Source organism: Pedococcus sp. P2_D9, from assembly GCF_056404275.1.
The window spans coordinates 1-230,686 of sequence record NZ_JBFUEI010000004.1 but is presented as its reverse complement, the minus strand read 5'-3'; the positions used below and the strand labels follow the sequence as shown (position 1 = coordinate 230,686).

Here is a 230,686-nt window from a genome sequence, read left to right as displayed (position 1 = left end):
GCCGGGCGCGAGCAGCACGATGGTCGTGTCCGCGAGTCCCGCGACCTCCACCTCGGACTGACCCACCCCGACGGTCTCGACGAGGATCACGTCGCACCCGGCGGCGTCGAGCACGCGCAGCGCCTGCGGCGTCGTCCACGAGAGCCCACCCAGGTGGCCTCGACTGGCCATCGAGCGGATGTAGACGTCGGGGTCGAGGGCGTGGTCCTGCATGCGCACCCGGTCGCCGAGGAGCGCGCCGCCGGAGAACGGCGACGAGGGGTCGACGGCGAGGATGCCGATTCGCTTGCCCTGGGTGCGAAGGGCGCCGACGAGCGCATTGGTGGAAGTGGACTTGCCCACGCCAGGACTGCCGGTGATGCCGATGATGTGGGCCTTGCCGGTGTGTGGCGCGAGTGCTGCCATCACCTCACGCAGGGCCGGGTGACCGTCCTCGACGAGGGAGATCAGCCGCGCGACGGCACGAGGCGACCCTGCCCTGGCCGATTCGACCAGGGCAGGGACGTCGACGGTGCGGGGGGCCACTCAGGCCTTGGGGTCGGTGGTGGCGTCGCTCTTGGGCACGCGCACGATGAGGGCATCACCCTGGCCACCGCCGCCACACAGGGCGGCCGCGCCGACGCCGCCACCGCGGCGGCCCAGCTCGAGCGCGAGGTGCAGGGCGATCCGGGCGCCGGACATGCCGATCGGGTGTCCGAGGGCGATGGCGCCACCGTTGACGTTCACCTTGTCCACGTCGATGCCGAGCTCCTTGGCCGAGGCCAGCCCGACGGCGGCGAACGCCTCGTTGATCTCCACGAGGTCGAGGTCGGCCGGCGTGATGCCCTCACGCTCGCACGCCTTGGCGATGGCTCGCGCGGGCTGCTGCTGGAGGGTGGAGTCAGGGCCCGCCACGACGCCGTGGGCGCCGATCTCGGCGATCCAGGACAGGCCGAGCTCCTGCGCCTTGGTCTTGCTCATGACCACGACGGCGGCGGCGCCGTCGCTGATCTGGCTGGCGGTGCCGGCCGTGATGGTGCCGTCCTTGGAGAACGCCGGGCGGAGCTTGCCGAGCGTCTCGGTCGTGGTGTCGGCGCGGATGCCCTCGTCGGTCTTGAACTCCAGCGGGTCGCCCTTGCGCTGCGGGATGGAGACGGTGACGACCTCGTCGTCGAACAGCCCGTCCTTCCAGGCGCGCGCCGCGAGCTGGTGGCTGCGGGCGGCGAACTCGTCCTGCTGCTCGCGGGTGAACTCCTGGTCGCCGGTGTTGGCCTGCTCGGTGAGCAGACCCATGGCCTGGTCGGTGAAGGCGTCCCACAGGCCGTCGAAGGCCATGTGGTCGCGCATCGTGACGTCGCCGTACTTGTAGCCCTCGCGGGACTTCTCCAGCAGGTGCGGGGCGTTGGTCATCGACTCCTGGCCGCCCGCGACGACGACGTCGAACTCACCCGCGCGGATCAGCTGGTCGGCCATGGCGATGGCGTTGATGCCGGACAGGCAGACCTTGTTGATGGTCAGCGCCGGGACGGACATGGGGATGCCGGCCTTGGCGGCGGCCTGCCGGGCGGGGATCTGGCCGGCGCCGGCCTGCAGGACCTGGCCCATAATCACGTAGTCGACCTGGTCGGGGCTCACGCCTGCCTTCTCCAGGGCGCCCTTGATGGCGAAGCCACCGAGGTCGGCCCCTGAGAAGTCCTTGAGCGAGCCGAGCAGGCGGCCCATGGGCGTGCGGGCACCCGCGACGATGACGGAAATGGGACGATCAGACATGGTGACAAGGCCTCCAGCGCCATTGGGGACTACCTGCGTTCACTCTAATGCGGCGCCCGGCGCCAGGACCCGGCAGGGCAGGTGGTCCTGACCACACTCCGGTATGCCGCGGGGTGGCCTCCCAGCGGGTTCCGGGGCCCCGGCTTCGGGCCGGATGAGCCCCGTCGAAACCTTGTCGCGACGGCGGCCGGGGTCCATCCTTGGATGGGGGCCGTGCCCCCACCGGGAGCGGCGGCTGACTCAGCCGGCCGGCCGATCGTGAGGAGCGGGCAATGGGCGGACGTGTGGTGCGCAGACGGTTCTGGGCCGAGGTCGTCCTCGCGGGGATCGGCACCGTGCTGGCCGTCGTGACGGCCCTGGTGCCCGACTGGATCGAGCGGCTCGGCGGTGAGGGCGGAGACGCGGGCAGCGGCGGGACCGAGCGCGCGCTGGCCCTCGTCTTCCTCGCGGCAGCCGCCGTGCTGGCGGTCCTGGCCCGGGTGGAGTGGCGCCGCCCGATGGCTCCGGCGCTGGCCCGCAACGGCTCAGGGGGCGATCCGGTCTGATGGCCACCAAGCGGCGAGCCGGCTCCACGGAGGCCACGCACGAGGGTGCCGACGCCCTTTCGGGCACGCATGTCCGTCCGCGCAGGAAGCGGGACAAGGCCCGCGAGGACGCCCTGGCCGGAGCCGAGGCGGCCGAGGGCCTGCCCGCCGGAGCCGAGCCCGACCTCGGCACACCGATGAGCGACAGGGACCTGGACCAGCGCGACCGGCAGCAGTCGGCCAAGCGCAAGAAGCCGGGGCCCAAGCCCCCCGAGACACCCCCGGCCACACCCGTCGCTCCGGCGGCGTCCGCTCCCCCGCCGAGCGACCCGGAGTGAGGGCCGACCCGTGGTGACGATCACCTCGAACCTCGCCCTCGACGATGCGGCCACCGGCACCCAGACTGGGACCGTCGGCGAGCCCACGCTCGGAGTGTCCTCCTCGACCCTCTTCGTGACGGGCAACTGGTTCGCCACGCGCTCGTCGGACCGCGGCGCGACCTGGTCGCTCCTCGACCCCTTCACCGAGTTCCCGGCCGACCGTGGCATGTTCTGCTGCGACCAGATCGTCACCTACCTGCCGGCCCAACGCCTGTGGGTGTGGCTGCTGCAGTACTCGAAATCGGGGCGCAGCAACATCTTTCGTCTCGCCGTCAGCCGGACCGCCGTCTCGGGGACGTGGCGCTGGTGGGACGTCGCGCCGGCTGATCTCGACCCGGCCTGGACCGACGTCTGGTTCGACTTCCCCGACCTGGCGGTCAGCACCAAGAACCTGTGGCTGACCTTCAACCACTACGACGGCTCCGACCGGTGGGTGCGGGCGGGGATCATCAGGTATGCCCGTGCCGACCTGACCCGGACCGGGCCCCTCACGAGGCGGCACTGGTCGACCACCGGGGTCGGCTCGTTGCGCCTGGTCTCCGGAGCCGGTTCGTCGATGTGGTTCGCCGGGAACGACCAGGCGCGCCGGTCCCTGCGGCTCTTCCAGTGGCTGGACGACGCGGCCGATGTCACCACCTGGACGATCCCGGTCACGGCGTGGAACGACAGCGACTACCGCTCGCTCGGGCCGGACGGCCAGCCCTGGCTCAGCCGTTGCGATGACCGGATCACCGGCGCCTGGCGGGCTGGCGGCCGGCTCGGCTTCCTGTGGAGCGCCGGCCGGGGCCCGGGTCGGCCTCAGCCCTACATCCGTGGGGTGACGCTCGACGAGCAGTCGCTGGCCGTGGTGGCCGAGCCGGACCTCTGGAGCCAGAACGGCGCCTGGGCCTATCCGGCGGCGGCCCCCAACAAGCGGGGCGGCATCGGTCTCACCGCGTTCTTCGGCGGCCCGACCCAGCCGGCGCACGCGGTCGGCGTCCTCGACCAGCAGGCCAACACGTGGGCCACGAAGACGACGGCGACCTCGACCCACTCCCCGCAGGCGGGCAAGTGGGGCGACTACGTCGTCTGTCGCCCCCATCCCACGCGGACCACCTCGTGGGTCGCCAGCGGCTACACGTTGCAGGGTGGTCAGGACCGCCGCAACATCGAGCCCCGCGTCGTCGTCTTCCGCTCCTGAACGCGCGCCGTTCGCCGACGACGCGCCGACGACGCGCAGGCGTCGGCAGGCGTTTGTCGGCAACCCCGCAGCCGGGGGCGTCAGGTGGGGCGGTTCTCGATGTGGACGATGCGCGCGGCGGCATACGGGCAGAAGCGGACGAGCTCCGAGACGGTGGTGGGCGGGACGACGGCACCCGGCGCGGTGGTGGGCGGCACGAACACCTCGCCGGCACCGATCGACCCGACGAAGGCGAGGAACAGCACCTGCTGCTTGTTCGGCACCGGGGTGAGGTCGACGTCGATGGACACCGCTCGCGGCATCCGTGCGTCCACTGCCGTCGGCACGGTCCGCCAGGTGACCCCGCCCCCGCCCGTCGCGAGGTTCCAGCCGCCCGGTACCGCCTGAGCCGTCCCGGCCGCAGCCGCAGTGAGGAAGGGCAGGAGCGTGGTCACCGAGAGGGCCAACAGGTCCGAGGGGGTCGCGCCCACGCGCCACAGCAGGACGACGAGGCCCTGGTTGGCTCGCAGCCCGATGGCATCCCGGTGGTGGACGAGGACGTCGACGGTCGACGGTTCGCGGAACACGGTCCAGAGGTCGTTGACGACGTTGCGGGGCACGAGGTCCAGCAGGTCGGCCTCCGTCGCGGTCACGTTGGCCGCGCGCGGCGTCTGCCACGGCGCGCGGTAGACCGCCCGCGGATCCGCCGTGTCCGTGGTCACCGTGCCGTCGGCCTTGACGCGCACCCCGCCCACCACGTCGGCCCAGACAGCTGCGTCGATCTGGGGTACGGCCGACTTTGCCGGCGCCATCTGGGTGCGGTGCAGCGCCACGAGCCGCCCGAGCGCGTCGGAGAACTGGCCGTTGGCGACGACGCTGGGATGCAGCCACCGGAAGGCCGTCTGGAAGGTCCACACGTCGTAGGCCGGCGCGTTGATTGCCGTGATGGCCGGGGCGGGCAGGAAGACCGGGGTGGCCGCGACCGGCCACCTCGGCCGCACGGTGATGTCCGGGCTCGCCGCGAGCGACGCCGGCAGCGCGGGCGGCGCCGCGAGTGGGTCGGTGTGGACGGTCAGCGGGTTGCGCCGGTCGTCGAACCGGTGCGAACGGATCCACGTCTGCGGCACCGCGTCCCGCGCCAGGTCGACCTCCCACACTCCGCGTGACTGGACACCCGCCCGCAGCAGCCGTGGCGCCGACAGCGCACCGCCCCGGTCGCGCCAGATGTCGAGGTCCTGCACGGTCGCCTGGGGCAGCCCGTTGACGTAGGGAACCCACGTGTGGGCACCGGTGGCGTTGTTGGTGCGCGTGCCCCGCCACACCCCGGTGACGGTGCCGGCATACACCGTGTTTCCTGTCGCGTCGCCGGGGTCGACGACGACGGAGAAGACCGGGTCGCGGGGACCGCTGTTGACGGCCCCGCCCGCATCCAGCTGGCGGCGCAACGTGGTGCGCTTGAAGCGGTTGTCGGCGTTGTTGAAGAACCACAGGGTCTCGTCGGGGCCACCGACCACGCCGGTCGTCGCCACGTAGAAGTCCTGGGTGCCGGGCACGGCCGCGACGTCGGTCAACGTCGTGGTGCGTGGGATCGCGACGGCGGCGTTGGTGATCGACCACGTCGTGGAGGCCCAGGTTCCCGGCGGGGCCTCGGTGAAGCGGACGATGCCGCCGGTGTAGAGGACGAGCAGCTGGGTGGGTGACACCCACGTGAGGGTGACGATCGTGCCGAGAGATGGGGCAGTGAGACCGATCCCCATCTGAGCGGCGTTGGCCGCGCCGTTGACCCCGGGGCGGCCGTCGGCCGCAACGCCGTTGGGGTAGGGAATGGCCCGCCAGGTGTTCGGTCCGACACCGACCCCGAGGTCGTCGGTGAGCCACACGCGGTACGTGCCGATCGCCAGCCGCCCAGTGGGCGGGTTGGCACCGACCGGCGGGACGCGCACCGTCGCGGCCCCCGAGTAGAAGCTGGACCAGTTGTTGGTGCCCTCGCCGCCGATGCCGAACACCCGGCTCGGCTCGCCGGGGTTCCGGGTCATCGGGTCGACGAAGGCGGTGGTCGACGTGCAGTACCACCGGGCGAGGTTGAACTGTCTTACCAGGAGGTGCGAGGCGGTCGGGTGGAAGGCGACACCGCCGCCGTCCCCCGTGAACGGCTCGTCCCAGACCGAGTCGCCGATGCGCACCTGGCTGCCGTTGTCCTGGCACCCGGTGGCCACGAGGTGTCCGTTGACCGGGTGGCTGCGGACGAACACCGGTTGGAGCGAGGCGAGGCCGGTGTTGCAGGCCGCGAAGGTGCCGACGCGACCCGAGCGGTCGGAGACGAAGACCCCGCCGTCGGTCGCTGCCCAGATCTGACGGCGCGGCGGGGCGTTGCCGGTGAGGACGAGCCGGTGCACGTCGCCGTGGACGTTGTTGCCGATGGCCCCGGCCGCGGTCGCTCCGTCACCACCGGGCAGGGCGGCCGCCGAGGAGACGCCCACCGTGGCCTGGAGGACGAACGGCGGTGCCGCCACGCCCGATGCGACGACGTCGAAGCAGTAGAGGCTGGCGCCCCAGTCGCCGTCGGCCGGGCCGTAGGAGAAGGAGCTGCCACCGAAGTAGACGCGGTGGACCGCCCCGACGACGTCGACGGCGATGCACTGGTCGTAGTCGCGCTGGGTCCCCCACAGCGTCGCCGGGACCCCGCCGGCGCCGCCCGGGGTGCCGACGTCGTCGGCCGTCGGGGCAGCCACGGTCGCGTCGGCCACCCGCCACAGGGCGGGGTTGCCGCCGGTCTCGCCGATCGCATAGACCGTGTTGCCCGTGGCGGCGAGGCTCACGTGACCGGTGATCGCAACCGGGTTCGTCAGCGCCAGGGGCGTCACCGCAGCGCCGAGGTTGTCGCTGAAGGCCAGGCCCTGGCCCGAGACCGCGAGCACGAGCCGCCCGCCGGGCAGCCAGACCGCGTCCGAGATCGCCGCACGGGGAAAGGCCGTGGTCACCGCCGCCAGGCGCTGCCAGACGTACCCGTCGCGGACCGGGTTTCCACCGCCCGCCGGCAACGACTGTCGCCGGCCGAGGAAGGCGCCGTTGGTCGTGCAGGCGATGACGACGTCCTGGGTGGCGCCGGCCGTGGCCAGGCCCGGGGTGCTCGCCGGGCTCCGGACGAGCTTGAAGATGCCCAGCCCCTCCAGCGCTGCGATGCCGGTGTCGGGCTCCCACGGCTCGGCCTGACCGGCTGGGAAGGTCGGGCCGATCGCCGCGAGGACACCGACCCCGTCGATCGTCGTCTCCCCGGTCGGCGCAGGCGTCCCCACCGGCAGGAAGTTGGGCTCGCCGGTCCCGACCAGCACGGTGTCCAGCAGGGGCATCGCGTTGAAGTCCACGAGGAGGCAGCCGCACGCCTGGGCGTTGACCGCGCCCCCACGGATCCTGCGTCGCTCGGACCACCCGCCGACCGGCGACCATGTCGCCGCCCCGTCGTCGGTGTACCAGACGCCGCCCTGCGCCGTCGCGGCATACGCCCGCCGTCCGGTCGCGTCCACCGCGATGTCGCGGATGCGGCCGGCAACCCGTGGCCGGTCGACGGCCTGACCGCGCCGCACGACCGAGGGCCCGATGGGCACCCAGCGGCCCGCAGGGTCCACCGCCGAAGGGAACGCAAGGGCGGCGTCCTCGGCGTGTGCTGCATCAGCAGCATCGGCTGCCGCGTGGGGGCGGCCGGCTCCCGCTTCCTCCCGCGCCGCGAGGACCGACCGCATGGCCTCCTCGAGCGCCACCCGGTCGACTCCCTTGAGCAGCGTGGCGTCCCGGGCGGCGCGATCCGCGGCCAGCCCACGTTTGGCTGCCCGCGCTGCCTCACGTCGCAGCCCGGCCGCCATCGCCTCCCGCTGCGACGCGGACCCCAGCGGTGCCCGCCGCTTGCCGGTCATGGGCTCCCCTCCTCGTCGGGCGCCACGCGTATCCAGCCCTCCTGGACCTCGTGCGGCAGCTTGGGCAGGTAGGCGTTGGTGGTCGAGGCGAGGATCGGGTCGTCCCTCCAGCTGATCGGCCCGGTGCGCCGGGTGAACTGCTGCTTGCCGCCGAGCGAGGCGACGTTGGGCAGCCGGATCTCCGCCGGGTCGACGAGCAGCGGTCCGACGCGCATGGAGGGCACCATCGCTGCGAGCCCGGGGCCGACCCAGGTGTCGGCCAGCTCCAGCGCCTTGCGCGGCAGGATGCCCGAGGTGACGTGCACCTTGCCGGCCGGGAGCATGAGGATGGTCAGGCGCAGAGTCTGGCCGATGCGGATCGTGAGGGTGTCCTCGAGGACGAGGTAGCCGTGCTCGATCGGGTCCTGTGCCGGGGTGTCGCCGAGCCGGCCGAGGAAGCCGGTCCGCGGTCCGGAGGCCAGGGCCGAGTCGGCCACGACCTTGTCGACGACGTGGAAGCGGGTGTAGTCGTCGTCGACGAAGAAGCCGAGGACGCTGTCATCGCTGCGGCCCAGCTCGCCGATGCGGAACGGGAACTCGTGCGCCGCGAGCGCTGCGTATGCCGCTTTGCGCGCCTCCGCGCCGCCGGCCTCGTCGACCTGCACCTCGTCGATGTCGTCGGGCGCGTCCAGGCGCAACGTGGCCCGGACCACGGCGACCGGTCGCCCGACGAGCCCGGCGATCGTCGGCGTGCCGATGGCGGCGAACGTGTCGACGGTCCAGAGCGTCGAGTCGATGGCGCGCAGCAGGGCCGACAGTGCGCTGCACGACGGTGGCACCGCCGCCTGCCGGGCCTCGATGTCGGCCTGGACGAGTCCGGCCGCGAACAGGGCTGCGTGCTGCGCGTGCGGCGGGATGTCGGTCAGCGGACCGGCGTCCGGCGGGACCGGTCGTCCGGGCGCGGGGTCCCAGCGCACCGAGCCGGGGCCGTCGTCGACGCTGAAGGAGTCGTGCTCGAGCTGCCCCAGTGGGTGACCGTCGCGGTCGAACACCTCGAGGGCCTCGTCGATGTGGTCGGGCAGCAGGAAGCCGGACACCGGGGTGACGGCGAGCGCGGCCCGCAGCTGGTCGACGTACGCCTCGGGGGCGTCGGCCGGGTCCTGGTCGAGCCCGTAGGCCGGGTCGACGAGTCGGAGCAGCCACCGGGCGCTGTTCTGGATGCGTGGAGGCAGCAGGACACCGGTCGGCTCGGTGGGCAGCTCCTGGGTGCTGGTGCGCGCGAGTCCCGTGAGGGGGACGTCGACCACCCGGCCGAACGCGTCGACCAGCCGCAGGTCCAGCACCGAGAGCGAGCCGCCGAAGAGCGGCACGGGCAGGCCGGTCGCCCGCGGCCGGTTGACCCCGTCGGTGCCCCGAACCCGTTGGACGAACCCCTCGTAGGCGATCCCGAGCAGCTGCTCACGGATCCCGTCGAAAGAGGCCGAGCACAGGTCCAGCGGCCGGATGAGGTTGGCCACCCCCGCCAGGACGTCCTCGTCGGGGTCGGGGATCAGGGACTGGCTCGGCGAGGCCAGGTCCCGCGCCTGCTCCTGCTCCAGCCACTTGGTCATGGCCGTCGTGAGGGACTCCCCCACCCCGGTCGTCAGCGGGCTGCGTCCGGCAAGGGTCCGCGTCGCGCCGACGACCGGCTCGCTGCGGCGCAGGTCGCCGTCCACGAGCGACCAGCCCGCCAGGTCCTCGGTGCCGGTGAGCTCGACCCGCCACTCGAGCCAGAGCGGGACCCACGGCTGCCGCCACGTCGTGATCGCGATCGGGCTCGGTGGGGTCCAGGCCACCAGGGAGAAGCGGGACAGCTCGGCCGCGACCTGGAGGGTCTCGACCTCCTCGAGCTGGGAGTGACCAGACCAGGAGTCCCGGGCCGCCGCCCGAGGCATCCGGGCCCGGGCAGCCTCGGCGACCAGACCGGTGCCGGATCCGTCATAGGTCGCCGTCGTGCCGTAGAGCCGCAGCATCTCGGCGGTGAGGCGGCCCTCGATCGCCCGCACGTCGTCCCCCTTGCGACCCGAGGACGCCGCCAGCCAACCGACCGAGTAGCCGTCGCAGATGATCGCCTCGCGGACCACCCGGGTGACCTCGCCGGGTACCGCTCCACTACCCAGGGTGGGCAGGACCGAGCGCCCGTCGACGGTGCCGTCGATCGAGGGCGACACCTCGCCGGGGAAGCGGCAGCGCAGCAGCCCCTGGTCGTCGAACATCCCGTCTCCGTGGTGCCGCGCCGACGGGTGGGCCCCACGCAGACCCACCATCATCGGGGCCGGGCGGAAGACCCGCGGTGCGGCGCGGACGACCTCGCGACTTGCGGGAGGCGTGGCGCTGGTGCCGCCCTTCCGTGCCCCCGCTCCGGGGTCGTCGCGCTCGCCGCGCTCCTCGCCGCGCGCGTCGTCACGCGCCGTGGCGCGCTTGCCGCTCGTCATCGGAGCCACGCCCCGCCAGCCGACCTTGGTGCCTTTCGGCACCCCGGACGCCTTAGCCGGCTGGTGGGCGGCCCGGCCCTTGCGCCCCACGGCCAGGGGGCCCAGGGGTGTCCCGTCCTCGGTCCGCAGCCGGTCCGCCTTCGCCCCCGCGACGGGGCGCCCGGGCAGCGCCCAGAAGCCGTTGGCGTGCTCCTGGTCGGCCAGGTCGGAGAGGCCGTCCGGTGTGCCGATCCGCCCGAGCAGGTCACCGGTGAAGGCCGCGCACAGTCGTTCTGCCGTCAGGCGTTTGGCCGGATCGATCCCCAGCGCAGGGGCCGCGAAGGCCGACACGATGTCGTCGATGTCGGTGCCCAGGCTCGCCGCCAGGGTCGAGGGGTCCGGTCGGTCGTCGGCACCTCCTGCCGTGCCGTCGACGGGCACGCCGATGACCGAGCCGTGGAGCATGGTGTGGTAGCGGGTGGCCCCGATCCCGACGGTCACCCCAGCCACGTCGGCGACGGGCATCGCGGCCTCGGGAGCGACCGAGCTGTAGGTCGTCGTCGACTTCGCGTACTGGGTCTGCACCGTCGTCGCCGCGTAGGTCCGTGGCGACTTCAGCCCTGCATACTGCTCGAGCTTGGTGGTCCGGGGGTCCTCGGGATACTCCACGGCATCCTCGCCGTCCGGGCTGACCCACCAGCGCAGCTCGGCGAGGCGCGCCCGCACGCTGGTCTCCCCGCGACTGCCGGCGAGCGGGTCGGCGGCGGAGTCCGTCCACCATCCGGCGACCGTGTAGCTGGCCTTGCCCCGGTGGAAGCCGTGCGGAGCCACCTCGACGCCCGGCAGGTCGACGAGGGGGTCGTGCAGGGCGAACCGGTTGATCGCGCCCAGGTAGGTCGCCGTCCACATGAGGCTGCCGCGAGCCCCGCCGTCCAGCACCTCCATAGGAACCCCGCCGTCGAGCGGCAACGCGCCGGGCGGGACGGTCCCGGCGTACGTGGACAGTGGTGTGACGCCGCCGGTCACCGCGTCCATGACCCACCCCGAGGCGTATGCCGTGCGCGCGCCTTCGGGGAGCAGCGTGCGGACCACGACCCACCGGTCTGGGAGCCGGGGCAGCCTGACCTTCTTGGTGACCGGGTCGTTCTCACCCCGCAGCAACGCGTCGGGCAGCGCCCAGTGGAGATGGACGCCCGCCGCGCGAGCTGCACCGGCGTCGAAGGGCGCCGGGTCTCCGTCGACGCCGGCGACGTCGACGCACGGCTCCGTTCCCCCGGCGGGCACGACGTAGGCCTGGACGTCGACCGGCACCAGGATCCGCTTCTCCCGGACCAGGTACTTGTCCCACGTCTTCCACGTGGCGAGGTCGACGTCGGCGCGGGCCAGCGCGGCGAAGCGGTCGGTGTAGATGCTCTTGGCGAGCCGCTCGGGAGTCAGGTCGAAGCCTGCCATCACACGCCTCCGAGCCTGAACGTGTCGTTGACCTGCTTGGCATAGACCACGGAGGCCTTGAACACCGTGCCGATGCTCACGCCGCGAGGGTCGCCGAAGACCTGCCGGTAGGGGAAACGGAGCAGCTGCAGCGCGTACTCCGCGGCGTCGAGGCTGGTCCCCACGTGGGTCGCCGTCAGGTTGACGAGGTCCTTCTGCACCTGCTGGATGTCGATGACTCCCGTGGCGCCCTCGGTGGCCCGGAACGGCACGTCGAGGATGACCGGGGCACCGCCCGGCTTCTCGAGGTCCGCGAAGGTGTTGACGTCGCGAGGGATGTAGCTGAACGACCCGTCGACCTCGCCGGGGTCGAAGCCGAACTGGACGCCCTGCCGCGGCTCCTCGACGTGGACGACCGAGGGAATGCCGTCGAAGAGGCAGAACAGCACCGCGGGCGCCAGCCGTTCCAGACGCAGCAGCCGCATCCGGTTGGGGTCGTCCTCGGGGACGAACCGGTTGTCTGCCTCGTCGACCGGGTCGAGGGTCATCGCCCGCACGTGCAGGCCCGGCCACCCCGAGACCGCCTGGGAGCGCAGCAGGAAGCCGCTGACCGCGTCGACCGCCCCTCCGTACCGCGGCTGACCCGGGTGCCGCCGCGCGTTGCGCTCCTCCTGGTCCAGCTCGGTGCGGATCGCGTCGTAGGCGGCGCTCAGCTGGGTGCGGTCGTCGCTGTTGACGGTGCCGACCGACAGGGCGCCCATCACCAGGGCGTCGGTCCAGCGCCGGTCGAGGTAGAACCACCGGATCGACTCGGGCGGCAGCAGCTCACTGTCGGCGACGAGGTTGGCGAAGGGCACCCCCTCCAACAGACGGAGCCGGACCAGCCAGGCGCGCAGCGCAGCGGGGATGGCCGAGTCGTCGTCGTCGTCCTCGACCGTGGTGGGGACGGAGATCGCCTCGCTGAGCCGCAGTGGCAGGTCGAGGACCATCGTGGGCACGTCGAGCTTCACGGTTCCTCCCTCCGGTCGTGCAGGGCCCGCTCGAGGGCGTCGTCGCCCTCGTCCAGGGGTGCGTCGTGCGGCCGGACCGGCACGCCGCCGAGGATGCCGCCGGGCGCTCCCGGTGTGCCGCCGGCGAGCCCGGGCCCCCCGGCGGGTCCGGTCGGGATCTGGGGGGACGTCATGATCTGCGTGGACAGCGCGCCGACGACGAACTGGGTGACGGTGCGCTCGTGAGCCGAGCGCAGGGCCGAGCTGAGCGCCGCGTTGGCGGCCGGACGCGTGAGGTCAGCGAGCGGCATACGAGGCACCTCGGTCTCGCGCAGGGTGTGCAGGAGCACGGGGAGGTCCACGTCAGCGGCGACGTCGAGGCCGAAGTGCTGGAGCACGGTGGCCAGCCCGTCCCCCTTCAGCTCCATCGGCGCGCCCGGCGTGACCAGCTCGCGCGGCGGCCCGATGACGGCGCCCGGCGCGGACGCGGCGGCTCCGGCGAACGCGCGGGACAGCAGGACCCCCAGGCTCGGCGCGGCGTTCATCACGACACCGGTGATGCCCAGGTCGGCGATGACGCCGTCCCAGATGGCGTGCCCGCGCGCCACCTGGTAGTCCCGTTGGCGCCACTCCAGGAGCGCGGCGACCATCGAGGGCTGGCTCAGGGCGAGCAGCCTGCCGATCTCGAACGCGGCAGCCAGCGACAGGTCCTCGCGGCCGTCGGGGATGACCGACCGCAGCTGGTCACCGGTGTGGGCGAGTTGCAGCCGCGGTCCGGCGAGGTCGGCCGGGTGCGGGAGCAGCGGTCCGCGGTACCACGCCCGGACCAGGTCGCCACGCCTCGTGCGCTGGTCCAGACCGACGTGACCGGTCTCGGTGACCTCGAGAGGGGCCCGCCCGACCGGGTCCTTGGGGGTGACTCCCCGAGTGCCGAGCAGTCCGTTGTCGACGTGCTTCATGAGCTGTTCGAAGGTCGCGTCGCCGACGGAGGTGAAGCTCCAGCGCAGCAGCACCGGGAATCGCAGCATGGGGTCGAGCGCCAGGATGATGCGGTCCGCGACGGCTGAGACGACCACGTCCTTCGAGATCTCCGAGGATGCCTTGCCGGCCACCCAGGAGGTGGACCCGGCGTAGGCCTTGGTCGTCGTCTCGGGGGTGACCGTCGCGGCGTAGTGGGTCGCGACCTGGGCTGCCCGCGGGTCGGGATCGGCGGCCGGGCCGACAGGACCGTCGACCGTCTCACCGTGGGCGCCCAGCCCGACCTTGGTCGCCGACGTCGACATCCCCATCAGCTTCTGGTCGTAGGCCGCCTGCGTGTACTGGAAGTAGCCGGTCTCCAGGACGAGGTGGTCGGTGAACCGCTTGTGCGGCGGCGCCTGCGGCAGCAGCTGGTTGAACTGGCCCTCCAGGTTGACCAGGCAGGCGTGGTACTTGACCGGCACCTCCTTGCCCTCGGAGTCCGTCACGGCCAGTGGCAGCCGGTTGGCGATCACGACGGCGAGGAAACCGTCGTCGTCGCCCATCATCAGCTCGGTGTCGTCGAGGTCGACCTCGCGCCCGTGGACGAGCAGCGGCACGTCCTTCTGGGTGGGCATGATCGTGTCCACCATCGACTTGCGGATCGACAGGCACGAGCCCTTCGCGACGTCTGGTGCACCGGGCAGGCTGACGCCGGAGGTCACGCACTGGGCGACGTCGACGTTGGTGAGCACTTCGGCCTCGCCCTCCGCGAAGACCACGAGCGCCAACCAGGGAGTACCCGCCGGCGCGCCCGCCACGGCCCGCTCCCAGGGCAGGGTGCGCCGCTTGATGACGACCTGCGGCAGCCGCGACCCGTAGGCGCCCTCGGTGCCGGCGGGTGGGTAGGTCGACAGCGCCTGGTCCGGCGGCAGGAGGTAGCGCGGAGAGGTGACGGTGACGTGGGTGTCGAGCCGGGCGACGGGCAGCTCGGTCGCGCCGAGGGCCCCGTCCTTGCCCACGGCCGCGAGGTTCTGGTTGGTCGTGAACTTGTAGCTGCCAGCCGTCAGTGCCGGCGAGAACTTCGTGTACAGCTGGAAGTGGCCCGGTTGCATCGTCATGACGTGGACTTCCTCCTCGGGCGACGCGGGCTGGCGGCCCGCGGCCGCCTCGGGCCGCCGGACCGCTGAGCGGGGGCCGTCCACTGGACCTGGCACCCCGGCCCGGCCACCGCGAGCACCTTGGCGGTGGCGGCCGACAGCCCGCGTGCGGCCAGGACCGCCGCGAGCTCCTCCGGCGCCAGGTCGGAGCCGACGACCCCGGTGACGACCCAGGCCGAACCCGCCGTGACCACCACGGACATCGCGGTGGCGTCCTTGTCGGGCACGACGGCATACACGAGCACGCTCGTCGAGCCGAGCGAGACCGCCTGGGGCGGCCGCTCGACCCCGGCCCGGTCGGTCGCCACGTGCCCACCCACCAGGCGCAGCTCGGTCGGGTCGAGGGTGGTGGGACTGGTGCCGGTGAGCGCGACGGCCACCGTGTGCACGGGTCGGCTGAACCGAGTGGTCACCTCGGGGGCCTCGTGGGCCACGGATCCGGCGCTGTCCCACTGCAGCACGCCCGTGCCGTCGGTGGCGGCGGAGGACACGACGCAGCCCGCCGCCAGCGCGGTCTGGCTGCCGAGCCGTGCCACGCGCGTGCCCTCGTGCCAGCCCGCCAGTCCGTCGGACGCGTCGGCGTCGCCGTCGGCGTGGAGGCCGATGTGCGTGGCACCCGCCGGGACCGGGACCGTCGTGTCGACGACGTCATCGTCGAACAGCACGGTGCGTCCCTGCAGCACGGTGACCCGGGCCTTGCCGGCAACCTTGAGGCTCGGGCGGCGAGCCTCGTCCACGTCGAAGGCAGCGTCGGGGCACTGGAGCGCGACGACGTCGCCGCTGCGCAGGATGGAAGCCGCAGCATCGGCACGGGCCGCCGCCGCGGACCGGCGACCACGAGCCGAGGCGCGCGGAGCCTCGGTGCGGAGCCCACCGACGAGGGACTGGAGGCCGGGCGTGCCGAGCGGGCCTGCGGCATACGAACGCGTCGACCCGACGGCGTCGGTGCGGGGCACGGACCCCGACGCGAGCACGGTGCCACGGGCCGGGACCGACGGTGGCGCTCCGAGGGTCAGCGAAACGGGCAGGTGCAGCGCCATCCGCCCGTGGACGGACTCGATCGACGGGGCCGGGCGGCGCTTGAGCCGGCCGTCGGCGACGGTCGTCCCGGTGGCGCGGATGACGGCGCCGACGCCGGAGGTGAGGTGTCCGGCGACGAACGGGCTCCGGGGGTCGCGCTGCGCGGGTGGCGTTGGCGGGGCGAGCTCCGTCTTGACCCCCTTGTCGGCGTTCGCCGGGGCCAGTCCGTCGGTCAGCGTGCCGAACATGGGTGGTGCGGTGTGGTCCAGCCGGTATGCCGCGCGGGCGACGGCGCTGTGCCCGCCGCGCGGCAGGCCGTTGCGCTCGGTGAACAGGCGCGCGGCGGCCAGGGCCAAGGCGTCGTCGGCCGACGCGATCGCCTTGACGGGCCCGTCGTCCAGGGCCTTGGCGACGTTGAGGAACTGCTTGCGGTCGGTGCCCTTGGCCGTGAGCGGGAGGGGCCGGCGGTCCTCGGGCCGCGCCTTGACCTGTCGGTAGTCGATCTGGGGACCGACGGCCGCGCCCTCGATGCCGGCGACGAGGACGACGAGCTTGCCCGCCTTGACGACATCACCTTGCGGGAGAGGCTTGTTCGGGACATCGGCACCCGGCGGCCCCCACACCCCGACCGGGTAGTAGTCGTTACCCGACCGCGGGCTGGTGAGGCTGGAGTTGAAGCCGGTGACGAGCTTGGACAGGCGCGCGTCTGGGGTGGCGACCCCGGTCACGGGGTCGAGTGCGAAGAGCTGGACGGCCACGGTGGAGGTCAGGTCGTGGGCCTGCATCGGCGACAGGCCGAGCCGGGTGGACTGGCCGGCCCGGAGGATGGGGACCTGGAAGGTGGTGGCACCAAAGGCGAAAGCAGTCGCCGGGGCGCTCGTCGTGATGGTGAGCTCGAACTCGGCGAACACCCGGAACGGCAGGGCCAGGGTGCCGTCGGAGGACGGCGCGCCCGACTGGCTCCCGGCCGCCGTCGGCAGCGTGCCCTTGCCGGTGATGGCCGACAGGGTGCGGGCGGCGTTGCCGGACGCCTCGAGGTACTTCGCGACGAACGCCGTCCACGGCATGGGTGGCGGCAGCGCCTTCGAGCCACCGAACTCGATGGGGACCGTGCACGGGCCGATCTCGAACTCGGCGCGGCCCGCGAAGTCCGGGCCCCACACCTTGATGCTCGCCCCGAGGGTGATGCTGAAGCTGATCGTCCCGAACCAGCCGAGGTCGATGTGGATGCCGGCTGAGATCCGGGCATAGGCGCTGACCTCGAACCAGAACGGGTCGAAGTAGACGATGCCGTCGGCCCCGAACTCCACCCGCGCCCAGACCCACCCGAGGTCGAGCGAGACGACGACCTTGATGCCGGCCATCAGCGCCTCGGACGTCAGCGCGAAGTAGGACTCTCCCTTGATGACGAGCACGCTGCTGATCTGCCAGACGATGCCCAGCCGCGGCACCACGGGATAGCCGTCGCGGTGGAAGCTCGGGTGGTAGCCGCCCATCGTCACGACGAACTGCCCAGAGAGCGGCCCCTTCCACCACAGGGCGAAAGCGAAGCCGCCGGTCAGCCGGACGTCACGGTAGAGCAGCCACGAGTTGTCGGTGAGCTGGGCCTTCATGAGGAAGACGCCCTCGCTCGTCGAGAAGTGCACGAGCAGCGCCAGCTCGATCGAGACGATGGCCGCCTGCGGCCGCGGCAGGGCCATCCGGGCCAGTCCGAGCAGGTCGATGGTCAGCCCGTTGCCGAAGGACACGGCGACGACCGCGACACCGTCGATGAGGCTGAAGCAGGTGAACGAGATGCCGGCCGCGAACCAGAAGTTGCCCATCTGGTGCGGGAAGTAGATCGACAGGCGGTGCAGCTCGTCCATCGGGTTCGCTGGTGGCGTGGCACCGGGGTCGAGCGCCTGGATGAAGGGGAACTCGCCGAACCGGGAGATGTCCTGCGGGATGACCAGTCCGCGGTTGATGCCCAGGCCGCCGCCGAGACCGGTGAGGAAGAAGGCCGGAGGGCCGCCGATCGGTCCGTTGATCGCGCCGAAGATGAAGAAGCTGGCATGGCCGTGGCCGTCGTCGGAGTAGCCGCCGAACACCGAGAGCCCATAGGCCGCGAACCGCCCCATGAGCATGCCGACGTACGACGTGGTGTCGCCGTCGACGGTCTTGAGCAGGCCCCCGGCGATGGACAGCCCCGACAGGTTCGCGGAGACGGCCAGACCCATGAGGTCGACCGACCAGCTGGAGATCGACAGGACGTCGCCGCCGTGCCACGTGATCGACAGCCGGTCCACCGCGGCGGTCAGGCCGAAGACGGAGAGCTGGCCGGAGAACAGCAGCGAGATCTCGGTGACCCGCCCGCCGGACTCGACGACTCCCAGCCCGATCCGGTCGACGTACAACGGCCCGAGCTGTCGCTGGATGACCAGCCACCACGGCCCCGGTGGCTCGCCGGCCCGGAGCCCGACCTTGACCTGCTGGCCCGGCCCGGGCTGGCGCTGGACCGACAGGGCAGGGCTGAAGTTGGGGCGGTTGTTCTGGCTCGCCGACCCGACGTCGTTCATGATGTTGTTCGCGACGCCGTTGTCACCACCGCCGCCGGGGGCGACCGCGAGTCCGACGAGCTCGATCTGGGCGCCGCCGCCCACGCCGTCCGGGTTGACCGCGGCATAGATCGACAGGCCGATGCCGTCCAGGGCGATCGAGCCCAGCTCGAGGAGCGGACCGGCGGGCTTGGTGATGCGCACGCCGAGGCCGGCCACCGTGAAGGCCGGCGAGATCACGAGGTCGTCGACCCCCGTGCCCTTGAGGACGAAGATCGACAGGCCGGGCAGGACGTCGTCGTCGATCCAGGACGCGTCGGCCCGCAGGACGACGTTGACTCCCGAGGTCGGGAAGGCGAAGTCGCCCACCGGCGTGACGTTGAGCCCGATCTGCTTCTGCCCCGCACCGAGGTCCTCGCTCGCGAGCGAGATCTTCACGGCCCCGTCGATGGTCACGCCGAGCGGACGCACCGGGTTGACGCCGTGGGCGGGGTCGGTGGCGCAGTTCCACAGCAGTACCTCGAGGCGGTGGAGCAGCCGCTCCGGGTGCTGGAAGTCGCCGAAGAGCGTGGTGTCTATCTGGCGTCCGCCTCCGGTGAAGACGACGCCCTGGAGCATGCCGGTCGCCCGGTCGGTGACGACGGTCCCGAGCTGTTCGGTGAGCACACTGGCGGCCAGGTCGAGCGCGACCCCTAGGACCATCGGCGCCACGCCTGCCGGGGTCAGGTCGGCGCCGGTCTCGACGCCGGCGACGCGGGTCACCGCGGCAACGTCGACGCCCGTCGGCCCGAATCGGACCTCCACCGACTGCGCCCCGGCCGCGTCGAGGCCGAGCCCGACCCCCACGAGTGGGATGAAGCCGTTGCCGGTGAACCCGGCCCGGATGACGGCGATCGGCCGGAGCACGACCGGCCCGGCGGGAATGGCGAACGGTCCCGCCCGCATGACGACCCGCACCCCCTGCGGCGAGAGGGTGAGCCCCTCGAGCGCGACGTGGCCGATGACGTGGGCGCCGCTGTCCCGCAGGGTCACGTCGCCGCCGATCGTCAGCGAAGGCGTCGTGGAGTCGAGGTCGAGGTGGATCTGCGTGACGGTGCCGAAGGTGATCCGCCGGACGCCCAGGGCGACCGGGTCGACCCGGACCAGCGTGCCCGTCGGGTCGAGCGCCTCGGCCAGGGCCTGCACGCCGGCGGTGACGACGCCGGCCAGGTGCGCTTCGAGGTATGCCGCGGGGCTGGGGCTGACGAAGGCCGAGATCCGCCCGTCGGTGAACTGGTCGGCCACGAGCAGGTCCAGGCCGGAACCGAGCTCGTGCACCGCCCTCGCGACCGCCCGCAGGGGCGTCGCCGTCCCGTCGTTGCGATGCCCGATGACCTCGTTGAGGGCGACCCGGACGGCTGACTGGGCGGCCGCCCCGATGGCTTCGGCCAGACCCGCCCCCGCGGGGTAGAGCCGGATCGGCGTGCCCGGCGCACTCCGCACGAGGTCGAGGGTGACGGTAGGAGCGACCTGGAGCCGCAGCCCCGGGCCGTCGATGAGCACCTCGGCGTCGAGCAGCGGGGCGACGACGCCGGCCGCGGTGATCGACAACCCACCGGTCACCGCCACCGTCACCGTCTTGCCTCCGACGTCAGGGGTCAGCGCGAGCTCGGCTGACAGGTCGAGGCGACCCGCGGCCACGGCATACGAGATGGTCAGCCCGTTGCCGAGGGGCCAGCCGGCCTCGCCGACGGCGCGGCCGGGGACGACCACGGGAGCCAGCGCCTCGAGCACGGCGACGGCCGCTGCCAGCGGGTCCGAACGGGTCCGCAGCCACGCGCCGGGGTCGGTGAACAGCCCAACCGGCAGCACGACGTCGCGCGCTCCCGAGGGAGCGGGCGGGCCGAGGAGCCCGAGGGCCGACAGGCCCGCGTCGATCGTGGCGCGCCCGGCATCGCTTGCCTCGGTGCGGCACCAGCGGGCGAGCTGCTGGGCGACGACGGCCGGGACGGCCACCGTAGCGAGCCGAGTCAGTGCCTCGGTGTCGACCGCCGGATAGAGCGTGGTGGTCGTCGACGCGACCGCGCCCGGAGCCCGCGACTCCACGGCCAGCTGGGCACCCGCGGTTCCGGCGGACCCGACGAGGCGCATGCCCCCCACGCCGTCGACAAGGACGCCCAGGGCAGCGGTCGCCGTCACGCCCGCGGCTCCGGCGCCCAGCGTCAGCTCCAGCGGAGGCAGACCCTCCACTGCGAGCGTCAGGTCGCCGGTGATGGTCCCGGAGGCGAGGTCCACGTCGACGTGCAGGCCACTGGCCCCGACCCGGATCGCGGTCGGCGCCAGATCGCTCGGGCGGACCGTCACGCCGGTCAGTGCGCGCACGTCGTCGGCCAGCTGGGCGGCGCGTGCGACGACGAGGGGGCGGATCGTGGCGACCGGGTCGTGCAGCAGGTGGTCGATGGCGTCGGGGTCGACTCCGCTGTCCCGGAGGATCCCCAGGTGGGTGAGCAGGCCGGCGAGCGCCGGCGAGGCCGTGCGGATGCGCGTGCCGATCTCGGACAGCAGGATCTTGACCTCGGGCAGCGCGGTCGTGGCCGTGGTGCCGTCACCGTCGGCCCTGACCACCCACGACTCGCGGTATGCCGCGAACGCGCGGGCCTCGTGGAGCACGAGCTCGGTCGTCCCGTCGCCGCCACCATCGCCGAGGGGGATCGTGACCCGCGCCTCGACCCAGCGCACCGCGAGATCCTGCTGGGCCGCGCCCGGCCCGCCGACCAGCCAGCCGTCGTTGATGCCGAGGTGTACGTCGAGGACGACCTCGCGCAGCGGCTGGAGGTGTGGGGTCGCCCGGCGCGCCGAGGCGAGGTCGACCCGCGCCCCGACGCCCACGAGCAGGCCGCCGAGGTCGAGGTCGAGGACCGGCAGGTCGACACCGACATGCACCTCGGTGGGAGGTCCGGTGGTGCGGGCGACGTCGGCTGCCGCCTCGGCCGAGCGGGCCGCGATTCCGGCCACGGCGACCGAGGCGATGGCCGAGCGGACGTCGGCCTCGGGGACCGCACCGAACACCGCGTGCACCTCGGCGGTTGTCGGCAGGGTCTCGTCCGCGGCGCTCGGCAGGTCGGCGGGGGTGAGCACCGCCATGGCCCGCCGCACGAGGCCCTGGCCACGCCGCAGCGGGTCGCAGCCGAGGGCGAGCAACGTGTCGGTCCACGTCGGCAGAGGGTCGGGGACGAGCCGGTCGAGGAAGCGCACGGCATCGCCGCCCAGCCCCGTGGTCAGCGACGTCAGCACGACCGGCGACCAGGGCGTCCCCACCGTCACGACGGCGGTGACCCGCTGTTGACCCACCGCCGTGCGCACCGCCGCGGCGCCGGCCGCGCCGTACCCCACGAGGACCACGTCGGCCGTGCGCCCGGCCAGCACCGCGGTCAGGCGCGCCGCGAGCGCCGCGGTGGTGTCGTGGTCCGGACGCTCGGAGGCGACGGACGGAGGGGTGGGCAGCTGGACGAACCACTGCCCGGTCGTCGCGTCGGGCATCGCCGTGGGCGCCGTCCCCGTCGCGTCGATCGCCTGGCCGCCCGGCACGTCAGTGAGCCAGCCGGCACCGCAGCCGACGTGCACCACGGTGTCCGTGGCGACGCCGACGCCGTCCAGGACGTAGCTGCCGGTCCGCCCGTTGGCGACGAGCTCGGCATACGACAGACCGGTCAGGACGCTCGTGGTCACGCCGGTGGGCGCCACCGCGCCGACCACGCCGTCGGTGTCCTTCCAGCGGGTGACGAGCGAGTCGATGCCCTCCCCCAGCCGGGTCCGGCCCACGAGCAGGTCGGCCAGGTCGGGCGCACTGGGTGCGGCCGCTCGCAACGTGGCGGCGACCGCGGGCCCGTCGGGCACCGTGTAGCCGCGCAGCAGCTCGCCGTACCCGGGGCCGCCGGGTCCGCCGCTCGAGACGTCCGGGCAGCCGGGGACGGTCCAGACCGCCAGTCCGGGCGCACGGCGATCGCCGCCGACAGGGCACCGGTAGGGGTCGGCCGGCCGGCCGCCACCGAACGGCGTCGCGAGTGCGCCACCGCTGAGCAACCACGCGACCGGGCCGAGGGCGGTGCGGATGTTGGCGCAGTCGAGGGCGAGGTCGAGCAGCCAGTTCTCGATGGCAGTGCCCGGGTCGGTGATGAGGGCGCCGAGGCGCAGGTGCGCGCCGCTCCCCCGCCAGCCGACGAGGTCCAGGAGGGTGCCGAGGACGTCGGACCGCGCCCTGCCGAGCAGGGCGGTGACCAGGCCTTCGACCTGGTCCCAGTCGGGCGTGAACGTCACGACCCCAGCGGCGGAGATCTCGGGCAGCGGTATGCCGTGGACTCGCTGCACCAGCGTGCGCGGGTCGGTGTAGGTGACGGTGAGCCCGTCACCCAGGACGCGTGCAGCCAGTCCCGCGCCCGGGGCCCACGTGGCTGCGACGCCGATGCCGGTGAAGGCGACCTTCGCGATCTCGAGGTCGAGGGTCATCGGGTCGGCCCCCACGGGGCGAAGCAGGACCTCGGCGCTCGCGCCGGCCGCCAACGAGACGTGACCAGCGGTCAGCTCGACCCGCAGGAGGACCACGTCGGCGCCGACCGCCACCTCGAGGTCGGTGAGCACCGGCAGGGAGGCGTCCGCGCCGAGGGCGAGGACGAGGGTCTCCGTCCCGTGGATGGCGTCGGTCTCGCGCCAGGCCCGCAGCCCGACACCGCTGGCGACGTCGAGGCGCCACGGGTCGGCTGCGTCGCCGGTCTGGGTCGGCACCTGCACGGCGCCGGTGAGCAGCTCGGCGAGGCGGCCGAGGACATCGGCCATGGCATTCGGGGTCTGCAGGACGTCGAGCCAGTAGTTCTTGATCGCAGCCAGCGGGTCGGCGATGAGGGCCGAGGCGGTGATCGCGGTGACGTTGGCCGGCGCGGCGATGCCGAGGAGCCGCTCGACGGCGGCCTGGGCGCCTCCCAGCCCCAGGAGGGCATTGCTGAGGGCAGTCGAGACGAGGGAGTCGACGGCCGCGACCGCTGCCTGCGGCGAGGAGAGGTCGAGCAGGTCGTGGTGGATGCCTCCCGGGAGGTCGACCCCGTGGAGGGTGAGGGTGAAGGCCGGCTTGCGCGCCGCGTCCAGGCCGATGCCGACCCGCAGGCCGCCCACGGCGGTCGCCCCGGTCATCAGGGGTGTGCCGCTGTGGGCCTGGGAGCCGAAGGCCGCCTCGGCCCGCAGCCCCGGGACTGCAGTGACACTGCCCGTGCCGGTGTCCGCGCGCAGGAGGTCGACGGTCGCCGTCAGGTCGGCCGTCCCCGGCGCGGGCGACCAGCGGACGTCGAGCCAGGGCACGAGCGTCGGGTGCCCACCGGTGCCGGGCGTCACCCGCAGCCCGAGACGCAGCGTCGCCGGCCCGATGGCGAAGCCCACAGAGTTCGTCGCGGCATCGGGGACACCGCCCACGAGGCGGGCCAGCTCGGCCAGCCAGGCGTCCAGGACGGTGTCGTCCTCGAGGATCGACTCGACCCACTCGACGAGGGCGGTCAGGCCTCGCGTCGGGAGCTCGGCGATCGGCAGGGGCGGCACGCCGACGGTGGGTCCGCGCAGGCCGAGCATCCCGGCGAGGCCCATGACGTGCCGGAAGACCGGGTCGGCAGGGTTGAGGGCGTCGATCTGCTGGCGCACCATGCCGACGACGAACTCGAGGATGTCAGCGCCCAGCGTGGTCAGGGAGTCGAGGTCGAGGGTGCGGCTCTGGGGAGCCGTCGCCCCCGGGAGCTGGAGGTCGACGAGCGAGAGGGAGAAGCCGACCGTGTCGTCTGTCGTGGTCGGGATCGCGAGGTGCACGCTCGCCCCGCCGAGGTAGGCCACTCCCGGGACCGGCGGAGCGTCCGCGAAGTCGGCCTCGACACCGATGCTGATGCGGCCACCGGGGCGGCCGAGGAGCAGCCAGCGCGGGAGGGTCGCGTCGGTCGGGCGGCTGTCGGTCTGACCGCTGCGGGGCACGTGGAAGATCGGGACGTGGATCGTCGTCTTGACGGTCGGGGCTGTCGTCCCGGCCTGGTGCTCCACCGCAACGCCCACGCGCACAGCGCCCTGCACCGGCTCGACCACGGCATACACGGTGATCGCCGGCGAGGACTCGGAGAACAGGGGGATCCACTTCTGCTCACCCTCGCGGTGCAGCTCAGGCGGTCCGAGCGCCTCGTCGACGAAGGCGATGAGCGCGTCCCGCTGACCGGTGTCGGCGAGGATCGTCGTCAGGCCGTGGGCGTTGCCCGACGTGCCCATCGGGTCGCCGAACCACGCACTGTTGGCCCCTGACCCGTCGGTGATCCCCAGCGCCTGAGCGAGCGACCCGAAGGCGCCCATCCCGTCCTGGGTCAGTGTCATCGGTCAGCGCCGCAGTCCGGAGAGGTCGTTGCGCGCCATCGGCTGCACGACGAGGATCTGCGACCCCGCGGCGACCGACCCGGGGATGAGGGGCAGGCCTGCGGCGTCCTTGCCGAGCTCGGCGCACATCCTGCGCGCGAGCTCCAGGATGGCCTCCCAGGCAAATGCAGTGAGGGCCGCCGTCCAGCGTCCGGTGACGACCTCGGGTCCGTCGAGCCGGCTCAGGCTCGACATCACCAGACCCGTTGGCGCCTCGGGCGTCCCGACCCCGAACGGCACCGTGATCACGGCCGGTTCGGGCAGCTGGTCGCAGCCGACCTTCACGGCGACCCGGATGACTCCCGGGATGCAGGTGAGCGCGGTGGTCGAGATGTCGACCCACAGCTCGCTGCCTTCCTGCTCCCACACCACGATCGGCGAGGAGTCGGACGGCACGTCGGCCACGAAGTGGATGATGCTGCGCAGGAGGCGAGTCGCCTCGGCGGCCTTGAGCGTCACGCCCTTCTTGGGCCTGTCCCCCGGCTTGAGCCGGTCAGCGTTGCGGATCGCCTTGAGGATGGACGCATCGGTGAGGACGTCTCTTAGACCCGTCGTGCCGCCGACCCCGAGAGCGGCGGAAGCCCGCGCGCCAGAGTTGCGCGCGCCGGAGTTCCGCCCGCCGGAGGGAAGCTCGCCCCGCAGCGTCACAGCACACCTCCCTGAAGGCGGCGCGGACCATCGACAGACCGTCTCCCCGGACTCCCCAGACACGGCCAGATGAGGTGTGGCTCCGTGCCCTTCCGCAGCCACACCCAAGCGAATGCATGTCAGTGATGCTCCCTGCAGGTAACCAGCGGCGAGACTCGGCGGTCAACGGCCTGTCACAGAACCGCCACATCTGGCGACGCAAAAGTCCACATACACGACAATCGCCCGTCGCGGCCTCGCCGTGTCGCGAATCGTCAGGGCGGACGCCTAATCCAGGTCGGCGCGAGCACGCGACTCCACGGTGATCGTCACCGAGCCGCCCAAGGTGTCCAGGAGCCCACCGACCAACGGCAGCTCGGCCCGGCCGGAGAGGCGGACGACCGCGGTCTGGCCGTCCGGAGTCCCGGTGCCCGGAGCCACCTGCCAGGCCAGCATGCTGGCGGGCCTCGGGCGCTGTGCGAGGTACCCCACCGCGGTCTCGCGCACGGTCTTGCTGTTGACCGCGACCGCATCGCCCAACCCGCGCTGGTACGCACCGAGGTCGAGGGAGTCGGCCGCATCCAGTGCTGCTCCGTCGGCGGCGTCGAGGAGGCGCATCCGGGACAGCTGAACGGAGGTGACGGCCACGGTCCCGAGGATGAGCAGGATCGCCACGACGCTGAACCCCAGGATCAACAACGTCACCTGGCCCGCCTCCGGGCCGCTCCGGCCGAGCACCACTGGGGATCTCAAGCGCCTCGACAACTGCCACCAGCGGTCGCCGAGTGGCCCACGCGATGCCGCCGTGAGCTGCCCGCTGCACTGGCGGGTCATCGCTGTCCCCGGAACCGGTCGACGACGGCCACGTGACTGGCCGTGACCGGCACCTCGAGCGGCACGGCACCGCGGGCGAAGGACGGGATCAGGGGCAGGGGAACCGTCACGGTGGTCGTCATCTCGATCCGACCGTCGGGCCGCAGGCACGGTGTGCCGTCACAGGCCATCGTCAGCGCCCCGTCAGGGCCGAAGCCCTGGTCCTCGAAGGCGATCCGGGCGGCGGCTGACGCGCGCTCGCGGGCAGCCGCAGGCTCGGATGCCGTCACGAACGCCCTGCCCGCTTCGCGCGCCGCGGTCGACGCGGCATACGCAGCCGCTTGGATCCTCGACAGGGTCATCACGAGGTACAACAGCGGGACCATCAGCAACACGGCCAGGAAGACGAACTCCACGACGGCGCTGCCACGCTCGCCCTTCATCCTGAGCGCCACTGCCCGCCGACGCAGCACCAGCATCACTGCCGCTCCAGGAATGCACGACCCACGAGGTCGAACCCGCTGTCAGGGCCGAACGGTCCGAGAACGGGCAGCGGCGCGCGCACGCGCACCGCAACGACCTGCACACCTCCGGCCTCCACGACCTCGGCAGACACGTCGCGGGCAAATCGTGCCGACAGCGAGCTCCCGATGAGCTCGCGCGCGCGGGCCGCACCGACGCGCGGGTCGGCGTCGGCCCTCGCGCCGAAGCGAGCCCCCTCGGATGCGCAGGAGATGATGGTGTTGCGGACGTACAGGGCGAGCCCGACCTGGAAAACGGCGAGGAAGAGCACGGACACCAACACCGAGACCAGGACGAAGTCGACCACGGCCGCACCGCCCTCGCGCCGACCGTCGCCAGGCCTGCACCGCACGGTCGCTACCGCCGTGCGCTGTTGAGCGCGTCGGAGAACATCGTCGTGAGCTGGTCCTCCGCGACTGCCCACAGGACCGCCACCAGGCCGGCTGTCATCAGGGTGATCAGCACCCAACCCGGGACGTCGCCCCGCTCGCGGTGCTCGCGTCGCTCGCCAGGCTGGCCGACGCTCCGGAAGGCGCGGGCCCCGGCCAGCTGGGCGCGGACCAGTGAGCGGTGAAGGACTGTCATGAGGTTCCTCTCGGTGATGGTTCAGCAGGTGCTGAGCCAAGTGGTGCTGTCGTCAGGAGGTGCTGTCGTCAGGAGGTCACGTGGCCAGAAGTGGTCAGGAGTGGTCAGATCGAGAACCGCAGGAAGGCAAACCCGGGAAAGACTGCGAACAACACGGTGATCGGCAGCACGAGGAACACGACGGGGATCATCATCGCGATCTCCTTCTTGCCACCCGCCTCCATGACTGCCCGCCGGCCGGTCTCGCGAACGTCGTGCGCCTGGGCGCGAAGCACCTCGGCGAGGGGCGTGCCCCGCTCGACCGCGATCACCATGCCGTCGACGAACCTCGAGAGGCTCATCAGGCCTGTGCGGTCTGCTAGTCCCTGCAGGGCCTTCTCCAGGTTTGCTCCGGCGCGGGCGTCGGCCAGGCAGCGGCCGAGCTCGGCGGACAGCTCACCGTGCGACAGGCGACACACCCGTTCGAGTGCGCCCACGGCGCCCTCGCCCGCGCCGACGGCGAGAGCCAGCAGCTCGGCAATCGTGGGGAACTCGCCCAACATCCGCTGCTCGCGGACGTTCGCCTCTCGGCTGAGCCACTGGTCTCGAGCCACCACCGCAGAGCCGACGCTGCACAGGACGACCAGGACTGCAGGCACCACCGAACCACCCTTGCCCAGCCAGACGAGGCTGCCGACGACGATCCCCACGAGCAGGCCGACAGCGCCCCACAGCACCTGTTCGGCTCGGAACCGGTCCACGTCTGGAGCCTTGCCAGCCCGCTGGAGGCGTCGCCTCACTGACGCCGACCCGCCGAGGATGGACTCGATGCGGCCTCCGAGATCGGCGACCAGCGGTCCAGCCAGGACCCTCAGGGCGCCGGGTCGCCCGACCCTGCGAGGGTCCAACAAGCGAGAGGGGCGCGGGGCGTCACGCAGATAGGGAAGGAGTCGGTCGTCGAGGGTGGCACGGCGRTTTCGCGGCAGCCCGCCCCAGACGAGGAGCAGGCCGAGTCCCAGTGCGAGCCCGAGGGCCCCGCCGGCCAGCGCGCTCGTCATCGGAGCACTCGCTCGTCCTCGGGCAGCCGCCCGATGAAGACCATCACCCGGTATGCGGCCGCCGACACCGCCGCGCCGACGAGCAGGATCACCGTGCCGGTCGTGGTCGCATAGGCCTGGATCGACTCGGATCGGGTGCACAGCATCGCCAGCACCATCCAGGGGGCCGCGACGGCGAGCCGGGCCGCGTTGACGGTCCAGCCCTGTCGGGTCTCGAGCTCGGATCGGGTGCGGCTGTCCTCGCGAAGAAACGTCGACAGGGTGCGCAGCAGACCACCGAGATCGCTTCCGCCGACCTCCCGGGCGATCCGCAGGGACTCGACAAGCCGGTCCGCGACCGGGTCGCTCAGCCGGTCCTTGAGGCGGTCGAGGCAGTCGTGGAACCTCCCGCTGGCCCGATAGTCCTCCGCGAAGGCCTGGAACGCCGGTCGTAGTTCTTCCGGCCCACGCACGCCCAGCTGGCTCAGCGCCTCGGGCAGGGCCAGCCCTGCGCGCACCCCGGAGGTGATGTTGTCCACCGCATCGGGCCAGAGCTCACGCAGGTTGGATCGGCGTCGCCTGGCCCGCAGCCGCACCAGGGCGAAGGGGCCATAACCCGCCATGGCTGCGAAGCACAGCGCCACCGGCGCGACCCCGGTGGTCGCAAGGACCCCGACTGCGACGAACACGAAAGCCACCAGGCAGGCAACGACCAGGGTGCGTGGACCGAGGGACGGGTACCCCGCCTGGACGAGCTCGTCGTGCAACCGGTCCATGAGCGAGACCCGTTGCGGGCGTATGGGTTTCGGCTCAGGCACCCAGGCCGACCACCACAGGCAGAAGAGGCCACAGCCCAGGAGCAACCCCACGAGGATTCCGATCATCTGGTCACTCCTGGGCCAAGAGGGCGGCAACGTCGTACCCGGCGCGTCGGAACCGCTCCGGATGCGGCGGGAAACCGTCTGCTCGACGGAGCACACCCTCACGCTGGGTGAAGATGTCGGCCGTCTCGACGACGTCACCCTCGACCCGCCCCGGTACCGCGACGATCTCGCGAACCCGCCGGACCCCATCGTGGTCGAGCGCGGCGTGCACCACGATGTCGACTGACCCCGCGACGGTCGGCACGACGAACCGACTACCGACGTTCTCGCCGGCGAGCAGCGGCAGCGTGCACATCTTCGTGATGGCTTCGCGAGCGCTGTTGGCATGGATGGTGCACATGCCGGGCAGCCCTGAAAGTCAAGTTGGCAAGCCGGATTCCGAGGACGGACCTGAGGCAGAAACCCGCGGAAGAACACCAGGGATGTGGACCGCTAGGAGCTCTGGGGGTCCTTCTTGGTTAGGCGGAACCGTGGCGGTAGGACTCCAGCACGAGCGACCCAGCCTCAGGCAGGTCGTAGGCGAACTTCCGGGCCGACAGGTGCTCGTCCAGGGGTGACCAGTCGCGCCAGACGCGCATCCGCCCGCGCCGCGTCTTGATGACCTCACCGGACCGCTCCCACTCGATGCCGTCGACCACGATGAGGTCGGTCGGCTGGAAGTCGTCTGCGTGGGTCACTTCATTGATGGTGAGCTCCACGGTGCTGAGCTGAAGGGTGCTGCCCTTGACCTCGACGTGTCGCTCTTGCCCGTCGACCATGACACGGAGGTCGTAGGGCTTGCCAAGCTCCTCAATGTCAGAGGCGGGCACACCCTGATTCCGGTAGTGAGCCTTGGCCACGTCGACGGCGTGACGCTCGATGGCCGCACGAAGCTTAGGGTCCTGAATGCGTGTGACCTGTCCCTTGGACGCCTTGCGACGAGGTGGCTGAGGGTCCTCAGTGAGCTCGCCGTCATCTTCGGTCTGGGGCGCACCCGCTCGAACCTCCTGCAGTCCGAGCAGGTCAATTAGCTCGTTGGGAAACTTGGCCAGGTAGCCCTGCTGGACCCGCAGCTCACCGGGCCGATACCGATAGAACGGGAAGTACACCGGCTTGCCGTGCTCCCCTTCCAGTTTGTCGCGGACCGCGAGGACGTCGTTCATCCGGGCACTCAGGTCCGCGCGCCGCACCGGCTCCTCGAACTCGTGGAGGCCGTCGAGGGGCACGTACCAGCTTGGCCCCGTGGTGGCCACCGCCCGCTCTCTACCGCGCGTTCCGTGGGCCTGCCAGGTGATGGTCCCTATGGACGCTCCGCTGATGGCTTCCGACCACCCGATGATGGCCGCCCCACCCGGTTCATTGGTCTGGTAGTGGAGCACGCGGTCGCCGGGCTGAACGAGGGACACGGCCTCGTAAGACCACTGGGTGCTGCCGACGCCGTCGACCTGCGGGGCATGAAGGTCCTGGCCGGGAAGCTCCCTGTCAGTGATCTCCAACCAGTAACGCTGGTCAGGGTCGCCGTCCCACCACGTACGCAGAGCCATGCGTGGAGCTTGCTACATGGGTCAGCCGCCATGCACCCAAACACCCAGATTGCGCCGACCTCCATCCCTACGGCCGAGGGTCTGCCTCGATGGCTCGATAGATCGTGGCACGACTGACGGCGAGCGTCTTGGCGATGGACGTGACGTCGAAGCCGCCATCCCTCATCCGCCGTGCAGTCTCCGCCTGCGATGCACTGAGGGCTCGGGGTCGACCGACCTGGCGGCCACGAGCTGCGGCTGCCTCCCTGGCAGCGGTGGCACGCTCTCGGATGAGCTCGCGCTCGTACTCGGCCATCGCGGAGAAGATGGCAGCTTGTAGCCGGCCGGTCGGCGTGGCGAAGTCGATGCCCTCGCGCAGAGAGCGGAGGTTCACACCTCGCGCCTGCAGATCCTCGATGGTCTTGACCATGTGGGATAGGGACCGACCGAGCCGATCGAGCGCGACGACCACGATCGTGTCGCCCTCGCGGGCGTAGTTGAGTAGCGCGGCAAGCCCTGGCCGGTCGCTGCGTGCCCCCGAGAGGACATCTGCGTACACGCGGTCGGGCTCGACGCCCGCTGCAACGAGCGCGTCGAGCTGGGCGTCAGTGGTCTGCTTCTTGGTTGACACTCGGGCGTAGCCGAGGAGTTGGTTTCTCATGACCACAGGAATCAAAACTCGGCGAGGGTGTCAACTTCTGGACGGCGTGTTGTGGACAGCCTTCTGGACGCTAGGAACTGGCGTGTCGGGCCGCCCTCGGCCTGTGCGGATGGCCTGTCCAAAAGCAATCAAATGGACAGCTGCTGCACGTACCCCGTGCCCCGACTCGGTGGTCCCCCTTCCGGCCGTCTTCTGGCGCCTTGTCTCGGGATGTCGCGACGGCGCCGGTCGTTTACCGCCCTTACCCACTCCCGAACTCGGCAAGATGACCGCATGACGATTGCGTGCGCGTTGGCCCCCGCGGCGGGAGAGCTCCCCCATGGCTAGAGACAACTTCTCCAAGCGCACCGTCGCCCTGTTGGCTATGGAGGTTTCACAGCGCTGTTCACGTCCGACCTGCCGGGCGGCAACGTCTGCAGCGACGTCGGACAGCAGCGATGGTGTGGTCCTCATCGGCGTTGCGGCGCACATCACCGCTGCGTCCGAGGGCGCCGCGCGCTACGACGAGACGCTCACTAGGGAACAAAGGCGTTCGCCCGACAACGGGATCTGGTTATGCGCCGATCACGCCAAGGAAATCGATGACGACGAAGAGCGCTTCACCGTCGAGCTGCTGCACGCGTGGAAGAAGCATGCGAAGGACCTGGCGCGCAGGGAGGTTGGGCGTCCGATCGTGGCGGACACCACGGTTCCAGCGATGTTGAGGTACTCCGCAACGAAAACAGATCCCGTGGACCTAGACGCCGTACGGCATTTTGTCTGGGACTTTGTCGAGGACGTTAACGCTGGACAGGTCTGGCCAGATGCTGAGGGATACGCGGTGGCTATGGCCCTTCACGAGTTGGCACTCAACGCCGTCACCCACGGCGGGGCGGGCTTCCTGACTATGAAGGCCAACGGCAACCGCATCCGTCTTGTCCACGATGGTGACCATTTCGATGTCCTGTCGCTCCTGAGTCATCCAAAGGGTGCTGGCGGACAGCGGGCTATCAGCGATCTTGTCCGAGACCACCGGGATTGTGTTGTCCTCAGCTCGCGGGCAGCACTGGGGCGTCAGACGGTGACGCTCGGGGCTCTGCGTCAGATGGGACGAAACGACAACCCATGTGGAGTCTCAGAGAGAGAGCTCAACGTAAACAGCCTCGCCGACATTCCGAAGGTGGCCGATTGCGCGGAGGTGCATGTGTACCTGCCCCGTCGCCAGACCTACAGTGACGTGACGGCGTGGGCTTGGAACCTGGAGAGCCTGTCCCAAGAGCGCCCAATGGTTATTCATGGGCTCCCTGCGGCGAGTCCACTCCGTGGCTACATCGCTGAGCTCCTCCCAAACGTACGACTCAGCTGACTGGTTCTCCCCACGGGGACACACGCACGGCTCGCGCCCTCTGCCATCTGGCCTATTCACGAGACTGACTGGGTCCGAGTGCCAGAGAGTCGACGCATTGGCAGTGCGCCTCACCCCAAACTGCCGCTCCATCTCGTAGCGTTCCCACCGGAGCAGGGGAGGACCTAATGGCAGACACGACAGAGTTCACTCACGACCAACTCGGACACATCTTGTCGGACCACTTGCTGGAGGTCCCGGCATTTCAGCGCAGCTACGCCTGGGATCAAGGCAACGTGGAAGAGTACCTTGCCGATCTCGATGAGGCGCGGTCCAAGAACGTGGCCTACTTCATGGGAACGGTCGTCTTCGCTGCGCCGGAGGCTGCCAACGGCAGGCGGCGAATTGTCGATGGGCAACAGCGCCTCGCGACAACAGCAGTGCTCCTCATCGCGATTCGAGACCTCCTCGAGGTCTACGGAAAGGTTGAGCAAGCGAGTGAGCTGAACAAGAAGTACATCCAGGGATACGAGATCAGCGCAGAAGGCGTGGTCGAGCGATTGGTGCTCAGCCCCAAAGACCAGGAGTTCTACGACAAGCTCCTGAACGGTCAGGCCGATGAGCTGTCGGAGTCCGTTGCACTGCGGCGCGCGTACGACACTTGTGCGGGGTTCCTTCGCAAGGTCGCTCCGGAGAAGAAGGACTATCGCAAGCTGATCGAGGTCTTGGCACAGCTCGACAACCAGGTTCAGGTTCTGGTCGCAGTCGCATCAGATCTTCCTGAGGCATACGTCATATTCGAGACGCTCAACGACCGTGGGGCCGACCTGACGACCGCCGACCTCCTCAAGAACTTCCTGTTTTCCCGCGCGCGCAATCACTTCCGGTACGTTCACGACAAGTGGGTTGCTTTGGAAGCCAACTTTGAGAAGTCTGAGGATCTCGTCAAGTTCATCCGCTACGAGTACGCGTCCCGCCACGGCGCCACAACTACGCGGAAGCTGTATCGCGCAATTCAGGGGGACATCAAGTCGGATAAGGACGCCAAGGCCTACGTACAGCGACTTTCGCAAGCGCAAACGATCTACCTAGCCCTACGAGACCCGGAGGACCCGTTCTGGGCAGATGTGAGCGTTAGTGTTCGCGACGCGCTTCTGGCCTATCGACGCTTCGGGTTTGAGAGCAGCATGCCGCTGCTGATCGCAGCCTTCCAGAACTGGAACAAGCCAAACGCTGCGCGGCTACTCATTAAGGTCGCGAAGTGGTCTGTGCGTGCTCAGTTTGCTGGGCGAATAGGCGCAAGCCTCTCCGAAGACGCCTTCGGCTCGGCCGCCGAAGCACTCAGCTCCGGCGAGGCGCACAACCAGACGAGCGTTCGCATTCACCTAGCCCGATTGATCCCAACCGACACGGAGTTCAAGTCAGCCTTCACCGAGTACGGCGCAATCTCCGTCGCACGGGCGAAGTACGTACTTGCAATGCTGGAGAAGGCCGACGACGCGTTGAATCAGCGCCCCGAGCGACCCCTGGAGTGGCACACGCAAGCTGTCACTGTCGAGCATGTGATGTCCAAGGCCGCAGGCAAGGACAAGAACAAGGAGGAGGTCGCAGTTGCCCTAGATCGCATCGGAAATCTCGCCCTCCTGGAGAAGCGCATCAACCGCGAATTGGGCAGCAAGCCCTTCTCGACGAAGGTTGAGGCGTACCGGAAATCTGACTTTCGGCTCACGGCGAGCCTCGCAGAAATCGAGAGTTGGGACCTCGACGCCATCCAAAGCCGGACGCGCAGCCTCGCGGACCTGGCGTGCAAGGCCTGGCCCTCAACCTAAGTAGCCGCCCGCGCAGGCGGGGAGTGAAGCAGCGCTGGGCCGCTCCCAGCCCACGAGCCCGAGCCCAAATCCGGCAGGACGCTTCCGTATGTGACCCACCGTGCCCGGCACGGGCTCCTGAGTTGGCAACGGCCAAGCCCTCGCTGTCACCCTCTGTCGCTGACCCAATCAGGCGAGCCCCATCGCCCCCTGCCGAAAGGCCAGCAGCCACCGACGTTGGCCGGAGTGGCCTTCTCGTCAACCCTGAGCCGACGGGACAGGGCGCGGACCACCCGCAGGTCCGGGATGGACGACCCGGGGAGACCAGTGACAACCTGCGGCCGAGGAGAACGGATCCGCGCCCTGACCTGTCGGCTCATGCGTGCGGCGTGACGCTGGCGTGGAGGACCGCGACGAAGGCGCTCAGGGGCATGGTTACGTATGCCGACTCGATGGGGTGGCCCTTGCGGCGCTGGATGGAGGCGAACAGCTCCTTGCCGGCGCGATCTGCCTCACGCTCGATCTCGGCCATGGCGGTCCCGAGGTCGAGGTCTCTCTGGTTGCGGACGCCGATGGCCCAGGAAAGGCCCACGATGTCGCCGGTGTCGTTCGCCCACCGCTCGTGCTCACTGAGGCCGCGCCCTTCTGGCCGCGTGTCCGCTTGGCTGAGTCCCTGCCGCAGGAGATAGAGCAGAACCTCGTTACGGAAGGCGAGGCTTCGCTGCTTGTTGGAGCCGGGCTCGGTGGCGGGGACGCTCATACCCAGGCTCCGGGCTCACGCTTGCTCTGGTCGAAGGTGGCCAGCGTGCGGGAGGTGGACTGGGTGCCGTACTTGGCGCGGACGGCTCGCAGGGCGGCGAGGCGCTCCTGCTCGTCATCGATCTTCCATGCGGCACGCCGCTCGGCCTCGGCTTGGTCCCACCACTCCTGGCTGCCACGTACGAGGCGGTCGACGCCGTGGGGCCACGGTCCTCGTCGGACCATGACCTTCCCCCACCGCCGAACCTGCTCCTCCTCGCAGTCCAGAACGTCCGGGTCGAGGATGGAGCGCCCGAAGCGGTCCCGAAACGCTTCCAGCATGAGGGAGCTGATGGTGACCTCGGTCCCATAGCCGATGACCTCGTGGTGGGTGTAGTCGAAGGCCCACGTCAGCGTTCCGAGCAGGTGAACCTTGCCGCCTGGCGCGAGGGGCGCGAGCGGCTCAGTGCCGCTGTCGGACTGCTCGGCAGGGGTGGCGGGGTCGTCGATGGAGACCCTGTCGGTCGTGGTGTTGGTGGCTTTGGCCATGGCTGCTCCTCGGTGTTCAGCGTGCGTTGGGATTAGGCAGGGACTGGTACTCGGGCAGGCACTTGGGATGGCCTGGGCGCATCATCTCTGGCACGGCCAGCGCTACACGCTCGGCTGCCTCGCCCAGGCCGTCGCTGAGCAAGCGCGCCACCAGGCTGCGCGCGATGCTCGGCCACTTGACCAGCTCGGCTCGGGCCGCCTCCGCTACGGCAAGGTCGAGGCGGTCCGGCTCGTGGGTGTCGGCTTCGCCGGCCACGCTGGCGGGAACGCAGTTCTCGTAGTGGCGGAAGAGTGCGTCCTTGGACAGCGGGTGCCCGGCCTCCCGAAGCTGCTGCGCGATGGTGCGCAGCGGGACGAGGTTGCGGCGCTGGCTGAGGATCCGAGCCCGCACTTCCGCCGGAAGCGAGCAGGCTCCGCAGGGTCGCCCTGGCATCACAGCTCCTTTCCTCGATCTCTCATGAGTGGTATCGGTCGTCGCCCTCATCAACCACGCCAACACCTCACTCATCGCACATGTAGGGCGGTAAGACCGCTTGTGCCCCCTCAGAGGTCGAGCCCGGCTGCGATCTCGGCGTTCCCCCATGGCTCGTAGTAGGCCGACTCCCGAGCCTGCGCCTCAACGCTCGCCAGGTGATCTCCAGCGTGGCGGGTATGGGCGGCGTCGGAGCGTTGACGCAGATTGCCTCTCGCCTTATGGCGGTAGTCAGACAGCGCGAGCTCCAGGTCCGTCGTCATGGCCAGGTCGAGCACATCGGTGACCGAGGGAACTGTGCCTGGCGGCGTGTCGGACAAGGGGAGCCGAATGCGACCGGAGGTCGACTTCAAACCGCGCTCGCCACGCTCCCACTCGATCACGTCAAGCCTGTGCAGGCGCTCCAGCGCCCGGGAGAGGGTGCGGGCGTCCCGCTCGATGCCGGACTGTTGGCAAATGGCGGTAGCGAGAAACCTTGTGGCGGCCAGCACAGGCGTCCCCTGCCAGACCGCGAGTGTGAAGACCGCCCGGTGCACGGCGACCACAGTGGGACTCAAGCCAATGAGTCGGCCAGATGCGAGATGGTGGGAGTAGAGGGCATGGACACGGTCCGCTTCGCCGCCCTCCCAGACGTGCGAATGCGCATCGGTGAGGATGTCCCTGATCGCGTCATCGTGCTTCGTGACTGGCAGGTGATAGAGCCACGCTCTGACAGCGCGACGGGCAACGTATGCAGCGACTAGGTCGGTGGCCTCGCCGAGATCAAGCAGGTGGACCAGCTTGGGATATCGCCGGACGTGAGCGTTCGCTTCGCTGAGAGCGGCGGCAAAGACCTCTGGGGATGCGCCCATGTGCATTCCTAACTTGTGGCTGGACTCCCCCGGGCCGGTTGGTGGTGGGCCCTAGGCGAGGCCCACCACCGATGCCTCCAGCCACGGAGGAACACCCCTACTACGGCGCCAGCCCGACTACGCCCCGACGGCCACTCTGCGCCGATCGAACGGCGCGCCCGTAACGGGCGCTCCTTCCGGACACCAATCGCGCCGCCTACAGATTGAGGAAGCTGACAGCCTCGTCTTCCCTGCCAGCGAGCGACAAGGGCTCATCACTGTCCGGAGCCGTGCGAGCAACCTCTGCTCTCAAAGTGGCCCAGATGTAGGTCTCGTGACATGTCAGCTCGTCGCCATCGCAGCCAGGAGGGCAAAGGCATAGCTGAGCCTCCTCGACTGCCCGGGTGACTGGCTCGGCGCGATGAAACTGAGCCCAGAATCCAGGCGTTAGAGCCTCACGCCCTTCGCGCATGACGGCCACCTCTGGGCACGACTCACCACCAGGGCAGGGCTGCGGGCAGAGGCAGCCAAGATGCTCCGGACACTCGTCCCAGTGGTAGCCGACACAGTTCCTGCGATTGTTGTTCTGCATGACGGCGTCAGCGATCCGCAGGTTGCCGGGCCAGTAGCCGCGCTCATTGTCGATGCGATCAATGGAGTCGCCTGGCCTGCGAGCACCCAGGCTCTCGATGTAATCGAAGAACGCGACCGGGTCGTCTTTCCATGGCGGGTACAGATCGATTCCACGCGCACCGTAGTCGGGGTCCTCAGGGTCGCCGGTGCGCCGCACTATCCCTCGCCATGTGTAGTACAGGGCATGGCTCGAAGCGGGCTTGCCATTGCCATTGCGGTCGACCCACCGGCGATACCTGGTGAACTGGTCCCGCGCCTGCCGTCGTCGCCGCTCTTCGGCCGTGCCATTGGCAGTGAGCCACTCCCGCAGGACTGACTCCCGATATCGGCGAGGACGAACGCCCTCCGATGGGAGATGAAGCGAACGGAGCTTCTTCAGTCCGATCCCGAGGAGTGCCGCGGCTTCCTCGACCCGCAGCAGGGGAATGTCCGTCACGTCGTGCGCCGCTGAGGAGGTCGGAAGGGGAGGACCACAGCGGGAGTCGACCTGAGGGCCACGTCTAGCTGCGTGAGCCGAGCTTGAGCTTCTTCCACGAGGGCCAACAGATCCTGCGTCGTGGCGTCGGACAAGCTCTCGTTTAGAAACTCACTCGCGTCCAGCTCGCAGACCCCGTCGAGGGCTACGGTTACAGCGTCGTTGAAGGTGTAGGTGTAGGCGGCCCACTCGGTCAGGTCGAGACCGTTGGTAGGGAAGTCAGAAATCTCCATCAACCCCGTACGGCCACAAGGTTGGTGTCGTACGCCTGTCGATGGCTCTATGGGCGAATTGTCACATTCTGAACCCGAGGATCGTTACGTCTGCGTGATCTCTCTCCCGGCAAGAGCGAGGCATCGCTCGATCTCGGCCCGCACATCGATCATGCGGATCGAGCCGTTGAGGACGACGAGGTCGTACTCGCGGGGTTCGGTAGCTGTCATTGCCAGAAGGCTGTCGAAGGTCAACCCCGAGCGTGCAAGCGCGCCGTCGTTAGTCGTCAATTCCATGCCGGAATATCGGATGTACTCGTCCCGCAATGCAGAAAGCCAACGGGAGGCCCTTCGGATTCCTCAGCCTGGTGCCCCCTGCATCTAGCAAGATCCACGCCAGAGCGCCCCGTACGCACCCCGGCGTGATGTTCTAGCCCACAAACCCCTGCTGGCCTCGCTCCCAGAGTCGCTCGACTTCGATGCGCTCAAGGGTGCGCCCCGGGTACACCGTGACGCGCAGGAGACTGCGCACGAGAGCTCTCTTATCCGCCAGGCTGAGCGCGTCGAATGACGCCTCCACTTCCCTCATGCGGTCGGCGGCTGCAGAGAAGCTAACCGTCTTCGTAGCGAACAAGCTTTCAGCCGAGCCTGCCAGCATCCTCGCATGGACCGATCGGCGGTGGCACTCGTCGCGCTCGGCGATGAGCTCCTCCTCTTCGTTGTGGAGGACGCTCAGCTTCTCCTTGATGACGCGCACTGAAGCCCCAGGCTCTCCAACGAGACTGGTCACCTCGACCTGCTCCAGGCGGAGTGCACGGAGACGCTTCTCGATGCGGCGCGCCTCCGCCACGTCGGGCGCGGCATTCGGCAGCCAAGAGGTCGGCGCGAGCAGGAATGCCGACACGATGGCCTCGCGGACAAGGACGTCGAGGTCGGCGGTCTTGACTGCCGTGTGTCGCCTGCTGTCCGTGATGGCCGTCCGAGCCTTGCGGGTACACCGGTAGATCTTGAACCGCCCCTTACGGTCGCTGCCGCTTGCCGAGCGCATAACGTCGCCGCAGACGCCGCAGCGGACCAAGCCAGCGCACAGCCAACGGGGCTCGCGGGAGTCGACTGTCGAGCGGGTGGGCGAGCTGAGGATGGCGCAGACCTCCTCCCAGGTCGCCCGATCAACCAGCGGGTCCCAAACCGCCTTCTGGTCCCAGAGGATCACCCCGTGCTCTTCCATGAGCCCAGCGTTGCGTGGGCGGCGGAGCACCTGTCGAACTGACTGGTTGCTCCATGTCCCTTTCCGGCTGGTCAGAATGCCTGTCTCGTTCCATCGCTTGACGATCCCGTAGACGCTGCCCCCATTGAGAATGTGCTCGCATGCCCACTGAACCTCCGCCGCCTCATCAGGCCGGTGCTCAATTCGGTCTAGCTCAAAGCCGAACGGCCTGACTCCCCACAGGGGCTTCCCGTCAGCTCGACGTTCTGCGAATCGAGCGCGGAGGCGCTCAATCTTCAGGGTCTGCTCCCTCTGGCCCATGTAGCCGCGGAAGTAGGACATGAGCTCATCGTCTGGATCCTTCGGGTCCGAAACCCCCTCATTGACGGTGTCCCAGATGATGCCCGCCTCCCGGCAGATCTCGGCCAGGTGCACCTTCTCCGCGGGACGTCGAGAGAGCCGATCCTCGAAAGTCGCCACGATGACGTCGAACCGCTGAGCCTCCGCATCGCGAAGCATCTGCAAATAGTCCGGTCGCGCACGCCCGGTGTAGGCGCTGATCCCGTCATCGACGTAGACGAGCTCGACGTCGTAGCCCTTGCGCTTGGCGTACCTCGTGCACTCGCGCTGTTGGATGTCGACCTTGTCGACTCGGCCATCCGTCTGCGATATACGGCAATAGATCGCCGCGCGGAGCCGCTTTCCCTGCGCGCGTTTCGTGTCCTTCTCCATGAGAACCACTACGCCTGAGGGGGTGTCCCCAACAACCGGATCGGCACTGTCGGGTCGATGCGTTACGCAGTCGAGACCTTGACGGCGTTCGGCAGGGCCCTTCGCATGTGTTGTGTGCATTGCCAACCACTAACTCAGGCAGACCGCTGTTGAGGGCGATGAGCAGGTCGAGGCTCTCGGCCTGACGCACCTCTCCGACGATGATCCGCGACGGACGCATGCGCAGCGCTTCCCTGACCAGTCGTCGCAGTGGAATCTCCCCGGTGCCCTCGAGGCTGGGCTGACGACACTGCATCGATGCCACGTCCCTGAGCGGGATCTTCAGCTCGAAGACCTCCTCGCACGTGACGACTCGTTCGCGTGGTGGGATGGCGGCACTCAGGCAGTTGAGCAGCGTCGTCTTGCCGGCTTGGGTCCCTCCCGCCACGAGGATGTTGAGCCCGGAGGCGACGGCGGCGCCCAGGAAACGCGCGGCGTGCGGCGTCAGGGTGCCGAGCCCGACCAGGTCGTCGAGGTGCGCTGCACGGACCACGAACTTGCGGATGTTGACCGACCAGTGCGCCCGGGTGATGTCCGGGATGACCACGTGGAGGCGTGACCCGTCCGGGAGGACGGCGTCGACGAACGGACTCGACAGGTCGACCCGCCGACCACTCGTCTTGAGCATCCTTTCGACGAGGTCGCGGACGGAGTCGGCCGTCAACATCGTGGTGGTCAGCTCGGAGACTCCTCCACGGGCGACGAACACCTTCGTGGGCTCGTTGATCCAGATCTCCTCGATCTCGGGGTCGTCGAAGTAGGGCTGCAGCGGACCGAACCCCGCCACCGCGTCCTTCACCGACTTCACCGCGTGCTCGAGGTCGGCCAGTGCCGGAAGGCTCCCGTGCAGCGAGCGCTCGTCGTAGTCGGCCACCGCGTCGCGCACGAGTCGGTCCAGCTCCCCCACGTCCCGGACAGGGTCAACCCCTGACCGGCGGATGAGCTCCCGAACTTCGGACTCAACGGTCATGACAGCGTCCATCTCATCCCCCCAGGACGTCCCAACCCCCCTGGTAGGCGAACCCCTCGTTTGCCTCCGGCTGCGGACGTCTGCGTCATACTAGCGGGTAACCTTCCAGCCCGCTCCTGCCCGTCCACAGGGCACGTGGCAACCGCCCGGACACTCCCCTCGGCCGGTCAGCCTCGTTCCCGAGGTCGAGCGAGTGTCACTCGACCAGTGGCTCGCGKCGGCGCCGCCGCGACCGGTCAGCCCAGAACCAGAGGATCCACGCCACTCCGCCGAGGACAGCCGTCGACAGTGCCGACAGCTCAACCGTCCAACCGGGCGGGTCCCATCGCAGGGTGATGGTGGAGCCTTTCGAACCGGGAGGCAGTGCCACCCGCAGGAGCATGCCGCTGACCGGCGCCACACGCTCGGCGCCCTCGGTGGAGTAGCCCGGCCAGGCGAGGCGGCTGAAGGTGACCGTTCCACGACCCGACCCCGAACTGGTCACTCGTAGTCTGACCACGCGATCGGACACGGACTCCCGGTCCACGACGACGCCCGCGGAGGTCGCCACCACACCCCCGGCCGAGGGGACGGCGTGGTTTCGCGTCCAGACAACGGTGTGGGTGGTCACCCCGGCCACCCTCCACCCCTGTGGTGGACGCATGAGGTCCTTCGTCGGAAAGGACGGGCGGTACAGGACCACGGAGCTGACCGAGAGGAGGTCAGCCCATGGCCGGCCCGTCGTGGGTTCGGTCGACATCAGCGCGCTCAGCGCCCTGGCGCACGTGCCACCGTTGACCGTTCGGCAGAACCTCTCGCTGAACCTGCGGAACCTGATGGTTGAGTACCCGTTCTGGACATCCCCGCGCCCCAGGTACCACGACGAACCGATGAGAAGTTCGTCAGCGATGGCCGGGTTGAGTTGGATCTGACCCCCCGCTTCTCCTAGGACCATGACGTCGCCACGGGCCGACGGGATCCGGCCGCCATACTGCGCCGGCGCCGCAGGCATGTGTCGATCGGCCGCGGGAGGAACCGGGTAGAGGGCGAACAGGACGACGAACAACGCCACCGTCCAGGCCAGGACAACGCCCGTTGTCGTGCGCGCCCCCCGATGGCCGAGTGACCAGGCCGTCATCCCCAGCGCCAAACCCAGAAGCACCACACCCAGCGCTGCCTGCTTGCCTTGGCCCGGGTCACGGGCCACCACGACGTAGGCGGCTCCGCACACCCACGCGAGCGACAGGATCAGGCGAGACCGCGAGACCCGCGTGGGGAGGCATCGAGAGGCAACCACGGCGAGCAGCACGACGAGGGGCACCATCAGGGCCGGCACGACGCGCATCGGCCACCGCAACGGCCCGACAGCGCTCGGACCGAGCACCCACAGGAGGAGGACCGCCGTCGCCACAGCTGCGCCAGCCAGGTCGCGCGACGAGCGCCGGAGCCGTCCGAGGTCAATCCACAGGACCGCTGGGAGGAGCCAGACGAGGTAGCTCCTCTTCCGCGTCGGCAACATCGACGAGAAGAGGCTTTGGAGGTCCACCGTGAACCCGCCCCGCCCTACCACCGCCCACGAGTCCCTCATCGTCACGGGCGAGGTCAGCAGGCCAGGCAGATACACCGCAACCGAGACCAACCCACTGAAGGTCAAGAGGCCGACGACCGTGAACAGCTCTGGTCGGGAGCGGGACAGCGCCGCGTCGACCAGACAGCCGAGCAAGATCACCGTCAGCCACATCGCGCAGTAGACGTAGCCGACGGCGGCAACCAGGTAGCACAGGATCAGCGCGCCCGCCGGGCTGCGCCCCGCCATCGCCCGCCGGATGAACCACCACGCCCAGGGCAGGAGTGCCGCCCCCATGTGACCGTTGACCCACGAGGGCCAGTCCTGGAACACCGACTGGCCGGAGAGCCCCACGACGAGTCCGGCCACGAGGGCGAAGGGCTCACGGGCGCCGTAGCTGGTGGCGACCAGGTACGTGCCGACGCCACCGAGAACGATGAGCCCGATCTTCAACACCGTGACGAACACGACGACGTCGGGCACGACCGTGGCCAACACGCCGATGAGGATCGTCAGGGGGCTGAACAGTCCCCACTGTCCTTCCGCGGCGTAGTTTCCGGCCTCCCAGGCCAAGGGTTCCATGAGGGGGAGATGGCCCTCGCGCACGGCTTCGCCCAAGTGGTACCACCAGCCCAGGTACGCGATCTGGGTATCGCCGCGGAAGAAGTATCGACCATTCCACAGCAGCGGCGTGGCGCCGACCACGGTCAGCAGGAACGCGAGAACGCACGGTCCCGGCGGAGGGCGCCCCACCCCCCGTGTCCACCGCGGGATGGCGACCGCCCGCACGCGGTCAGGCTAACAGGCGCGCCCGTCGTGATCGAGCAACGCCGCAGGTCAGAGGGGTGCAGGCAGGCGACCGAGCTCAGGCCATCCCCCGGCGTGAACACGTCGACAACGTCCCAGACCCCGGTCGGCAAACCCCTCGTCTGCCTCCGGTTGCGGACGTCCACGGAACACTAGGGGGTAACGTACCGGCTCGGTCCTTGTCGTCCACAGTGGTGGATAACCACATGGACCCCTTCCGCTCCCTGCCTACGGTCGTGGCATGCGACTACAGCTGACGGTCGTGCGCCGTTCCACAGGACGGGTCGCGCCGTCGCCCCGACCCGTCGAGGTCGAGGTCGAGGTCGAGGCTCCCGTGGGTGCCACCTCGTCCGACCTGGCCACCGCCTTGGGGGACCTCCTGGCCGACCACGCACCGCACCTCGTGGCCGACCAGACGCGCGACGAGCTGCGGGACCCGGTCATCTGGATCGGCGGGATCCCCGTCGCCGACGACGCCTTGCTGGGGCTGGGGCTGCTCGTCGACGGTGCGGCGATCGCCCTCGCCTCCAGGCGTCCGCTCGGGCCCCCTGCCCGCAGCTCCCCGCGCACCCCGGTCGCCCTGGCGATCGCCCATGGACCCGACGCCGGTCGGACGGTCGAGCTGGCACCGGGGTACTACACCGTGGGTCGCTCCGACGAGGCGACCATCGGTCTCGACGACCAGCGACTGTCTCGGCTGCACGCTGCTGTCCGGGTGACGGTCGACGACATCACCCTTGCCGACCTCGGGTCGACCAACGGCACCGACCTCGATGGTGCCCCTGTCGGCTCAGAACCCGTTCACCTGGTGGTCCGTACGACCGTCAAGGTCGGCGACACCGTGCTGGTCCTGCGTCCGGCGGCCGCGGTTCCGGCCGCGCTCAGTGCTCGACCTGACGGGACCCGCGCCGTCAACAGGCGGCCCCGGCTGCTCTCGCCCACTGCTTCCGTGTCGATCGCGCTACCGTCACCGCCGGAGGCGCCCGGCCGCGCCCGCGTGCCCTGGATCGCGATGCTGCTCCCGGTCCCGTTCGCAGCCGTCATGGCGGTCTTCTTCGGTCCGATGATGCTTGCGTTCGCGGTGATGAGCCCCCTCCTGATGGCGGGCACCGCCTTGAGCGACCGCCTCGGGAGCAAGCGGACGTATGCCGCGGAGCACGCGGCATACGAACGTCACCTTGCCAGCGCCGGACAGCGCGTGGCGGCGGCCTGCGCCGAGGAGTCGCGTTCACTCCGACGAGCGCTACCCGACCCCTCCGAGATCCTCGCGATCGCGACGTTGCCAGGCGCCCGTCTCTGGGAGCGACGTCGCGGAGACGCTGACGCACTCACGGTGAGCATCGGCCAGTGCACGACAGCAGCGACCGTGCGGGTCATCCGACCGCCCGGCGACCAGGGCGCGGAACATCCTGCGGTGCAACAGGTTCCGTGCGCCGTCTCGTTGGCCGGCATCGGGGTCCTGGGGGTCTGCGGTGAGCGCAGCGCTGTGATGGGCGTGCTGCGCGTCGTCCTCGGCCAGCTCGTCGCCCTGCACTCCCCCCTCGATCTCGACCTCGTCCTCGTCGCCGGGGCACTGCGAGCTGACCCGGCCTGGTCATGGATGAGTCGACTCCCCCACGTGCGCCAACCGGATGGCGAAACGAACCGGCAGTGGGTCAGCGGCCTGGACGACGACGGCACCGCCCGTGCCGCCGTCGTCCAGCTGGCCGAACGAGTCCGGGCGCGCCGCTCGGCTCCGGCCGTCGCTACCAGCCGGTGGTCCGGCTCTCGCACGGTGGTGGTCCTCGACGGAGCCTCTGCCCTGCGTGGCCTCCCCGACCTTGCCGAGGTGCTCGAGCACGGTCCGTCCGTCGGGATCTGCGTGGTCGCCCTCAACGAGGACCGCGCCGGGCTGCCGTCCGAGTCCGGGGCCGTTCTCGACCTGACCACCCCTGCCCGCGCCTCGTTGCACCTCCCGGGCGGTGCCGCCACCGACCTCGTCGTGGACCGGGCCGGCGCCTGGTGGGCCGACCGGCTCAGCCGGGGGCTCGCTCCGCTGCGGGACGCGACACCCGGAGGAAGGGACGAGTCGCTGCCGACAGCCCTCGGCCTTGCCCACCTGTTGGGCATCGCGCAGGACAGGGACGCACCCGACGACGCCCCGGCCGCGTTGGTCCGCAGCTGGGCACGGACACCACACCGCACGGCCGTGCCGATCGGCGTCACCGCCGAGGGCCCTTTCACCGTGGACCTTGCCGAAGACGGGCCGCACATTCTCCTGGCCGGCACCACCGGCGCCGGCAAGTCGGAGCTGCTGCGGACCCTGGTCGCCTCTCTCGCGCTCCACAACCGTCCCGAGCACCTCTCGTTCGTCCTCGTCGACTACAAGGGTGGCGCAGCCTTCCGCGAGTGCCAGGGCCTGCCCCACGTGGCCGGCGTGGTGACCGACCTCGATGACCATCTCGCTGACCGCACCCTCGCATCTCTCCTGGCCGAGCTCACGCGGCGTGAGCGGCTGCTCGCCGAGGCTGCGGTCACGGATTTCGTTGCGTACCAGTCCTCGTCGACCTCTGCAGCGTGCCCGCTTGCGCGACTTGTCATCGTCGTCGACGAGTTCAGGGCGCTGGCTGAAGAGCTCCCCCAGTTCGTCGACGGGGTCGTCCGCGTCGCCGCCCTGGGCAGGTCCCTCGGCGTCCACGTCATCCTCGCCACGCAACGACCGGCGGGGGTGGTGACGGCCGACATCAAGGCCAACGTCAACCTGCGCATCGCCCTGCGCGTCCGCGACCGCGCTGACTCCGACGACGTCATCGACGCTCCCGATGCCGCGGGACTCGATCGCGCCGTGCCGGGGCGTGGTTTCGCTCGGGCCGGAGGCGGATCCCTGGTGACCTTCCAGGCAGCCCACGCGGGCGGACGTTCCCGCCCGGCCGCGCCCAGCGGCATACGCGTCAGGGCGGTCGAGTGGGACCACGGGCCGGCACCGTGGCCTGTCGCGCCCGGCGACCAGGAGGCGGTGGGCTCGGACCTCGCGGACATCATCGAGGTCGTGGCGGAAGCTGTCGCGCAGATCGGCGCACGTGCGGCACCCAGTCCGTGGTTGCCTCCCCTGCCGAGACGGCTGGAGGCAGAGGACTTGTCTGCCAAAGGCGGGTACGTCATTCCCATCGGGCTCGCCGACCAGCCTGAGGCACAGCGACAGCTTCCGCTGGAGGTCGATCTCGCTGCGCCGGGTCACTGGGGCTTCGTCGGCACCGCGGGGAGCGGACGCAGCAGTGCGCTGTCGGCCGTCGCCCTCGGCGCCACCTCCGCGCTCGACCCCACTCGGCTGCACGTGTATGCCGTGAGCGGGGGTTCGCTGTCCCACCTCGAGGCGCTGCCCCACTGCGGCGCACACGTCGGGTGGGACGACCTGCCCAGGCTGGAGCGCCTGGTCGCCAGGCTGTCCCGCGACGTGGCCGACCGCCGGCAGCGACTCGCTGCGAGCGATCACGCCACGATGGCCGCCTGGTGGCAGGCGGGTGACCACCTCGCGCCTCCCGGGCTGCTGGTCGTCGTGGACGACTGGGACGTGCTGGCCCAGCGCACCGACGAGGTGGCGCACGGCACCGTGGTGGAGCGACTGTTGGGGCTGCTTCGGGAGGGAGCCGGGGTGGGACTCACCGCAGCGCTGGCGGGTGAGCGAGCCCTCCTGGTCGGACGCGCCGCCTCGGCCACGGCCCATCGGGTCCTGCTGAGGCTTGCCGACCCGGCCGACCTGTTGCTCGCGGGCCTCCCAGCGAGGGCCGTGCCCCGCTCGCAGCCGCCCGGCCGCGGCATCTTGTTGGACGGCACCGAGGTCCAGCTCGCCCTCGCGTCGCCGCGACTGAGCCCATCTGCGGTCGCCCCGGTAGCGGCGGTAGCGGCGGTCACGTCGGGTACGCCGGTCGCGGCGGGCGCGACCCACCCGAGGAAGACCCACACCCGCGGCAGGGGGCCATCGGCCTCGCTCGCGGACGCAGAGCGCCCGACCCGCCTGCCTTGGCGGGTCGACGCCCTCCCGGATCGGGTGGGCGCCGCGTCCCTGCCGAGACCTTCCGGGCACGACGACCTGGTGCCGATCGGTGTGGGTGGCGACGAGCTCGCTGCCCAGGGCCTGTCCCCCGACCGAGATGGCCGACGCTGGATCGTGGCCGGCAGCAACGGATCTGGTGTGTCGACAACGCTCGCCATGATCGCCACCGAGCTGCTGAGGCGGGGGCGACGTCTGGCCGTTGTCGCAACCCGACCGGGTCCCTGGGGAGCCGTTCGTTGCGACCCGCGGGTCACGTGGTGCGACGACCCGACCCAGCCCCAAGGCCTCGTGGCGCTGCGCCGGGACGTGCCGAACCTGGCCGTGCTGGTGGACAACGCCGACGAGCTGCTCGACTCCGCAGTCGAAGCCGCGCTCAGGCAGGTGGCCGCAGTGGTCGACCGCGACGACGGCCTCCTGGTGGCTGGCTGCGACGCGAGCACCCTCGCCGCGCAGTACCGCGGCCTCACCGTGGAGCTGGCCCGACACCGCACGGGGGTCCTGCTCGGACCGGAGACCTCGGCCGGGGCGGACGTGTTCGGTGTCCGGGTGCCGGTCGACCGCGCTGCCCTCCCTGGTCGGGGCTACCTCGTGCACGGCGGCGTCGCGACGGCCTTGCAGGTCGCGATGCCCGACCAAGCCCCCGACCAACCCTGACCAGCCCCCTACCAAGCCCCGACCAGCCATCTACGCGAAGCTCGCCGCGGCACGAGCCCGCCCTGCGCGCGGGGCGGGTCCGGACTAGGGTCAGGAGGTGACTCTCACCCCTGACCTGGCCGCCCTCGGCGACGAGAAGTTCGTCTCCCTCACCACGTTCCGCAAGTCTGGCGAAGGCGTGCCCACCACCGTGTGGGTCGGCCGCGACGGTGACACGCTCGTCGTGACCACGCCGAGCGGCAGTGGCAAGGTCAAGCGGGTGCGCAACGACGAGCGCATCGAGCTGCAGCCGTCCAGCCGTCGCGGGACCATCGACAACTCCGTCCCGCCGGTGGCAGGCATGGCCGAGGTCGTGGAGGGCAGTCACGCGACGACCCGACTCGATGAGGTGATGGGCGCCAAGTACGGGCTCGAGTACCGCCTCGTCATGGGGATCGAGCGGCTGCTCCGCCGCGGCGCCCCGCAGCGCGTCATGCTGCGCATCACGCCGGCGCCTGACGCCGTCTGAGCCAGGCTCGGACCGGCCGGGCTCGGACCTGCCCGGGCGCGGCCCGACCCGGCCGTGGCACGGCCGGCTCAGTCCGTCGAGAGGTCTTCGGTGTCCTCGGAGTCCGTCGTCCTGGCCCGGATCGCCGCCACGATGCCGACCAGCGCCACGACGATGACGAGCGCACCCACGAGGCCTCGACCACCCTGCACGAGGCTCCAGCCGACGGGGAGCAGCAGCGCGTTCCAGACGACGGTCGGGGTGTTCGGCCAGTTGTCGCCGCGCAGCCAGCCCCGGGCCATGGCTGCGATCCCGACAGCGAAGACGGCGATCAACAACGCTGACATGACCACGCGCGTGACGTCGCCGGCTGAGTCCTGGGTCAGCTCCCAGAGGTAGAACACGACGAACCCCAGCAGCGTCACGACCTGCACGGCGCACACCCCTGCAGCAACAGAGCGGAACACGTCGCGAGGGCGGGACGGGGCAGGGGCCGGACTGGTCACGGGACTCAGGCTAGGCCCGCGCGCGGACGGCGCGCACGCGGCATACCGAACGTGCCCTCAGGTCAGCCAACAGGGGGCCGGCCATGCCACACGTGGGCTGTCGAGGCCACCCGCTGGGCGCGGATGACCGGGATTCGGACGCGCGAAATGGCCCTTGCGGGCCGTCTCAGTCCGACATGTGACCAACACCTCACTGTTACACGGGCGATATCTTGTGCTCAGACGCCCGAAACTGAGCCCGATCTGTGAGGCTGGAACAGAAACACCCGGCAACCCGTTGGCAGAAGTGCGTCCACCCCACCAAAATGGGTGCGCACGTGTTTCTCCCTGTGTGGACATGGGTCGGCTAGTCTTGCCGGTCGGCCCTGACTCTCAGGTGAACGACCCCGCACACCCCGCAATGACGCGTCCGTGCCGTGAGGTCCGCAACCCAGGGCCCACCACACGGACGCGAACCCCCCTGTCACCGCAAGGAGCACGATCTTCATGGACTGGCGCGACCGCGCTGCCTGCCTCGACGAGGACCCTGAGCTGTTCTTCCCGATCGGGAACACCGGCCCGGCGATCCTCCAGATCGAGGAAGCAAAAGTTGTGTGCCGACGCTGCACCGTTGTCGACGTGTGCCTCAAGTGGGCCATCGAGTCCGGCCAGGACGCCGGCGTCTGGGGCGGCATGTCCGAGGACGAGCGCCGCGCCCTCAAGCGCCGCAACGCGCGCGCCCGTCGCGCCGGCTGACCCGAGCGTTCCTCCACCGACTCACGTCGGCCGCACCACACAACCCCCACAACTGCACAGAACAGGGACCGCCGTCAGGCGAGCTCCCTCCCCAGTGGCCGAAGCCGCGCGATGAAACGCACCCGCGTCCCGTGCGGCTTTGCTGCTTCCCAGGTGATCCGGCCCCGCAGGTCCTGGATGAGCGACTGCACGATCTGGGTGCCGAGCCCCGAGCCACCCGGCCTGAAGTCGCCCGGCAGACCCACCCCGTCGTCGGTGATCGTCACGGTGAGGAGCTCGTCGCCGCGGTCGTCCGTCGTGCGGTGGGCCTCGACCTCGACGGTGCCTCCACCGGTCTCGGCGAGGCCGTGCTCGACGGCGTTCTGGACCAGCTCGGACAGCACCATGGCCAGGGCGGTCGCGTCCTCGGCGCGCAGCGTGCCGAACGACCCCTGCACCGCCGAGGTGATCGGGTGCTCGACCTTGGCCACCTCCGTGATGGCCTGGAGCCCTCGCACCGCGATGTCATCGAAGTCGACCGTCTCGTCGAAGCCCGCGCTCAGCGTCTCGTGGACCAGCGCGATGACCCCCACGCGTCGCACCGCCTCCTCGAGTGCCACCCGACCGGCCTCTCCCTCGGGCAGCCTCCTCGCCTGGAGCCGCAGCAGCGCCGCGACGGTCTGGAGGTTGTTCTTCACGCGGTGGTGGATCTCGCGGATGGTCGCGTCCTTGGTGAGCAGCTCGAGCTCGCGGCGCCGCAGCTCGGACACGTCGCGCAGCAGCAGCAGCGCGCCTATCCGGTGCCCCCCCTCGGTGAGCGGGATCGCGCGCATCGAGACGCTCGCGCCACGCGAGGTCACCTCGGTGCGCCACGGCGCCCGCCCGGTCACGACGAGCGCCAGCGACTCGTCGACCGGTGACTCGTCTCGCAGGAGGTCAGCCACGACCTGGGCCAGCAGCTCGCCGATGACGTCGCCGACGTGCCCGAGGCGGTGGACGGCCGAGAGGGCGTTCGGGCTGGCGTAGGACACGATCCCGTTGACGTCGAGCCGGATGACGCCATCCCCCACGCGCGGCGCGCCACGCCGCTGCCCGGTGGGCGCTGCCGTGTTGGGGAACTCCCCTGCCGCGATCATCCGCGCCAACGCGTCGGCGAGCGCCTGGTAAGTCAGCTCCAGACGGCTCGGCGTCCGCATCGCCGCCAGGTTGGTATGCCGCGTGATCACCGCGAGCGCACGCCCTCCGCGCACGACGGGGATGGCTTCCTCGCGGACCGGCATGTCGTCGCGGAAGATCGGGTCCTTCTCGCGGACGATGCGGAGGTCGAGGTACGACTGGTCCAGCAGCGACTGCCGCCCGCGATGCGTGCGACGGCCCACGACGTCCTCGAAGAACACCATCTGTCCAGTCGTCGGGCGGACGTGGGCGACGGCGAGCCAGCCCTCGATCCCGCCCGGCACCCACAGCACCAGGTCGGCGAAGGACAGGTCGGAGATGAGCTGCCAGTCACCGACGAGCAGCTGCAGCCACTCGACCTCGGCGGGCGCGAGGTCGGTCGCTGACTGGAGGACCTCGTTGAGGGTGGGCACGCGGGAAGCCTAATCGGCGAGACGTTGCCACCCACGGTGCGCCCGCCCGGCTCGCACCGTGCTCATCGGTTCGGGTCGGGCGGGGCCGGCGACTTCCGGGTTGTCGGCTGCAGGGTCAGGCGAGCGTGACGGGATCCCCCACCGAGATCGTGCCGGGGTGGAGGATCGAGGCGTACAGACCCGCGTTGAGGTCGTGGTGGTCGCTGATCGCCTTCAGCATGCCGCCGCGGGCGGCGAGGCCCACCTGCGCCACCCCGACCATGCGGCACCTCTCGATCGGCTCGGCGACGTGCACCCGCACCGTCCCGATGGCGACCTCGCGCCCGACCCACGACTCCTCGGCATACGGCTGATCGGTCCGAACCACGATGTTGGCGCGCAGGTGCCGCGGGTCCAGAGGTCGGCCGTCACCCTCGTGACGACCGAGCTCGGCGAGGGTGGCGCTGCCCACGATGGACAGCTGCGCCTGGTCCTGGTGCATCACGTCGGTCTCGCGTCGCAGGGTGACCGGCTCGCCGAAGTGCTCCGACAGCACCGCGTCGGCATCCGGTTGCCCGACAAGGACCTCCCTCCCGTCGGCCAACCGCACCACGGTGTCGCTGCCGAGCTTGACGGCAGCAAGCTCGAAGACCGGGTCCATCCGGCGGAAGCGCCGGGTGTGCTTGCCGCTGGCCAGCTTGCCGTCGGCGCCGTAGACGGCGTACTCGCGGTCGGCGAGCAGCCCCTCGCGCCCGACCTCAACGGTCGACAGGGTTTCGCCACCCATGGACTTCACCGGGTAGCGGGTCACCAGGACCACCTGGTACTTCGTCAGCTCAGCGGTCACCCGGGTCACCCTAACCGCACGATCACGCCACATCGCCGTCCATTTCCGCCTAGTCTCGCGGACCATGACCGACCAGCCTCCCGTTCCGCCGGCCGCGTCGCTGGGCACCATCCGGCTGACGATCCAGGGCAACGTGATGACCAGCAACGCCCTCACGCCCACGCTCCGCATCAACGGATACCCCGTGCCCACTCGCTACGGCACCCAGGACCTGCCCGTCTACGCCGGGCCCAACCACCTCGACATGCAGGCCCAGTGGATGCGGACCTACGGCCAGGCGTCCCTCGACACGACCGTGGCCCCCGGTCAGGTCGTCGAGGTCTGGTACGCCTCGCCCCTGCACCAGTTCGCGAGGGGCAACATCGGGTTCACCAAGCAGCCCCGTCCCGGCATGGGGTGCCTGTGGGTGGTGCTCGGCTTCGCCGCCCTGTGCGTGGCGGTGGTCGTCGTCGGGCAGGTCGTCAGCGCCCTGAGCCCCTAGGACCCGGGCAGGGCTGTCGGTTCGGCAAAGCCGTCAGGAGCTGGCTGCCCCGGAGCGGATCACCGAGCGCAGCGTGCGCAGGGCGACCGAGAGCGCGGCGATGTTGGGCTTGTCGAGCCGTTCGATGCCTGACAGAGCAGTCTTGGCGCGGGCCAGGCTCTCCGCGTTGGCCTTGGCCCACTGCTCGTAGCGCTCCACCGGTGTCGCGCCCGACGTCGACGCGTCGATCACGGAGCGCACCAGGCTCTCCAGCACGGCATACAGGTCGTCGCGCAGGGCGCCGCGCGCGAGCGCGTCCCACCGGTCGTCACGCGGCAGGTTGGTGACGCGGGTGAGCATCGCGTCGATGCCGAACCTCTCGGACAGGACGAAGTAGAGGGGTGCCACGTCGGTCGGCGCCTCCCCCGTGTCGGTGGCGATGTCGACGATGTCGAGCAGCGAGAACTGGTCGAGCAGGCTCGCGGACTTGAGCGCCAGGGCCTCAGGCACACCGAGCTTCTCCAGGCTCGAGGCGTTGCGCTGCAAGCGCTTGAGCTCGGCACCCTTGAGCAGGTCGTGGATCTGCGGGGCGAACTGGCCGACCACCTCGCCGAACCGGGCCACCTCGTTGGCGACGTCGAGGCGCGAGGGCCGCGAGGTGAGGAACCAGCGCATCGACCGGTCGATCAGCCGCCGGAACTCGAGGTACAGCTGGCTCTGCACATCGGTGGACACGACGTTGTCGAGGGCCTCGACCTCGTGCACGAAGCCCGGCAGGTCGAAGATCTCGCGGCAGACCACGAAGGCCCGGGCGATCTGCTCCGGCGTCGCGCCGGTCTCCTCCATGGCACGGAAGGCGAACGTGATGCCACCCCGGTTGACCATCGAGTTGACCACCGAGTTGGTGATGATCTCGCGCCGCAGCGGGTGCTCGGCGAGCTCGCCGGCGAACTGCTCTCGCAGGGCGGCGGGGAAGTACTCGGTCAGGGTCGCCTGGAACCAGGGGTCGTCGGGCAGCTCCGAGGGGAGCAGGTCCTCCTTGAGAGCCAGCTTCGCGTAGGCCACGAGCACCGAGAACTCCGGCGACTTCAGGCCCAGGCCGTCGGCGAACCGGCGGTCGATCTCGGTGTCGGTCGGCAGGAACTCCAGGGCACGGTCGAGGTCGCCGCGCTCCTCCAGCCAGTGGATCAGCCGCTGGTGGACCGGGAGCATGGGGTGCTCCTGGGCACGGGCGTTGCCGAGCAGCACGTTCTGCTCGTAGTTGTCGCGCAGCACCTGGTGGGCGACGTCGTCGGTCATCGACGCGAGCAGCGTGTTGCGCTGCTTGAGCGTCATGTCGCCGGCCTTGACGAGTGCGGTCAGCAGGATCTTGATGTTGACCTCGTGGTCCGAGGTGTCGACGCCTGCCGAGTTGTCGATCGCGTCGGTGTTCACCCGCACACCGTGCAGGGCCGCCTCGATCCTGCCGAGCTGGCTGAGGCCGAGGTTGCCGCCCTCGCCGACGACCTTGCAGCGCAGCTGCCCACCGTCGACGCGGATCGGGTCGTTGGCGCGGTCGCCGATGTCGGCGTTGACCTCGCTGGCGGCCTTGACGTAGGTGCCGATGCCGCCGTTCCACAACAGGTCGACCGGCGACTGGAGGATCGCCTTCATCAGCGCGGCCGGGGTCATCGACGTGGCGTCCTTGGGCAGGCCCAGCGCCGCGGTCATCTCCGAGGTGATGGCGATCGACTTGAGGGACCGGTCGAACACCCCTCCGCCCGCGGAGATCAGCGACGTGTCGTAGTCGGCCCAGGACGAGCGGGGCAGGTCGAACAGCCGCTGGCGTTCCGGGAAGCTCGTCGCCGCGACGGGATCGGGGTCGATGAAGATGTGACGGTGGTCGAAGGCAGCGACCAGCCTGATGTGCTCGGAGAGCAGCATGCCGTTGCCGAAGACGTCGCCCGACATGTCGCCGATCCCGACGGCCGTGAAGTCCTTGGTCTGGGTGTCATGGCCCATCTCGCGGAAGTGCCGTTTGACCGACTCCCAGGCCCCGCGGGCCGTGATGCCCATTGCCTTGTGGTCGTAGCCGGCGGACCCGCCCGACGCGAACCCGTCGTCGAGCCAGAAGCCGTAGGACTGCGCCACGCCGTTGGCGATGTCCGAGAAGGTCGCCGTGCCCTTGTCGGCGGCGACCACGAGGTAGGAGTCGTCGGGGTCGTGCCGCACCACCGAGGCAGGGGGCACGATCTGCGACCCGTCGCGGTTGTCGGTGAGGTCGAGCAGCCCTGAGATGAAGACCTTGTAGGACCCGATCCCCTCGGCCAGCCAGGCGTCCCGGTCGACCGTGGGGTCGGGCAGCTGCTTGGCGTAGAAACCGCCCTTGGACCCGGTCGGCACGATGACGGCGTTCTTGACCATCTGGGCCTTGACCAGCCCGAGCACCTCGGTGCGGAAGTCCTCCCGGCGGTCCGACCAGCGCAGCCCGCCCCGGGCAACCGGCCCGAACCGCAGGTGCACACCCTCGACGCGCGGCGAGTAGACGAAGATCTCGAACTGCGGCCTCGGAGCCGGCAGGTCGGGGACCTTCTTGGGGTTGAGCTTGATCGAGACGTAGGTCTTGTCCGCGCCCGACGCGTCGGCCTGGTAGAAGTTCGTGCGCAGCGTCGCCGTGATCACGCCGAGGAACGCGCGGATGATCCGGTCGTGGTCAAGGCTCTTGACGTCGTCGAGGTCCTTGGTGATCTGGTCGCACAACGCGCTCTGCGCAGCCTCGCGCTCGGGACCTGCCTCACCGGCATACCGGCTCGGGTCGAAACGGGCCTCGAAGAGGGCCACGAGCTTGCCCGCGAGCTTGAGGTTGGACGCGAGCGCGGACTCGACGTAGTCCTGCGAGAAGGTCGAGCCCGTCTGGCGGAGGTACTTGGCGACGGTGCGCAGGATGACGACCTGGCGCCAGGTCAGCCCGGCCCCGAGGACGAGCGCGTTGAACCCGTCGGACTCCGCCTGGCCGCGCCACACCGCGCCGACCGCGTCCTGGAACAGCTCGCGCAACCGGTCGCGACCTCCGTCACCGGACCACACCTTGTCGTTGCGGACCCGCAGGCCGAAGTCGTAGACCCAGAGGTTCACGCCGTCGCCGCGCGAGATCTCGTAGGGCCGCTCGTCGACGACCTCGACCCCCATGTGGGTGAACATCGGCAGCACCTGGGTCAGCGACAGGGGGCTGCGGCGGTAGAGCTTGAAGCGACGCTCGTTGGCCGGGGCGCCGGGCTCCTGGTACATGTTGAGCCCGGTGGAGTCGTCGCCCTCGAGCGCGTCCATGTGCCGGATGTCGGCCACTCCGATGCGGGAGGTGAAGTCCTCCTTGTAGGCCTCGGGGAAGGCGCGGCCATAGAGACCCGTCAGGCGCGCAGCCGCCTCCTCGCCGTGCTCGGTGCGGGCGGCCTCGCTGAGGTCCTCGTCCCACGTGCGGGTCGCGTCGACGAGCTGGCGCTCGAGCACAGCCTCGTCGATCGGCGGGATCGACTCGCCCGCCGGTACGCGGACGACGAAGTGCAGCCGCGCCAGCACGGACTCGGAGACCCGGGTGGTGAAGTCCACCGTGGCACCCGGAAAGGCTTGCCGCAGAATGGATTCCATCTTGAGTCGCACCGCGGTGTTGTAGCGGTCGCGCGGGATGTAGACGAGGCAGGACACGAACCTGCCGAACCGGTCGCGACGCAGGAAGAGCTTGGTCTTGCGGCGCTCCTGCAGGTGCAGCACCGAGGTCGCGTTGTCGTAGAGCGCCTCCTCGTCGGCCTGGAACAGCTCGTCGCGCGGGTAGTTCTCGAGCACCTCGAGGAGGTCCTTGCCCGAGTGCGAGTCGGGGAGGAACCCGGTGCGCTGGAAGATCGCGGAGACCTTGTCGCGCAACACCGGCACACGGGTCACCGACTCGGTGTAGGCGCTGGAGGTGAACAGGCCGAGGAAGCGCTTCTCCCCCGTCACCTCACCCGAGACGTCGAACTGCTTGACGCTCACGTAGTCGAGGTAGGTGTTGCGGTGCACGGTCGCCCGCGAGTTCGCCTTGGTGATGATGAGCAGCTCACGGGCCCGCGCCACGACGCTGGCCTGCTCGCTCAGCAGCACGCCGTCGCCCGGGCGGTCGTAGCGCAGCAGCCCGAGCCCGGTGCCCTGGACGGCCTCGAGCCGGTCGCCGTCGGAGCCGCGCTCCAGGGCGTACTCGCGGTAGCCGAGGAAGGTGAAGTGGTTGTCGGCGAGCCACTCGAGGAGCCCGTGGGCCTGCTCGACCTCGTCGTCGGGGATGCCGGTCGGCGGGGAGTCCACCAGGTCCTTGGCCACCTGCGAGCAGGTGGCCTTCATCTTGGGCCAGTCCTCGACCGCCTCGCGGACGTTGCCCAGCACGCGGCGCAGCCCCTCGGCGACCTCGGCGCGCTGTGCCGGGTCGCTGTCGCGGTCGATCTCCAGGTGCATCCACGACTCGCGGACCAACCCGAAACCGCCGTCGCCCGAGCCGTAGGACCCCGCGGTTGACGCGGCGTCTGCGTCACCCAGCACGAGCTCCTCGAGCTCACCCGTGGCGTTCCGGCGCACCCGCATCGTCGGGTGCACGACCAAGTGCACCGAGCGCTCCATCCGCTGGAGCTCGGCGCTCACCGAGTCGACGAGGAAGGGCATGTCGTCGGTGACGATCTGCACGACCGTGTGGCCGCTGGCCCAGCCCTGCTCCTCGACCTCGGGGTTGAACACCTCGACCTTGGCGGTGCCGACCGGGCGGTCCTGGGCCAGCTCCCGGTGCGCCATCGCCGCACCCAGCAAGTCCTCGGGCGCCCGCGCCAGCAGGTCCTCGGTGGCCACGTGTCGGTAGTAGGTGCGCAGGAACTGCTCGACCGCCTCACCACCCCCGTGGTCCGCGCGTTCTGCGGCGGTGTGCAGGAGTTGCTGACGGGACTGCTCCAACGACACGGACATGGCTGTCGACTTCACCCTCACGTGGATCGTCATGCTCGGTGGTTCGTCATGCACGGTGGATCGTCATGCACGTGGCCGCACCACGATGTGCGCCGCAACCGAGACTAGCGCTCGTCGCACGCACGCGGCACACCCCGCCCCACCAGCCTCTCGCACCGCTTGTTTGCGCAGGTCAAGGTGTGTTTTTTCGGAATCTATGGTGAGGTGGGGTGTTTGCATAACACGAACAGAAGGAGCTCCACGTGATCATCCTCGGCATCGTCTTGCTGATTCTCGGCCTCTTGGTCGCCAGCCTCAAGGTCCTCGTGACCATTGGCGCCATCCTCATCGTGGTCGGGCTGGTGCTGGCCGTCCTGGGTGGCACCGGTCGGGCCATCGGTGGCCGGAAGCACTGGTACTGATCGGACTCAGTTCGTGACGAACGGCCCCCGGAGTGCCCACTTCCAAGCATGTGGGTATCTCCGGGGGCCGTTGCCATGCCTTCACTACAGTGATGGGTATGCCGCCCGCTCCGGCCGATCCCGACCGTCTCCGCTCCCTCGGCGCGGCCCTGGGGCCGTTGCGCGAGTGCGCAGGACAGGGTGCGGAGGAGCTTCTCGCGCAGTTCCCCGAGGTGGGCCACCGTGAGACGCAGTCGGCTCTCGACGCCTGGGTGGAGCAGGCAGCCGACCTGCTGCGAGAGATCGACGCGACGGCATCCGACCTGGCCGACGTGTTGCGGGTCGCGGCGCTGAACGTGGGTGGCTCGGGGTCCGACGCCGACGGGTCACGCACGTCGACCCGCACCTTCGGTGAGGTGTCCCGGTGACGAGCACGGTCATCGGCGACCCGGCGTCGTGCTCCCAGCTCGGCGGCACCCTGCGGCGGCTGGCCACGCGGCTGCGCACCGCGGGCCGAGCGGCCCACGACGCCTTCGACCAGGACTCCTTCGAGGCTGGTGAGGGCGCCCGCCCGCGAGCGGCGCTCGTGCCGGCCCGACGTCGCGTCGACCTACTCGACGCCGCCGCGGCGGCGGCGGCCCGCGAGGCCGACGGGATCGGCTCGGCCCTCCAGGCCCATGCCAGCGACCTCGCCGAAGCCATCGCCCAACGCCGCCTGCTCATCGACCGCGCCGAGGCAGCAGGACTGCGCGTCGCCGACGGTGAGCTCGTCCCCGCCTGGGGCGTCAGCGGTCTCGCGGACGGCACGACGAGTGCCCGCCAGGAGGCCCAGCGCGAGCAGCTGCAGGCCCAGCTCGACGCGGTCGCCGCCATGGTCGGGCAGCGCCGCCAACGGCTTGCCACGACCCTGCGCGAGTCGCACGGCGTGCTCGCCGCCCACGCCGAAGCGCTGCGCCGATGACGACGATCGACCTCAACGCAGACCTCGGGGAGTCGTTCGGGCGGTGGACCCTCGGCGACGACGAGGCGATGCTCGACGTGGTCACGAGTGCCAACGTCGCGTGCGGCTTCCACGCCGGTGACCCTCGCGGGCTGCTCCGGGTCTGTGAACAGGCCGCCGGACGCGGCGTGGTCATCGGGGCGCAGGTGGGCTATCGGGATCTCGCCGGGTTCGGTCGCCGGTTCATCGACGTCGATCCCGCTGACCTCATGGCCGACGTGATCTACCAGATCGGTGCGCTGCAGGGCATCTGCCTGGCCGCCGGCACCGTCGTGCGCTACGTCAAACCCCACGGGGCGCTCTACAACGCCCTCGTCCACCACGAGGCCCAGGCCGCCGCCGTGGTCGAGGCCGTGCGCAGGGTCGATGCGTCGCTGCCGCTTCTGGGGCTGCCCGGCTCGGTGCTGCTCGGCCTGGCCTACGCCGCCGGGCTGCCGACCGTCACCGAGGCCTTCGCCGACCGCGCCTACCTGTCCGATGGCAGCCTCGTCCCGCGCAGCCGCGACGGAGCCGTGCTGCACGACCCCGACACGGTCGCGGCGCGGGCGGTGCGCCTGGTCGTCACCGGCGAGGTCGAGGCCGCCGATGGAGCGCCGCTGCGGATCGACGCAGCCTCGCTCTGCGTCCACGGCGACAGCCCCGGAGCGGTGTCCATGGCCACCGCGGTCCGCGCCGGTCTCGAGGCCGCCGGTGTGAGGCTGGCGCCGTTCGTCGCGGTCGCCGGCTAGGACGTCGTGAACGGGCGGGTGCTGCCGAGCGGCGAGCACGCGGTCCTCGTCGAGCTCGACTCCCTCGACGAGGTGCTCGCACTGCACCACCACCTGTGGGTCCGGGAACGGCCACCCGGTCTGCTCGACGCCGTGGTCGGGGCACGGACCCTCCTGCTCGTCACGGCCTCGGCCCGTGACCTCGCCGGCGTGCGCCCCGAGGTCGACCGCCTCCTGGCCGGAGCGGACCGCCTCCCGGCGCGGACCGGGGACCCGAAGCTGCCGTCGGAGTCGGTGCTGACCGACGCCGACGACAGCGACGTCGTCGAGATCCCGGTGCACTACGACGGGCCCGACCTCGACGACGTGGCCCGGCTCACCGGCCTGACGCCCGACGAGGTCGTGAGCGCCCACACCGGTCGGCCCTGGCGGGTGGGCTTCGCCGGGTTCGCCCCCGGCTTCGCCTACCTCGTCGACGGCGACCCGCGGCTGGACGTCCCGCGGCGAGCCACCCCTCGGCCCCGGGTCCCGGCCGGCGCGGTCGGACTGGCCGGCGAGTTCAGCGGGGTCTATCCACGGTCCTCCCCCGGTGGGTGGCAGCTGATCGGCCACACCGACGAGGTGCTGTGGGACCTCGACCGCGAACCCCCGGCGCTGCTGCGACCTGGGCTGCTCGTCAGGTTCGTCGACGCCGGAGGCGACCGATGACGGAAGGCGGGCACCCGGCATACGCCCGCCTCGAGGTGGTGACGCCGGGGCCGCTCACCCTCGTCGAGGACCTGGGCCGGCCGGGCCTGGCATCGCTCGGCGTGGGCCCGTCGGGCGCGGCCGACCTGGGCGCCTTCACGCTCGGCGCGCGGCTCCTCGGCCAACCCACTGACCGCGCCGCGCTGGAGTGCCACCACGGCGGGCTCACCCTGCGGGCGCACGGCAGCGTCACCATGGTCCTCACCGGTGCGCCGGGCCCGGCCACCGTCGACGGGACCCCCGTCGGGTATGCCGCGCCGTTCCTGGTGCGCGACGGCTCGGTCCTGACGGTCGGGCCCCCGACCGCTGGCGTTCGCAGCTATGTCAGCGTCCGGGGCGGCATCACAGTGTCATCGGTCCTCGGATCCCGTTCGTACGACACGCTTTCCCACATCGGCCCGGCCCCACTTCGGGAGGGCGACCTGCTCCCGGTCGGGTTCACTGCGGGCGAACCCCTCGTCGACGTCGCCCCCGTGGTCGTGCCCTCTGCCGGCACCGCGACGCTCGACCTGGCACCGGGACCCCGGAGCGACTGGCTCGGCGACCTCGCCGCGCTCACCGAACCCGCCTGGCTCGTGGACGCCGCGAGTGACCGCGTCGGGGTGCGTCTGGACGGCCCCACCCTCAGCCGTGCGGCCGGGTTCGAGGGCCGAGAGCTGCCCAGCGAAGGCGTCGTCCGCGGAGCCGTGCAGCTGCCGGCCGACGGGCATCCAGTTCTGTTCCTCGCCGACCACCCGGTCACCGGTGGCTACCCCGTCGTCGGAGTCCTCACGTCCCGCTCCGCCGACGCAGCCGCCCAGCTCGTCCCCGGTCAGCCCGTGCGTCTGCGGCTGGTGTCGTCGCGGTCCTCACGATGACGTGGCTACGCTGACGACGCGACGTCCGCCGCACGGCGGGCACAGACCCGCGACAGGAGAAGACGCATGAAGATCGCCAAGTCGATCGAGTACGCCGCCAGCCCGGAGGAGGTGTTCGCGGTCCTGTCGGACGTGAAGTTCCAGGAGGCGAAGTGCGCCGCCACGGCAGCCATCAAGCACTCCGCAGGCGTCGAGACCGTCGGGGACCACACCGTCATCACGACCATGCGCATCCTGCCGAGCGACGGCTTGCCCGACTTCGCCAAGTCGATGGTGGGCGAGACCCTCAAGGTCACCGAGACCCAGGACTGGGGCCCGGCAGGGCCCGACGGGAGCCGCCGCGGCACCGTCGCCATGGCCGTTGCCGGGGCCCCGATCGCCCTCACGGGGACGCTGGCGATCGCTCCTGGAGGGGCGGGCACGGTCGAGCAGCTCGAGGCCGAGCTCAAGGCCAAGGTCCCGCTCATCGGCGGCAAGATCGAGAAGGCTGCCGCCCCGCCGATCGAGGAGGCCATCGACATCGAGGCGACGACCGCGCAGGAATGGCTCGCCCGCTAGCGGTGAGGAACGCCGCGTGTCCGCGCGCGGCATACGGAAGGGCTTGGAACCACAACGGTTCCAAGCCCTTCCGTGTGTTGGCGAGTCCTCAGCCCATGTGCGGGTAGGCGTGCTGCGTGGGCGGGTTGAAGGTCTCCTTGATCGAGCGCGCGCTCGTCCACCGCAGGAGGTTCTGGGCCGCGCCGGCCTTGTCGTTGGTGCCCGACGCGCGTCCGCCACCGAACGGCTGCTGCCCGACGACGGCACCCGTTGGCTTGTCGTTGACGTAGAAGTTGCCCGCGGCGAAGCGCAACCGGTGCGTGGCGTCGGCGATGACCATGCGGTCCTGGGCGATGATCGAGCCAGTCAGGCCGAACGGCGCGAAGCTCTCCATCTGGTCGAGCACCTTGTCGTACTGGCGGTCCGGGTAGACGTGCACCGACAGGATCGGGCCGAAGTACTCGGTCCGGAACGACTCGTCGGTGGGGTCGTCGATCTCCAGGACGGTCGGGCGGACGAACCAGCCCTCGCTGTCGTCGTAGGTGCCACCGGCGACGACGTCCACGCCGGGAGTCGCGTGGGCCCGGTCGATCGCGGCGCTGTGCTTGGCGAAGGCCCGCTCGTCGATGACCGCACCCATGAAGTTGGACAGGTCAGTGACGTCGCCCTGGGTCAGGCCATTGGTGATCGACACCAGGTCTGCCTTGATCTTCTTCCACAGCGACCGGGGCACATAGGCACGTGAGGCGGCCGAGCACTTCTGGCCCTGGTACTCGAACGAACCGCGAATCATGGCTGTCCGCAACACATCCGGGTCGGCCGACGGGTGCGCGAGGATGAAGTCCTTGCCTCCGGTCTCGCCCACCAGGCGCGGGTAGGTGCGGTAGTTCGGCAGGTTGGCGCCGACCTCCTGCCACAGGTGCTGGAACGTCGGGGTCGAACCGGTGAAGTGGATGCCGGCGAGATCACGGTCCGCCAGCGCGACCTTCGAGACGTTGAGGCCGTCGCCGGTGACCATGTTGATGACCCCGGGCGGCATGCCCGCTGCCTCGAGCAGCGCCATCGTCAGGTTGGCGGCGAACTGCTGGGTCGGGCTCGGCTTCCACACGACGGTGTTGCCCATGAGGGCCGGTGCGGTGGGGAGGTTGCCCGCGATGGCCGTGAAGTTGAACGGCGTGATCGCGTAGACGAAGCCCTCGAGCGGCCGGTGGTCGGTGCGGTTCCAGATGCCCTTGGAGTTCAGCGGAGGCTGCTCGGCGAGGATCTGGCGCGCGAAGTGCACGTTGATCCGCCAGAAGTCGATGAGCTCGCAGGCCGCGTCGATCTCCGCCTGGTAGGCCGTCTTGGACTGTCCGAGCATCGTCGCGGCATTGAGGTGGGCCCGCCACGGTCCGGACAGCAGCTCGGCGGCCTTGAGCAGGATCGCCGCCCGGTCGTCGAAGGACAGGGCGCGCCACCCGGGGGCCGCCGCCTTCGCCGCGTCGACCGCCGACTGGGCGTCGCCGACCGTGGCGTTGCGCATCGTGCCGAGGACCTTGCGCCGGGCGTGCGGCTGCCGCACCTCGATCTTCTTGCCCGCCCCCATGACCCGCTTGCCGGCGATGGTGTGCGGCAGGTCGATGCTCGCGCTGCCCAGCTCTGCGAGGGCGACCTCGAGCGAGGCGCGCTCGGGGCTGCCCGGCGCGTAGTCCAGGACGGTTTCGTTGACGGGGACGGGCACCTGGGTGACGGCATCCATGTGGGCAGGCTCCTCGGGGTCGCTTCGGTGGCTCGGGCGCGGCTGCAGTCCAAACAGCTCTCTGGGGCAGCGCAGCGCCCACCTATGGTGTCACGTATGCCGCCCGCCCTCGACGCCGCCGACCTCGCCTACCGCTGGTCCGGATCCGCCGACCCAGCCACCCCGACGATCGTGCTGCTGCACGGGCTGGGCGACTCCGCCGACTGCTGGCCCGATGCCGTGCGCCGCTGGTCACCCAGCTACCGCGTCGTCGGGCTGGACCTGCTCGGCCACGGCCGCTCCCCACGCTTCACGCCGGAGCAGCGCGCCTCCGAGGACCCGATCGAGCACATGTATGCCGCCGCGCTCGCGACGCTGGAGCACCTCGCCTCGGCCAGTGGTCCCGTGGCCCTCGTGGCGCACTCGATGGGTGGCGGTATCGCGACAGCCCTGACCGCTCGCCGCCCCGACCTCGTGCGGGCCGCAGTCCTCGAGGAGCCCGCCTGGCGCGACCCCGAGCTCCGGGTGCAGGGCCCGTCTGTCGTCGCCGAGCGGATCGCAGACTGTCGGGCCTTCGTCGACGACCCCCAGGGCCAGCTCGCCCAGGGTCGGGAGGACAACCCCACCTGGCCCGAGGAGGAGTTCGCCCCGTGGGCGCAGGCCAAGACCGAGGTCGACCTCGACTTCCTGGGCCTCGGAGTCGCCTCCTTCACGCGGCCGTGGGAGGAGTTCGTCGCTGCGATCGAGGTGCCGACATTGGTCGTCATCGGCGAGCGTTCGACGTTGCTGCCTGAGCCGATCAGACTGCGTGCGAAGGCGATCGGCAACCCGCACGTGCGGATCGAGGTGCTGGACGCCGACCACTGCGTCCGCCGGGATGTGCCCGAGGCCTTCCACGCGCTGGTCGACCCCTGGCTCGCCGACCAGTTCTGAGCGTCGGCCCGATCCCCCGTTGTTCGGAGGACGCGTCAGGCTTTCACGAGGGACGACACGACCTGCTCGGTCGGCCCCATAGAGGCGCTCGACCTCGCCGGGATCGGCGGCGATGGCTGTCACCCCCAGCCTGCCGTCGACGCGCAGGCAGCTGAGCATGTGCAGGACGACACCGACTCGTCGGACCGGGTCGAACTCCAGGCCCGCAGCGGCGACCGCGTCGATGACCTGTCTCGGCCTGAGGCTGGTCCACGACGGGTCCATGAACCCGTCCGAGGAGCGGTAGCATCGCCGGCCGGTCCCATCGTGCAGGTCGTAGGTCCCGGTCGCGGCGTCGTAGGTCCCCGGCGCCAGGTGGCGCAGGGCGGCGAACGGGTGTGTGGTGCCGCCCTTGCGCAGGTTGACCTCCAGCGCATGCACGTCCCACTGGCCCCGGCGCCGCACCGCGAGGAAGTCGATGCCGAGCCGACCACGGGCTCCCCGGTCGGCCAGCCACCTACCCACGGCCACGGCGTACTCGCCGAGCCGCGCGGCGTAGGCGGGGTCCGCCGGGAAGCGGCAGCCCGAGTAGACCTGACCGTTGTCGCCACCGAGAATCTGCTCGTGGGTCGACACCACGCGCACGGAGCCGTCCGGCAGGACGTCCACCTGGGCGCTGGGGCTCTGCACGCGACGACCCACCAGCAGCTCCTCGACCACTGCACCGGCGTCGAGGTCGGCGAGGTACCACGGCGGGAGGGACTGCTCGAGCGCGACGACGAGATCGGCGGGTTCGATGGCGTGGCCGGACGCGTCACGGACGGCGACCACGACGTTGCCGTCACCTGCTCCGCTGTTGTCGTGCTTGACGACCACGGACGAGAGCTCGGGTCTGGTCCGGCGGATCTCCGCGACCGCCCGGGCAACGCCTGCCACGTCGTGGACGTCCTCGATGCCGGCCGGCGTGGGCACGCCGACCTCGTGGAAGAGCCTGCGCCCGGCACTCTTGAAGCCCAGCGGCCACAGCCCTGGATCGGTGCCGTTGATCGGCGCCCCGATCGCCCGCGCCACCTCGAGCTCGGTGTCGGTGACGTTCCAGGGCTCGATCACGGTGAGTCGGTCCTCGGTCAGCCGGCGCAGCTGCTGCATGACGTCCGGCCGGTCGAGCAGCTTGGCCGACACGCCGCGCGCAGTGTGGTCGTTGACGGTGACGACGTGCAGCCGCTCGAGCATGCCCCCCGGGCGGTCAGGCGACCCGAGGCGGTCGTAGTACTCGAGGACCTCGGGCTCCGGGGCCTGACAGGTCACGAACACCAGCTCGCAGCCGGGAATCCTGGGGATCATCAGGGCGGTGAGCAGGTAGCGGTGCTCGTAGGCGCCGAGGCGGGTTGCGTAGTGCGCCAGGAGGCTGTCGGCCAGGCTGAAGGCGGGGAGGATCACGACGACGTGCGGGATCGTCGAGCCTGCGAGGTTTGCGGCCATGGCTTCGGACAGCCTGGACTGGCGCTCCGCGTCGCCCAAAACATCGCCTCCCGACTCCCTGCCACGAGCATCGGGGTGGTCGGACGGCCCGTGGAACCAGCGTTTTCCGTATCCGCCCAGCCGTGCCGACCCCGTCAGAGGAGGCGAAGCACCTCGTCGAGCTCGGTGGCGTCGTACCAGAGGAGGTCCTCCATGCCCTGGTCGCCAGCGGTCTCGTCGAGGTGGAAGGACACGATCCGCGACAGCGGCACCGGGGTCGACACGGTCACCGCCCCCAGGCCCTCTCGAGCACCGTCGGTCGACACCGACCCCGGGTCGACGTCGGCGGCGGCCACCACCCGCTTGGCGACACTGGTGCCCTGGAGCCCGGCCGCGGCCTCGACGGCCTCGGTCAGCGCGGCATACTCCCACTCCTCCTCCAGGCCGGTCGGGTCGGCACGTTCGACGCGTTCGGTGACGCCGAAGGCGGCGACCGGCGCGGGCCCGATCTGCCGCTCGGCGGCGAGCCGACGCAAGGCGTCGGGGAGGAGCGGCACGTAGATCCGGGTCTGCGTCATTGTTCTCTCATCCAACATCTTCGAAGGCGGACCGGTCGGGCAGGGGGGCAGGGTCGTGCAGCGCGACGGCGGAGGTGCGCAGGGACGTGGCGATGACCCTGGGGCGGCGGCTGACGTCCATCAGGTTGGAGCCGAACGCCTCGAGGTCCTCCTCGCCGGGACCGAGCACCGTCACCTCGGCACCGTCGCCGTGGACCTTGGCCAGCTCGCGCAGCACCCGCAGGGTCACCCGGTTGCGCCACTGGCGCTCCACCCGCGTGCGCCAGTGGGTCGGCGCGTCGCGGACGAAGCTGACCTGCGGCGCGAGGACGTAGACCTCGTCCAGCCCGAGGCCGGTCATCAGGTCGAGGTTGGTGGACGACCAGGCACCGCCGTCGATGTACCGGTGCTCTCCGATCCGCACCGGCTGGTACCAGCCAGGGATGGCGCACGACGCCATCACCGCTGCCGAGAGGTCCACCACCGGAGAACCCGCCCGACCGAACGCCACCCGCTCCCCCGTGTCGAAGTCGAGGGCGACGACCGTGAGTCCGGACCGCTTGGGCCATCCGCGCGGCACGACGTGGCCGACGAGGGCGCCGACCGCCTCGATGCTGCCGCGACCCTCGGGAAGGATGGCCGACAGGACCGCCGTGGGCGGCAGGTGCCGCAGGTTGAGGGCGTTGCGCCGCAACAGCTCTCGCGATCCGAACCCCACCTTGGGCAGGCCGGGACGGTCCCCACCGGTGTCCTTCTCGTAGTCCCAGGAGTATCCCGCCAAGGGGCCCAGGCCGATGGCACCCTCGAGCTGGTGCACGAGCAGGTCCGAGACCGAGACACCGGAGGCGAGGAGACCGGCAAGCACCGAACCGGCCGACGTGCCCACGAACTCGTCGAACTCGCGCGCGTCGACGCCGAGCTCGTCCTCGAGGGCCTTGAGCGCCCCGACCATCCAGGCGGCACCGAGCACGCCACCGCCACCGAGCACCAGCCCTCGGCGCGGACCCTTGCTGCCGGAACGCGCGGCGCCTGGGCGGGAGCTGGTCATCGCGCCTTGGACCGGTGGCTGTCGAGCAGCTCACCGAGGGAGTCGACGATGCTCTGCCCGAGCACGTCGATGTCGGGCATCGAGTCGCGGTCGGCGTTGAGGCCGTAGTAGACCCCGCCGTCATAGGACGTCAGCCCGATCGACAGCGCCTGACCCTTGGCGAGCGGCATCACGGGATAGGTGGACAACATCCGCGCGTCACCGGCATACAAGGTGTGCTGTGGTCCGGGGACGTTGGTGATCACGACGTTGAACAGGCGTCGCGACATGGCGGAGCCAAGGCGTGCGCCGAGCGAGTGGAGGGTCGGGGGCGCGAATCCTGCCAGTCCTGCAAGCGATTCGGCACCGACCGCCTGGCCGCCCTCCATCTGCTGACGCATCGCGAACGCGATCTGGTGCAGCCGCATGGACGGACCCGGCTCGCCCACGGGAAGGTCGACGAAGCAGGCCGTGAGGCGGCTGCCGAGGTGTCGTGCGTCCGCGTCGTAGACGCTGACCGGCACCATCGCCCGGACCGTCGTGCCCGAGTGGACGGACTCGCCCCGGGTCAGCAGCCAGGTGCGGAAGGCGCCCGAGATGGTCGCGAGCACCACGTCGTTGATGGCGACGTCGTCGGCGTAGTTGCCGCGCGCGAGCCGACTGCGAACCTTGCGGTAGTCCTCGAGGTCGGTGCCGATCATCACGTAGCGACGCGCCTCTCCCACCGAGGCGTTGAGCGGTGAGTGCGGCGCCGGCCTGGCGGCGGTGCGAGCCAGCGTCGCCACGACATCGCCTGCGGCAGTAAGGGCGCGAGTGCCCACCGCCTTGACGTCGACGATGCCGCCGCGGATGTTCTCGACGACCTCGCTCGGACGACGCACCGCATCGACGAGGGCGCCGGTGAGCAGCTCGATGTCGCTGGGCTCACGCGACGGGCGCCAGGTGTCGGTGACCAGCCCCTCGGCCGCCGGGTCGCCGTCGACGATGACGTGCGCGATGTCCACGGCATTGATGCCGTCGACGAGGGCCTGGTGCGACTTGGTGACGATGGCGAAGCGGCCCTCGTCCAGCCCCTCGACGAGGTAGACCTCCCAGAGCGGCCTGCTGCGGTCGAGGGCCCGCGGCTGGATCCGGGCGACGAACTCCTGGAGCTGCTCGTCGTTGCCCGGCTTCGGGAGCGCTGAGCGGCGCACGTGGTAGGTCACGTCGAAGTTCTCGTCGTCGACCCACACCGGGTTGGCGAGCCGCCCGGGGACCTGGCGGATCCGCTGGCGGTAGCGCGGCACGAACGCGATCCGCGTCGAGATGAGCTGCACGAGCCGGTCGTAGTCGAACCCGTCGCTCGGCGGGTCGAACACCATGACCGAACCCACGTGCATCGGCGTGGTCGCCTCCTCGAGGTAGAGGAACGACGCGTCGAGGGAGTTCAGGCGGTCAGGCACCCGCTCATCGTGTCAGATGGCGCTGTTTAGACTCGGGTTCGTGACGAAGATGACTCTGCGCCGGCCCATTTCGTATGCCGCCGGGCTGGCCATCGCCGCATCCCTCACCGCCTGCGGTGGGGCCGGCGACGACCCGGTCGTGGGCACGACGAGCAGCTCGTCGTCGAGCTCGTCGTCCTCGAGCACGTCGTCCTCGAGCACGTCCAGCGAATCGAGCACCGCCGCTCGCACGATCGACATCACGGTGACGGGCAACAAGGTGTCGCCACCCCCGACCACGGTCGACCTCGGCGTCGGCCAGTCGCTCACGCTGACCGTGACCAGCGACCACGCCGACCAGCTGCACCTCCACGGGTTCGAGATCGAGAAGGACGTGGTCGCCGGGAAGCCGCTCTCCGTGACCGTCACCGGAGCCCAGCCAGGCGTCTACGACGTCGAGACCCACCACCCCGAGCTGCGCCTCCTGAAGATCGCCGTCAAGTGACCCTGGCAGCACTCGCCGCGCTGCCGGCCCACGGGGTCGGGTCACGCGAGGACCTTCCGCTGCCGTTCACCCTCCTGCTGATCGGCGCGGGTCTGGCGCTCGTCGTCTCGTTCGTGGCGCTCGGCGCCTTGTGGAAACAACCCAGGCTGCGGCCCGAGGACGGCCGACTGCTGCCGATGATGCTCGCCCTGGCCCTCGACAGCGCGGCGGTGCGCGGACTGTTCGTCATCGCGTCCCTGGCGATCACCGGCTGGGCGCTCGTGGCACTCAGCCTGGGCAAGGACAACGCGAACAACCCGGTGCCGTCGGTCGTCTACGTCTGGCTGTGGGTGGGGCTGGCCTTCATCTCGATGGTCTTCGGCGGCGTCTGGCGCCTCGTCAACCCCGTGCGCTGGCTGCACCGTGGGATCCTGGCCCTGTTGCGGATCGAGCCGGACTTCGCGCTCGCCGAGTACCGGCTCGGGTACTGGCCTGCGGCAACGGGACTGCTCGCCTTCGCCTGGCTGGAGCTGATCGCACCGAACAACGCGGACCTTCCCGTGCTGCGGGTGGCGATCCTCGGCTACCTCGTCCTCAGCCTGGTGCTGGCGATGGCGTTCGGCGCTCCCTACCTGCGTCGCGGCGACCCGTTCACCGCGTGGTCCTCTCTCTACGGAACCCTCAGCACGCTCGGGCGGCGGGCCGACCGTCGATGGGTGCTGCGCACCCCGTTGCACGGCCCGCTCGAGCTCGGCGCCGCACCGGGACTGCTGGCGGTCTGCTCGGTGATGCTCGGGACGACTGCCTACGACGGCTTCTCGGGAGAGACCCGCTGGTACACCTTCGTCCAGTCCTCCAGCCTCCCGGCCAGGGTGTGGGAGACCGGTGCGCTGGTCGCGTTCAGCCTCGTCGTCGCCGCCACCCTGTATGCCGCGGCCGTCCTCTCCGCGCGGCTCGCCGGAGTCAGCGTGCGCGGGGTGGCCTCGGCCTTCGCGCCTTCGCTCATCCCGATCGCGGCCGGGTACCTCGTCGCGCACTACTGGTCGCTGTGGGTCTGGGAGGGCACCAACGGCCTCGCCAAGATGTCAGACCCCTTGGGGACCGGCGCGAACTGGCTCGGAACTGCAGGCGTGACCCCGTCGGCGTCGCTGATCGCGCCCGGGCTCGTGGCCGGCATCCAGGTCGTCGCCATCATCACCGGCCACGTGCTGGGCGTCGTCGCCGCCCACGAGCGGGCCGTCTCGTTGTTTCCCCGCCGGGCCGCCGTGCTGGGCCAGGTACCCCTCCTCGTGCTGATGGTCGGCTACACCGTCGGGGGTCTCACCCTGCTGTTCAGCTCCTGAGGTCAGCGGCGCCGGCGGCGCCGGCGCTCGGGTGCGGACCCGGCATACGCGGTGGTCAGCGACGCGATCGCGTGGCGCAGCTCGCTCTGGGGGGCGAACTCGGCCAGCGACGCCCCGGCGAACATGGCTCCGTCGAGGCTGTCCTGGTCCCAGGGCAGGTAGGTGAGGCCGTCCATGCCGGCGAACCGGCCGAGGGCCTCGGCGATCCGCCGCTCGGGTCGGGTGCCGACTGCCGAGGCACGCACCCTGTTGACGACCACTCGCGGGGGCGGCGAAGGCACGGCCGCGAGGTCCTGGACGGCCCGGACCAGTCGTTGCAGGCCCACCGGATCCGCCGAACCGACCACGAGGAGCTCGTCGGCACACCCGAGAGCGGTGAGGGTGGCGGCGTTGCGTCGGGGGGCGAGGGTGTCGTAGGAGAGCTCTTCGTCGTCCTCGATCGCAAAGCCGCAGTCGATCACGACGAACTGGCCCAGCTGGCGTGCGACGGTGAGCACATGCGCCACCGACGGCGCGCGCAGCTCGGTCCAGCGCTCGGCGCGGGGTATGCCGGTCAGCACCCGCAGGCCAGGAAACACCTCGGGAGCGATACGAGCCAGTGCTGCGAGGTCGAGGGCGCCCTGGTCAGCCGCTCGCGCGGCGGCCGCCACCCCAGGAGCTTCGTCGAGGAGGCCGAGGGACTGCGCGACCGACGAGCCGTAGGTGTCGCAGTCGACGAGGAGGGTGGACGCGCTACGAGCCAGCTCCGCCGCGAGGTTGAGCGCGACAGTGCTGCGACCCGGGGCGCCCGTGGGTCCCCAGACGGCGATGACCTTGGCCGCCACGATCGGCCCGGCCGCCTCCGGGTCGTCCCCGAGGACCACCGAGACAACCTCACCGGCATCGAGTGCGCCCGGGAGGTCGAGGGAGTCGAGGACGTCGTCGATCTCGTGACTGGCCTGGTCGGCCCTGAGCACCACGGTCAGACCGAGCTGGCGGAGCCGTCGCTCCCCCTGGTCGTCGCCGGGGGCGACAACCCCTGCCACGTCGACACCATGGCTGGCGAGCTCGTGCAGCGCCGGCCGGTCGAGGGCACGCAGGTCGGCCGACACGAGCGCGACCTGGCCGAACCCGGCAGCCGCCGCGGCCAGCAGGTCGGGCAGGTCGGCGCAGCGTCTTGCCATCGTGTAGCCGGCAGTGGCTTCGAAGGCCGTCACCAGCTCGGACTCCCACGCGCCGTTGAGCGCGGCGATGACCGAACGGGTCACTGGTCGACCCGCAGCGACGTCCCCGCGACGGGGACGACCGTGATGCGCGCGCCGAGGTCGACCGCTGCGATGAGCTCCTTGATCTGCGCAGTGGGAGCCATCACCTGGATGGGACGATCGCCGGATGCGCCGCCTCCCAGGCCCCCACTCGTCTTGGGCAGGCTCGAGACCGACACGCCTTCGAGGGCCAGCGCGGGCCCGGCGAAGGCCTTGCCCCCCGGGGCCGCGCCCGCATCGACCGGGTTGACGTAGACGTCGACCCGGGAGCCGACACGCAGCGCCGCCGCAGCGCCGCCGTCGACCGAGAGGGTCAGCGGCTGGACGCCGACCTGGTCCCTGCCCCCCACCGCCGCGGCGGGAACGAGCTCGCCGGCGCCGACCTCACGCAGCACGTACCGGTCGGGCGCCGGCTCCGCCGTGGCCTGCAGGTAGCGCGACAGCTCGGAACCCAGCCGCACGTCGACCCGGGTGAGGTTGTCCTCACCCAGGTGCTGCCCGGGCACCAGCGGCCCGCGCGCGGCATACACGGCAGTGCGGTCGTCGGCATGGGCGACCACGAACGAGCCGAGGGCCGCCGACGCGAGCACCAGCAGCAGGCCCACCACGAGCCGGGTGTCTCGCCAGCGCGGTTTCTGGAGCCTTGCAGCCGTCGGCATGGGCAGGTCGGTCATGGCGATGTCCCCTCGATCAGCCTTTTCCAGCCACGTCGGCCGCACCCGCCGGGACATCATGACGCACGAGGTGGTCCAGCGCCGGGTGAATCCACAGGTTCGCGGGTCATCCACATGGTCGGCAGGCCAACTCCCCCAAACGGCTATAGATGCCAGAATCTGCTCATCGACCAGACGCAGCCACAAGAACATGGTAAAAATTCGGTCAAGGGAACGTCTGCATCCAGTCAAGTCGGCTGGCGGAAAGTAGAGGGGATTGACGTGGCTAAGCGCTTCATTCAGCTGGCTGAGGTCTCGGAAGTGCTCGATATCTCATCCGCCCAGGCCTACGCCCTGGTCCGATCCGGCGAACTGCCGGCCATCAAGGTCGGCGGCCGCGGTCAGTGGCGCGTCGAGGTCGCCGAGCTCGAGGGGTACATCCAGCGGATGTACAGCGAGACGAAGACCTTCGTCGCGGCGCACCCCTTCGGACAGGGTCAGGACTGAGTCGTTGCGCCCTGCGCAGGCCGCCGTCCGGGGGGATGGGGGTCGTGGAGGTCAGGCCTACGCAGGGCGCAGCAGGACCACGGCGGAGAAGGGGACGAGTCGGCGCCCCGTGACGTTCTCGGCACGCCTCGGCAGGTCCGCGGCGTGTTCGCTCAGCTCGAGCACGTCCAGGCCGACCGCGTCGATCGTTCCGGCGACGACGGCGCCCGTGAGGTCCGTCAGGAGCACGACCGAACGGTCCCGGCTCAGCCCCCGCAGGGCGTAACCCAACCCGAACCTGCGCCCAGTGGCAGTCCCTGCGACGCGCGCCGACAGCCCGGCCACAGCCGTCACGGCCGCGAACGGGATGAGCGCCGGACCAGGGGACGGCCCCGCCTGTGGCACGCTCGCCTCGGCCGCGAGCAGGAGCCACCCGTCGCCCACATCGCTGACGCGACCCCGCGCGACGGCGCCGCTGCGCAGCGACACCGTCACCGGGTCGGCGCCCGCCGCTGCCAGCCGCTCGTAGAGGCCCACCGAGGCGCGCTCGCGCCTGGTCCGGTCGGCCACCTCGGCGTCCAGCTCTCGCCTGGACTCTGCCTCCCACTGGGCAGCCAGATCCGCGAACAGGGCGTCCCAACGCATCGTGTGTCCCCCCTCGTGCCTGTTCTCGCCGCTGTTCCCCTGGGACTCGCCCGGAGGCGAGACCCGGGTGCCGACCGACTCTAGCGCGGCACCCCCTTGCCATCTGCAAGTGCACGTCGATATGGTTCAACGTAAGCAAACGCATGTAAACGCACTCCCGGGGGGGATCATGAGCCGCGGCATCCGCATCGCACTGGGCACGATGACAGCACTGGGGGTGCTCGGTTTCGTCGACGTCCTGCTGTGCCTCGCCGTCGGCGCGCAGTGGCGGGTCGTCGTCGCACCGGGGCCCACCAGCCTCCCCGAGGCACTGACGCTCGTGGTCCTGACCGCAGCGACAGTGCTTGGCGCCTGGCTCGCCGTCAGCACTGGTGCCGCGGTGCTGGCGCACCTGCCGGGCAAGCTCGGCGACGCAACCGACCGGTGCGCCGCCGCCTGGGCTCCGGCGGTCTCCCGACGGCTCGCCGCCGCAGTCGTGGGCGCTGTCGTGGGAGCCTCCCTGACGCCGGTGGCCGCCATCGCTGATGGCTCGACTGCACCGCACGCAGCCCGGGCCACCCTGGCCCCCGCCTTCACGGCCACCTCCTCAGCTCATTCGACCACCCCGTCCCCGGCCCCGGGGTGGACTCCCTCTCGGCCCCTCCAGCGACCCCAACCCGCCTCGAGCCTGGTGACGGGAAGCGTGGATTCGCACCCGGCGGCTGAAGTCGTCGTCCACCGGGGCGACACGTTGTGGGACATCGTCCGCCGCCAGCTCGGGGCGGACGCCTCTGACGCGGAGGTCGCGGACGCGTGGCCGGCTTGGCACCACGCCAACCGCACGGTGATCGGCGACGACCCCGACCTGATCCTGCCCGGCCAGATCCTGCGGCCCCCGAACCCGGCCGCAGCCTCAGCCAGCGAGCAGTCCGGAGCTGGGCGATGACCGGGGCGACCAGCACATCGGCAGGTCGACCACCTGTCGGGCGACTCACGCCCCTGCGCATCGTGCCGGCGCCGCGCACCCGACCGCCAGTGCTGTCGGAGACCGAGTCGTGGCTGCCCGACGACCTGGGGTCGCCCAGCTACGTCCAGGACGCCCTGGCGATCGACTTCGACAGCCTGACCGACGACCAGCTCTTCGGGGAGCGACCCACCCGCCGTGACGACCTGCCCGATCCCCGTGAGTGGGCCGGCCACATCGCCCAGGGGCTCGTGGAAGTCATGGCCGGGGCCCGCCCCGCACCACAGGTGCTCCGCTGGACGACCCCCGAGGTGTATGCCGCAGTGGCCCGGCGCGCCGCCGTCTCGGCTCGGCGCGGGACCACGTCGACGCGACGCACCGTCGTGCGCGGAGTGAGGGTCTGCGAGCCGGCGGACGGGGTGGCCGAGGCGAGCGCCGTCGTGGTGGACGGCGGCCGGGTGCGTGCGCTGGCGTTCCGGCTCGTCGGCCTCGACGGTCGGTGGCGGGTCGAGGCCCTCCAGGTCGGCTGACGCGCACCATCGACTTCTGGCCGATCGTCCGCTTCCCGATCGTCCGCTTCCCGATCGTCCGCTTCCCGAGCGACCGCGAGCCCGACACCCGATCTCGGTGGCCAGAGGTGCCGGGCCTCGCGATCAGCGTCGCGTCAGGACTTCCCGTGGCACATCTTGAACTTCTTGCCCGAACCGCAGGGGCACGGGCCGTTGCGGGAGACACCCTTGAGCTGCTCCGCCGTGAGCGTGTCGCCGGCCGAGCCCACCGCTCGGTGCTCGACGTCACCGGTCTCGCTGGGCGCGGAGTACTGCAGCTGTTGCGGGCGACGCTCAGGCTGCTCGAGGCCCTTGGCCCGGAACGTCGGGTGCTTGTCGACCGCATGGTCGACCGCACCGACGGTTGAGCCCACGCGCTCCACGCTGTCCGCGGTTTCCCCATCGGACGAGGCACCGTCGGACGAGGCACTGGCGCGGGTGCCGGCAGCCGTCGTGGCGGGCGGGGCCGTGTCGTCCTGCGGCGCAGCCGAGGACAGCCCCGAACCCGCCAGCATCTCGGAGACGCTGACCGGCTGGACCGCCGGCGCCTCGGCCTGCGGCTGGTCCACGTCGACCTGCACGTTGAACAGGTAGCCGACCGACTCCTCCTTGATCGACTCGTTCATCGCCTCGAACAGCTGGAAGCCCTCGCGCTGGTACTCGACCAGCGGGTCGCGCTGGGCCATCGCCCTCAGGCCGATGCCCTCCTGGAGGTAGTCCATCTCGTAGAGGTGCTCGCGCCACTTGCGGTCGAGCACGGACAGGACGACTCGTCGCTCCACCTCACGCATGACCTCCTCGCCGAGCTGCGCCTCGCGCTCGTCGTAGGCGTGGTGGGCGTCGGAGGTGATGACCTCGCGCAGGCTGTCGGGGGTCAGCGAGCCGTCCGCCGCCTCGATGACGTCCTGTGGCGTCACCGACACCGGGTAGAGGGTCTTGAGCGCGGTCCACAGGCGGTCGAGGTCCCAGTCGTCGGCGAAACCTTCGGCCGTCTCGGCGTCGACGTACCCACCGACCACGTCGTTGATGAAGTGGCGGATCTGCTCGTGCAGGTCCTCGCCCTCGAGCACGCGGCGCCGCTCGTCGTAGATGACCGTGCGCTGGCGGTTGAGGACGTCGTCGTACTTGAGGACGTTCTTGCGGATCTCGAAGTTGCGGCCCTCGACCTGGCCCTGCGCGCTCTGGATCGAGCGGCTGACCATCTTGGACTCGATCGGGACGTCGTCCTCCATCTTGGCCGTGGTCATGAACCGGTCGACCATGGCGGCGTTGAACAGGCGCATGAGGTCGTCCTGCAGGGACAGGTAGAACCGCGACTCGCCGGGGTCGCCCTGGCGGCCGGAGCGACCACGGAGCTGGTTGTCGATGCGACGCGACTCGTGACGCTCGGTGCCGAGGACGTAGAGCCCACCGAGGCCGGTGACCTCGTCGTGCTCGGCCTTGACGGCCTCCTCGGCCCTGGCCAGTGCCTCGTCCCAGGCGGCTTCGTACTCCTCCGGCGTCTCGACCGGGTCGAGCCCCTGCTGCTTGAGGGTGGCGACCGCCATGAACTCGGGGTTGCCGCCGAGCATGATGTCGGTGCCTCGACCGGCCATGTTGGTGGCGACGGTGACGGCGCCCTTGCGGCCGGCCTGGGCCACGATGGCGGCCTCGCGCTCGTGCTGCTTGGCGTTGAGCACCTCGTGGGGGACGCCCTTGCGGCGCAGCTGATCGGAGAGGTACTCGCTCTTCTCGACCGAGACGGTACCCACGAGCACCGGCTGCCCCTCGGCATACCGCTCGGCGATGTCGCCCACGACGGCCGAGAACTTGGCCTCCTCGGTGCGGTAGACGAGGTCGGCCTGGTCCTTGCGGACCATCGGGCGGTTGGTCGGGATCGGGACGACACCCAGCTTGTAGATCGAGTTGAGCTCGGCGGCCTCGGTCTGGGCGGTGCCGGTCATGCCCGAGAGCGTGTCGTACATGCGGAAGTAGTTCTGCAGGGTGATCGTGGCGAGCGTCTGGTTCTCGTTCTGGATCTCGACGCCCTCCTTCGCCTCGATCGCCTGGTGCATCCCCTCGTTGTAGCGACGCCCGGCGAGCATGCGGCCGGTGTGCTCGTCGACGATGAGGATCTCGCCGTTCATGTTGACGTAGTCCTTGTCCCGCTTGAACAGCTCCTTGGCCTTGATGGCGTTGTTGAGGTAGCCGATGAGCGGGGTGTTGACGGACTCGTAGAGGTTGTCGATGCCGAGGTAGTCCTCGACCTTGGCGATGCCGGCCTCGAGGACCCCGACGGTCTTCTTCTTCTCGTCGACCTCGTAGTCGCCCTCGCCGGACTCGAGCTCGCCACGGGTCAGCCGCTGGGCGATCTTGGAGAACTCCGTGTACCACTTGGTCGCCGCGTCGGCCGGGCCGCTGATGATGAGCGGCGTGCGGGCCTCGTCGATGAGGATCGAGTCGACCTCGTCGACGATCGCGAAGTTGTGGCCGCGCTGCACGAGCTCGTCGACCGACCAGGCCATGTTGTCGCGCAGGTAGTCGAAGCCGAACTCGTTGTTGGTGCCGTAGGTGATGTCCTTGGCGTACTCGACGCGACGCTCCTCCGGCGTCATCGACGCGAGGATGACGCCGGTCTCCAGCCCCAGCATGCGGTGCACGCGGCCCATCAGCTCGGACTGGTACTCGGCGAGGTAGTCGTTGACCGTGACGACGTGCACGCCCTTGCCCTCGAGGGCGTTGAGGTAGGACGGCAGGGTGGCGACCAGGGTCTTGCCCTCACCGGTCTTCATCTCCGCGACGTTGCCGAGGTGGAGCGCGGCGCCACCCATCAGCTGCACGTCGAAGTGGCGCTTGCCGAGGGTGCGCTTGGACGCCTCACGGACCGCGGCGAAGGCCTCGGGCAGCAGGTCGTCGAGCGTCTCGCCATCGGCGAGGCGCTTGCGGAAGACGTCGGTCTCCGCCCGCAGCTCGGCATCGGTGAGGGCGGCGAAGTCTTCCTCGATCGAGTTCACCTGGGCGGCGATCCCGTGGAGCTTCTTGAGGATGCGGCCCTCACCGGCACGCAGCAGCTTTTCGACGATCTTGGACACGCAATATCTCCTGAAGTTTCGCAGCCGTGGACATCCGGGTGGCAACGGCCCGACCTAGGCTAGTCGAGTCGACGCGACGACGTGGACGCGCGGGCTGGGGAACGCTCCCCAGGGCCGAACGTGCCGGGCCCCTCCGCGGTTCCGACCGGCCCGCTAGGGCGCCACGAGGTCCTGGTAGTCGGGGTGGCGGGCGATCCAGGCGGAGATGAACGGGCAGAGCGCCACGACGTCGTGCTCCGCCCTGGCGCGGACGTCGTCGAGCGCTCCCTTCGCCAGCGCCGCGCCGACGCCCTCCCCGGCGAACGCGTCGTCCACCTCGGTGTGGGTGAAGACGATGTGGTCGCGCTTGAACCGGTAGGCCGCAAAGCCCGCGAGCACGCCGTCGATGTGGGCTTCGTAGCGGTGCTTGGAGGGGTTGTCCGTGATCACGGCGTCCGTCATGGCCCCAGCCAAGCACGACTGTCAACGCTGGTCGTGAGTGGTCCCGCCGGCTGCATGACCGGGCTGGTGGCGCGCTCCCGTCGGCGGAACTACGCCATTGGACCCTTGCCGCGGCGTGGGCCAGTGACCAGCATGAGCCCACACACCTGACGCAGGGAGGCCAACGATGTCCATCCACCCGTCCCGTCCCGCTCTCCGGGCTGTCGCCTGGGCGGCAACGGCAGCGCTCGCGAGCGCGCTCGCAGCCTTCGTGGCGACCCCGGCCGTGGCCGCTCCCCCGGATGCGGCCCCGGGCCGGCCGTTGACCGTGATGACACGGAACCTCTACCTCGGTGGGGACATCAACCGGCCCCTGGTGGCCACGGCAGGCAAGACGGGGGCCGCGGCCCTGGTGGCCTTCGGCAACTCCAACGACGAGCTGCGCGCCGTGGTCGACCAGACCAGCTTCCCCGTGCGCAGCAAGCTGTTGGCCGCCGAGATCGCCTCGCAGCGCCCGGACGTGGTGGGCCTGCAGGAGGTGGCCCTGTGGCGCAGCGGACCCCTGGAGCTCGGGGCCATCGGCACCGCGAACGCGAGCAACCCCGACTACGACTTCCTGGCGACGTTCACCAGCGACCTCGCGGCGACGGGCGCGCAGTACCGCGTGGCCAACGTGCAGCAGGAGTCCGACGTGGAGGGCCCCGCGTTCAGGGGCAGCCCGTTCAACGGCACGATGACCAACGCACGCGACGTCCGGCTGACCATGCGTGACGCGATGCTCGTGCGGGTCGACCCCGGTCTGACCGTGCAGGCCAGCGGAGGTGGGCAGTACGTCACCCGCCTCTCGGTCAGCGTCGGCGGAGTGCCGTTCGTGTTCATCCGCGGCTACAACTGGGCAGACGTGCGGTCGGGGTCGACCGTGGTGCGCGTCGTCAACACCCACCTCGAGTCGGCCAGCTCCGACATCGCGTTGGGGCAGGCCCACGAGCTCCTGGCCGGTCCGGCCGCGCCCTCGAACAAGCCGACCGTGGTGGTCTGCGACTGCAACTCCGACCCGCTCGACCACAGCGTCAAGCGCACCGATCCGCTCGGCACGCCCCACTCGGGCCCGTACGACTTCGTCGTGGCCACCGGGTTCACCGACGAGTGGCTGCGCTGGCGGCCGGGCAGCTGCCCGGTGGACGCCCGGGACGACGGCTGCACCTCGGGACTGTCCGAGGGTGTCACCGACGCGACCGCGGCCGGCTTCGACCACCGGATCGACATGGTGTTCGCCCGGACCGCGGGGGGTGGTTCGGCGGTGGACCGCGGCACCGTCACCGGCAACGAGGTGCGCGACCGTGACGCGGCCACCGGCCTGTGGCCCTCCGACCACGCCGGTGTCGTCCTGCGGCTGCGCGGGCTGCACTGACGGCTCCAGCCGGCTCACGTCGAGAGGGTGGCAATCCGTCGCCTCCCGCCAGGGAAGGATCGGTTTGCCACCCTCTCGCGGCGCGTCAGGTGAGGTGGACGGTGGTCTTCGTCTCGGCGGACTCGAGGCAGGCCGCGGCAACGCGCACCGTGTTGACGCCCTCGTCCAGGGTCACGATGTTGTGGCTCTTGCCGAGCACCGCATCGCGGAAGCTCTCGTGCTCGACCCGGAGGGGCTCGGGCTTGGCGATGGCGTAGCGGATCACGTCACCCTCGGAAACGCCTCGGAAGTTGGCAATCGCATCCCACGACACCTGCGGGTTCTCTCCGTTGGCGTAGAACGTGAGGTCGGCGGCGAGGGTGTCCGCGACGAAGGTCCCTCGCTCGCCGGTGATGATCGTGACCCGTTCCTTGAGGGGTGACAGCCAGTTCACCAGGTGGTTGGCGACCGTGCCGTCCGACAGCTGGGCGAGCACGGCCACGAGGTCCTCGTGCTGGCCGCCGCTCTGGTGCGCGGTGCGCGCCGACACCGAGACGTACTCGCGCTGCGTCACCCAGGCGGTCAGGTCGATGTCGTGGCTGCCCAGGTCCTGCACCACCCCCACGTCCACGATGCGCGTCGGAAACGGCCCCTGGCGCCGGGTGGCGATCTGGTAGACGTCTCCGAGCTCTCCGGCCTCAAGCCTGGCCCGCGCCTGCTGCAGGGCCGGGTTGTAGCGCTCGATGTGCCCGACTGCACCGATCAGACCAGCCTCCCTGAAGGCCGCGGCGATGCGCATGGCAGACGGCACGTCCTCGGCGAGCGGCTTCTCGATGAGTGCGTGCACGCCGGCAGCCGCGAGCCTCACGCCGATCTCCTCGTGGAAGGACGTGGGCACCGCGACGACGCAGTAGTCCAGGCGTTCGGTCAGCAGGCGTTCGATGTCCGTGAGGACCGACAGGTCGCCGGCGGCCGAGTACTGGTCTCCGCCGTGGTCCAGGACCGCGACCAGCTCGACGCCGTCAAGGCTCCGGAGCACGCGGGCGTGGTGGCGGCCCATCATCCCGAGCCCGATGAGCCCTGCGCGGAGGTCGGCCATGTCAGGCGCCCGCCCTGGCCAGGGTATTGACGCCTGTGACGATCCGCTCCAGGTCGTCCGGTGAGAGCGCGGGGTGCACCGGCAGGGACAGGCACTCGCGCGCCGCGGCGTCCGTGTGGGGAAGATCCGATCCGCCGCGAAAAGGTGCAAGGCGATGGGTCGGCACAGGATAGAAGGCGCCACTCCCGACTGCGTACTCCTCACGCAGGGCCGCCGCGAACCCATCGCGGTCCTCAGGAATACGGACGGTGTACTGGTGGTAGACGTGCACCGCCCCCGAAGCGCGGCCTGGGGTGACCACACCTTCCAGGTGCTCCGTGAGGTACGACGCATGATGTTGTCGCTGCTCGGTCCACGCCGCGACCTTCCGCAGCTGCACGCGCCCGATGGCCGCATGGATGTCGGTCATCCGGGCGTTGAACCCCACGATCTCGTTGCGGTAGGGCATTTCCATTCCCTGGTTTCGATAGAGGCGCAGCCGGCGCTCCACGGTCGGTGAGGCAACCGAGACCATGCCTCCCTCGCCGGACGTCATGTTCTTCGTCGGGTAGAGGGAGAACACGGCCATCTCGCCGAACGCCCCGACCGGCCGTCCGTGGAGGGACGCGCCGTGAGCTTGGGCGGCGTCCTCGAAGATCGACACACCATGGCGATCGGCAACCTCCAGCAGTTCGGCCATCGGCGCGGGGTGGCCGTAGAGGTGGACGGGCATGATGCCCTTGGTCCGCCCGGTGATGAGGTGCTCGACGGCCTCGGGATCCAGACAGAAGTCGTCCGGTCGGATGTCCGCGAAGACGGGGGTCGCACCGGTGAGGGCGACGGCATTGGCAGTGGCGGCGAACGTGAAGGACGGGACGATCACCTCGTCTCCTGCGGTGACCCCGGCTGCCAGCAGTCCGAGGTGCAGCCCGGACGTGCCCGAGTTGACCGCGACACAGGCCCGGTGGAGCTGGAAGTGCTCGGAGAACTCGCGTTCGAACGCTGCCACCTCAGGGCCTTGGGCGAGCATCCCACTGCGCATGACCCGCTCGACTGCCTCACACTCTTCGTCGCCGATGGCTGGCCGGGCCACGGGGATGAACTCATTCATCAGGCTGACGCTCCCTCAGCATCCCCTCGGACTCGATGAAGCGTTCACCGGTCTGCGGACAGACCCACTCGCCACCGCTCTCCTCCACCAGCGGAACGCCTCCACGTCCCACCCAGCGCACGCGCTGAGCGGGGGTCCCGGCGACGAGCGCGAAGTCGGGCACGTCCCGCGTCACCACGGCGCCGGCCGCCACGACCGCCCACCGCCCCACGACGAGGGGGGCGACGCAGACGGCCCCCGCACCGACGGAGGCGCCGGTTCGGCAGAGCACCCCGACCGGCTGCCAGTCAGCAGCCACCTTGATGGAACCATCCGGGTTGACGGCACGCGGATACCGGTCGTTGGTCAAGGTGGCCGCCGGCCCGATGAAGACGCCGTCCTCCAGGACAGCCGGCTCGTAGACCAACGCGAAGTTCTGCACCTTGCAGTTCGAGCCCAGGCTGACCCCAGGTCCGATGTAGGCCCCTCGACCGATGATGCAACCGCTGCCCAGCGTCGCCCCCTCGCGCACTTGGGCGAGGTCCCAGACCGAGGTCGAGTCACCGATGCGAGCCGTGTCGGCCACATCGGCGGAATCGGCGATCCGGGTGGTCATCCTTGCCCCTTCCACTGCAGCCGATTTCGAGACCATGGGCCATCCGGAGGCGGAGGCTTCCCGCGGCACGGTAGCAAGGCTGAGGAGGTCGCGCGGAGGATGCGGACCCGGCTCCTACCTTCGGTTGACTCGTCCGGCTCGCCCCGACCGGGGCCGCTGCGCGCGCAGCGTCGCGCGGGTCAGGCGATGGCGGCGACCTCGGCGTCCTCACCCTCGGAGCTCCACGAGCCGCGCTCCGGCGACTTCCCGATGGCCAGGCAGGCCAGCGCTGCGAACAGGCAGAGGCCGCCGGCCGTGAGCCAGGCCGTGAAGTAGTCGCCGGTGCTCTGCCGCACCCAGCCGGCGTAGCTCGCCGCGACGCCGGCCCCGACCATGTGTGCGGCGAAGACCCAGCCGAACACGACGCCCGAGCGCGCGACGCCGAAGTGCCTGCGGCACAAGGCGATCGTCGGCGGGACCGTGGCCACCCAGTCGAGGCCGTAGAAGACGATGAAGATGAACAGGTTGGGGTGGATGTCCGGACCCAGCAGGGCGGGGACGAACAGCAGTGCCAGCCCCCGGAAGCCGTAGTAGCCGCACAGCAGCAGCCGCGGGTCGACCTTGTCCGTGAGCCAGCCGGACGCGATGGTGCCGACCAGGTCGAAGACCCCGACGAGGGCGAGCAGGCTGGCAGCCGTCGTCTGTGGCATGCCGTGGTCGTGGGCGGCGGGGATGAAGTGGGTGCCGATCAGACCGTTGGTCGACCAGCCACAGATCCAGAAGGTGCCGAACAGGATCCAGAAGGTCCGTGACCGCACGCTGGCCCTCAGGGTGCGGATGGCGAGGGCCGCCGGTCCGACCTGCGCCCCGGTATGCCGCGTGGCCGGCTCGTCGAGCACGTCGCCCGGCTGCGCGCCGACCGGGCGCAGGCCGAGGTCGGCAGGCCTGTCACGGACGACGAACACCACCAAGGGCACGAGGAGGAGCGCGGCGCCGGTGACCACGAGCGCGGCATACCGCCAGCCGGGACCGGCTGCGAGCGCCGCGATGCCCGGTAGGAAGACCAGCTGTCCGGCTGCCCCCGCCGCGGAGAAGATGCCGGTCACCAGCCCCCGCCGCGACTCGACGAACCACCGGTTCGCCACGACGGCACCGAGGACCAGCGCCATCGCACCGGCACCGACCCCGACGAAGACACCCCACAGCAGCCACAGCTGCCACGGCGCGGTCATCACCGTCGTGAGACCGCTGCCGACTGCGACCAGGACCAGCGCGAGGCTGACGACCCGGCGCAGGCCGAACCGCTCCATGAGCGCCGCCGCGAAGGGGGCGGTGAGGCCGTAGATCACCAGGTTCGCGGTGACCGCCCCCGAGGTGGTGGCGCGCGACCATCCGAACTCGGACTCGAGGGGCTCGAGGAGAGCGCCGGTCGAGGATCGGAACCCTGCCGCGGCCACGAGGGCTCCCAGGATCACGGCGGCCACCCACCAGGCGCGGTGCACCTGCGGACGTCGGGGTGTTGTCGTGGCCTCAGTCGCGGCAGGAATCGTCACCGTCGCAGGATATCTGCCAGAACGTTCCCGTGGACACCGCTTTCCGGACAACCGTCCGCCGGATCCCGCCAGCGTCGGCTCGGGCAAGAGCCCCGCGTCAAGCGACCCCGGCCAGCCCGAGCCAGCCGGCCATCAGGGCGAGCTCGTCGTCGAGGGCGGGACGCGCCTCCGGCGGCGCCCCCGGCTCCCAGTGCACCGCCTGCAGCCGCAGCACTCCGGCGGCGCGGTCTGCCTTCAGGTCGCACCGCGCGACGAGCTCGTCGCCGAACAGGAACGGCAGCACGTAGTAGCCGTGCACTCGCATCGGCGCCGGCACGTAGATCTCGAGGCGGAAGTCCATCCCGAAGATCGCCGCCGTGCGATCGCGCTGCCAGATCAGCGAGTCGAACGGGCTGAGCAACGCCTGGGCACTCACCGTGCGGGGGCGGCGCGCCTCCACGTGCAGGTAGGCCGGTCGCTTCCACCCCTCGATGGTCGCCGGGACCAGCGTCCCCTCCGCGACGAGCGCGTCCAGAGCCGGGCGGGACTGGTGCGGCTTGAGCCGGAAGTAGTCCCTCAGGCACTGTTCGGTGCCGACGCCGTGGGCGCGGGCGGCGATCAGCATCAGCTCCTTGAAGGCGACGTCGTGCGGCGGTCGGCCTGCCGGGTCCGCGGCCGCTGCGGCGAGGTGGCCGGGCAGCACGCGGTCCACGGCGGCATACCGTCGCTCGAACTGGCTGGTCCGGCCCGCGGAGCTGACCTGTCCCGCCCAGAAGAGGTGCTCGAGGGCGCTCTTGACCAACGACCAGTTCCAGCCCCACTCGTCGCGCTGGCGCGGCAGGTCGTGCTCGAGGGCTGCCTCCAGCTGGCGTGAGGTGAGCGGTCCGCGAGCCGTGACCTCGGCGAGCACGGCCGCGACCAGCTCGGGGTGCTCCCGGGCCACCCGCTGCATGCCACCCCACGCGTCGTGCAGCGCGCGCTGCATGCGGAAGTCGAGCAACGGCCACGTCGCGGGCGGGATGAGGCTGGCCTCGTGGGCCCAGTACTCGACGAGCCGTCGGGGCGACCGGTCGCGCGCCCGGTCGAGGAGCGCGGTGTCATAGGGACCCAGCCGCGAGAAGAAGGGCAGGTACTGGCTGCGCGTGAGGACGTTGACGCTGTCGATCTGGACGATCTGCACCCGGTCGATGACCTTCTGCACGTGACGCATCGTGGCCGCCCCCGGGGCGGGCCTGGGGTCGGTGAATCCCTGTGCTGCCAAGGCGATCCGGCGCGCCTGGGCGCGCGTCAGCCGCAGGGACGGAGGTGTCGTCACAGCACGTGCGCCGCTGGTCACTCGCCGGGTTCGAGGAGGTTCTCGCGGACGGCATACATGGCCGCCTCCATGCGCGAGTGGAGCTGGAGCTTCTCGAGGATGTTGCGCACGTGGTTCTTCACGGTGTTCTCGGAGATGAACAGCTGGTGCGCGATCTCCTTGTTGGCCATCCCCCGCGCCACGAGCCGCAGGACCTCGAGCTCGCGGTCGGTGAGCCGGGGCGCCCCTACCCCGGTGGGTCGTTCCCCCTGGCGCTTGCTCATCTGGGCGAACTCTGCGAGCAGCTTGGAGGCCATCGAGGGCGAGATGAGCGAGTCGCCGTTGTAGACCGCGCGCACGCCGTCGGCGATCTCCTCGCCCGGGACGTCCTTCAGGAGGTAGCCGTTGGCTCCTGCCTTGACCGCTTCGTAGAGGTCGGACTCCTCGTCGGACATCGTCAGCATGATGATCTTGGTCGACGGCACGAGCGCCTTGATGGTCTGGCAGGCCTGGATGCCCGAGGTGTGCGGCATCCGAACGTCCATGAGGACGACGTCGGGCAGCAGCTCGACGGTGCGGTCCACCGCTTCCTTGCCGTCGCCGGCCTCGCCGACGATCTCGATGTCGTGGTCCTGCGAGACGACCATCTGCAGGCCACGGCGGTAGAGGACGTGGTCATCGGCGATGACGACCCTGATCGGGTCCGCCCCGCTCGTCACACCACCATTCCCATTCGTCACGAGCCACATACTGTCATGACGGTGCCACGACGCCGGGCGAAAGCCGCGAGGGCTCGCCCGGCGTCGTCGAGCGTGGGAATCAGGAAACCTTGCGGGCGACACCCTCGTCGTCGGTGACGTCGAGGTGGATGACGCCGTAGGACCAACCCCTGCGGCGGTAGACGACGCTCGGCTGGTCGGTCTCCTCGTCGTGGTAGAGGTAGAAGTCGTGCCCGACGAGCTCCATCTCGCGGACCGCCTGGTCCAGTGCCATCGGCACGGTCGCGTGGATCTTCTCGCGGATCTCCACGGGTGAGTTGCCCTGGGCGCCGAAGGGGTCCCCTTCACCACCGACCTCGTGGACATGGTCCTCGCCCCCGCCCTGCGCCGGCTCCTGGATCCGCGCCGTGGCGGCGGACACCGACTCGGGCGCGTGCCTCCCGCGGTGCACGCGCTTGCGGTCCTGGGCCCGCCTCAGCCGTTCCATCAGCTTGTCCAGCGCCACGTCGAGCGCTGCGTACTTGTCGTCAAGACATGCCTCCGCCCGCACGATCGGGCCCTTCACGTGACAGGTGATCTCGACCCGTTCGCAGGCCTTGGCCTGGCGCTTGTTCGACTCGTGGCTCACGATCACGTCGACGCGCTGCACGCGCGGCGCGAGCTGTGGGATCTTGGCCAGCTTTTCGTCGAGGTGGTCACGGAATCGGTCTGAGACCTGCATGTGGCGTCCGGTGACGACAATCTCCACGGTGTCCTCCATGGTTTCGGCGGGAGTTCGAATCGGGCGGCGTGGCCCGGGTTCAGCCGCGGCACCACCCACGCTCTGACGACACGAGGGGAGGTGACACAAGGGGAAGTGACACAAGGGGAGGTGACACAAGGGGATGCGACCCGGTGGTCGCCCACGTCGGGGACTCGGACGTCGGCGGTGCGGGCTCCGCTCCCTGCCAGAGGGCGCCCGTCGGACCGCGTCCGAGGCGCCCTGTTTGCGTGACGTGCACGGGGGCCAGGGGGGCCATACGTCGAACTTAGACCACGCCGGGCGATTGCGACACAGGGATTGGCTGAGCCTTTACCGGGAGTTGGTGGTGCGCTGGCTGGGCGTCGGGTTCCGCCGCTGGGTGGCACAGATCGTCGCGGCGACGACCGTTGCCGCGCCGGCCGAGCGCAGCGCCCGGGCCGCCTCGACAAGCGTCGCTCCCGTGGTGAGCACGTCGTCGACCACGACGCACACGGCACCCTCGACCACCCGCGCCCAGTGCCGCCGCACGGCCATGGAGCGCTCGAGGTTGACGGCCCTCTCGCGCGCGCCGAGCCCGGCCTGGTCGGCGACCCGGCGCCGGAGTCGCAGCGCCGGGGCCACGACGGCCTCGTCGGCGGCGAAGCCACTGACCGCGTGGGCGGCCACGGACACCAGTGGCGCGTCTCCCCGAGCGCGTACGGAGGTGCGGGACGAGGGGACGGGCACGACCAGGAGGGGACCGTTGTGGCGCGCCAGGACCTCGACCCCTGACCGGCAGGCGCCGACAGCGGCATCGAGGGCCCGGCCGAGGAGCTCCCCGAGCAACAGCCCGCAGTCGCGCCGACCGTCGTCCTTGTAGGCCGTCACGACCGCGGCGAGCGGCCCACCGTACGGACCACTCGCTGAGACAGGCGGGAAGCCCGAGGGGCAGGGGTCCGGATGGACCTGTCGCGGGCCCCCGAACCAGAGGCTCCGCTCGAGCGCTTCCAGGCACCCGCGGCACACAACGTCGTCAGGCTGGCCGCAGGCCGCGCAGCTGACCGGCAGGGCCAGGTCCGTGAGGGCCCTCATCGCCCCAGGCACAGGGGTGGGCGGCGCCATGTCCCCCATCGTGGCGGCGCGGTGTGTTGGCGTCGATTCGGAGGCAGAAGCCTGTGGACACGACTAGTCTGGGCCTTGGCCTGTGGACAACTGCTGGGTGCCGGGGACGCGAGACGGGAGGCGGGTATGCGGTGGTTGCCCCATCTCGCCGTCTCCACCCGGATTCGCATCGGCATCGCGCTTGTGGCTGCCATGTTCGCGTCGGTCAGCAACGACATCCTCGGAGGCCTTCCCTGGATCCTCCTGACCGTCACGCTCGACCTCGCGGCCTCGGCCCTGCCTGTGCTCAGTCCCAAGGACACTGCCACCCGCCGCATCCAGATGACCGGGCTGCTCGTCGCCGGTGCCGTGGTGGCCGGGCTCGCGATGGGTTACACCGGGCCCTGGTCGAAGATCCTGATCCTCGTCCCCGCGTTCCATGCGGGGCTGCGACTGGGTCGGCGGGGCGCCCTGGAGATCTCGGCCGTCGGCCTGGCCTCCGGCCTCGCGACCGCGTGGTGGCTGGCCCGGCTGGACCTGGCCGAGGGCCAGGCCATCCTGCTCGCTGCCATGGTCGCCCTCGTCTTCGGGCTGCTGGGAGCCTGGTCGCACCGGATGGAGGGCGTGGCGCTACCCGTCGACCCGAACGTCGCGGCTGAGGCCAGCCTGCTGCTGCGGCGCCTGCACGAGCTCGCCGACACCCTCGACACCGGCTTCGACGCCCCCGGTTCGGCCGAGATGGCCCTCCAGGACCTCAGCAACCAGATGCGCGCGGCACGCAGCGCCATCCTGGTGGGCTACGGCGACGACCCCGCCGTGCCGCTCGCGATCCGTGGGGCGGACCGCACCCCCTGGCCCGACCCGATGGAACGGGACTCGGTCCTCGCACCGGCGTGGCACCAGGGCGTGCCCACCCTCGCGCAGTGGAAGGACGACCTGGTGGCCCGCTCGGTCATCGTCGTCCCGCTCCACGACGGCGACGGCCACCGGCTCGGGCTGATGGTCGCGGACCGGCCCCTGGTCACGCCCTTCACGGAGGAGGACCTCGCCGCGGCGGGTGCGGTTGCCAGCCGGCACGCGGCCAACATCGACCTCTCCGTGCTGTTCGCCGGGTTGCGCGAGCGCGCCGGCCTGGAGGAGCGCGAGCGCCTCGCGCGCGAGATGCACGACGGGATCGCCCAGGAGATGGTGGCGCTCGGCTTCGGCATCGACGCGGTGCGTCGCAACGCGCGCGCCCAGGGCTCGCCCCTGGCCGAGGAGCTGGACGCGCTCCGAGTCGACGTGTCCCGCGTGCTGGCCGACCTGCGACTGCACATCGGCGACCTTCGCATCGCGGTGCGTCCCGACACCGGACTGGGCGCGATGATCGGTGCCCGACTCCAGAACTTCGGCTCGTCGTCAGGAGTCACGACGCGAATGCACCTGAGCGAGACCGGTTTCCGCCTGCCAGCGCATACCGAGGTGCTCATCTACCGACTCTTCCTGCGGATGCTGGCCGATGCCCGGCACTCCCTCAACGCGCAGACCGTCGAGGTGCGCCTCAACGTCGCGGCACCCAGGGTGGAGCTCTGGATGTCGCACGACGGCACGACCTCACTCACCGAACGCGACTTCGCCGACCACCCCCTCAACGGCCTGGGTGGCGAGATCTCCGTCGAGCCCTATGCGGGAGACGGAGTCTCCCTCCGCATGCGCATGCGGGCCCGCGGCGCAGCCCCCTCCGCCACGCTGTCCAACGAAAGGATCCCCCAGCCCTCATGACCATCAACGTCGTGGTGATCGATGACCACACCCTGGTCCGCGAAGCCGTCTGCAGGATGATCGACAGCGAGCCGGATCTGTCCGTGGTCGGGCAGGCCGGTGGCATCGCCGAAGGCCGCACCGTGCTGGCCCAGAGCCTGATCCACGTCCTCGTCGTGGACGTGTCCATGCCCGACGGCTCCGGCCTGGTCATGGCCAGGGCGGCGCGCGAGGCGTCCCCACGACTGGGCATCGTCGTCCTGACGATGCACAACGACGACGAGACGCTGCTCGAGGCCCTCGACCTCGGTGCGTCGGCCCTGGTCCTGAAGTCCGCCCCGTCGGACGAGGTCATCGCCGCAGTCCGTCGCGCCGCCGTGGCCCCGGACGCCTTCATGGCGACCGGCCTGGCCGAAGCCCTGCGTCGTCGCGACTCCAGTGACAAGCCACGGCTGACGCCCCGCGAGGCCGAGGTGCTGGACCGACTGGTCGCCGGCGACTCGATCGCCGCCGTGGCCAAGAAGCTCTACATGAGCGAGTCGACGGTCAAGACGCACGTGTCGAAGGTGTACGAGAAGCTGGGCGCGCACAACCGTGCCTCGGCCGTGATGTCGGCCCTGCGCCTCGGACTGGTCAAGTCCGAGTCGATCGGCCGCGGCGGCCGCTGAGCCGAGTCACCTCACACGACAGGCGGCACCGCTGAGCAGTCTCAGCAATGCCGCCTGTTGGCGTGTGGGAAGGCGAGCGCCTGCCTCAGAACTTCCCGGCGAACGCGTCCATCATGCGCATGATGCCGGGGCCGATGACCACGATCATGAGGGCCGGGAAGATGCAGAAGAGCATGGGGAACAGGATCTTGACGGGCACCTTCTGGGCCTTCTCCTCGGCCAGCTGGCGTCGGATCAGGCGCATCTGCACCGACTGCTCGCGCAACACCGAGGCGATCGGCAGACCCAGCCGGTCGGCCTGCACGAGGGAGGTGATGAAGGTCTTGACCTCCGGCACCGACGTGCGTTGGGCAAGGGAGCTGAACGCATCGCCACGTGACTTGCCGATCTGGATCTCCGACAGGACGCGGGCGAACTCGCCGGCGACCGGACCCTCGGCCGAGCGAGCGACCTGGAGCAGGGCCGCGTCGAAGCCCTGACCCGCCTCGACGCACACGGTGAGCATGTCCAGCGCGTTGGCCAGGCCCATCCGCAGCTCGTTCTGGCGCTTCAAGCCCATGTTGTAGACCAGGATGTCGGGGAGGAAGAACATGAAGGCGCCGCCACCTGCGGCGAACCCGAGGCCCCGCAGGGTCAGGTGTCCGATGGCCAGGCCGAGCAGCGCGCCGATGAAGAGCCCGAGCCCCTTGGCGCCCATGATGCGCTCGGGGGTCCACGCTGGGGGGTTGCCTGCGAGGTCGAGGCGACGGTGGATCCGGTCGGTCGTGCCCGACGGAGACAGTCGCTGAGCCAGCCGGCGCGTCTGGGCCAGCATGGGCAGCGCCAGCCGCTCCATGGCAGGCAGCTCCTCGCGGGCCACCTCGTGCGGGTCGAGCTGACGTTCGATGATGGCGAGCGATCGCGCCACACCGGTGGTCTGGCCGCTCCCCAGGGAAAAGGCGAGCACCAGGGTCATGAGGGCCATGAAGACGGCTCCAACTCCAATGATGAGCAGCATCCTCAGACCTCCACGTCCACGACTTTTTTCATCCAGAAGACGCCGATCGCCATGGCGGTCAGCCCCACTGCCGACATGGCCCAGCCCATCGGCTTCGTCCAGAGCAGGGACACGTACAGGTAGTTGACCTTGAGCATGTAGAAGAAGAGGCCGATGGGAAGACCGATCAGGATGTATGCCGACAAGCGGCCTTCCGCCGACAGCGCCCGGACGTGCCGCTTGAGCTCTTCGCGCTCCCTGAGGGTCTTGGCCGTCGTCCTGAGCGTCTCGGCGAGGTTTCCGCCGACCTGACGCTGGATGTTGATGGCCAGGGCGGTCCAGCGCATGTTCTCGCTGTCCATCCGCTCGCCCACCCGCTCGAGCGCGTCGCTGATCTCCGAGCCGATGCGCGTCTCCGCGAGCGCCCTGGAGAACTCCTTGGCCGACGGCTCGGAGGCGTCCTTGGCGATGGCATCGACCGCCTGGGCCAGGGAGAACCCGGTGCCCAGGCTGCTCGCTGCCAGCATCAGCAGGTCGGGGAGCTGGTTCTCGAACTTCTTCGCCCGACGCTTGGCCAGGAAGCGCAACACGAAAGCCGGCAGGAAGTACCCCACGACGAAGCCGAGGACGATCGCCAGGATGGTCGCGATGGTGCCCCCACGGAAGAGGATCACCGAGCCACTGATGGCCACCACCAGGGCGACCAGCCGCAGGACCCACCACTCCCCTGCCCTCAGCGGCAGGTCTGCCCGGGTGATCAGCGACATGGTCTTCGTGGTCGAGTCACGACCCTCCATGACGCGCTCGCCCAGGCTCACCAGACCCTCGGACAGTGCACTGGGGGACGCCTTGGCGGCGGTGGCGGACATGACGGTCGGCCCCGCGACGTACTGCTCGATGCCGGCGACCCGGCTGCGCCGACCGCCGGTCGGGGTCCTCATGACGAACGCCATCGCCAGGCCGATGATGCCGACGAAGATCGCGACCAACCCCGCCATCAGCAGCGGCGAGAGGCCACCGGGACCGGAGAACTTCGGGGGAGCGGCCTGAGCGGCAGGAGCGGCATCGGAGGTGGGGGTCTGCTGCACGACCGGTGCAGGTGCCCCGAAGTCGAGGGCAGCGTTGGCTGTGAAGGGCTTGCCGTCGGCGACTCCGGTCAGGACGAGGTCCTGCTTCGCGCTGGCGATGCCCTTGCCGTCCACGGTGAAGTTCACCTGGGAGTCCAGCGCCTTCGCGGCAGCGTCGAAGGCAGCACGCACCGCCGCGGCATTGCCCGCGGCGGCCACCGTTCCGCCACCTGCGGACGCGAAACCGGCGAGGACGGTGTTGTCGCTCTCCCCCGTCTTGAAGCCGACGACTTCGGCGCGCACTCCGCTGGCCCGCAGGGCTGCCGTCGCGGACGCCTTGGTCGCCTTGGAGCTGGCGGTGTCGCCACCATCACTGAGCAGGATGATGCTGCGGTCGGCGTAGGGCCCCATGGCGCGGGCCGCGATCGCCACGGCGTCGTAGAGCGTCGTCTCGCCGCGTGAGCGGAGCGCATTGACGGACTTCTGGACCGTCGCGCGGTTGAGGGTCGGCGCGACGTCGACACCTGCGGTGCCGGCGAATGACACCAGCCCGACGGCGACATCCTTGGGCGCCTCGGCGAGGAAGGCACTCACCGCCGAACGAACGGTCTCCATCCCGGTCTCACCCATGGACCCGCTGGTGTCGACGACCAGCATCGTCGCCCGCTTGGTGGCGGCGACCGGCACCACGGTGATCGGCACCTCACGTCCCGCGAGCGTGGCCTTGAGACTCGCGGCCTCGATCGAGCCGGTGCCCTTGGCGCCACGCACGGTGAGCACCCCGGAGACGGTCGTTCCGGTGACCTTGGTCGAGCTGACCGACGCCGGGTTGTCCTGGGCCGCACCGGCGGACGTCGCCGTGACGGTCAGGCCCAGGAGGGCCACCGCCGCGATGCCCAACGTCACCGTCGGACGGATGTTGATGCGCACCTACATGCCCCTCACGAAGATGTCCGCCGCCAGGGTGATGCCCTGGTCCACGAGGTCCTGGGTGAACTTGGGACGGAGTCCGGTGCTGACCAGCGAGCCCCGGAACCGGCCCTGTTCGTCCCGTCCCGCGCTGTAGTCGAAGGTGAACAGGTCCTGCATGGTGATGACGTCGGTCTCCATGCCGGCAACCTCGGTGATGGCGACGATCCGGCGGGATCCGTCCTTCATACGAGCCTGCTGGATGATCAGGTCCACGGCGCCGGCAACCTGCTCGCGGATGGCACGCACCGGCAGGTCGACGCCCGCCATGAGCACCATGGTCTCCAGTCGGGAGAGGCTGTCGCGCGGGGTGTTGGCGTGAACGGTCGTGATGGAACCATCGTGACCGGTGTTCATGGCCTGGAGCATGTCCAGCGCGGCGCCGTCACGGACCTCACCGACGACGATGCGGTCAGGACGCATACGCAGGGAGTTCTTGACGAGCTCGCGGATGGCGATCTCGCCGCGACCCTCGACGTTGGACGGTCGCGCCTCCAGCCGCAGGACGTGGTCCTGCTTCAGCTGCAGCTCGGCGGCGTCCTCGATCGTGATGATCCGCTCGTCGTCGGGGATGAACGAGGAGATCACGTTGAGCAGCGTCGTCTTGCCCGAGCCGGTACCTCCCGAGATCACGATGTTCCGGCGACCCTTGACGCAGGCGATCAGGAAGTCGCGCACCCGAGGGGTGAACGTCCCGAACGCGATCAGGTCCTTGTCCGTGAACGGGTCCGTGGAGAACTTTCGGATCGTCAGCATCGCGCCGTCGATGGCGATCGGCGAGATCACGGCGTTGACACGGGAGCCGTCGGGCAGTCGGGCGTCGACCAGTGGGCTGGCCTCGTCGACCCGTCGGCCGACGCGAGCGACGATCTTGTCGATCGTGCGGCGCAGGTGCGCCTCGCTGCTGAAGTGGGCCTCGACGGGGTAGAGCTTGCCAGCCCGCTCGACGTAGATCCGGTCAGGTCCGTTGACCATGATCTCGGTGATCTCGCTGTCGCGGAGCAGTGGCTCCAGGGGGCCGTGACCGAGGATCTCGTCGGCCACCTCCTGCGCGATGCGGGTGCGGTCTGCCAGCGAGAGCGGGGTCTCCTCGGAGTCCATCACCTCCTGCAGGGTGTGGCGGACCTTGCTCTCGAGCTCGCTCTGGTCCAGGTGCGGGTCGTAGAGCTGGGGCCCCAGGGAGTCGAGCAGGGCCTGGTGCACGCTGGCCTTGACTGCTGCGAACGGGTCAGCGATGCGGAGCTTCTCGCCGTGGGCTGCCGGTGCGTTGTGCGAAGCCGCGGCGCTCTGCTGCTGCTGGCCGCGACGGACACTCTCCAGCCGGTCGGCGAGGCTCATCGCTTACCTCCACGTGAAAGGGACCAGCGCTCGTTGCGGCGCTTGGGCTGCCCGGCGCCGCCTTCGTCCGACAGCACGCCGGCTCCGTCCCGCTGGCGCAGGTACTCGTCGGCCAGGTGGCGGAACGCGACGCTGACGGGGTGCTTGGGGTCGTCGAGGACGATGGCCACGCCACGGTTGACCGACGCCGGCACCGCGGTGCTGCTGGGCACGCTCACGGCAATCTCCTGCTTGATGGCGGTGACGACGTCTTCCGCCCGCAGGCCGACCTTGGCGTCCGAGCGGTTGAGCACGACCAGTCGCGAGTCCTTCGGGTTGCCCAGGAGGTCGAGCGTGTCGAGGGTGAGGCGCAGGTTCTTGACCGCCGGGATGTCCAGGGTCGCGATCAGCACCAGCAGGTCGCTGTTGTCGAACGCGGCCAGGACGTGCTCGGTGAATGCCGGTGGCGTGTCGATCACGACGTAGTCGTACGCGCGACGCGCGACGCGCAGCGCCTCGGCGATCAGGGTGCCGGGCACCCTGTCGGCGTCGCTGGGCTCGGCCGGCGCGCAGGCGGCATCGAGGCCGGACTCGTGGTGCGTCACGATCGACCTCAGGCCCGCTTCGTCCAGGTGGCCGGCCATGCTGATCAGGTCGGAGATGGAGTTCTGCGGGAGCATCTGGAGGCTGATCCCGACGTCGCCGAAGGCAAGGTCGAGATCCACCACGAGCACCTTGGCCCCCGTGGACGCGAGGTAGGCGCCGAGGTTGGTCGAGAAGGTGGTCTTGCCGACCCCACCCTTGGCCGAGAAGACGGTGATGATCCGACCCTCGCGGGTTGCGTCGGTGCTGTAGCCCGTGACCTTCTGCGACAGGTCGCGACTGCGCCGGGCTGCATCGGCAAGGCCGGTGAGGTCGTCAGCTGCAAGGACCTCCCGGACGCCGGCGCGCAGCGCCTGGGCGAGAACCGTCACGTCCACCCGGCGACGGAGCAGGATCACCCCGAGGTCCGGACGCTCGACCCGACACTGCTCGGCGAGGTCGCAGGCAGCCGGCATGTCGACCTCTGGGCCGATGACGATCAGGCGGTCATCGGGGTGGTCCAGCATGGCGCGGTTGACGGCGGCAGCGTTCTCGACGCGGACCAGGTTCCCTCCGACGGCAAAGCCGAGCCGGTCGGGCGCCGTGGGGTCGGTGTCCCAGAGGATCGTCATCGCAGGGCGCCGGAGAGGTCGAAGAGGTTGAGGTCGGTGACGATCTTGAGGCCGTCCATCTTGAGGTCGCTGCCGCGGAGGGCGGCGTAGAGGTTGCCGTTGTTGATCCCGTGGATCAGCCTGGCCGCCTCGGCCGGCGTCACACCCACGGTGACGAGGAAGCTCGGGGCCGTCGACTCTGCGGTGCCCTTGTCGGTCGCCGAGTCCTGCTTGGCGTTGCCCGGGTTGAGGGCCGTCTGCCCCATGCCGATGACGAGGACATCGGGGAGCAGCAGGCTGGTTCCCTGGATGTCGGCCTCGTTGAGGGCCTTGGACTTGGAGTCGTCGCCGATCGCCTTGATCTTGTAGGAGGTGAAGATGGCGATGTGGGTGCCGGGCGTGACGAACGTGCCGACGCGAGCGGGGTCGCTGAGCTCGACGGAGACGGCCACCTTCCCGGCCGGCACCTCGATGGCCTTCTCGCCCACGGGGGTCACACCGAAGCGGGCGGAGGTGATGAACTCACCGGCCTGGATGTCGCTGAGGGCGATCAAGGGGCTGTTCGCGTCGGTCACCTGGCTGAGGGCTCCTGCCGGCGCGCCCTTGGCAGCCACGGTGGTCTGCTCGATCAGTCCCTCGCGGTTGGCGTCCTTCAACGTCGTGCCCGCAGGAACGACCTTCTTGGCGTAGTAGACCAGCGTTGGCTGCTGGGCCGAGACCGCCCTGGCGTCGGCGCCACGCACGTACAGCATGACGGAGACGACCCCGACGAGGGCCACGACTGCGGCGACGATGATGGCGAGGAACCTGCGTCCCATGATGAGGGCCTGTCTTTCGTTTCGATCGTTGGGTGTTTCAGCCGAGAAGGCGTGGTGTGGTCAGCCGAGGAGGCGTGGTGTGGTCAGCCGAGGAGGCTGATCGTCTTGGGACCGGCGTTGCCACCGGACGGGTCCGGAGTGCCGCCGGGGAGCAGCGGCGCGACGTACCAGCCCCACAGGCAGCCCTGGCTGTCCTTGGTGCAGCCGACCGTGACGTTGCCGCTCGAGTCCGTGATGACCGGGTCGTAGCCGTTGAAGAGCTTGTTGGCCGCGTTGCCCTCGAAGTCCACGCCGGCGAGGTAGAAGCCGGCGATGCCCGCGAGCGTGTACGTGGTGCCTTGGCCAGTACCCGAGCTCGACTGGGCGATCGGGATGTAGACGATCGAACCCACCTTCAGGGGCAGGATGTCAGCGCACCCCTGGCTGGAGGACACGCCGCCAGTCCCTCCGATGACTCCGTTCAGGCCCTCCGCGACACACGTGCTGTTCGAGTCGCCCGCCTGGTCGAGCCACCCGAAGTTACCGGGGGTGTACTGGCCCGGCCCGGACTTGCCGCAGTTCGCTGAGCCGGCTGTGGGGTCGGTCATGATCTGGATCGTGGCCACCTGGGCGGAGTCGACGACGCTCGGGATCTTGGGCAGCGGGTTGGAGCCCAGGCTGGCGGCCGGGGTGTACGGCGGCAACGGAGGGAACGACGTGCCGCCGCTCGTCGCGGCCTGCCAGGCACAGAGCGACTGGATGATGGGGATGACCTTCAGCGGGTCGTACCCTGCCGTGAAGCCCACCTGGGAGCAGGCCTGCACCTCGACACCGCTCGACTGGCCACTCAGCGCCTTGGCGAAGGAGTAGGGCAGGATCGTGCCACCGCCCACCTCACGGGTGCGGGTGTAGGCACGCACCCACTTCGCGGGCATGGTGGCGGGAGCGACACAGTCGGTGAGCGACGTCGTCAGCGCGGGACAGGTGGGCAGACCCGTTGCGGTGCCGCAGATCGCCGGCTGGCCGTCAGCACGGGAGATCGAGGTCGTGCCGTCCATGGCGTTGCCGTTGGCCAGGTTCTGGCGCTTGGTGGCGTCACCGGCGAGGCAGCTGGCCAGCTTGGCACAGTCGATGGCCACTGACAGCGCCACTGCATCTGCGCCGTTCTGGAGCTGTTGCCGCTCGCTCTTCATGTGACCGAGGTCGACCGTCAGGGCGGCACAGCCGAGCAGGACACCGGTCCCGAACAGGACGACGACGATGATGGCGACGGCGCCGCGTTCGCGGCGCGCACTCAACCAGCGTGGGGTGTGTCGCATCCTCAGCCTCCGCATCTCATCTGGGCCGTCTCGGTGTAGTCCTTGCCTGCGCCGCCCTGCCACAGGATGCCGCTGAAGTGGAACGTCACGGCTACTGCCGCGTAGTCGTTGGCATTGGGACACATCGTGACGACGGCGGTCATGTTGCCGGCCATCGGGTTGGCCCCAGCGAGCTCGGCCCGGGACTTGGCCTGGGCACTTGTGTAGTTCGGGGCGAGGGCGGCGAGCCGCACACCCTCGCGGGCACCTTGTTGAGCGGCGATGATGCCGCTGAAGATGCGGGAGAAGTCGATGATTCCGAAAACGAGAGCAATGAGGACGGGGAGCACGATGGCCATTTCCACCGCAGCGGCTCCCCGCTCTCGACCTCGCTTGACGTTGCGCATGGTTGTCACAACCACCAGTTGACCGAGGTGAACAGGGCCAACACCTTGTCGCCGGTGAGGGCGACGGTTGCCACGATGACGGCGGCAATGAGGGCCATCAGCAAGCCGTACTCGACGGCGGTTGCGCCACGCTCCACGAAATGCTGACGGCTGATCCTCATCACGTCGACTTCCTCAGACTGCGGTGTTGACGGTTGTGAACGCGTCGTTGATCTTGCCACCGAGGGTGGCGACGACAGCGACGATGACGGCCGCGATCAAGGCGACCAGGAGGCCGTACTCGACGGCCGTGGCGCCACGCTCAGATGCGGTCGGGCCACTTCGACGTCAGACTGCGGTGTTGACAGTCGTGAACGCGCTGTTGATCTTGCCACCGAGGGTGGCAACCACGGCCACGATGACGGCGGCGATGAGGGCCACGAGCAGGCCGTACTCAACAGCGGTCGCGCCACGCTCAGAGGTGCGGGCGTGGAAGACGCTGGTCTGGAACTTCGCGATGGTCTTGAGCATTGTGATATCCCTTTCAAAGGCTGTGTATCCCGCGGCTCAGACCACTGCGGTACTGCGCCGAGGTAGAGACTGCCGTTTGCGGGGCCTGCGCCACATCGGCTGTTGGGGTCCAACGCCGCTGGCTGATGGTCGACGGCTGCATCGTCCGAACGGTGGATGGCACCCAGGGGGTGGGGCGCTATGCGAATGGAACGTCGCGGCGCGTCACCGAGCTCGCGGCAACCTGGGTCACCTCGCGGCGACCACCAGGTCGGTGCCCTCGCCGACCCGCTGCCACCTGCTGCCGGCGCGGATGAGCACCTGGTGCTTGTCGGTTGTCACGACCAGTCCACGCTCCCCGTTGACCGTCGTAATCGACTGTGCCCCAGCGATATCCGGCCCTGCGGCTATCGCTCCACCCAGGGGGACCAGCCACGGCCGGACCACCTGCGAGGGCGTCAGCCGGCCCAGGACCGCCAGCGTGGCGTCGTCCACCCACACGAGGTCGCGGGCCAAGGTCAGCGTCGGCGCCAGTCGGAGCGGCTCCGCCAGGGAGGCCGGCAGCCCGTTCGGTTGCCGCACGACTCCGGCCACGTCCACGCGTGGGTCCGTGCCGTCCCCCTTGGTGGTGATGACCGCGAGGCGCTGCCCGTCGGGCGAGAGCCGCAGGCTCACCACCGACCGGTCTGCGAGCCAGTCGACAGCCACGACCCGGGGCAGTGCCTTGGATGCGTCCGCCGGGTCGGCAGCGGCATTGATGGCCCAGACCTTGGTCGTGCCGTTGCTTCGACCCGCGACCCAGAGGACGTCCTCACGGTCGTAGGTCGGCCGGGTCAGCCGCGTGCCGGGCGAGACGAGCTGCACCTGGCTGTTGCCACGCCACCGCGCCAGCTGGGCGCGGTCGCCTCCGACGGCCGCGACCTCCTGACCGTTGCGGGACATGGCCAGATAGGCCCACCCCGGTTGCACCGCGGGCAGCGTTGCCGTCTCGGGCGGCGGGGTCCGCTCGACCGAGTCGCCCACGTCATCGGGATCCACGGGGACCAACGCCGTCCCGACGCGTAGGAGGGGCTTGACGACCGGGTCGGACGGGGTGGGGAAGCCCAGAGCCGACAGCGAGTCGACCGTGCTCTCGCCATTGGGCATCTGCAGGTCGGCGCCCTCGAGCCTCAGCGCGACGCGTTCGACGCCGGGCGCCTGGGTGACTGTTGCGAGGAACTGGGCACCGAGGTTCTGGCGTTGGCCGGGGTCGTTGCCCAGCCGGGTGGCCGCGAGGTCGACTTTCGCCGTCCCCGAGTCGATGGTGACCGCATCGACCGCCAGCTGCGTCCCTGAGGGGATGTCGGTCCTGACTGCTCCCCTGAGGTAGCTCGGCACCCCGGTGAGCAGCGACCTGGCCAGCCTGGTCGCCAGCCCGGTGCCGAGCGGCAGCCAGCGGACGTCCGGCACCAGTCGGTGGTCGCCGGCGGACACGTAGTAGATGCGGAACGGGTCGTACAACCGGTCGAGGTCGGCTCGGCTCAGCCAGGTGCCGAAGTTGTCCGGCATCGTGCTGATCCGCCACTCCCCACTCGATCGGGACAGTCCGAAGGTGACCTGCACGCGCGAGCTCGGGGGCAGCTCCTGATAGCGACCCGAACCGTCGATCCGCGCGATGGCGTTGGCGACAGCCGTGACGGTGTTGTCGGAGGACGGCGTGTAGGTCAGCTCGGAGTCGGAGCCGAAGACGACGACTGAGGAGTCCGGCCGCCAGGAGCCCTGGGGCCCGGACCCGAGGTAGGACCGCGCCGCCTGGTATCCGTCGTCACTGGCTGCGGCGGCCCTGATGAACCCCTGCACCACCTGCTGCGGCGAGGACCCCGGCGCCACCGGGTTGACCTCCACCCGCACCTCGTTCTCCTGCACCGAGCCGACCTCGAGCCCGGGCTGGATGGTCGAGCTGGTGGACAGCCCCCCGCACGCGCCGACGGCGAACACACCACACACGGCCAGGCTCGCGGCATACCGGCGCCTCATCGGGGACTCCACGGCGCGGTGGGGGTATGCCGCGTGCTCGCCACGGGGGGCGACGCGCCATCCTGCGTGGGGACGCCGGCCGGCCGCGCGGCCGCAGCCGGCGGCTCGGGCACGTCGCTCGGCCGCAGCGGCAGTGGCGCCTCGACGATCGGCCGGTCGGCGTGCCGGGGCAGGGTGAGCCGGAAGCAGGACCCCTCCCCCGGTTCGCCCCATGCCTGGAGCCAGCCGTCGTGGAGCCGGGCGTCCTCCAGCGAGATGGCCAGGCCAAGGCCGGTCCCTCCGGTGGTGCGGGCGCGGGCCGGGTCGGCACGCCAGAACCGGTTGAAGACCAGCGCACCCTCACCGGGGCGCAGGCCGACGCCGTGGTCGCGCACGGTGACGGCAGCCGCGCTCTCGTTGACGGCGATGGCGATCTCCACGGGGCGACCCTCCCCGTGCTCGAGGGCGTTGACCACCAGGTTGCGCAGGATGCGTTCGACGCGACGGGCGTCGACCTCGGCGTCGCACCGCCCGTTCGAGGTCACAGTGACGGCGCTGCCCCAGCGGTCGGCGATGGGCTGGGCCGACTGCACCGCCCGCGAGACCGTTGCCCGCAGGTCGGTGACCTCGGAGTCGAGGGCCGCCGCTCCCGCGTCGAACCGGCTGATCTCGAGCAGGTCCGCCAGCAGCTCCTCGAACCGGTCGAGCTCGTTGTGGAGCAGCTCGGCCGAGCGGGAGACCGCGGGGTCGAACCCCCTGCGGGAGTCGTGGATCAGGTCGGCGGCCATCCGGATGGTGGTCAGGGGCGTGCGCAGCTCGTGCGAGACGTCCGAGACGAACCGCTGCTGAACCCGGGAGAGGCCTTCCAGCTGGCGGATCTGGGTCTGCAGGCTGTCGGCCATCTCGTTGAAGGACTTCGCCAGGCGGGCCAGGTCGTCCTCACCGCGCGCGCGCATGCGTTCGTTGAGCCGCCCCGACGACAGCCGCTCGGCGACCACGGCGGCACGGCGGACCGGGCTGACGACCTGCCTGGTGACGACCCAGGCGATGACGCCGACGAGGAAGACCAGGGCCAATCCACCGATGAGGAACGTGCGGGTGATGAGGTCGAGGGTCGCCTGTTCGCGCTGCATCGGGAACACGGCGTAGAGGTCGTACTTCCCCGCGAGGGGCACCTCGACCTGTGAGCCCACGATGACGGCCGGGACGTCCCCGCCGCTCTTGGGGTCCGTGATGCCGATCAGCATTACCTGTTGGCGACGTGGGTCGGCGCGCACCGCCTCGCGCAGCGAGATCGGGACCACCGGGAGCCCCACCCGTCCACTGGAGAGCGTCTGCACCGACGTGTTCGACGTGTTGTCGAGGCTGCGGGTCATCACGAGGTAGCGCTCGTTGTCGCCCCCCGGAGAGGCAGCGCTCTGGACGGCCTGCCGCGCCAGCAGGTTGAGGTCACCCTCGCTGCTCGTGCGGTCGCTGTTGTCGAAGCTCCCCTGCACCTCGGTCGTCAGCCGGGAGGCCTCGAGCTTGGCCGACTCGATCCGGTCCTGCTCGAGACCGTCGGAGATGGACGAGAAGAGGTAGGAGCCGAGGAGCAGGACCACTGCGAAGCCCAGCAGCATCGTGGAGGTCACCACCCGGAACTGCAGGGACGCCCGCCACAGGTGCGCCAGCAACCGCACCCAGACCGTCAGCCGGCGTCGAGCTCGTCCCAGGACGGCGCGGACAGCGCGCAGCCCTTGGGCGCGGTGGTCGGACAACCGCGGTGTCGGCGTCCGACCAGGCCTCGGACGGGCCGACTCGGACATGGCTAGTTCGGGCCGGCCTTGTAGCCGACGCCGCGCACCGTCACGACGATCTCGGGGTGCTCGGGGTCGTGCTCGATCTTGGAGCGCAGCCGCTGCACGTGGACGTTGACCAGCCTGGTGTCGCCTGCGTGGCGGTAGCCCCACACCTGCTCGAGGAGCACCTCGCGGGTGAAGACCTGCCACGGCTTGCGGGCCAGCGCGACGAGGAGGTCGAACTCGAGCGGCGTGAGGGACAACGCAGTGACGTCCCGCTTGACCGAGTGGCCTGCCACGTCGATGACGAGGTCGCCGATCTCGAGCCGCTCGGGCTCCGGCTCGTCGCCGCGACGCAGCCGCGCCCTGATGCGCGCGATGAGCTCCTGCGGCTTGAACGGCTTGACGACGTAGTCGTCGGCGCCGGACTCCAGCCCCACGACCACGTCGACGGTGTCGGTGCGCGCCGTGAGCATGACGATGGGAACCCCTGACTCGGCCCGGATCCGGCGGCAGACCTCCATGCCGTCCAGACCGGGCAGCATCACGTCGAGCAGGACCAGGTCGGGTCGGCTGTCACGGAAGGCCCCCAGGGCCCCGGCCCCGTCGGCCACGTGGGACACCTCGAGTCCCTCGTTGCGCAGGACGATGCCGAGCATCTCCGCCAGCGCCAGATCGTCATCGACGATGAGCACGCGACCCTTCACCTGCGTCAACCCTCTTTCCAGCAGTCAGCAATGATTTCCCCCGAATCATCACACACGCAACGCGGGAGGTGTCCGAGCCACGAGCCTCACCGCGGACTTTCGCGGACGAACAGGTGCCAGTCACCGATGACCCGGGCCGTCCGCCACGTCGGGTCGGCCTCCACCAGCGCCATCGCTGGGCGACCCTTCTCGACGGCCACGACATCGGCCGAGTCCCACGCCCGTCGACCGGCGGGGTCGCCGGCGAGGAAGTCCAGGTAGGCGGCCTGGTCCCCGGGGGCGAAGGCATCGATCGGGTCGCTGACCCAGACAGTGAGCCCGTCGGCCGCCAGCTGCTCGACTCCCGGCTCGGTGGCCAACACCACGCCGTCGTCACCGGCCAGGTCGCGCACGGCCGACACCACCGGGCCGGGCACGTAGCCGGGCACCGCTTCCTTGGTCGCGAGAGCCGCCGTCCACACGGCCACCGCGAGGAGCGACCAGATCAGCCAGGGCACGGGGCGGGGGCGCCGCAGGTCGACCCGGGGCGACTCGTCGCCCAGGGTCGACCGCTCAGCGTCGGAGGTGCCCGTCACGAGGAGGAAGAGGCCCAGGGCGAGCCAGACGCCGTTGCGCGCGGCGATCAGCGTCGCGATCACGAGCAGGCCCGCGACGACGTACTCCCACGCGGCCCGTCGCGATCTCAGGAACAGGACCAGCACCACCAGACCGGCACCGAGCAGCAGGGCGTCGAAGGGGCGCCGCGGATCCGGAGCGGACCACAGCTCGGAGCCCCGCTTGGCGGCCTCGTTGGAGAAGACGCCGACGTAGTAGTGGAACGTGCCGAGCCCTGCGGGGGTGAGGAACAGGGCGCCCAGCGTGGTGACCCCCACGGCGATGGTCTCTGCCGGGCGCCGGTGGAGGCGGCTGACCAGGAGGTGGCAGCCCGCGACCGCAACGCCGACGAGCACCGCGCCGTGCAGGTTCGCCCAGACCGCCACCAGCACCGGAAGCAGCCAGATGCTGCGCGTCGGCCGCTGCGCCTGCCGCGTGAGGATCACCATGAGCACGGCAAAGGGCACGAGGGAGAGCATCTGCAGCCGCACGACCACCAGCGCCTGGAGGGACATGGTTGCCACCAGGAGCATCACGCCTGCGACTCTCGCGTCCCGCGCCCCACGACGCAGCGCAGTGCCGGCGAGCAGGAGCAGGGCCGCAAAGCCCATGGCTCCCTGCAGGGCGAGCAGTCCACGATCGCCGGCACCGGTGGCGGCGGCGAAGAGCAGCTCGGCCAGGACCGGCACGTTGTGCCATCCCGCGGAGCGGGCCGCAGCGAAGGGGATGTGGTGCGGGATGCTGCCCGTGTCGACGATGTGCCTCCCGAGCGCGACGACCCAGAACGCGTCGGCCCCCACGATGGCCTGCCACGCGGAGAATGCCGTGACCGCCGACAGCGCGGCGAAGGTGCGCCACGACCAGCCCAGGGCGCTGACCGAGTCCCGGGCCAGAGGTCGAAGGGTGCTCACGGGCCCCACACTGGCAGAGGCGTCACTTGAGGACCGAGAGGATCGAGGAGTAGTCATCGGTCCAGTCCACCCTCCGCCCGGTGAGCGGCTCCCATCCCCGGCTCGCGGCAAACGGAGTGAGCCGGTTCTCGTCGGACGACATGACCACCCACGTGCTCCGGGTGGCTCCGGGGCCGTCGCCCTTGGTGGCCACCCGAGCGGCCCACCCGAGCGACGCGGCGCTGCCGGTCAGGACGGGCGCGAGGTCGAAGACCCTGTTGCTGATGTGGACGACGAGCAGTCCTCCTGGCCGCAGGCTGTTCGCGTAGACGCGCATCGCCTCCTCCGTCAGCAGGTGCACCGGGATGGCGTCGGAGCTGAAGGCATCGAGCACGAGGAGGTCCAGCGAACGGGGCGCCAGCTTGGCCACTTCGAGGCGGCCGTCGCCCACCACCACGTCGACGTGTGCGGCCGAGTCCGAGAGGTAGGTGAACATCCGCGGGTCGCGGGCGATGGCGACGACGGCAGGGTCGATCTCGATGAAGGTGAAGCGCTGCCCCTGCGCCCCATAGGCCGCCAACGTGCCCACCCCGAGGCCCACCGCCCCGACGTCGGCGATCCCCGGGGTCGCGAACACGTCGCCCAGCGGGCCGGTGCGCGCGTAGTAGGTGGTCGGCTCGCCGCGCTGACCGCCCAGCCACTGCGTGCCGTGGACCGTGGTGCCGTGGGCGAACTCGTGCTGGCCCTCGCTCTCGGACACGCGGTAGCTGCCGAAGAAGGTGCGCCGATGGTCCAGGGATCCCTGGTCCAGCTTCACCTCGACCCCCACGAACGTGAGCAGCAGGACGACGGCCACGACCATCCTCCGCGTCGACAGCAGCCACCCCGCCAGGGCAGCCAGGGCCAGTCCCACCAGGGCGAGCGCCATGGAGTCTGCCCACCGACTGATCACCAGGCCGAGGGCCGCCGCACCGACCAGGGCGCCGAGCACGACACCGGCCCTGCGCAACGCCCACCCCGCCGCTGACGCTGCCGCCGGCGTTGAGTCCGCCACGGACGCCGCCACGGACGCCGACTGGTCGGCACGAGACGGGGGAACAGCCTTGCCGATGAGCAGGAGGGGCACCAGTGCCGCGACGATCGGGTACTCGAGGACGCGGTCGAAGACCAGGGGCGCGAGCATGCCGTTGAGCAGTCCACCCAGCGCTCCGCCTCCCGCCACCACCAGGTAGAAGTGCGTGAGGTCACCCACCGCCGGACGGTCTGCCGCAAGTCGCGCGTGGGCGACGAACGCCACCAGCGCCAACATCACCATGTTGAGCACGACACCGAGCAGGATGGGGGTGCGAGCCTGCATCATCGCGGCCGCCGCGGCGAGGACCGTGCTCGCCACCGCCAGCCGAACCACAGCCGCCGGAACGTGGCGTGAGGTGCGGCCGAACGCGATGACGAAGGTGGCGAGGTAGATCGCGAGTGGTACCACCCAGAGCAGCGGGATGGGGGCGATGTCGGTGCTCACGTGGGCCGTGACGGCCAACATCATCGCGGACGGCAGGAAGGCCCAGAGGGCCCACTGCCCCTCGCGTCGTAGTCGAGCCCTGGGGCCTTCGGGCCGGGGAGCGGCCTCAGCGGGCGGCGACCCTGCGGGACCGACGCGACCGCGGCTGACCGACAGGCGGGTGAGGCCGGCGCACGTTGCCGTCAGCACGACGAACCCCACGAACCCCCACGACCACCACGTCCGCTGCTGGGCCAGCGAGAGGTGTGGCTCCACGATGAACGGGTAGGCCAGCAGCCCACCGAAGCTGCCGAGGTTGCCGGCGGCGAACAGGAAGTACGGGTCGTCAGCACGCGGCCCGCCGGTCCACGAGTACCAGCGCTGCAGGAGCGGCCCGGCGGTGGAGATGACGAGGAAGGGCAGCCCGATCGTGGCCAGGAGGACCCTCAGGAGCCAGAGCACCGGCGACGCGGTGGCGCTCGGCGCGGCATCTGGAGGGAGGGCGATCGGCAGCACCGCGAGGGGGGCCAGCAGCACGAGGACGTGCAACGGGGGCTGCCAGGCCGGTCCGAGGCGCCGGGTCGTGGCGTGGGAGTAGGAGTAGCCGAGCAGGAGGAGCACCTGGAAGAACAGGCTGCTCGTGCTCCACACGGTGGCCGATCCACCGAAGGACGGCAGGACCAACCGCGCCACCATCGGCTGGACCACGAAGAGGAGCGCAGCGCCTGCGAAGGCGGTGAGGGTGAAGACGCAGACGAGCACGATCTCCCGGGGTCTGCCGGCCCGCCGACCAGCCCGCCGCACGACCGGTCGGGATGTCTTCACGGCATCGAGCTGCGGCACCTTCACGGCATCAGGGGCGTCGTGCTCGTCACGGCCAGCGAAGCGCCGACCCAGAAGAACTGACACACGAGGCCGGCCGCAGCCGCCAGCCCCACTGCGCACCACCGCGCCCGGCTCAGACCATTCGGTCCGGGAGTCCCGACCACGAGCAGGCCCAGGGTGGGGGCCAGCAGGAGGTAGCGCAGGATCCCGGTGTGCATGGGGGTGAACGTGAGCAGGAACAACGGATAGGCGATCGCCCAGGTGCGCAGCTCCAGGCCCCAGCCTGAGCCCAGCTTGCTCAGGGTGCTCAACACGAGGAGGCCGGCTATCAGGAGCACGAGGACCAGCCCCGTGGCGCCGGCGGCCTTGAAGGCGGACGCGAACCATCCGAAGCGATACTCACCGGCCAGCATCGACGTGCGCTGGAATCCCTCGTTGTGACCGAGCACGACCGAGGCGATGGCTGACCACAGGAAGGTGCTGCCGACGGCGACCGCACACAGCAGCGCAGGCGCGACCGCACGCCGACCCCGGAGGGCACCGAACCCCTCGCGGCGGACGCGTTCGGCGATCTGGACGGCCACGACCACGGCCAGGACGGGGGTGATCAGGCGCGTCATCGCCAGAGCGGAGACCGGCGCGATCGCCAGCAGGTACCGCTGGTGCTGGATCGCCCAGAGAGCCAGACCGAGGAACAGCATCCCCAGCGCCTCGCTGTAGGCAGCCTGGAACAACGGGGCGGTGACGAAGGTGCAGGCCAACAGGGTCCCGGCGGTCGTCAGGGCGCGGCCACCCGCGCGGTCCAGCACGCGGAACCACACGACCATCGCCAGGGCACCCGCGACGACGTTGACGACAGTCATCGACCACGCGAACGACAAGCCCGTGACTGCCATGACGGCGCGCACGACCATGGGGAACCCGGGTGGGAAGGCCCAGGTCCACATCGTGGTGAAGCGTTCGGTGGCGGACTCGCTGCCCGTGGGGACCTGGTAGCCGTCCGTGGCGATCGCCTGGAACCACTGTCCGTCCCAGTTCGTCACGACGCCGAGGTAGCCCGGGTCGGCCGGGAGCTCCTGATAGACGAAGTACGGGGGGAACCCGTTGCGGACGATGTCCGGAAAGGTGTCGAAGCCCACTGCGATCTGGGACTTCGAGGCCACCGCGATGAACACGAACGCAGCAACGCGCGTCAGGAGGAAGACACCCAGCGGCCAGTACCACGAGAAGCTCGCACCCCTCCACGCCCTGACCGACGGGGCTGTCATGGCGCGAGCCTCGCTGACGGCGGTCATGGTGGGGTGTCCTCGGGAGCGGCAGACAGTGACCGACGCAGTATGTCCGTTTTGACGTGGGCGCGCCGCTCCGCGGCTGGGCGGCTCATCCGTTCAGTCATCATCGCCTGGCCATTGGACCCACAGGACCTGTTCGCGACTAGGCCGGCGCCTGCGACGGCGCCAGCGCCGGGGCGTGACCGTCCTGGACGTTCTGGACGTCCTCGACGTAGAACCAGTCGCCGCCCACGTCCGTGAGGGTCGCCCCGGCAGGAGCCCCAGCGACCGCCTGCCAGTTCCAGGGGTACGGGAAGAAGTGCAGGTGCAGGTTGAACGAGTACCGGTAGGGCCTCTCCCGGGGGACCACGACGATGAGCCTGCGGCGGGTCACCCGGCGCAGCTCAGCCAGGGCCAGGTCGATCCGCTGCACGTGTTCGAGCGTGTGGGTGGACACCACCGTGTCGAACGCCTGGTCCTCGAAGGGCAGCTGCTCGACTGATCCCTCGTGGTAGGAGATCTTGGCGTCCTTGGGCAGCTCGCCATCCAGCACGATGTCGCAGCCGACCACCTTCGGCGCAATGCTGGCCAGCCTCTCCACCAGGTAGCCGCGCCCACATCCGGCATCGAGCACGGACTCACCCACCACGCTGCGCAGGATGGCTTCGACCGACTTGCCGTTGAGGTCGGTGCATCCCTGGACCTGCTGCAGGTCCGACGTGCGGGCGTAGACATCGACGAACTCGGCAGGCGACATCGAGAAGCCGTCCTGCTTGAAGTCCGCGAACGTGCGGTACCGGTTCCCGAAGGCGACACGGAGGAGCGGAAACATCAGGACCCGGCTGTCACGCAGGACCGGAGGAACCCAGTTGTCCAGGAAGTTCCTGATCAGCAACGCCCGCTCACGCGCAATCGCCACGTCCACACCTCTCGCCCGGGAACGTTGGGAAGGTACCAGTTCGGTGCCGAGCACCAGGGCCAACGCACCGCACACGACGTATGCCGCCCGCTCGAGGTGAGCGGGCGGCATACGGGATGGTGCGTGGCGGGGCCGAACCGCCGGTGGGGCGCAGCCTCAGTAGCGGTAGTGCTCCGGCTTGTAGGGGCCGGCCACGTCGACACCGATGTAGGCGGCCTGCTCCTTGGTCAGCTCGGTGAGCTGCACGCCGAGGGCGTCGAGGTGGAGGCGGGCGACCTTCTCGTCGAGGTGCTTGGGCAGCACGTAGACCTGCTTGTCGTAGTCGTCGTTCTTGGTGAACAGCTCGATCTGGGCGATCGTCTGGTTCGCGAAGGAGTTCGACATGACGAAGCTCGGGTGGCCGGTGGCGTTGCCGAGGTTCATCAGGCGACCCTCGGACAGCACGATGATCGAGTTGCCGCCCTCGAACGTCCACTCGTGGACCTGCGGCTTGATCTCGGTCTTGGTGACGGCGACCTTGGCCAGGCCGGCCATGTCGATCTCGTTGTCGAAGTGACCGATGTTGGACACGATCGCCTTGTTCTTCATCTTCGTCATGTGCTCGGCGGTGATGATGTTGAAGTTGCCGGTGGTGGTGACGAAGATGTCGGCGATGTCCACGACGTCGTCGAGGCGGGCCACCTGGTAGCCCTCCATCGCGGCCTGCAGCGCGCAGATCGGGTCGATCTCGGTGACGATGACGCGCGCGCCCTGGCCGGCCAGGGCAGCGGCGCAGCCCTTGCCCACGTCGCCGAAGCCGGCGACGACGGCGACCTTGCCGCCGATGAGGACGTCAGTGGCGCGGTTGAGGCCGTCGAGGACCGAGTGGCGGCAGCCGTACTTGTTGTCGAACTTGGACTTGGTGACCGAGTCGTTGACGTTGATCGCCGGGAAGAGCAGGTCACCGGTGGCGGCCAGCTCGTAGAGGCGGTGGACACCGGTGGTGGTCTCCTCGGTGACACCCTTGATCTGCTCGGAGACCGTGGTCCACTTGGTCGGGTCGGCCTTGAGGGTCTTGCGGACGAGCTCCTTGAAGACCCCGACCTCCTCGGAGTCCGACTCGTCGGTGGGGGGCACCTGACCGGCGGTCTCCCAGGCACGGCCGTTGTGCACGAGCATCGTGGCGTCGCCACCGTCGTCGAGGATCATGTTGGCGCCGGTGGAGCCCGTGCTGTCACCGGGCCAGGTGAGGATCTGCTCGGTGCAGTCCCAGTACTCCTCGAGGGTCTCGCCCTTCCAGGCGAAGACGGGGACACCCTGGGGGTCCTCGGGGGAACCGTGGGGCCCGACGACGACCGCGGCGGCCGCCTCGTCCTGGGTGGAGTAGATGTTGCAGGAGGCCCAGCGGACCTCGGCACCGAGCGCGGTCAGCGTCTCGATGAGGACCGCGGTCTGCACGGTCATGTGCAGCGAACCGGCGATGCGGGCGCCCTGGAGCGGCTGGGCCGCCCCGAACTCCTCGCGCAGGGACATCAGACCGGGCATCTCGTGCTCGGCCAGGCGGATCTGGTGACGGCCGGCCTCGGCGAGGCTCAGGTCGGCAACCTTGTAGTCAAAAGGCATGGAAGAACTCCTGAAGATGACTTGATGGTTTGCGGACCCGGCGCAGCCCATCTGGGCACACATCGTTGGAGCGGGTTATCACCCACGCCGGCGGGGACCCACTCTACCGGAGGTATGCCGCGTGGCCAGCCCCAGCGCGGTGCTCAGGGTGCGCCCGGCCGCCTACGGCACTAGGAAGGGAGTTACCCACCACGAACGGAGCACCATGAGCGAGCCCAGCAGCGGGGTCCCCGGCGAGATCGCCGACGCGGAGGTCGAGGCCCCCACGAGCGACGAGCCCACGACCGTGGAGCTCGAGCTCGACCAGGACAAGATCGAGGCCTGGGACGAGGTCAAGGGCGACTACCAGGTCGAGCCCGACGGGCAGCCAGTCGCGAACAGCCTGGACGGGAGCGACCTCGACAGCGACGACGCGACGGCTGACGACGCGACGTCAGAGGCGTCGGCTGATGAGGCGACGGCAGACGACACCCCGGCACCCGAGGCGGACGCCGAGCAGTCCTAGTGAGCGTCGCCGCTCGACGGCAGCGGGTCGTCGGCGGCGTCGGTGAGGGTGGCACCGCTGTGCTGCCACTGCGGGCGCTCCTCGGTGCCGGTGTCGATGTCCGGCTCGAGGTACATCAGCAGGGTGAGGTCGGGAGCGGCCTCACGGGCCCTGGCCTCCGCTGAGTTGATCGCATCCGCGATGTCCCGTGCCGTCGTGCCCGCCGGGACCGCGACCTTGGCGGCGACGACGACCTCGTCGGGTCCGATGTGCAGGGTGCGCTGGTGGATGACGCGGTCGATGCCCTCGACGGACTCGATCGCCTGCACGATCCGTCCGATGTGTTCGGGCGAGGCCGACTCGCCGAGCAGCAAGGACTTCATCTCGATGGCGAGGAAGATCGCGACCGCCACGAGGAGAAGGCCGATCAGGCCCGTGCCGATGACGTCGAACAGCGGGTTCCTGGTGAGCAGCATGAGCCCCACCCCGAGGAAGGCGAAGACGAGGCCGAACAGTGCCGCGAGGTCCTCCAACAGGATGACGGGCAGCTCGGGGGCCTTGGCGCCACGGACGAACTCGAGCCACTTGCGGCGCCCACGGACCTTGTTGGACTCCAAGATCGCGGTGCGGAACGAGAACGACTCGAGGACGATCGCGACCGCGAGCACGACCACGGGCACCCACCACCACTGGGCGCTGCCACCGTGCTCGTCGCTGAAGGGGTCGAAGTCGTGCAGGTCGTGGGTCTCGTGCCACTTGTGGTACGCCTCGTAGAGCGCGAAGAGGCCACCGATGCTGAACAGCACGATCGAGACGATGAAGGCGTAGACGTAGCGCTCTCGGCCGTACCCGAAGGGGTGCTCGGGTGTCGCGGCGCGCTTGGCCCGCTTACCACCGGTCAACAGCAGCAGCTGGTTTCCGGAGTCGGCCAACGAGTGGATCGCTTCGGCCAGCATCGAGCTGAAGCCGGTCAGGAAGAACGCGATGAACTTCGTGATCGCGATCCCCAGGTTGGCCAGCAGTGCGGCCACGACGGCTTTGGTCCCACCCTCGGTCGACATGGCCGACAGCGTATCGGTGCGGCAGCCTCCCCCGTTCGGACGACCCTGCCCCGCGAACGGACAGCACGCCCCCCGACCTCTTGTGGTGGGGCGACCGCTTTCTCGACATTTGCTCTGTACTCCGCGCGAGAGGAAGCCATGTACAAGGGACTGAGGGTTGCGGTCGTGGTGCCCGCGCACAACGAGGAGCGCCTGATCGGTCGCACCGTGTCCACCATGCCCGCCCTCGTCGACCACATCATCGTCGTGGACGACGCGAGCACCGACGGCACCGCCGAGGCGGCCAAGGCGGTGGGCGACTCACGCACCGACGTGCTCACCCTCCTCGAGAACCAGGGCGTGGGGGGTGCCATCCTCACCGGGCACCAGACCGCCCTGGCCCTCGACGCCGACGTCTCCGTCGTCATGGCGGGAGACTCACAGATGGACCCTGACTACCTGCCCGCCCTGCTGGACCCGATAGCCGCCGGCCAGGCCCAGTTCACCAAGGGCAACAGGTTCTACGGCAGGGGCTCGTTCGACGGGATGCCCAAGCACCGCATCGCCGGCAACCTCACGCTGTCCTTCCTCACCAAGGCCGCCTCGGGGTACTGGAACCTCTTCGACCCGCTGAACGGCTACACCGCGATCAGCCGGGAGGCTCTCCAGCGGCTCGACCTGACCCGCATCTCGCGCCGCTACGAGTTCGAGAACGACCTGCTGATCCACCTCAACATCCTGCGGGTCCCCGCTGTCGACGTCGCCATTCCGGCGCGGTACGGCGACGAGGTCTCCGGCATCAACCTGCGCACCCAGGCGCCGCGGGCCCTGTCCCACCTCGCCAAGGGCTTCTGGACCCGGATCTGGTGGAAGTACGTCCTGCAGTCCTTCTCCGCGGTCGCCCTCATGCTCTTCGGCGGTCTCGCCCTCACCGCGTTCGGCCTGGTGGTCGGTGCGTGGACCGTCGCCCACACCCTCGGCCCGGCGACGGCCAGCGCCGGCACGGTCGTGTTGGCGGTCGCTCCCCTGCTCAGCGGCTTCCACATGCTGATCCACGCCATGGTCCTCGACATCCAGGAGTCCCAGCCGCGATGACCCGCGGGACGCGGTGCAGGCGCTGATCCGGCGCTGGCTCGCTAACCTCGACGGGTGAGCAGCGCCGAAGGAAACCTGACCTGGGAGCCGGCCACGCGGCATACCGAGCTGTTGGCCGCTCCGGTGGCGCAGGCGATCGCCGGCACACCCTCGGCCCGCGTCGCGCCGATCGACGCCGAGCTCGCCGACACGGCGGCGTTCTGCGCGGCGTACGACGTGGCCATGGAGAGCTCGGCCAACTGCGTCGTGGTCGCGGGCAAGCGCTGTGGCGAGGTGCGGTACGTCGCGGTGATGGTGCTCGCCTCGATGCGCGCCGACATCAACGGCGCCGTGCGCCGGCACCTCGACGTCCGCAAGATCAGCTTCGCCCCCATGGAGCAGGCGGTCGCACTGACAGGCATGGAGTTCGGCGGGATCACGCCGGTCGGGCTGCCTGCGGCCTGGCCCGTGCTGGTCGACGAGGCGGTCGTCGCGGCGGGGGACGTCGTCATCGGCAGTGGCATCCGCGGCAGCAAGCTGCTCGTCCCGGCCGCTGAGCTGGCTGCGCTGCCCTCGGCCGAGGTGCTCCGCCTGTCGCTCTGACAGGCGCTACTTGAACATGTTCAACCTTCCCTGCTACTGTCGGGTCCCTCAACTTGAACACGTTCAAAGAACGTCCGTCACGAAGGAGCCCTCGTGGACAACGCAGTGGACAACGCAGTCATCGCCTACGTGCTGTACCTGGTCATCGCCGTTCCCCTCACCATCTGGGTCGGGTCGACGCTGTCGCGGAACGGCCGGGTCTTCCTGGTCGACGTCTTCGACGGCAACGACGAGCTGGCCGAGGCGGTGAACAAGCTGCTCGTCGTCGGCTTCTACCTGCTCAACCTCGGGGTCGTCGCGCTCTACCTGCGCATCGGCGACACCCTTGCGGACGCCCGCGCCATCGTCGAGACACTGAGCGTCAAGCTGGGCGTCGTGCTGCTGATGCTCGGCTTCGTGCACCTCACCAACGTGTACGTCTTCAACAAGATCCGCCGCCGCGGTCGCCTCGACGCCATGGCCACTCCCCCGGTCCCGCCGCAGGGCTGGACCCAGCCCTTCCCGGCTCCGATGGGGTGAGGGTCGTGAGGACGGTCCGGATCGCGCTCGCCGGCGCCACCCTGTGGAGCCTCGCGCTGGTCGTGGCGGCGCTCACGGTCCCCGTCTACTCCGGTGACACAGCCGGAGCGGACGCGGACGGCGTGCCGGGCGCCACCTCCACCACTGCCACCCTCGTCGAGGTCAACGGGTGGTGGGGACTGGTGGTGGCCGCCCTCCCGCTGGGCGCCTGCCTGGTCGTCGGGACGTTGCTGCTCGGGCCGGGCGGTCGCGCGGCCACGGTCGCCGCTGTCGTGGTCGTGGCCCTGCTCGGTGTCCTGACCGTCCTCAGCCTGCTCAGCATCGGCGTGTTCCTCGCCCCTGCCGTGGCGGGCCTGGGGGTGGCCGTCCTCGCCGCCCTCGCGGCCCCGACCCAGCGCCCCGACCACCTCGACGGCATCGACCGCACTGAGGCGGCGCGGTGAAGCGCCTCGTCGTCCTCTACGACGCCGGCTGCCCGATGTGCTCACGGTTTCGCACGTGGCTGGTCGGGCAACCCCACCTCGTGGCGGTGACCGCCCTGCCCGCCGGTTCCGCACAGGCCCGCGCGCTCCTGCCCCACCTCGACCACGCAGCCACGGTCCGCGAGATCACGGTGGTCGGTGACGGCGGGGAGGTCTGGACCGGCGCCCACGCCTGGGTCGCCTGCCTCTGGACAACGGTGGAGCACCGCGACCTCGCCATCCGCCTGTCCACCCCGCTCGGACTGCCCGTGGCCAAGGCGATGGCGTATGCCGCGGCCGGGCTCCGCGCCTCCCTCACCACCACGCTCGTGCCCGAGGCGGTGGAGGACAATGGCTACGCTGACGACTGTGACGGACTCTGCCAACCGGTCTGACCCCGCCAACCGGTCCGACCGTGGTGAGCAGACCCGCACCGCCATCGCAGCGGCCGCCCAGGAGCTCTTCCTCGAGCGGGGCTACGACAAGACGACCATGCGGGCCGTCGCGGACCGGGCCGGCGTCAGCATCGGCAACGCCTACTACTACTTCGCGTCCAAGGAGCACCTGGTCCAGGCCTTCTACGACCACATCCAGGACGAGCACGCCGCGGCGGCGCACGAGGCCCTTGCTGCGAGTGAGAAGTTCGCAGACCGGCTGCGCGCCGTGCTCACCACCTGGGTCGACGTGGCGGAGTCCTTCCACGGCTTCGCGGGGAAGTTCTTCAAGGTCGCAGCCGAGCCGACCAGCCCCCTCTCCCCGTTCAGCAGCGAGTCGAAGGGGGCGCGGGAGGCCAGCATCGACCTGTTCCGGAAAGTCGTCGACGGCTCCGACCTGAAGGTGCCCGCCCCCATCCGCGCCGAGCTGCCCGAGCTGCTTTGGCTGCTGCAGATGGGGGTCGTGCTGTTCTGGGTGCACGACTCCAGCGACGGCCAGCAGCGCACGCGGGCCCTGGTGCGTCAGGTGGTGCCCCTGGTCGACAAGCTGGTCAGGCTCAGCCGGCTGCCCGGCATGCGGGGAGTCGTCGGCGACGTCGTCGAGCTGATCCGCTCCGTACGGCCCTGAGGGCACCCGGCCCGCCAGGCCACTCGGGTCAGCCGCCGGCTCGGCCTCGCAGGTCCGCCACGTGCGGCGACACCGCAGGATCCAGGCCCAGCCCCAGGGCCAGGTAGGTCGCGGCGAAGTCTGTGGTCGCGATCTGACCCGCCAGGCGGGTCAGGGCGTGCCCCGGCTGCGCCGTCACCTCGCTGACCCTGACCCCCACCTCACGAGCCGCCGAGGTCAGGGCTTCGGCCAGCGCCCGCGCCTCGTCGGCCTCTCGCGTCATCGGGTCGGGCAGGACGTCCCTGAGCATCAGCAACGACAACCGTGGTGCGGCCGGGCCGTCGAGGAACGGATCGGTGAAGATGTCGTCGACCACCCCGGAGGCCTGTGCGCCCGGGCGAGACGCGGCCCCGCCGGAGTACGCGGCGGTGAACGGGCCGTCGAAGCAGGCGACGACCTGGGCCGCGTCGTCGGGGAGCTCACCGGACGTGGCCGGCACCCGCGCGGTGCGCGCGAGCATCGAGGTGGCCCGCCCCGCGGCCACGCCGTTCAGGGGACCGTCGCCGAGGACCACCGGGACGCCCTCGGCGAGATCGGCGGCCAGCACCTTGGCCGGGTTGACGAACGACTCCGACGAGGGACGGCAGGACTCCGCGATCTCGTCGAGGCGGTCGGCGGCCTCGGTCAGCACCCGGGCGTCGACGTCGACGATGCCCAGGTGCCCTGCGCCCAGCAGCACCGGGGCGAGCAGCGACCAGAGGGAGGTGCGGGACGTGGTGCGACCGCGGCCGATGCCGATGTGGACGCCCCGCGCCTGGGCTGCGACGTCCGCGAGCGGCGAGTCGATGGCCCCGACGGTGAGCAGGGCAGCGCCTCGACGAGCCGCCTCGGCGGCGAGCGCCAGCGGGCCCGGAGCGCGTCCTGAGAGCGAGACGGCGATGACGAGGTCGAGTGGACCCACCCAGCCGGGCAACGGCAGGTTGCGCCGCACGCTGACCGGGACCGGCGAGCCCGGCTCGGCAAGCAGCTCGAGCACGTCACACACGACGGCCGACCCGCCGAGCGAGGCGACGAGGACCGACCGCGGCCGCTCGCCACCGGCCACGCGCTCGATCCCGCCCTCGGCGGACAGCTCGATCGCCTCGCGCACCTGGGCGCCGGCCGTCGCCAGCCCCCTCAGGGTCTGGCGGGAGTCGAGGGTGGCCAGCGCCTCGTCGCTGTCGATGCGCGACTCGTCGAAGAACTGTGCCATCGTCGCGCCTCCCCGCCGTCCGTCAGACCGGCTTGCGGGCTTCGTCGACGAGCAGCACCGGCACACCGTCGTCGATGCGGTACTGCAGGCCGCAGGCCGTGCTGGTGCAGTGAAGCTCGGGCTTGCCCTCGACGGTGGCGTCGGCGAGCTCGGAACGGCAGGCCGGGCACCTCAGGATCTCCCGCAGCCACGGCTCGATCCGGACGTCCTGCCCTTGTCCTTGCGACATCAGCGTTCTCCTCTCACCAGTGCGAGGACATCGTCCCGCACCTGGGTCATCGTGTCTTGGTCAGCCGCCTCGACGTTGAGCCGGAGGAGGGGTTCGGTGTTGGAGGCGCGCAGGTTGAGCCACCACATCGGCGCATCGCTCGTCCCGGCGTGGGTCGCCGTCAGTCCGTCCAGCTCGTCGAACTCGGCGCCGCGCTCGGCAGCCCACTGACGCACGGTCGCGGTCGCGGCCGCAGCGTCCGTGACCGTCGAGTTGATCTCGCCGGACGCGGCATACCGGCTGTATGCCGCGGTGAGCCGGCTCAGTGGCTCACCCTGCTCGCCGAGCGCGGCGAGCACGTGCATCGCGGCGAGCATGCCGGTGTCGGCGAACCAGAAGTCCCGGAAGTAGTAGTGCGCACTGTGCTCGCCGCCGAAGACCGCGTCCTCGCGGGCCATCTCGGCCTTGATGAACGAGTGGCCGACCCTGGTCCGCACCCCGCGGGCGCCCTGCTCGGCGATGATCTCGGGGACCGCGGCCGAGGAGATGACGTTGTAGACGACGGCGACGTCAGCCGCGGCGACGCCTCCTGCGACCTGCTTGGCGATCTCACGGGTGGCCACCAGGGCCGTGACGGCACTGGGGCTCACCGGTTCGCCACGCTCGTCGATGACGAAGCAGCGGTCGGCATCGCCGTCGAACGCCAGGCCGAGGTCGGCGCCGTGCTCGACCACAGCAGCCTGGAGGTCGCGCAGGTTCTCGGGCTCGAGTGGGTTGGCCTCGTGGTTGGGGAAGGTGCCGTCCAGCTCGAAGTAGAGGGGGATGACCTCCAGCGGCAGCGCGGGCAAGCCGGTGCCCGTGCCGAGGACGGCAGGCACCGTGTGGCCGCCCATGCCGTTGCCGGCGTCGACGACCACGCGCAGTGGCCGACCACCGGAGAGGTCGACCAGGCCGCGCAGGAAGGCCGCGTAGTCACCCAGGACGTCACGCTCGACGACGTGTCCCGACTTCGTGGCCGGAGGCCCCGCACTGACCCCCGCGTCGAGCAGCTGCTGGGCCAGGGCGCTGACGTCGGAGAGACCCGAGTCCTGACCCACGGGGCGCGCTCCCGAGCGACACAGCTTGATGCCGTTGTACTGGGCCGGGTTGTGCGACGCGGTGAACATGGCGCCGGGGAGGTCGAGGGCGCCACTGGCGTAGTAGAGACCGTCGGTGCTGCACAGCCCGATCAGCGTGGCGTCGAGGCCGTGGGCGGTGACGCCTGCGGCGAAGGCCCGGGACAGCTCGGGCGACGAAGGGCGCATGTCGTGGCCGATGACGACCCCGGGAGCTCCCTCCGGCCCGACCACGGTCCGGGCGAAGGCAGCGCCGAGGGCCCACGCCACATCGACGTTGAGCTGGTCGGGGACGAGGCCCCGGACGTCGTAGGCCTTGACGAAGTCGGAGAGGACAGGCTTGGGCACGCCCGAAACCCTAGCGGTGTCAGTTGTCGCGCAGGACGCGCAGGTGCCCGCGGCGACCCGTCTCGACGGCGCCGGAGGCGTCCTCGTCGGCCGGGTGGCGCCTGGTCTGCGCCTGTGCCGGACCGGGGGCCTCGCCCAGCCGGGGCCGGCCTGCCTCGCGCACGGCGTTGGCCAGCGCCAGCAGGTCGTCGTGCGAGGGCTCCGGCTCGACGTACTCCCCGGAGAGGCGCACGATCTCCCAGCCCCGGGGGGCGGTCAGTCCCTCGGCATGGGTCGCGCACAGGTCGTAGGTGTGCGGTTCGGCATACGTCGCCAGGGGTCCGACCACAGCGGTCTGGTCGCCGTAGACGTAGGTGAGCGTCGCAATGGCAGGCTTCGAGCACGCGGTGCGGGAGCACCTCCTGGACAGACTCACGACGCGGACTCTATGCCAGCAAGGCGGGGCCCCCGGGTCGGCACGCCGTAGGCTGGTCTGGTGACTTCGACCGGCCCGCAGGCAGGGCGCTCCCGGGCGGCGCGACGGGACCGTCGAGGCCGAGGGGTGAGGGGTCCGCTGGCCTGGCCGGCCGTCCCCGCCATGGCCACCCGCCGGCAGCTGTTCGACGACCTGGTCCTCGACAGTGCTGCTCGCCTGGAGACGCGGCTCGGTGCCCGCTTCCAGGACGTCGAGTTCGCGGTCGAGGACGTTCCTCCGACCGACCCGGCCCCGTGGGAGCGTGAGGGGGCGCCGCTGGCTCGGGCCTTCCCTCCACACGGCAGGACCCCGGCGCGGATCGTCATCTACCGCCGCCCGATCGAGAGCCGCGCAGACAACCAGCGCGAGCTCACGGCCATCGTGCAGGACGTGGTGGTGGAGCAGGTCGCCGCGTTGTTCAACCTGCCGCCGGGCGACCTCGACCCACGCTACGACGACGGGGCCTGACCCTGCGTCGAGCCCCGAGCTACCGGGTCACCTCTCGCAGGCCCACGGTCGTGGTGCGCAGGGCAGCGTCGTGCAAAGGGGTCGTCGTCAGGAGCGTTCCCTGGCTGTCGTTCACCCAGGTGACCACGCCTGCCCGGACCTGCCCCTTGCCCGACACGCGGTGCACCCACACGGAGGTGGCACCGGTGAGGTCGAGAGCCCCTGACGCGTCGACACCGAGGTTCGGACGACGGGACGTCTCCACCCCCTTGGCGTCGACGGTCACCACCTCGACGCCGGCGGTGTCACCGGACGACGTCAACGACAGGAACCGCTGCATGGGGCCGGGCGCGCCGGCCGGGTCGACGAGAGGCATCCCGGCGACGCCCGAGATCGGCGGCGTGGAGGACGTCCACGCAAAGTCCCCCGGCTTGCCGGGGGCGCTCCGCATGACCACGGCCGCGGCCACGACGGGCACGTCGGCTCGCACCTGAAGCCCCACGGTGCCGGTCGGCAGCGCCGAGATGTCGATGTCACGGACTGCACCACCGTCGATCCGGGTCACCCCGCCGGCGGGCAGGGCCCGCGGTCCCTGGGCGGTGAGCACCCTGGCCTGGACGACGGCCTCGCCCGTCCCTGGCACCGCGACGCGCAGGACCGACTGGCCGCCCACCGCGACCGCCGGGATCACCTGGTCGCGCGACGGCGCCGCAGTGGGCACGGAGTCGTCGGACCCACCCGCGCGGGTGCCGTCCAGCCACAGGTCGTTGACGACCGCGCCGACCACACCACCATCGGCGACGACGTGCACGACGGGGTTGGCCAGCTCGCTGTTGATCGAGTCGAGGAGGAAGGCCGTGCGTCCGTGCGCCGGGACGACGATGCCCTTGCCGTTCGGGGACGAGACCGCCCCCTTGGCGCCGTAGAGGGTGACGTCGACGGCGACGGCGTTGCCGCCGGGGTTGGTCAGGAGGAGTCGTTCCTGCCGACCGGGGGGCCCCCCGCCGGCCATGATCCAGAACTCGGCACCGGGCGGCCCGCACGGGGCCGAGCCCAGCGACCGCTGGTCGCCCGAGGGCACCAGCCAGCCCTGTGCCGCGGCGACACCGGCAGCCATGGACTCGGTGCCCGACACCAGCACCCCTTCCGCACGGCCCTGGTCGCCCATCACGCTGGAACCGCGGACGGTCACGGGCGTGCCGAGGTCGCCCCGCGGCATACGGCTGAGGCTCAGTCGACCGGGGGCCGTGGCGGGCGCGGTGCCGGTCAGGGCCCGGACGGGGGCCGCAGCCGCGGCAACCCGCACGCCGACGTCGACGTCGTCGACTCCCTTGACGCCCTTGAGCTCCGGACCCGGGCACACCAGCGAAGAGCTGCGCACCGGGTTGGTGGCCGAGGTGGTGGCGGTGTCCACGACACGGGTCGACGCGACGGCGAAGGCCCCCTGGCTGTGCATGGCTGCGGTGACGATCCCGACGCCTGCGGCAGCCACGAGCGAGGTGCGGACGATGCCGCTGACGGAGAGGTTCACGGGCGCCTCCGCCTCGAGGAGCGGTTGCCGAAGGGCACGGCGAGGAAGACGACCACCAGGAGCAGGACGCCCTGGGCGTAGCGCCAGATGGCGTTGGTCGGGAGCACGTCCACCGAGATCGTGGCCGGCCCCGCCGGCAGGGAGTACGACGCTGCGTCGCCGTTGGGCGCGAGCACGTGACCGTCGACGGCGACCCGCGCGTGCCTGACCCACTGGCCCGGCTCGGACAGGACGAGCGAAGCCCCTTGCGGCACAACGGATTTCACCTCGAGCCGCGAGTGGGGACCCGAGACGGGGATGGCCTGCTCCGATGTGCGGGTCAGCAGCCGGGCGCGGGAGGGTGCGACGGCGTCGTCGGCCGCCCCTCCGCCTCCGGGCAGGACCCGCCAGAACAGCACGCCATCGTGCTCGCCGAGCCGACTCAGCCCGGCCGTGGCGTCGAGGGCGCGGATCCGGGGATCGGTGGGCTCGGCACTCAGGCCGATGAACCCGACCGCCTGGTCTGCCAGGTCGACTGCGGGGGTGAGCGCGCCGGGCGCGGCTCCCTGTTCGAACAGCGCACTCACCGAGGCGGCGAGTGCCTCAGCGGTGGGTCGGTCGGTCGTCATCGGGGGCAGGATCCGGGAGGTCTCCCCGACCTCCCGGCCGAGCAGCTCGTAGGTCAGGGCGTCGCCATCGGGCCGCAGCAGCAGCATCCGGTTGCCGAGACCGCTCTCGGCCTGGTCGATGGCAACGGCTGGACGAGGGTCCTGCCAGGCCCGCAGCCCGTCGCCGACGGTGCGGACGGTGAGCCATCCGGAGCTGACCAGCACGGCTCCGATCAGCGCGCCAGCCACGGGCCAGCGAGCCAGCGCCTGCCACCCGCCGCGCGCCCGGCTGACGGCAAGGCCGTCGGCGCCGAGCAGGGCTGCGGCCACCAGCGCCAGGGCGAGGACGAGCAGGCCGACACCCGACCACGCCGTCACCGGCGCCCCGGCGTCGGGCAGGCCCTGCGGCACGACGCCGAGCTGGATCCGGGGTGCCACGACGGCGTAGGCGAGGCCGAGAAGGGCCACGACCCCGAGGACGCTCGCGGCGCGACCACGCCGGCCGGCACGCAGCAGGCCGAGCAGCCCGGCGAGGACCAGTGGCGCCGAGAGCAGCACGGGGTAGGACCCGGGGCCACCGGGGTGCAGGAGCGCAATCTGCCAGGGCTGCGCCTGGGTCGTCCCCCAGACCGACAGGCCGGGGCCGGTGAAGAGCAACGCCGGACGGTCGAGAAGGGCAGGCACCCAGGACCCCAGGAGCAGGACCGGGCCGAGGACGATGGCCAGGCCCCGCACCCGGGCCCAGCCGTGACCGACGAGCGCGACGCCCAGGCCGGCGACGAGCACCAGCACGAGGAGGGCAGGAGCGAAGGCTCCGAGTGCGGTGGCGGCAAGGACGGTTGCGGCAGTGACCGTCGCGGTGCCGGTGCGGCGACCGGCGAGCGCGATGCCCCCGGCCACCAGCGGGAGGAGGATCGCGGCGACGATGCCGCCCAGCCGACCAGAGCCCACCGCCGTGGCCAGGACCGCGCTGGTGGACCAGGCCAGGGCGGCGATGGCACGCGGCCAGCGTGAGTGCGTGACGACCCGGGCGCCGAGGTATGCCGTGAGGGTCGCCATCGGGAGGGCGAAGGTCACCAGCAGGGTTGTCACGGCGCCGACAGGCGACGCGGGTGCACTGAGCAGCGGGAGGTGGGCCACCAGCCACGACAGGCCCGACAGGATCACGAGGTGCGGACCCTGCTCGCCGGCACTGCCGAGCCCCGCGCCGTGCCAGCCGTCGAACCAGGCGTGCCACAGGGTGCCCGCGTCGGCTCTGACCCCGAAGGTCTCGCCGCCGGTCACACCGTTGTCCAGCCGGTCGACGAAGCTGCCTCCGAGGTGCCGGCTGGCCAGGGCGGCGACGACGGTCATGACCAGGGTCGCCAGCAGACCGGGGTTCCGGGCGGCGTGGGACGCCCACGTCGCACCCAGGATGTTGAGGTCCTGGGCCTCGTCCGCGACCGGGCCGGACTCGACGGCGTCGGCGCGGCCGGTGTCGCCCGGCCCCGGCTCGAGCGCGACCTCGTCGTGGATGAGGTCGGTCGTGTGCCGCAGCACCGTGCGCGAGGGGACGAACAGGCCCTGCAGGTCGCGTCGGCGGACCTGTCGGGTGCCACGCGAGCGCCACCGGGCCCCGAGCACTCGTCCGGGGGTCAGCACCGCACCGATGTCGGAGAACTCGGCCCATGCGGCGCGGGGTCGTTTGGCCAGCAGCAGCGCGAGGGCGGCAAGGGCGCTCGTCAGGACGATCCAGGCCGCCAGCAGCGGCAGGGCCCACCAGGCGCACCTGGCCAGCGCCACCCGCCGGGCCTGGCGACGCATCCGCGGTGTCGAGTCGCCGAGGGCGGCGTCGTCCGGCTCCGCCCGGGCACCGGTGCGCACGGTGGCGCGGGGCACGACGACGACGCGGCGGCCGGACTGCTGGGCACGCCACGAGAAGTCCACGTCGGCGCCGAAGTCCCCGAGGGCGCGCTCGGGCCCGCCGAGCTCGTCGAGCATTCCGCGCTCCACGAGCATGCCGGTCGCCGGGACGGCCAGGACGTCGGTGCGGCGGTCGTACTGGCCCTGGTCGGGCTCACCCGGGGCCGGTGAGGGGATCACCCGGCCGCTGCGGGTCAGCTGCAGGCCGACCGATCGCAGGGCGCCGGGACGCGTCCAGTCGAGCAGCTTGGGGCCGGCTGCACCGACCGACGGGCTGCGTCGCACGGCATCGAGCAGTCGCGCCAGCGTCATGGGGGCCGCGGCACTGTCTGAGGTGAGCACCCAGACGTGGGTCACGCCGGACGCGCCGGGGGTCACGTCGGGGGTCACGCCGGGGGCCACGTCGGGCGAGGACGCGCCGTCGGCCGTCGCGGCCCGGTCGGTCAGTGCGAGGGCCGACCGCACGGCATACGCGAGGGAGGTTGCGCCGGGGACGGTGACGAAGGTGATCGCGTCGATGGCTTCGGCCACGCCGCGGTGGGCGCGCACGGTCTCGACGGCGTTGCCGTCGCGCTCGTCCCTCCCGAGGTCGACGACGACGAGGCGTTCGGGGCTGCGCGTCTGGCGCGCGAGGGAGTCGAGGGTCTCCGCGAGCGCGGAGGTCGGGCCGCGGAGCACCAGAACCGCCGTCACCGTCGCGACCCCCGCAGGTGATCCTGCGGGGTCTGTCAGGCCATGGGGCGGGGCAAGCGTCATGCGCTGGTCACGGAGTCGCCGCTGGGGCGACTAGACCGCACGCTTCTTGAGCTTGCGGCGCTCCCGCTCGGACAGCCCACCCCAGATGCCGAACCGCTCGTCGTGGGCGAGGGCGTACTCCAGGCACTCGGCCCGCACCTCGCAGCCGACGCAGACCTTCTTGGCCTCACGCGTCGACCCGCCCTTCTCAGGGAAGAACGCCTCGGGATCGGTCTGGGCACAGAGCGAGCGCTCCTGCCATGACATCTCCACCTCTTCGCCACCTTCGAAGGTGACCAACTGAAGTTCCTGCACGGCTTCCTCCTCGACCCGGTTCGCCGCTGCGTGTGACCTTGCTTGGTCACAACAATGGAATTACACGCGTGTCATACGTGGTTCGTCAAGCGGAAGTCTGATATTTGCCCGATCGGATGAACCTTGATAACGCCGCTTCACAGGACGCTAGAGGTGCGCTAGAAGACTCCCGGCACAGGCGTCGCCCCGACGGCGCCCCCGAACGGCCCCGACGGCACCCCCACGGCGCCCCCGCTGCGGGGGCTGTGGACGGGCTGCAAGACTGCGGGGCATGCGCATCACGGCACTGGCCGGCGGCGTCGGAGGTGCCCGCTTCCTGCGTGGCCTCCGCGCCCACCTGGACCGCTCCCCCGGCCTCTCGGACACCGAGCTGACCATCATCGGCAACACCGGTGACGACATCAGCCTGTTCGGGCTGCGGGTCTGCCCCGACCTCGACACCCTGCTCTACACCCTCGGCGGCGGCATCCACGAGGGCCAGGGCTGGGGCCGGGCCGACGAGAGCCACCGGGTCCAGGGTGAGCTGGCGGCATACGGCGCCGTGCCGCAGTGGTTCGCCCTCGGCGACCTCGACTTCGGGACCCACGTCATCCGTTCGCAGTGGCTCGGCCAGGGGGTGTCCCTCACCGAGGTGACCGCACGCCTGGCGGCCCGCTGGGGCCTGCCCGACCAGCGGATCACCCTGCTGCCGATGAGCGACTCCCCCGTGGAGACTCACGTCGTCGTCGAGGACGAGGAGGGTCAGCGCGCGATCCACTTCCAGGAGTGGTGGGTTCGTCACCAGGCCTCGATCCCGGCGCAGCGGTTCCAGGCGGTGGGCATGGACCGCGCGACCGCAGCACCGGGTGTCCTCGACGCCATCCGGACCGCCGATGTGGTGCTCCTCCCCCCGAGCAACCCGGTGGTCTCGATCGGCATCATCCTGGGCGTGCCCGGCGTGCGAGATGCGTTGCGTGGCAGCGCCGCTCCCGTCGTCGGCGTCTCACCGCTCATCGGCGGTATGCCGGTGCGCGGGCACGCGGACGCGTGCCTCCGGGCCATCGGGGTGGAGTCGACAGCAGCTGCCGTCGCCGGGCTCTACGAGGACTTCCTCGACGGGTGGCTGGTGTCCGCCGAGGACGAGGCGTCCGTGCGCCTGCCCCGAGCGACGGTTCGCAGTCGGCCGCTGCTCATGTCGGATGCCGATGCCGCGGCCGACATCGCCGGCGCCGCCCTGGAGCTCGCGCTCGAGCTCAAGGGCGCCTGACCGTGTCGGTGTCACTCATCCCCTTGACGGGGATGCCGGAGGTGGCGGCGGGCGACGTCCTGGTCACGCTCCTGCTCGACGCAGCGGCCTCTGCGGGCATCTCGCTGGCGGACGGCGACGTCCTCGTCGTCTCGAGCAAGATCGTCTCCAAATCCCTTGGTCTGTGGGCTGATTCGGCCGACAGGAGTGCCGCCGTGATCAGCCAGACGGTGAGGGTGGTGGCGGAGCGCATGTCGGACGACCGGATCACCCGCATCGTGCAGTCGACGGCCGGTCCGATCATGGCAGCGGCCGGGGTGGACGCCTCCAACACCGGGAGTCGCGACGACGTGCTGCTCCTCCCCGCCGACCCCGATGCGGAGGCCGAGCACCTGCGGGTGGCCCTCCTCGCGGCGACAGGGCTGCGGCGCGTCGGCGTGGTCCTGAGCGACACGGCCGGGCGACCCTGGCGGTTCGGGCAGACGGACTTCGCCCTGGGGGCAGCCGGAGTCTCCGTCGTCGATGACCTCCGGGGGGCTGTCGACGCCGACGGCAAACCGCTGGCCGTCACGGCGAGGGCCGTCGGCGACGAGCTCGCCGCCGCAGCCGACCTCGTCAAGGGCAAGGCGGACTCGATCCCCGCCGCGGTGGTCCGCGGCTCCGACCTGGCGATCGACGGACGGGGGGCGGGGGCGCGGGCACTGGTCCGCGTCGGCCGGGAGGACTGGTTTGACCACGGGCGCGCCGAGTCGATCCGGGCCGCCCTCGGCACGGCCCCGGGCAGCCCGGAGGCCATCGAGGACGGCATCGCCGCGATCGGCCCCGAAGACGTGGCGTCCCGACTGCGGCGGGCGGTGGCCGTCGCCCTGCGCGGAGCGCCCGATGCCGGCGTGGACGTCGGGGGTGAGGTGGTCCACGTCAGTGCGCCGACGGCATACCAGCTGGGGGTGGCGGTGAGCCGCCTGCAGGTCGCGCTCTGGGGGGAGGGGCTGGCCACCGACGCGCCCGACGAGGTGAGCGGGCTGGATGTTCGCCTGGAGGTGCATCCCCGCTGACCGTGCAACAAGTCCGGCCCGCTGGGACTGTTGCCGGCTGGAGGTCACAGAGCGGTCGATTCGGGGCTCCGGTGACCACGAGCGAGCACCAAGTCCCGGCCCGCTGCGACGTGTTGCCGCCTGGTGGTCACAGAGCGGTCGATTCGGGGCTCCGGTGACCACGAGCGAGCAACAAGTCCCGGCCCGCTGCGACGTGTTGCCGGCTGGAGGTCACAGAGCGGTCGATTCGGGGGTCCGGTGACCACGAGCGAGCAACAAGTCCCGGCCCGCTGCGACGTGTTGCCGGCTGGTGGTCACAGAGAGGACGATTCGGGGGTCCGGTGACCACGAGCGAGCAACCAGTCCCGGCCCGCTGCGACGTGTTGCCGGCTGATGGTCACAGAGCGGTCGACTCGGGGGTCCGGGGACCACGAGCGAGCAACAAGTCCCGGCGCGGAGGGGTCCCGGCGCGGAGGGGTCAGCGACGGGTGGGCAGATGGGTGCGCGGCGCCATCCGCGGGCCACGCCGGGGCCGGCTGGCCCCGGACAGCTCGAGGAGGTGCTGCACCCGGTAGCGGTGGCCGCGGTAGGGCTCGAGCAGCTCGGCCAGCACCTCGTCGTCGCGGACCTCTCCGAGCAGGGCCCAGGTGAGGTCCTTGGCCACGTGGTAGTCGCCGAAGCTCACGGCGTCGGGGTCGCCGAGCGCCCGCTGGGCCACCTCGGCAGCCGTCCACACCCCCACGCCCGGCACCGAGCGAAGTCGTCGGCGGGCCTCAGCCAGTGGCAACGAGGCACTCTCCTCCAACCGGCCGGCCACCCGCGCCGCCCGCACCACCGTCGCGGACCGGGCGCCGTCGACCGAAGCGCCCAGCCACTCCCAGGACGGGATGCCCGCCCACTCCTGGGCCGTCGGCGCCACCCACAGCCGCCGCTCCTCCCCCGGCCCGGGCGCGCGGGAGCCGAACCGGTGGACGAGCCTGCGGTAGCCCCCGAAGGCCTCCTGCCCGGTGACCTTCTGCTCGATCGCCGCCGGCACCAACGCGTGCATCACCAGCCCGGAGCGCGGCACGTGCCACGCGGCATACCTCTTCCACGCAGTGGCCACCTGCGGGTGGTGCGCCACGAAGTCGCTGTCGTCGTCATCCCCACCGAGGAGCGCAGGCACCTGGTCGAGGGCCCACTGGGCGCCGTCGCCCCACGCCGTCGCGACGACCTCACCGACGTCGCCGCGCTGAACCAGCCGCAGCGTCGCGGTCCCCGAGGGCGTGGGAAGGCCGAGCCACCAGCCCTCACCGCGGTCGGGCTGGGACGTCGGATCGGCGCCACCACGACGGAATGCCGAGACGATCAGGCCGACCGACGTCGGGCGCCCGGGCCGCCAGACACGGGTCGTCTCGGCCGTCGGGGACATGCCGTCAGTCTTGCGCGTAGGGGTGACAGGGTCCGCAGGCGGGCCACGTAGACTCTGCGGGTCCCGACCCCGAACCACCCGAGGAACCCGTGGCAAACAAGCGCGTGAGCCAGGACCGCAAGGCCCGACTGGCCGAGATCCAGAACCAGCAGAAGGCGAAGGAACGCAAGGTCGTCGCCGGCATCGTCGTCGGCTGCCTCGTCCTGCTCGCGGGTCTCACGGGGGTCGTCCTCTACGCGATCAACGACGCCAAGGCCAAGCAGCTGCCCAACCTGGGAGCCTCGGTTGCCGCCGCCAAGTGCGACCCGGTCACGACCGACGCGAACGCCGGTTCGGGTGAGCACGTCGGTCCGGGCACGCAGAAGCCCGACGAGACCTCGGTGAAGTACGCCACCATCCCGCCGAGCAACGGCCCGCACTTCGTCAGCCCCGACGTCAGCGGCCGCGACTTCTACACCGCGACCGACCGCCCCGTCCTCGAGACCCTGGTCCACAACCTCGAGCACGGCTACACCATCCTCTGGTACGACGGCGCCAAGGTGAAGGACACCACCCTCCTCAAGGACATCGCCGACCAGGGCAACAAGCTGAGCGACTCGAGCGGCAAGTTCAAGGTCGTCGAGTGGGACGCCAGCCGTGGCGCCTTCCCCGCCGACAAGCCGTACGCCCTCGTCCACTGGGCCAAGGACGCCGGTCACCGCCAGCTCTGCGGGGACATCTCCGGCCAGGTCGTCGTCGACTTCGTCAAGAAGTTCCCCAAGGACGACACCCAGGAGCCGGGCGCACAGTAACGGCCCAGCAGGCCGCAAGCCCACCCACGACCTCGGTATGCCGCCCACTGGCCTCAGTGGGCGGCATACCTGCGTCGGGTGGGCGCGGGTTGGAGAGAACCGTCAGAGGTGGACGGGGCTGACGCGCAGCGCCGGGCCCGAGGGTGAGGCGTCCTTGAAGGCGGCCCAGATGTACGTCGGGGCCATCGGCGCTGCCCTCTCGAGCAGCGGCGCGGGAACGCGCGACACCCACTGCGGTATCTGGTCCGTGCCCGCGAAGGCACGGCTGTCGGCCAGCACCGGCAGGGTGTAGTCCCACACGTCGAAGGCGCCGAACAGCCGGCGCAGCCCCGCTCGGGAGTAGTAGTGCTCGTAGTAGTGCTCGCCCCGCCGGGTGAGCCGCATGTAGCGGTCGGCGGCGCCCTGCGGCAGCCAGGACAGGAACGGCAGCTTGTAGTGCGGCTCGACCACCTGGTGACGGTGCCCGATGCCGAGGTAGAGGACGCCGGTGGGACTGAGCACGCGGTGGATGTCGGCGACGACCGACTCGGGGTCGACGACGTGCTCGTAGATGTGGTTGAACACCACGACGTCCATCGAGCCGTCCTCGAAGGGCAGGGCCTCACCACGGGCGAGGCTGAACTCGACCCGCTCGCCGAAGCGCTCACGGGCGGCCACCAGTCCGGGCTCGTCGATGTCGACGCCGGTGGTGTGCGCGCCTGCCAGGGCGAGCTCGTCGGCGATGAAACCCGCCGAGCAGCCGACGTCGAGGGCACGCAGCCCAGTCAGGTCGTCGCGGCCCAGGGCGTGCCGGACGACAGCCAGGATCTTCTGGGCCTTCTGGCGCCGCTTCCGCTCGTCGAGCATGGCGTCCATGAGCTCGGAGTAGGCGAGCTGCTCCTCGCGTCCGGTGCCCTCGCCGCTCATGACCGGGCCTGCCTCGGGCCGGGCGCCTGCTCCCCGGGTGCACCGTCGGCGGCAACGTCCACGGCGGGGTCGACGACGATGTGGTCGTGTTCGCGTTCCTGGGCGGAGGTCAACAGGTGGTGCGACCGCGCGTAGGCCCAGCCGAGCAGGGCGAAGAGGACGTCGGCCGCCACCGTGAGGAACCGCGAGATCACCACGACCGCCGTCGCCGCTGAGGTCGAGGTGACCGGCGCAAGGATGAGCACCATCACCCCCTCGCGGACGCCCACGCCGGCGGGCAGGATGACGCTGAACATCGCCAGTGACGACGCCAGCGCGAAGCCCGACAAGGTCGCGAGCACCAGCTGGCCGCTCTCGTAGTCGGTGCTCGTGGCACGTGCGAGGACGAGCACGTGCAGGCCGGAGCACACCCACGCGCCGATGAACAGCAGCGTCGCCGACAGCACGGCGCGGCCCGAGAGCTCTCGCTCCAGGGGCTCGCGCCGCAGGATCCTCAGGACTGTCGCGATGGCCCAGTTGAGCAGCCGCGGCCACAGCACGACGGCCAACAGGGGCATGGCGAGCAGCACCATCCAGCCCGTTGCCGCCGCCGAGTCGTCCCGGGTGATGAGCAGGGGCAGGGCCGGGACGCCGACGATCAGTCCGCAGATCGCCGCGATCGCGACCGTCACGAACGCCACCACGGCCGAGCGGCGGCGGGGGATGTGCAGCCTCGCACCGATCTCGGCCTGCGCGACGATGCTCCACACGGCACCGGGCACGTACTTGCCGAGCTGGCCGACGAAGAACACCCCGCCCGCGGGCGCGACGTGCAGCGGCGACCCGAGGTCGGCCAGCAGGATGCGCCACCCCAGCACAGTGAGCAGCGGGGGCAGGCAGACCAGCAGGGCTGCGAGCGCGAAGGACCCCGCGTCGATCCGGTCGATGTCGGCCGACACGGCTCGCCAGTTGCGCGCGACGGCGATCGACACAGCCGCGACGACGAGCAGTGCCAACAGGATTCGCAACAGGGTGAACACGCGGGATCGGGTCATCGTGGGCTCTCCGTCATGTCAGCGTCTTCGCAGGGTGAGACGAAGCAACCCGTATGCCGCGTCGGTGCGGGTGGAGGTGTCGGACGCCATCCGCATGCGTCCGGCGAGGTCGCCGTCGAGGTCGCCGACCAGCACGAACCCGAAGTCGTGGGAGCGGGCCAGGACAGCACGGACGTCGGCGGGGCCCAGCGCGCCCTCGGCTCCGGAGTGACCGATCGGCAGGGTCACGCAGAGCAGACCGCCGGACTTCAGTGCCCAGGACGCCTGGCTCATCGCTTCGTCGATGTCGTCGGCGTCGCAGCCTCCCGGGTGCAACCGCACGATGACGTCGAGCGACGCGGTGTCGACGTCGAGGACCTCGACCGACGACCGACGACCGGTGAGCTCGAGCTCGACGGGCACGAACCCGATGGCTCGGGCCCACTTGGACAAGGGCGAGCGGCTGCCCGACTCGTCGACGATGACGGCGCTGCGGCGGCCGTCGTCGCGGACCCGGACGATGGCAGCCAGAGCGCCCAGGGCTGCCCAGGCCGCGATCGCGTCGCTGCACCGGGGCAGTCCGAGGCTGCGGGCGAAGGCTTTAGCCTCGTCGGCATCGTGGCCGTCGGCGAGGATGTCTGAGGCGTGGACCCATTCGGGCAGGTCGCCACGGCCGAGCTCCACCTCGGGACGCGAGGCGGCGATGACGGTGCGCGCGACGCTCGCCGCCCGGTGCCTCAGGTGCCCGACGACGGCGGCCGCCCCGGTGGCCGTGGGCTCGGCCCCCGGCTCGGACCCCGGCTCGTCAGCCTCGGCGGCCGGTTCGACGGCGGCGAGGGCCTCGATCGTCCCGACGTACCGCGCCCACGGCCCGGAGAGGTCGGGAGGACGGACCTGCGCGCGCAGCCGGTCCGTGCAGCCGGGTTCCGCGAGGCGCTGGAGGGCTTCGACGAGCGCCTTCTTGTCCCCCGGCGGCACCAGCAACCCGTCGACACCGTCGCGCACCTGACCGCCGAACGTGCCGACGTCGGAGGCCAGGATCGGCAGTCCGTGGTGCTGGCCGAGCAGGGCGTTCTGCGATGCCGTGGCACTGCGGTAGGTCAGCGTCAGGACGTCGTGGGTCGCCAGCAGCGGCGCCAGCCGGTCGGCCGGCACGTAGCCGCCGTGGACCTCGACCCGGTCGCGCAGCCGAGGATCCTGGGCAAGCTCCTTGACGCGCTCGCCGCTGGTGCCCCACATCTCGCCGGCCACGGTCAGGGTCGGTCCGGGCACCTCGGCGAGCGCCTCCATGAGCAGGTCGACACCCTTGTAGTCGCGGACCATCCCCAGCGCCAGCAGGCGTGGCGGGCCGTCGTGGGCGGCTCGCTCCACTGGTGCGCCACCGGGCAGGTGCGGGGGGAGGTCGGTGACCGAGACTCGCGGCGCGCCGAGCTCGTAGGCGATCCGTGCTTGCGAATCACTGTGCACGAGAACGGAATCCACGCGTTCGAAGAAGCGTTGCATCAGCTCACGATCGCCCAGGTGCGTCTCGTGCGGCAGCACGTTGTGGGCGATCACGACGGTGCGTGGCCCCGCATGGGCAACGCCCCGCTGGGCGTTGCGGCGACCGACCCCGGCCGCCCTCAGCAGTGCCAGGTGGGCGGGGACGACTGCCGGGATGACGTGCACGACGACCACGACGTCGAAGGTGCGCAGCCGGCGCCCGGTGCGAACCCACGTGTCGGGACGGGCCCAGCTCAGGGCGCGGACGGTGCGGGGAAAGGGCTCGACGTCGGGGGCGCCGCCGGGGACGGCCTGCTCACCGGGATACAGCTTGGAGGGGTAGAGGTGCGACCAGGACACGAGCGTGACGTCGTGACCGGCCTCGGCCAGCTCGTGCGCCAGGCTCGTCGTGTGGGACGCGACCCCGCCCTTGTAGGGGTGGGTGGGCCCGACGACCGCGACCCTGAGCGCGGCGCTGGGGGTCACCGGACTCGCCCAGCAGGACTGCCCGCCGGACGTCCCGGCAGAGGTCCCGCCAGACGTACGCCCGGTGCCGGCTCGCCGGCCGACCGCGCGCCCTCGCGTGGCGTCACGCTGGCCGGCAACGCGGCATACCGGACCGTGCTCACACGCCCGTCCGGGAACGCACGACGAGGTCGGACAGCAACGCGAGCGAGCCGATCATGATGCCGCTGACGATGAGCAGCACGGTGCTCGCCGGGAAGTAGAACGGGTGCCGCACCATGTCCACGATGCCCTTGAGCAACCCGATGACGATGAGCCACAGGGCCGGCGGCATGAGCACCTTGAGCGGGTCGAAGTACATGACCATGCGCAGCACCTGAAGGATGTAGCGGTAGGCGTCGCGGACGAAGTGGAACTTGCTGACGCCTGCGCGCTTGGCATAGCTCGTCGGCACGTACTTGATGTCGTGCTGGTTGCTCAGGAACGCCAGCGTGATCGTCGTGACGCAGCTGAATCCGGGTGGCAGCAGGCGCAGGTAGGGCAGGGACACCTCGCGCCGGAACGCCCGCAGCCCGCTGTTGAGGTCGGGGATCGTCTGGTTGGTGAGCTTCTCGGCGATCTTGCGGATCAGCCACTTCGCCGGGATCCGGGCCCACTTGTGGGTGCCCTCCTCGGTGGTCCGGGCGCCGACGACCTGGTCGTAGGAGTCGTCGTCGCGCAGGATCCGGACCAGCTCGGGAATGCGCTCGTTCTCGTAGGTCATGTCGGCGTCGGTCCACACGACGATCTCGCCGTGGGCCTGCTGGGTGCCGATGCGGCGGGCGGTGCCGCTGCCGCCGTTGCGGCGGAACGGCATCACGCGGAGGTTCGCGTAGTCGCGACTGGCGCGCTGGAGCACCTCGAGGGTGTCGTCGGTGGAGGCGTCGTCGATGCAGAGCACTTCGTAGGTGAACTCGCTGGCGTTCATCGCCTCGGTGATCCGGTCGATCTCCTTGAGGACGTGCGCAGCCTCGTTGAAGCACGGCAGGACGATGGTGACGTACGGCTTGCCGTGGCCGGGTTCGCCGGGCAGGGCGGCAGGCGCCGGCTCACGTGCCGGGAGGTATGCCGCGTCGGCCGGGTGCACGGGCAGGTCACCCCCCGGGGTGGTGGGGGCCACCTGCTGACCGGTGCTGACCAGCTCCGTCGCGGGGGCGCTGACCTGCTGGGGCGCGACGGGCATGCGCTCCGTCGCGGGGCTGTGGGCCTGCTCGGGGTCGGTGGGAATGCGCTCCGTGGCGGGGGCGACTGGACCGGTGCTGGGGTGCTCGCTCATCTCGCGAGGAGCCTACCCGTCGGAAACCTCCCCCGTGCTCCCCGTCGTTGTTCCCGCCTGCGGCGGTGCGCCAGTCCGCGACTCTGAAGGATTCTCCGGATCTGGGTCCGGAGGGTCCTTCAGAGTCGCGGGCCGGCAGGCAACGGTCAGCGGACCGGGACCGTGCAGCCGTTCCGCCGGCAAGGTCGCGGCCGGCCCGGCCAGCCGCGGGCCCGGAGGATCGCCCCGATGTCGACGGCGGTGTCACAGGGCGTGACCGCCACATCGGCCCAGAAGACCCTCGTGGTGGCGCGCGCCCTGGAAAGCAGCTGGCGGTCGCGGCGTCCGTCCTTCACCCGGTCCGCCCACCGCTCGTGCCCCAACCGACCGTCGACCTCGACGAGCAGGCCATAGTCCTCGTACGCGTTGTCATGGAACCGTCGACGACCGACGTCCGAGAGTGCCTGGCGCGCTGCGACGGGCAGACGGTGGGCGCGCTCGACGTCACGGACGTAGAGCGCGTCGGCACCACTCTGGGCGCCGTCCTCGACATCGGCCAGAGCGGGACCGAGGACGCGGCTGTGGCGATGACCCTGACGCCTGGCCAGCTCGGCCCGGAGCTGGCCGACCGTGACAACCTCCTTCTGCACCGCGCGGGCGACGGTCGACAGCGCGTCGACGACGGTCCCTGTGGCCGCCACGTCCAGGAGGGTGGCAGGGAGCGTTGTGCGCCACGGGTATGCGCGCTCATCGACGAGATCCTCCCAACGGACCGAACGGCGCACCCGCAGAGTCGGACCCGAGGCGATGGCCCGCTCGTAGGGAACGACCACCTCGGTGACCGTTGGTGGCCTGCTCTCCAAGCCCCAGAGGAAGAGGGCGGAGCGACCACAGAAGGCCGCATCGGCGGCTGGCGCGCCGGACAGGCACCGCAGCAGGTCAGCGGTCGCAGTGACGTGCCAGTCGTCCCGGCCAGGCTTGGTGAGGAACACGCCCTGGCGCAGCCGGACCCACCTCCCCGATGTGACGCGCCACTGCACCGCGTCGTCCGTCATGCCTGCTGCCAGGCACTGCCGACGGGTCAGCAGGTCGTACTGGCGGTTCGCGTGCTGGCGCAGCGTTGACCAGTCGATCGGCATCCGCCCACTGTGGCCGCTCGGCGGTGGCGGGCGGTCGGCTGTCCACAGCCCCGCGACTCTGAAGGATCGTCCGGGGCTGGGTCCGGACGATCCTTCAGAGTCGCGAGATCCCAGTCGTGGACCGGTTGCCCACCCGAGGCTCCGGTGTGGAACGGTGGGACCCGTGGACACCCAACAGGTGCTTGACCTGATGAAGACCGTCGCAGCCGAGGTCATCACGCCGCGGTTCCGGGCGCTGGCCGACGGCGAGGTGATGGAGAAGAACCCCGGTGACCTCGTCACCATCGCCGATCACGAGTCCGAGGCGATCCTCACCCGCGAGCTCTCGGCGGCCTTCCCCGGCGCGTTCGTCCTCGGCGAGGAGCGCACCTCGGCCGACCCGACGACTCTCGACCGCTACGTCGGGGCGGAGCACGCCTTCACGGTCGACCCGGTCGACGGCACCAAGAACTTCGTCCACGGCTCCCCCGACCACGCCGTCATGGTCAGCGAAGTCGTCCGTGGCGAAACGGTGCGTGCCTGGATCCTGCAGCCCGAGCACGAGGTCGCGTGGGTCGCCGAGAAGGGAGCCGGCGTCTATCGCAACGGCGAACGCGTCACCCGCGAGCCGGTGGAGGACGGCGTCCCCCCGCACGGCGTCACCTCGATCTGGCCGCTGCGCGGTCACTCGCTCGGTCGGCTGCCGGCACTGGTCGGCTCGTGGGTCTGCTGCGGCGTCGACTACCCCCGGCTGATGGAGGGGGCGACCGACTACATCCTCTACGCCCGCAACAGCCCGTGGGACCATGCGCCTGGTTCGCTGATGGTCACCGAGGCCGGCGGTTTCGTCGGTCACACTGACGGAACGCCTTACGCACCAACGGTTCTCACGCCGGGAATCATCGTGGCTGCGGACAAGGGCACGTATGCCGCCGTCCGTCGCCATGCCGCCGACGCCTTCGCGAAGCGCAGCTGACCGGAAGGGACCAGGACGGGTTCGCCGGGCCGTCGCGAGGGAGCCTCAGGAGCCGGCCTCAGGAGCCGGCCTCAGAAGTAGTCGGTCAGGTAGGCCGTGGACGTCGCGAACACTGCGTCCACCAGCTCGGCCAGCGCCGGGTCGACGTCGGCCGCCAGCCCGGCAGCCGTGACGGCGGCGAGCGGCCTACCCGCGTAGAGCGCCGCCAGTCCGCGGCCCGTCAGCCGGAGCGCCGGCCGGTCGGCCTGCGGGGCGTGCTCCACCACGGCCTGGCCGTCCGCGACCGTGAGGCGCCAGGCTCCCGTGTTCGTGGCGGCTTCCGGATCCTCCACTGCCAGCGTGAGACCCGCCTCCACACCGACGGGGTAGCCGCGTGCCGACAGGGCGGGTGCGACGTCGAGCACCCGCAGCATCCACGCGTGCTGCTCCACCTCGTGCCCCGCCTCCTCGGGCAGCAGCCAGAAGAGCGGATCGTCCGGCGAGAGATAGGCATGCACCGTCCTCGCCACCGACGACCCGGAGCCCACCACTGCCCACAGGCTGCGCAGGGTGGTCTGCGTCGCACCCCACAGGAAGTGGACGAGGAGGTCGGTGCCGTGCCAGCCGTACACGACCACGCCGTCCTCAGCGCGGTAGACGAACGTCTCGGGGTCGGTCACCCGGCGCTGCCATTCGCTCTCGGACCACAGCAGCGGCCCGCTGGCACGCCCCTGTCGCAGCGCCGTCGCGCACAGCTCGCGCAGGGCAGGGACGTCCTCGGTCCCTGCCTTGCGCAACCGCGTGTCTCCACCGAGGGTCCGCAGCTGGGCTGCGTTCAGCGCGTAGCGGCTCTGCGTCCCAGCCAGCTCCCAGCCGAGGTGGCGGTAGACCGGGATCGTGGCTGGATACAGCGCCGAGAGGGGTTCGCCCCGCGTGACCGCCTGCTCGACCAGCCCCCGCATGAGCCGAGTCCCCACCCCGCGGCCGCGGAACTCGGGCAGCACGGTGATCCCGGCCATCCCGGCCATGGGTACCAACCTCCCGTGCCAGACCTGTTCGAACCCGCGCACCTTGCCGCAGCCCGCCATCAGGCCCCCGTCGAAGACACCGAACTGCCGGCCTTCGACGATCAGCTCCGCGTTGACGGCGCGCCACCTCTGCGCGCCCGAGCCCGACATGGGTCCGAAAGCCCTGACCCGCACGTCCTGCATCGCATCGAGGTCTGACTCGGTCAGCGGGCGGAAGTCGAGGCTCACGGTGTCGAGGCTAGCGATCGGGCGGGGCGCGGCGCAGGGTCTTAGGCTCCATCGCATGGCGAGCGACCGCGACTGGGGCCACGAGGAGGTATGCCGTGTGGTCGCGCTCAGCGGCGACGTCAACGCTCTCGGCGGGGCCGTGACCACCGCGCTCTGTGGGCACTGGGAGCACGATGGTCCGTGCCGCCGGCCCCATCACACGACGAGCACGAGGGCCGGTGACGAGGTGGTCGCCACCGTGCGGTTCGATGCCGCGCAGCCTGAGGAACAGCAGGTCCGCGCGCTGATCCGGGAGGCGCTGGCAGGGGGAAGCCTGGTGGGCCCGGATGGCACGACCACCACGTGGCGGCTCACCCCCTGAGACATGCCCGTGAGACGTGCCCGTGAGCCCGGGCGGTCGGGCGGTCCGGCCCGCGGCGCGTACCTGGCTCAGCCGAGCCGGCCGAGCCAGACCTGGATCGGCAGCGGCACCAAGGAGTCCGGGCGTTGTTCGAGCAGCCGGGCGTCCTCCTCGACCCGCGCGTCGACCGCCACCACGGCAGAGGTCAGCCCCAGCCGGCTGAGCGCCTCGGTCGAGTCGGCTGCCACGAGGACCAGCCGTCCCCCGCGGGCGTCGACGGCGCCTCGGACCTGGTCGACGGCCGCGGCCAGGCGGGCTGGGTCGTTGCGGAGCGCCGACGTCGTCGACAGGGCGGCCACGCCGCAGTAGCCGCGCAGCACCTGGGGCCACTCGTTCGCCGCCCTCGAGTCGACCATGAGGGCGACATCACCAGGTCGCAGGGCCGCGCACACGTGGTCGACGGCCGCCCACTCGCCGTGTTCCACCCGCTCGTCCGCGTGCGGCCACGTGGCGAGACCGGTGGGAACCAGCAGGGCCAGGGCGACGGCGATGCTCACAGCGACGTTCACGGCATACGGGAGCCGGCGGGTGGACCAGCGCGACACGACGGCGGCGCAGGCGACGGTGAGCAGGACGACCGTGGGCACGGCGATCAGGAGACGTCGGTCCGCCCACGGGTGGTCGGGCGTGATGCCCGGCCGATAGAGGGTGAGCAGGGTGGAGCCGATCCCGACGACGGCCGGTCCGGTCCAGCCCGGCAGCTCTCGGCCGTCGACCCAGGCCGACGCGGCCCGGTGCGCGAGCACCCCTGCCGCCACGAGCGCGAGGCCGAGCGCGGCAGGACCGAGCCACCATGACAGCCACACGACGGTCTGCTCGGCGTAGGTGCGGCCTCCGTCGACGGGCAGTCCCTGACGCGCCTGGAGCCCCGCGACGACGCGAGCCCCCGGGTCCGCGGCGGACTGACGCACGACCTGCCACCACGGGCGGCTGGCCAGCACGAGTCCGACCACCACGACGCCTCCAGCCAGGACGCGCGGCAACCAGGCCTGGACGAGGGCGGGCATGGCCCAGCCCCGTCGGGCACCGTGGAGCAGGAGAGCGCCGAGGACGCACACCGCCGCCCCGAGCGCCACGAGCGGAAGCAGCGAAGCGGCAATGCTGCCGAGGTACTCGCTCGACGTCAGCCAGGTGAGCCCGAGGGCGACCGTCCCGGAGACGGCCGTGGCCACGCCGAGCACCCGGGCATGAGCCTGCCGCTGCAGCGCTGCCAGGACCACGACCGGCACGACCAGGACGACCTCGCGCAGGGCATCGACCCGGATGAGGACCGCCCCGCCCATGAGCACACCGGTGAGGAGGGCCGTACGGCGCGAGACGACCACGTCGGGCACAGCGGCGCTCCGTGCGGCCAGCACCATCGTCAGGAGCCCCGCAGCCAGCACGGGCAGGGCGACCGGTTCGGAGTAGGTCGCGCGGGCGACATGGACCAGCGGGAAGAGCAGCGCCGTGCCCAGTGCCGCGAGCGGGCCCCACCGGGGGCCGACGACGGTCGAGGCCAGCAAGCCGACGCCCAGCACGGTGAGGCCGAACAGGATGGCCGGCGCCCAGGCCAGGGCGGCCGAACCCCCGACCCACCAGGCGACGGAGTACCAGGCGGAGGCCCCGATCGGGAACTGTGGCTGGATGCTGGGGTCCTGGGGGGTCCCGGTCGCGTAGAAGGCCGGACTCGCCAGGGTGATGCCGTCGATGGCCAGCACGTCGGCTCCCCCGACGGACTCGCGCGGGACCGCGATGGGTCGCGCGTGCCCGGACGCGAGCTGGACCGCCGACTGGAGGTAGGAGCCCGAGTCGCGCCTGGGGAGCACCTGCTCCGAGTGCGTGACCCCGGCCCAGACCATGGCGGCCAGCGACAACACCACGAGCACGGTGGCCGACCACACCGGGAGCGGACGCACCGGCACGAGCGACGTGGCGAGCGCCGAAGCGACCGCCAGCACCAGCAGAACGGGGATGGCGACCACCGGTGACCACAGCCCGCCGAGGGCGAGCAGGGCCGCAGCGACCGATCCGAGCACCAGCACAAGACCCGACCAGACGACGGTGCGGGTGACGAACCAGCCGCCCCACGCCTCGCCCCGGAGGAGCGGGAGGTCGCCGGGGTCTGGGGCATACGGGTAGCTGCGGGACTCGCGGCTGCTCACGGTCGGCAACGCTACTGCGCCCGTGTCCGCAACCTGTGCACCGGTGGGGGCCCATCGGCGCGCGCCGCTGCGGTCGTCAGGGGTGGACGAGGATGCGAGCCCAGCACGGGTCTCGCGATAACCTCACCGCCATGCCTGCTGCCGACAGCGCCGAGGACGACGCCACCCCCCGCACCGTGATCACCTTCGGGACCTTCGACGTGCTCCACGTCGGTCACATCCGGATCCTCAAACGGGCCGCCTCGCTCGGTGACCGACTGGTCGTGGGCGTCTCTGCCGATGCGCTCAACGAGGCCAAGAAGGGTCGCGCACCGGTGTTCTCCCAGGACGAGCGGGTGGAGATCATCAGCAGCCTGAAGTTCGTCGACGCGGTCTTCATCGAGGAGAGCCTCGAGCTGAAGCGCGACTACATCATCGAGCACCGGGCCGACGTCCTCGCCATGGGAGACGACTGGAAGGGACGCTTCGACTTCGTCTCGGACCTGTGCGAGGTCGTCTACTTCCCGCGCACCCCGTCGGTGTCCACGACCGAGCTCATCGAGCACATCGCCAACACGGCCTGATGGCCGCCACACCCGGGGAGGTCCTCGCGGCGTTGCTGGGCTCGGACCCGGCCGGCCCGCGGGTCACCTTCTACGACGACACCCCGGGACCCACCCAGGGTGAGCGCATCGAGCTGAGCGCCAAGGTGCTCGCCAACTGGGTCAACAAGGCCGCCAACGCGTTGCAGGAGGAGTGGGACGTCGCTCCCGGCTCGCGGGTTCGCCTGGCTCTGCCGCCACACTGGCGCTCCCTCTACTGGGCGCTCGCCGTCTGGTCCGTGGGCGCGACGGTGGTCCTCGACGACGAGACGTCGGACGACACCTCCACTGACCCGAACGACCTGGTGGTGACCGACGACGTCGCCGTGGCCGCGGCCAGGTCCGGTCCCACCGTCCTCGTCACTCTGGCCGCCCTCGCGCGGAGCGCGAGCCAACCGGTCCCTCTCGGGGCCATGGACGAGGCACGCGAGCTGTCCACGTATGCCGACCAGTTCAGCCCGTGGGAGGAGCCGGCTCCCAGCGACGCGGCGCTGAGCGACAAGGGAACTGACACGGCATACGAAGATGTTGTGCCGCAACGGGACTGGGCCCGAGGCGTCCGCGTGCACACCTCCACGGACGACCTCCGGACAGTGCTGGAGCTGGCGCTCGCGGCCTGGGCGTCCGGCGGCTCGGTGGTGCTCTCACGAGGCCCGGAGCCGGCGTCAGGTCGCGCTGGGAGGCTGGCGTCGGAAGGCGTCACCCTGGAGCTCTAGGGAGCCCTAGCGGCGACGCAGCTCCGCCTCGAGCGCCTGCCACGTCAGCGTCGCCACCACGCCGGTCCGAGCCAGCTTGGCCCGCCCCTGCAGGGCCTTGACGGCCGCCTCGTCGCTGGAGCCCAACGTTCCGTCCGCGGGGATCCGCAGGGCCTTCTGCAGCGCCGTGACCGCAGCCCCACGCGAGCCGACCCGCAGCACCGTGCCGTAGTAGGCCCGCAAGGGGTAGTCGCGGTTCTCCAGTGCCTGCCAGACCTTGACGTCCACCACCCCGGTCTGTGGCAGGTGCCGGGCCTTCTGGAAGGCCTTGACCGCAGCGGAGGTGCGCGCCCCGAAGGCACCGTCGACGGAGAGACCGCCGAGGGCACGTTGCAGGGTCTTGACCGCCGCGCCCCGGGAGCCCGCCTTGAGGACGGTCGAGACGAGGGCGGTGTAGGGGGTGGCGACGCGCGGGGACGAGGTGCTCCGCGAGGCCGTCGCGGTCGTCGCGGTCGTCGTCATGAGCGCGGCCCAGGTGGTGGGGCCGACGATGCCGGTCGCCGGCAGGTTGCGCCGGGTCTGGAACGCCTTGACGGCCGCGTGGGTCTTCGGTCCGAACGCTCCGTCGAGCGGCGTGACGCCGAGCGCCTTCTGCAGGGCCACGACGGCGGGGCCCGTGGCGCCCTGCGCCAGGGTGAGCTTCGCGTAGGGAGCGAGCGGGCTGGCGGGCGTCGACGTCGGCGGCTTCGCCGGTGTCGTCGGCGTGGTCGGCGTGCTGGGGGTGGTCGGCTGGGTGGGCGTGGTCGCTGCGCCGCGAGCCGGGATGAGCTTGAGGGCGACCATCTTCGCCCAGGTGGCCAGGTCCAGCTGGCCGGTCACCTTGACGCCGTTCTTGCCCTGCCAGACGCTCAGCGCGGCTGCCGTCTTGGGCCCGAACACCCCGTCCGGCGTGGTCCCGATGACCTTCTGCGCCAGGGCGACGTCGGGGCCCGTCGCTCCTGGCATGAGCACCGAGTAGACGGCCGACGGCGGCTGGGGTGGAGTCGTGGGCTTGGGCGTCGAGGACGGGCCGGGGTCGACCGTGGTCAGCGCCTTGCCCGTCCACCACGACGTGCGGCCGTAGGCGCCGTCCCAGGAGAAGGAGAAATGGATGTGGTCGGTGTGCGGGACCGGTCCGGTGTAGGTGGCCCATCCCCTGGCGGGGTCGTAGGCGCGCCACATCTTGTGGTTCCAGATGATGTACATGATCCCGAACCGGCGGGCCATCGCGCCCGGACGACCTTGGGCGTCCGGTGCCGACAGCCACTGGGTCACGGCGTCGGCAACAGCCTTCTCGTTCGGCTTGTTGACGCTGAGCATCCAGTCCCAGGCACGCCCTTCGGAGTGCTCGGTGAGGCCGCTGTTGCAGTTGCGGACGATGCCCCAGTCCGCGCTGCCGAGCCTGTAGTGGCCCGACATGAGCTTCGCGAAGGACACGACCCCGGGCTTGGCGTTGGGGTCGCACAGCCGCTGCGCCTGGTACGGCGAGGCGATGTCCAGCGCCGGGGGGAGCACCTTGGTCGGCGGCTTCGGCGTCGTCACCGACGTCACCGACGTCGCGGCATCCGCGGTCGCCGCGCCGACGGGCACGGTGAGCACCGGGATGGCCAAGACTCCAAGGGCACGCACGACACGCGACACGGAACACTCCAGAGGGGGATGGCGCCTCGGATCCCGAGCCGCGGTGACGAATTGGACACCAGCCCCAGGGGTCACTTCCTGAGCAGGCAGGACATTTGTCCCACCAGTGCACAGCCGTCACAAGGGCCTCTGGAGAACTACAACCACGGAATTCGTTCTCCCCTCCCCCGATCGGCTGATGGCCACAGCCAGCACGGGCCGGCACGGGCCGGGGCCGCCATGTGCCGGCACGCTGGTGCGCCGGCCCATATGGGGGCACCACGCGGCATACCCGGAACGGTGGGGAGGGACCACGCAGGGCGACCGAAGGCCTCCGGCTAGAGTCCACGCCATGGACAAAGTCGTCTCCACCGCGGCCGCAGCCATCGACGGGATCGTCGACGGCTCCTCCCTCTCGGTGGGCGGGTTCGGGCTGTGCGGCATCCCGAGCGTGCTCATCGCGGCGATCCACGATGCGGGGGTGACCGGACTCGAAGCCATCTCCAACAACTGCGGCGTCGACGACTGGGGCCTGGGCATCCTGCTCAAGGACAAGCGGATCGCCCGGATGGTCTCCTCCTACGTCGGGGAGAACAAGGAGTTCGAGCGTCAGTACCTCTCGGGCGAGCTCGAGGTGGAGCTGACGCCCCAGGGCACGCTCGCGGAGCGGTTGCGCGCGGGCGGCTCGGGGATCCCGGCCTTCTACACCGTGACCGGCGCCGGCACCCAGGTCGCCGACGGCGGACTCCCCTGGCTGTATGCCGCGGACGGCACCGTCGCGAAGGCCTCACCTCCCAAGGAGGTCAAGGTGTTCGAGGTCGACGGGCAGGACAAGGAGTTCGTCCTCGAGCGCGCGATCGTCGCCGACTTCGGGCTGGTCCGGGCGGCGCGCGGCGACCGGCACGGCAACCTCGTGTTCAACCAGAGCGCCCGCAACTTCAACCCGCTGGCCGCGATGGCCGGTCGAATCACGATCGCCGAGGTCGAGGAGCTGGTCGAGCCCGGCGAGCTCGACCCCGACCACGTCCACCTGCCCGGCATCTACGTGCACCGGGTGCTGCCCCTGACCGCCGACCAAGCCAAGGACAAGCGCATCGAGCGCCGCACCGTCCGCCCCGCGACCACCACCAGCCAGACGACCGCGCAGGAGGCCTGAGATGGCACTGACCCGTGAGCAGATGGCCGCCCGTGCGGCCGCGGAGCTGTCCGACGGCTCCTACGTAAACCTCGGCATCGGCCTGCCGACCTTGGTCCCCAACTACGTCCCCGACGACGTCGAGATCGTCCTCCAGTCCGAGAACGGCATCCTCGGGGTCGGCGCCTACCCCGTTGACGGACAAGAGGACCCGGACCTGATCAACGCCGGCAAGGAGACCGTCACCCTGCGTCGCGGGTCGTCGTTCTTCGACTCCGCGACGAGCTTCGGGATGATCCGCGGCGGCAAGGTCGACGCGGCCATCCTCGGCGCCATGCAGGTCTCCGCCAAGGGCGACATCGCGAACTGGATGATCCCCGGCAAGATGGTCAAGGGAATGGGCGGCGCGATGGACCTGGTCCACGGCGCCAAGAAGGTCATCGTGCTGATGGAGCACAACGCCAAGGACGGGTCCTACAAGATCGTCGACGAGTGCTCGCTGCCCTACACCGGTCGCGGGGTCGTGCAGCGGATCATCACCGACCTGTGCGTCTTCGACGTCACGGCGGACGGCCTCGTGCTGCGCGAGCTCGCCGACGGGGTCACCGAGGACGAGGTCCGGGAGAAGACCGAGCCCGACTTCGTCACCGGCCTGGCGTGAGCGACGGGACGGCCTCGTCAGCCCAGGGGGTGTCCGGCGGGTCGTCCTCCGTCCTTCAGGCTGCGCCCAACGGCGCGGTGGATACTCAGGACGTGTTTGTCCGAGCCAGAGCGCAGCCCATTCGTCGTCTCCTCCTGGGAGTGGGGCTGGCGCTCCCCCTCGCCGGCTTCGCCTGGGCTCAGGTGGCGACCGGTGTGGACCTCGGCACGGTCCTGCGCTGGCTGGGGATCTTCGTCGGGACCGTCATGCTTCCGGGTCTTGCCGTGGCCCGGGCGGCACGCCACCGACCCGCCGCCCTCCTCGACGACGTGGCGTGGTCGACACCCATCGGTCTGGCGATCACCCTGCTCGGATGGCTGGCAGGACAAGCGCTCGGTCGGCCCGTCCACCCGGTGTGGGGGGCCGCGGTAGCCCTCGCGGTCGTCCTCGCGTTCCCCCTCACCCGCCGGAGGCTGCTCGGGCGACCTGCGCCGGGCTGGGGCCTTGGCGCCGGCGTCGTCGTGGTGGGGTCGATGCTGGTCACGCTGCTGTGGACTGCGACGACGCTGCTGGCCGCGGTCCCGGTCCGACCCTCCGGCCCGGGGTTCGCCTACACACCTGACTCGGTGTTCCAGGTCGCCATGACGGGCGAGCTCACCCGGGGCGTCTCGCCGTCGTACCCGATGGTCGCCGGCGCTTCCAGCAGCTACCACTGGTTCTTCCACGCGGCGTCCGCCCATCTCGGCCAGGGCCTGGACACGGCGACGGTGGTGACCCGGCTGTTTCCCGTGTGCCTCATGCTCGCCCTGGTCCTCATCACGGCCTCGGTCGCGCGCCAGATCGCCGGACGCAGCTCGGCAGCAGCGATCGCCGCCCTCCTGGTCGGCGTGGTGGGCAACACCCTGACCACCGCCTGGGTCCAGCCGACCGGCATCGCGGGCCGGTACGACGCGGACGGAGGGGGCCTGACCCCGGACCCCCTCCGGCTCTACTGGCAGGTCAGCCCGACCCAGACGATGAGCTGGGTCGCCGGCGTCGCCTGTCTGGGACTGGCGATCGAGATCTTCCGGGCGACCGGCAGCCGCTGGGTCCCAACGCTGGGGGGCCTCACCGTGATGTCGCTGGTCGCCGCGGGGTCGAAGTCGTCGGTACCTCCGGTCATCATCTGCGGACTTGCGGGAGCGGCGGCATACGGCCTCGTCCGTCGCGAGAGGTCGTGGGTGCTGCGAAGCGCCTCGGCAGCCGCCGTCACCGCAGCCACCTGGGTCTTCGCCATGGTGTTCGTCTACCCGGGGGGGTCCTACGGACTGCGGCTGCAGCCCGGCGTCCACGCGTCCTTCCTGGTGGGCCTGATGATGCCGGACCTCGCCACCTGGGACGCACAGAACCGCGCGGTGGCGGCCAGCCTTCCCGTCGCCCTGGCGGCGGCAGCCGTGGCGACGCTGCCCCTCCTGCCCCGGCTGGCCGGGCTGTGGTGGCTCAGCCGACTTCGACCTCAGGACCCGGCCGGGATCCTCTGCAGCGGGGTGGTCCTCGCCGGCCTCGCGGGAACGTTCCTGACCCGCCACCCGGGGCAGAGCGAGGTGTTCTTCATCGTGGGGGCCTACCCGTTGGGGCTGGCGGGGTCCGCAGCAGGATTCTCCGACGCCCTGGCCCGCTGGGCAAGGGCAGGTGTGCGGCAGACGGTCGTCGTCATGACGGCGACCGCCGTGGCTGCCGTCGCGGCGACAGCGGCCGTGACGGACTGGGCCGGGCTGCGTTCGCCCCTCGCGGTCTGGCGCTCGACGAGGCCACCGGGCGGACACCGGCTCGGCTTCGGGGTAGCCGTGTCCGACCAGGTCCTCGCGTGGGGTGGACCCATCCTGGCGCTGGCTGGCCTCCTGACCGTGATCACCGCCGTGGTGGTGCTCGCGGCACGCCCTCCCCGGACGGGCCCCCCTCAGCCGGTCCTCGGGCGCCTCGCCACGGTCTTCGCCTTCGCGCTCGTCGCCTGCGGCTTGGTGCCGACCTGGCTCGCGGTCACGGGCGCCCATCACCAGTCCCCGGACGAGCGCCGGCACACGTGGGAGAGGAGCGCCGTCGCCCGAAAGGCGAGCCTGACCACGGCGGCCTTCATCGAGGGCGCGCAGCGCATCCACGCTGCCGCGCACCCTGACGACGTGGTCGCCACCAACCACGTGTGCGCCCAGCAGTGGCGGATCATCACCAGGACGAGGCTCTGCAACCCCACCGACTTCACGGTCGCGGCCTACACCGGTCTGCGCGTCGACGTCAGCGGGTGGGCCTACGCCGACCGCTCCCTTGCCCACGCTTGGGAGACAACCGGTGGGTACTCACGGATGCCCTTCTGGGACCCCGCAAGGCTGCGGTCCGAGCAGGCCCTCATCACGGCGCCGAGTCAGGCCCTCGCCACCGCGGCCTGGTCCCGGGGGGTGCGCTGGGTCCTGGCCGACGAGGCCACGGGTCCGGTCTCGCCTCGCCTGGCGGAGTACGGGACCGTTGTCTACGACGACGGCGGAGTCACCGTGGTGCACCTCCGGGCGCCGCAGGCGCAACCCGCCGGCTGAACCCGCGCACTGTCGCCGACAGCCGCCGACTGTCGCTGACTGTCGCCGACGGTCGCCGACAGTCAGCGCAGGATCGTCATGGTGGAGACGTCGCCCGACACGCTCAGGCGGACACCGAACGTCCCGTCTCCCTTGCCGGGGTACAACCAGGTCTTGCCCGTGTTGTCGCGGGCGAGCAGGTCGGCTCCGCCGCCACCGTTCACGTCGCCCACCGCCACGAGGTCGGTCATCGCGTTCCAGCCGCCGCCGGCATTGGTGCGACCCGTGATCCGACCGGCACCGTCGAACTTGTAGGTCCAGAGCACACCACTCGCGTCGCGAGCCCAGAGGTCGGCCCGTCCGTCGCGGTTCGCGTCCGCTGCCCCGACGATGATGCCGAAGGGGTTGAAGTTCCCCCCGAGGCTCGTGCGTGACGACGCCACGCCGCAGGCACCGTTGCCGGCGTACAGCCACAGCGTGCCGGTGGCGGGGTCGAGCCCCACGATGTCGCTGCGCCCGTCGGAGGTCACGTCGCCGACGCCGGTGATCCGGTCCAGGGTCGCCGGGACGTTGGTCAGCTCGGTGCGGGTCCCGAGGGTTCCGGTCTGGGGAACCGGGTAGCACCACAAGCGGTCGGCGGCGTCCCGGGCGATCAGGTCGCCCGAGCCGTTGCCGTTGAGGTCGCCAGCAAATCCGAGGAGCTTCATCGTGCTCCAGCCGGTCCCCATCGTCGTGGGCGCGCTGAGCGCGGTTCCGGTCAGCGTCATCCGCGAGAGCGTGCCGCTGGCGGTGCGGCCGAACACGCTCGCCTTGCCGTTGGCCGTGGTGTCCCTGCGCAGGAAGTCACCATTGGTCACGGTGAACCACTCCGACTTGAGGCCGAGCCGGCTGCGCAGCTCGTCCCAGGGCAGCGTGGCCGTCCCACTGCTGCCCACCAGGGTCACGCCGCGGATGCGGCCACCCCACTCCCCGTGCCCGTCCCGGGTGACGACCACGCTGTGGAGGGTCCCGATGGCGGGGCGGGCGTTCTGCAGGTCGGTGCGCAGCGTCGTGTCGGAGACGGTCCAGGAGTTGGCGTTGTTGGCCACCACCCCGTCGTACGGGTCGGCCTTGGCAACCAAGTAGGGAACGCTTCCCGCTGCCATCCACCCGCCGTTGGCAGCCGAGAACTGCGTGAAGGCCACATAGTGCTGGTAGGCGATCATCACTCCCGTGGTGGCCTTCACGGCTGCGTCCGCGTTGGGATGGGTCCTCGTGCTGGTCAGGGTGCCGCTGGCGCTGTAGTCGGCGTAGCCGAAGTAGACCTGGCACGACGTCGTGTCGCAGACGTCGTAGAGGGAGCTCGTGGCGTGCTGCTGCTCATACGCCGCATAGGTCCGGGCCGCGACGGACTGGCTTCGCAACGCCGCCGCCGGCCAGGACGCGGGCATCTCGTTGGGGATGACGCCGCGCAGGTACCTCTCCATGGAGGTCGCATTGACCGTGACGAGCGAGGATCCGCTCAGCGTCCCCTGGACCCGGTCCGGGTAGTCGCGCAGCGTGCCGTCGGTCCGCTCGACGCGAACGGTGGTGGCTGTCGGGTTCACGAAGCCGGGCGTGCCGGTCAGGCCCCTGTAGGAGCTGCCCGTGCTCCACACCCCACCCGCGCGCCACTGGAGGTCGAGCGCACCGGCAGTGACCAGCAGTCTCCACCGGTCGACGGGCTGGCTCGCCGTACCGCCCCCCAGGGCGAGGACCTTGCTGCCGATGACGAACTTCAGACCCGGTCGCATGGCGACGGTGAGGCTGGAGGTTGACACCCCGCTCAGGCGGGCGCGGAGCGGTCCGGGAGCGGTGGTGACCTGAGCGGTACCCGGGTAGTAGAAGGCCAGGATCTGCTGGTGGGTCAGACCCTTCGTGGCCGCGCCGTAGGCGCCCCACTGCGACATGCCGTGGCCGTGGCCGTAGCCGTGGCCCGAGATCAAGGACGGACCAGTCAGAGGGATGGGCAGGGCCTCGGCACCGGCAGACCCGGCGGACGCCAGCACCGCGGCGCCGGTGAGGGCGACGAGCGCACCGGACGCCCAGCCACGACGCCTCCCCACCAACGGCATGCGCAGCACTCTCCTCATGGCTTCCATGGTCACCCCAGTTCCTGTCCTGCGCCAAGGCCGCCCGAGAGCGGCATCCGTCCGGCATGCAGCGTGCCATCGCCTCTGCCTGCATAGAGCCACAGTCGCCCGGAGCTCCCCGCCGCCATGATGTCTGCTGCGCCGTCCCCGTTGTAGTCGCCCACGCCGAGGATCTGGGTCAGATCCGTCTGACCGGACCGCAGCACAGTGAAGTCGAACAGGGGGTTGGGGCCCGAACCGCGGAAGAGCTGGAGCGTGCCGTCCGAGCGGAGGGCGACGACATCGCCGTTCGCGTCGGCATTGAAGGCGCCGACTCCTGCGAGGCTCACGACGTCCCCCCAGCCCTGTCCGAGCTCCTCGACCCGCGGCATGGTGAAGTCGCGCTTGAACGAGTACCGCAGGGTGAGCCCGGCTTTCGTGATGACCAGGACGTCAGGGATTCCGTCGTAGTCCTGGTCGCCCGCTGCGACGATCTGACGCATCGCCGCCCACCCCCGGGCACCGACCATGACCGGCGCACCGAACCCTCCGCCGCTTCGGCCGGGCAGCGCCTGCAGCGCGTCGCCCACCCGGACCACGGCGTCGACGTAGCCGTCGCCGTTGACGTCACCCACCAGCTGGACAAGGTCCGTTCCGGTCGGGGCCTCGAAGGTCGAGGCCACGCGGAGGTCCCTGAGGCCGGTACCGGGGTAGACGCGCAGGCTGCCGTTGGAGACCGTGGTGGCGACACCGAGGAGGTCCGGGTGGCCATCGCCGGTGAAGTCCACGCCGCTGGTCATCTGCGCCATGCTGTTCCATCCGCTGCCCCACCGGTTCCACCGCGCGGAGGGATTGCTCCCGTCGCCGTAGTACACCCGCATCGCACCACTCGGCTCGCGGCCGAAGATGTCGCCGTGCCCGTCGCCGTCGAGATCGCCCGCCGCGAAGACAGCGGTCAAGCCGCCCCACCCGGCGGCCAGCCGCTCGAGCGTGCCGAGGTGTCCGCGACCGTCTCCCGGTGCCAGGACGAGGGCGCCGTCGCTGACACGCACGGCGAGGAGGTCAGGGTGACCGTCACCCGTGACGTCGCCGGCGCCGCTGACGTAGCGGTAGGCACCCCACCCAGTGGCCACGACCGTACGCGCAGTGAAGGTGCCCTTCCCGGTCCCCGGGTAGAGCACCAGCTGCCCCGTGCTGCTGATGGCCATGAGGTCCGCGTGGCCGTCGCCGTTCTGGTCGCCGGCCGCGATCAGCGACCGGACGGAGTTCCAGCCGCTGCCGGTGGAGGTCATCCTCGCGATCCCGCCACGGCCATCGCCGCTGTAGATGCGCAGGTTGCCGGCCCCGGGGTACTGGGCCACGATGTCGGGCCGGCCGTCTCCCGTGAAGTCGGGCGACAGGGTCGCGAGCCGCACGGTGTTCCAGCTGCTGCCCAGGGTGCGCTGGGAGGTGAACGGGTTCGTGGTGGCCGAGGTCAGCAGCGTCACCGAGCCAAGTGCCGCCCCAGTCACCGCCGACGCGTGCGTCAACAGGTCAGCCTGCCCCGCCCGGTCGACGTCTCGCGACAGCCTCGTGGTCGCAAGGCTCCCCATGCGAGCGGCAACGTTCCTGCGAAGGGTGGGGAGCAGGGCATACAGCTTGGCGCCCGGACACTCGGTACTGACCGCGTCGCGGTGCCCGGAGATGCGGTTGAAGTACTTGTCCTTGGCGAACACGGTGCCCGTGGCCGGCATACCGTCGAGAGACATCTTCCAGGCGATGACGTTCGTGAGTGCCGTGGTCACGGCGGGGGGCACCGCGACGGTGTTGTAGTCCCCGATGACGCTGGTGCCGAAGGACCAGGAGTTGTACCCCAACGTGTGGGCACCGATGACGGCCTTGTCCACCCCGCCGTAGCGGCCCTCCCAGGTCCGACCGAACTTGTCGACGAGGAAGTTGTAGCCGATGTCGGACCAGCCGTTGCCCTTCACGTGGTAGGCGTAGATACCCCGGATGATCGCCGGGACCTGCGCCTGCGAGTAGCTGTTGGAGCCAGCCGTGTGGTGCACGAAGGCGACGTGCGCCTGGGAGTACCCGGGGCTCCCCTGACGGATCGACTCGTCGGCTCCCCACTGTGCCCGCGTGTAGATGGTCGGCTTGGCTGTCGCCGCAACGGCCCCACCCGCCGGAGTGCTTCCCACGCTGGCGTCCGCATCGGACGTGCCCGGGTCGACGACCGTCAGGGACAGGCTCGTGGGGACGGTGGCGTCCGAGCTGAGCACGCGCGCCTGCACCTGGTCGCCCTGAACCACGAACGGGTCGCTGCCGGCCCGGAGCCCGCGTGCGGCCTCGGCCGTGCCCGGGTCGGGACCGTGGTCCGCCTCGGCATGCACCTCTTCCCAGGCCCCCCACACTCCTTCGCGCTGTACCCGGAGCTCGACGTGGTCGCCCCTCGCGAGATCGCCGGGCCGCCAGGTCACGCCGGCGACCGCCAGACCCGAGTGCACTGCGGCAGGGTCGCTCAGGCCGCCAGCCGTGGCCCTGGCCAGCTCGCCCGCGCCTCCAGTGCTACCGGCGTCACGAGGGTCACCAGGGCCGGGCACCGCACTGCTGTCGTCGAAGCTCGAGCGGGCGCCTGGGGCGGACTGCGCCCGCTCCAGCGCACTGCGTGGTGCCACCCGGAGGGAGTGCACCTGCGTGGTGGCCCTGACCTGGTGCGGCGTGGGGTGGCGTCCGAGGTCGACGAGGCCAGTGAGGCCCGGGGTCATCAGGGGCGCGGCCGCGACGGTCGAGAAGATGGCCAGGAGCGCGGCGGGCGTGACGGTGGTCCGGCGTGTCTTCGCGGTCAACACGGCAGGGGCTCTCAGACGTCAGAGGGATTTACAGTCCTCACACGGTGCACCAAAGGCAGGCGCAATGCCACACAAACGCACCAACTTCCCCACTGGCACCACAGATCGTTACCCACCCGCAACCCCCAGTCCGCCTGACGCGGCTGCGGTGTGCAACGTCGCCTAGGCTGCTGGCGCCGGCGCTGGGCTGCCCAGGGCTGCAGTTCGACTCGACGCCCATGCGAACCGGAGCACTGATGAGCCACCCCCCTTCCACGCCCAACTCACCACGGGGGTCCCACTGTGTCTGAGCCGGCCTGGGAGGCAGAGATCCGCTCCCCCGGCGCCGACGCGTCGCGGAGCGTTCTGGGCCGGGGACTGATCTACACGGTCGGCGCAGCGGCCCCGATCCTGAGCAATGCCGTGGTCACTCCGGCCGTCACGCGCAGCGTGGGCTCTCAGGCCTACGGCGCGGTCGCCACCGCACTGGTCATCATCCAGGTGGGGATGATCGTCGCCGGCCTCGGCCTCGCCGCCGCAATCATGAGGCACGGCATACTCGAGCGCACCGGCATCGAAGGTGCGCGAAGCCTCCTGCTCAGGGGCGCCCTCGCCTCAGCGGTCCTGTGCGGGATCGGGGCCGCCGCGGCCCCCTGGGCCCACCACGCCTTCGCCCTGCAGGAACCGGCCGTCCTGGCGCTCGCGCTGGCCGCCTCTGCGGGCTTCGCGACGGTGGTCAACGTGCAGTCCTATCTGCGCGTCATCGACCGCCCTGGCCTGTTCGTGTCCTTGTCCCTCACGAGTGCCCTGGGCGGGCCCGTGCTCGGCCTGCTGCTGGTGCGGCTGGTCGCCCGGACGGCGGAGGCCTACATCACGGGGCTGGCCCTGGGCCTCGTGGTGTCGGGCCTGGTCGGGCTCGCGATCGCTGTCCGCGACGGACACCTGCATCACGAGAAGGGTGACACCCGGCGAGCCCTGCGCATCGGACTGCCCACGGTGCCGCACCAGGTCGCGATCTTCCTGGCCAGCGGCGCACTCGTGCTGGTGGCGGGACGCGTGTTCGACAGTACGCAGGCGGGTCGACTGCAGCTGGCGGTGCTCATCGGTTCCGCGCCCGGCATCGTCTCCGCTTCGCTCAACAACGCCTGGGCCCCCATCGTCTACCGGGCACAGGAGAGTGACCGGGCAGACGTCCTCGAGCACACCGGCCAGAACATCGCCTTCCTGACCGCCCTGGCCGCGGGGTTCGTCGCATGCGCTGCACCGTTCCTCCTCGCGATGGTCGCGCCGCCCTCCTACGACCCCGGAGCACTGACGGCCGCCGTGGGCGTGGTGGCGGCGGGAACGGTTCTCTCGGTTCCCTACCTGTGCAACGTGCACCTGGTCTTCGTCTCCGGTCGGATCGGCGGCTTGGCCTTCGTGACGCCGTTCAGCCTCGTCGTGGGGACCCTGGCCGCCTGGGTGGGCGCCCAGGCCTTCGGCTTGTCGGGGATCGGCGTGGGTATGCCGGTCACTTACTCCCTCATGGCCCTCGGCACGGGAGTGCTGGCGCGGATGGTCTCGAGCACCCGCTGGCACTACCGGGTGCTCGTGACTCCCACTCTGCTCGGTTTCGCCCTGTGCGCGCTCGGCGCCGTCCTGCCGACCACGGGCGCGGCCATGATCGCCCGGCTCGTTCTCACCGCCGGCACGGTGGGACTCAGCCTGCTCGTCTTCCGCCGCGCGTTCACCTCCTGACGCTCGGGCGAGCGTGCCTGGCCACGCCGGTGGCAGGACGCGACGCGGCGTCATGGGCGGAAGGCGCCCGTTCCGGGCGGAGGTCGTCAGGCGACGGTGATCGGTTCGCGCGTTTCCCCCGGAGCCGGGATCGACGTCGGCATGCGTCCGGGCAGGTAGCTGGTGGCGGCCCGCAGCCACGCGCTGAAGCGCATGGGCTCATGGGTGTCGGCCACCGGCGTCGCGGGCGCCGCGCGCCTGCGCAGGTTGATGATGGCTCGTTGCGCCGGAGACGTGGTCCAGTACTCGACTGCGGCCACCGCGGTGGAGCCATCCCATCCCAGGATGTGCTCGAGCTCCTGCGGCGACCTCAGGTGCTGGACTCCGAGCTCGAGCTCGGACAGTGCCTTGGCGGCAGCGCGGTCCAGGTGCTCTCCGTAGAGCTCGGGCCAGACCCGCCGGTACTCGTTGGCCGTCGTCGTCTGCTCGCCGTCGACCCGAAGCCCGTCGCCATAGATCGCGATGTCGGCACCGAGGTGAGCCGCATACAGGACAGGGGTCGAGAGTCGGTTCGAGACCACCCGATCGGCTCGGCCGAGCATGGTCCACACCCGCCACAGGAAGGCAGGGTCGAGACGTTCCCCGAGCATCACGATGCGGTGCCCCGCAGCCCGGTAGGCGGAGACGATCTCCGGGTCCTGTGCGTCGGCGGCATACAGGCAGGCCGTCGCGGGCCCCTCCTTCTCGCGCCACATCCGTGCCAGGCCCGCGTGGTCGCCGCGGACCCGCTGGGTCTGAATGCCGTGCAGGGGCATGAGCACGACGCGGTCGTGCTCCTGCCGCGGCTCCGGTGTCGGGCCCGCAGCGGCAGCGAGGTAGGCGAACTGCGCCCCGATGGCCGTCGTCTCATGGGTCTCGTCCGAAGGCGACCAGGCTCGTGACGAGTGGGACCAGACCAGAAGCTTGCGGCGACCGTCACCGTGCAGGTTCGGGAAGTCCCTGAAGTGCGATCCGACCGGCGACACGGCCGTCCATCCATGCTGGACCAGCCCGTTGATGTGGCTCGGCCGGGCACGGTTCAGGTAGGCGGCCAGGCCCGCGCTGTGACCGTAGAAATGGTTCTGGGACTCCATGTCGACGAGGCTATCGGCAACGGTGCCCAGGGCACGCAGCCAGCCACCCGCGCCGGACCGGCGGCACAGCAGCGTGGCGTTGGATCGGGTGGTCAGCCGAGCCGATACGCTGTGCTGCGATGGAGAATGATGACGTCTGGCTCGTGGTCCCCCTCTTCAACGAGGCGCAGGTCATCGGGGACGTGGTCCGTCATGCCCGTGAGACCTTTCCGAACGTCGTGTGCGTCGACGACGGGTCCAAGGACAACAGTGCTCAGGAGGCCGCCGCGGCCGGGGCTGTCGTCGTGCGACACCCCGTCAACCTCGGCCAGGGAGCGGCCCTCCAGACGGGCTTCGAGTATGCGCGCAGCGTCCCGGGCATGCGCTGGGTGGTCACCTTCGACGCCGACGGGCAGCACCAGACCTCCGACGTGGTGGAGATGCTCGACAAGGCCCGCGGCGAAGGGCTCGACGTCGTGTTCGGGTCGCGGTTCCTCGACAACCGCACCGATGCCGGCGCCCTGAAGAAGCTCGTCCTGCGCATGGCGGTGGGCTACACCAACCTCACCACGCACACGCGACTCACGGATGCCCACAACGGCCTTCGCGTCCTGTCGCGCGACGTGGTCGAGCGCATCGAGATCACCCAGAACCGCATGGCGCACGCCTCGGAGCTGGTCCAGCAGATCGGCGCCCTCGACGTGCGCTACGCCGAGAGCCCGGTGCACATCCTCTACACCGACTACTCCCGCGCCAAGGGGCAGTCACTGTGGAACGCCGTGAACATCCTCGCCGAGCTGATTCTCCGATGAGCCTGCCGACCAGGAGCCTCTGACATGAAGATCGTGCTGATCCAGATCGTGCTGATCCTCGTGGTCCTGGCGGTGGCCGCGCGGCTGTTCCGCTCGCGCGGTGCCCGCGCCCAGGCCGTGCGGCGACTGGGGCTCCTGCTCTTCGCCGCCTTCGCCGTCGTCTCCATCCTGTTCCCCGACCTGTGGAACAAGATCGCCCGGGTGGCGGGGGTCGGACGCGGCACGGACATGGTGCTCTACGCGCTCGTCGTCGCCTTCCTCAGCTTCACCGTGACCACGTACCTGCGGTTCCGCGAGTTCGAGTCGCGCTACACCCGGCTCGCACGACGCCTGGCCCTGGACGAGACCCAACGGGACTTCCCGCAACCCCCCGAGGGTGGTCGTGGCACGCCCGGTCAGCCCACCGACGAAGCCTGACGAACGCGCAACCGCGTCATCGCCGCCTGAGCGGCGTCGAGCAGTGTCGTGGCCGCCAGCCCGGCGCCGTCGCTGACCCGACCTCCGTGCAGCACCGCCGCGGCAACCCCCGTCGCGTCCGAGCCGCTCAGCTCCACACCGGCTGGTCGGGGCGAGGAGTCCGTGGCAACGACTCGGGCACCGGCCGCGAGGGCCTCGCGCACGACGACCGAGTCTCCGTCCCAGGCTGTCGGGCGCAGGAACACCCCAGTGCGGCGCAGCACCCCGTGGACCTCGTCCGGCGAGGAGTCGAAGCTCAGCTCGACCCAGGGCCGCCCGACGAGACGGGCACGCAGGGCAGCCAGCTCGGGCCCGTCGTGACCGTAGGCCAGGATGCGGAGGCGGGCATCGGGCCAGACCTCACGGACCAGCGCCACGGCGTCGACGGCCAGCTCGGCACGGTAGTGCGCAAGCCCGGCATTGGTCGCCACGGTCAGTAGGTGGGGGTCGCGAGCCGGGGCCTGCGCGTCGCCCTCACCGGCGGCCACTGGCTCCGCGGCGAACGGTGCCACCACCCTGACCCGACGGGCCAGGGACGCCGGAAGGCGTCGGCCGATCTCGTCGTTGACAGCCCAGATCTCGTCGTAGGCGCGCAGGACGAGCCTCAGCAGCCGCGCCTCCGAGGGGCGCATGGCATCGAGCTGACCGCCGACCGAACCGGAGTGGAGCACCAGCACGGTGCGTCCCGGGAGCACGGCGAACAGTGGTCCGAGGACGATCGCGCGCCACAGCCTGGTGATGTGGAACAGGTGCAGGGAACGTCGCCGCCACAGGTGCGGGAGGGCAGCCGCGGCACGCGCCGTCGACCCGGTGTCGACGTAGCGCACCCGATGGCCGGCAGCGCTCAGCTGTCGCGAGAGCTGGCGGTGGCTGGTGAGCACGCCACCGACCTCGCCGTCCTCCTGGGCCCACTGGAGTACTTGAACCCCTTGCGTACCAGTGGAATTCATGGCGACACCGCAGACCTCAGTCGAGCCGCGAGCTGGTGAGGACTCCCAGGAGATGACCCCCGGCCGTGATGATCGCCAGTGGAACCATGACGGCCACCAGGACCTGCGTGCCGACCAGATCGCCCCGCGTGACGTCCACGAGGCCGGCGACGAGGGCCAGGAGCGAGGCCTCGACCGCGACGAAGGCGCGGAAGATCGGCAGGTACCCCATGGCCCGACGGACCGCAGCCACACCCGAGACCTTGGACCGGGTCGTGGTGGCGACGTCCTCGAGCATGGGACGGCCGGTCTTGGCACGGGCCACGTGCACGAGATCGGTGAAGGCCTTGTTCAGCAGGACGAGGACCGCGACGAGCAGACCCAGGACGGTCCAGCCACTGACGTCGAGCGGATCTGACAGCGACCAGCCGTCGGCGCGCAGGCCCAGGGCCACCGGGATCGAGGCCTCCGTGAGGTAGTGCCCGACCCGGTCCAGGTAGATGCCGGCTGGGGAGAACCGCTGTCGCCATCGAGCCACCTCGCCGTCGCTGCAGTCGAGCAGGATCTGCAGCTGCATCGCGAGGACGCAGAGCAGCGGCCCGACCAGTCCGCCCAGGGGCAGGGCCAGGGCGCCCAGCACCCCCACCACGATCATCAGCCAGGTGACGCCGTTCGGCGTGATCCCGGTCGGCAGCATCGCCCTGGTGGCGTAGATCGAGAGGTGCCGGATGTACAGGGCGCCGGACCAGTGCTCCGCGTTGTAGCGCGCGATGTGCTCCGGAGGCTGGGCCACGGCACGCAGCTCGGCCATCGTCGGCCGGTTGTCCGTGGGGTCGTGGGCGAGCTGGCTCATGTCGGGATCCCACCACGCAGCGGATCCTCCTGGGCACCGATCCAGCGACGCCAGCCGAAGAACGACTCGGTGACGTAGGTGGCGAAGAGGGCCGCGGCCGCCACCCACAACATCGGAACCACGACTGCGGGTGCAACCGCGGCGACCACGAGGAGCACGACCAGTCGGCCATCGGTACCCAGACCGACCCGCGCCAGCCAGCCAGCCGGGGCGGTTCCCGTGTCCCGCAGCCGGTAGACCACGTCGTAGCGGTGGTAGGCCACCGCGGCGAGGTAGGCGAAGCCGGCTGCGGTCTGCTCGCCCAGCGTGTGGTGCACGAGCACGCCGACGACCAGGACCTCGGCCGCCCACAGTGCGGCTGGTGCCTGCCAGGCCAACGGGTGGTGGACCGGCGGCTGCCAGCCACAGGCCACGAGGGCACCGCCGAGGAGCGCCACAGTCGCCGCACTGCCGACCCTGTCGGCCCAGAGCAGGAGCGGCACCGCGACGACCAGGACGGTGGCACCCAGCACTCCCACCGCGAAAGGGGCCCGCCACAGCCTGCCCAGGAGGACGGCGATCGGACCGAGGTCGAGCTGCTCGTCGAGGCGACCCCTCACCGTGGCCCGCTCGGCCAGCGACCAGGTCGGGTCCCGGCGCGCGAGGACGGCGGCGAGCCGTCCACCCTGGGTCCAGGCGACGGCGATGCCGACCGCGATGAGCAGCGACCACAGCACCAGCATCGGACGGCCGGTCAGCAACGTGAGGGAGATGAGGAGGTAGCGCTCGGCAATGGGCATGTGCACGACCTTCTTCGCCCAGTGCACCGCCTGCGTGCGGCCCGTGGGCGGCCCGGCGAAGGTCGTCCGCGCCCCCTGCGGCGAAAGGTCGTGGGCTGACGTGACAGGGAGGACATCTGCGCTGCTGCGCCGCGAACCACGAAGCCTGTCCTCGTAGGCGTAGTCCTCGAGGTGTCGGAGCGTGACCACCGCCATCGCGGCCAGGGCAACGGGCCAGCCGTCGGCCCCCTGCCGCACCGCGACCGACGCGACCGCCGCCAGCACGGCGTACTCCTTGACCCTGTCGCCGACGGCATCGAGGAAGGCTCCGAGCGGGCTGAACCGCCTCGTGAACCGGGCGATCTCACCGTCCACACAGTCGACCACGAGGGCCACCAGCAGCAGGACCGCGGCAAGGACCCACGCCCACCGGGCGCCGGTGGCGACGAGGAGCGCCGCGAGGATCCCGAAGGCCAGCGACACGACCGTGACGACGTTGGGTGTCCAGCCCATGCCGAGGCCCACCCCGGTGAGGCGCCGGGACAGCGGCCGCACCGCGAACGTGGAGAAGAAGCCGTCGCCACCGCGAGACGCACCACGCAGCCGCTGGCGCCACGGGTCGCCCGCTGCACCGTTCGCACGCACGCCGGTGCGCGCCCAGTCGAAGGGGCCCAGCGCACCCGCCTGCACGGCGAGGCCGCCGCGGACGAGCACGAGGGTGACCGCGGCAACCCGGTCTGCGCCCCAGCTCGGCTCGGCCGACGGTGCGGCGTCCCGGAGCAGCGCAGCCGCCCGTGACCGGTCGGCGGCCGCGACGCGCACGATTCCGGGAAGCGCGGAGGTGGGGTTGCCCGCGATGTGCGACGACGTGCCGACAGACTCGACCAGCTTGCCGTCGCGGCCGACGCGGCCGGGGGTCACGACGTCGACGCCCTCGACGAGCGCAAGGGGGTCGGCAACCAGTGCGGCCGTGTGCACTCCGGGCCTGTCGAGGAGGTCGAGCAACGCGACCCAGGAGATCTCGAGATCGGCCGCCGCGATGACGGCGGGCCCGTCGTCGGCCTGTCCCAGCACATCGGCCAGCGTCTCGAACTGTGCTGCCAGGGTGGCCTCCGCCACCCGAACCGGAGCCGAGATCCCCAGTGCCGCAAAGACTTCCGCGACACCTTCTCCAGTCCCCGGACCGAGGAGGACAGCCAGGGCGCCGGCCGAGTAACCGTGGACGCTGCGGGCTGCGTCGTCGCCGACCGAGGGAGGCGAGGTACGGCTCACGCCCCGGCGTCCAGGTCGTGGTTGTAGCGGTCGAGCACGTCGAGCATCGGCCCGTCCATGAGCAGCTCGCCGCGCTTGAGGTAGAGACCCCTGGTGCTGAACCGCTTGAGGTCGCCCTCCGAGTGGGAGACGAGGAACAGCGTGCGACCGTCGGCCAGCAGCGACTCCATGCGCTGGTAGCACTTCTCGCGAAAGGCCCGGTCACCCACCGCGAGGACCTCGTCGACCAGCACGATGGGTTCGTCGAGGGTCGTGACGACGGCGAACCCGAGGCGCACCTTCATGCCCGAGGAGAAGTGCCGGTACGGCGTGTCCAGGCCATCGCGCACCTCAGGGCCGGCGAAGTCGACGATGTCGTCGAAGCGTGCCTCGACGTCGGACTTGGACAGGCCGTGCAGACCAGCGGTGAGGTAGATGTTGTCGCGGGCGGACAGCTCGCCGACAAAGCCACCCGTCAGCTCGATCAGGGGCGCGACACCACCACGGACGGTGACCGAACCCTCATCAGGGAGCAGGACACCGGCGATCATCTTGAGCAACGTGCTCTTGCCGCCGCCATTGCCGCCCACGAGTCCCACGGCCTCACCGGCCTGGATGTCGAAGCTGACGTTGCGCAGTGCCCAGAAGGTTTCCTTGGCGGCTCCGCTGCGACCGTGGAAGAGCATCTCGCGCAGCTGCATCCGCCGCCGACGGGACCGGTAGAACTCGATCCCGAGGTCGTGCACGGAGATCACTGGATCAACCATCAGATCTCCTTGAGGACGGCGCGCTCAAGTCGGCCGAAGACCGAGACCCCGACGAACAGGAGGATGACCGACATCACCGCGGACACCCCGACGGCTTCCCACACGATGGGGTGCTTGTCGTGCGCGAACAGACCGGCCCGCATGATCTCCAGGATTCCGGTCATGGGGTTGAGCCAGGTGATCATGTCGTACGGCTTGGGCACCAGGCGGCTGGCATAGATCACGGGGGTGGCGTAGAAGAGCATCCGGATGACGATGCGGATGACGCGCTGGGTATCGGTCACCAGGGCGGTCACCGGAGCCAGGATCAGGCCGATGCCGATGAGCGCCACTGCCTGGATGACGATGCCGACCGGGAACAGCACCAGCCAGCCGTTGAGGTGGACGTCGCCCTTGACCATGTACACGACGAGGAAGAAGAGCAGCACCGGCAAGGACAGCAGGTACTCGATCCCCTTGGACAGCACCACGCGGAGCACCCACATCTCGCGCGGCAGGTTGGTGGACCGCACCAGCTTCGCCTCCTGGATGAGGGAGCGCGACGTGTCCGTGAGCGAGCCCGAGAACCACTGCCACGACAAGAGCCCGACGACCAGGAAGAGGAAGTACGGCTCGTGACCGAGGTCCTTGCGCTTGAAGATGTAGACGAAGACGAGGAAGTAGATCAGCGACATCAACAGCGGATCGAGGATGGTCCAGAGGTAACCCAGGACGCTGCGCGAGTACCGCACACGCAGGTCGCGGATGACAAGGGTCCACAGCACGCTGCGCCTGGCCAGGATCGCCTGGGTGCGCGTGATGATCCTCATGTGTCCTGCCTGTCGTGGATGCGGGGGTGCCGGCACGATTCGTTCGCATCATCTCGCGTGCGATCCGACGACCGAGGGTACGCCACACCGCGCGGCCCCTTGAGTCACGCCGCCTCGAAGGGGCGGCCTGCGACCCCGGTATCCTCGGCGCAGCGCTGGGGACACCGTCCAGCGCCGCCCCGACACCCGACCGCCCCGACGAACGGACACCATGACGCGCACGACCTCCGCCCTGCGCAGGCCCGACGTGCAGGTCAGCCTCGCCTGGGTGCTGAGCGCGGTCGTCATGGTGTTGGCGGCAGTCCTCGCGTGGGGCTGGGTGCTCGCGGTCGCGCTGGTCGTCAACTACCTGGCCGACGCCGCGTTCTACCGCGTCGACGAACGCGCAGTGACGTGGTTCAACGACCGCGAGATGGCACCCGTCAACCGGCACCTGCTCCGGGAGGGCGCAGCGCTCCTCGGCTGGGCGATGGTGCGCAGCCCCTCGGCCCTCGAGGTGACCGTCGCGCTGGCAGGGGTGGCGGTCGTCCACGGCGCCCACACGGCATACCGCATCATCGGGGCGCGCAACCGGCGGCGCCGGCGCGGTCGGGTGTGGTGGCGCGGGCTGGACGTCGGCGGCGCCGACAGCGGCCCCGAGATCCTGCCTCCCACGCTGCCCAGCCTGGGGCCGGTGGAAGGTGCCCAGTTCGCGCTCCACGTGGACGTGCCGCTCGTCGTCGGACTCTGGCTGTCGTGGACGCTCGGGGCGGCGTGGCCCGTCTGGGCAGCCTTCGTGCTCGTGGTGGGAGGAGCGGCGTTCGTGGTGCTGCGGGCGCTGGCGCGGCGTCGCCTGGTCGGTCGGCTCGCCACGCCGGCCCAGGAACGGTCAGGCGTCTTCGCCGCCCTGCAGGAGCTGGCGCCCGAGGTGGTCGTCTACTTCAGCGGCGGCCCCGACACGACCTACCAGCTCAACGTGTGGCTCGAGACCATCGACCGCATCGAGCAACCGACGGTCATCTTCATCCGCGAGAGCCTTCACCTCGATGCGCTGCTGCCGACCCGCACCCCCGTCCTCGTGCTGCCCCGGGCCCAGGACGTCGAAGCCTTCCAGCTGCCGTCGATGCGGGTGGCGCTCTACCCGACGACCGTCATCAAGAACAACCACATGATCCGGTTGCGGGGGCTGCGGCACGTCTTCATCAACCACGGCGACGGCGACAAGTCGGTGACCTACAGCCCGCTGCACCGGGTCTTCGACGAGATCTGGGTCGCGGGTGCGGCAGCGCGTGACCGCTACCTCCAGCGCGGCGAGGGCGTCCGCGCCGAGCAGCTGGTCACGGTCGGGCGACCGCAGCTGGCCAAGATCCAGGCGGTCCCTGACGGTGCCCGCGGCGCCTCCCCACTCACCGTCCTCTACGCCCCCACGTGGGAGGGCAACTTCGAGGGAGTCAACTACTCGTCGGTCGCGCCGATGGGCGTGGCCCTGGTCGATGCCCTGCTGCAGTCCGACCGTGACATCCGGGTGCTGTTCAAGGCCCATCCCGCGACGGGCACCCGACTCGACGCCGCCGCGACGGCCCGCGCCGACATCGAGCGCCGACTGTCCGGCGCGGGTCCGCACGAGGTCGTGGGAACCGAACCCGATGCCCTGTACCGGGCCTTCAACGACGCCGACGTGCTCATCGCCGACATCTCCAGCGTCGTCGCCGACTTCCTCGCGTCGCGCAAGCCCTACCTGGTCACCAACCCGAAGAACATCCCCCTGGCAGACTTCCGCCGGGAGTTCCCCAGCACGGCTGGAGGCGGGGTCGTCACCCTCGACCCGACCTCCGTGGTCGCCGCGATCGAGGACGCCGCCGGGGCGGACAGCCTGCGCCCGCGCCGTCTCGAGCTCGCCACGTACTTCCTCGGCGACCCCGTCAGCGATCCCATTGCCCGGTTCACCGACGAGGTGACTCGCGCCTGTCAGCGCAGCGAGGAGGCCCTCGCACGGACAGTGGCGGCGGCCCAGGCCGCGGCGCAGGAGGAGGACGCGTGAGGAAGTACCTGCCAGTCATCGGCATGCTCGGGACAGGGTTCGCCCTGCTCGTGCTGGCCCTGCCGGTCGCCGAGGCGTTCCCCCGCGTCGCCGCGGCGCTGTTCGCCGCAGGCACGCTCGTCGGTCTCGCGGGCGAGATGCTGGTGCGCGAGCGTGACGACGTGGCGGAGGCGCTGGAGGGGTTCGGCGCCGGCCTGTCCGTTCGCACCGGGCTGCGTGGACTGCTCCTCGGGGGGCTTGCCGTGACAGCGCTCCGCAGCGACGACGGAGGCTTCGTGGTCGTCGCGACCACCCTCATCGTGACCTGGCTGGCACGGCTCGCCATGCAGGTGCTGGTCGCCGATGCCGTCGGCCACCGCCTGTCCCCCGTCACCTGGCGCAACTTCGACGTGCCTGGTGTCGTCCGACATCCACCCCTGGCACCGCGCCTGCTCGCGGAGGCCCAGCGCTGGATCTCAGGGGCCACCCTGGCCCTGGTGGTCGGGGTACTGGTCCCGCTCGGTGGGGGTCCTGTCGGCGCCACGCGCGTCGCCGCATCCGTGGCCGTCCTGATCTGCGGGCTGTTCGTGTCGTTCGCGCTGGTCGACGCCTTGCGGGCACGCCGGGACACGCCCCACGAGAAGACGGTCGACCTGCTCGCCGCCGCACTGCGCGAGTCCGCACCGGAGGCAGTGTTCTACTACAGCCGCCCCGAAGCCGTCGGCTACATCGCGAACGTGTGGGTTCCGACCCTCGAGCGCATCGACCGCAAGGTCGTGATCATCGTGCGAGAGCCCTACAACGAGCCCCTTGTGGCGACCGAGACGCTCCCCGTCATCATGGTCAGCCGCCCAGGTGACATCGAGCGAGTCGTGCCGTCGTCCGTGCGCATCGCCCTCTACCCGTCGAACGTCGCCACGAACAACCACCTGCTCCGTCTGCCCGGCATCGTCGACGTCTTCGTCGGCCACGGCGACAGCGACAAGGGCGGCAGCGCCACGGTCCTCACGAGGATCTTCGACGAGGCGTGGGTGAGTGGGCCCGCTGCCCGCGACCGGTATCGAGTGGCCGACGTCGGCGTGCGCGACGAGCAGGTGCGGGAGATCGGGCGTCCGCAGCTGGCGGAGATCCGCCGAGTCGCCGCGCCCCTCGCCGAGGACCACCACGGCGACGACGGCGACAGCACCTGGGAGTACACCGTGCTCTACGCGCCCACCCGTGAGGGATTCTTCGCCCAGTGGGAGTACTCCTCGATCCTCAGCCAGGGCCGGGTCATCCTCGAGACGCTGCTGGCCATGCCTGGCGTCCGCGTGCTGTTCAAGCCGCACCCCGGCACCGGCACCGACGACCCGGCCTTCGGCGACGAGGTCGAGGCGCTCAAGGACCTGGTGACCGCCGCCGGGGCCCCGCACGAGGTCGTCACCGGCTCGGAAGGCCTCTACCAGGCCTTCAACCGCGCCGACCTGCTGGTCAGTGACATCTCGAGCGTCATCACGGACTTCCTGGCCTCGGGCAAGCCGTACGTCGTGACCCGCTTCGGCACCGCTTCGGACGACCGCTTCCGGCTCGAGTTCCCCTCGGCCGGCGGTGCCTACATCCTCAGCGGCGACGGCAGCGACATCGCCGAGCAGGTCCGGGACGCCCGCGACGTCGACTCGCTCAGCGCAGTCCGCGCCACGACCGCGGCGTACCTGCTGGGTGACCAGACGGGCGACCCGGTGGCGCGCTTCGACCGAGCCTTCGACGAAGCCGTTGCCGCGTGGGGCCGAGTCACCGCCTGAAGGGCCGGGTCACCGCCTGAAGGGCCGGGTCACCGCCTGAAGGGCGGGGTCAACGGCTGAGGGCCGCGTCAGCGCTTGAGAGATCGGCGGGCGCGGGCGGCCAAGCGGGTCAGGCGCTCGACCGTGGTCGGTCCCGCGGTGGCCCTGCGGGTGCTGACTCCGAGCGGCGAGACCACGACCACCTCGAGCAGTCGCACGGCACCCCACGGTCCCGGCGCCGACAGGGTCAGCTCGTACGTGCCTGGGCGCAGCTGGTCACCCTCCGGAGCGGTGGCCACCCAGGTGGGACCACCCTCCGTGGCGACCTTCCACGAGGTGCGGTGGCCATCGGCGCGACGCAGCCCCAGACTCCCCTGGCCGCTGGCCCCGGCGAGATGGACGTTGGGGGCGATCTCGACGGTGGTGCGTGAGGCCGACCGCACGGCGGACTTGGCGAGCAGGGTCCGCGCGCGGTCCTTGGGGATGCCGACGTTGAGGCTGAGGTTGCGGTGCGGGTCGGTGTCAAACCGCTCGACGAGCCGTCCACCCGGCTCCACGAACAGGTCCGGCACCCGGAGTCCGTCGCGGCGGTCTGCGCCCATCCGCTGCTGCCGGGCCCACCCGAAGCAGCCGAGCCGGAGGTAGAAGTCCTGCTTGCCGGAGCGCAGCGGCGAGCCACCCGCGGCGGTCGCGGGGTCGACCGTCGCGGTCCCCCGCCACACCACCTGCTTGCCGCTCCCACTCGGCTCCAGGGAGACCTCCAGTGGGGCGGGCAGGAACCACTCGTCACGCAGGTCGCGGTGGCGCAGGACGACGTCGCCGTATGCCGCGTCGACCTGGTCGTCGACGCGCCGCTCCTCGTCGGTGGCGGCGTCGCCGACCACAGCCCTGGGCAGGTAGAGCTTTCCGTCGCGGGACTCGAGGACGAGCGGACTGCCCCGATGGGTCAGTCGCACCTCGACGTCCACCTCGAAGGTGGAGCCGACCGTGCGCATACCGGTGAGGACCGCGAGCGCCTTGACGGCGTTGTACTCACGCGCGAGGGCGAGGATCTGCTCCCGGTCTCCACCGCGGACGATGCCGGCCCGCACGCGCATGGCGGCGCCCATGCCCTGGTCGACCGTGAGCGGGAAACGCTCCTCGAGCAGGGCACGGACCTCTCGCAGCAGCGCCTCGAAGAAGTCCTCGGGGTGCTTGAGAACCTTGCCGCCGCCCAGGCGACCGAGCAGCTCGACGCGCAGGAAGCGGCGGTAGAAGTGGTCGCGCTCCTCGCCGGGCTCGGTGTGCGCGTCGACGACGTCGAGCACCTCGCGGAGGTTGGCGTAGTAGATGGCCGGGTCGAAGCGCTTCGAGCCGGCGTTGCCGCCGTCGGGTCGGCGCAGGTAGCGGTAGCAGACGTAGTCGCCGACGATGGTCGCCGCCTTGGCCTGGAAGTAGGCCTTCGCCATGTAGAGCTGGTCCTCGAGGCGCCGGGCGCCCTCGGGGTAGCGGATCCCCTTCTCGCGCAGGAACTCCGCGCGGAACATCTTGTGCGGGGTGAGGCTCTCCATGAGGGGTGCGTCGAACACGGTGCAGGACGGGCGATGGGTGCGGTAGACCTCGTGGTTGACCCCCCGGAAGTCACTGATGACCTTGCCCAGCACGACGTCGGCGCCGTGGGCCGCAGCCAGGGTGTGCATCCGCTCGAGGGCTTCGGGCTCCATCGTGTCGTCCTGGTCCACGAACATGACGTAGTCGCCCTTGGCCTGGTCCGCCCCGATGTTCCGAGGCTTCCCCGGCCAGCCCGAGTTGGGGATCGGGATCACCGTCACCTGAGGGTGCTTGGCAGCGACGCCACGCAGTTTCGCCAGGGAGTCGTCGGTCGAACCGTCGTCGACGAAGATGAGCTCGAGCTCCTCGGCGGGCAGGGTCTGTCCGAGCAGGGACTCGATACAGGGGTCGATGTACGGTCCCGGGTTGTAGACCGGCACGACCACGCTCACCTTTACCGACACTGGACTCCCTCTCGTTGCAACGGGTTCGTGCCCTAGGAGCGGTCGCTACCGCTGGCCGACTCGGCGTTCTCGGGCATCTCGTCATGCGGTTCTGTCTGGTGCATGTCGTCAGCCAGGGCCGACGTCAGCTCGTGGGTCGAGAACGGGTCGGCGCGACGGATGTCGATGACGTGACCGGTCAGCTCGGACACCAGCACTCGGAGGGCAGCCCTCGCGACGGTCTCGGAGTCGAGGAGGCTGTCTGCCGGCTCCTGACCGAAGGCCTTGGTGCGCATGGGAGTTCCGGTGCGCTCAGGGTTGACGCAGTTGACCCGGACGCCACTGGAGGCCCACTCGTCCGACAGCGCCTGGGTCAGGTTGACCGTGGCGGCCTTGGCCGAGGAATAGAGGCTGTAACCCGAACGACCGCGGGTGTAGGAGCTGGAGGTGAACAGGAGCAGGGCTCCCCCCGCCTCGCGCAGGTAGGGGTAGAACTCCTGGGCGATCAGGATCGGTGCGATGTAGTTGACCTCGGTGGCCGCGTAGATCGTCTCCTCCGTCGTCTCCTCCAGGGTCCCCCGCGGGAGGACCCCAGCGGTGTTGACCACGAAGTCCACGCGGCCGGTTTCCTCGAGGACCTTCTGGCGTGCAGCCACGACGTCGGCCCTGCGCTCCACGTGGGTGCGGGTGCCGGAGCGGCTGAACGAACGCACCGTGGCCCCGAAGCGCTCGGCCAGGGTCACGATGTCGGCGCCGATGCCGTAGCTGCCCCCGAAGACGACCATCGTCTTGCCGCGCAGCACCTCACCGAACTCGTCGTCGGTGTGGTCCTCGGGCAGGTCGTGGCTGGTGAGCTGGAAGAGCTTGTCGGCGAGGTAGACGTCGATCGGCTCGGTGACCTTCATGTTGCGCTCGTCGCCCGCCACGACGGCGATGGGCACATCGGGGAGGTACCGCAGCACGACGGTGCAGTCATCCGTCGCCGCGAAGTTCGGGTCGCGGGACGCCAGCTCGTAGGCCCGGGAGATCACCGACCGGCGGAAACCCTGGGGCGTCTGGCCGCGACGCAGCTCCGAGCGCTTGAGGACGTCGCTGATCTCGCTCTCGTCGGTGACGGAGATGATCGTGTCCGCCGAGGGGATGGCGGTGTCGACCGCTTCGTGGGTCTTCAGGGCGGCCACGCAGTCGGCGATGATGCGCTGGCTGAGCAGGGGCCTCACGGCGTCGTGGAACAGGACGTTGCACTCCTCGGAGCCGAGGGCCTGCAGGGCCCGGCCCGTGGTGCCGTTGCGGGTGTCGGCGCCCTCGAGGATCTGGGTCACCTTGGAGTAGCCGCCGGTGGCGACGATTGCGCGGACCGGGTCGAGGTGGCCGGGCGTCATCATCACGATGATCTCGTCGACGAGGGGACTGCTGTCGAGCGCCTCGATCGTGTGCTCGATGATCGGCCGACCGGCGATCTTGATGAGCTGTTTGGGGATGCTGAGCCCGACCCTGCTGCCGACTCCACCCGCGAGGACCACGGCCACCGTGCGCAACTCTGTCACGGACGCGACCCTACCGGCTGGCAGGTGTCTGACCGGCAGGCGGCTGGGCTCGGTCGAGGATTTCCAGCACCGCCTCGCCGAACGCGCGGTCCCCGTCAGCGCCCACGTAGCGGGCGCGCACGGCGGCGCGCTCCTGCTTCAGCGGATCAGCCCCGAGCAGTTCCGCGAGCACCTCGTCGAGGTTGGCGAGATCGGAGGCCACCAGGTATGCCGCGTCGGCGACCGGGTTGCGCTGCCTGAAGGTCGAGAGGTCGGCGTCGGCGATGATCGCCAACGGCTTGTCCGCGGCGAGGAACTCGGTCACCACGCTGGACAGGTCGGCCACCATGACGTCGGCGCGGTTGGCCGACGCGGCGAACGGTTCGTCGAGCCCGACCACGTGGGACCTTCCGGTCACGCGGGCGTCCTCGAGGAGCAACTGCTCGATCGCGCTGACGAGGACGGCCTCGGCGGGACGCGAGCGCGAGAACGGATGGGGCCGGAAGACGACGGCGCCCGGTCGGCGCAGCAGGCTCGTGACGAGCCGGACTCCCTGTCGCAGAGACGAGTACGACGAGTCGTCGTTGTAGCCCTGCCACGTCGGCGCGTAGAGGATCGTCGGCGCTGCGAGCTCCGCGACCGGCCGCTGGGCGCGCAGGACGGCGGCCGACTGGGGGCTGCCCACGACCACGAACTTGCCGGCGGGCACCTGGACGCCGTGCCGCGCGTACCGCTCGATGGCGGCCTGGCCCGAGACGAAGATCCGGTCGTACATCGCGTGCGCGGGGTGGTGTGACAGGGCCTTGTCGGACTCCCCGTGCCCCAGGTAGACGTGGGTGAGCTGGCGGTAGGTGACGAAGTCGGCGTTGGCCGCGACGCTGTTGACGTAGAAGGCCGCTCGCAGGCTCGGCACGACGACGTTGTCGAGGTCACGCCAGGCGGGGCAGGCGAGCACAGGCACCTCCGCCACTCCCCCGAGCGCCGCCAGGGCCACCGGGTCGCGGGTCGCGACCACGAACCGGCGATCGAGGGCGCGCAGGTGCGGCAGCCACATGTCCAGCTGGTAGGCGCCGCCCCGACGGGCGGTGTAGAGGACGAACTCGGGTGCGTAGGCAGCCAGCGCCTCACGCACGGCTGCGCCCCGGGCCCGCCGCCCGGCATACGCAGCCACCAGCTGCAGCCCGGCAGCCAGCAGCACGGCTGCCTGGACGGCGGCGGCCACCGCCACCACGCCGGGCGACCAGCGCGCAGCGACGGCCAGCGCCAGCAGGAGCAGCGCGGAGAGGGCGGCCGGGACGACGCCACTCACCCACGACACGTCGGGGTCGGCGTAGCCCGGCAGCTGGACCGCCCGGGGAGTCGGGAGCAGCCGACGGGCCAGCGTCTCACCGGCGGTGCTGAGGAGGATGACGGCCACCGGCCACCAGACCACGACGTCGTGGGGGCGCCTCGCGAGGTAGCCCACGGTGAGGGCGACGACGACCAGCACCCGGGTCATGGCCAGCCATCCCGGAAGGAACGGACCGGACGAGAGACCGCTGCCGACCGCGGTGCGCAGGAGGGCGCGCCAGGACTTCATCGAAGGCACCAGTCGCCGCGAGGCGCGTCGGGCATGCGGTTCTTCCTCGAGGGGAGCAGGGGCAATGCAGCATAGCCGCCGGCACCCTCGGCCCGGGTGGCGACGACGAGGTCGGCCAGACCCCGCTCGTATGCTGTCCGCCATGACCCGACCGACGCGCCCGCCCGGCCGCCACGCCTTCCGAAACCGCGGAATCGTCGACCTGGCGACGCGACCCTGATGGGGCTGGGAAGCACCACCTGGCTGGAAGCCCTTCCGGTCGTCCTGGTCGCCACGGTGCTGCTGGTCGTCCCCGGAGCCCTTGGCGCCCGGCTCACCGGGCTGCGGTGGCCGACCGCCCTCGCCGTCGGGCCCCTGCTCGGCACGACGACCATCGCGCTGGCCGGCGTCGCAGCGGCGACGGCGGGCGTCTCGTGGGGCGCCCTGCCCCTGGTGTCCGGCTTCCTCCTCCTGGTCGGCGCGTGCGCCATCGTGGGGCGGCTGCTGCGCTCACGCCCCGAGGTCGGCGACGACGGCAGCCTGTGGTCGTTGCTGGTCGGGGGGACCGTGTCGGCCGTGGTGGTTGCCCTCGTCGTCCTGCCGGTCAGCGGTCGGCCGACCACGTTCCCCCAGAGCCCCGACACGATCTTCCACCTCGGGACCATCCAGTGGATGCTCGAGCGGGGTGACGTCTCCACGCTCCACGCCGGGGGTTTCGCCGCCTCCGGCGCCGGCGGTTTCTACCCCGCGGCCTTCCACGCCGTAGCCGCGACGGTGGCCCAGCTGACCGGCAGCACGCCCGTCGTGGCGGCCTCCGCGACCAGCCTCGTCCTGGCCGCAGTCGTGTGGCCGCTCGGACTCATGCTGCTCGCCCGCCGGGTGCTGGGCACCGGCTGGTGGCCGACCCTGGCCGCCTCCCTCGCCGCCGTGGCGTTCTCCGGTTATCCGTTCTGGATGGAGGGGTACGGCGTCCTGTGGCCCAACCTCTACGGCCAGGCCCTGCTGCCGGGCGCGCTCGCGCTCCTGGTCGTCGTGGTCGATGGGCCGGTCCGGGCCCGCTCGGCGCTCGTGGGGACCGCCGCCCTTCCGGGCCTCGCGGCGGCGCACCCGAGCGCGTTGATCGCCTTCTTCCTCCTCGGCACCCTGGCCGGGGTTGCCGGACTCGTGCGCGGCGCCTGGCGGCAGCGACGGAGGAACGCCCGCGCCGCCGTCGGCCTCGCCGGCGCGGCCCTCGGGGTGCTGCTCGTGGCAGCCCTGATCTGGGTGGGCGCGACCTGGGTGTCCACGGCGATGCGCGCCTCCAACGGGCCCGGTCCGGAGATGTCCGTGCACGACGGGTTGATCGACGTCGCCTTCTTCGCCCCGAGGAACCTGCTGCCGGTGTGGGGCGTCGGTCTGGCGGTGGCTGTCGGCGGCCTCGTGCTGCTCGTGCGGAGGTCGCACGTGTGGCTCGTGCTGGCGCACGGCGGGGTCCTCGCGCTCTACCTCGCGATCACCCTGGTCGACACGCCGCACACGCGCTGGTTCACCTGGCCCTGGTACAACAACTCGCCAAGGCTCGGAGCACTCATGGTGCTCAGCGGGGCGGTCCTGGCCGCGGCGGCGCTGACCGGGGTCACCGAGCTCGTCGTGGCCGCCATCCGCCGTGGCCGACCACGCACCCAGCCCACGCCGGCGATCGCCGCCGTCGTGGCCGTCGCGTTCGTGGCCGGGACGGCCGGGCTCGGGCTGCACTCGCATCGCGAAGCCCTGCGCCCCTTCTTCGTCACCAGCGGTCGCGGCGCCTGGGTGTCCAAGTCCAACCTCGACGCCCTGCGCACCCTGGGGGCCAAGGTGCCGCCGGGCGATGTGGTGGCGGCCAACCCGTGGCGAGGTGGCACCTACCTCTATCTCACGAGTGACCGGTCACTGCTCTTCCCCACCGAGAAGTCGTGGACCGAAGGCGACCGCGCCCTTCTCGGTCGCAAGCTCGACGAGGTCTCGAACGACCCCGAGGTGTGCACGGCAGCCCGCCGGCTGGGCGTCACCCACGTCCTCGCGGGAGGCAGGTCGAAGACGGGGAGCGCGTACCAGAAACGACTCTACGAAGGCATCGACGCGGTTCCCGACGCCCCTGGGTTCACCGTGGTCGGCAAAGCCGGGGACTACACGCTCTACCGCCTCGACGCCTGCCGCTGAGCCGTCCGCCGGCACCCGCGAGGCGTGGCGCCGCGCGGTGCCGGCCCCACGGCATACGCGACCGCTCAGGTGTCGATCCGCACGCGGCTGGACAGGAAACCCCAGCCCCAGCACAGGTGCATGGTGGGCAGGATGACCGGCAGCCACAGGCGGTCCGCCAGGTGCAGCCGCGAGTCGCGGACCGACAGCCCGCCCACGGTGATGACGGCGAGGTATGCCGCGGGCACCAGCCACAGGGGCCACCAGACGAAGCCCCCCACGAGCCCGGCGAGGATTCCGACGAGCGCCGCCGGAGGCGCGAGGTAGCGCGCGTTGATCGTGCCCGCGTGGGTGCGGGCCACGACCCGGCGCCAGCGGCCGTAGTCGCGGTACTGCCGGCCCAGTGCCCGGAGGGTCGGCCGCGGGCGGTAGGCCACCCGGAGCCGGGGCGAGAACCAGACCAGCCCGCCTGCCTCCCGGATCCGGTGGTTGAGCTCCCAGTCCTGGGCGCGGACGAAACGCGGGTCGTAGCCGCCCAACCTGCTGAGCCACTCACGCCGGAACACGCCGAGGTAGACCGTGTCGGCCGGCCCGGCCTCGCCACCGGTGTGGAACCGGGCAGCTCCCACGCCGAGCCTGGAGGTCATGGCTGCGGCAACGGCCCGCTCGAACGACGTGACGCCCTCGGCGTCCATCAGGCCACCGACGTTGGCTGCCCCCGTCTCGGTCAGGAGGCTCACCGCGGTGCTGACGTAGTCGCGGTCCAGCACGCCGTGCCCATCGACCCGGACGACCACGTCGACCTCGTCGAGCGCGCCCAGGGCGGCGTTCAGCGCCTCCGGGGTGCGACCCGACGGGTTGCCTACGCTCCGCACCCGGGGTTCGCGATCGGTGATGCCCCGTGCGATCTCGTCGGTGCGGTCGTGGCTGGGTCCGAGCGCGAGGACCAGGTGGACGGGGCCGTCGTAGTCCTGCCCCAGCACGGCGTCCACCGCTTCCTCGAGGTGCCGCTCTTCGTTGAGGATCGGCATCACCACTCCGACGCTGGGCAGCGACGGCAGCGGCGCCAAGGGGGCCGTGCGGAGCGGTTCGTCGGGCGGCGTACTCGTCATGAGGAGGATGAGCATACGGAGGAGAGATCGCTCTCCGCCGCGTTCCCCGCCGCCTTGGCCGGGTCCTGGACGGCCGTGCCCGGCTGGTGCCTGGGCTTGACCACGGGCCGGGGGGCGGCCGGCGCCTTGCTCTTCGAGCTGGTACTGCCCGCCTTCTCCGACGCGGCGATGGTGGACCGGACCGTCGAGGTGACCACGGAGGGGTCGTAGTCCCACGGCTTGATCAGCGGCGGGACGAAGTTGACGCCGCGGATCTTCTGCGAACGCGTCTTGATGGCCAGGTCGGCGAAGCGCCCGAGCTCGGACTGGGGCAGGTCGGTCTCGATCAGCCCGGCGCTGGCCGAGGCGATCTTCTGGAAGCGCAGCAGGACCGTCTGGGGGTCGAGCTGGCTGGCCATCGCCGTGGTGACGCACCGCTGCCTGGCCATCCGCTCGTAGTTGGTCGACCCCTGGCGGGAGCGGGCGTACCAGAGGGCGTGGTACCCGTCGAGGTGCTGGTGACCGGGCTCGATCCACCCGACGATGGGCGAGGTGCCCCCGCCGATCGGGGTGCGGTGCTTGACGGTGATGTCCAGGCCGCCGACGGCGTCGACCATCTGGCGGAAGCCCTTGAGGTCGATCATCACGTAGTAGTGCACCTCCAGACCGCTGAGCGCCTCGACCGCCTCGCGGGTGGCGACGATGCCCGGATCGCGGGTTCCCGCGGGAAAGAGCGCAGCGTGCTCCTGCCCCCAGGTGTAGAGGCCGTTGAGCAGGCACTCGTCGCCGCAGTTCCAGCCCTCGGGCATCAGCCGAGCCATGGTGGAACCGGGGCGGAAGTTGATGTTCTCCGTGTCGCGGGAGAAGCCGAAGGTCACCGCCCGGCCGGTCTTCTCGTCGAGGCTGACCAGCTGGATGCTGTCCGGCCGGGTGCCGACCCGGTCGCGGCCGGAGTCGGCCCCGAGGAGCAGGATGTTGTACCGCCCGTTCGTCGACGCGATCGCGCTGTTGCCCTGGAACATCGCCCCCAGGGCCTCGCGCCCGGCACCTACGGTCTGCGCGGCATACACGAGGCCGCCCGAGGTGACCACGAGCAGCGCGGCCGTCAGCCCGGTGAGCCAGCGCCGCGAGGCGGCGACGAGCCCGTTGGGGCGACCCAGCCGCCAGGCGTCCACGAAGAGCACCGCCCACAGGACGGCGAAGCCCGTGAGCACCCACTGCAGGCCGAGCATCAGCCAGGGTCGGCCGACCAGCCCGAGGGCCGTCGACCGGCTCGCCAGGAAGAGCAGCCCCACCGCGACGACGAGCGTGACCATGGTCAGCCACACCCGCAGACCCAGGCGTCCGAGCCGACGGTTCCCCGCCACGAGCTGCGCGGCGCCCGGGAGCACCAACGTCAGGGCGACCAGGGTGAACGCCCGCCGTCGTCGCATCCGGGGGCTGGCCGGGGTGGCATCGCCCAGTCGGCGACCGGGGCCTCCCGACAGGTAGACGCCGTCAGCCGGCCAGCCCGAGGGCGACGGCCGGGGCCCGGTCGCGCGGCGAGGGACGACCAGTCCCGGGTCGGCAACGGTCGGGCGGCTCATGGTGCATCAGTATGGGACGCAACAGGTGAGAATTCTGTGACGCGTGGGATTCCAGAGTGTCGTGTCGCCGGGTCGTTTCGTCATGGAATTGGCTGTTCTGCGTCTAGGCAACTTTCGTGCGGCGTTTTGCCTCGACCACCCCCTCACCCCAGACTTGCCGCATGAGTGGACGCCCCCAACGCCCCGACGACGCACGCCCCATCCCCCAGGGTGGCGGTGGCAGCGGCGCCGACGCCGGGGGGCTGTCGGACGGCGAGGGGACGCCCGAGGGCGAAGGGGTCTACACCGTCGACGTGCGTGGCCGACGGCGCGACAAGGCCGCCCGCGCGGCCGAGTCGGCTCCCCCGGCCTCGGTCGCCGCTGCCGGGTCCGGCCGTGGCTCGTCGGCGACACCTGCAGGCCCGGGGTATGACGAGACGTCACCCCCTCGGCGCCGGCGCAGGTTCCCGATCGTGCGGGTCGTCCTACTGCTGGTCGTGGCGTGGGTGGCGTTCATGGTCTTCACGCCGCTGCACGCGTGGAACTCGGTGACCAAGGTCGACACCACGCCCGCCGGCAAGCGACCCCCGGAGAGCAAGGGATTCACCTACCTGCTCGTGGGGTCGGACAGTCGCGAGGGGCTCACCGCGGCCCAGCGCAAGGAGTACGCCACCGGCAACGCCGCGGGCCGTCGGACCGACTCGATCATCCTCGTGCACGTCTCCCAGAGTGGTGGCAAGCCCGCCCTCATCTCGATCCCGCGCGACTCCTACGTGCCGATCCCCGGGCACGGCAGCAACAAGATCAACGCAGCCTTCGCCTTCGGCGGGCCGAACCTCCTGGTCCAGACCGTGGAGCAGGTCACCGACCTGCACATCGACGGGTACGTCGAGATCGGGTTCGCCGGCTTCGCCTCGGTCGTCGACAGCGTCGACGGCGTCAACATCTGCGTGCCGTTCCGCATGAACGACAAGAAGGCCGGCATCAACCTGAAGAAGGGGTGCCAGGTCCTCGACGGCAAGAACGCCCTCGGCTTCGTCCGCGCGCGCTACTCCGACCCGCGCGGCGACATCGGTCGCGCGGAGCGGCAGCGCCAGTTCCTCGCCGCCATCATGAAGAAGGCCGCCACCCCCTCCACCGTGCTCGTCCCGACGCGCTACTGGGGGTTCACCCACGCCGCAGCCAAGGGTCTCATCGTCGGTGAGGACACCTCGATGCGTGACGCCAGCCGCGTGCTGCTCGCCATGCGGGCCGTCTCCAACGACCAGGGCCTCAGCCTCGTGGTCCCGATCCAGAGCGTGAACTACCAGACGTCGGCCGGGAGCTCGGTCAAGTGGAACTCCGAGCGCGCCAAGGCGCTGTTCACCATGCTCCGCAACGACGAGCCCCTCGAGGCGCCCCCGGCCGGCACCGACGGCAAGCCCTCCGGCGGCTGACCGCCGAGGTATGGCCCTCCCCGCCTCAGTGGACGGTGATGTTGCCGCCCTTGAGCGTCTGACTCCCCGTGGAGAAGACCGGATGTGCAGGATCTGCCACTCGATAGACGACGATTGAGATGGTGTCGCCCTTCTTGGCGCCCGAGGATCCGTTGTCCACCACGGTGACGGTGTATCCGTAGCCGGTCACACCGTTCCACCGTCCGGTACCCGTCCAGCGAACTGAGGCGGCTGACAGCACGGTCGCCGTCGCGGGGCCAGATCCGTGGAACGTGTCCTTGTCTGCCGTACGCGCCTGGAACTGGCTGGTCAAGGCGCCTCCCGCTTGCGGGATGAGGTTGAACCCGAAGGAGGTGCGCCCGATTCCGGTGCTGACCCAGCCGCCACCTGTCACCTTCGCTCTTGCCTGCTCGACCGTGAACACCGCGTCGCGGGCGGTGCGGCAGGAGTTGTAGAACTCGTCCCCGGCGAAGGTGACGCCCACGCCATAGACGTTGGCAGGCAGGGCAACGGTTCGCGACGCGACCCCCTGCGCATCAGTGGCAGCGGCGTACACGGTGGTCGCGGACGCCGAGTCGAGAACGACGAACTCGACGGCATGTCCTGACCAGTCGCCGGGGGTGGTGTCGCTCTCCCCGAACTGGGCGCGCAGCGTCGTCGACGCCAGCGGGCTCACGAGCAGGTCACCGGTGTAGCTCAAGGTGCAGTCCTCTCGCAGCACCGTGACGGGATCCGTGTCGGTCGCCTCCCCGTATGCCGTGTCGCCGGCGAAGTGGGTGGTCACGGTTCGCTGGCCCGGTGTGGCCGTCACGGCGAACGGCGTCGACGAGGCAGTGCCATCGGCCGCCGTGGGGCCACCGGTCACGGTGGGCATCGCGCCCAGCGTGAAGGACAGGGTCTTCCCTGCGATCGGTGACGCAGGGGTGCCGCCGGTCACCAGCCGTCCGCTGAGCGTGAGGGGATCGGAGTAGGTGGCGGTGGCAGGTCCTGTGTAGGTGACCACCGTGTTCGCCGGCTGCACGATCAGGCTGGTGTCGGCGGACGTGGCGCAGGGTAGGTAGTAGTCGTCACCCGCAAAGCTCACCCCCACACGACGCGCGTCGGGCGGGAGCTGGACCCGTGTGCTGGCCAAACCTGCGTCGGTGGTCGTGGCCGTGTAGTGCGAGGTGTTCCCGCTGGAGCCGACGACCGCGAAGTCGAGCACGTGTCCGGACCAGTCACCGGGGTTGGTGTCGCTCTCGCCGAACTGGGCGCTCAGCGTGCTCGTTGTTCCGGTGGTCGCCGACGTGTCGCCCGTGTAGGCGAGGGTGCAGCTCTCCTTCGCGACGGTCACGGGATCCGTGTCAGTCGCGGGGTTGTAGACGTCGTCGCCGGCGAACTCGGTCGTGACGGTGGTTGGGCCTGGTTTGAGAGTCACGGTGAGTGCGGCGGCGCTGGCGGTGCCCGCGGCACTGGTGGGCCCGGCCGTCACCGTGGACAGGCTCCCCAGCGTGAGCGAGAGGGTTTTGCCAGAGATCGGCGCCGGCGGCTCCGCCACCGTCTCGAGTCGGCCGCTCAGGGTGGCGGGGTCCGAGTAGGTCACGGTGGTGGGCCCCGTGTAGGACACCCTCGCCCCAGGCAACGGGGCGCCGCACCGGGACAGCTCGGAGGTGCTTGCGTTCGCGTTCGTGGCGGAGGCGGCAAGAGTGTGTCCATCGGCTACGGGCGGCGTCACGGTGAAACTGAAGGACGCCACTCCCGGCGTGCTGCTTCCTGACCCCGAAGTCGTGACAGCCTGCGTGGCCACGAACTTCTCTGCCTCGCCGTACCCGGTCTCGTCACATGCCCCGTTCTCGTACAGATCGATGTCGAACCGCTCGCCCGGCGTGCTGCGCAGTCGACCGCTGACCACGGTCGCCGTGTCCGTCGTCGTCGCCGCGAGGATCTCCGGAGCGTTCTGGAGGTCGTTGGCGCCCGCGTCGGCGTCGAGGTCGTCGATGCCATCCGGCGCACCCAGTGCGGCCTCGCTCGGCAGGTCGATCCCCAGCGCGGGCGAGCCTTGCGTGCCGTTGTCGTGCACCGAGTTGTATCGGATCGTGACGCCGCGTGGCAGCGGCAACCCGGGAATCTCTGGGCGATGTGCGATCGCGATGCCGCCCCGGCCGTTGAAGGCGACCGTGTTGCCATCCCCGGCCGCGCCGCCGACGACGTGGGCGCCGCCCTCGAAGTCGTCCGAGACCAAGACACCGAAGCCTCCGTTGCCCAGCGCAGTTCCGTCCGTGCCGACGCCAATCCAGTTCCGGAGGACACGATGTCCTGGACCGGCATTCGTTCCGATCACGAGTCCGTTGCCCGAGTTGCCAGCAATCACGTTGTCCTCCACCAGGCTGCCGGTGTCCACCATCGTGACTCCGTCGGCATTCGGGATGGCGACCGTTCCGGTGACATCGGTTCCCACGAGGTTGTGGCTCACCACGGTGGAGCCCTCCGCCCCTGTCGCCGGGTTCGAGGACACGTGGATCCCGAAACCTCCCGAGACGACGTTCCCGGAACCTGCCCCACCGATCAGGATGCCCTCCGACTGAACGTCGATTCCTCCGTTTCCCGCGCGCACACTCCCGGTCCAGTCCACCCCGATCAGGTTGCCTTGGACTTTGGTTCCCGCCGTGTCCAGCAGGAGCAGTCCCACGCCCGAGCTGCCGCCGGAGATGACGTTGGGCGCTGCGCTGGTGCCTACCTGGCTGCCGCTGGCCTGCTGCAGCCTGATTCCGGCGCCGCCGCTTCGCGGAGTGAGGCCGTCGGCGAGAACGCCGATGTGGTTGCCCAGCACCTCGACCCCCGGTGTGGCGATGCCGTCAACCTCCGCAAAGGGGTGCCCGGCGATGACATTGCCCTCGCCCTGTGCGAGATCGCCTCCCACCCGCACGCCCTCAACGTGGTCCAGTAGGACCCCGCTGCTCGTGGGCGCGAAGGGACGCTGGACGACAGCCGTGCCTGCAGCGTTCGTCCCGATGAAGTCCCCCTCGACCACGAGGCCGTCGCCACGTCCCGAGATGTTGCGGATCCCCGCGAAGAACTCATGCACCGCAAGCCCTCGAATGATGGTGCCCGATCCCCCCACCACCAAGCCATCGCAGGGGTTTCCGGTTGGGTTGCACTCTGCACCACTGAGCTCCACGCGCCGGGGCGCCCACGGGGCCGGCAGGCCGGCATCTATGGTCACCTGGTCGGTGAGTACAGGCAGCACGCTCGTCGGGGCGATGACGTGAGGCTCCGCGCCGGCAATCGCGAAGCTGATGACGTCGGTCCCCCCGTCGACATTGGAATGGGCGTTCGCTGCGAGGATGGCTGCCCTCAGGGTGCACTCGCCCGTTCCGGCGGAGCAGTTGTCGACGGTCAGGGGGTCGCCGCCATCACCCGTCGATGTCACCACGAAGGTGCCATCGGCAGCCGTGCTCCAGGCCGGTGGCGCCAGCGCGAGACCCGCAGTGCAGCCGACGACGGCGACCGCCAGGCGAGCGATCAGCCTGGTAGGGAAAGTTCCAGGCATGATCTGCCTCCAACCAGCGGTTCAGCACGTAGTGGTTGCCTGCGCGACCCCGTGCAGGCGTGCTCGACAACGCTAGTGGGGCGCGCGCCGATGCTCATCCGTCGCCCGGCCTATGCCAGATGTCGAAGAACGTGCGCCGAATCGCGTAGCGCCAACGTCGTACGGCAGCGCGGACCTGGCAACCGCCCTGAGGCGGTTCAGCCGTCCCTACCTGAGGAGCTGGCGGGCCATCACGACGCGCTGGATCTGGTTGGTGCCTTCGTAGATCTGGGTGATCTTCGCGTCGCGCATCATCCGCTCGAGCGGGAAGTCGCGGACGTAGCCCGCCCCACCGAGCAGCTGGACGGCGTCGGTGGTGACCTGCATCGCGACGTCCGAGGCGTAGCACTTGGCGGCCGCCCCGAAGAACGGAAGGTCCTTGTCACCCCGCTCGGACTTGGCCGCCGCGACGTAGACCATCTGCCGCGCGGCCTCGACGGCCATCGCCATGTCGGCGAGCATGAACTGGATGCCCTGGAACTCGGCGATGTGCTTGCCGAACTGCTTGCGCTCCTTGACGTAGCCGACCGCGAAGTCCAGTGCGCCCTGGGCGATCCCGACGGCCTGCGCACCGATGGTGACGCGGGTGTGGTCGAGGGTCGCCAGCGCGATCTTGAGGCCCTCACCCTCGGCGCCCACGATCCGGTCGCCGGGGATACGGACGTTGTCGAAGTGCAGCTCGCGGGTCGGGGACCCCTTGATGCCGAGCTTGCGCTCCTTCTCACCGAACGTGAAGCCCTCGTCGGACTTCTCCAAGACGAACGCCGTGACGTTGTTGCCGCGCTTGCCGTCGGGGTCGGTGACAGCCAGGACGGTGTAGTACTCGGAGACGCCGGCATTGGTGATCCAGGACTTCTGCCCGTTGACGATCCAGTCGTCACCGTCCCGCCGCGCGCGCGTCTTCATGGCCGCGGTGTCCGAGCCGGCCTCGCGCTCGGACAGCCCGTACGAGAACGTCGTCCTCCCCTCCGCGAGGGGCGTGAGGTAGCGCCTCTTCACTTCGTCGTTCGCCGCGATGATCAACGGCATCGTGCCGAGCTTGTTGACGGCCGGGATGAGCGAGGCGGAGGCGTCGACCCTGGCGACCTCCTCGATGACGATGCAGGTCGCGAGGGCGTCGGCGCCCACGCCGCCGTACTCCTCGGCGATGTGGGGCGCGAAGAAGTCCGAGGCCACCAGGGCGTCGTGCGCCTCCTGGGGGTACCGCGCCTCTTCGTCCACGGCCGCGGCATACGGAGCGATCTTGTCCTCCGCGACGGCGCGCACTGCCTCGCGCAGGGCCTCGTGGTCCTCGGAGATCTTGAACAGGTCGAAGGCGTCGTTACCGGTGCTCACGGGCCTCAGGTTACCCGTTGGTATGCCGTGACGTCCCCGCCCCTGCGTGTGTCACCGGACACCTCGCTGACCTGGAGACCCGAGGTCCAGGGGCACGTGCGGGGAGTCGCGAGCCGCGGTGCCCGCGTCAGCCGAAGTAGGCGAGGACCGCGTCGATGACCCGCTGCTGGTCGGCCACGGTCAGCTCGGTCGCGCAGGGCAGCGACACGCCCCGGGTGAACAGGCTCGTGCCCACCTCTCCCCCGATGACGGCCAGGTCGGCGAACGGCGGCTGCAGGTGCAGCGGTCGCCAGAGCGCTCGCGCGCCCACACCGTGGTCGTTCAAGTGGGCCAGGAAGGCGTCCCGACCGTCCGCCTCAGGCGTCAGGACCGAGTAGAGCCAGTAGGTGGGGTCGTATCCCTCGAGCCGCGGAGGCAGGACGAGCGGGGTGTCCCGCAGCGCCTCGTCGTAGCGCGCAGCGATCTCGTGCTTGCGGGACACGAACTCGTCCAGGCGCTCGAGCTGGGCCAGCCCGAGGCCGGCGGCGATGTTCGTGAGCCGGTAGTTGTACCCCACCTCGTCGTGGAGGTAGCCGACGTCCGGGACCTTGGCCTGGGTGGTCAGGTGCCGGGCCCGGCGGGCCAGCTCCTCGTCGTCGGTGACGAGCATCCCGCCGCCGCCCGTCGTGGCGATCTTGTTGCCGTTGAAGGAGAACGCACCGACGCGGCCCACGCTGCCGGTGTGCTTGCCCGCCAACCGTCCGGTCCCGGCATAGGAGGCGCCGAGCGACTCGGCCGCGTCCTCGAGGATCGGCACGCCGTAGCGCTCACAGATCGGGGCGATGGCCTCGAGGTCAGCCGGCTGGCCCAGGACGTGGACCACCTCGACTGCCTTGGGCATCGGCTCGCCGGCCTGCTGGCGGCGCTCCAGCTCGCCCTCGAGCAGGGCCGGGTCCATGTTCCAGGTGTCGGTCTCGGAGTCGATGAAGACGGCCGTGGCGCCGGTGTAGGCGATGGGGTTGACCGAGCCCACGAAGGTGAAGTCCGAACAGAAGACCTCGTCGCCCGGGCCCACGTCGAGCAGCAGCAGGGCGATGTGGATGGCTGCGGTTCCGGTCGAGCAGGCAACCGCGAACCGGCTGCCGACCCGCTCGGCGAACCGCTGTTCGAACTCGTTGACGAAGGGACCGACCGACGAGACGAAACCCGACTCGACCGCCTTGAGCACGTACTGACGCTCCAGGGCTCCGATGTTGGGAACGGCGAGGGGGATGGTGCCCTCCGGGCCACGCGCGCCCGGTGCGTGCGCCTCTCCGGCGGGGATGCTCATCGGTGGTAGCGCCCAGCGGTCTCCGCGTCGACCCGTGGCCGCAGCCACTCCGCGGTCAGGGACAGACCCTCCTCGAGCGAGACGGTGGGGGCCCACCCGAAGGTGGCGTGCGCGTTCGACGGGTCGGACAGCAGGATCTCGACCTCGGAGCCGTCGGGGCGGAGCCGGGCCTCGTCGGTGACGATCTCGGCGGTGGATCCCGTGACCTTCTTGCAGAGGTCGACGACCTCGCCGACCGACACGGTGCGGCCAGTGCCCAGCTGCACCGTGGTGCCGGGGGCGACGTCTGCGAGGGCCGCCCGCACGAAGCCGTCAGCCGTGTCCGTGACGTAGGTGAAGTCCCGCTTGGGCGAGACGGCGCCGAGCTTGACCTGGGTGGCACCGGCAAGCAGCTGGGACAGCACGGTGGGGATGACCGCCCGGAAGGACTGGCGGGGCCCGAAGGTGTTGAACGGTCGCAGCGTGGTGACGGGGGTGTCGAAAGAGAGCGCGTAGGACTCGCACATCTTGTCGGCACCGATCTTGGTGGCCGAGTAGGGCGACTGACCGCGCAACGGGTGGGCCTCGGTGATCGGCACCTCCTCGGGCGTGCCGTAGACCTCCGAGGTCGACGTGTTGACCATGCGTGGGGTGCCGTGGCGGCGCACGGCCTCAAGGACGTTCAGCGTGCCGATGATGTTGGTCTCGACGTAGGACCGCGGCGCGACGTAGGAGAAGGGGATGGCGATGAGGGCCGCGAGGTGCAGCACCGCGTCGGCTCCGTCGACGGAGGCGAGCACGTGCTCCGGGTCGCGGATGTCTCCGAGGATGACCTCCGCCTGGCCGTCACGCACCGCCTGCTTGAACGGTTCGGACTCGTCGAGCCAACCCGTCGAACCGTTGGAGTTGTACAGGCAGAATGCGCGGACGTGTGCCCCGTCGGCCACGAGGCGCTCGACCAGGTGGCTGCCGATGAAGCCGTCGGAGCCCGTCACCAGCACGGTCTTGCCCTTCAGGCTGCCCTGCATGGCCTGGGGGGTGAGCTCAGCGTCGGTCACGCCTGTCCTTTCGCGCGGGCCAGGTCCACGGGGGTGCCCACATCGATCCAGTCGGAGGAAATCGTCCATGCGGCGACACGGTGGCCGCGGTCCAGACACTGCTGGACCAGTCCCGGCATCGTACTGGCCTGCCCCTCGGGGAGCAGAGCCAGCGCTGCGGGCTCCACGGCATACACGGCCGCGTTGATGTTGAAGCGGATCGTCGGCTTCTCGGTGACGGCGGTCACGAGGTGCTGGTCGTCGCTCTCGACGACCCCGAAGGGCACCTCGTGCTGGTAGCTGCGGACGCCCATCGTGAGCTGGGCTCCGCGCCGCCGGTGGAACTCGAGCAGCTGGCTCGTGTCGAACTCGACCATGAGGTCGCCGTTCATGACGATGACCGGGTCGGCGAGGTCGCCCCGCTCCTGGCGCAGCAGCGTGAGCGAACCCGCCGTGCCCAGGGGGTGGTCCGGGTCCTCACGGAGGTAGCGCACGGTGCACCCGAGCCTGGTGCCGTCGCCGAGGTGCTCTTCGATCTGGTCGGCGAGGTGGTTGACGCTGACGTAGACCTCGCGGATGCCGTCGCCGACGAGGTTGAGGACGATCCACTCGATGATCGACCGGCCGGCCACCGTCATCAGGGGCTTCGGGGTGTTCTTGGTGAGGTCGCCGAGCCGGGTGCCCTTGCCGCCGGCCATGATGACGGCGACGTTGGGCAGGGGGTCGGCGCCCACGACGTCCGAGAGGGTGTGCAGCCCCACGACGGTGCCGTCCTCCTCCACCTCGGGGACTGCCGAGATGCGCAGGGCACGCATGAGGTCGAGCACCAGGGCGCGCGGCGAACCGGCGGCGACGGTCTGCGGGGACGTCGTGGCGTGCTGGAGCGCGGGATCGTCGAGGTGGGCCCCCCGGAGCAGTGCCCGACGGACGTCGCCGTCGGTCAGCAGCCCGGCCAGCCGGCCGTCGGGCTCGGTGAGCATGCACAACGACGAGGCCAAGGTGTCGATGACGATCGCGACGTCACGCAGGCTTGCGGTGGTCGGGGCGCACGCCTCCTGCAGCTGGCGCTGGGTCACCGGTCCTCCTCGGTCGGGATCGCCGGCACGAGGTCGACGAAAGGTTTCACGCGCGGCGAGGCCGGCGCCTGCCGCACGATATCGAGGATCCGGTCACTGGCGTCTCCCGTGCCATAGGGGTTGACCACCGCACGGGCGCGTTCGCCGAACTCCGGGCTGAGCGCGATGGCGAGGCCCGCTCCGACAGCCGTGCCGCCTTCGGCCACGTCCACGACGTTGGTGCCACGCAACCGGCCCTGCTGTCGCGCGCCGATGTTGACCGCCGGCAGGTGGGCCGCAGCGGCCTCGATGATGCCGGAGGACGAGTTGCCGACCACGACGTCGACGCTGGCCAGGACCCGGGGGAAGCGCGCCCCGAGAGCCTCGACGACGACGACCCCGGGATGGGTGTCGGCCGCCGCGAGGAGGGCGGCGATGATGTCGTCCCGGCCGGCATCCATGCCCGGGTAGGTGGCCACGACGGTGCCGAAGTGCTCGACCGTCGCTGCCAGCGCCTCAGCCGCCCAGGTCCCCACCGGCGCGCCGGCCTCGGCGGTCGGGGGGTGGTAGGTGAAGAGCGCGACCGGTCTGCGCACCGGCACGCCGAGCTCCTCGCCCAGCTCGGCATCGGAGTACGGCTCGGCGTGGGCCAGCCGGTCCAGCCCGGGCGCCCCCGTGACGTGGACGCGGTCGGCGGGCTCACCCATCTGGCGCAGCCTGGCAGCAGCATCCGCGGATGCCACGCAGTGCTGGTCGGCGAGCTTGCTGATGGCGTGCCGGACGCGCTCGTCCAAGGCACCCTCGGTCACCTCTCCGCCGTGCAGGTGCACGATCGGGATGCCCGCGAAGAAGGCCGGCGGCACGGCATACAACAGCTCCCAGCGGTCGCCGAGGACGACGAACACGTCGGGCGCGACCTCGCGCAGCATCCGCGAGGCGCCGGACGCCAACCGCGGGCCGTGCTCGAGCATCGCGTCGACGGTGATCGCCACGATCGGCTCGGCCAGCTCGTGGACGGCGTCGCGCCACCCGCCCTCCCGGTCGGTGGCCGGAAGTGCGGCGGCCAGCTCGTCGCCGCCGTAGGCGACGCCCGTGAACAGGTGCAGGTCGATGTCTGGCGCCTCGGCGAGGACCGTGATGACGGGCGACAGAGGTCCGAGGTCTGCGCGCGTGCCCACGAACACAGCCACGCGCAGCGGGTGCCCCGCGGCGGTCATCGGGCCCCTGCGGGCGACAGGTCGTCCTCGCCGATGGGAGCGCCGGCCTGCACCGATCGACCGAGGCCACGGCCTCGGATGTCGACAGCGGGGCTCACGCCCCCCTCGGGTCGCAGCAGCAGCAGGTGCTCGTCGCCGAGGACGGTGCCCTCCGGCAGGTCGGCTGCCGCGTGCCAGCTGCGCCGGACGAGCGCCGCGTTCTCCTCCTCGGACGGCATCCGCCGCTTGACACCGTCACCGAGCCCGAGAGCCAGCACCTTGGTCTGGCTCACGTAGGCGGTCAGCTCCGCCGGCTCGAGCGAGGCGCGGTGGTCCGGGCCGGGCAGGGTGCGGTCGGTCGTGTAGTGCTTCTCGAGGATGCTCGCCCCGAGGGCAACGGCACCCAGTGCCGTGGTCAGACCGGGCGTGTGGTCGGACCAACCCACGGGTATGCCGTGTGCCTCCTGCATCGCGGGGATGGCCCGGAGGTTGCACTCCTCGATCGGCGCGGGATAGGCCGACACGCAGTGGAAGAGGATCAGGCCCGGCGCCTGCTCGCAGGCGCTCACGGCATCGGCCACCTCCTGCGCCGTGCCCATGCCCGTCGAGACGAGCAGGGTCACCCCGAGCGAGGCGAGGGCGCGCAGGTAGGGGATGTTGGTGAGCTCGCCCGACGACACCTTCAGGGCGGGCAGGCCGAGGCCGACCAGCATCTCCGCACTGGCCGTGTCGAACGGCGTGCTGAGGAAGGTGATGCTGCGTTCGGCAGCATGCGACTGGAGCTCCGCCCACGCCGTGTGCGGCAGGGTGAGCGCCTGCAGCAGCGAACGCTGGTCCTGGGCTCCCCCGCGGGCGCGCTGGTAGGGCGTCGACGACGCGGTGCTGGACACGAGCATGGCGGGGTCGAAGGTCTGGAACTTGACCGCGTCCGCGCCGGACTCGGCCGCGACGTCGACCAGCTCGTGGGCCAGCTGCAGGTCGCCGTTGTGGTTGACCCCAGCCTCGGCGATGACGAAGACGTCTCCTGCCGTGGGGATGGTTCGGCCTGCGATCTCGGCAGTGCGCATGTGCCCTCTCCTCGTGGTCGTGGTCAGCCGGGGCTCAAGCGGTCGGCCGTCGAGCCGAGCTCGACGGCCGGGACGCCGACGACCGTCCGCCCGGCCGCCACATTGTCCCGCACGACGGCACCGGCGCCCACCACCGCACCCGCACCGACGGTGCGGCCAGGCAGGATGCGCGCACCCGAACCGACCATGGCACCGGCTCCGACGCGTGCCGCTCCGAGCAGCACGGCCCCGGGCGCGATGTGGGCAGCATCCCCGATGACGCAGTCGTGCTCGACCACCGCGGCTGTGTTGACGACGACACCGCGGCCGACCCGCGTCAACGGTCCGACGTGCGCATGCTCGTGGATGACGCACGCAATGCCGACCTCGGCATCACGCGCGATCGACGCTGTCAGCGCGAGCACCGGGGGCACGGACACCTCAGCGTGCACCAAGAGCTCGATGAGGGCAGCGCGGGCGGCGTTGGCACCGACTCCCAGCGCGACCCGGTGCCCCTCCTCCAGGGCCATGGCCACGGCGGCGTCGTCATCAGCGAGCACCGGAACCGACCAGGGCGAGCCCTCGAGGTCTCCAGCCACGGCGACCACCAGTCCGCCCGCTCGCTCGATCACGTCGCAGACGCTGCGCGCGTGTCCACCTGCACCCAGCACGATCCATGTCGGAGGGGAGGTCATGGGGAGAAACTACCCGCCCTCCAGCCCCGGGGGGACGACCGGCGCCCCATGGTGCGTGCCGTGCGTGCCGCGACCCGACGTCATGGCACTATGACTGCTCGAGTCGTTGCAGCGAGGCGAGGAGGAGGCCCCATGACCGGCACGGTCGTCGTCAGGGGCTTGGGCTCCATCGGCCGCCGGCACGCCACCGTCCTCCGGGATCTCGGCGCCGACGTCCACGGCTGGCCGGTTCGCCCACGCGTGGGCGACCTGGACGGCACGCCGCTGCTCGACGACGTCCAGGGCGCCGAGATGAGCGGGCAGGCGGACCTGGTGGTCATCGCCACGGACACGGCCAGGCACGTCGACGACGCACTCGCCGCACTCGACGCGGGCGCCGCGCGGGTGCTGCTGGAGAAGCCGGTCGCACCGACGGCCGATGACGCTGGGCGTCTCAGGCAGCATCCGGAGGCTGAGCACCGGGTCTTCGTGGCCGCCCCCCTGCGAGCGCACCTCGGCTTCCTCGAGTTCCGCGACCGTGCCCTCGCCCTGCCTGCCCCGGCCAGCGCGCACGTCTACTCGCAGTCCTGGCTGCCCGACTGGCGGCCGGACCGCGACTACCGCCAGTCCTACTCGGCGCGGGCCGACGAGGGCGGCGTGCTGCGGGACCTGGTGCACGAGATCGACTACGCCGTCTCCGTCTTCGGCCCGCCCGCGGAGGACAGCATCCAGGCCGTCGTCGAGTGGGAAGGACCTCTTGACATCGCCGCCGAGCAGGCAGCGACGGTGCTCTGGCGGACGCCGTCCGCGACGGTGACGCTCCGGCTGGACTACACGACTCGCCCAGCTCGGCGGGGCGCCCTGGTCACCAGCGCCGACGGCAGTGTCGCCTGGGACCCGGTGACCGGTTCGGTGTCGTCCACGGCGCCGGACGGGTCGGTCGACGTGGTCGCCTTTCCCGAAGATCTCGAGCGCAACGGCGTGATGGCCCGGCAGATGCAGGCCGCGCTGGCCCTGGCCCCGACAGCAGACGCTGAGCTGCTCCTGCGCGCAGGGGCGCCCGCAACCCTCGCCGAGGGCGCCCTCGCCGTGCGCATCTGTGACGGCGCCAGAGGGTCGGCCGACCCCATCGAGACGTCGCGTCCCAGCACCCGAGGAGCGGAGTCCCCGTGAGCGCTGCACCCCGAGTCCTGGCCGTCATCCCCGCCAGAGGCGGCTCGCGCGGGCTGCCGGGCAAGAACGTCCGCCCGCTGTGCGGCATACCGCTGGTCGGCCACGCGATCCGCGCTGCCGCGATGACGCCGAGCGTCACCCGCACCATCCTGACGACCGACTCGGAGGAGATCGCCGATGTCGCGAGACGTTTCGGTGGCGACGTCCCCTTCATGCGCCCCGTCGAGCTCGCCGGTGACGACACGCCGATGGCCCCGGTGGTGACCCACGCGCTGGAGTGGGTCGAGAGGGAGGAGGGTCAGCCCTACGACGCCGTGCTGCTGCTCGACCCCACGAGCCCGGCTCGCCTGCCGCAGCAGCTCGACGCGGCCGCTGAGCTGCTCTGGAGCAACCCCGACCTGGACGGCGTGATCTCGGTGTCCGAGCCGACGTTCCAGCCGGAGTGGGTCGGAGTGCGGGAAGTGGGTGCGGAGGGAGCGCTGGAGCGCTACTTCGCCAGCGGCACCGGAGTCGTCCGACGTCAGGACGCCGGACGCTACCTTCGGATCAACGGCAACTTCTACATCTGGCGTGCCGCCTCGGCCCGTGCGCTGGAGCGCTCGTGGTTCGACAGTGGGACCTACGCCGGCATCGAGATCCCTGAGGCCCAGGCCTTCTCGATCGACGACGAGTACGAGTTCCGGCTGATCGAGGCGCTCATCGCCGCCGGGCTGATCACCTTCCCCTGGGTGGAGGAGCACGCATGACCGCCAGCCTCGCTGGACGTACCGCCGTGGTCACCGGTGGGGCCGGCCCTCTCGGCCGCGTCCTCGCGGGCGCGCTCGTGGTTGCCGGAGCAAGAGTGGTCGTCATCGACCGTGCCGGCGTCGACGAGACGGTCGCAGCGCTGGGGGATGGTCATCTCGGCGTCACCGCGGACCTGATGACCGGCGAAGGACTCACGGCCGTGGAGCACTTTGTCACCGAGCTCGGGGCCTGCGACGTCCTGGTGCACAATGCCGCCTTCACGGGAACGTCCGGGATCGCCGGGTATGCCGTGCCGTTCGACGAGCAGACCGACGAGGCCTTCGCGATGGCGACCTGGCTCAACCTCACTGTGCCGTTCTCCCTCACCCGGCGGCTGGCGCCGCTGCTCCGCGCCGGTGGGCACGGCAGCGTCATCACGGTGTCCTCGATCTACGGGCTCGTCGGGCCCAACATGGGTCTCTACGACGGCACCCGGATGGGCAACCCCGCCGCCTACGGCGCCACCAAGGGTGGGCTCGTCCAGCTCACTCGCTACCTCGCGACCGTGCTGGCGCCCGACATCCGCGTCAACGGCTTCGCCCCTGGTGGCATCGAACGCGGGCAGGACCCGCTGTTCCTCGACCGGTACAGCCGGCTCACTCCCCTCGGTCGGATGGCGACGGAGCAGGACTTCGCCGGCGTGGTGACCTGGCTCGCCGGCGACGACTCGGCCTACGTCACCGGTCAGATGGTGGCCGTCGATGGTGGGTGGACCGCGTGGTAGAACCGACCACGACCGTCGCCCACCCACACCTGCAGGCGGCGAGCAAGCACCAGCTCTTCTACTTCGACGCGGTCCGCGGCCTGACCGCACAGATGGTCGTGGTCGGGCACTCCCTCAACCTCTTCCTGCCTGCCGTCTTCATGGTCCAGCGTGCCAACGGCACCTACCGCACCACGCCCGGCATCTTCTACATGCAGAGCCTCGGCGTGCTGCTGTTCTTCGTCCTGTCCGGCTTCCTCGTCAGCCGGTCGGCGCTGACCAAGATGGCCTCACCGGGCTACACCTTCGGCGAGTTCTTCCTCGAGCGGTTCGCGCGGATCTTCGTCCCGTTCGTCCCTGCCGTCCTCCTCGTAGCCGTCGCGGACCGCCTGGTGCTGCAGGGGCGGCGAAACCCGTTCACGACGATCCCCCTCGACGTGTGGACCACCGTCACGAACCTCACGATGCTCTACAACAACCCAGTCATGCGCACGGTCGCCGAAGTCACCGGACTGCCCCTGAGGACCGGCCCGATCGGAACCGCCGACCCGTTCTGGTCGGTGGTCATCGAGTTCTGGATCTACATCACCTTCGGGCTGATCCTGCTCCGACTGGTGCGGGACCGACGAATAGGGGTCGTCGGCGTGCTTGTCCTGCTCTTCTCCGGCGCTGTCGTGGCCCAGACGCTGGTCGCGAGCGAGGGCCTCGTCCTCGCCTGGGTGGTGGGCATGGCATACGCCATCGGAGACCGGTTCGCCTGGTTCACCCACCGCCGGCTCCACCAGGTCCTGGGTGTGGTCGGGCTCTTGGCGACCCCCGTGTGCCTGCATCGCACGCACTGGAACGTCTATGACGAGTTCGTCGCGCTCGCGCTGTCGGTCGGAGTGATGTCCTTCTACTTCGGGTTCGCCCGCCCAGCGCCAGCCACGGACCCGGCCCGCCCGGCCCCAGCCACGGACCCGGCCAACCCGGCGGCAACGGCCGCGAACGCGGCAACGAGGGGTGGGGCCGGTGCAGCCGTGATGCCGGCCGGTCAGTCACGCATCCCCGCGCCCGTGCGCACGATCGTCAAGTACGTGTCGGACTACTCGTACTCGCTCTACCTGGTCCACTTCAGCCTGCTCGTGTACCTGCAGACCGTGCCCAGGGTACGCGCCCACCCCGCTGCGGCGATCGTGTTCGGCTTCGTGGTCGCGAACGTCGTCGCGTTCTGCTTCTGGTTCCTGTTCGAGCGCCACTACCCCTCGGTGCGCAGGGGCCTGCGCCGCACCCGCGTCTGGCAGACACTGTTCCCCGCGCGGCCCACCAGCGCACCCTCCGCCTGAGTCGCCGGCTTCAGCGACGACGCGGCAGGTGCCAGAGGTGGCCGTGCTCCTCACGGTCGAGCAGCTCGGGCATCACGTCGCGCTCGAACATCGCCATGCCCGTGGTGTCGTAGGCCGCCTCGGGGAAGTTGAGGATCGCGTAGGTCAGGCCGAGCTTCTCCAGGGCGCCGAGCTTCTCCACCACCTGCTCGGGGGTGCCGACCGTCGCGGCCTTGCGGTAGTCCGCGAGCAGGTGGTCGACGCGGGCCTCCGGCGTCCCCACCGAGAGGAGCCGCGCCCGCAGCGCGGCGAACCGATCCTCGACCTCGCGCTCGGTGGCGCCGATGAAGACGTTGAGGTTGCCGCTGCGGACGATCTCACCGAAGTCACGGCCCACGTCGTCGCAGTGCCCCTTGAGGATCGCGCTCTTGGCGGCAAAGCCCTCGGGGCTGGGGTCGAAGTTGGTGTAGTCGGCGTACTGGGCGGCGATGCGCAGCGTCTTCTTCTCGCCCCCGCCGGCGATCCACATGGGTATGCCGTTGTGCTTCGACCCCGGGGCCGTCGTGCCCTGGAGCGGCTGCGGGTAGCAGCGGGCGCCGTCGACCTGGAAGTGCTTGCCCTCGAACGTCGCCGTGCCGGTCGTCCACATCTGTCGGAAGATCTGGACGCCCTCGTCGAGAGCCCGCAGGCGCTCACCGGCCCGCGGGAAGCCGTAGCCGTAGGCGCGCCACTCGTGCTCGTACCAGCCCGCCCCGATGCCCATCTCGAGCCGACCCTCGGAGATGATGTCGACCGTGGCGGCCACCTTCGCGAGGTAGGCCGGGTTCCGGTAGGCCATGCATGTGCACATCTGTCCCAGGCGCACCCGTCCCGTGACGGCGGCGAAGGCGGCCATCAGGGTCCAAGCCTCGTGCGTCGCCTCCTCGCTGGGGATCGGGACGGTGTGGAAGTGGTCGAAGACCCAGATCGAGGACCAGTCCTCGTTGGCGTCGGCCCGTCGCGCCAGACCCGCCATCACGCCCCAGTGCTGACTGGGGTCGATCCCGACAAGGTCCATGCGCCAGCCCTGTGGCACGAACAGTCCGAACTTCATGGGGCCGACGTTACTGCCTCCCGCCGGCACTCCCCCTGTCTCTCCCCTGTCCCCCTCCCCTGTCCCGCCTCCCGTCCCCCTCCCCAACGCGTCCTCATCGTGTGATGCTGAAGGCATGAGCTTTCGCCACCAGAACGATCCCGACCTCATCCGCGAGCTCCTCATCGACCCCGGCATCTGGGTCGTGGTCGGCCTGTCGAACAACCAGGAGCGTGAGGCGTTCGGGGTCTCCCGCTGGCTCAAGGTCGAGCTCGGCAAGGGCCTGATCCCGGTGCACCCCAAGGCCGAGACCGTGCACGGCGAACAGGGTTACGCGTCGCTGTCCGACATCCCCGACGGCACCGATATCAAGGTCGTCGACTGCTTCGTCAACTCCGAGCACGTCGGGCCGGTGGTGGACGACGCCATCTCCAACAAGGACCGGCTGTTGATCGACGCCATCTGGATGCAGCTCGGTGTCGTGGACGAGGCCGCTGCGGACCGCGCTCGCGCCGCCGGGATGGACGTCGTGATGGACACCTGCCCGCGCATCGAGTGGCGAGGGGTGCGCTCGGCAGGCATGGCCCGCTAGTGATCAGGCGGGCTCGTCAGGAGCCAGGCGCGCCCTGCCAGGAGCCGCTGCGCCGCTCGCGCAGCGCCGCACCCTTGGCGTGGGCCTGGTCCCGCAGCTCGGCCTGGAAGGCGGTCATCCGCTGACGCAGCCCCGCGGCATACTCCCCCTCGCCGGCGGCGAGGATGCGGGCGGCCAGCAGCCCCGCGTTGCGGGCCCCGCCGATGGACACCGCCGCGACCGGGACCCCTGCGGGCATCTGGACGATCGAGAGCAGCGAGTCCATGCCGTCGAGGTATTTCAGGGGCACGGGCACGCCGATCACGGGCAACGGTGTCACCGATGCGAGCATCCCCGGGAGGTGGGCAGCACCGCCGGCGCCCGCGATGAGCACCCGGAGTCCGCGCCCAGAAGCGTTCTGCCCGTAGGCGATCATCTCCTCGGGCATCCGGTGCGCCGAGACCACGTCGGCCTCGTAGGCGATGCCGAACTCCTGGAGCGCCTGGGCCGCCAGCTCCATGACCGGCCAGTCGCTGTCGCTGCCCATGACCAGCCCGACCAGGGGCGACGCCTCGGTGGTGGCGGGTGGTGCAGTGCTGTCGCTCATTCGGTGATCACTCCTGCGAGGTAGTCGGCCGCGTGGCCGGCCCGCTCGCGCAGCTGCGCCAGGTCGGTGCCGGAGACGTTGACGTGACCGATCTTGCGACCCGGGCGGACGCCCTTGCCGTAGAGGTGCACCTTGAGCCCGGGGTCCCTCGCCATGATGTGGCGATAGGCCGGGTAGAGCTCGGGGTAGTCGCCGCCGAGGACGTTGGCCATCACCGTGTGCGGCTCACGCGGGGTGGGCGCCCCGAGGGGCAGGTCGAGGACCGCGCGCAGGTGCTGCTCGAACTGACCGGTCACGGCGCCGTCCATGGACCAGTGCCCGCTGTTGTGCGGGCGCATGGCCAGCTCGTTGACGACGTATGCCGGGGCACCGGTCCGCGGGTCCCTCACCTCGAACATCTCGACGGCGAACACCCCTGTCACGCCGAGGTTCTCGGCGATGCGCAGCCCGGCTTCGGTGGCCACCGCGGCGAGGGCCGGGTCGAGGCCGGGCGCGGGGGCCAGCACCTCGGTGCAGATGCTGTCGGTCTGGACGGTCTCGACGACCGGCCACGCGGCTGCCTGGTTGGAGGGACTGCGGGCGATGAGCACGGCCAGCTCGCGGACGAAGTCGACCTTCTCCTCCACGAGGATGCCGTCGGCGAGCAGGTCGGCTGTCCCCTCCTGCTGCGCGACCAGGGCCAGCCAGTCGTCGACCTCCGCGGCGGAGTCGATGACCCGCACGCCCTTGCCGTCATATCCACCGCGCGGTGTCTTGGCGACGATCGGCCAGCCCACCCGGGCAGCGAAGGCCTCGACCTCGGCGGCGGTCTTGGCGCCGGCCCACGCCGGGCAGGCGACGCCGATCTCCGTGAGGCGCTCGCGCATCGCCAGCTTGTCCTGGGCGAAACGCAGGGCCTCGGGCGTGGGATGCAGCGGGATGCCCTCTGCGACAAGGGCTTCCAGCACGTTCGGCGGGACGTGCTCGTGGTCGAAGGTGACGACGTCGCACTCCCTGGCGAAGGCCAGGACCGCCTCGACATCCGTGTGGTCACCGACCGGTGAGGATGGGATGACCTGGGCTGCCGCCGCGTCCGGCGCCTCGGCGAGGACGCTGAGGGTGATCGCCAGCTCTGCCGCCGGGGCGGCGCACATCCGCGCCAGCTGCCCGCCGCCGACGATGCCGACGACCGGGAATCCTCCGGGGGCGCGCTGCGGTGACGTCACGCGGCGAGGATATCTGCCACCGTCGCCGACGGGCCGCGGGCATCCGCCGATAGGCTCCTCTGGTGTCCGAGAACCACTCCGTCGTCGCCCGCCTGCGCGGCACGATCGACGTCCTCTACCGCGAGATGATCAAGTTCGGGATCGTCGGAGCAGTGGCCTTCGTCGTGGACCTCGGCCTGTTCAACATCCTGCGCAGCACCGTGCTGTCGGGCTACGGCAACGGGCCGCTCTCCCGCGCGGTCGTGGCCACCGTCATCTCGGCAGCGGTCGCCACGTGCGTCGCCTGGATCGGCAACCGGATGTGGACGTTCCGGCACCGCCGCAACCGGCCCGTGCACCACGAAGCCCTCCTCTTCGCTCTCACCAACGGCGTGGCCCTGCTCATCCAGGCGGCCTGCGTCGGCTTCTCGCACCACTTCCTCGGGCAGGAGAGCCTGGTGGCCGAGAACGTCGCCAAGCTCGTCGGCATCGCGCTCGGCACCCTGTTCCGGTTCTGGGCCTACCGCCGGTTCGTGTTCAGCGAGGAGCCGCTCGAGGACACCTCACCGATGGCCGAGACCCAAGGCTGAGCGCCCCGAACCAGCACCCGGGCCGGGCAGCCTCACCCGACAACGGTCGACTCCACCCCGGAACCGTTTCGGGGTGGAGTCGACCTTTATCGGGTCACCCGATAAAGGCGGGGCGGGCGGTCAGGTGCTGTCGGACTCGCTGAGGAACAGGGCGAAGATCGCCGGCTGGGCCTGGATGAGCTCGAGGCGGCCACCGTTGGACTCAGCCAGGTCGCGCGCGAGCGCCAGCCCGAGGCCCGTGCCGGTCGTGGTCACCGAGCGTTCGAAGATGTGGGGGGCGATCGAGGACGGGACCCCCTCGCCCTGGTCGCTCACCTCGACGACGACGGACGGACCGCTCCGCCGGGCGTGGACGTCGACCGTGCCCCGGCCGTGGGCGAGCGCGTTCTCGAGCAGGGTCGAGAGCACCTGCGACAGGTCGACCGGCTTGGCCTGGACGACCAGCCCTCGCTCACCGTGGACCCGGACGCTGCGTCGAGCCTGTTCGAACGCCGGCTGCCACTCGCGCTGGAGGGCCGCGATGACCGAGTCGAGCGAGACGGTGGCCTTCGACTCGTCGCCGCCCCTGCGGGTGCGGGACATCAGGTCGTCGACCACACGGGTCAGGCGTTCGACCTGGTCGATCGCGATGCTGGCCTCCTCCTGGACGACCTCGAGGTCGTCGGTGGCGGCGATCTCCTCGAGCCGCATCAGCAGCGCGGTCAACGGCGTCCGCAGCTGGTGGGAGGCGTCGGCGGCGAAGTCGCGCTCCGACGCGAGCGACTTGGTCAGCCGCTGCGCGCTCCGCGACAACACCTCCGACACCTGGTCCAGCTCGGCGATGCCGGAGTTGATGGGCTGGATCCGGGACTCACCGGCACCGAGTCGCTCGGCGCGCTCGGCGAGGAGCGTCATCGGCCGCGACATGCGGTGGGCCTGCCGGATCGCGACCAGGACCCCCACACCGAGGGCAGCCACGCCGAGGCCGATGACCACGAGCACCAGCCGCATCGAGGTCGAGGCAGGGGTGCCCTCCTCGAGCCAGGTCGCGACGATGCCCTTGCCGTGGACCGTGGCGTTCCAGATGGCGAACGCCACCGGGGTCATGGTGATCAGGATCGCCAGGGCCACCGCGAGCACGGTCGAGCGGATCAGCTGCTGCCGCATCGTCAGCGGTCAGATCTCGTCGCCGCGCTCGAACCGGAACCCGACCCCACGGACGGTGGCGATGTAGCGCGGCTGTGCAGCGTCGTCGCCGAGCTTCCGGCGGAGCACGGAGATGTGCATGTCGAGGGTCTTGGTCGACCCGAACCAGGCGGTCTCCCAGATCTCGCGCATCAGCTGCTCACGCGAGACGACCTTGCCCTGCTCACGCACCAGCACGCGCAGGAGGTCGAACTCCTTGGCAGTGAGCTGGAGCTCCTCCTCCTTGAACCAAGCCCGCCGACCCTCGGGGTCGATGCGGACGAGCTCGTGGGCGGAGGGGGCGTCGGTGGGGTTGCGGCGCAGCAGCGCCCGCACCCTGGCCAGCAGCTCGGCGAGCCGGAACGGCTTGGTGACGTAGTCGTCGGCGCCGGCGTCGAGGCCCACCACGGTGTCCACCTCGTCGGCGCGGGCGGTGAGGATCAGCACGGGCACGGTGCGCCCCTCGGCACGGATCCGGCGGCACACCTCGAGCCCGTCGACGTACGGCAGCCCGAGGTCGAGCACCACCAGGTCCGGGTTCTCCGCGGAGGCTTCGAGTGCCGCCCGTCCGTCTGCGCGGACGTCCACGTCATACCCCTCACGGCGCAGGGCGCGAGCTAGCGGCTCGGAGATGGCAGGGTCGTCCTCAGCGAGGAGCACACGGGTCATGAGGGTGATGCTATGTAGAAGGGACCCATCTCAGCGACCAGGCCACACGGGACGGCGTTTCTCGTTGAAGGCGGCGACCCCCTCGGCACGGTCCCCGGAGAAGGCCGTTGCCGCCCACATCTCGTCCTCGATGCGCAGTCCGGAGTCCAGGTCGGTGTCGAACCCGCGACGCATGGCGGCCTTGGCGTTGCGCATGCCGACAGGTGAGTGGGACGCGATCATGGTCGCCAGCTCGAGGGCGCGGTCGCGCGCAGTCCCCGCGGCCACCACCTCGTCCACCGCACCCAGGCCGCACGCGTCGTGCGCGGCATACCGCTGGGCGGTGAAGACCATCTGGGCCGCCCGCGACCAACCCACCCGGCGCGTGAGCAGCTGGGTGCCGCCCCCGCCGGGGATCACGCCGACGCTCACCTCGGGCAGGCCCACGACCGCGTCCTCACCACACACGACCAGGTCACAGGAGAGCGCGATCTCGAAGCCGCCCCCCAGCGCGAAGCCGTCCACCGCCGCGATCGCAGGCACGGGAAGGTCCAGGACCCCCCGGTATGCCGCCTGCGCCACCGGCCGCTGGGCGCGCAGGTCGTCGTCGGTGAAGGAGTTGCGCTCCTTGAGGTCCGCGCCGACGCAGAAGGCCCTCGGATGGGTCGAGGACACCACGACCGCCCGAACGCCCGCGTCCTGGGCGAGCTCGGTCGTCGCCCGGGAGAGGGCCTGGGCCATCGCGGTCGAGACGGCGTTCATCGCCTCGGGGCGGTCGAGGACGAGCTCGGCCACGTGGCCACCTTCCCCGTGTCGGTCGATGCGGACCAGCTCTGCGCTCATGAGGACGCCTTTCGGGTGGGGGTGACGGCCTGCGCGGTCGGCTGGCGACCGCCGGCGGCCCGCCGCAGCTCGCTGGGCGTGACCGGTCCGATGCCGCGAAGGGCGCGACGCCGCAGCGCCGTCGTCTCGAACCCCGACAGGGCCGCGAGCGCCGAGGCAAGTGCGTCGTCGACCAGGACTCCCCCACCGGGCGCCACGCTGGTCAGTCGGCTGGCGCGGTTGACCGTCGTGCCGAAGACGTCTCCGAGGCGTGACAGGACCGGTCCGACGGCCATGCCCACCCGCACGTCGGGCAGCAGGTCGTCCTCGGCCATCGTCTCGACCAGGTCGAGCGCCACGGCTGCCGCCGGCGCCGCGTCGATGGTGACGAACAGGATCTCGTCGCCCACGGTCTTGATGACGCGTCCCCCGTGCGCAGTGACGATGTCGGTCGCCAGCGCCTCGAACCGCTGCACCACCACGGCCAGCTGGCGCTCGGTCATCCGCCGGACCAGCGAGGTGAAGTTGACCAGGTCGGCGAACCCGACAACCCGGCGCACACCCTGGGAGGACTGCTGGGGGTCGGCATCGGCCAGCATGCGCGAGATGGCGGCGGTGAGGTGGCGCCGCCAGGCGTAGATGAGCAGGGGCTCGAGCTGGTCGGCCATGTCGGTGAGCTTGCGCGCGGCGGCCTCGGCAGCAGCGAGGTCGGGCACGGCTCGGGCGTCAGCCTCGTCCAGCGCCGCCTCGAGATCGGGATCGGCGAGCGCCTCGGCCATCAGCTGGGTCTGCCAGACGGCGAGACGGTCGGTGGTGCGGGCGAACGCCCGGGTCATCGCCAGGGCCGTCGTCTCGTCGAGCTCCTGCTCGCGCACCAGTCGCGCGGTGGCCACCAGGGCCATCTGGTCGGCCTCGGTGAACATCGCGTCGTCGTCCTCGACGTTCGGGAAGCCCAGCGCGTGCCAGAACTTGCGGGCCGACAGGAGCGACACCTCGGCGCCGCGGGAGACGTCCCGGCGGGCCATGGTGGCCGGCTTGCCGAGCAGCCGCGCCTCGAGGTCGTCCGCGCGCAGCGCCGCGAAGTCCTCCGGGCGCACCACCCGGTGCCGGCCAACCTCGCTCATGCGGTCACCCTAGGGCGTGGTGGAGCGCAGGTGGACCACGTCGCCGGCGGCCACGGCATACTCGCTGCCCGCGCTGCTCACGACGAGTCGGCCCTCGTCGTCCACGCCGAGGGCCCGAGCGCTGCGCACGTCACCGCCCGCCACGTGCAGCTCGACCTCGCGCCCGATCGTCGCGCACGTCTTGCGGTATGCCGCGTGGACGCCGGCGCGCGCCGGCGCGGCGCCACTGAGCTCACCGTGCCACCGGGCGAGGTGGCTGAGCACCGCCACGACGAGGCGCTCCCGGCTCACGTCGGGGGCACCCGCCAGCCGCAACGAGGTGGCCGTGTCGACCGGGAGCTCGTCCCGGTCCTGGTCGACGTTGATGCCCAGGCCGACCACGATCCCGGTGGGCTGGAGCTCGCAGAGGATGCCGCACACCTTGCGGTCGTCGTCCGCGGGCAGCAGCACGTCGTTGGGCCACTTGAGCGCGCTGTCGACCCCGGCGACCTCGCTCAGGGCGTCGCGAACCGCCAGACCGGTGGCGAGCGGCAGCCAGCCGCGACCCTGATCGGGGGCGGGCAGCAGCACCGAGAGCGTGACCGAGGTGTTGGCAGGGGTGTCCCAGGAGCGGCCGAGGCGCCCTCGGCCGGCCTGCTGGTGGTCGGTCACCACCACGCGCCACTGCTGGGCGAGGCGGGCCGCCTCGAGGTTGGTGGAGCCGAGCGCCGGGTGGACGTCGACCCCCGTCCACGGCTGACCCGGCGTGACCAACGCCTCGTGCAATGCCTCACGGTCGAGCGATTCGCGCATGGAGGCAAGGCTAGGCTCGCCGGCATGGCGCAGACCACCGATTCCGTCGCTGATCCGCTCTCGGTCGGCGGCACCGACGTTCCCGCCCCCGACTCGGGGATCGACATCCACTCCACGGCCGGCAAGCTGGCCGACCTCAAGCGGCGTGTCGCCGAGGTCGCGCACGCGGGGTCCGAGCGGGCCGTCGAGAAGCAGCACGCACGGGGCAAGAAGACCGCCCGCGAGCGCCTCGAGCTGCTGCTCGACGAGGGCTCGTTCATCGAGATGGACAAGTACGCCCGACACCGGTCGACCGCCTTCGGCCAGGAGGCCAACCGGCCCTACGGCGACGGCGTGGTCACCGGCTACGGCACGGTGGACGGTCGCACCGTGGCGGTGTTCGCGCAGGACTTCACCGTGTTCGGTGGGTCGCTGGGTGAGGTGTTCGGCGAGAAGATCTGCAAGGTCATGGACTTCGCGATGAAGGTCGGCTGCCCCGTCGTGGGTCTCAACGACTCCGGCGGCGCCCGCATCCAGGAGGGCGTGGTCTCGCTCGGCCTCTACGGCGAGATCTTCCGCCGCAACGTGCACGCGTCCGGGGTGATCCCCCAGATCTCGCTGATCATGGGGCCTTGTGCCGGCGGCGCGGTCTACTCCCCCGCGGTCACCGACTTCACCGTGATGGTCGACCAGACCTCGCACATGTTCATCACCGGCCCCGAGGTCATCAAGACCGTGACCGGCGAGGACGTGTCGTTCGAGGACCTCGGCGGCGCCCGGACCCACAACACCAAGTCCGGTGTCGCGCACTACATGGGCACCGACGAGGAGGACGCGATCGAGTACGTCAAGGCGCTGCTGTCCTACCTGCCGTCGAACAACCTCGAGGAGCCGCCCTCGTTCGCCGACGACGCCGCCGAGCTGCCGTCGCTCGAGGTCACCGACGAGGACCGCGAGCTCGACACGCTCATCCCCGACAGCGCCAACCAGCCCTACGACATGAAGACCGTCATCGAGCACGTCCTCGATGACGGGGAGTTCCTCGAGGTCCAGCCGCTGTTCGCCCCGAACATCCTGGTCGGCTACGGCCGCATCGAGGGGCGCTCGGTCGGGGTCGTCGCCAACCAGCCGATGCAGTTCGCCGGGACGCTCGACATCGACGCCTCCGAGAAGGCCGCCCGGTTCGTGCGCACTTGCGACGCGTTCAACGTGCCGGTGCTGACGTTCGTCGACGTGCCCGGCTTCCTGCCCGGCACCGACCAGGAGTGGGACGGCATCATCCGGCGCGGGGCCAAGCTGATCTACGCCTACGCCGAGGCCACCGTCCCGCTCGTCACGGTGATCACCCGCAAGGCCTACGGCGGCGCCTACGACGTGATGGGGTCCAAGCACCTCGGGGCCGACATCAACCTCGCCTGGCCGACCGCCCAGATCGCCGTGATGGGCGCCCAGGGCGCGGTCAACATCCTCTACCGCAAGCAGCTCGCCGCCGCGGCCGAGGCCGGGGAGAACGTCGACGAGGCGCGGGCCCGGTTCATCGCCGAGTACGAGGACACCCTCGCCAACCCCTACATCGCGGCCGAGCGCGGCTATGTCGACACCGTCATCACGCCGTCGAACACGCGCATGAACGTCACCAAGGCACTGCGGGCGCTGCGCACCAAGCGCGAGACCCTGCCGCCCAAGAAGCACGGAAACATCCCGCTGTGACCCGTTCGAAGGCTCACGGCTGGGGGCCGGGGCGATGAGCGACACCGAGGGGACCTCGGGACGGGCGTCGAGCCTGCCGCCACTGCGGCTGGTCCGCGGCGACGCGACCCCCGAAGAGGTGGCCGCGCTGTTGGCGGTGCTGTCCGCTGCCTCGGGCGGCGCCGAGGCGCCAGCCGCGCGGCATACCTCGCAGTGGTCCTCCCCGGCCCGGGCGGTGCGCCGCCCGCTCACTCCTGGTCGGGGCGCCTGGCGCGCCTCCGCCTGGCCCGGCTGACCGACTTCCCCCACGCGCCCGCGGTGGGCGGACGACCCTGGTCAGCCAGGGCGGACCGGAACCCCACCGTCAATGCGCCTCACACCTCGTCGCGCCGTGACCGTCGACCGGACCGTGGTCGTCGGTCGACGGGCCCGTGCTCGACGCGGGTTACTCGTCCAGCTCGGTGCCGGCGGCCCGGCGGCGCGTGACGGTCTCGCGGAGCTCTGCAGCCTCGACGTCGACGAGGCAGTTGGCCGCAAGCACGCGCTCGGCCGCCTCGAGGTCACCCATGAACGCCCGGAACGTGTCGGGCACCGTGATGTCGTGTTGGGGGCGCGCCACCACCTCGATGGCGTCCCCCTGGCGCACCGTCCCGCCGGTCACGACGGACAGGTAGGCGCCGGTGCGCCCGACGCCACTGAACCGCTTGACCCAGCTGCGCTCGCCCATCCGTGCGGCAAACGTGGCACACGGGATCCGGGGCCCGCAGACCTCGAGCACGACCTCGTTGCCGACCGCCCAGCGCTCACCGACCAGAGCCCCGTCGACGTCGAGACCGCTCGTGGTGAGGTTCTCCCCGAACATGCCGTCGGGCAGGTCCCGTCCCAGCTGCTCCGCCCACCAGTCGAGCTCCTCACGGGCGAAGGCGTAGACAGCCTGGTAGTCGCCCCCGTGGTGCCGGGTGTCGCCGAGGAAGTCCCCCTCGACACCGCTGCCCAGCCCACCGTGCTTGGGTCCCGGGGCACGCAGGTGGGCGGACCCGACCGGCCGCTTGGCTATGCCGGTCACGCCGACGTTCTTGGCGGTGCTGGGTTCGGCGCGTCCGACGTTGAGCGACAGCAGGTGTGCAGCCATGCGCCCAGCCTAGGGACGGTGGCAACGCCGTGTGGCGGTGCAGCCCGGGTATGCCCTGCGGCACGCAGAGGGGCGGGCGCCGCTCCCGGGTTATTGCGGTGCCCGCCGTCAGGACGCTGGGGTACCTTCGCTCGCGTGAGCACAGAGACGACCGCAGCGGCCCGACCCGCCACCGACATCGACCGCATCGCCGACGACTTCCTGGCGAAGTTCGTCGCCCTCAGCCCGATCACCGCGACCTACCTCGGCATCGCCGGTCACGACGAGGAGCTCGACGACTTCTCCCCCGCCGGCCACGAGGCCCACGCCGCCCTGCGCTCCGACACCCTCGCGCGGCTCGACGGAGCAGCCCCCGTCGACGAGATCGACCGGATCACCCTGGCCGCGATGCGCGAGCGACTCGGGCTGGCGGAGGAGACCCACCGGGCCGGGCTCGACGAGATGTCCCTCAACGTCATCGCCTCCCCGCTGCAGGAGGTCCGCGGCTGCTTCGACCTCATGCCCACGGACACCGACGAGGACTGGGGAGTCATCAGCCGACGCCTCCAGCGCGTGCCCGACGCCCTCGCCGGGTGGCAGGAGAGCCTGCTGAGCGCCTCAGCCAAGGGCAACGTCGCGCCGCGTCGCCAGGTCGAGGCCTGCATCCAGCAGTGCGTCGACCTCGTCGCGGACGACGGGTACTTCGCCAAGCTCGTCGAGGACGCCAGGCTCAGCGGCGACGACAGCGGCGCAGGCGAGCTGGCCGAGTCGACCAGGGACGTGCTCGCGACCGCCGCCGAGCGCGCCTCCTCGGCGTATGCCGAGCTCGGCACCTGGCTCAAGGCCCACCTGCTCGACGTCGCACCCGAGGCGGACGCCTGCGGTCCGGAGCGGTACGCGCTGCTCTCCCGCTCGTTCCTCGGCGCCACGGTCGATCTTGCCGAGACCTACGCCTGGGGCCAGCAGGAGGTCGAGCGGATCACCGCGCAGATGGAGCAGGTGGCCCACCAGATCAAACCCGACAGCTCCGTCAAGGAGGCCATCGCCGCCCTCGACGCCGACCCGGCATACCAGCTGCACGGCACCGACGAGCTGAAGGCGTGGATGCAGGAGCGGGCCGACGAGGCCATCGCCAACCTCGCCGCCACCCACTTCGACATCCCCGACCCGGTGCGGACCATCGAGTGCCTCATCGCCCCCACCCAGACGGGCGGCATCTACTACACGGGCCCTTCCGAGGACTTCTCGCGTCCCGGACGCATGTGGTGGTCGGTGCCCAAGGGCGTGACGGAGTTCGGCACCTGGAAGGAGCTCACGACCGTCTACCACGAGGGCGTTCCGGGGCACCACCTCCAGGTGGCGCAGACGGTGTTCCGATCGGAGCTGCTCAACAAGTGGCGCCGCATGTTCGCCTGGACCTCCGGTCACGGTGAGGGCTGGGCGTTGTATGCCGAGCGGCTCATGGACGAGCTCGGCTACATGGACGACCCGGGCAACAAGATGGGGCTGCTCGACAGCCAGTCGCTGCGCGCCGCCCGCGTCGTCATCGACATCGGGGTGCACTGCGGGTTCGACGCCCCGGCCGAGGTCGGCGGGGGTGAGTGGACCTACGACAAGGCCTGGCAGTACCTCACCGACCACGCCAACCAGGGCGAGGCGTGGCTGCGGTTCGAGCTCGACCGCTATCTCGGCTGGCCCGGCCAGGCACCCTCCTACAAGATCGGCGAGCGGCTCTGGATGCAGCTGCGCGACCAGGTCGAGGAGCGTGAGGGAGACCAGTTCTCGCTCAAGGACTTCCACCGCCGCGCGCTCGACATCGGTGGCGTGGGCCTCGACACGCTGCGCGAGGCGGTGCTGGGCGAGCTCGGCTGACGGCCCGAGTGACCCGAGGCGCCTGAGGCGGTCCACCCCCGGCGGTGGACCGCCTTCACCCGCCCACGCCCGGCACGTCTGCGGCTGCCTGCGAGGATGTCCCCGTGGAAACTGCCGGCGCCATCGTCGCCATCATCGCGACCGTCATCGTCGTCGCGGGTTTCGCGCAGAGGTGGCGCGTCGCCGCGCCCCTGGCCTTGCTCGTGGTGGGTGTCGCAGTCAGCTACGTCTCGTTCATCCCCGAGCCGGAGCTGAGCTCCGAGGTCGTCCTGGTCGGCCTGCTGCCGCCCTTGTTGTATGCCGCCGCGATCCGCACCTCGCTCGTGGACTTCCGCGCCAACTGGACACCGATCCTGGGCCTGTCCGTCGGGCTCGTCCTGTTCACCGCGGCGGGCGTGGGCCTGGTCACCTGGAAGCTGCTCGACGTCCCGTTCGCGGTGGCTTTCGGGCTCGGTGCGATCGTCGCGCCCCCCGACGCGGTCGCCGCCACGGCAGTGGCGAGACGGATCGGGCTGCCGAGACGGATCGTGACCATCCTCGAGGGCGAGTCGCTGGTCAACGACGCCACGGCGCTGGTGTCACTGCGTACCGCCATCGCCGCCTTCCCGCTCGCCGCGGGCGCCGTCGCGTCCGGCAAGCACGCCGAGAAGGTGACGATGGGCTCGGTGGCCTTCGACTTCAGCCGCGCGGTCGTGCTCGGGGTGGGCTTCGGGGTGCTCGTGGCGGTCGTGATCGCCTTCGTCCGGCGCAAGGTCACCGAGTCGGCCATCGACACGTCCATCTCGTTCATCGTCCCCTACCTCGCCTACCTGCCCGCTGAGCACTACCACGGCTCCGGAGTGCTGGCCGTGGTCGTCGCGGGCCTGCTGCTGGGGCACAAGTCGCCGATCATCCAGAACGCCTCGTCGCGGCTGAGCGAGCGGATCAACTGGACGACCATCCAGTTCATCCTCGAGAACGTCGTGTTCCTCATGCTCGGCATGCAGATGCGCCGGCTCGTGGAGGACGCCGGCCAGACCGGTCCGGGGTGGGGTCGGGTGATCCTGGTGTGCCTTGCCGTGCTGGCCACGGTGGTGATCCTGCGACCGATCTGGGTCTTCCCCTTCAAGCTCCTCCAAGCCAAGCTCCCGAAGGGCGAGGGCAAGTTCCACCCCAGGGCAGCCGCCGTCATCTCGTGGGCGGGCATGCGCGGGGTGGTGACCCTCGCCGCGGCCTTCACGTTGCCGGAGGGCACTCCCGAGCGCTCCACGCTCGTGTTGGCCGCCATGACCGTCACCGTGGCGACCCTGCTCCTGCAAGGACTCTCGCTGCCCTGGCTCGCCAGGAGCCTCGGCGTGCGCGGCCCCGACCCACGCGAGGACGCCCTGCAGGAGGCGACCATCCTCCAGTCGTCGGTCGCGGCCGGGCTCAAGGCGCTCGAGGAGCACCACGACGTCGACGACGACGTCATCGAGACCCTGCGCCGGCGCGCCGAGAACCGCACGAACATCGTCTGGGAGCGGCTCGGCCAGGGGCGCGCCGACGCGGTCGAGACGCCCAGCGCGACCTACCGCCGGGTGCGGCTCATCATGCTCGGGGCCGAGCGCGCCGAGCTCCTGCGGATCCGCGACGCGGGCACGGTCGACCAGGAGGTGCTGGGTCACGTCTTCGCCCAGCTCGACATCGAGGAGTCGATGCTCGACCGGATCGAGGAACGCTCCGACGAGCTCCGTGAGGACCCGTTGCTGCCCCCGGAGCGCCCCGAGGACGAGTGTCAGCACCTCGCCGACCACCACGACCGGTTCGTGGCGCCGACCAGCCCGCACGGGTGCGAGGAGTGCCTCCGGGACGGCACGACGTGGGTCCACCTGCGGCTGTGCCTCGACTGCGGCCACGTCGGGTGCTGCGACTCCTCACCCCAGAAGCACGCCTCGGCGCACTTCCGAGAGACCGACCACCCCGTGATGCGCAGCTTCGAGCCGGGCGAGTCCTGGCGCTGGTGCTTCGTCGACGACCAGCTCGGCTGAGCGCCGCGGCCACACGCGGGTATGCCGCGTCGGCGCCTCGGGTGGGTAGCCTCGCCTCGTGACGTCCCTCGTGCTCGCCTCCGCCTCCCCCGCCCGCCGTCGACTGCTCGCCGCTGCGGGGCTGGAGCCCAGCGTGGTCGTGAGCTCCGTGGACGAGGCAGCGGTGACCGCAGCGGCCCTCGAGACCTACGGCGAGCTGGTCGCCGAGGACGTCGCGCTGGTTCTGGCGCGCGCCAAGGCCGAGGACGTGGCCGACCAGATCGACGACGCGATCATCGTCGGGTGCGACTCGGTCCTCGACCTCGACGGCGAGATCCACGGCAAGCCCGCGTCAGCGGCGGAGGCCAGGTCGCGGTGGCGCCAGATGCGCGGCCGCTCAGGCGTCCTGCACACCGGCCACTGGGTCGTCGACACCCGCGAGGAGGCCGATGGTGGGACGGGCGCCACGCTCGGGGCCACCGCCTCCACCACGGTCCACTTCGCCAAGCTGACGGACGACGAGATCGAGGCCTACGTCGAGACGGGCGAGCCCCTGCGTGTCGCCGGGGCCTTCACCCTCGACGGGCTCGGCGGGCCCTACGTCACCGGCATCGAAGGCGACCCGAGCAACGTGGTCGGGCTCTCGCTGCCGCTGCTGCGCGAGCTGCTCATGGAGGTCGGACTGGCATGGCACGACCTGCGCAGCACCGCGCACCGGGGCGCCCAGGGCGAGCGCGGCTGACCGCAACCCGTCAGACCGGGGGGATGTCGCGCCGCTTGGTGGCGAAGTGCCGCTCGCGGGCCTTGGCGTAGCGCAGCCGCAGCAGGAGCTCGGCACGCAGGGCGTCGGCCTCGATGATCTGGTCGAGGACCAGGTCGGCGGCGAGCCGCTCGAGGTCGACGTCCTCTTCGTACTCGCGCCGCATGTCCTGCACGAACTGCTCACGCTCGGCCGGGTCGTCGATCGCCGCGATCTTGTTGGCGTAGACGGCGTTGACGGCCGCCTCCGGGCCCATCACGGCGATGCGCGCGGTGGGCAGCGCGATGGTCGCGTCGGGACCGAAGCCGGGACCGCCCATGGCGTAGAGCCCGGCGCCGTAGGCCTTGCGGACGATCACGCAGAACTGCGGGACGGTCGCCGAGGACACCGCGTGCACCATCTTGGCGCCGTGCCGGATGATGCCGCCGCGCTCGACCTCCGACCCGATCATGAAGCCCGGGACGTCGGCGAGGTAGATCAGCGGGATCGAGTAGGCGTCGCACAGCCAGATGAACCGCGCGGCCTTGTCGGCGCTGTCCGTGAAGAGCACCCCACCCTTGACGATGGAGTTGTTGGCGACGATGCCGACGGTCTCCCCCGCCATCCGGCCGAACCCGATGACGAGCTCCGGCGCGAACAGAGGCTTGACCTCGAAGAACGACTCGTCGTCGACGAGGCCGTCGATGACCTCGTGGATGTCGAAGGGCTGGCTCTCGCGCTCGGGCACGGTGTGCCGCGTCAGCGGCGTCGAGGGCTCCTCCGGCGCGTAGGACGGAAGGTCGGAGCGCCAGTTGGCCGGCAGGTAGGAGAAGTACAGCCGCGCCATCTCGATGGCCTCGGTGTCGTCGGCGACCAGCAGGTCACCCACACCGGAGACCGTGCAGTGCATCCGCGCACCACCCATGTCCTCCAGCGAAACCTTCTCTCCCACAACCATTTCCGCCATGCGAGGACTGCCGAGATACATCGAGGCGTTTCCCTCGACCATGATGATCAGGTCGGTGAAGGAGGGAATGTAGGCACCGCCCGCGGCGCTCGGCCCGAACAGGCAGCAGATCTGGGGCACCTTGCCCGACAGTGCGACCTGGTTGTGGAAGATGCGGCCCGCGCCGCGGCGTCCGGGGAACATCTCGACCTGGTCGGTGATGCGGGCGCCCGCGGAGTCGACGAACCAGAAGACGGGCAGCTCCTCGCGCAGCGCCATCTCGGTGGCCCGCACGATCTTCTCGACCGTCCGCGCCCCCCACGACCCGGCCTTGACCGTCGGGTCGTTGGCGATCACGATCGCGGGGCGTCCGTCGACGGTGCCGCGACCCGTGACGACACCGTCGGCCGGCAGGCCCTTCGCCGTCGCGTTGGCGAACCGCGCGTCCTCGACGAAGCTCCCCTCGTCGAACAGCATCGCGATCCGGTCGCGCACGTAGAGCTTGCCCTGCGCGTCCAGCTTGGCCTGCGCCTTCTCGGGCGCCGCCGCAGAGGCCAGGTATGCCGCGGCGAGCCGCTCCCGGACGTCGGTCACCTTCGGGTCGGTGCCGGAGTCGGCTCCGACGGCGAACGGAAGGGCGGGGGTGGACGCCGAGGCGCCTGACGACGAGGTGGAGGTCACCGGCATACCCTCTCGCACTGTCTCGGGGGCTGCTGCGTCTGCGTCGGTTGTCACGGGCTCAGGCGGTCGGCAGGCCGAGGTGGCGGGCGATGACCATGCGTTGCACCTCGGAGGTGCCCTCGCCGATCTCGAGGATCTTGGCGTCGCGGTAGAAGCGGGCGACGGGGTACTCCTCCATGAAGCCGTTGCCGCCGAACACCTGCGTGGCGATGCGGGTCGCGGTGACGGCCGCCTCGGTCGAGTAGAGCTTGCAGATCGCGGCGGCCTGCTTGACCTCCTTGACCGAGCGGCGACCGTGCTCGAGCTCGTCCTTGAGCCAGGCGGCCTTGTAGGTCAGCTGGCGCGACGCCTCGACCATGACGGCGAGGTCGGCGATCTGGAAGGACACGCCCTGGTTGACGCCGATCGGCTTGCCGAACGCCTTGCGGGTCTTGGCGTACTCGGTGGTCTCCTCGAGCATCCGCTGGCTCATGCCGACCGCGAGGGCCGAGATGGCGATGCGGCCGTCGTCGAGGGTCTTGAGGAACTGCTTGAAGCCCTCGCCCTCGTTGCCGAGGAGGTTTCCGGCCGGCACGCGGCAGTTCTCGAAGGTCAGGCCATGGGTGTCGGAGGCGTGCCAGCCGAGCTTGTCGTAGGCCGGTTCGACGGTGAAGCCCTTGGTGCCGGAGGGGATCATGATGGCGCTGAGCTGCGCCGAGCCGTCGTCGTTCGTGCCGGTGCGGGCCGTCACGGTGACCACGGAGGTGATGTCCGTGCCGGAGTTGGTGATGAAGGCCTTCGACCCGTTGACGACCCACTCGTCGCCCTCGCGGACGGCCTTGGTGCGGGTGGCACCGGCGTCGGACCCGGCGTCGGGCTCGGTCAGGCCGAACCCGGCGAGCGCGCGACCCGCCACGAGGTCGGGCAGGAAGCGCTCCTTCTGCTCCTGGCTGCCGTAGGTCAGGATCGGGTTGATGCCCAGGCCGACCCCGGCCGACAGCGTGATGCCGATCGACTGGTCGACCCGGCCGAGCTCCTCGATGGCGACACAGAGCGAGGTGAAGTCACCGTCGTCACCCATCCCGCCGAACTCCTCGGGCACGACGAGGCCGAACAGCCCCAGGTCGCCCATCTTCGGCACGAGGTCGCTCGGGAAGTGGTGGTCCTTGTCCCACTTGGCGATGTGCGGCTCGACCTCTGCCTCGGCGAACTCCCGGACGACCTTGCGGAAGTCCTCGTGCTCCTTGCTCAGCTCGAACATCGATTCTCCTTCGTGGTGCGCGCCCGGGGCGGTGTCGATCGGACACCTGCTCCCGGCCACGCGGCATACCGTGGGTGTGGTGGTGCTTGACGTTGACGTAAACGTAAAGCAATACTCACGGGTATGCCAGCCCCCGCCTCCACCGCCGTCGACGAGCGCGTCCGGGAGACCTGGACGATCCGCGAGATCGCGGACGAGTTCGAGGTCACCCACCGGACGGTGCGGCACTACGAGGACCTGGGCCTGATCACCCCCGAGCGACGGGGCACCGTGCGGATCTACCACCGCCGTGACCGGACCCGCCTCGCGCTGATCCTGCGGGGCAAGCGGCTCGGCTTCCCGCTCGAGGAGATCCGCACGATCATCGATCTCTACGACCGGCCGCGCGGCAAGGCGAGCCAGCTGGAGTACGTGCTGGACCAGATCGACGAGCGTCGCGCCGACCTCGAGCAGCGTCGCCGCGACCTCGAGGACGCCATCACCGAGCTCGGGGAGTTCGAGCGCCGCTGCCGCGCGGACCTCCATCGCCTGGGCTGACGCGAGCAACCCCGACACGAGGCGGCAGGCATCAGGGACAGGCAGTCATCAGGGGCAGTCACCGGGCCCTGGTCCTAGGCTCGTGACATGGCCGCACGCACCGTCCTGTTCATCGGTGGCACCGGCGTGATCAGCTCGGCGTGCGTCGCCGAAGCCGTCACGCAGGGACACCGCGTCACGATCCTCAACCGCGGAACCAGCACCACCCATCCGCCGCACCCCGACGCCGAGGCGCTGCAGGCTGACGTCCGGGACGCGGAAGCAGTGCGGGAGGCCGTCGGCGGCCGCGAGTTCGACGTGGTCGTCGACTTCCTGTCGTTCACGCCGGACCAGGTGCAGCAGCAGCTCGACGAGTTCGCCGCGCGGTCGGGGCAGTACGTCTTCATCAGCTCGGCATCGGCCTACCAGACGCCCCCGTCGCGGCTGCCCGTCACCGAGTCGACTCCGCTGCGCAACCCGTTCTGGCAGTACTCGCGCGACAAGATCGCCTGCGAGGACCTGCTCGTGCGGGCCTACCGGGACGGCGGCCTGCCGGTGACGATCGTCCGGCCGTCGCACACCTACGACCACACCCTGCCGCCCTTCGAGGGTCGCTGGACGGTGGTCGAGCGGATGCGGCAGGGCAAGCCCGTCGTCGTGCACGGCGACGGAACGTCCCTGTGGACCATCACGCACCACACCGACTTCGCGCGGGCCTGCGTCGGGCTGCTGGGCCGTCGCGAGGCGTTCGGCGAGGCGTTCCACATCACCGGCGACGAGGCGCCGACGTGGAACCGGATCTACGCCGACGTCGCCGAGGCCGCAGGGGTGGAGCCACACCTCGTTCACGTGACGTCCGAGGCCATCGCCGCCGTGGACGAGGAGTTCGGCGACAGCCTGCTGGGCGACAAGGCGCACTCGATGGTGTTCGACAACACCAAGATCCGCACGCTCGTGCCCGGCTGGACCGCCCGCGTGCCGTTCCGGCAGGGGGCGCAGGAGATCGTCGACTGGCACGACGCGGATCCCGTCCGCCGCAGGGTCGACCAGCAGCTCGACGCCCTGTACGACCGCCTGGTCGAGGCCCACCGTCTTCCCAGCCGCTAGCCACGAGTCAGGAGGGCTCCCGCACCAGGAGGGCCCCACCCTTCGCGCACAGCGACGTCGGCTAGGTTCGCCGCCGTGGACTGGGAACAGGTGCGTGGCCGGATCGAGCCCGCGACGGGTGACGTCGCCCTGAGCGCTCCCGCCGTGACCGTCGCCCTGGTGGCAGCCCTCCTCGTGGTGGCAGTACCCGCCGTCTGGCAGGTCCTGCGGCTCGCGGTGACCCTGGTCCACGAGCTCGGTCACGCCATGGTGGGCCTTGCCGTCGGCCGCCGCTTCACCGGGTTCGTGCTGCGCGGCGACATGTCCGGGCACGCGGTCACCGTCGGTCCGTCGCGCGGTCTCGGTCGGGTGCTCTCGACGTGGGCCGGCTATCCCGCGCCGGCCGTGGTGGGTGCGGCGCTGGTCTGGACCGCGGGTCGCGGGTGGGCGGCCCCGGCCGTCACGCTGGTCGGCGTCGTGCTGCTGGTCGCGCTCGTCCGGGTGCGCTCACTGCTCACTGCGGTGGTGATGCTGGCCGCGTTGGGCGCCACGGCTGCGCTGTGGTGGTGGCGCGACGACGCGGTGCAGGCCCAGGTCCTCGTGGGGTCCGGCATCGTGCTGCTGGTCGGGGCCTGGCGACACCTCGGCGCCGTGCTGCGGACACGTGCCCACTCGAGCGACCCGGCGGTCCTCGCGTCGCTCACCCACGTGCCGCGAGCCGTCTGGAACGGCACGTTCCTCCTCGTCTGCGCCGGCGCATCAGCGCTGGCAGCGGTCGAGGTCGCCGCCGCCTGGCGCTAGCCGCCGGCTCGACCCGGTGTCCGCCTACCGATCCTGGAGGGCGAGGAACTCGTCGATCTCGGCAGCCGTCGGCGCGGTCGCCGGGCCACGGCGGGTCACCTTGATCGCCCCTGCCGCGTTGGCCCGCTTCGCCGCCGTCTCCCACTCCAGGCCTGCGGTGCGGCAGGCGACGAGCACGCCGGTGTGGGTGTCTCCCGCGCCGTTGGTGTCGACCGCCTCCTGCGGATAGCCCGGCAGGTATGCCGTGTGCCCCCCTTCGCGCAGGTGGCACCCCTTGGGCCCGTCGCGCACGATGGCGACGGCACCCGCGGGCAGACGCCCGGTGAGCGCCTCCACCGAAGCCGCGGGATCGGCGTGCCCCGTGAGCTGCTCGGCCTCCTCCGCGTTGCTGGTCCACACGTTCGTGCGGGCGAGGACGTGCTGTTGCAGCTCGTCGGGCAGGTCGGCGAAGGCAGCGCCCGGGTCGAGGACCACGACGACACTCGTCGCCAGTCCTTCCAGCCACTCCACCAGCGGGTCCCTCGTGCGACCCACGAGCGAGAAGCCACTCACGCAGACCAGGTCCCCGGTCACCGGGGACGAGGTCTGCAGCGACTCGACGCTGATCCGGCGCTCGGCGCCCTGGGTCGTCACGAAGGTGCGTTCCGCACTCGGCTCAACCATCACGAAGCAGATCCCGGTGTCGAGGTCGGTGACAGGCGGGCTGCTCACGGTGACGCCCTCGGCCGCGAGCGCAGACCGGACCAGGTCGCCGTTGGCGCCCGTCCCCACCGCTCCGGCCAGCACAGCCCGGGCCCCCGAACGCGCCGCGGCCACGAGGATGTTGACCGCTCCCCCGGCATACCGCGCATAGGACTGCGCCACCGCGTTGCCGCCACGCACCGGCAGCGCCTCGACCACGACCACCTCGTCGACCAGGGCCTGCGCGGTGTGGATGACCCGCGGAGCCGCCGCGCGGTCCGGCGCGCCCTCGTGGGTGCTCATGCTGTGCGAGTATGCCGGGTGGCCGGGTCGAGTGCTCCCCGCGCGACCCATGGCGACCTGATCCCCCTGCCGTGTAATGCTGCACGGCATGGCGACTGCACCGGAGACGACCCTGCTCATCCTCGGCGCAGGGGGCGACCTGACCAGGCGGTTGCTCCTGCCTGGGCTGGCCAGCCTGCTGGTGGTCGAGCCCGAGCGTCGGGTCAGGGTCGTCGGCGCCGACCGCGTCGACGTCACCGCCGCCCAGTGGAAGGCCCGCGTCAAGGAGTCGTTCGCCGAGGCCAAGCCACCGGCGACAGTGACCGGCGCGGTCACGAAGCACACGGCATACGTCAAGACCGACCTGCTCGACGAGGCGGCGCTGCGCGAGCTGGTGGCCGGCTGCGGTGCGGGCCCCCTGGTCATCTTCTTCGCGCTGCCTCCTCAGGTGACCATGAAGGTCTGTGAGCTGCTCCGGCACGTCGAGCTGCCCGAGGTCACGCGGCTCGCCCTGGAGAAGCCGTTCGGCACCGACCACGCGTCAGCAGTGCACTTCAACGCCCTCCTGCACAAGGTGGTGCCGGAGGAGGACATCTTTCGCATCGACCACTTCCTAGGTGTCGCAACAGTTTTCAACCTCGTTGGCCTTCGGTTCGCCAACCGCGTGCTGGCCCCGATCTGGAGTGCCGAACACATCGAGCGGGTCGAGATCGTCTACGACGAGGACCTTGCTCTCGAAGGGCGGGCCGGGTACTACGACGGCGCCGGGGCGCTCAAGGACATGCTGCAGAGCCACCTGCTCCAGGTGCTCGCGCTCTTCGCGATGGAGTCCATCGCCGCCCTCGACGCCCGTGAGCTCCAGGACCAGAAGGCCCAGGTGCTGCGCGCCACGAGGATCTGGGGCGGCTCACCCAAGCGGTCCTCGCGGCGGGCGCGCTACACCGAGGGAAAGCTCGGCCGCCGGACGGTGCCGGACTACGCCAAGGAGGAGGGCGTCGACCCGAAGCGGTCCACCGAGACGCTCGCGCAGGTCACCCTCGAGGTCGCCAACCAGCGGTGGGCCGGGGTGCCGTTCGTGCTGCGCAGTGGCAAGGCCATGGGCGCGCCGCGCAAGCAGATCGTGGCCCACTTCCGCGACGTCCCGCACCTGCCGACCGGCTTCACCGGCGGCTCCGACGGGGACCTGCTGACCATCGACCTCAAGCCCGGCGCCGTATCGCTCACTGTGACCATGAACGCCGAGGGCGACCCGGTCGACCTCGAGCAGAAGACCCTGACGGCCGGCCTCGCCGCACCCCGCATGCAGCCCTACGGGGAGGTGCTGGCGCAGATCTTCGACGGCAGCCAGCTGCTGACGGTGCGCGGCGATGCCGCGGAGGAGTGCTGGCGGGTGATGGCACCGGTCATCAAGGCGTGGGCGGACGACAAGGTGCCGTTGGAGACGTATGCCGCGGGGTCGAGCGGCCCCGAAGGCTGGCTCGCGCCCTAGCCTTCTGGCGTCCGAAGGTCCGGATCCGACCGATTCGTCCTCGACCACGCACCGGCCCGGGATATGGTTCCCCGGCCGCTCCGATCCGGGCGGTTGGGGATGGTGGACGGGAACGGCGCGCATGCGAATAGGGGACAGGGCCACGCGGCTGGCGGCCCGGGCGGTCGTGACGGCCGTGGCGGTGGCGGGGACGTGGGTCGGCGTGCCTGCGACGGCGCACGCGGAGGACCCGGTCGTGCGCGACGCCCTCGTCGTCGACCACGTCAACGACTCGTCGTACTACGGACCGGACACTTCGCAGGCCTTGTACGACTCGCTGCGCGGGAACGCGCCAGTGGTCTCGGCCACTGCGACCCCCGGCGGGGTGCGACTGACGCGGCCCACCGATGCCCGGACCGGACCGGGGATCGAGGTGATCCCGGACTCGACGGGCCGCCTCACGGTGGGTTCGTTCCGTCCCACGAGCTACCTCCCGGGCGGGACGAGAACCCAGCCGGTCGTCCGGGTGGTGTCGCCACCGAGCTTCTGCACCACCCTGAGCTCGGCCCCCGGCCGGCTCGAGGTGGAGGACGTCGAGTACGCCGCAGACGGAGTCCTCACGAGCCTGTCTGCGTCGTACCAGATGTCCTGCTCAGGCGGTGGCACGCTCTCCGGCATCGTGCGGGTCGCCAGTACGCGCGGCTACACCTCCGGCGCCTCGGCGGCCGTGAAGCTGGGGAGGGTCACCGCAGGGTCGCGGTCGGCCCGGCTCATGACCCTGCGCAACACCGGCACCGAGCCACTCCCCCTGGGCGACGCGACCCCGGCCACGGTGGCCGCCGACCAGCCTCGCCTCGAGGTCGTCGCGGGCACCGACACCTGCTCCGGGCAGACCCTCGCGGCGGGCGCGCAGTGCACCCTCACGGTCGAGTACGTCGACGACGGCATCCCCGGTGGGGGCTATCCCGCGTGGCTCGCCATCCCGGCCTCGACCCTCTACACCGGCCTGCTCCGGGTGGGCGTGTCCGTTGCCGAGGTCGTCTACCCTCCACTCGCCCCCACGAACGTCGTGGCCGACGCCGGGTATGACGGGGTGCGCCTGCGCTGGTCGACCGACTCGACCAGCCCACCGCCCGAGAAGTGGCGAGTGCGCCGCGTGGACGGCGCCGAGCCCGTCGTCGTTGCGGAGGTCTCCAGCCCGGCCTTCGTCGACACCACGCTCGCCAAGGCGGAGCGCGCCACCTACACGGTTGCCGCCGTGAACCTGGCCGGCGAGGTCGCCGGCCAGCCCGTCGCGGTCGCCCGCCCGGACCTGCCCGACCTGCCCACCCCCACCGGGCGGTCCGCCGTCGTGGTGGAGGGCCTGATGGCCGTCACGGTGGTCGACACGATGGCCGGGGGGACGGTCACGTCCAGGGCGCCGGTCTCGAACGCCTACGCGACGACCCTCATCGCGGGCAACTCCTCTCTCGACCTGCCGCGCTACCCCGGACCCGGCACCTACCCGCTGGCTGCCGACACGACATACCCCCTGAACCTCTCGACGGTCCCGTCGGGCTGCTCGACCCCGACGGGCACCGTGGACGTGCGCGAGGCGTGGGTGCGGGCCGACGGGACGGTCGACCGCCTGCACGCCGACGTGCACGCCACCTGCGGCACTGCACCGCTCGAGCTCCAGCTTCGCGTGGGCTCGGACGCGTCGTACCGCGCGGTCCAGGTCTCGCCGGTGAGCAGCGCCACCAGGCTCCTCGAAGCCGTCGTGGGTGAGTCCTCGACGCCGCTCCAGGTCCGGGTCCAGAACGTCGGCAGCGTCACGACCTCCGTGGGCGCTCCGCACCTGTCGGGCACGGGGGCAGGCGAGTTCGTCACGGACTCCGACTGCCCGGCTTCGCTCGACCCGCAGGCCAGCTGCATGGTCGACGTCGTCTTCCGCCCCCACGCGACCGGGAACGTCGACAACGTCCCGGTCGTCGTGCCCGTCGGAACGCCAGTGGGCTCCCAGGAGCTCGTGGTCTCGGGCCTCGCATCCGGTGCGCCCGGGTCGTGGCGTCCCGACGTGAGCGGGCTTCTGGACCGAGCGCTCGTCCACTGGGACGTCGGCGGCGACGGACTGTCACCCCTGACGGGCATTGCCGTCGAGCGCGCCACCGGCGATGGCGCTTTCGTCGCGATGGCGCAGCTGCCGGCCGACACCTTCTCCTGGGTCGACACGACGGTTGTCCCTGGCACCACGTACCGGTACCGCCTCGTCGCGACGAACCAGTACGGCAGCACGCCCAGCAACGACGCCGACATCGCCACCCTCGTCGCCCCGGACGAGGAGCTCGTCGTCGCATCGACCCAGGACTCCTCCCCCACCGGCGACCTCTGGTCGGCACCCGTTGCCACGGGACGGCCGTACGCCCTGGGCACCGGCCAGGACACCGACCTGCCGGTCGTCTCGCCGGACGGCCGCTCACTGACCTATGTGGTGTACGACGAGACGGGTGACGCCGGCCTCTGGGTCAGGTCGCTCGTCGGTAGCCCGTCCCCTCGGGTGCTCGTGGACAGCTCCACGGCCGACGAGCTCGACCCGACGTGGAGTCCGGACGGCTCCAAGGTCTGCTACTCGCGGCTCACCACGACGACCGTGGCCGTGTGGTGCGTCGGCACGGGCACGGGTGCGGTGCCGGCGGCCTTCCCGGGCGCCGGTCTGACGGTGGAGCCGACGTTCCTACCCGACACCAGCCGCCTCCTCGTCACCGACGTGACGGTGGGGGGCGTGCTCTCCCTGGACTCCACGGGCAAGCGCACTCCCGTCACCGGCACCGAGCTGGGCTCCTGGCCCGCCGTCTCCCCGCTGGGCGACCGCCTCGCCTTCGTCACCACCGACGACTCCGGTTACGACCACGTCTGGACCGTGCCGACGGCAGGTGGGGTGCGCCAGGAGGTCGCCAGGGCCTCCGACGTCTACACCATCTACGACCGGCCGGTGTGGTCCCCCGGCGGCGACGCCCTCGTCGTGCCCACCTACCAGCCCTACTCGGGGCAGAACGTGCTGTTGTGGCGTCCGAACGCTCCTCTGGCCGAGCGCCTCACGACGATCAACCCCGCGCACACCAACGACATCTCAGCGGTCGCGTGGCGCAGGCTCGACACGGCCGCGCCGTCGATCAGCTTCCCCGCGGCGCCAGTGAAGACGTCCGGCTCCGCACGGATCCCCGTTCGGGTCACCGACGACACCGTGCCGGTCGGCGGCATCACCGTTGCCTGCTCGGTGGACGGAAAGGCGGTGCCGCGGTGCGCCAGCGGGTATGCCGGCACGCTTGCCGCGGGGACGCACACCCTCACGGTGACGGCCACGGACCCGCACGGCCACACGTCGACCGCCTCCTACCGCTGGATCGTCGACACGGCAGCGCCCACCGTCTCCGTGACGGCCCTGCCCGCCCTGGTCCTCACCGGGACCTTCGCGGTCCGGTACGCCGCCACGGACGCGAGCGGGGTCGCGAGCTACGACGTCCGCTACCGCTCCGCCTCGAGCTCCGCCTCCTCCTTCTCGGCGTGGAGCCAGCCGACGGTGTGGACGAAGGTGACAGCGACCAGCCAGGTCGTGACGCCGAAAGCGGGCTACGAGTACTGCTTCTCGGCGCGAGCCCGCGACAAGGTCGGAAACACGTCCGCATGGTCGACCGACCGATGCACAGCACGTCCGCTCGACGACCGCTCCCTGTCGACCACGACCTCGGGATGGACGCGCGCGGCGTCGTCCACGGCATACGCCGAAACGCTGACCCGGACGACGACGGTGGGTGCGAAGCTGACCCGGTCCGCGGGCGCCTTCCGGCGGGTCGCCGTGGTGGCGACGACCTGCTCCACCTGTGGCTCTGTGGAGGTGTACGTCGGCTCGACCCGGATCGGGACGGTGAGCCTCTGGTCCTCGACGACGAAGACCAAGCAGACGAAGTCCCTGCCGGTGCTGACGTCGGCACGCTCGGGAACGGTGACCCTGCGCGCGACCACGAAGGGGAGGTCGGTCCAGGTGGACGGGCTGCTCCTGCGGAAGACCTGAGCAGGGGATCCAGAGCCCTTCGAGACCCGACACGCGGCAGGTCGGTGTGTGGCGAAGGGTCGACGAGGCGGCCCGCCAGCAGTCAGACGCGGGAGCGCACCGAGTACAGCTCGGGGAAGAAGGTCAGGTCGAGGGCACGGCGCAGGAAGTCGACGCCGGACGAGCCGCCGGTGCCCTTCTTGTGGCCGATGGTGCGGGTGACCACCTGCAGGTGCCGGAACCGCCACTGCTGGAAGTTGTCCTCGAGGTCGACGAGCTCCTCGCAGGTCTCGTAGACGCCCCAGTGCTCGCTCGGGCTGGCATAGACCGATGCGAACGTGTCGACGAGCTCGTCGTTCTCCCGATAGGGCTGGGTGAAGTCGCGCTCGAGCTGCTCGGAGGGCACGGCATACCCGCGGCGGGCGAGGTAGCGCAGGAACTCGTCGTAGAGGCTCGGCTCGACCAGCAGCTCGGCGAGCAGGTCGCGCGCCACCGGGTCGTGCTCGAAAACCGTGACCATGTCGGCGTTCTTGTTGCCGAGCAGGAACTCGACGGCGCGGTACTGCCAGGACTGGAAGCCCGAGCTGGTCGCCAGGAAGGGCCTGATCTCGGCGTACTCACTCGGCGTCAGGGTGGCGAGCACCGACCACTGGTCGGTGAGGATCTCCTGGATGCGCTTGACCCGCGCCAGCCGCTTGAGGGCGGGCGCCAGGTCGTCGGTGGTGAGCAGGGCCCGGGCTGAGCGCAGCTCGTGCAGCATCAGCTTGAGCCACAGCTCGGAGGTCTGGTGCTGGATGATGAAGAGCAGCTCGTCGTGCTGCGCCGGCTCGCTCCGCGGGTGCTGCGCCGTGAGGAGCTGGTCCAGTCCCAGGTAGTCGCCGTAGGACATCGCAGCCGAGAAGTCCCGCTGCACACCCTCTTCGATCTCCCGCACCGCCCGTGCGTCGTCACCGCTCATGGCGCCACCCTATGGCGCCGCGAAGCGCCTCCTGACAACAGGCCGAGGTCGTGCGGCGGGGGTACCGTCCCCAGCATGGACTCTGTACGTTCGGTTGCGGTTCGTCCGGTCGCGGCACGTTCGGTTGCGGCGCGTTCGGTTGCGGTGCGCAAGGACGCAGTCCGCAGGGTCGCCGTGCGAGTGTGTGCGGGACTCGCGTCAACGGCCTGCCGGGTCACCCCCACGGTGGCACCGCAGGTCGCGGCAGCCGCAGAACCCGCGCCAGGCGTCCAGGTGACCACCCTGACCACCGGGCTCACCCTCCCTTGGGACCTGGCCGTGCTCCCCGACGGGTCGGTGCTGTTCACCGAGCGAGGCGGCGCCACGAGGCTGCGGCGCACGAACGGCTCGGTGCAGACCGTGGCCACCGACCAGTCGGACCTGTTCGTCGGATCGGAGTCCGGGCTGATGGGGCTCACCTTGGATCCCTCGTTCGCGAGCAACCGCCTCTACTACACCTGCCAGGCCTCCAAGGGGGCCGGCACGTCCGCGGTGGACATCCGCGTGCTGCGCTGGCTCCTAGATGCCGACGGAACGTCGGCGACTCGCAGCGGCTCCCCCGTGCTGACCGGCATACCCATCACGACGGGGCAGCACGGCGGGTGCCGGCTGCGCAACGCGCCGGACGGCACCCTCCACGTCGGCACGGGTGACGCGGTCACCGGGCCGGCCCCTCAGAGCCTGGCGTCCTTGGGAGGCAAGACGTTGCGGGTCAACAGGGACGGCACCGCGCCCACGAACAACCCGTTCTACAGCGAGGGCGGCAATGCGCGGTTCATCTACACGTACGGACACCGCAACGTGCAGGGCCTGGCGCTGCGCCCGGGCACCTCCCAGATGTGGAGCGCCGAGCACGGGCCGACCGTCGACGACGAGGTCAACCTGCTGAGCAGCGGCGGCAACTACGGCTGGGACCCGGACGGCGCCACGCACAACTACGACCAGTCGGTCCCGATGACCGACACCGTCACGTACCCCGCGGCGATTCGCGCGAAGTGGCGGTCCGGCAGCCCGACGGTCGCCACGAGCGGAGCCACCTTCCTCGCCGGGGCGGCCTGGGGTCGGTGGGAAGGCGCGCTCGCGGTCGCGGAGCTGAAGAACCAGGGTGTCCGGGTCCTCTCCCTGACGCCGGACGGGCGCGTGATCGGCAACGAGCAGCTGAGCAAGCTCGATGACACGATCGGCCGGATCCGCACCGTCCAGAGTGCCGCCGGCGGCGCGGTCTACGTCAGCACCAGCAACGGCGGCGGGAACGACCGCATCTCACGGGTCGACCCGGTCGCCCCCGCATTGCCGCGGTGGTCCCCCGGCCTCGACATCTCGCCCAGCGGGGTCGCGACGGTGCTTCGCGGGTCAGCGGTGACCGCCTTCGTGCGTGGCACGGACAACCGTGTCTGGTACACGACCCAGTCCGCAGCCGGTGGCGCCTTCAGCGGTTTCCGGTTCATTCCCGGCACGATCGCCTCGGCCCCGGCGGCCGTGACCTGGGGTGGTTCACGGGTCGACCTCTTCGCCAGGGGCAGCAACGGCCACCTCCTGCACACGTACTCCACCGGCGGCGCCTACCACGCGTGGGAGGACGTCGGCGGCGCGCTGACCAGCGCTCCCTCGGCTGCCTCCCTGAGCACCGGCACGATCGACATCGTCGCCCGCACGACCGGAGATGCGCTGTCGCGGATCCGGTGGGACGGCGCTCGCTGGACCCCGTGGACCCAGGTCGGCGGCGTGTTGTCCGCCGCGCCCGCCGCGAGCGCGGACCGTGCCGCCGGGACCGTCTCGGTGGTCGTCCGTGGCACCAACGGGCAGATCTTCCGCGTCGTGCTGTCCGCGACAGGAGTCGCGGGCGGGTTCACCAACCTCGGTCGGCTGACGTGGTCCGGGCCGACCTTGGCACAGGGCCCCACGCCCGTCATGGTCAGCCGGAACGGCCAGACGCCGGTGATCACCCAGGGCAGCTTCGCCACAGCCATCGGTGGGCTGCTGAGCGGCGCGCCCGCCGTCACCAGCCGCTCCGCGACGAGCTACGTCGTGCTCGGCCGCGGGACCGACAACGCCCTGTACGCCTATGACGGCCGCGGCGGTCACTACACCTGGTCGAAGGTGGGTGGCGTCCTCAGCTGAGCCGGCCGAGTGCTGACAGGGCCGCCCCACGGGTGGGCGAGACCACACCCGCAGGGTGGCAGTACCGTCGCGGAAACGGGCTAGGCTCCCGCGCATGGCGCCCATTTCCGAGTCGACGACGAAGCCGATCTCCAAGGTCCTCATTGCCAACCGTGGCGAGATCGCCGTGCGCATCGCCCGCGCGTGCGCGGACAGTGGCATCGGTTCCGTTGCCGTGTATGCCGATCCGGACCGCGACGCCCTGCACGTCAAGGTCGCGGACGAGGCCTACGCGCTCGGGGGCACCACCCCCGGCGACTCCTACCTCGTGCAGGAGAAGCTGCTCGCGGTGGCGCGCAAGGCCGGTGCCGACGCCGTCCACCCGGGCTACGGCTTCCTCGCCGAGAACGCCTCCTTCGCCCAGGCCGTCATGGACGCCGGGCTGCGGTGGATCGGCCCCTCCCCCGAGGCGATCGACTCCCTCGGCGACAAGGTCAAGGCCCGCCACATCGCCGCCCGCGCCAACGCCCCCCTCGTGCCCGGCACCGCCGACCCGGTGGACACCGCAGACGAGATCGTCGCCTTCGCCAAGGAGCACGGCCTGCCCGTGGCCATCAAGGCGGCCTTCGGTGGTGGCGGTCGCGGCCTCAAGGTCGCGCGCACCATCGAGGAGATCCCCGAGCTGTTCGACTCCGCCACCCGTGAGGCCGTCGCGGCGTTCGGTCGCGGCGAGTGCTTCGTCGAGCGCTACCTCGACAAGCCGCGCCACGTCGAGACCCAGTGCCTGGCCGACACCCACGGCAACGTCGTCGTCGTCTCGACCCGCGACTGCTCGTTGCAGCGCCGTCACCAGAAGCTCGTCGAGGAGGCCCCCGCGCCGTTCCTGTCCGATGAGCAGAACGCCGAGCTGGTTCGCGCCTCCAAGGCGATCCTCACCGAGGCCGGCTACACCGGCGCCGGGACCTGCGAGTTCCTCGTCGGCCAGGACGGCACCATTTCCTTCCTCGAGGTCAACACCCGCCTCCAGGTCGAGCACCCGGTCACCGAGGAGGTCACCGGCATCGACCTGGTCCGCGAGCAGTTCCGCATCGCCAACGGCGAGGAGCTCGGCTACGACGACCCCGCACCGACCGGTCACTCGTTCGAGTTCCGCATCAACGGCGAGGACGCCGGTCGAGGCTTCCTGCCGGCCCCCGGTGTCGTGACGGTCTTCGAGCCGCCGTCGGGCCCCGGCGTGCGCCTGGACTCCGGCGTCGTCGCCGGCGACGTCATCGGCGGCGCGTTCGACTCGATGCTGGCCAAGCTCATCGTGACCGGTCACGACCGGCACCAGGCGCTCGAGCGGTCGCGGCGCGCGCTGGCCGAGTTCACCGTCGACGGCATGCCGACGGTCCTGCCGTTCCACCGCGTCATCGTGTCCGACCCCGCCTTCGCCCCCGAGGGCGACAAGCCGTTCTCGGTGCACACCCGCTGGATCGAGACCGAGTTCGACAACCAGATCGAGGCCTACTCCGGCACCGTGGCGCAGGCCCCCGAGGAGGACGGCGAGCGTCAGAGCGTCGTCGTCGAGGTCGGCGGCAAGCGCCTGGAGGTCGTCCTGCCCGGCGGCCTGTCGCTCGGTGGCGGCTCCAGCGCGGCGAAGAAGAAGGCCCCGCGCCGCTCCGGCGGGTCCAAGACCGGCGCCGCCGCGTCCGGCGACTCCCTCACCGCCCCCATGCAGGGCACCATCGTCAAGATCGCCGTCGAGGAAGGCCAGGAGGTCGCCGCCGGCGAGCTCGTCGTCGTGCTCGAGGCGATGAAGATGGAGCAGCCGATCAACGCCCACAAGGCCGGCACCATCACCGGCCTCGTCGCCGAGGTCGGCCAGACCGTGACCAACGGCGCCGTCATCGCCGAGATCAAGGACTGACCACCCGGCATACCCAGCACTGCCCAGAAACCCGGAGCGGCGCCACCTCCCAGCCGGGAGACGGCGCCGCTGTCGTATGCCGGTTCGCTCAGCTCCGCCCGAAGGGCGGGAGCTCCTTGGTGCCGCCGTCGCCCGTGTCGGTCTCGACGTCGGGGCCGGGTTCGGGGATGTTGCCGGTGCCGGGCTCGTCGCTGGGGACCTGCACCGGTCCGCTGTCGGGAACCTGCGAGGGATCGAGCGGGCCACCGGGCTGCCCAGGCTGCTGCGGCTCCCCCGGCGTCAGGGGGCCGTCTCCGGAAGCAGGTTCCTGAGGGTCGCCGGTGGACGGCGCCGGGTTGGGAGCCGGCGTCGGCTCGGGCACAGTCTCGGGCACAGTCTCAGGCGCCGGCTCGGGCGAGGGCTCAGGCGCCGGCTCTGGCACAGACGCGGGCTCCGGCTCCGGGGTGGGGGCGGGCGCCGGCTCGGGATCCGGCTCGGGCGCGGGCTCCGGGGTCTGCTCCGGCAGGCCCAGCTGGTCACGCAGGGCGTCACCACCCTTGTCGACCTGGTCGGCGTACTTGCCTCCGGTCTGCTTGTCGATGAGGTCTTCGACCTTGTCGATGGCCGAGTCCGCCTGCTGCGGATTGCCCTTGGCGAGGTCCTTGATCTTGTCCAGCCATCCGCCTGCCATGCCCACGCCCCTCTCTCGGGAACTTCAGTGTCGACGCGTCGTGGTCGGCGCATCGCAACACCCTCACCCCGGACACTACCCACGAACGTGGGGGAACGGCCGGACGAGGCGCGACGCGTGAGGTCAGTCGGAGGTCAGTCGGAGGTCAGTCGCGTTGGTGCAGCTGGCGAGCCGCCTCCGCCACGGATCCGGACAGCGACGGGTAGACCGTGAAGGTGCCGGCCAGCTGGTCGACGGTCAGCCCGTGCTGCACAGCCAGGGTCACCGGGTAGATGAGCTCCGACGCGCGAGGAGCGACCACCACGCCGCCCACGACCGTGCCGCCGCCCTTGCGGGCGAACAGCTTGACGAAGCCGTCGGTGATGCCCTGCATCTTGGCGCGCGGGTTGGTGGCCAGTGGGAGCATCACCGACGTCGCGTCGACGGTGCCCTCGTCGAGGTCCTTCTGGGAAAACCCCACCGTGGCGATCTCGGGGTCGGTGAAGATGTTGGCCGACACGGCCCGCAGGTTGAGCGGGGCCACCGCGTCACCCAGGGCGTGCGCCATGGCGATCCGGCCCTGCATGGCGGCCACCGACGCGAGGGGCAGCACCCCGGTGCAGTCGCCCGCGGCATACACCCCTCGCACGGAGGTGCGGGAGACCTTGTCGACGACCACGTGCCCCGACTCGCTCACGGCCACGCCGACCTCCTCGAGGCCGATGTCGGAGGTCTGCGGGACCGAACCGACCGCGAGCAGCGCGTGGCTGCCCTCGACCTCTCGGCCGTCCTCGAGCCGGACCACCACGCCGGACGCGGTCCGGGACACCGACGCCATCCGCGAGCGCCCGAGCACGTCCATGCCCCTCTTGCGGAACACATCCTCGATCACCGCGGCCGCGTCCGCGTCCTCGCCCGGGAGGACCCGGTCACGCGACGACACGAGGGTGATGCGCGACCCGAGCCCGAGGTAGGCCTGGGCCAGCTCGGCACCGGTGACACCTGACCCGACGACCACCAGGTGCTCGGGGAGCTCGGCCAGGGTGTAGATCTGTTGCCAGGTGAGGATGCGTTCGCCGTCGGGCTGGGCCGTCGGGACCACGCGGGGCGTCGCGCCGGTGGAGATGAGCACCACGTCTGCGGTCAGGGTCTCCGTGGTCCCGTCGGCGAGCGTTGCCACCACCTCGCCGGCAGCGACCAGGCGGCCGGTGCCGGACAACACCGTGACGCCGTCACCCGCGAGCCGCGCGCCGATGTCGCGGGACTGCGCTGCGGCCAGGGCCAGGATCCGGCGGTTCACCGCCGTCAGCTCGGCGACCGAGTCGGAGACCTCGTCGCCCTCGTGGTCCTCGAGGTGCACGCCGAGGTCGGACGCCGTCTCGAACTGGCTCATGAAGTCGGCCGTCGAGATGAGGGTCTTGGACGGCACGCAGTCGGTCAGCACCGCAGCGCCGCCGACCCCGTCTCGCTCGACGACCGTCACGGTGGCACCCAGGTGGGCAGCCACCAGCGCGGCCTCGTAGCCACCGGGGCCGCCGCCGAGGATCACTACGGAGGCTTTGGGCGCGTTCACGAGCCCTATCCAACCATCCGAAGAGCCGTCCCCTCGCAGCGTCGGTAGTCTTCGAGCGTGACTGAGCAGCGCAGCCCGTCCGCGGGCCATCCAGACCTGGCAGACCCCTCGACGGACCCGTTCGAGGTGGCCCGGGCCGCCGCAGCGGTCATCGCCGAACGCAGCGGCGCGGCTCGGCACGACGTGGCGCTCGTCCTCGGCTCGGGCTGGGGACAGACCGGCGACCTCATCGGCGAGACGCTCGCCACGATCGACAACGCCGACGTCCCGGGCTTCGCCAAGGCCGCCGTCGCCGGGCACAGCGGCACGATGCGCTCGGTCGCGATCGCCGACACCGGTCGCCGCGCGCTGGTCTACGGCACCCGCACCCACTTCTACGAGGGCAAGGGCGTGCGGGCCGTGGTTCACGCCGTCCGCACCGCGGCGGCAGCCGGCTGCAAGACCATCGTCCTGACCAACGGCTGTGGTGGACTCAACCCCGCCTGGGCTCCCGGCACCCCGGTGCTCATCCGCGACCACCTGAACCTCACGGCGACCTCTCCGATCGAGGGCGCGAACTTCGTCGACCTCACCGACCTCTACTCGCCGCGGCTGCGTGACCTCGCCCGGGCCGTCGATCCTGACCTCGACGAGGGTGTGTACGTCCAGTTCCGCGGGCCCCACTACGAGACGCCTGCCGAGGTGCAGATGGCCAAGGTGCTGGGCGGCGACCTCGTCGGCATGTCCACCACGCTGGAGGCGATCGCCGCCCGCCAGGCGGGGCTCGAGGTCCTCGGCATCTCGCTGGTCACCAACCTGGCCGCCGGGATCAGTGACCAGCCCTTGTCCCACGAGGAGGTCATCGAAGCCGGCCAGGCCGCAGCCGAACGCTGCGGCAAGCTGCTCGCCGCCGTCGTCGCCACCATCTGAGAGAGGACGTCCACCATGACGTATGCCGCGCGACACGGCCGCGGAGCCACCGCCCCGTCCGCTTCCGAGGCGCACGCACAGGAGCTGATCGACGCCGCGCAGGCCTGGGTCGACGACGACCCCGACCACGAGACCCGAGTCGAGCTGGGCGACGTCCTCGCCAAGGCCAAGAAGGGCGACCAGGTCGCCGTCGACGACCTCGCCGACCGGTTCTCGGGGATGCTCGAGTTCGGCACCGCCGGGCTTCGTGGCGCCCTCGGCGCCGGTCCCAACCGGATGAACCGCTCCGTGGTGATTCGTGCGGCCGCCGGCCTCACGGCATACGTCCAGGCCCTGAAGCCCGAACCGTTCGTGGTCGTGGGTTACGACGCCCGCAAGAACTCCGACGTCTTCGCCCGCGACACCGCTGCCGTCGTGGTCGGGGCGGGGGGTCGCGCCGCGATCCTTCCCTCGCCGCTGCCGACCCCGGTGCTCGCCTACGCGATCCGCTTTCTCGGGGCCGACGCCGGCGTGATGGTGACCGCCAGCCACAACCCGCCCGAGGACAACGGCTACAAGGTCTACCTCGGGGACGCTTCGCAGATCGTGCCGCCGTCCGACGCCGGCATCGCCGCCCAGATCGCGCGCGTCACCGCGGTCGCGGACGTCCCCCTGGCCAAGGACGGGTGGGAGACCCTCGGAGACGGCGTGCTCGCCGCCTACCTCGAGGATGTCGTCACCGTGGTGGCCGCCGACACCCCGCGCGACGTCACCGTCGTGCACACAGCACTGCACGGTGTCGGGTCCGAGACGGTGGCCAAGGCCTTCGTGCAGGCGGGGTATGCCGCGCCGATCCCGGTCGCCAGCCAGGCGGAGCCGGACCCGATGTTCCCGACGGTGCACTTCCCCAACCCGGAGGAGCCCGGTGCGATGGACGCCGCGCTCGAGCTGGCCGAGCAGACGGGCCCGGACGTCGTGATCGCGAACGACCCCGACGCCGACCGGTGCGCCGTGGCGGTGCCCGGTCCCGGCGGCTGGCGGATGCTGCGCGGCGACGAGGTCGGGGTTCTGCTGGGGGCGCACATCCTCGCCCGGGGCGTCGACGACGACGCAGTCTTCGCGAACTCGATCGTGTCGTCGCGGCTCCTCGCGGCGATGGCCAAGGCGGCCGGGGTGCGGCACGAGGAGACGCTGACCGGTTTCAAGTGGATCTCCCGTGTGGAGGGGCTGCGCTACGGCTACGAGGAGGCGCTGGGCTACTGCGTCGACCCGCCCCACGTGCGCGACAAGGACGGCGTCAGCGCCGCCCTGGTCGTGGCCGAGATGACCGCGACCCTCAAGTCGGAAGGGCGGTCCCTGACCGACCTGCTCGACGACCTGGCGATCGAGCACGGGGTGCACGCCACGGACGCGCTGGCCGTGCGAGTGGCGGACCTGTCTCTGATCGGCACCGTCATGACCCGGCTCCGCGACAACCCACCCGAGGAGGTGGCAGGCATCCCCGTCTCGCGGGCCGACGACCTCGCGGTGGGCAGCGAGGCCCTCCCGCCGACCGACGGATTGCGCTACTACCTCAAGGACAACTCGCGGATCATCGTGCGGCCCTCGGGCACCGAGCCCAAGCTCAAGGTCTACCTCGAGGTCATCGAGCCCGTCGCGAGTGCGGAGTCGTTGCGGGACTCACGGGCCGTCGCCGCCACCCGGCTCGGCGAGATCAAGAAGGCCATGGAGGCCCTCACCGCCGTCTGACTGGGTGTCCGCGTGCGCCAGCCGGCTGAGGCCTTGCCCGACGGGCATGCCAGCGGGCCCGCCGGGGTTGCGGGCTGTGGGGCGTGGTCATGGTCGCCAAGGTGGGGATGCAGTTGACCTGTGGGCAGTGGTCTCGAGCTGGTCCCAGACGTCGTAGGTCCTGATGGCTGG

Annotated in this window: 186 protein-coding genes and 3 pseudogenes (1 of these 189 cut by a window edge); 70 read left to right on the top strand and 119 right to left on the bottom strand. The window is 70.8% G+C overall.

What is annotated here, in order from left to right:
* A protein-coding gene (gene meaB / locus AC1DXJ_RS08470) for a methylmalonyl Co-A mutase-associated GTPase MeaB (protein WP_477636818.1) crosses the window boundary here: on the bottom strand, positions 1-525 show its 5' portion. 438 nt of this gene lie to the left of the window's left edge; the window shows 525 of its 963 coding nt (coding positions 1-525); the start codon lies at positions 523-525; the stop codon falls past the left edge of the window.
* Positions 526-1,749, bottom strand: coding sequence for an acetyl-CoA C-acetyltransferase (locus tag AC1DXJ_RS08465; RefSeq protein WP_477636817.1), 1,224 nt, complete (start codon positions 1,747-1,749; stop codon positions 526-528).
* Positions 1,750-2,021: 272 nt separating this feature from the next.
* On the opposite strand from AC1DXJ_RS08465, the gene AC1DXJ_RS08460 reads away from it, so the two are divergent.
* The 3 genes from AC1DXJ_RS08460 to AC1DXJ_RS08450 are packed head-to-tail and all read left to right on the top strand — an operon-like array spanning position 2,022 to position 3,833.
* Positions 2,022-2,294, top strand: coding sequence for a hypothetical protein (locus AC1DXJ_RS08460; protein ID WP_477636816.1), 273 nt, complete (start codon positions 2,022-2,024; stop codon positions 2,292-2,294).
* Positions 2,294-2,611, top strand: a complete 318-nt coding sequence (locus AC1DXJ_RS08455) for a hypothetical protein (RefSeq protein WP_477615084.1) — start codon at positions 2,294-2,296, stop codon at positions 2,609-2,611. The genes AC1DXJ_RS08460 and AC1DXJ_RS08455 overlap by 1 nt, the downstream gene beginning before the upstream one ends.
* Positions 2,612-2,621: 10 nt before the next feature.
* Positions 2,622-3,833 (top strand): hypothetical protein, encoded by a 1,212-nt coding sequence (locus tag AC1DXJ_RS08450; protein WP_477615083.1) that lies wholly within the window; start codon positions 2,622-2,624, stop codon positions 3,831-3,833.
* An 80-nt stretch (positions 3,834-3,913) separates the two neighbouring features.
* Here AC1DXJ_RS08450 and AC1DXJ_RS08445 read toward each other — a convergent pair whose 3' ends face one another.
* From AC1DXJ_RS08445 to AC1DXJ_RS08375, 15 genes and pseudogenes are all read right to left on the bottom strand, one after another.
* Positions 3,914-7,723: a hypothetical protein gene (locus AC1DXJ_RS08445; protein WP_477636815.1), complete on the bottom strand. Its 3,810-nt coding sequence runs from the start codon at positions 7,721-7,723 to the stop codon at positions 3,914-3,916.
* A complete protein-coding gene (locus AC1DXJ_RS08440; protein ID WP_477636814.1) occupies positions 7,720-11,607 on the bottom strand; it encodes a hypothetical protein in 3,888 nt (1,295 codons plus the stop codon). The genes AC1DXJ_RS08445 and AC1DXJ_RS08440 overlap by 4 nt, the downstream gene beginning before the upstream one ends.
* Positions 11,607-12,596: a hypothetical protein gene (locus tag AC1DXJ_RS08435; RefSeq protein ID WP_477636813.1), complete on the bottom strand. Its 990-nt coding sequence runs from the start codon at positions 12,594-12,596 to the stop codon at positions 11,607-11,609. Before AC1DXJ_RS08435 ends, AC1DXJ_RS08440 begins: the two co-directional genes overlap by 1 nt.
* On the bottom strand, positions 12,593-14,653 hold the full coding sequence (locus tag AC1DXJ_RS08430; RefSeq protein ID WP_477636812.1) for a hypothetical protein: 2,061 nt from the start codon (positions 14,651-14,653) through the stop codon (positions 12,593-12,595). Before AC1DXJ_RS08430 ends, AC1DXJ_RS08435 begins: the two co-directional genes overlap by 4 nt.
* Complete coding sequence (locus AC1DXJ_RS08425) at positions 14,650-24,615, bottom strand: DUF6603 domain-containing protein (RefSeq protein WP_477636811.1); 9,966 nt, start codon at positions 24,613-24,615, stop codon at positions 14,650-14,652. The genes AC1DXJ_RS08430 and AC1DXJ_RS08425 overlap by 4 nt, the downstream gene beginning before the upstream one ends.
* 3 nt (positions 24,616-24,618) lie before the next feature.
* Positions 24,619-25,302 (bottom strand): hypothetical protein, encoded by a 684-nt coding sequence (locus AC1DXJ_RS08420; RefSeq protein ID WP_477615077.1) that lies wholly within the window; start codon positions 25,300-25,302, stop codon positions 24,619-24,621.
* Between the two features lie 267 nt (positions 25,303-25,569).
* Positions 25,570-25,986: a pilus assembly protein TadG-related protein gene (locus AC1DXJ_RS08415; protein WP_477615076.1), complete on the bottom strand. Its 417-nt coding sequence runs from the start codon at positions 25,984-25,986 to the stop codon at positions 25,570-25,572.
* Positions 25,987-26,111: 125 nt separating this feature from the next.
* Positions 26,112-26,573, bottom strand: a complete 462-nt coding sequence (locus AC1DXJ_RS08410; protein WP_477615075.1) for a TadE/TadG family type IV pilus assembly protein — start codon at positions 26,571-26,573, stop codon at positions 26,112-26,114.
* Complete coding sequence (locus AC1DXJ_RS08405) at positions 26,573-26,923, bottom strand: TadE/TadG family type IV pilus assembly protein (RefSeq protein WP_477615074.1); 351 nt, start codon at positions 26,921-26,923, stop codon at positions 26,573-26,575. Before AC1DXJ_RS08405 ends, AC1DXJ_RS08410 begins: the two co-directional genes overlap by 1 nt.
* Before the next feature lie 50 nt (positions 26,924-26,973).
* Entirely contained in the window at positions 26,974-27,201 is a 228-nt protein-coding gene (locus AC1DXJ_RS08400; RefSeq protein WP_477615073.1) for a hypothetical protein, read from the bottom strand.
* Positions 27,202-27,305: 104 nt separating this feature from the next.
* Positions 27,306-28,238, bottom strand: a complete 933-nt coding sequence (locus AC1DXJ_RS08395) for a type II secretion system F family protein (protein WP_477615072.1) — start codon at positions 28,236-28,238, stop codon at positions 27,306-27,308.
* Entirely contained in the window at positions 28,235-29,101 is an 867-nt protein-coding gene (locus AC1DXJ_RS08390) for a type II secretion system F family protein (RefSeq protein ID WP_477615071.1), read from the bottom strand. The genes AC1DXJ_RS08395 and AC1DXJ_RS08390 overlap by 4 nt, the downstream gene beginning before the upstream one ends.
* Positions 29,102-29,105: 4 nt before the next feature.
* Positions 29,106-29,456: pseudogene (locus AC1DXJ_RS08385) on the bottom strand (hypothetical protein); the annotation flags it as partial.
* 103 nt (positions 29,457-29,559) lie between these two features.
* Positions 29,560-30,624 (bottom strand): protein NO VEIN domain-containing protein, encoded by a 1,065-nt coding sequence (locus tag AC1DXJ_RS08380; protein ID WP_477636810.1) that lies wholly within the window; start codon positions 30,622-30,624, stop codon positions 29,560-29,562.
* A 67-nt stretch (positions 30,625-30,691) separates the two neighbouring features.
* Positions 30,692-31,264: a recombinase family protein gene (locus AC1DXJ_RS08375; protein ID WP_477636809.1), complete on the bottom strand. Its 573-nt coding sequence runs from the start codon at positions 31,262-31,264 to the stop codon at positions 30,692-30,694.
* Between the two features lie 319 nt (positions 31,265-31,583).
* On the opposite strand from AC1DXJ_RS08375, the gene AC1DXJ_RS08370 reads away from it, so the two are divergent.
* Both AC1DXJ_RS08370 and AC1DXJ_RS08365 read left to right on the top strand, forming a co-directional pair.
* On the top strand, positions 31,584-32,609 hold the full coding sequence (locus AC1DXJ_RS08370) for a hypothetical protein (RefSeq protein ID WP_477636808.1): 1,026 nt from the start codon (positions 31,584-31,586) through the stop codon (positions 32,607-32,609).
* A 167-nt stretch (positions 32,610-32,776) separates the two neighbouring features.
* A complete protein-coding gene (locus AC1DXJ_RS08365; RefSeq protein WP_477636807.1) occupies positions 32,777-34,417 on the top strand; it encodes a DUF262 domain-containing protein in 1,641 nt (546 codons plus the stop codon).
* Between the two features lie 355 nt (positions 34,418-34,772).
* On the opposite strand, the gene AC1DXJ_RS08360 is transcribed toward AC1DXJ_RS08365, so the two are convergent.
* The 9 genes from AC1DXJ_RS08360 to AC1DXJ_RS08320 form a co-directional block, all read right to left on the bottom strand.
* Entirely contained in the window at positions 34,773-35,156 is a 384-nt protein-coding gene (locus tag AC1DXJ_RS08360) for a hypothetical protein (RefSeq protein WP_477636806.1), read from the bottom strand.
* Positions 35,153-35,683 carry a hypothetical protein gene (locus AC1DXJ_RS08355; RefSeq protein WP_477636805.1) on the bottom strand — a complete coding sequence of 177 codons (531 nt, stop codon included), beginning with the start codon at positions 35,681-35,683 and terminating at the stop codon, positions 35,153-35,155. The genes AC1DXJ_RS08360 and AC1DXJ_RS08355 overlap by 4 nt, the downstream gene beginning before the upstream one ends.
* 16 nt (positions 35,684-35,699) lie before the next feature.
* Positions 35,700-36,116 carry a hypothetical protein gene (locus AC1DXJ_RS08350; RefSeq protein ID WP_477636804.1) on the bottom strand — a complete coding sequence of 139 codons (417 nt, stop codon included), beginning with the start codon at positions 36,114-36,116 and terminating at the stop codon, positions 35,700-35,702.
* Between the two features lie 110 nt (positions 36,117-36,226).
* Positions 36,227-37,006 (bottom strand): hypothetical protein, encoded by a 780-nt coding sequence (locus AC1DXJ_RS08345; protein WP_477636803.1) that lies wholly within the window; start codon positions 37,004-37,006, stop codon positions 36,227-36,229.
* Between the two features lie 196 nt (positions 37,007-37,202).
* Positions 37,203-38,054, bottom strand: coding sequence for a helix-turn-helix domain-containing protein (locus tag AC1DXJ_RS08340; protein ID WP_477636802.1), 852 nt, complete (start codon positions 38,052-38,054; stop codon positions 37,203-37,205).
* 356 nt (positions 38,055-38,410) lie between these two features.
* A complete protein-coding gene (locus AC1DXJ_RS08335; RefSeq protein WP_477636801.1) occupies positions 38,411-38,536 on the bottom strand; it encodes a hypothetical protein in 126 nt (41 codons plus the stop codon).
* Positions 38,537-38,735: 199 nt separating this feature from the next.
* Positions 38,736-40,148, bottom strand: a complete 1,413-nt coding sequence (locus AC1DXJ_RS08330) for a recombinase family protein (protein ID WP_477636879.1) — start codon at positions 40,146-40,148, stop codon at positions 38,736-38,738.
* Positions 40,078-41,265: a CpaF family protein gene (locus AC1DXJ_RS08325; RefSeq protein ID WP_477636800.1), complete on the bottom strand. Its 1,188-nt coding sequence runs from the start codon at positions 41,263-41,265 to the stop codon at positions 40,078-40,080. The genes AC1DXJ_RS08330 and AC1DXJ_RS08325 overlap by 71 nt, the downstream gene beginning before the upstream one ends.
* 184 nt (positions 41,266-41,449) lie before the next feature.
* Positions 41,450-43,588: a hypothetical protein gene (locus AC1DXJ_RS08320; RefSeq protein ID WP_477636799.1), complete on the bottom strand. Its 2,139-nt coding sequence runs from the start codon at positions 43,586-43,588 to the stop codon at positions 41,450-41,452.
* A 259-nt stretch (positions 43,589-43,847) separates the two neighbouring features.
* Here AC1DXJ_RS08320 and AC1DXJ_RS08315 point away from each other — a divergent pair, with 259 nt between their 5' ends.
* Positions 43,848-48,293, top strand: a complete 4,446-nt coding sequence (locus AC1DXJ_RS08315) for an FtsK/SpoIIIE domain-containing protein (protein WP_477636798.1) — start codon at positions 43,848-43,850, stop codon at positions 48,291-48,293.
* Between the two features lie 97 nt (positions 48,294-48,390).
* Positions 48,391-48,801: a PPOX class F420-dependent oxidoreductase gene (locus tag AC1DXJ_RS08310; protein WP_477615059.1), complete on the top strand. Its 411-nt coding sequence runs from the start codon at positions 48,391-48,393 to the stop codon at positions 48,799-48,801.
* Between the two features lie 68 nt (positions 48,802-48,869).
* Here the strand turns inward: AC1DXJ_RS08310 and AC1DXJ_RS08305 are convergent, their stop codons facing one another.
* On the bottom strand, positions 48,870-49,286 hold the full coding sequence (locus AC1DXJ_RS08305; RefSeq protein WP_477615058.1) for a hypothetical protein: 417 nt from the start codon (positions 49,284-49,286) through the stop codon (positions 48,870-48,872).
* Positions 49,287-49,772: 486 nt separating this feature from the next.
* Here AC1DXJ_RS08305 and AC1DXJ_RS08300 point away from each other — a divergent pair, with 486 nt between their 5' ends.
* Positions 49,773-50,021, top strand: coding sequence for a WhiB family transcriptional regulator (locus AC1DXJ_RS08300; RefSeq protein WP_477615057.1), 249 nt, complete (start codon positions 49,773-49,775; stop codon positions 50,019-50,021).
* Between the two features lie 74 nt (positions 50,022-50,095).
* Here AC1DXJ_RS08300 and AC1DXJ_RS08295 read toward each other — a convergent pair whose 3' ends face one another.
* Both AC1DXJ_RS08295 and AC1DXJ_RS08290 read right to left on the bottom strand, forming a co-directional pair.
* Positions 50,096-51,589 (bottom strand): sensor histidine kinase, encoded by a 1,494-nt coding sequence (locus tag AC1DXJ_RS08295; protein WP_477615056.1) that lies wholly within the window; start codon positions 51,587-51,589, stop codon positions 50,096-50,098.
* 115 nt (positions 51,590-51,704) lie between these two features.
* Positions 51,705-52,415: an MOSC domain-containing protein gene (locus AC1DXJ_RS08290; protein WP_477615055.1), complete on the bottom strand. Its 711-nt coding sequence runs from the start codon at positions 52,413-52,415 to the stop codon at positions 51,705-51,707.
* 64 nt (positions 52,416-52,479) lie between these two features.
* Here AC1DXJ_RS08290 and AC1DXJ_RS08285 point away from each other — a divergent pair, with 64 nt between their 5' ends.
* Entirely contained in the window at positions 52,480-52,896 is a 417-nt protein-coding gene (locus AC1DXJ_RS08285) for a hypothetical protein (protein WP_477615054.1), read from the top strand.
* Positions 52,897-52,929: 33 nt separating this feature from the next.
* On the opposite strand, the gene AC1DXJ_RS08280 is transcribed toward AC1DXJ_RS08285, so the two are convergent.
* Positions 52,930-57,864, bottom strand: a complete 4,935-nt coding sequence (locus tag AC1DXJ_RS08280) for an NAD-glutamate dehydrogenase (RefSeq protein ID WP_477615053.1) — start codon at positions 57,862-57,864, stop codon at positions 52,930-52,932.
* Between the two features lie 209 nt (positions 57,865-58,073).
* On the opposite strand from AC1DXJ_RS08280, the gene AC1DXJ_RS08275 reads away from it, so the two are divergent.
* The 7 genes from AC1DXJ_RS08275 to AC1DXJ_RS08245 all read left to right on the top strand — a co-directional run bounded on the left by AC1DXJ_RS08275 (position 58,074) and on the right by AC1DXJ_RS08245 (position 62,080).
* On the top strand, positions 58,074-58,232 hold the full coding sequence (locus tag AC1DXJ_RS08275; protein WP_170212756.1) for a DUF6131 family protein: 159 nt from the start codon (positions 58,074-58,076) through the stop codon (positions 58,230-58,232).
* Between the two features lie 98 nt (positions 58,233-58,330).
* Positions 58,331-58,639 (top strand): hypothetical protein, encoded by a 309-nt coding sequence (locus tag AC1DXJ_RS08270; RefSeq protein ID WP_477615052.1) that lies wholly within the window; start codon positions 58,331-58,333, stop codon positions 58,637-58,639.
* The gene (locus tag AC1DXJ_RS08265) at positions 58,636-59,172 is read left to right on the top strand and encodes a hypothetical protein (RefSeq protein WP_477615051.1); all 537 of its coding nucleotides are present in this window, start codon (positions 58,636-58,638) and stop codon (positions 59,170-59,172) included. The genes AC1DXJ_RS08270 and AC1DXJ_RS08265 overlap by 4 nt, the downstream gene beginning before the upstream one ends.
* A complete protein-coding gene (locus AC1DXJ_RS08260) occupies positions 59,169-59,939 on the top strand; it encodes a LamB/YcsF family protein (RefSeq protein WP_477615050.1) in 771 nt (256 codons plus the stop codon). The genes AC1DXJ_RS08265 and AC1DXJ_RS08260 overlap by 4 nt, the downstream gene beginning before the upstream one ends.
* A 6-nt stretch (positions 59,940-59,945) precedes the next feature.
* Positions 59,946-60,626 (top strand): 5-oxoprolinase subunit B family protein, encoded by a 681-nt coding sequence (locus AC1DXJ_RS08255; protein WP_477615049.1) that lies wholly within the window; start codon positions 59,946-59,948, stop codon positions 60,624-60,626.
* Positions 60,623-61,522, top strand: a complete 900-nt coding sequence (locus AC1DXJ_RS08250; RefSeq protein ID WP_477615048.1) for a 5-oxoprolinase subunit C family protein — start codon at positions 60,623-60,625, stop codon at positions 61,520-61,522. The genes AC1DXJ_RS08255 and AC1DXJ_RS08250 overlap by 4 nt, the downstream gene beginning before the upstream one ends.
* Positions 61,523-61,588: 66 nt before the next feature.
* Complete coding sequence (locus AC1DXJ_RS08245) at positions 61,589-62,080, top strand: DUF2505 domain-containing protein (RefSeq protein ID WP_477615047.1); 492 nt, start codon at positions 61,589-61,591, stop codon at positions 62,078-62,080.
* 88 nt (positions 62,081-62,168) lie between these two features.
* Here the strand turns inward: AC1DXJ_RS08245 and pruA are convergent, their stop codons facing one another.
* Positions 62,169-63,797, bottom strand: coding sequence for an L-glutamate gamma-semialdehyde dehydrogenase (gene pruA, locus AC1DXJ_RS08240; RefSeq protein ID WP_477615046.1), 1,629 nt, complete (start codon positions 63,795-63,797; stop codon positions 62,169-62,171).
* A gap of 84 nt (positions 63,798-63,881) precedes the next feature.
* Between pruA and AC1DXJ_RS08235 the strand changes: the two genes are divergently transcribed.
* On the top strand, positions 63,882-64,709 hold the full coding sequence (locus tag AC1DXJ_RS08235; protein WP_477636878.1) for an alpha/beta fold hydrolase: 828 nt from the start codon (positions 63,882-63,884) through the stop codon (positions 64,707-64,709).
* Between the two features lie 90 nt (positions 64,710-64,799).
* Here the strand turns inward: AC1DXJ_RS08235 and AC1DXJ_RS08230 are convergent.
* From AC1DXJ_RS08230 to AC1DXJ_RS08215, 4 genes and pseudogenes are all read right to left on the bottom strand, one after another.
* Positions 64,800-64,973, bottom strand: a pseudogene (locus AC1DXJ_RS08230) (peptide ligase PGM1-related protein); the annotation flags it as partial.
* A 1,331-nt stretch (positions 64,974-66,304) separates the two neighbouring features.
* On the bottom strand, positions 66,305-66,727 hold the full coding sequence (locus AC1DXJ_RS08225) for a DUF6912 family protein (RefSeq protein ID WP_477615043.1): 423 nt from the start codon (positions 66,725-66,727) through the stop codon (positions 66,305-66,307).
* A gap of 7 nt (positions 66,728-66,734) precedes the next feature.
* The gene (locus AC1DXJ_RS08220; RefSeq protein WP_477615042.1) at positions 66,735-67,754 is read right to left on the bottom strand and encodes a patatin-like phospholipase family protein; all 1,020 of its coding nucleotides are present in this window, start codon (positions 67,752-67,754) and stop codon (positions 66,735-66,737) included.
* Positions 67,751-69,175 (bottom strand): WS/DGAT/MGAT family O-acyltransferase, encoded by a 1,425-nt coding sequence (locus tag AC1DXJ_RS08215; protein WP_477615041.1) that lies wholly within the window; start codon positions 69,173-69,175, stop codon positions 67,751-67,753. Before AC1DXJ_RS08215 ends, AC1DXJ_RS08220 begins: the two co-directional genes overlap by 4 nt.
* Before the next feature lie 49 nt (positions 69,176-69,224).
* Between AC1DXJ_RS08215 and AC1DXJ_RS08210 the strand changes: the two genes are divergently transcribed.
* On the top strand, positions 69,225-69,659 hold the full coding sequence (locus tag AC1DXJ_RS08210; RefSeq protein WP_477636877.1) for a cupredoxin domain-containing protein: 435 nt from the start codon (positions 69,225-69,227) through the stop codon (positions 69,657-69,659).
* Entirely contained in the window at positions 69,656-70,981 is a 1,326-nt protein-coding gene (locus AC1DXJ_RS08205) for a hypothetical protein (RefSeq protein ID WP_477636797.1), read from the top strand. The genes AC1DXJ_RS08210 and AC1DXJ_RS08205 overlap by 4 nt, the downstream gene beginning before the upstream one ends.
* Positions 70,982-70,983: 2 nt before the next feature.
* On the opposite strand, the gene AC1DXJ_RS08200 is transcribed toward AC1DXJ_RS08205, so the two are convergent.
* Together AC1DXJ_RS08200 and AC1DXJ_RS08195 are read right to left on the bottom strand one after the other, a co-directional pair.
* Positions 70,984-72,228, bottom strand: coding sequence for a CpaE/TadZ family protein (locus tag AC1DXJ_RS08200; RefSeq protein ID WP_477636796.1), 1,245 nt, complete (start codon positions 72,226-72,228; stop codon positions 70,984-70,986).
* Entirely contained in the window at positions 72,225-72,899 is a 675-nt protein-coding gene (locus AC1DXJ_RS08195) for a hypothetical protein (protein ID WP_477615038.1), read from the bottom strand. The genes AC1DXJ_RS08200 and AC1DXJ_RS08195 overlap by 4 nt, the downstream gene beginning before the upstream one ends.
* Before the next feature lie 261 nt (positions 72,900-73,160).
* Between AC1DXJ_RS08195 and AC1DXJ_RS08190 the strand changes: the two genes are divergently transcribed.
* Positions 73,161-73,385: a helix-turn-helix domain-containing protein gene (locus AC1DXJ_RS08190; protein ID WP_477615037.1), complete on the top strand. Its 225-nt coding sequence runs from the start codon at positions 73,161-73,163 to the stop codon at positions 73,383-73,385.
* Between the two features lie 57 nt (positions 73,386-73,442).
* On the opposite strand, the gene AC1DXJ_RS08185 is transcribed toward AC1DXJ_RS08190, so the two are convergent.
* Entirely contained in the window at positions 73,443-74,009 is a 567-nt protein-coding gene (locus AC1DXJ_RS08185) for a hypothetical protein (RefSeq protein WP_477615036.1), read from the bottom strand.
* A 169-nt stretch (positions 74,010-74,178) separates the two neighbouring features.
* Here AC1DXJ_RS08185 and AC1DXJ_RS08180 point away from each other — a divergent pair, with 169 nt between their 5' ends.
* Complete coding sequence (locus AC1DXJ_RS08180; protein WP_477636795.1) at positions 74,179-74,934, top strand: LysM peptidoglycan-binding domain-containing protein; 756 nt, start codon at positions 74,179-74,181, stop codon at positions 74,932-74,934.
* Positions 74,935-75,023: 89 nt separating this feature from the next.
* Positions 75,024-75,482 carry an Rv3235 family protein gene (locus AC1DXJ_RS08175; RefSeq protein ID WP_477615034.1) on the top strand — a complete coding sequence of 153 codons (459 nt, stop codon included), beginning with the start codon at positions 75,024-75,026 and terminating at the stop codon, positions 75,480-75,482.
* A 134-nt stretch (positions 75,483-75,616) separates the two neighbouring features.
* Here AC1DXJ_RS08175 and secA read toward each other — a convergent pair whose 3' ends face one another.
* Entirely contained in the window at positions 75,617-78,571 is a 2,955-nt protein-coding gene (secA, locus tag AC1DXJ_RS08170; RefSeq protein WP_477636794.1) for a preprotein translocase subunit SecA, read from the bottom strand.
* 153 nt (positions 78,572-78,724) lie between these two features.
* Positions 78,725-79,012 (bottom strand): GNAT family N-acetyltransferase, encoded by a 288-nt coding sequence (locus tag AC1DXJ_RS08165; RefSeq protein WP_477615033.1) that lies wholly within the window; start codon positions 79,010-79,012, stop codon positions 78,725-78,727.
* A gap of 166 nt (positions 79,013-79,178) precedes the next feature.
* Here AC1DXJ_RS08165 and AC1DXJ_RS08160 point away from each other — a divergent pair, with 166 nt between their 5' ends.
* Complete coding sequence (locus tag AC1DXJ_RS08160; RefSeq protein ID WP_477636793.1) at positions 79,179-80,402, top strand: endonuclease/exonuclease/phosphatase family protein; 1,224 nt, start codon at positions 79,179-79,181, stop codon at positions 80,400-80,402.
* Between the two features lie 85 nt (positions 80,403-80,487).
* Here AC1DXJ_RS08160 and AC1DXJ_RS08155 read toward each other — a convergent pair whose 3' ends face one another.
* The 8 genes from AC1DXJ_RS08155 to AC1DXJ_RS08120 all read right to left on the bottom strand — a co-directional run bounded on the left by AC1DXJ_RS08155 (position 80,488) and on the right by AC1DXJ_RS08120 (position 88,532).
* Positions 80,488-81,480, bottom strand: a complete 993-nt coding sequence (locus AC1DXJ_RS08155; RefSeq protein WP_477624340.1) for a Gfo/Idh/MocA family protein — start codon at positions 81,478-81,480, stop codon at positions 80,488-80,490.
* 1 nt (position 81,481) lies between these two features.
* Positions 81,482-82,570: a DegT/DnrJ/EryC1/StrS family aminotransferase gene (locus tag AC1DXJ_RS08150; RefSeq protein WP_477632518.1), complete on the bottom strand. Its 1,089-nt coding sequence runs from the start codon at positions 82,568-82,570 to the stop codon at positions 81,482-81,484.
* Positions 82,563-83,165, bottom strand: coding sequence for an acyltransferase (locus AC1DXJ_RS08145; protein ID WP_477636792.1), 603 nt, complete (start codon positions 83,163-83,165; stop codon positions 82,563-82,565). The genes AC1DXJ_RS08150 and AC1DXJ_RS08145 overlap by 8 nt, the downstream gene beginning before the upstream one ends.
* 179 nt (positions 83,166-83,344) lie before the next feature.
* Complete coding sequence (locus tag AC1DXJ_RS08140; protein WP_477615028.1) at positions 83,345-84,697, bottom strand: MFS transporter; 1,353 nt, start codon at positions 84,695-84,697, stop codon at positions 83,345-83,347.
* A 97-nt stretch (positions 84,698-84,794) separates the two neighbouring features.
* Positions 84,795-85,991: a winged helix-turn-helix domain-containing protein gene (locus AC1DXJ_RS08135; RefSeq protein ID WP_477636791.1), complete on the bottom strand. Its 1,197-nt coding sequence runs from the start codon at positions 85,989-85,991 to the stop codon at positions 84,795-84,797.
* 17 nt (positions 85,992-86,008) lie between these two features.
* Complete coding sequence (locus tag AC1DXJ_RS08130; protein WP_477624336.1) at positions 86,009-86,710, bottom strand: response regulator; 702 nt, start codon at positions 86,708-86,710, stop codon at positions 86,009-86,011.
* Between the two features lie 79 nt (positions 86,711-86,789).
* Positions 86,790-87,437, bottom strand: coding sequence for a ribosome hibernation-promoting factor, HPF/YfiA family (gene hpf, locus AC1DXJ_RS08125; protein WP_477615025.1), 648 nt, complete (start codon positions 87,435-87,437; stop codon positions 86,790-86,792).
* 324 nt (positions 87,438-87,761) lie between these two features.
* The gene (locus AC1DXJ_RS08120) at positions 87,762-88,532 is read right to left on the bottom strand and encodes a ComF family protein (protein ID WP_477632515.1); all 771 of its coding nucleotides are present in this window, start codon (positions 88,530-88,532) and stop codon (positions 87,762-87,764) included.
* Positions 88,533-88,658: 126 nt separating this feature from the next.
* Here AC1DXJ_RS08120 and AC1DXJ_RS08115 point away from each other — a divergent pair, with 126 nt between their 5' ends.
* Both AC1DXJ_RS08115 and AC1DXJ_RS08110 read left to right on the top strand, forming a co-directional pair.
* On the top strand, positions 88,659-90,272 hold the full coding sequence (locus tag AC1DXJ_RS08115; RefSeq protein ID WP_477615023.1) for a sensor histidine kinase: 1,614 nt from the start codon (positions 88,659-88,661) through the stop codon (positions 90,270-90,272).
* Positions 90,269-90,919: a response regulator transcription factor gene (locus AC1DXJ_RS08110; protein WP_477615022.1), complete on the top strand. Its 651-nt coding sequence runs from the start codon at positions 90,269-90,271 to the stop codon at positions 90,917-90,919. Before AC1DXJ_RS08115 ends, AC1DXJ_RS08110 begins: the two co-directional genes overlap by 4 nt.
* 85 nt (positions 90,920-91,004) lie before the next feature.
* Here AC1DXJ_RS08110 and AC1DXJ_RS08105 read toward each other — a convergent pair whose 3' ends face one another.
* The 18 genes and pseudogenes from AC1DXJ_RS08105 to ahcY form a co-directional block, all read right to left on the bottom strand.
* Entirely contained in the window at positions 91,005-91,916 is a 912-nt protein-coding gene (locus tag AC1DXJ_RS08105) for a type II secretion system F family protein (RefSeq protein ID WP_477615021.1), read from the bottom strand.
* 2 nt (positions 91,917-91,918) lie between these two features.
* A complete protein-coding gene (locus AC1DXJ_RS08100) occupies positions 91,919-93,892 on the bottom strand; it encodes a type II secretion system F family protein (protein WP_477636790.1) in 1,974 nt (657 codons plus the stop codon).
* Entirely contained in the window at positions 93,893-95,269 is a 1,377-nt protein-coding gene (locus tag AC1DXJ_RS08095) for a CpaF family protein (RefSeq protein WP_477615019.1), read from the bottom strand.
* On the bottom strand, positions 95,266-96,462 hold the full coding sequence (locus tag AC1DXJ_RS08090; protein WP_477615018.1) for a CpaE/TadZ family protein: 1,197 nt from the start codon (positions 96,460-96,462) through the stop codon (positions 95,266-95,268). Before AC1DXJ_RS08090 ends, AC1DXJ_RS08095 begins: the two co-directional genes overlap by 4 nt.
* A complete protein-coding gene (cpaB, locus tag AC1DXJ_RS08085) occupies positions 96,459-97,259 on the bottom strand; it encodes a Flp pilus assembly protein CpaB (RefSeq protein ID WP_477636789.1) in 801 nt (266 codons plus the stop codon). The genes AC1DXJ_RS08090 and cpaB overlap by 4 nt, the downstream gene beginning before the upstream one ends.
* An 83-nt stretch (positions 97,260-97,342) precedes the next feature.
* Positions 97,343-98,557 carry a pilus assembly protein TadG-related protein gene (locus tag AC1DXJ_RS08080; protein ID WP_477636788.1) on the bottom strand — a complete coding sequence of 405 codons (1,215 nt, stop codon included), beginning with the start codon at positions 98,555-98,557 and terminating at the stop codon, positions 97,343-97,345.
* A gap of 2 nt (positions 98,558-98,559) precedes the next feature.
* Entirely contained in the window at positions 98,560-98,943 is a 384-nt protein-coding gene (locus AC1DXJ_RS08075; protein ID WP_477636876.1) for a TadE/TadG family type IV pilus assembly protein, read from the bottom strand.
* 5 nt (positions 98,944-98,948) lie between these two features.
* Positions 98,949-99,104 (bottom strand): Flp family type IVb pilin, encoded by a 156-nt coding sequence (locus tag AC1DXJ_RS08070; protein ID WP_477615015.1) that lies wholly within the window; start codon positions 99,102-99,104, stop codon positions 98,949-98,951.
* A gap of 13 nt (positions 99,105-99,117) precedes the next feature.
* Positions 99,118-99,240: pseudogene (locus tag AC1DXJ_RS08065) on the bottom strand (Flp family type IVb pilin); the annotation flags it as partial.
* A 30-nt stretch (positions 99,241-99,270) separates the two neighbouring features.
* Positions 99,271-99,453 carry a Flp family type IVb pilin gene (locus tag AC1DXJ_RS08060; RefSeq protein WP_477615013.1) on the bottom strand — a complete coding sequence of 61 codons (183 nt, stop codon included), beginning with the start codon at positions 99,451-99,453 and terminating at the stop codon, positions 99,271-99,273.
* Positions 99,454-99,681: 228 nt separating this feature from the next.
* Complete coding sequence (locus AC1DXJ_RS08055) at positions 99,682-101,448, bottom strand: LpqB family beta-propeller domain-containing protein (RefSeq protein ID WP_477624920.1); 1,767 nt, start codon at positions 101,446-101,448, stop codon at positions 99,682-99,684.
* Positions 101,445-103,184: an MtrAB system histidine kinase MtrB gene (gene mtrB, locus AC1DXJ_RS08050; protein ID WP_477636787.1), complete on the bottom strand. Its 1,740-nt coding sequence runs from the start codon at positions 103,182-103,184 to the stop codon at positions 101,445-101,447. Before mtrB ends, AC1DXJ_RS08055 begins: the two co-directional genes overlap by 4 nt.
* 50 nt (positions 103,185-103,234) lie before the next feature.
* Positions 103,235-103,912 carry an MtrAB system response regulator MtrA gene (mtrA, locus tag AC1DXJ_RS08045; protein ID WP_477615010.1) on the bottom strand — a complete coding sequence of 226 codons (678 nt, stop codon included), beginning with the start codon at positions 103,910-103,912 and terminating at the stop codon, positions 103,235-103,237.
* Positions 103,913-103,998: 86 nt separating this feature from the next.
* Entirely contained in the window at positions 103,999-105,417 is a 1,419-nt protein-coding gene (locus AC1DXJ_RS08040; protein WP_477636786.1) for a hypothetical protein, read from the bottom strand.
* 22 nt (positions 105,418-105,439) lie between these two features.
* Positions 105,440-107,743 carry a spermidine synthase gene (locus tag AC1DXJ_RS08035; RefSeq protein WP_477636785.1) on the bottom strand — a complete coding sequence of 768 codons (2,304 nt, stop codon included), beginning with the start codon at positions 107,741-107,743 and terminating at the stop codon, positions 105,440-105,442.
* On the bottom strand, positions 107,740-109,014 hold the full coding sequence (locus AC1DXJ_RS08030; protein ID WP_477636784.1) for a hypothetical protein: 1,275 nt from the start codon (positions 109,012-109,014) through the stop codon (positions 107,740-107,742). Before AC1DXJ_RS08030 ends, AC1DXJ_RS08035 begins: the two co-directional genes overlap by 4 nt.
* A 139-nt stretch (positions 109,015-109,153) precedes the next feature.
* Entirely contained in the window at positions 109,154-110,020 is an 867-nt protein-coding gene (locus tag AC1DXJ_RS08025) for a class I SAM-dependent methyltransferase (RefSeq protein ID WP_477636783.1), read from the bottom strand.
* Between the two features lie 45 nt (positions 110,021-110,065).
* Complete coding sequence (ahcY, locus tag AC1DXJ_RS08020; protein WP_477615005.1) at positions 110,066-111,511, bottom strand: adenosylhomocysteinase; 1,446 nt, start codon at positions 111,509-111,511, stop codon at positions 110,066-110,068.
* A 205-nt stretch (positions 111,512-111,716) separates the two neighbouring features.
* Here ahcY and AC1DXJ_RS08015 point away from each other — a divergent pair, with 205 nt between their 5' ends.
* Positions 111,717-112,016: a hypothetical protein gene (locus AC1DXJ_RS08015; protein WP_477636782.1), complete on the top strand. Its 300-nt coding sequence runs from the start codon at positions 111,717-111,719 to the stop codon at positions 112,014-112,016.
* Here the strand turns inward: AC1DXJ_RS08015 and AC1DXJ_RS08010 are convergent.
* Positions 112,013-113,056, bottom strand: coding sequence for a cation diffusion facilitator family transporter (locus AC1DXJ_RS08010; protein WP_477636781.1), 1,044 nt, complete (start codon positions 113,054-113,056; stop codon positions 112,013-112,015). The genes AC1DXJ_RS08015 and AC1DXJ_RS08010 overlap by 4 nt on opposite strands.
* 138 nt (positions 113,057-113,194) lie before the next feature.
* Between AC1DXJ_RS08010 and AC1DXJ_RS08005 the strand changes: the two genes are divergently transcribed.
* The 6 genes from AC1DXJ_RS08005 (at position 113,195) to AC1DXJ_RS07980 (ending at position 116,754) form a co-directional block, all read left to right on the top strand.
* A complete protein-coding gene (locus AC1DXJ_RS08005) occupies positions 113,195-114,130 on the top strand; it encodes a glycosyltransferase family 2 protein (RefSeq protein WP_477636780.1) in 936 nt (311 codons plus the stop codon).
* Between the two features lie 54 nt (positions 114,131-114,184).
* The gene (locus tag AC1DXJ_RS08000) at positions 114,185-114,712 is read left to right on the top strand and encodes a YbaK/EbsC family protein (RefSeq protein WP_477636779.1); all 528 of its coding nucleotides are present in this window, start codon (positions 114,185-114,187) and stop codon (positions 114,710-114,712) included.
* Between the two features lie 93 nt (positions 114,713-114,805).
* Positions 114,806-115,231, top strand: a complete 426-nt coding sequence (locus AC1DXJ_RS07995) for a hypothetical protein (RefSeq protein ID WP_477636778.1) — start codon at positions 114,806-114,808, stop codon at positions 115,229-115,231.
* A gap of 5 nt (positions 115,232-115,236) precedes the next feature.
* A complete protein-coding gene (locus AC1DXJ_RS07990) occupies positions 115,237-115,674 on the top strand; it encodes a hypothetical protein (protein ID WP_477636777.1) in 438 nt (145 codons plus the stop codon).
* Positions 115,671-116,087: a DCC1-like thiol-disulfide oxidoreductase family protein gene (locus AC1DXJ_RS07985; protein WP_477614998.1), complete on the top strand. Its 417-nt coding sequence runs from the start codon at positions 115,671-115,673 to the stop codon at positions 116,085-116,087. Before AC1DXJ_RS07990 ends, AC1DXJ_RS07985 begins: the two co-directional genes overlap by 4 nt.
* A complete protein-coding gene (locus AC1DXJ_RS07980) occupies positions 116,062-116,754 on the top strand; it encodes a TetR family transcriptional regulator (RefSeq protein ID WP_477636776.1) in 693 nt (230 codons plus the stop codon). Before AC1DXJ_RS07985 ends, AC1DXJ_RS07980 begins: the two co-directional genes overlap by 26 nt.
* Before the next feature lie 28 nt (positions 116,755-116,782).
* Here the strand turns inward: AC1DXJ_RS07980 and AC1DXJ_RS07975 are convergent, their stop codons facing one another.
* From AC1DXJ_RS07975 to AC1DXJ_RS07960, 4 genes are read right to left on the bottom strand one after another with little or no spacing between them, the layout of a single operon-like run.
* Complete coding sequence (locus tag AC1DXJ_RS07975) at positions 116,783-117,985, bottom strand: SIS domain-containing protein (RefSeq protein ID WP_477614996.1); 1,203 nt, start codon at positions 117,983-117,985, stop codon at positions 116,783-116,785.
* A gap of 22 nt (positions 117,986-118,007) precedes the next feature.
* Positions 118,008-118,214, bottom strand: a complete 207-nt coding sequence (locus tag AC1DXJ_RS07970; RefSeq protein ID WP_477614995.1) for a Trm112 family protein — start codon at positions 118,212-118,214, stop codon at positions 118,008-118,010.
* A complete protein-coding gene (locus AC1DXJ_RS07965; protein WP_477636775.1) occupies positions 118,214-119,656 on the bottom strand; it encodes a phosphomannomutase/phosphoglucomutase in 1,443 nt (480 codons plus the stop codon). Before AC1DXJ_RS07965 ends, AC1DXJ_RS07970 begins: the two co-directional genes overlap by 1 nt.
* A gap of 19 nt (positions 119,657-119,675) precedes the next feature.
* Entirely contained in the window at positions 119,676-120,071 is a 396-nt protein-coding gene (locus AC1DXJ_RS07960) for a DUF3499 domain-containing protein (protein WP_477614993.1), read from the bottom strand.
* A gap of 60 nt (positions 120,072-120,131) precedes the next feature.
* Between AC1DXJ_RS07960 and AC1DXJ_RS07955 the strand changes: the two genes are divergently transcribed.
* Positions 120,132-120,578: a metallopeptidase family protein gene (locus tag AC1DXJ_RS07955; RefSeq protein WP_477636774.1), complete on the top strand. Its 447-nt coding sequence runs from the start codon at positions 120,132-120,134 to the stop codon at positions 120,576-120,578.
* Positions 120,579-120,597: 19 nt separating this feature from the next.
* Here AC1DXJ_RS07955 and AC1DXJ_RS07950 read toward each other — a convergent pair whose 3' ends face one another.
* From AC1DXJ_RS07950 to AC1DXJ_RS07940, 3 genes are all read right to left on the bottom strand, one after another.
* Complete coding sequence (locus tag AC1DXJ_RS07950) at positions 120,598-122,088, bottom strand: DUF5719 family protein (protein WP_477636773.1); 1,491 nt, start codon at positions 122,086-122,088, stop codon at positions 120,598-120,600.
* Positions 122,085-125,270 carry a glycosyltransferase gene (locus AC1DXJ_RS07945; protein ID WP_477636772.1) on the bottom strand — a complete coding sequence of 1,062 codons (3,186 nt, stop codon included), beginning with the start codon at positions 125,268-125,270 and terminating at the stop codon, positions 122,085-122,087. The genes AC1DXJ_RS07950 and AC1DXJ_RS07945 overlap by 4 nt, the downstream gene beginning before the upstream one ends.
* Before the next feature lie 93 nt (positions 125,271-125,363).
* On the bottom strand, positions 125,364-125,579 hold the full coding sequence (locus AC1DXJ_RS07940) for a WhiB family transcriptional regulator (protein ID WP_153269213.1): 216 nt from the start codon (positions 125,577-125,579) through the stop codon (positions 125,364-125,366).
* A gap of 319 nt (positions 125,580-125,898) precedes the next feature.
* Between AC1DXJ_RS07940 and cofD the strand changes: the two genes are divergently transcribed.
* Complete coding sequence (gene cofD, locus AC1DXJ_RS07935) at positions 125,899-126,873, top strand: 2-phospho-L-lactate transferase (protein WP_477624912.1); 975 nt, start codon at positions 125,899-125,901, stop codon at positions 126,871-126,873.
* Positions 126,874-126,875: 2 nt separating this feature from the next.
* A complete protein-coding gene (locus tag AC1DXJ_RS07930; RefSeq protein WP_477632499.1) occupies positions 126,876-127,907 on the top strand; it encodes a coenzyme F420-0:L-glutamate ligase in 1,032 nt (343 codons plus the stop codon).
* A gap of 457 nt (positions 127,908-128,364) precedes the next feature.
* On the opposite strand, the gene AC1DXJ_RS07925 is transcribed toward AC1DXJ_RS07930, so the two are convergent.
* On the bottom strand, positions 128,365-129,297 hold the full coding sequence (locus tag AC1DXJ_RS07925) for a DNA-3-methyladenine glycosylase family protein (protein WP_477636771.1): 933 nt from the start codon (positions 129,295-129,297) through the stop codon (positions 128,365-128,367).
* 89 nt (positions 129,298-129,386) lie between these two features.
* Between AC1DXJ_RS07925 and AC1DXJ_RS07920 the strand changes: the two genes are divergently transcribed.
* On the top strand, positions 129,387-130,088 hold the full coding sequence (locus AC1DXJ_RS07920) for a DUF3105 domain-containing protein (RefSeq protein ID WP_477632498.1): 702 nt from the start codon (positions 129,387-129,389) through the stop codon (positions 130,086-130,088).
* Positions 130,089-130,190: 102 nt separating this feature from the next.
* On the opposite strand, the gene AC1DXJ_RS07915 is transcribed toward AC1DXJ_RS07920, so the two are convergent.
* From AC1DXJ_RS07915 to AC1DXJ_RS07895, 5 genes are all read right to left on the bottom strand, one after another.
* Entirely contained in the window at positions 130,191-130,994 is an 804-nt protein-coding gene (locus AC1DXJ_RS07915; RefSeq protein WP_477632497.1) for a class I SAM-dependent methyltransferase, read from the bottom strand.
* The gene (locus AC1DXJ_RS07910) at positions 130,991-132,028 is read right to left on the bottom strand and encodes a lysylphosphatidylglycerol synthase transmembrane domain-containing protein (protein WP_477632496.1); all 1,038 of its coding nucleotides are present in this window, start codon (positions 132,026-132,028) and stop codon (positions 130,991-130,993) included. Before AC1DXJ_RS07910 ends, AC1DXJ_RS07915 begins: the two co-directional genes overlap by 4 nt.
* An 18-nt stretch (positions 132,029-132,046) precedes the next feature.
* Entirely contained in the window at positions 132,047-133,975 is a 1,929-nt protein-coding gene (locus AC1DXJ_RS07905) for a glycosyltransferase family 4 protein (RefSeq protein ID WP_477632495.1), read from the bottom strand.
* Between the two features lie 139 nt (positions 133,976-134,114).
* Complete coding sequence (locus AC1DXJ_RS07900) at positions 134,115-135,269, bottom strand: glycosyltransferase family 2 protein (protein WP_477636770.1); 1,155 nt, start codon at positions 135,267-135,269, stop codon at positions 134,115-134,117.
* 146 nt (positions 135,270-135,415) lie between these two features.
* The gene (locus AC1DXJ_RS07895; protein WP_477636769.1) at positions 135,416-136,387 is read right to left on the bottom strand and encodes a type IV toxin-antitoxin system AbiEi family antitoxin domain-containing protein; all 972 of its coding nucleotides are present in this window, start codon (positions 136,385-136,387) and stop codon (positions 135,416-135,418) included.
* 163 nt (positions 136,388-136,550) lie between these two features.
* On the opposite strand from AC1DXJ_RS07895, the gene AC1DXJ_RS07890 reads away from it, so the two are divergent.
* Complete coding sequence (locus tag AC1DXJ_RS07890) at positions 136,551-137,342, top strand: inositol monophosphatase family protein (RefSeq protein WP_477614980.1); 792 nt, start codon at positions 136,551-136,553, stop codon at positions 137,340-137,342.
* Between the two features lie 71 nt (positions 137,343-137,413).
* Here the strand turns inward: AC1DXJ_RS07890 and AC1DXJ_RS07885 are convergent, their stop codons facing one another.
* The gene (locus AC1DXJ_RS07885; RefSeq protein WP_477636768.1) at positions 137,414-138,577 is read right to left on the bottom strand and encodes a GNAT family N-acetyltransferase; all 1,164 of its coding nucleotides are present in this window, start codon (positions 138,575-138,577) and stop codon (positions 137,414-137,416) included.
* 55 nt (positions 138,578-138,632) lie between these two features.
* Here AC1DXJ_RS07885 and AC1DXJ_RS07880 point away from each other — a divergent pair, with 55 nt between their 5' ends.
* Positions 138,633-138,938, top strand: a complete 306-nt coding sequence (locus tag AC1DXJ_RS07880; RefSeq protein WP_477636767.1) for a hypothetical protein — start codon at positions 138,633-138,635, stop codon at positions 138,936-138,938.
* 68 nt (positions 138,939-139,006) lie between these two features.
* Here the strand turns inward: AC1DXJ_RS07880 and AC1DXJ_RS07875 are convergent, their stop codons facing one another.
* Positions 139,007-141,121, bottom strand: a complete 2,115-nt coding sequence (locus tag AC1DXJ_RS07875) for a hypothetical protein (protein ID WP_477636766.1) — start codon at positions 141,119-141,121, stop codon at positions 139,007-139,009.
* Between the two features lie 131 nt (positions 141,122-141,252).
* Between AC1DXJ_RS07875 and AC1DXJ_RS07870 the strand changes: the two genes are divergently transcribed.
* Both AC1DXJ_RS07870 and AC1DXJ_RS07865 read left to right on the top strand, forming a co-directional pair.
* The gene (locus AC1DXJ_RS07870) at positions 141,253-141,684 is read left to right on the top strand and encodes an FAD synthase family protein (RefSeq protein WP_477614976.1); all 432 of its coding nucleotides are present in this window, start codon (positions 141,253-141,255) and stop codon (positions 141,682-141,684) included.
* Positions 141,684-142,418 carry a TIGR03089 family protein gene (locus AC1DXJ_RS07865; protein ID WP_477636765.1) on the top strand — a complete coding sequence of 245 codons (735 nt, stop codon included), beginning with the start codon at positions 141,684-141,686 and terminating at the stop codon, positions 142,416-142,418. The genes AC1DXJ_RS07870 and AC1DXJ_RS07865 overlap by 1 nt, the downstream gene beginning before the upstream one ends.
* 6 nt (positions 142,419-142,424) lie before the next feature.
* On the opposite strand, the gene AC1DXJ_RS07860 is transcribed toward AC1DXJ_RS07865, so the two are convergent.
* Positions 142,425-144,077 carry a peptidoglycan-binding domain-containing protein gene (locus AC1DXJ_RS07860; RefSeq protein WP_477636764.1) on the bottom strand — a complete coding sequence of 551 codons (1,653 nt, stop codon included), beginning with the start codon at positions 144,075-144,077 and terminating at the stop codon, positions 142,425-142,427.
* Positions 144,078-144,408: 331 nt separating this feature from the next.
* On the opposite strand from AC1DXJ_RS07860, the gene AC1DXJ_RS07855 reads away from it, so the two are divergent.
* The 3 genes from AC1DXJ_RS07855 to AC1DXJ_RS07845 all read left to right on the top strand — a co-directional run bounded on the left by AC1DXJ_RS07855 (position 144,409) and on the right by AC1DXJ_RS07845 (position 148,398).
* A complete protein-coding gene (locus AC1DXJ_RS07855) occupies positions 144,409-145,212 on the top strand; it encodes a CoA transferase subunit A (RefSeq protein WP_477636763.1) in 804 nt (267 codons plus the stop codon).
* Between the two features lies 1 nt (position 145,213).
* Positions 145,214-145,852 (top strand): CoA transferase subunit B, encoded by a 639-nt coding sequence (locus AC1DXJ_RS07850; protein ID WP_477636762.1) that lies wholly within the window; start codon positions 145,214-145,216, stop codon positions 145,850-145,852.
* A gap of 92 nt (positions 145,853-145,944) precedes the next feature.
* Entirely contained in the window at positions 145,945-148,398 is a 2,454-nt protein-coding gene (locus tag AC1DXJ_RS07845) for a hypothetical protein (protein WP_477636761.1), read from the top strand.
* Between the two features lie 62 nt (positions 148,399-148,460).
* On the opposite strand, the gene AC1DXJ_RS07840 is transcribed toward AC1DXJ_RS07845, so the two are convergent.
* A complete protein-coding gene (locus AC1DXJ_RS07840) occupies positions 148,461-150,488 on the bottom strand; it encodes a SpoIID/LytB domain-containing protein (RefSeq protein ID WP_477636760.1) in 2,028 nt (675 codons plus the stop codon).
* An 11-nt stretch (positions 150,489-150,499) separates the two neighbouring features.
* Positions 150,500-153,295 carry an FG-GAP-like repeat-containing protein gene (locus AC1DXJ_RS07835; RefSeq protein WP_477636759.1) on the bottom strand — a complete coding sequence of 932 codons (2,796 nt, stop codon included), beginning with the start codon at positions 153,293-153,295 and terminating at the stop codon, positions 150,500-150,502.
* 285 nt (positions 153,296-153,580) lie between these two features.
* On the opposite strand from AC1DXJ_RS07835, the gene AC1DXJ_RS07830 reads away from it, so the two are divergent.
* Positions 153,581-155,014 carry a lipopolysaccharide biosynthesis protein gene (locus tag AC1DXJ_RS07830; protein WP_477636758.1) on the top strand — a complete coding sequence of 478 codons (1,434 nt, stop codon included), beginning with the start codon at positions 153,581-153,583 and terminating at the stop codon, positions 155,012-155,014.
* An 86-nt stretch (positions 155,015-155,100) separates the two neighbouring features.
* Here AC1DXJ_RS07830 and AC1DXJ_RS07825 read toward each other — a convergent pair whose 3' ends face one another.
* Positions 155,101-156,126 (bottom strand): hypothetical protein, encoded by a 1,026-nt coding sequence (locus tag AC1DXJ_RS07825; RefSeq protein ID WP_477614967.1) that lies wholly within the window; start codon positions 156,124-156,126, stop codon positions 155,101-155,103.
* A 119-nt stretch (positions 156,127-156,245) separates the two neighbouring features.
* Between AC1DXJ_RS07825 and AC1DXJ_RS07820 the strand changes: the two genes are divergently transcribed.
* A complete protein-coding gene (locus AC1DXJ_RS07820; RefSeq protein WP_477614966.1) occupies positions 156,246-156,917 on the top strand; it encodes a glycosyltransferase family 2 protein in 672 nt (223 codons plus the stop codon).
* Positions 156,918-156,941: 24 nt separating this feature from the next.
* Positions 156,942-157,334, top strand: coding sequence for a DUF2304 family protein (locus AC1DXJ_RS07815; RefSeq protein ID WP_477636757.1), 393 nt, complete (start codon positions 156,942-156,944; stop codon positions 157,332-157,334).
* Here AC1DXJ_RS07815 and AC1DXJ_RS07810 read toward each other — a convergent pair.
* From AC1DXJ_RS07810 to AC1DXJ_RS07790, 5 genes are read right to left on the bottom strand one after another with little or no spacing between them, the layout of a single operon-like run.
* On the bottom strand, positions 157,313-158,323 hold the full coding sequence (locus tag AC1DXJ_RS07810; protein WP_477636756.1) for a glycosyltransferase: 1,011 nt from the start codon (positions 158,321-158,323) through the stop codon (positions 157,313-157,315). The two genes, AC1DXJ_RS07815 and AC1DXJ_RS07810, sit on opposite strands and share 22 nt — an antisense overlap.
* 16 nt (positions 158,324-158,339) lie before the next feature.
* A complete protein-coding gene (locus AC1DXJ_RS07805) occupies positions 158,340-159,155 on the bottom strand; it encodes a CDP-alcohol phosphatidyltransferase family protein (RefSeq protein WP_477636755.1) in 816 nt (271 codons plus the stop codon).
* Positions 159,152-161,185 (bottom strand): DUF5941 domain-containing protein, encoded by a 2,034-nt coding sequence (locus tag AC1DXJ_RS07800; RefSeq protein WP_477636754.1) that lies wholly within the window; start codon positions 161,183-161,185, stop codon positions 159,152-159,154. The genes AC1DXJ_RS07805 and AC1DXJ_RS07800 overlap by 4 nt, the downstream gene beginning before the upstream one ends.
* A complete protein-coding gene (locus tag AC1DXJ_RS07795) occupies positions 161,182-161,931 on the bottom strand; it encodes an ABC transporter ATP-binding protein (protein ID WP_477636753.1) in 750 nt (249 codons plus the stop codon). Before AC1DXJ_RS07795 ends, AC1DXJ_RS07800 begins: the two co-directional genes overlap by 4 nt.
* Positions 161,931-162,740, bottom strand: a complete 810-nt coding sequence (locus AC1DXJ_RS07790; RefSeq protein WP_477636752.1) for an ABC transporter permease — start codon at positions 162,738-162,740, stop codon at positions 161,931-161,933. The genes AC1DXJ_RS07795 and AC1DXJ_RS07790 overlap by 1 nt, the downstream gene beginning before the upstream one ends.
* 211 nt (positions 162,741-162,951) lie before the next feature.
* On the opposite strand from AC1DXJ_RS07790, the gene AC1DXJ_RS07785 reads away from it, so the two are divergent.
* Together AC1DXJ_RS07785 and AC1DXJ_RS07780 are read left to right on the top strand one after the other, a co-directional pair.
* Complete coding sequence (locus tag AC1DXJ_RS07785; protein WP_477636751.1) at positions 162,952-164,760, top strand: CDP-glycerol glycerophosphotransferase family protein; 1,809 nt, start codon at positions 162,952-162,954, stop codon at positions 164,758-164,760.
* Positions 164,757-166,520 (top strand): CDP-glycerol glycerophosphotransferase family protein, encoded by a 1,764-nt coding sequence (locus AC1DXJ_RS07780; protein ID WP_477636750.1) that lies wholly within the window; start codon positions 164,757-164,759, stop codon positions 166,518-166,520. Before AC1DXJ_RS07785 ends, AC1DXJ_RS07780 begins: the two co-directional genes overlap by 4 nt.
* A 68-nt stretch (positions 166,521-166,588) precedes the next feature.
* Here AC1DXJ_RS07780 and AC1DXJ_RS07775 read toward each other — a convergent pair whose 3' ends face one another.
* From AC1DXJ_RS07775 to AC1DXJ_RS07765, 3 genes are read right to left on the bottom strand one after another with little or no spacing between them, the layout of a single operon-like run.
* On the bottom strand, positions 166,589-168,481 hold the full coding sequence (locus AC1DXJ_RS07775) for a glycosyltransferase family 2 protein (RefSeq protein ID WP_477636749.1): 1,893 nt from the start codon (positions 168,479-168,481) through the stop codon (positions 166,589-166,591).
* Between the two features lie 44 nt (positions 168,482-168,525).
* Positions 168,526-170,019 carry an SDR family NAD(P)-dependent oxidoreductase gene (locus AC1DXJ_RS07770; protein WP_477614956.1) on the bottom strand — a complete coding sequence of 498 codons (1,494 nt, stop codon included), beginning with the start codon at positions 170,017-170,019 and terminating at the stop codon, positions 168,526-168,528.
* Positions 170,020-170,029: 10 nt separating this feature from the next.
* The gene (locus AC1DXJ_RS07765) at positions 170,030-171,577 is read right to left on the bottom strand and encodes a CDP-glycerol glycerophosphotransferase family protein (protein ID WP_477614955.1); all 1,548 of its coding nucleotides are present in this window, start codon (positions 171,575-171,577) and stop codon (positions 170,030-170,032) included.
* Positions 171,578-171,796: 219 nt separating this feature from the next.
* Here AC1DXJ_RS07765 and AC1DXJ_RS07760 point away from each other — a divergent pair, with 219 nt between their 5' ends.
* Positions 171,797-173,734 (top strand): DUF6541 family protein, encoded by a 1,938-nt coding sequence (locus AC1DXJ_RS07760; RefSeq protein ID WP_477636748.1) that lies wholly within the window; start codon positions 171,797-171,799, stop codon positions 173,732-173,734.
* A 65-nt stretch (positions 173,735-173,799) separates the two neighbouring features.
* On the opposite strand, the gene AC1DXJ_RS07755 is transcribed toward AC1DXJ_RS07760, so the two are convergent.
* Both AC1DXJ_RS07755 and AC1DXJ_RS07750 read right to left on the bottom strand, forming a co-directional pair.
* Complete coding sequence (locus tag AC1DXJ_RS07755) at positions 173,800-174,825, bottom strand: glycosyltransferase family 2 protein (RefSeq protein WP_477614953.1); 1,026 nt, start codon at positions 174,823-174,825, stop codon at positions 173,800-173,802.
* The gene (locus AC1DXJ_RS07750) at positions 174,822-176,390 is read right to left on the bottom strand and encodes an LCP family protein (RefSeq protein ID WP_477614952.1); all 1,569 of its coding nucleotides are present in this window, start codon (positions 176,388-176,390) and stop codon (positions 174,822-174,824) included. Before AC1DXJ_RS07750 ends, AC1DXJ_RS07755 begins: the two co-directional genes overlap by 4 nt.
* A 161-nt stretch (positions 176,391-176,551) precedes the next feature.
* Here AC1DXJ_RS07750 and AC1DXJ_RS07745 point away from each other — a divergent pair, with 161 nt between their 5' ends.
* A complete protein-coding gene (locus AC1DXJ_RS07745; protein ID WP_477614951.1) occupies positions 176,552-177,805 on the top strand; it encodes an LCP family protein in 1,254 nt (417 codons plus the stop codon).
* Between the two features lie 25 nt (positions 177,806-177,830).
* On the opposite strand, the gene AC1DXJ_RS07740 is transcribed toward AC1DXJ_RS07745, so the two are convergent.
* The 8 genes from AC1DXJ_RS07740 to AC1DXJ_RS07705 all read right to left on the bottom strand — a co-directional run bounded on the left by AC1DXJ_RS07740 (position 177,831) and on the right by AC1DXJ_RS07705 (position 189,025).
* Positions 177,831-181,334, bottom strand: coding sequence for a CSLREA domain-containing protein (locus AC1DXJ_RS07740; protein ID WP_477614950.1), 3,504 nt, complete (start codon positions 181,332-181,334; stop codon positions 177,831-177,833).
* Positions 181,335-181,541: 207 nt separating this feature from the next.
* The gene (locus AC1DXJ_RS07735; RefSeq protein ID WP_477614949.1) at positions 181,542-182,708 is read right to left on the bottom strand and encodes an acyl-CoA dehydrogenase family protein; all 1,167 of its coding nucleotides are present in this window, start codon (positions 182,706-182,708) and stop codon (positions 181,542-181,544) included.
* Between the two features lie 127 nt (positions 182,709-182,835).
* Entirely contained in the window at positions 182,836-184,017 is a 1,182-nt protein-coding gene (locus AC1DXJ_RS07730) for an aminotransferase class I/II-fold pyridoxal phosphate-dependent enzyme (protein WP_477614948.1), read from the bottom strand.
* Positions 184,014-185,054, bottom strand: coding sequence for an SDR family NAD(P)-dependent oxidoreductase (locus AC1DXJ_RS07725; protein ID WP_477614947.1), 1,041 nt, complete (start codon positions 185,052-185,054; stop codon positions 184,014-184,016). Before AC1DXJ_RS07725 ends, AC1DXJ_RS07730 begins: the two co-directional genes overlap by 4 nt.
* Positions 185,051-186,109 carry a nucleotidyltransferase family protein gene (locus tag AC1DXJ_RS07720; RefSeq protein WP_477614946.1) on the bottom strand — a complete coding sequence of 353 codons (1,059 nt, stop codon included), beginning with the start codon at positions 186,107-186,109 and terminating at the stop codon, positions 185,051-185,053. The genes AC1DXJ_RS07725 and AC1DXJ_RS07720 overlap by 4 nt, the downstream gene beginning before the upstream one ends.
* A complete protein-coding gene (neuC, locus tag AC1DXJ_RS07715) occupies positions 186,106-187,305 on the bottom strand; it encodes a UDP-N-acetylglucosamine 2-epimerase (protein ID WP_477614945.1) in 1,200 nt (399 codons plus the stop codon). Before neuC ends, AC1DXJ_RS07720 begins: the two co-directional genes overlap by 4 nt.
* Positions 187,302-188,351 carry an N-acetylneuraminate synthase family protein gene (locus AC1DXJ_RS07710; RefSeq protein ID WP_477614944.1) on the bottom strand — a complete coding sequence of 350 codons (1,050 nt, stop codon included), beginning with the start codon at positions 188,349-188,351 and terminating at the stop codon, positions 187,302-187,304. Before AC1DXJ_RS07710 ends, neuC begins: the two co-directional genes overlap by 4 nt.
* 23 nt (positions 188,352-188,374) lie before the next feature.
* Positions 188,375-189,025 carry a NeuD/PglB/VioB family sugar acetyltransferase gene (locus AC1DXJ_RS07705; protein WP_477614943.1) on the bottom strand — a complete coding sequence of 217 codons (651 nt, stop codon included), beginning with the start codon at positions 189,023-189,025 and terminating at the stop codon, positions 188,375-188,377.
* 132 nt (positions 189,026-189,157) lie between these two features.
* Here AC1DXJ_RS07705 and AC1DXJ_RS07700 point away from each other — a divergent pair, with 132 nt between their 5' ends.
* The 4 genes from AC1DXJ_RS07700 to AC1DXJ_RS07685 are packed head-to-tail and all read left to right on the top strand — an operon-like array spanning position 189,158 to position 192,991.
* Positions 189,158-190,177, top strand: a complete 1,020-nt coding sequence (locus AC1DXJ_RS07700; RefSeq protein ID WP_477614942.1) for a Gfo/Idh/MocA family oxidoreductase — start codon at positions 189,158-189,160, stop codon at positions 190,175-190,177.
* A complete protein-coding gene (locus tag AC1DXJ_RS07695; RefSeq protein ID WP_477614941.1) occupies positions 190,174-190,923 on the top strand; it encodes an acylneuraminate cytidylyltransferase family protein in 750 nt (249 codons plus the stop codon). Before AC1DXJ_RS07700 ends, AC1DXJ_RS07695 begins: the two co-directional genes overlap by 4 nt.
* Positions 190,920-191,687, top strand: a complete 768-nt coding sequence (locus tag AC1DXJ_RS07690) for an SDR family NAD(P)-dependent oxidoreductase (RefSeq protein ID WP_477614940.1) — start codon at positions 190,920-190,922, stop codon at positions 191,685-191,687. Before AC1DXJ_RS07695 ends, AC1DXJ_RS07690 begins: the two co-directional genes overlap by 4 nt.
* On the top strand, positions 191,681-192,991 hold the full coding sequence (locus tag AC1DXJ_RS07685) for an acyltransferase family protein (RefSeq protein ID WP_477614939.1): 1,311 nt from the start codon (positions 191,681-191,683) through the stop codon (positions 192,989-192,991). The genes AC1DXJ_RS07690 and AC1DXJ_RS07685 overlap by 7 nt, the downstream gene beginning before the upstream one ends.
* A gap of 10 nt (positions 192,992-193,001) precedes the next feature.
* On the opposite strand, the gene AC1DXJ_RS07680 is transcribed toward AC1DXJ_RS07685, so the two are convergent.
* A complete protein-coding gene (locus AC1DXJ_RS07680; RefSeq protein WP_477614938.1) occupies positions 193,002-194,063 on the bottom strand; it encodes an LLM class F420-dependent oxidoreductase in 1,062 nt (353 codons plus the stop codon).
* A 115-nt stretch (positions 194,064-194,178) separates the two neighbouring features.
* Here AC1DXJ_RS07680 and AC1DXJ_RS07675 point away from each other — a divergent pair, with 115 nt between their 5' ends.
* Entirely contained in the window at positions 194,179-194,634 is a 456-nt protein-coding gene (locus AC1DXJ_RS07675; RefSeq protein WP_477614937.1) for a CoA-binding protein, read from the top strand.
* A 16-nt stretch (positions 194,635-194,650) separates the two neighbouring features.
* Here AC1DXJ_RS07675 and purE read toward each other — a convergent pair whose 3' ends face one another.
* Both purE and AC1DXJ_RS07665 read right to left on the bottom strand, forming a co-directional pair.
* Positions 194,651-195,220: a 5-(carboxyamino)imidazole ribonucleotide mutase gene (gene purE / locus AC1DXJ_RS07670; protein ID WP_477614936.1), complete on the bottom strand. Its 570-nt coding sequence runs from the start codon at positions 195,218-195,220 to the stop codon at positions 194,651-194,653.
* On the bottom strand, positions 195,217-196,425 hold the full coding sequence (locus tag AC1DXJ_RS07665) for a 5-(carboxyamino)imidazole ribonucleotide synthase (RefSeq protein ID WP_477614935.1): 1,209 nt from the start codon (positions 196,423-196,425) through the stop codon (positions 195,217-195,219). The genes purE and AC1DXJ_RS07665 overlap by 4 nt, the downstream gene beginning before the upstream one ends.
* A gap of 62 nt (positions 196,426-196,487) precedes the next feature.
* On the opposite strand from AC1DXJ_RS07665, the gene AC1DXJ_RS07660 reads away from it, so the two are divergent.
* The gene (locus AC1DXJ_RS07660; protein ID WP_477614934.1) at positions 196,488-196,994 is read left to right on the top strand and encodes a GtrA family protein; all 507 of its coding nucleotides are present in this window, start codon (positions 196,488-196,490) and stop codon (positions 196,992-196,994) included.
* Positions 196,995-197,114: 120 nt separating this feature from the next.
* Here the strand turns inward: AC1DXJ_RS07660 and AC1DXJ_RS07655 are convergent, their stop codons facing one another.
* From AC1DXJ_RS07655 to AC1DXJ_RS07635, 5 genes are read right to left on the bottom strand one after another with little or no spacing between them, the layout of a single operon-like run.
* Positions 197,115-198,140, bottom strand: coding sequence for a sensor histidine kinase (locus tag AC1DXJ_RS07655; RefSeq protein ID WP_477614933.1), 1,026 nt, complete (start codon positions 198,138-198,140; stop codon positions 197,115-197,117).
* 9 nt (positions 198,141-198,149) lie between these two features.
* On the bottom strand, positions 198,150-198,827 hold the full coding sequence (locus AC1DXJ_RS07650; protein WP_056922896.1) for a response regulator transcription factor: 678 nt from the start codon (positions 198,825-198,827) through the stop codon (positions 198,150-198,152).
* A 30-nt stretch (positions 198,828-198,857) separates the two neighbouring features.
* Positions 198,858-199,649 (bottom strand): enoyl-CoA hydratase/isomerase family protein, encoded by a 792-nt coding sequence (locus tag AC1DXJ_RS07645; RefSeq protein ID WP_477614932.1) that lies wholly within the window; start codon positions 199,647-199,649, stop codon positions 198,858-198,860.
* Positions 199,646-200,752: an adenylate/guanylate cyclase domain-containing protein gene (locus AC1DXJ_RS07640; RefSeq protein WP_477614931.1), complete on the bottom strand. Its 1,107-nt coding sequence runs from the start codon at positions 200,750-200,752 to the stop codon at positions 199,646-199,648. Before AC1DXJ_RS07640 ends, AC1DXJ_RS07645 begins: the two co-directional genes overlap by 4 nt.
* A 9-nt stretch (positions 200,753-200,761) precedes the next feature.
* Entirely contained in the window at positions 200,762-201,544 is a 783-nt protein-coding gene (locus AC1DXJ_RS07635; RefSeq protein ID WP_477614930.1) for a biotin--[acetyl-CoA-carboxylase] ligase, read from the bottom strand.
* 24 nt (positions 201,545-201,568) lie between these two features.
* Between AC1DXJ_RS07635 and AC1DXJ_RS07630 the strand changes: the two genes are divergently transcribed.
* Complete coding sequence (locus AC1DXJ_RS07630; protein ID WP_477614929.1) at positions 201,569-203,233, top strand: acyl-CoA carboxylase subunit beta; 1,665 nt, start codon at positions 201,569-201,571, stop codon at positions 203,231-203,233.
* 34 nt (positions 203,234-203,267) lie between these two features.
* Positions 203,268-203,507, top strand: a complete 240-nt coding sequence (locus tag AC1DXJ_RS07625) for an acyl-CoA carboxylase subunit epsilon (RefSeq protein ID WP_477614928.1) — start codon at positions 203,268-203,270, stop codon at positions 203,505-203,507.
* A gap of 150 nt (positions 203,508-203,657) precedes the next feature.
* On the opposite strand, the gene AC1DXJ_RS07620 is transcribed toward AC1DXJ_RS07625, so the two are convergent.
* A complete protein-coding gene (locus AC1DXJ_RS07620) occupies positions 203,658-204,344 on the bottom strand; it encodes an MOSC domain-containing protein (RefSeq protein WP_477614927.1) in 687 nt (228 codons plus the stop codon).
* A gap of 135 nt (positions 204,345-204,479) precedes the next feature.
* Here AC1DXJ_RS07620 and AC1DXJ_RS07615 point away from each other — a divergent pair, with 135 nt between their 5' ends.
* The 3 genes from AC1DXJ_RS07615 to AC1DXJ_RS07605 all read left to right on the top strand — a co-directional run bounded on the left by AC1DXJ_RS07615 (position 204,480) and on the right by AC1DXJ_RS07605 (position 208,922).
* Positions 204,480-206,195, top strand: a complete 1,716-nt coding sequence (locus AC1DXJ_RS07615) for a DUF885 domain-containing protein (RefSeq protein WP_477614926.1) — start codon at positions 204,480-204,482, stop codon at positions 206,193-206,195.
* 104 nt (positions 206,196-206,299) lie between these two features.
* Positions 206,300-208,201, top strand: coding sequence for a Na+/H+ antiporter (locus tag AC1DXJ_RS07610; protein WP_477614925.1), 1,902 nt, complete (start codon positions 206,300-206,302; stop codon positions 208,199-208,201).
* A 58-nt stretch (positions 208,202-208,259) separates the two neighbouring features.
* Positions 208,260-208,922 (top strand): Maf family protein, encoded by a 663-nt coding sequence (locus AC1DXJ_RS07605; RefSeq protein WP_477624896.1) that lies wholly within the window; start codon positions 208,260-208,262, stop codon positions 208,920-208,922.
* Between the two features lie 10 nt (positions 208,923-208,932).
* On the opposite strand, the gene AC1DXJ_RS07600 is transcribed toward AC1DXJ_RS07605, so the two are convergent.
* Both AC1DXJ_RS07600 and AC1DXJ_RS07595 read right to left on the bottom strand, forming a co-directional pair.
* Entirely contained in the window at positions 208,933-210,552 is a 1,620-nt protein-coding gene (locus tag AC1DXJ_RS07600; protein ID WP_477615306.1) for an acyl-CoA carboxylase subunit beta, read from the bottom strand.
* 52 nt (positions 210,553-210,604) lie between these two features.
* Positions 210,605-211,786: an acyl-CoA dehydrogenase family protein gene (locus AC1DXJ_RS07595; RefSeq protein WP_477624895.1), complete on the bottom strand. Its 1,182-nt coding sequence runs from the start codon at positions 211,784-211,786 to the stop codon at positions 210,605-210,607.
* A gap of 123 nt (positions 211,787-211,909) precedes the next feature.
* Between AC1DXJ_RS07595 and AC1DXJ_RS07590 the strand changes: the two genes are divergently transcribed.
* The 3 genes from AC1DXJ_RS07590 to AC1DXJ_RS07580 all read left to right on the top strand — a co-directional run bounded on the left by AC1DXJ_RS07590 (position 211,910) and on the right by AC1DXJ_RS07580 (position 214,189).
* On the top strand, positions 211,910-212,323 hold the full coding sequence (locus AC1DXJ_RS07590) for a MerR family transcriptional regulator (RefSeq protein WP_477614922.1): 414 nt from the start codon (positions 211,910-211,912) through the stop codon (positions 212,321-212,323).
* An 87-nt stretch (positions 212,324-212,410) separates the two neighbouring features.
* The gene (locus tag AC1DXJ_RS07585; protein WP_477636747.1) at positions 212,411-213,409 is read left to right on the top strand and encodes an SDR family oxidoreductase; all 999 of its coding nucleotides are present in this window, start codon (positions 212,411-212,413) and stop codon (positions 213,407-213,409) included.
* Positions 213,410-213,484: 75 nt separating this feature from the next.
* On the top strand, positions 213,485-214,189 hold the full coding sequence (locus tag AC1DXJ_RS07580) for a M50 family metallopeptidase (RefSeq protein ID WP_477636746.1): 705 nt from the start codon (positions 213,485-213,487) through the stop codon (positions 214,187-214,189).
* A gap of 24 nt (positions 214,190-214,213) precedes the next feature.
* On the opposite strand, the gene AC1DXJ_RS07575 is transcribed toward AC1DXJ_RS07580, so the two are convergent.
* Positions 214,214-215,173 carry a PfkB family carbohydrate kinase gene (locus AC1DXJ_RS07575; RefSeq protein WP_477636745.1) on the bottom strand — a complete coding sequence of 320 codons (960 nt, stop codon included), beginning with the start codon at positions 215,171-215,173 and terminating at the stop codon, positions 214,214-214,216.
* Between the two features lie 88 nt (positions 215,174-215,261).
* Between AC1DXJ_RS07575 and AC1DXJ_RS07570 the strand changes: the two genes are divergently transcribed.
* Positions 215,262-216,641, top strand: a complete 1,380-nt coding sequence (locus tag AC1DXJ_RS07570) for a glucose-6-phosphate dehydrogenase (RefSeq protein ID WP_477632466.1) — start codon at positions 215,262-215,264, stop codon at positions 216,639-216,641.
* 121 nt (positions 216,642-216,762) lie between these two features.
* Positions 216,763-220,671 carry a hypothetical protein gene (locus tag AC1DXJ_RS07565; RefSeq protein ID WP_477636744.1) on the top strand — a complete coding sequence of 1,303 codons (3,909 nt, stop codon included), beginning with the start codon at positions 216,763-216,765 and terminating at the stop codon, positions 220,669-220,671.
* An 82-nt stretch (positions 220,672-220,753) separates the two neighbouring features.
* On the opposite strand, the gene kynA is transcribed toward AC1DXJ_RS07565, so the two are convergent.
* The gene (gene kynA, locus AC1DXJ_RS07560; protein WP_477636743.1) at positions 220,754-221,608 is read right to left on the bottom strand and encodes a tryptophan 2,3-dioxygenase; all 855 of its coding nucleotides are present in this window, start codon (positions 221,606-221,608) and stop codon (positions 220,754-220,756) included.
* A gap of 273 nt (positions 221,609-221,881) precedes the next feature.
* On the opposite strand from kynA, the gene AC1DXJ_RS07555 reads away from it, so the two are divergent.
* Positions 221,882-223,768, top strand: coding sequence for a PQQ-dependent sugar dehydrogenase (locus AC1DXJ_RS07555; RefSeq protein WP_477636742.1), 1,887 nt, complete (start codon positions 221,882-221,884; stop codon positions 223,766-223,768).
* Positions 223,769-223,862: 94 nt separating this feature from the next.
* Positions 223,863-225,656 carry an acetyl/propionyl/methylcrotonyl-CoA carboxylase subunit alpha gene (locus tag AC1DXJ_RS07550; RefSeq protein WP_477636741.1) on the top strand — a complete coding sequence of 598 codons (1,794 nt, stop codon included), beginning with the start codon at positions 223,863-223,865 and terminating at the stop codon, positions 225,654-225,656.
* Positions 225,657-225,744: 88 nt separating this feature from the next.
* Here the strand turns inward: AC1DXJ_RS07550 and AC1DXJ_RS07545 are convergent, their stop codons facing one another.
* Positions 225,745-226,326, bottom strand: a complete 582-nt coding sequence (locus AC1DXJ_RS07545) for an antitoxin (RefSeq protein WP_477636740.1) — start codon at positions 226,324-226,326, stop codon at positions 225,745-225,747.
* A 145-nt stretch (positions 226,327-226,471) separates the two neighbouring features.
* Complete coding sequence (locus AC1DXJ_RS07540; RefSeq protein WP_477636739.1) at positions 226,472-227,878, bottom strand: NAD(P)H-quinone dehydrogenase; 1,407 nt, start codon at positions 227,876-227,878, stop codon at positions 226,472-226,474.
* Positions 227,879-227,935: 57 nt separating this feature from the next.
* Here AC1DXJ_RS07540 and AC1DXJ_RS07535 point away from each other — a divergent pair, with 57 nt between their 5' ends.
* Together AC1DXJ_RS07535 and AC1DXJ_RS07530 are read left to right on the top strand one after the other, a co-directional pair.
* Complete coding sequence (locus AC1DXJ_RS07535; RefSeq protein WP_477624887.1) at positions 227,936-228,787, top strand: purine-nucleoside phosphorylase; 852 nt, start codon at positions 227,936-227,938, stop codon at positions 228,785-228,787.
* Positions 228,788-228,802: 15 nt separating this feature from the next.
* Positions 228,803-230,515 carry a phospho-sugar mutase gene (locus tag AC1DXJ_RS07530; RefSeq protein WP_477636738.1) on the top strand — a complete coding sequence of 571 codons (1,713 nt, stop codon included), beginning with the start codon at positions 228,803-228,805 and terminating at the stop codon, positions 230,513-230,515.
* The last annotated feature ends 171 nt before the right edge of the window (positions 230,516-230,686 follow it).

What these genes read in the sequence shown, in the direction of transcription:
- AC1DXJ_RS08105 (WP_477615021.1), bottom strand. Translation starts at nt 91,916, where the DNA reads ATGCTGCTCATCATTGGAGTTGGAGCCGTCTTCATGGCCCTCATGACC.
- AC1DXJ_RS08410 (WP_477615075.1), bottom strand. Translation starts at nt 26,573, where the DNA reads ATGCTGGTGCTGCGTCGGCGGGCAGTGGCGCTCAGGATGAAGGGCGAG.
- AC1DXJ_RS07585 (WP_477636747.1), top strand. Translation starts at nt 212,411, where the DNA reads ATGGCCGCACGCACCGTCCTGTTCATCGGTGGCACCGGCGTGATCAGC.
- AC1DXJ_RS08260 (WP_477615050.1), top strand. Translation starts at nt 59,169, where the DNA reads ATGACGACGATCGACCTCAACGCAGACCTCGGGGAGTCGTTCGGGCGG.
- AC1DXJ_RS07755 (WP_477614953.1), bottom strand. Translation starts at nt 174,825, where the DNA reads ATGACGAGTACGCCGCCCGACGAACCGCTCCGCACGGCCCCCTTGGCG.
- AC1DXJ_RS08390 (WP_477615071.1), bottom strand. Translation starts at nt 29,101, where the DNA reads ATGATCGGAATCCTCGTGGGGTTGCTCCTGGGCTGTGGCCTCTTCTGC.
- AC1DXJ_RS08370 (WP_477636808.1), top strand. Translation starts at nt 31,584, where the DNA reads ATGGCTAGAGACAACTTCTCCAAGCGCACCGTCGCCCTGTTGGCTATG.
- AC1DXJ_RS07650 (WP_056922896.1), bottom strand. Translation starts at nt 198,827, where the DNA reads ATGACCCGTGTGCTCCTCGCTGAGGACGACCCTGCCATCTCCGAGCCG.
- neuC (WP_477614945.1), bottom strand. Translation starts at nt 187,305, where the DNA reads ATGACCGCCGCGGGGCACCCGCTGCGCGTGGCTGTGTTCGTGGGCACG.
- AC1DXJ_RS07805 (WP_477636755.1), bottom strand. Translation starts at nt 159,155, where the DNA reads ATGAGCCAGCTCGCCCACGACCCCACGGACAACCGGCCGACGATGGCC.
- AC1DXJ_RS07870 (WP_477614976.1), top strand. Translation starts at nt 141,253, where the DNA reads ATGCCTGCTGCCGACAGCGCCGAGGACGACGCCACCCCCCGCACCGTG.
- AC1DXJ_RS08030 (WP_477636784.1), bottom strand. Translation starts at nt 109,014, where the DNA reads ATGACCGCCGTCAGCGAGGCTCGCGCCATGACAGCCCCGTCGGTCAGG.
- AC1DXJ_RS07840 (WP_477636760.1), bottom strand. Translation starts at nt 150,488, where the DNA reads ATGAGGAGAGTGCTGCGCATGCCGTTGGTGGGGAGGCGTCGTGGCTGG.
- AC1DXJ_RS08150 (WP_477632518.1), bottom strand. Translation starts at nt 82,570, where the DNA reads ATGAATGAGTTCATCCCCGTGGCCCGGCCAGCCATCGGCGACGAAGAG.
- AC1DXJ_RS07690 (WP_477614940.1), top strand. Translation starts at nt 190,920, where the DNA reads ATGACCGCCAGCCTCGCTGGACGTACCGCCGTGGTCACCGGTGGGGCC.
- AC1DXJ_RS08400 (WP_477615073.1), bottom strand. Translation starts at nt 27,201, where the DNA reads ATGACAGTCCTTCACCGCTCACTGGTCCGCGCCCAGCTGGCCGGGGCC.
- AC1DXJ_RS07970 (WP_477614995.1), bottom strand. Translation starts at nt 118,214, where the DNA reads ATGTCGCAAGGACAAGGGCAGGACGTCCGGATCGAGCCGTGGCTGCGG.
- AC1DXJ_RS08250 (WP_477615048.1), top strand. Translation starts at nt 60,623, where the DNA reads ATGACGGAAGGCGGGCACCCGGCATACGCCCGCCTCGAGGTGGTGACG.
- AC1DXJ_RS08350 (WP_477636804.1), bottom strand. Translation starts at nt 36,116, where the DNA reads ATGCCAGGGCGACCCTGCGGAGCCTGCTCGCTTCCGGCGGAAGTGCGG.
- kynA (WP_477636743.1), bottom strand. Translation starts at nt 221,608, where the DNA reads ATGAGCGGTGACGACGCACGGGCGGTGCGGGAGATCGAAGAGGGTGTG.
- AC1DXJ_RS07565 (WP_477636744.1), top strand. Translation starts at nt 216,763, where the DNA reads ATGCGAATAGGGGACAGGGCCACGCGGCTGGCGGCCCGGGCGGTCGTG.
- AC1DXJ_RS08325 (WP_477636800.1), bottom strand. Translation starts at nt 41,265, where the DNA reads ATGGACGCTGTCATGACCGTTGAGTCCGAAGTTCGGGAGCTCATCCGC.
- AC1DXJ_RS07530 (WP_477636738.1), top strand. Translation starts at nt 228,803, where the DNA reads ATGACGTATGCCGCGCGACACGGCCGCGGAGCCACCGCCCCGTCCGCT.
- AC1DXJ_RS08315 (WP_477636798.1), top strand. Translation starts at nt 43,848, where the DNA reads ATGCGACTACAGCTGACGGTCGTGCGCCGTTCCACAGGACGGGTCGCG.
- AC1DXJ_RS08005 (WP_477636780.1), top strand. Translation starts at nt 113,195, where the DNA reads ATGTACAAGGGACTGAGGGTTGCGGTCGTGGTGCCCGCGCACAACGAG.
- AC1DXJ_RS07655 (WP_477614933.1), bottom strand. Translation starts at nt 198,140, where the DNA reads ATGCGGCAGCAGCTGATCCGCTCGACCGTGCTCGCGGTGGCCCTGGCG.
- AC1DXJ_RS07910 (WP_477632496.1), bottom strand. Translation starts at nt 132,028, where the DNA reads ATGACCCGATCCCGCGTGTTCACCCTGTTGCGAATCCTGTTGGCACTG.
- AC1DXJ_RS07815 (WP_477636757.1), top strand. Translation starts at nt 156,942, where the DNA reads ATGAAGATCGTGCTGATCCAGATCGTGCTGATCCTCGTGGTCCTGGCG.
- AC1DXJ_RS08195 (WP_477615038.1), bottom strand. Translation starts at nt 72,899, where the DNA reads ATGACCGACCTGCCCATGCCGACGGCTGCAAGGCTCCAGAAACCGCGC.
- AC1DXJ_RS08360 (WP_477636806.1), bottom strand. Translation starts at nt 35,156, where the DNA reads ATGAGCGTCCCCGCCACCGAGCCCGGCTCCAACAAGCAGCGAAGCCTC.
- AC1DXJ_RS08145 (WP_477636792.1), bottom strand. Translation starts at nt 83,165, where the DNA reads ATGACCACCCGGATCGCCGATTCCGCCGATGTGGCCGACACGGCTCGC.
- AC1DXJ_RS07895 (WP_477636769.1), bottom strand. Translation starts at nt 136,387, where the DNA reads ATGCCGATCGACTGGTCAACGCTGCGCCAGCACGCGAACCGCCAGTAC.
- AC1DXJ_RS08095 (WP_477615019.1), bottom strand. Translation starts at nt 95,269, where the DNA reads ATGAGCCTCGCCGACCGGCTGGAGAGTGTCCGTCGCGGCCAGCAGCAG.
- cofD (WP_477624912.1), top strand. Translation starts at nt 125,899, where the DNA reads ATGCGCATCACGGCACTGGCCGGCGGCGTCGGAGGTGCCCGCTTCCTG.
- AC1DXJ_RS07765 (WP_477614955.1), bottom strand. Translation starts at nt 171,577, where the DNA reads ATGAAGTCCTGGCGCGCCCTCCTGCGCACCGCGGTCGGCAGCGGTCTC.
- AC1DXJ_RS08285 (WP_477615054.1), top strand. Translation starts at nt 52,480, where the DNA reads ATGACCGACCAGCCTCCCGTTCCGCCGGCCGCGTCGCTGGGCACCATC.
- AC1DXJ_RS07645 (WP_477614932.1), bottom strand. Translation starts at nt 199,649, where the DNA reads ATGAGCGCAGAGCTGGTCCGCATCGACCGACACGGGGAAGGTGGCCAC.
- AC1DXJ_RS08460 (WP_477636816.1), top strand. Translation starts at nt 2,022, where the DNA reads ATGGGCGGACGTGTGGTGCGCAGACGGTTCTGGGCCGAGGTCGTCCTC.
- AC1DXJ_RS08355 (WP_477636805.1), bottom strand. Translation starts at nt 35,683, where the DNA reads ATGGCCAAAGCCACCAACACCACGACCGACAGGGTCTCCATCGACGAC.
- AC1DXJ_RS08445 (WP_477636815.1), bottom strand. Translation starts at nt 7,723, where the DNA reads ATGACCGGCAAGCGGCGGGCACCGCTGGGGTCCGCGTCGCAGCGGGAG.
- AC1DXJ_RS07865 (WP_477636765.1), top strand. Translation starts at nt 141,684, where the DNA reads ATGGCCGCCACACCCGGGGAGGTCCTCGCGGCGTTGCTGGGCTCGGAC.
- AC1DXJ_RS07640 (WP_477614931.1), bottom strand. Translation starts at nt 200,752, where the DNA reads ATGAGCGAGGTTGGCCGGCACCGGGTGGTGCGCCCGGAGGACTTCGCG.
- AC1DXJ_RS08300 (WP_477615057.1), top strand. Translation starts at nt 49,773, where the DNA reads ATGGACTGGCGCGACCGCGCTGCCTGCCTCGACGAGGACCCTGAGCTG.
- AC1DXJ_RS07790 (WP_477636752.1), bottom strand. Translation starts at nt 162,740, where the DNA reads ATGAGGATCATCACGCGCACCCAGGCGATCCTGGCCAGGCGCAGCGTG.
- AC1DXJ_RS08225 (WP_477615043.1), bottom strand. Translation starts at nt 66,727, where the DNA reads ATGACGCAGACCCGGATCTACGTGCCGCTCCTCCCCGACGCCTTGCGT.
- AC1DXJ_RS07925 (WP_477636771.1), bottom strand. Translation starts at nt 129,297, where the DNA reads ATGTCCCCGACGGCCGAGACGACCCGTGTCTGGCGGCCCGGGCGCCCG.
- AC1DXJ_RS08010 (WP_477636781.1), bottom strand. Translation starts at nt 113,056, where the DNA reads ATGTCGACCGAGGGTGGGACCAAAGCCGTCGTGGCCGCACTGCTGGCC.
- AC1DXJ_RS07550 (WP_477636741.1), top strand. Translation starts at nt 223,863, where the DNA reads ATGGCGCCCATTTCCGAGTCGACGACGAAGCCGATCTCCAAGGTCCTC.
- AC1DXJ_RS08425 (WP_477636811.1), bottom strand. Translation starts at nt 24,615, where the DNA reads ATGACACTGACCCAGGACGGGATGGGCGCCTTCGGGTCGCTCGCTCAG.
- AC1DXJ_RS08380 (WP_477636810.1), bottom strand. Translation starts at nt 30,624, where the DNA reads ATGGCTCTGCGTACGTGGTGGGACGGCGACCCTGACCAGCGTTACTGG.
- AC1DXJ_RS08365 (WP_477636807.1), top strand. Translation starts at nt 32,777, where the DNA reads ATGGCAGACACGACAGAGTTCACTCACGACCAACTCGGACACATCTTG.
- AC1DXJ_RS08075 (WP_477636876.1), bottom strand. Translation starts at nt 98,943, where the DNA reads ATGCGCAACGTCAAGCGAGGTCGAGAGCGGGGAGCCGCTGCGGTGGAA.
- purE (WP_477614936.1), bottom strand. Translation starts at nt 195,220, where the DNA reads ATGAGCGACAGCACTGCACCACCCGCCACCACCGAGGCGTCGCCCCTG.
- AC1DXJ_RS08070 (WP_477615015.1), bottom strand. Translation starts at nt 99,104, where the DNA reads ATGAGGATCAGCCGTCAGCATTTCGTGGAGCGTGGCGCAACCGCCGTC.
- AC1DXJ_RS07855 (WP_477636763.1), top strand. Translation starts at nt 144,409, where the DNA reads ATGGACAAAGTCGTCTCCACCGCGGCCGCAGCCATCGACGGGATCGTC.
- AC1DXJ_RS07880 (WP_477636767.1), top strand. Translation starts at nt 138,633, where the DNA reads ATGGCGAGCGACCGCGACTGGGGCCACGAGGAGGTATGCCGTGTGGTC.
- AC1DXJ_RS07710 (WP_477614944.1), bottom strand. Translation starts at nt 188,351, where the DNA reads ATGCGCACTGCCGAGATCGCAGGCCGAACCATCCCCACGGCAGGAGAC.
- AC1DXJ_RS08375 (WP_477636809.1), bottom strand. Translation starts at nt 31,264, where the DNA reads ATGAGAAACCAACTCCTCGGCTACGCCCGAGTGTCAACCAAGAAGCAG.
- AC1DXJ_RS07570 (WP_477632466.1), top strand. Translation starts at nt 215,262, where the DNA reads ATGGCGACTGCACCGGAGACGACCCTGCTCATCCTCGGCGCAGGGGGC.
- AC1DXJ_RS07825 (WP_477614967.1), bottom strand. Translation starts at nt 156,126, where the DNA reads ATGGAGTCCCAGAACCATTTCTACGGTCACAGCGCGGGCCTGGCCGCC.
- AC1DXJ_RS07760 (WP_477636748.1), top strand. Translation starts at nt 171,797, where the DNA reads ATGGGGCTGGGAAGCACCACCTGGCTGGAAGCCCTTCCGGTCGTCCTG.
- AC1DXJ_RS07810 (WP_477636756.1), bottom strand. Translation starts at nt 158,323, where the DNA reads ATGAATTCCACTGGTACGCAAGGGGTTCAAGTACTCCAGTGGGCCCAG.
- AC1DXJ_RS07915 (WP_477632497.1), bottom strand. Translation starts at nt 130,994, where the DNA reads ATGAGCGGCGAGGGCACCGGACGCGAGGAGCAGCTCGCCTACTCCGAG.
- AC1DXJ_RS07675 (WP_477614937.1), top strand. Translation starts at nt 194,179, where the DNA reads ATGAGCTTTCGCCACCAGAACGATCCCGACCTCATCCGCGAGCTCCTC.
- AC1DXJ_RS07700 (WP_477614942.1), top strand. Translation starts at nt 189,158, where the DNA reads ATGACCGGCACGGTCGTCGTCAGGGGCTTGGGCTCCATCGGCCGCCGG.
- AC1DXJ_RS07975 (WP_477614996.1), bottom strand. Translation starts at nt 117,985, where the DNA reads ATGGCACAGTTCTTCGACGAGTCGCGCATCGACAGCGACGAGGCGCTG.
- AC1DXJ_RS08455 (WP_477615084.1), top strand. Translation starts at nt 2,294, where the DNA reads ATGGCCACCAAGCGGCGAGCCGGCTCCACGGAGGCCACGCACGAGGGT.
- AC1DXJ_RS07635 (WP_477614930.1), bottom strand. Translation starts at nt 201,544, where the DNA reads ATGCGCGAATCGCTCGACCGTGAGGCATTGCACGAGGCGTTGGTCACG.
- AC1DXJ_RS08015 (WP_477636782.1), top strand. Translation starts at nt 111,717, where the DNA reads ATGAGCGAGCCCAGCAGCGGGGTCCCCGGCGAGATCGCCGACGCGGAG.
- AC1DXJ_RS08055 (WP_477624920.1), bottom strand. Translation starts at nt 101,448, where the DNA reads ATGAGGCGCCGGTATGCCGCGAGCCTGGCCGTGTGTGGTGTGTTCGCC.
- AC1DXJ_RS08090 (WP_477615018.1), bottom strand. Translation starts at nt 96,462, where the DNA reads ATGACGATCCTCTGGGACACCGACCCCACGGCGCCCGACCGGCTCGGC.
- AC1DXJ_RS07900 (WP_477636770.1), bottom strand. Translation starts at nt 135,269, where the DNA reads ATGAGCGAGCACCCCAGCACCGGTCCAGTCGCCCCCGCCACGGAGCGC.
- AC1DXJ_RS07705 (WP_477614943.1), bottom strand. Translation starts at nt 189,025, where the DNA reads ATGACCTCCCCTCCGACATGGATCGTGCTGGGTGCAGGTGGACACGCG.
- AC1DXJ_RS08180 (WP_477636795.1), top strand. Translation starts at nt 74,179, where the DNA reads ATGAGCCGCGGCATCCGCATCGCACTGGGCACGATGACAGCACTGGGG.
- AC1DXJ_RS07785 (WP_477636751.1), top strand. Translation starts at nt 162,952, where the DNA reads ATGACGCGCACGACCTCCGCCCTGCGCAGGCCCGACGTGCAGGTCAGC.
- AC1DXJ_RS07620 (WP_477614927.1), bottom strand. Translation starts at nt 204,344, where the DNA reads ATGGCTGCACACCTGCTGTCGCTCAACGTCGGACGCGCCGAACCCAGC.
- AC1DXJ_RS08465 (WP_477636817.1), bottom strand. Translation starts at nt 1,749, where the DNA reads ATGTCTGATCGTCCCATTTCCGTCATCGTCGCGGGTGCCCGCACGCCC.
- AC1DXJ_RS07740 (WP_477614950.1), bottom strand. Translation starts at nt 181,334, where the DNA reads ATGCCTGGAACTTTCCCTACCAGGCTGATCGCTCGCCTGGCGGTCGCC.
- AC1DXJ_RS07750 (WP_477614952.1), bottom strand. Translation starts at nt 176,390, where the DNA reads ATGAGCCGCCCGACCGTTGCCGACCCGGGACTGGTCGTCCCTCGCCGC.
- cpaB (WP_477636789.1), bottom strand. Translation starts at nt 97,259, where the DNA reads ATGGGACGCAGGTTCCTCGCCATCATCGTCGCCGCAGTCGTGGCCCTC.
- AC1DXJ_RS08440 (WP_477636814.1), bottom strand. Translation starts at nt 11,607, where the DNA reads ATGGCAGGCTTCGACCTGACTCCCGAGCGGCTCGCCAAGAGCATCTAC.
- AC1DXJ_RS07940 (WP_153269213.1), bottom strand. Translation starts at nt 125,579, where the DNA reads ATGTCATGGCAGGAGCGCTCGCTCTGTGCCCAGACCGATCCCGAGGCG.
- AC1DXJ_RS08220 (WP_477615042.1), bottom strand. Translation starts at nt 67,754, where the DNA reads ATGACCAGCTCCCGCCCAGGCGCCGCGCGTTCCGGCAGCAAGGGTCCG.
- AC1DXJ_RS08110 (WP_477615022.1), top strand. Translation starts at nt 90,269, where the DNA reads ATGACCATCAACGTCGTGGTGATCGATGACCACACCCTGGTCCGCGAA.
- AC1DXJ_RS07730 (WP_477614948.1), bottom strand. Translation starts at nt 184,017, where the DNA reads ATGAGCATCCCCGCCGGAGAGGCGCACGCACCGGGCGCGCGTGGCCCG.
- AC1DXJ_RS08185 (WP_477615036.1), bottom strand. Translation starts at nt 74,009, where the DNA reads ATGCGTTGGGACGCCCTGTTCGCGGATCTGGCTGCCCAGTGGGAGGCA.
- AC1DXJ_RS08155 (WP_477624340.1), bottom strand. Translation starts at nt 81,480, where the DNA reads ATGGCCGACCTCCGCGCAGGGCTCATCGGGCTCGGGATGATGGGCCGC.
- ahcY (WP_477615005.1), bottom strand. Translation starts at nt 111,511, where the DNA reads ATGCCTTTTGACTACAAGGTTGCCGACCTGAGCCTCGCCGAGGCCGGC.
- AC1DXJ_RS08210 (WP_477636877.1), top strand. Translation starts at nt 69,225, where the DNA reads ATGACTCTGCGCCGGCCCATTTCGTATGCCGCCGGGCTGGCCATCGCC.
- AC1DXJ_RS08080 (WP_477636788.1), bottom strand. Translation starts at nt 98,557, where the DNA reads ATGCGACACACCCCACGCTGGTTGAGTGCGCGCCGCGAACGCGGCGCC.
- AC1DXJ_RS08115 (WP_477615023.1), top strand. Translation starts at nt 88,659, where the DNA reads ATGCGGTGGTTGCCCCATCTCGCCGTCTCCACCCGGATTCGCATCGGC.
- AC1DXJ_RS08235 (WP_477636878.1), top strand. Translation starts at nt 63,882, where the DNA reads ATGGTGTCACGTATGCCGCCCGCCCTCGACGCCGCCGACCTCGCCTAC.
- AC1DXJ_RS07850 (WP_477636762.1), top strand. Translation starts at nt 145,214, where the DNA reads ATGGCACTGACCCGTGAGCAGATGGCCGCCCGTGCGGCCGCGGAGCTG.
- AC1DXJ_RS07820 (WP_477614966.1), top strand. Translation starts at nt 156,246, where the DNA reads ATGGAGAATGATGACGTCTGGCTCGTGGTCCCCCTCTTCAACGAGGCG.
- pruA (WP_477615046.1), bottom strand. Translation starts at nt 63,797, where the DNA reads ATGGATGCCGTCACCCAGGTGCCCGTCCCCGTCAACGAAACCGTCCTG.
- AC1DXJ_RS07745 (WP_477614951.1), top strand. Translation starts at nt 176,552, where the DNA reads ATGAGTGGACGCCCCCAACGCCCCGACGACGCACGCCCCATCCCCCAG.
- AC1DXJ_RS07630 (WP_477614929.1), top strand. Translation starts at nt 201,569, where the DNA reads ATGGCGCAGACCACCGATTCCGTCGCTGATCCGCTCTCGGTCGGCGGC.
- AC1DXJ_RS08335 (WP_477636801.1), bottom strand. Translation starts at nt 38,536, where the DNA reads ATGACAGCTACCGAACCCCGCGAGTACGACCTCGTCGTCCTCAACGGC.
- AC1DXJ_RS08120 (WP_477632515.1), bottom strand. Translation starts at nt 88,532, where the DNA reads ATGGCGCCGCCCACCCCTGTGCCTGGGGCGATGAGGGCCCTCACGGAC.
- AC1DXJ_RS07680 (WP_477614938.1), bottom strand. Translation starts at nt 194,063, where the DNA reads ATGAAGTTCGGACTGTTCGTGCCACAGGGCTGGCGCATGGACCTTGTC.
- AC1DXJ_RS08160 (WP_477636793.1), top strand. Translation starts at nt 79,179, where the DNA reads ATGTCCATCCACCCGTCCCGTCCCGCTCTCCGGGCTGTCGCCTGGGCG.
- AC1DXJ_RS08245 (WP_477615047.1), top strand. Translation starts at nt 61,589, where the DNA reads ATGAAGATCGCCAAGTCGATCGAGTACGCCGCCAGCCCGGAGGAGGTG.
- AC1DXJ_RS07575 (WP_477636745.1), bottom strand. Translation starts at nt 215,173, where the DNA reads ATGAGCACCCACGAGGGCGCGCCGGACCGCGCGGCGGCTCCGCGGGTC.
- AC1DXJ_RS08060 (WP_477615013.1), bottom strand. Translation starts at nt 99,453, where the DNA reads ATGCTCAAGACCATCGCGAAGTTCCAGACCAGCGTCTTCCACGCCCGC.
- AC1DXJ_RS07795 (WP_477636753.1), bottom strand. Translation starts at nt 161,931, where the DNA reads ATGGTTGATCCAGTGATCTCCGTGCACGACCTCGGGATCGAGTTCTAC.
- AC1DXJ_RS07545 (WP_477636740.1), bottom strand. Translation starts at nt 226,326, where the DNA reads ATGGCAGGCGGATGGCTGGACAAGATCAAGGACCTCGCCAAGGGCAAT.
- AC1DXJ_RS07625 (WP_477614928.1), top strand. Translation starts at nt 203,268, where the DNA reads ATGAGCGACACCGAGGGGACCTCGGGACGGGCGTCGAGCCTGCCGCCA.
- AC1DXJ_RS08165 (WP_477615033.1), bottom strand. Translation starts at nt 79,012, where the DNA reads ATGACGGACGCCGTGATCACGGACAACCCCTCCAAGCACCGCTACGAA.
- AC1DXJ_RS08270 (WP_477615052.1), top strand. Translation starts at nt 58,331, where the DNA reads ATGCCGCCCGCTCCGGCCGATCCCGACCGTCTCCGCTCCCTCGGCGCG.
- AC1DXJ_RS08345 (WP_477636803.1), bottom strand. Translation starts at nt 37,006, where the DNA reads ATGGGCGCATCCCCAGAGGTCTTTGCCGCCGCTCTCAGCGAAGCGAAC.
- AC1DXJ_RS08280 (WP_477615053.1), bottom strand. Translation starts at nt 57,864, where the DNA reads ATGACGATCCACGTGAGGGTGAAGTCGACAGCCATGTCCGTGTCGTTG.
- AC1DXJ_RS07595 (WP_477624895.1), bottom strand. Translation starts at nt 211,786, where the DNA reads ATGTTCGAGCTGAGCAAGGAGCACGAGGACTTCCGCAAGGTCGTCCGG.
- AC1DXJ_RS08025 (WP_477636783.1), bottom strand. Translation starts at nt 110,020, where the DNA reads ATGCCGCCCGCTCACCTCGAGCGGGCGGCATACGTCGTGTGCGGTGCG.
- AC1DXJ_RS08430 (WP_477636812.1), bottom strand. Translation starts at nt 14,653, where the DNA reads ATGACGATGCAACCGGGCCACTTCCAGCTGTACACGAAGTTCTCGCCG.
- AC1DXJ_RS07600 (WP_477615306.1), bottom strand. Translation starts at nt 210,552, where the DNA reads ATGCCGGTGACCTCCACCTCGTCGTCAGGCGCCTCGGCGTCCACCCCC.
- AC1DXJ_RS07590 (WP_477614922.1), top strand. Translation starts at nt 211,910, where the DNA reads ATGCCAGCCCCCGCCTCCACCGCCGTCGACGAGCGCGTCCGGGAGACC.